General features: G+C 66.1%; 208 protein-coding genes, 2 tRNA genes and 2 riboswitches (1 of these 212 cut by a window edge). Of the genes, 122 read left to right on the plus strand and 88 right to left on the minus strand.

Going from position 1 to position 228208, the window contains the following annotated elements; all coding sequences use genetic code 11:
• Positions 1-139: 139 nt before the first annotated feature.
• Positions 140-1000: a 2,3,4,5-tetrahydropyridine-2,6-dicarboxylate N-succinyltransferase gene (dapD, locus tag LC062_RS04355; RefSeq protein WP_224909820.1), complete on the minus strand. Its 861-nt coding sequence runs from the start codon at positions 998-1000 to the stop codon at positions 140-142.
• Between the two features lie 334 nt (positions 1001-1334).
• Here dapD and LC062_RS04360 point away from each other — a divergent pair, with 334 nt between their 5' ends.
• Complete coding sequence (locus LC062_RS04360) at positions 1335-2240, plus strand: DMT family transporter (RefSeq protein ID WP_224909821.1); 906 nt, start codon at positions 1335-1337, stop codon at positions 2238-2240.
• Positions 2241-2297: 57 nt separating this feature from the next.
• Here the strand turns inward: LC062_RS04360 and LC062_RS04365 are convergent, their stop codons facing one another.
• From LC062_RS04365 to rpmH, 9 genes are all read right to left on the minus strand, one after another.
• On the minus strand, positions 2298-2822 hold the full coding sequence (locus LC062_RS04365; RefSeq protein ID WP_224909822.1) for a PhnA domain-containing protein: 525 nt from the start codon (positions 2820-2822) through the stop codon (positions 2298-2300).
• Between the two features lie 123 nt (positions 2823-2945).
• Positions 2946-3701 carry a pyrimidine 5'-nucleotidase gene (locus LC062_RS04370; protein WP_224909823.1) on the minus strand — a complete coding sequence of 252 codons (756 nt, stop codon included), beginning with the start codon at positions 3699-3701 and terminating at the stop codon, positions 2946-2948.
• Positions 3698-4585 (minus strand): acetylglutamate kinase, encoded by an 888-nt coding sequence (argB, locus tag LC062_RS04375; protein WP_224909824.1) that lies wholly within the window; start codon positions 4583-4585, stop codon positions 3698-3700. Before argB ends, LC062_RS04370 begins: the two co-directional genes overlap by 4 nt.
• 126 nt (positions 4586-4711) lie before the next feature.
• The gene (locus tag LC062_RS04380; protein WP_224909825.1) at positions 4712-6952 is read right to left on the minus strand and encodes a putative bifunctional diguanylate cyclase/phosphodiesterase; all 2241 of its coding nucleotides are present in this window, start codon (positions 6950-6952) and stop codon (positions 4712-4714) included.
• Positions 6953-7123: 171 nt separating this feature from the next.
• Positions 7124-7780, minus strand: a complete 657-nt coding sequence (yihA, locus tag LC062_RS04385) for a ribosome biogenesis GTP-binding protein YihA/YsxC (protein WP_224909826.1) — start codon at positions 7778-7780, stop codon at positions 7124-7126.
• A gap of 77 nt (positions 7781-7857) precedes the next feature.
• Positions 7858-8505 (minus strand): CatB-related O-acetyltransferase, encoded by a 648-nt coding sequence (locus tag LC062_RS04390; RefSeq protein WP_224909827.1) that lies wholly within the window; start codon positions 8503-8505, stop codon positions 7858-7860.
• A 362-nt stretch (positions 8506-8867) separates the two neighbouring features.
• Positions 8868-10682: a membrane protein insertase YidC gene (yidC, locus tag LC062_RS04395; protein ID WP_224909828.1), complete on the minus strand. Its 1815-nt coding sequence runs from the start codon at positions 10680-10682 to the stop codon at positions 8868-8870.
• A gap of 9 nt (positions 10683-10691) precedes the next feature.
• Entirely contained in the window at positions 10692-11084 is a 393-nt protein-coding gene (rnpA, locus tag LC062_RS04400) for a ribonuclease P protein component (protein ID WP_224909829.1), read from the minus strand.
• A gap of 74 nt (positions 11085-11158) precedes the next feature.
• The gene (gene rpmH, locus LC062_RS04405; protein WP_067220180.1) at positions 11159-11293 is read right to left on the minus strand and encodes a 50S ribosomal protein L34; all 135 of its coding nucleotides are present in this window, start codon (positions 11291-11293) and stop codon (positions 11159-11161) included.
• A gap of 351 nt (positions 11294-11644) precedes the next feature.
• Here rpmH and LC062_RS04410 point away from each other — a divergent pair, with 351 nt between their 5' ends.
• The 4 genes from LC062_RS04410 (at position 11645) to LC062_RS04425 (ending at position 15849) form a co-directional block, all read left to right on the plus strand.
• Entirely contained in the window at positions 11645-12514 is an 870-nt protein-coding gene (locus LC062_RS04410) for a TVP38/TMEM64 family protein (protein WP_224909830.1), read from the plus strand.
• A gap of 46 nt (positions 12515-12560) precedes the next feature.
• Positions 12561-13997: a dihydrolipoyl dehydrogenase family protein gene (locus LC062_RS04415; protein ID WP_224909831.1), complete on the plus strand. Its 1437-nt coding sequence runs from the start codon at positions 12561-12563 to the stop codon at positions 13995-13997.
• Between the two features lie 39 nt (positions 13998-14036).
• A complete protein-coding gene (locus LC062_RS04420; RefSeq protein ID WP_224909832.1) occupies positions 14037-15599 on the plus strand; it encodes an ATP-binding protein in 1563 nt (520 codons plus the stop codon).
• A 173-nt stretch (positions 15600-15772) separates the two neighbouring features.
• Positions 15773-15849, plus strand: a tRNA-Arg gene (locus LC062_RS04425).
• 85 nt (positions 15850-15934) lie between these two features.
• On the opposite strand, the gene LC062_RS04430 is transcribed toward LC062_RS04425, so the two are convergent.
• Positions 15935-16882, minus strand: a complete 948-nt coding sequence (locus LC062_RS04430) for a LysR family transcriptional regulator (RefSeq protein WP_224909833.1) — start codon at positions 16880-16882, stop codon at positions 15935-15937.
• A gap of 136 nt (positions 16883-17018) precedes the next feature.
• Here LC062_RS04430 and nhaC point away from each other — a divergent pair, with 136 nt between their 5' ends.
• The 4 genes from nhaC to LC062_RS04450 all read left to right on the plus strand — a co-directional run bounded on the left by nhaC (position 17019) and on the right by LC062_RS04450 (position 21896).
• Positions 17019-18419, plus strand: coding sequence for a Na+/H+ antiporter NhaC (gene nhaC, locus LC062_RS04435; protein ID WP_224909834.1), 1401 nt, complete (start codon positions 17019-17021; stop codon positions 18417-18419).
• 70 nt (positions 18420-18489) lie between these two features.
• Positions 18490-19314 (plus strand): hypothetical protein, encoded by an 825-nt coding sequence (locus LC062_RS04440; RefSeq protein ID WP_224909835.1) that lies wholly within the window; start codon positions 18490-18492, stop codon positions 19312-19314.
• Between the two features lie 146 nt (positions 19315-19460).
• Positions 19461-21320: an asparagine synthase (glutamine-hydrolyzing) gene (asnB, locus tag LC062_RS04445; protein ID WP_224909836.1), complete on the plus strand. Its 1860-nt coding sequence runs from the start codon at positions 19461-19463 to the stop codon at positions 21318-21320.
• Between the two features lie 27 nt (positions 21321-21347).
• Positions 21348-21896 (plus strand): GNAT family N-acetyltransferase, encoded by a 549-nt coding sequence (locus LC062_RS04450; protein WP_224909837.1) that lies wholly within the window; start codon positions 21348-21350, stop codon positions 21894-21896.
• A 13-nt stretch (positions 21897-21909) separates the two neighbouring features.
• Here LC062_RS04450 and LC062_RS04455 read toward each other — a convergent pair whose 3' ends face one another.
• The gene (locus LC062_RS04455; protein ID WP_224909838.1) at positions 21910-22215 is read right to left on the minus strand and encodes a hypothetical protein; all 306 of its coding nucleotides are present in this window, start codon (positions 22213-22215) and stop codon (positions 21910-21912) included.
• Between the two features lie 576 nt (positions 22216-22791).
• Between LC062_RS04455 and LC062_RS04460 the strand changes: the two genes are divergently transcribed.
• The 16 genes from LC062_RS04460 (at position 22792) to LC062_RS04535 (ending at position 37385) form a co-directional block, all read left to right on the plus strand.
• Positions 22792-23682, plus strand: a complete 891-nt coding sequence (locus tag LC062_RS04460; RefSeq protein ID WP_224909839.1) for a TauD/TfdA dioxygenase family protein — start codon at positions 22792-22794, stop codon at positions 23680-23682.
• An 88-nt stretch (positions 23683-23770) separates the two neighbouring features.
• On the plus strand, positions 23771-25420 hold the full coding sequence (locus LC062_RS04465) for a GMC family oxidoreductase (protein WP_224909840.1): 1650 nt from the start codon (positions 23771-23773) through the stop codon (positions 25418-25420).
• 3 nt (positions 25421-25423) lie between these two features.
• Positions 25424-25927 (plus strand): GNAT family N-acetyltransferase, encoded by a 504-nt coding sequence (locus tag LC062_RS04470; protein WP_224909841.1) that lies wholly within the window; start codon positions 25424-25426, stop codon positions 25925-25927.
• 55 nt (positions 25928-25982) lie between these two features.
• Positions 25983-27392, plus strand: coding sequence for a hypothetical protein (locus LC062_RS04475; RefSeq protein ID WP_224909842.1), 1410 nt, complete (start codon positions 25983-25985; stop codon positions 27390-27392).
• Between the two features lie 61 nt (positions 27393-27453).
• The gene (locus tag LC062_RS04480; RefSeq protein WP_224909843.1) at positions 27454-28191 is read left to right on the plus strand and encodes a class I SAM-dependent methyltransferase; all 738 of its coding nucleotides are present in this window, start codon (positions 27454-27456) and stop codon (positions 28189-28191) included.
• Positions 28192-28201: 10 nt separating this feature from the next.
• Entirely contained in the window at positions 28202-29488 is a 1287-nt protein-coding gene (locus LC062_RS04485; RefSeq protein WP_224909844.1) for a diaminopimelate decarboxylase, read from the plus strand.
• Between the two features lie 31 nt (positions 29489-29519).
• Positions 29520-29622, plus strand: a riboswitch (TPP riboswitch).
• A 102-nt stretch (positions 29623-29724) separates the two neighbouring features.
• Entirely contained in the window at positions 29725-30603 is an 879-nt protein-coding gene (thiD, locus tag LC062_RS04490) for a bifunctional hydroxymethylpyrimidine kinase/phosphomethylpyrimidine kinase (protein ID WP_224909845.1), read from the plus strand.
• Positions 30600-31592, plus strand: coding sequence for a glycine oxidase ThiO (thiO, locus tag LC062_RS04495; protein ID WP_224909846.1), 993 nt, complete (start codon positions 30600-30602; stop codon positions 31590-31592). Before thiD ends, thiO begins: the two co-directional genes overlap by 4 nt.
• A complete protein-coding gene (gene thiS / locus LC062_RS04500; protein ID WP_224909847.1) occupies positions 31586-31783 on the plus strand; it encodes a sulfur carrier protein ThiS in 198 nt (65 codons plus the stop codon). Before thiO ends, thiS begins: the two co-directional genes overlap by 7 nt.
• A gap of 1 nt (position 31784) precedes the next feature.
• Positions 31785-32561, plus strand: a complete 777-nt coding sequence (locus LC062_RS04505; protein WP_224909848.1) for a thiazole synthase — start codon at positions 31785-31787, stop codon at positions 32559-32561.
• Complete coding sequence (locus tag LC062_RS04510; RefSeq protein WP_224909849.1) at positions 32558-33196, plus strand: thiamine phosphate synthase; 639 nt, start codon at positions 32558-32560, stop codon at positions 33194-33196. The genes LC062_RS04505 and LC062_RS04510 overlap by 4 nt, the downstream gene beginning before the upstream one ends.
• A gap of 34 nt (positions 33197-33230) precedes the next feature.
• Positions 33231-34166: an ABC transporter substrate-binding protein gene (locus LC062_RS04515; protein WP_224909850.1), complete on the plus strand. Its 936-nt coding sequence runs from the start codon at positions 33231-33233 to the stop codon at positions 34164-34166.
• A gap of 10 nt (positions 34167-34176) precedes the next feature.
• Entirely contained in the window at positions 34177-34875 is a 699-nt protein-coding gene (tenA, locus tag LC062_RS04520) for a thiaminase II (RefSeq protein WP_224909851.1), read from the plus strand.
• 2 nt (positions 34876-34877) lie between these two features.
• Complete coding sequence (locus tag LC062_RS04525) at positions 34878-35633, plus strand: ABC transporter ATP-binding protein (RefSeq protein WP_224909852.1); 756 nt, start codon at positions 34878-34880, stop codon at positions 35631-35633.
• A complete protein-coding gene (locus tag LC062_RS04530) occupies positions 35630-36400 on the plus strand; it encodes an ABC transporter permease (RefSeq protein WP_224909853.1) in 771 nt (256 codons plus the stop codon). The genes LC062_RS04525 and LC062_RS04530 overlap by 4 nt, the downstream gene beginning before the upstream one ends.
• A 217-nt stretch (positions 36401-36617) precedes the next feature.
• Positions 36618-37385, plus strand: a complete 768-nt coding sequence (locus tag LC062_RS04535; protein ID WP_224909854.1) for a GntR family transcriptional regulator — start codon at positions 36618-36620, stop codon at positions 37383-37385.
• Between the two features lie 34 nt (positions 37386-37419).
• Here LC062_RS04535 and LC062_RS04540 read toward each other — a convergent pair whose 3' ends face one another.
• Positions 37420-38091: a thiamine diphosphokinase gene (locus tag LC062_RS04540; RefSeq protein WP_224910316.1), complete on the minus strand. Its 672-nt coding sequence runs from the start codon at positions 38089-38091 to the stop codon at positions 37420-37422.
• A 164-nt stretch (positions 38092-38255) separates the two neighbouring features.
• Between LC062_RS04540 and LC062_RS04545 the strand changes: the two genes are divergently transcribed.
• Positions 38256-39599, plus strand: coding sequence for an NAD(P)H-dependent oxidoreductase (locus LC062_RS04545; protein ID WP_224909855.1), 1344 nt, complete (start codon positions 38256-38258; stop codon positions 39597-39599).
• Positions 39600-39627: 28 nt separating this feature from the next.
• On the opposite strand, the gene LC062_RS04550 is transcribed toward LC062_RS04545, so the two are convergent.
• Positions 39628-41010: an L-serine ammonia-lyase gene (locus LC062_RS04550; protein ID WP_224909856.1), complete on the minus strand. Its 1383-nt coding sequence runs from the start codon at positions 41008-41010 to the stop codon at positions 39628-39630.
• Between the two features lie 149 nt (positions 41011-41159).
• Positions 41160-41915, minus strand: a complete 756-nt coding sequence (locus LC062_RS04555; protein WP_224909857.1) for a GntR family transcriptional regulator — start codon at positions 41913-41915, stop codon at positions 41160-41162.
• Positions 41916-42129: 214 nt separating this feature from the next.
• On the opposite strand from LC062_RS04555, the gene kynU reads away from it, so the two are divergent.
• The 8 genes from kynU (at position 42130) to LC062_RS04595 (ending at position 49597) form a co-directional block, all read left to right on the plus strand.
• Positions 42130-43365 carry a kynureninase gene (kynU, locus tag LC062_RS04560; protein ID WP_224909858.1) on the plus strand — a complete coding sequence of 412 codons (1236 nt, stop codon included), beginning with the start codon at positions 42130-42132 and terminating at the stop codon, positions 43363-43365.
• Entirely contained in the window at positions 43362-44216 is an 855-nt protein-coding gene (gene kynA, locus LC062_RS04565; RefSeq protein WP_224909859.1) for a tryptophan 2,3-dioxygenase, read from the plus strand. Before kynU ends, kynA begins: the two co-directional genes overlap by 4 nt.
• Positions 44217-44249: 33 nt before the next feature.
• The gene (gene kynB, locus LC062_RS04570) at positions 44250-44876 is read left to right on the plus strand and encodes an arylformamidase (protein ID WP_224909860.1); all 627 of its coding nucleotides are present in this window, start codon (positions 44250-44252) and stop codon (positions 44874-44876) included.
• A gap of 78 nt (positions 44877-44954) precedes the next feature.
• On the plus strand, positions 44955-45725 hold the full coding sequence (locus LC062_RS04575) for an ABC transporter ATP-binding protein (protein ID WP_224909861.1): 771 nt from the start codon (positions 44955-44957) through the stop codon (positions 45723-45725).
• Positions 45722-46429 carry an ABC transporter ATP-binding protein gene (locus LC062_RS04580; protein WP_224909862.1) on the plus strand — a complete coding sequence of 236 codons (708 nt, stop codon included), beginning with the start codon at positions 45722-45724 and terminating at the stop codon, positions 46427-46429. The genes LC062_RS04575 and LC062_RS04580 overlap by 4 nt, the downstream gene beginning before the upstream one ends.
• A 5-nt stretch (positions 46430-46434) precedes the next feature.
• On the plus strand, positions 46435-47307 hold the full coding sequence (locus LC062_RS04585; protein ID WP_224909863.1) for a branched-chain amino acid ABC transporter permease: 873 nt from the start codon (positions 46435-46437) through the stop codon (positions 47305-47307).
• A gap of 13 nt (positions 47308-47320) precedes the next feature.
• A complete protein-coding gene (locus LC062_RS04590; protein ID WP_224909864.1) occupies positions 47321-48277 on the plus strand; it encodes a branched-chain amino acid ABC transporter permease in 957 nt (318 codons plus the stop codon).
• 120 nt (positions 48278-48397) lie between these two features.
• On the plus strand, positions 48398-49597 hold the full coding sequence (locus LC062_RS04595; RefSeq protein WP_224909865.1) for an ABC transporter substrate-binding protein: 1200 nt from the start codon (positions 48398-48400) through the stop codon (positions 49595-49597).
• A 436-nt stretch (positions 49598-50033) separates the two neighbouring features.
• Here the strand turns inward: LC062_RS04595 and LC062_RS04600 are convergent, their stop codons facing one another.
• A complete protein-coding gene (locus LC062_RS04600; protein WP_224909866.1) occupies positions 50034-50489 on the minus strand; it encodes an Rrf2 family transcriptional regulator in 456 nt (151 codons plus the stop codon).
• Positions 50490-50674: 185 nt separating this feature from the next.
• Between LC062_RS04600 and LC062_RS04605 the strand changes: the two genes are divergently transcribed.
• From LC062_RS04605 to LC062_RS04625, 5 genes are read left to right on the plus strand one after another with little or no spacing between them, the layout of a single operon-like run.
• A complete protein-coding gene (locus LC062_RS04605; protein ID WP_224909867.1) occupies positions 50675-51310 on the plus strand; it encodes a TetR/AcrR family transcriptional regulator in 636 nt (211 codons plus the stop codon).
• Positions 51311-51315: 5 nt separating this feature from the next.
• Positions 51316-52134, plus strand: a complete 819-nt coding sequence (locus LC062_RS04610; RefSeq protein WP_224909868.1) for an enoyl-CoA hydratase/isomerase family protein — start codon at positions 51316-51318, stop codon at positions 52132-52134.
• Between the two features lie 21 nt (positions 52135-52155).
• Positions 52156-53724 (plus strand): AMP-binding protein, encoded by a 1569-nt coding sequence (locus tag LC062_RS04615; RefSeq protein WP_224909869.1) that lies wholly within the window; start codon positions 52156-52158, stop codon positions 53722-53724.
• Positions 53708-54109 (plus strand): MaoC family dehydratase, encoded by a 402-nt coding sequence (locus LC062_RS04620; protein WP_224909870.1) that lies wholly within the window; start codon positions 53708-53710, stop codon positions 54107-54109. The genes LC062_RS04615 and LC062_RS04620 overlap by 17 nt, the downstream gene beginning before the upstream one ends.
• Positions 54106-54468, plus strand: a complete 363-nt coding sequence (locus LC062_RS04625; RefSeq protein ID WP_181760903.1) for a hotdog family protein — start codon at positions 54106-54108, stop codon at positions 54466-54468. Before LC062_RS04620 ends, LC062_RS04625 begins: the two co-directional genes overlap by 4 nt.
• 417 nt (positions 54469-54885) lie before the next feature.
• Here the strand turns inward: LC062_RS04625 and LC062_RS04630 are convergent, their stop codons facing one another.
• From LC062_RS04630 to LC062_RS04660, 7 genes are all read right to left on the minus strand, one after another.
• Entirely contained in the window at positions 54886-55098 is a 213-nt protein-coding gene (locus LC062_RS04630) for a cold-shock protein (RefSeq protein ID WP_181761975.1), read from the minus strand.
• 273 nt (positions 55099-55371) lie between these two features.
• On the minus strand, positions 55372-56172 hold the full coding sequence (locus tag LC062_RS04635; protein WP_224909871.1) for an alpha/beta fold hydrolase: 801 nt from the start codon (positions 56170-56172) through the stop codon (positions 55372-55374).
• Positions 56169-57227 carry a branched-chain amino acid ABC transporter permease gene (locus LC062_RS04640; RefSeq protein ID WP_224910317.1) on the minus strand — a complete coding sequence of 353 codons (1059 nt, stop codon included), beginning with the start codon at positions 57225-57227 and terminating at the stop codon, positions 56169-56171. Before LC062_RS04640 ends, LC062_RS04635 begins: the two co-directional genes overlap by 4 nt.
• A 9-nt stretch (positions 57228-57236) precedes the next feature.
• A complete protein-coding gene (locus tag LC062_RS04645; protein ID WP_224909872.1) occupies positions 57237-58265 on the minus strand; it encodes a branched-chain amino acid ABC transporter permease in 1029 nt (342 codons plus the stop codon).
• Complete coding sequence (locus tag LC062_RS04650; RefSeq protein WP_224909873.1) at positions 58262-58987, minus strand: ABC transporter ATP-binding protein; 726 nt, start codon at positions 58985-58987, stop codon at positions 58262-58264. The genes LC062_RS04645 and LC062_RS04650 overlap by 4 nt, the downstream gene beginning before the upstream one ends.
• Entirely contained in the window at positions 58980-59795 is an 816-nt protein-coding gene (locus tag LC062_RS04655) for an ABC transporter ATP-binding protein (RefSeq protein ID WP_224909874.1), read from the minus strand. Before LC062_RS04655 ends, LC062_RS04650 begins: the two co-directional genes overlap by 8 nt.
• A 154-nt stretch (positions 59796-59949) precedes the next feature.
• Positions 59950-61131, minus strand: a complete 1182-nt coding sequence (locus tag LC062_RS04660) for a substrate-binding domain-containing protein (RefSeq protein ID WP_224909875.1) — start codon at positions 61129-61131, stop codon at positions 59950-59952.
• Positions 61132-61444: 313 nt separating this feature from the next.
• On the opposite strand from LC062_RS04660, the gene LC062_RS04665 reads away from it, so the two are divergent.
• Positions 61445-61786, plus strand: coding sequence for a BA14K family protein (locus LC062_RS04665; protein ID WP_224909876.1), 342 nt, complete (start codon positions 61445-61447; stop codon positions 61784-61786).
• Between the two features lie 268 nt (positions 61787-62054).
• Here the strand turns inward: LC062_RS04665 and LC062_RS04670 are convergent, their stop codons facing one another.
• Together LC062_RS04670 and LC062_RS04675 are read right to left on the minus strand one after the other, a co-directional pair.
• Positions 62055-63305 carry a TIGR03862 family flavoprotein gene (locus LC062_RS04670; protein WP_224909877.1) on the minus strand — a complete coding sequence of 417 codons (1251 nt, stop codon included), beginning with the start codon at positions 63303-63305 and terminating at the stop codon, positions 62055-62057.
• Complete coding sequence (locus LC062_RS04675; protein WP_224909878.1) at positions 63302-64084, minus strand: glycosyltransferase family 2 protein; 783 nt, start codon at positions 64082-64084, stop codon at positions 63302-63304. Before LC062_RS04675 ends, LC062_RS04670 begins: the two co-directional genes overlap by 4 nt.
• Positions 64085-64368: 284 nt before the next feature.
• Here LC062_RS04675 and LC062_RS04680 point away from each other — a divergent pair, with 284 nt between their 5' ends.
• Both LC062_RS04680 and LC062_RS04685 read left to right on the plus strand, forming a co-directional pair.
• Entirely contained in the window at positions 64369-65613 is a 1245-nt protein-coding gene (locus LC062_RS04680; protein ID WP_224909879.1) for a porin, read from the plus strand.
• A 444-nt stretch (positions 65614-66057) separates the two neighbouring features.
• Positions 66058-67224, plus strand: coding sequence for an acetyl-CoA acetyltransferase (locus LC062_RS04685; RefSeq protein ID WP_224909880.1), 1167 nt, complete (start codon positions 66058-66060; stop codon positions 67222-67224).
• Positions 67225-67250: 26 nt separating this feature from the next.
• Here LC062_RS04685 and LC062_RS04690 read toward each other — a convergent pair whose 3' ends face one another.
• Positions 67251-67967 carry an HAD-IA family hydrolase gene (locus LC062_RS04690; protein ID WP_224909881.1) on the minus strand — a complete coding sequence of 239 codons (717 nt, stop codon included), beginning with the start codon at positions 67965-67967 and terminating at the stop codon, positions 67251-67253.
• 460 nt (positions 67968-68427) lie between these two features.
• Here LC062_RS04690 and cysG point away from each other — a divergent pair, with 460 nt between their 5' ends.
• From cysG to LC062_RS04725, 7 genes are all read left to right on the plus strand, one after another.
• Positions 68428-69873, plus strand: a complete 1446-nt coding sequence (cysG, locus tag LC062_RS04695; protein ID WP_224909882.1) for a siroheme synthase CysG — start codon at positions 68428-68430, stop codon at positions 69871-69873.
• 14 nt (positions 69874-69887) lie between these two features.
• The gene (locus tag LC062_RS04700) at positions 69888-70193 is read left to right on the plus strand and encodes a DUF2849 domain-containing protein (protein ID WP_224909883.1); all 306 of its coding nucleotides are present in this window, start codon (positions 69888-69890) and stop codon (positions 70191-70193) included.
• Between the two features lie 84 nt (positions 70194-70277).
• Complete coding sequence (locus LC062_RS04705; RefSeq protein ID WP_224909884.1) at positions 70278-71939, plus strand: nitrite/sulfite reductase; 1662 nt, start codon at positions 70278-70280, stop codon at positions 71937-71939.
• A complete protein-coding gene (locus LC062_RS04710) occupies positions 71926-72681 on the plus strand; it encodes a phosphoadenylyl-sulfate reductase (RefSeq protein WP_224909885.1) in 756 nt (251 codons plus the stop codon). Before LC062_RS04705 ends, LC062_RS04710 begins: the two co-directional genes overlap by 14 nt.
• A gap of 3 nt (positions 72682-72684) precedes the next feature.
• Entirely contained in the window at positions 72685-73209 is a 525-nt protein-coding gene (locus LC062_RS04715; protein ID WP_224909886.1) for a DUF934 domain-containing protein, read from the plus strand.
• A 200-nt stretch (positions 73210-73409) separates the two neighbouring features.
• Entirely contained in the window at positions 73410-74222 is an 813-nt protein-coding gene (locus LC062_RS04720; protein WP_181761992.1) for a ferredoxin--NADP reductase, read from the plus strand.
• 175 nt (positions 74223-74397) lie between these two features.
• Entirely contained in the window at positions 74398-75603 is a 1206-nt protein-coding gene (locus tag LC062_RS04725) for a lytic murein transglycosylase (protein ID WP_224909887.1), read from the plus strand.
• A 21-nt stretch (positions 75604-75624) separates the two neighbouring features.
• Here the strand turns inward: LC062_RS04725 and msrA are convergent, their stop codons facing one another.
• A complete protein-coding gene (gene msrA / locus LC062_RS04730; protein WP_224909888.1) occupies positions 75625-76242 on the minus strand; it encodes a peptide-methionine (S)-S-oxide reductase MsrA in 618 nt (205 codons plus the stop codon).
• A 189-nt stretch (positions 76243-76431) separates the two neighbouring features.
• Here msrA and LC062_RS04735 point away from each other — a divergent pair, with 189 nt between their 5' ends.
• Positions 76432-77886 (plus strand): aldehyde dehydrogenase family protein, encoded by a 1455-nt coding sequence (locus LC062_RS04735; protein WP_224909889.1) that lies wholly within the window; start codon positions 76432-76434, stop codon positions 77884-77886.
• 51 nt (positions 77887-77937) lie between these two features.
• Positions 77938-78687, plus strand: a complete 750-nt coding sequence (locus tag LC062_RS04740; RefSeq protein ID WP_224909890.1) for a glucose 1-dehydrogenase — start codon at positions 77938-77940, stop codon at positions 78685-78687.
• Between the two features lie 8 nt (positions 78688-78695).
• On the opposite strand, the gene LC062_RS04745 is transcribed toward LC062_RS04740, so the two are convergent.
• The 3 genes from LC062_RS04745 to LC062_RS04755 form a co-directional block, all read right to left on the minus strand.
• Positions 78696-79949, minus strand: coding sequence for a diguanylate cyclase (locus tag LC062_RS04745; RefSeq protein ID WP_224909891.1), 1254 nt, complete (start codon positions 79947-79949; stop codon positions 78696-78698).
• A gap of 214 nt (positions 79950-80163) precedes the next feature.
• Entirely contained in the window at positions 80164-80799 is a 636-nt protein-coding gene (locus LC062_RS04750) for a CoA transferase subunit B (protein ID WP_224909892.1), read from the minus strand.
• A 16-nt stretch (positions 80800-80815) separates the two neighbouring features.
• A complete protein-coding gene (locus LC062_RS04755) occupies positions 80816-81511 on the minus strand; it encodes a CoA transferase subunit A (RefSeq protein WP_224909893.1) in 696 nt (231 codons plus the stop codon).
• Between the two features lie 229 nt (positions 81512-81740).
• Between LC062_RS04755 and LC062_RS04760 the strand changes: the two genes are divergently transcribed.
• Positions 81741-83537 (plus strand): AsmA family protein, encoded by a 1797-nt coding sequence (locus tag LC062_RS04760; RefSeq protein ID WP_224909894.1) that lies wholly within the window; start codon positions 81741-81743, stop codon positions 83535-83537.
• Positions 83538-83602: 65 nt separating this feature from the next.
• On the opposite strand, the gene LC062_RS04765 is transcribed toward LC062_RS04760, so the two are convergent.
• From LC062_RS04765 to LC062_RS04785, 5 genes are all read right to left on the minus strand, one after another.
• Entirely contained in the window at positions 83603-84427 is an 825-nt protein-coding gene (locus LC062_RS04765; RefSeq protein WP_224909895.1) for an ABC transporter permease, read from the minus strand.
• Between the two features lie 31 nt (positions 84428-84458).
• Entirely contained in the window at positions 84459-85460 is a 1002-nt protein-coding gene (locus tag LC062_RS04770) for an ABC transporter permease subunit (RefSeq protein ID WP_224909896.1), read from the minus strand.
• A 32-nt stretch (positions 85461-85492) separates the two neighbouring features.
• Complete coding sequence (locus LC062_RS04775) at positions 85493-86641, minus strand: ABC transporter ATP-binding protein (RefSeq protein ID WP_224909897.1); 1149 nt, start codon at positions 86639-86641, stop codon at positions 85493-85495.
• Between the two features lie 70 nt (positions 86642-86711).
• Positions 86712-87803 (minus strand): polyamine ABC transporter substrate-binding protein, encoded by a 1092-nt coding sequence (locus LC062_RS04780; RefSeq protein WP_224909898.1) that lies wholly within the window; start codon positions 87801-87803, stop codon positions 86712-86714.
• 173 nt (positions 87804-87976) lie between these two features.
• A complete protein-coding gene (locus LC062_RS04785) occupies positions 87977-89368 on the minus strand; it encodes a glutamine synthetase family protein (RefSeq protein WP_224909899.1) in 1392 nt (463 codons plus the stop codon).
• A 109-nt stretch (positions 89369-89477) separates the two neighbouring features.
• On the opposite strand from LC062_RS04785, the gene LC062_RS04790 reads away from it, so the two are divergent.
• From LC062_RS04790 to LC062_RS04805, 4 genes are all read left to right on the plus strand, one after another.
• Positions 89478-90149: a GntR family transcriptional regulator gene (locus LC062_RS04790; RefSeq protein WP_224909900.1), complete on the plus strand. Its 672-nt coding sequence runs from the start codon at positions 89478-89480 to the stop codon at positions 90147-90149.
• 162 nt (positions 90150-90311) lie between these two features.
• Positions 90312-91709, plus strand: a complete 1398-nt coding sequence (locus LC062_RS04795) for a glutamine synthetase family protein (protein WP_224909901.1) — start codon at positions 90312-90314, stop codon at positions 91707-91709.
• 73 nt (positions 91710-91782) lie between these two features.
• Positions 91783-93180: an aspartate aminotransferase family protein gene (locus LC062_RS04800; protein WP_224909902.1), complete on the plus strand. Its 1398-nt coding sequence runs from the start codon at positions 91783-91785 to the stop codon at positions 93178-93180.
• A gap of 28 nt (positions 93181-93208) precedes the next feature.
• Entirely contained in the window at positions 93209-94498 is a 1290-nt protein-coding gene (locus LC062_RS04805) for an NAD(P)/FAD-dependent oxidoreductase (RefSeq protein WP_224909903.1), read from the plus strand.
• A gap of 34 nt (positions 94499-94532) precedes the next feature.
• On the opposite strand, the gene LC062_RS04810 is transcribed toward LC062_RS04805, so the two are convergent.
• From LC062_RS04810 to LC062_RS04825, 4 genes are all read right to left on the minus strand, one after another.
• Positions 94533-96248, minus strand: a complete 1716-nt coding sequence (locus LC062_RS04810; protein WP_224909904.1) for an ABC transporter permease — start codon at positions 96246-96248, stop codon at positions 94533-94535.
• Positions 96249-96346: 98 nt separating this feature from the next.
• Positions 96347-97333: a Fe(3+) ABC transporter substrate-binding protein gene (locus LC062_RS04815; protein ID WP_224910318.1), complete on the minus strand. Its 987-nt coding sequence runs from the start codon at positions 97331-97333 to the stop codon at positions 96347-96349.
• A gap of 357 nt (positions 97334-97690) precedes the next feature.
• Positions 97691-98653 (minus strand): threonine dehydratase, encoded by a 963-nt coding sequence (locus tag LC062_RS04820; protein ID WP_224909905.1) that lies wholly within the window; start codon positions 98651-98653, stop codon positions 97691-97693.
• Positions 98654-98756: 103 nt separating this feature from the next.
• Entirely contained in the window at positions 98757-103019 is a 4263-nt protein-coding gene (locus LC062_RS04825; protein WP_224909906.1) for a sensor histidine kinase, read from the minus strand.
• A 368-nt stretch (positions 103020-103387) separates the two neighbouring features.
• Between LC062_RS04825 and LC062_RS04830 the strand changes: the two genes are divergently transcribed.
• From LC062_RS04830 to LC062_RS04845, 4 genes are all read left to right on the plus strand, one after another.
• Entirely contained in the window at positions 103388-103771 is a 384-nt protein-coding gene (locus LC062_RS04830; RefSeq protein ID WP_224909907.1) for a phasin, read from the plus strand.
• A gap of 363 nt (positions 103772-104134) precedes the next feature.
• A complete protein-coding gene (locus LC062_RS04835) occupies positions 104135-104650 on the plus strand; it encodes a phasin (protein ID WP_224909908.1) in 516 nt (171 codons plus the stop codon).
• A 178-nt stretch (positions 104651-104828) separates the two neighbouring features.
• A tRNA-His gene (locus tag LC062_RS04840) sits at positions 104829-104905 on the plus strand.
• A gap of 178 nt (positions 104906-105083) precedes the next feature.
• On the plus strand, positions 105084-106319 hold the full coding sequence (locus tag LC062_RS04845; protein WP_224909909.1) for an MFS transporter: 1236 nt from the start codon (positions 105084-105086) through the stop codon (positions 106317-106319).
• Between the two features lie 66 nt (positions 106320-106385).
• Here the strand turns inward: LC062_RS04845 and LC062_RS04850 are convergent, their stop codons facing one another.
• The gene (locus LC062_RS04850; protein ID WP_224909910.1) at positions 106386-107249 is read right to left on the minus strand and encodes a glycosyltransferase family 2 protein; all 864 of its coding nucleotides are present in this window, start codon (positions 107247-107249) and stop codon (positions 106386-106388) included.
• Positions 107250-107438: 189 nt separating this feature from the next.
• Between LC062_RS04850 and LC062_RS04855 the strand changes: the two genes are divergently transcribed.
• From LC062_RS04855 to LC062_RS04875, 5 genes are all read left to right on the plus strand, one after another.
• Positions 107439-107867, plus strand: a complete 429-nt coding sequence (locus tag LC062_RS04855) for a helix-turn-helix domain-containing protein (protein ID WP_224909911.1) — start codon at positions 107439-107441, stop codon at positions 107865-107867.
• Positions 107868-108017: 150 nt separating this feature from the next.
• Positions 108018-108464 (plus strand): helix-turn-helix domain-containing protein, encoded by a 447-nt coding sequence (locus LC062_RS04860; RefSeq protein WP_224909912.1) that lies wholly within the window; start codon positions 108018-108020, stop codon positions 108462-108464.
• A gap of 229 nt (positions 108465-108693) precedes the next feature.
• Positions 108694-109257 (plus strand): GcrA family cell cycle regulator, encoded by a 564-nt coding sequence (locus LC062_RS04865; RefSeq protein ID WP_224909913.1) that lies wholly within the window; start codon positions 108694-108696, stop codon positions 109255-109257.
• Between the two features lie 309 nt (positions 109258-109566).
• Positions 109567-109947, plus strand: coding sequence for a hypothetical protein (locus tag LC062_RS04870; RefSeq protein ID WP_224909914.1), 381 nt, complete (start codon positions 109567-109569; stop codon positions 109945-109947).
• Between the two features lie 158 nt (positions 109948-110105).
• A complete protein-coding gene (locus LC062_RS04875) occupies positions 110106-111779 on the plus strand; it encodes a thiamine pyrophosphate-binding protein (RefSeq protein WP_224909915.1) in 1674 nt (557 codons plus the stop codon).
• A gap of 88 nt (positions 111780-111867) precedes the next feature.
• Here the strand turns inward: LC062_RS04875 and LC062_RS04880 are convergent, their stop codons facing one another.
• The 3 genes from LC062_RS04880 to LC062_RS04890 all read right to left on the minus strand — a co-directional run bounded on the left by LC062_RS04880 (position 111868) and on the right by LC062_RS04890 (position 116978).
• The gene (locus tag LC062_RS04880) at positions 111868-114582 is read right to left on the minus strand and encodes a bifunctional acetate--CoA ligase family protein/GNAT family N-acetyltransferase (RefSeq protein ID WP_224909916.1); all 2715 of its coding nucleotides are present in this window, start codon (positions 114580-114582) and stop codon (positions 111868-111870) included.
• A gap of 234 nt (positions 114583-114816) precedes the next feature.
• Complete coding sequence (locus LC062_RS04885) at positions 114817-115644, minus strand: universal stress protein (protein WP_224909917.1); 828 nt, start codon at positions 115642-115644, stop codon at positions 114817-114819.
• A 179-nt stretch (positions 115645-115823) separates the two neighbouring features.
• Positions 115824-116978, minus strand: a complete 1155-nt coding sequence (locus tag LC062_RS04890) for an acyl-CoA dehydrogenase family protein (protein WP_224909918.1) — start codon at positions 116976-116978, stop codon at positions 115824-115826.
• 58 nt (positions 116979-117036) lie between these two features.
• Here LC062_RS04890 and LC062_RS04895 point away from each other — a divergent pair, with 58 nt between their 5' ends.
• The 5 genes from LC062_RS04895 to LC062_RS04915 all read left to right on the plus strand — a co-directional run bounded on the left by LC062_RS04895 (position 117037) and on the right by LC062_RS04915 (position 123861).
• Complete coding sequence (locus LC062_RS04895) at positions 117037-118893, plus strand: sensor histidine kinase (RefSeq protein ID WP_224909919.1); 1857 nt, start codon at positions 117037-117039, stop codon at positions 118891-118893.
• On the plus strand, positions 118890-120320 hold the full coding sequence (locus LC062_RS04900; protein ID WP_224909920.1) for a sigma-54-dependent transcriptional regulator: 1431 nt from the start codon (positions 118890-118892) through the stop codon (positions 120318-120320). The genes LC062_RS04895 and LC062_RS04900 overlap by 4 nt, the downstream gene beginning before the upstream one ends.
• Before the next feature lie 312 nt (positions 120321-120632).
• Entirely contained in the window at positions 120633-121643 is a 1011-nt protein-coding gene (locus LC062_RS04905; protein ID WP_224909921.1) for a C4-dicarboxylate TRAP transporter substrate-binding protein, read from the plus strand.
• Between the two features lie 209 nt (positions 121644-121852).
• Positions 121853-122497, plus strand: a complete 645-nt coding sequence (locus LC062_RS04910) for a TRAP transporter small permease subunit (protein ID WP_224909922.1) — start codon at positions 121853-121855, stop codon at positions 122495-122497.
• On the plus strand, positions 122494-123861 hold the full coding sequence (locus LC062_RS04915) for a TRAP transporter large permease (protein ID WP_224909923.1): 1368 nt from the start codon (positions 122494-122496) through the stop codon (positions 123859-123861). The genes LC062_RS04910 and LC062_RS04915 overlap by 4 nt, the downstream gene beginning before the upstream one ends.
• A 131-nt stretch (positions 123862-123992) precedes the next feature.
• Here the strand turns inward: LC062_RS04915 and xseA are convergent, their stop codons facing one another.
• Entirely contained in the window at positions 123993-125567 is a 1575-nt protein-coding gene (gene xseA / locus LC062_RS04920) for an exodeoxyribonuclease VII large subunit (RefSeq protein WP_224909924.1), read from the minus strand.
• A gap of 127 nt (positions 125568-125694) precedes the next feature.
• On the opposite strand from xseA, the gene LC062_RS04925 reads away from it, so the two are divergent.
• From LC062_RS04925 to LC062_RS04935, 3 genes are all read left to right on the plus strand, one after another.
• A complete protein-coding gene (locus LC062_RS04925; RefSeq protein WP_224909925.1) occupies positions 125695-126444 on the plus strand; it encodes a 16S rRNA (uracil(1498)-N(3))-methyltransferase in 750 nt (249 codons plus the stop codon).
• 118 nt (positions 126445-126562) lie between these two features.
• Positions 126563-127936 (plus strand): glutamate--cysteine ligase, encoded by a 1374-nt coding sequence (locus LC062_RS04930; RefSeq protein WP_224909926.1) that lies wholly within the window; start codon positions 126563-126565, stop codon positions 127934-127936.
• A 90-nt stretch (positions 127937-128026) separates the two neighbouring features.
• Positions 128027-128767, plus strand: a complete 741-nt coding sequence (locus tag LC062_RS04935; protein WP_224909927.1) for a DUF937 domain-containing protein — start codon at positions 128027-128029, stop codon at positions 128765-128767.
• A 162-nt stretch (positions 128768-128929) separates the two neighbouring features.
• Here LC062_RS04935 and LC062_RS04940 read toward each other — a convergent pair whose 3' ends face one another.
• The gene (locus tag LC062_RS04940; protein ID WP_224909928.1) at positions 128930-129238 is read right to left on the minus strand and encodes a DUF1127 domain-containing protein; all 309 of its coding nucleotides are present in this window, start codon (positions 129236-129238) and stop codon (positions 128930-128932) included.
• A gap of 211 nt (positions 129239-129449) precedes the next feature.
• On the opposite strand from LC062_RS04940, the gene LC062_RS04945 reads away from it, so the two are divergent.
• The gene (locus LC062_RS04945) at positions 129450-130331 is read left to right on the plus strand and encodes a LysR substrate-binding domain-containing protein (protein ID WP_224909929.1); all 882 of its coding nucleotides are present in this window, start codon (positions 129450-129452) and stop codon (positions 130329-130331) included.
• 19 nt (positions 130332-130350) lie between these two features.
• Here the strand turns inward: LC062_RS04945 and LC062_RS04950 are convergent, their stop codons facing one another.
• Both LC062_RS04950 and LC062_RS04955 read right to left on the minus strand, forming a co-directional pair.
• Positions 130351-131304, minus strand: coding sequence for a DMT family transporter (locus LC062_RS04950; RefSeq protein ID WP_224909930.1), 954 nt, complete (start codon positions 131302-131304; stop codon positions 130351-130353).
• 157 nt (positions 131305-131461) lie between these two features.
• Complete coding sequence (locus LC062_RS04955) at positions 131462-132103, minus strand: hypothetical protein (RefSeq protein ID WP_224909931.1); 642 nt, start codon at positions 132101-132103, stop codon at positions 131462-131464.
• 260 nt (positions 132104-132363) lie between these two features.
• On the opposite strand from LC062_RS04955, the gene LC062_RS04960 reads away from it, so the two are divergent.
• A complete protein-coding gene (locus LC062_RS04960) occupies positions 132364-133149 on the plus strand; it encodes a transporter substrate-binding domain-containing protein (RefSeq protein WP_224909932.1) in 786 nt (261 codons plus the stop codon).
• Positions 133133-133999: an amino acid ABC transporter permease gene (locus LC062_RS04965; protein WP_224909933.1), complete on the plus strand. Its 867-nt coding sequence runs from the start codon at positions 133133-133135 to the stop codon at positions 133997-133999. The genes LC062_RS04960 and LC062_RS04965 overlap by 17 nt, the downstream gene beginning before the upstream one ends.
• Before the next feature lie 86 nt (positions 134000-134085).
• Here LC062_RS04965 and LC062_RS04970 read toward each other — a convergent pair whose 3' ends face one another.
• The 4 genes from LC062_RS04970 to LC062_RS04985 all read right to left on the minus strand — a co-directional run bounded on the left by LC062_RS04970 (position 134086) and on the right by LC062_RS04985 (position 138997).
• Entirely contained in the window at positions 134086-135417 is a 1332-nt protein-coding gene (locus LC062_RS04970; protein WP_224909934.1) for a DUF3422 family protein, read from the minus strand.
• A 64-nt stretch (positions 135418-135481) separates the two neighbouring features.
• Positions 135482-136858: a TRAP transporter large permease gene (locus LC062_RS04975; RefSeq protein ID WP_224909935.1), complete on the minus strand. Its 1377-nt coding sequence runs from the start codon at positions 136856-136858 to the stop codon at positions 135482-135484.
• Positions 136859-136874: 16 nt separating this feature from the next.
• Positions 136875-137837 carry a TRAP transporter small permease subunit gene (locus LC062_RS04980; RefSeq protein WP_224909936.1) on the minus strand — a complete coding sequence of 321 codons (963 nt, stop codon included), beginning with the start codon at positions 137835-137837 and terminating at the stop codon, positions 136875-136877.
• A gap of 116 nt (positions 137838-137953) precedes the next feature.
• The gene (locus LC062_RS04985; protein WP_224909937.1) at positions 137954-138997 is read right to left on the minus strand and encodes a TRAP transporter substrate-binding protein; all 1044 of its coding nucleotides are present in this window, start codon (positions 138995-138997) and stop codon (positions 137954-137956) included.
• 305 nt (positions 138998-139302) lie between these two features.
• Between LC062_RS04985 and LC062_RS04990 the strand changes: the two genes are divergently transcribed.
• From LC062_RS04990 to LC062_RS05005, 4 genes are all read left to right on the plus strand, one after another.
• Complete coding sequence (locus tag LC062_RS04990) at positions 139303-140133, plus strand: FCD domain-containing protein (protein ID WP_224909938.1); 831 nt, start codon at positions 139303-139305, stop codon at positions 140131-140133.
• Complete coding sequence (locus LC062_RS04995; RefSeq protein WP_224909939.1) at positions 140130-140936, plus strand: (Fe-S)-binding protein; 807 nt, start codon at positions 140130-140132, stop codon at positions 140934-140936. The genes LC062_RS04990 and LC062_RS04995 overlap by 4 nt, the downstream gene beginning before the upstream one ends.
• A gap of 67 nt (positions 140937-141003) precedes the next feature.
• Positions 141004-142425, plus strand: coding sequence for a LutB/LldF family L-lactate oxidation iron-sulfur protein (locus LC062_RS05000; RefSeq protein ID WP_224909940.1), 1422 nt, complete (start codon positions 141004-141006; stop codon positions 142423-142425).
• A complete protein-coding gene (locus tag LC062_RS05005; RefSeq protein ID WP_224909941.1) occupies positions 142422-143099 on the plus strand; it encodes a LutC/YkgG family protein in 678 nt (225 codons plus the stop codon). The genes LC062_RS05000 and LC062_RS05005 overlap by 4 nt, the downstream gene beginning before the upstream one ends.
• A 167-nt stretch (positions 143100-143266) precedes the next feature.
• On the opposite strand, the gene LC062_RS05010 is transcribed toward LC062_RS05005, so the two are convergent.
• Both LC062_RS05010 and LC062_RS05015 read right to left on the minus strand, forming a co-directional pair.
• Positions 143267-143665: a c-type cytochrome gene (locus LC062_RS05010; protein ID WP_224909942.1), complete on the minus strand. Its 399-nt coding sequence runs from the start codon at positions 143663-143665 to the stop codon at positions 143267-143269.
• A gap of 176 nt (positions 143666-143841) precedes the next feature.
• Positions 143842-144744 carry a LysR family transcriptional regulator gene (locus LC062_RS05015; RefSeq protein ID WP_404829684.1) on the minus strand — a complete coding sequence of 301 codons (903 nt, stop codon included), beginning with the start codon at positions 144742-144744 and terminating at the stop codon, positions 143842-143844.
• Between the two features lie 169 nt (positions 144745-144913).
• Here LC062_RS05015 and LC062_RS05020 point away from each other — a divergent pair, with 169 nt between their 5' ends.
• From LC062_RS05020 to glcF, 3 genes are read left to right on the plus strand one after another with little or no spacing between them, the layout of a single operon-like run.
• On the plus strand, positions 144914-146410 hold the full coding sequence (locus LC062_RS05020; protein ID WP_224909944.1) for an FAD-linked oxidase C-terminal domain-containing protein: 1497 nt from the start codon (positions 144914-144916) through the stop codon (positions 146408-146410).
• A gap of 12 nt (positions 146411-146422) precedes the next feature.
• Positions 146423-147640, plus strand: a complete 1218-nt coding sequence (locus tag LC062_RS05025) for an FAD-binding protein (protein WP_224909945.1) — start codon at positions 146423-146425, stop codon at positions 147638-147640.
• A 2-nt stretch (positions 147641-147642) separates the two neighbouring features.
• A complete protein-coding gene (glcF, locus tag LC062_RS05030; RefSeq protein WP_224909946.1) occupies positions 147643-148974 on the plus strand; it encodes a glycolate oxidase subunit GlcF in 1332 nt (443 codons plus the stop codon).
• A 33-nt stretch (positions 148975-149007) separates the two neighbouring features.
• On the opposite strand, the gene LC062_RS05035 is transcribed toward glcF, so the two are convergent.
• The 3 genes from LC062_RS05035 to LC062_RS05045 form a co-directional block, all read right to left on the minus strand.
• Positions 149008-149733 (minus strand): hypothetical protein, encoded by a 726-nt coding sequence (locus tag LC062_RS05035; protein ID WP_224909947.1) that lies wholly within the window; start codon positions 149731-149733, stop codon positions 149008-149010.
• Positions 149734-150297: 564 nt separating this feature from the next.
• The gene (locus LC062_RS05040) at positions 150298-151011 is read right to left on the minus strand and encodes a L,D-transpeptidase (protein ID WP_224910319.1); all 714 of its coding nucleotides are present in this window, start codon (positions 151009-151011) and stop codon (positions 150298-150300) included.
• Positions 151012-151305: 294 nt separating this feature from the next.
• Positions 151306-152043, minus strand: a complete 738-nt coding sequence (locus LC062_RS05045; RefSeq protein WP_224909948.1) for a DUF2927 domain-containing protein — start codon at positions 152041-152043, stop codon at positions 151306-151308.
• A gap of 221 nt (positions 152044-152264) precedes the next feature.
• Between LC062_RS05045 and LC062_RS05050 the strand changes: the two genes are divergently transcribed.
• The 6 genes from LC062_RS05050 (at position 152265) to LC062_RS05075 (ending at position 157726) form a co-directional block, all read left to right on the plus strand.
• Positions 152265-152987, plus strand: a complete 723-nt coding sequence (locus LC062_RS05050; protein ID WP_224909949.1) for a protein phosphatase CheZ — start codon at positions 152265-152267, stop codon at positions 152985-152987.
• 159 nt (positions 152988-153146) lie between these two features.
• Complete coding sequence (locus LC062_RS05055) at positions 153147-153785, plus strand: DNA-3-methyladenine glycosylase I (RefSeq protein WP_224909950.1); 639 nt, start codon at positions 153147-153149, stop codon at positions 153783-153785.
• Positions 153786-153969: 184 nt separating this feature from the next.
• Complete coding sequence (locus LC062_RS05060) at positions 153970-154968, plus strand: TRAP transporter substrate-binding protein (RefSeq protein WP_224909951.1); 999 nt, start codon at positions 153970-153972, stop codon at positions 154966-154968.
• A gap of 69 nt (positions 154969-155037) precedes the next feature.
• Entirely contained in the window at positions 155038-155544 is a 507-nt protein-coding gene (locus LC062_RS05065; RefSeq protein WP_224909952.1) for a TRAP transporter small permease, read from the plus strand.
• 9 nt (positions 155545-155553) lie between these two features.
• Positions 155554-156828 (plus strand): TRAP transporter large permease, encoded by a 1275-nt coding sequence (locus LC062_RS05070; RefSeq protein ID WP_224909953.1) that lies wholly within the window; start codon positions 155554-155556, stop codon positions 156826-156828.
• Positions 156829-156856: 28 nt separating this feature from the next.
• Positions 156857-157726: an isocitrate lyase/PEP mutase family protein gene (locus LC062_RS05075; protein ID WP_181760262.1), complete on the plus strand. Its 870-nt coding sequence runs from the start codon at positions 156857-156859 to the stop codon at positions 157724-157726.
• Positions 157727-157954: 228 nt separating this feature from the next.
• On the opposite strand, the gene LC062_RS05080 is transcribed toward LC062_RS05075, so the two are convergent.
• Genes LC062_RS05080 through hisS form a run of 4 tightly spaced genes read right to left on the minus strand, consistent with a single transcriptional unit; the run spans position 157955 to position 162944 of the window.
• Positions 157955-159385, minus strand: a complete 1431-nt coding sequence (locus tag LC062_RS05080) for an amidase (protein WP_224909954.1) — start codon at positions 159383-159385, stop codon at positions 157955-157957.
• 4 nt (positions 159386-159389) lie between these two features.
• Positions 159390-160358, minus strand: a complete 969-nt coding sequence (gene hisG / locus LC062_RS05085) for an ATP phosphoribosyltransferase (RefSeq protein ID WP_224909955.1) — start codon at positions 160356-160358, stop codon at positions 159390-159392.
• 7 nt (positions 160359-160365) lie between these two features.
• Entirely contained in the window at positions 160366-161472 is a 1107-nt protein-coding gene (locus tag LC062_RS05090) for an ATP phosphoribosyltransferase regulatory subunit (RefSeq protein ID WP_224909956.1), read from the minus strand.
• Positions 161469-162944: a histidine--tRNA ligase gene (gene hisS / locus LC062_RS05095; protein WP_224909957.1), complete on the minus strand. Its 1476-nt coding sequence runs from the start codon at positions 162942-162944 to the stop codon at positions 161469-161471. Before hisS ends, LC062_RS05090 begins: the two co-directional genes overlap by 4 nt.
• Positions 162945-163206: 262 nt before the next feature.
• On the opposite strand from hisS, the gene LC062_RS05100 reads away from it, so the two are divergent.
• The 5 genes from LC062_RS05100 to LC062_RS05120 all read left to right on the plus strand — a co-directional run bounded on the left by LC062_RS05100 (position 163207) and on the right by LC062_RS05120 (position 170068).
• A complete protein-coding gene (locus LC062_RS05100) occupies positions 163207-164358 on the plus strand; it encodes a glycosyltransferase family 2 protein (RefSeq protein WP_224909958.1) in 1152 nt (383 codons plus the stop codon).
• 19 nt (positions 164359-164377) lie between these two features.
• Entirely contained in the window at positions 164378-165910 is a 1533-nt protein-coding gene (locus LC062_RS05105; protein WP_224909959.1) for a glycosyltransferase family 39 protein, read from the plus strand.
• A gap of 95 nt (positions 165911-166005) precedes the next feature.
• Complete coding sequence (locus tag LC062_RS05110; RefSeq protein WP_224909960.1) at positions 166006-166794, plus strand: ChbG/HpnK family deacetylase; 789 nt, start codon at positions 166006-166008, stop codon at positions 166792-166794.
• A 300-nt stretch (positions 166795-167094) separates the two neighbouring features.
• The gene (locus LC062_RS05115; RefSeq protein ID WP_224909961.1) at positions 167095-167784 is read left to right on the plus strand and encodes a Crp/Fnr family transcriptional regulator; all 690 of its coding nucleotides are present in this window, start codon (positions 167095-167097) and stop codon (positions 167782-167784) included.
• Positions 167785-168013: 229 nt separating this feature from the next.
• On the plus strand, positions 168014-170068 hold the full coding sequence (locus LC062_RS05120; RefSeq protein WP_224909962.1) for a methyl-accepting chemotaxis protein: 2055 nt from the start codon (positions 168014-168016) through the stop codon (positions 170066-170068).
• Positions 170069-170361: 293 nt separating this feature from the next.
• On the opposite strand, the gene LC062_RS05125 is transcribed toward LC062_RS05120, so the two are convergent.
• Positions 170362-170796: an RrF2 family transcriptional regulator gene (locus LC062_RS05125; protein WP_181760253.1), complete on the minus strand. Its 435-nt coding sequence runs from the start codon at positions 170794-170796 to the stop codon at positions 170362-170364.
• Between the two features lie 76 nt (positions 170797-170872).
• Between LC062_RS05125 and LC062_RS05130 the strand changes: the two genes are divergently transcribed.
• From LC062_RS05130 to LC062_RS05150, 5 genes are all read left to right on the plus strand, one after another.
• Complete coding sequence (locus LC062_RS05130; protein WP_224909963.1) at positions 170873-171391, plus strand: group III truncated hemoglobin; 519 nt, start codon at positions 170873-170875, stop codon at positions 171389-171391.
• Positions 171391-171609 (plus strand): hypothetical protein, encoded by a 219-nt coding sequence (locus LC062_RS05135; protein WP_224909964.1) that lies wholly within the window; start codon positions 171391-171393, stop codon positions 171607-171609. Before LC062_RS05130 ends, LC062_RS05135 begins: the two co-directional genes overlap by 1 nt.
• Before the next feature lie 372 nt (positions 171610-171981).
• Positions 171982-172335 carry an acyl-CoA thioesterase gene (locus tag LC062_RS05140; RefSeq protein WP_181760319.1) on the plus strand — a complete coding sequence of 118 codons (354 nt, stop codon included), beginning with the start codon at positions 171982-171984 and terminating at the stop codon, positions 172333-172335.
• A gap of 100 nt (positions 172336-172435) precedes the next feature.
• The gene (locus LC062_RS05145; protein WP_224909965.1) at positions 172436-173323 is read left to right on the plus strand and encodes a hypothetical protein; all 888 of its coding nucleotides are present in this window, start codon (positions 172436-172438) and stop codon (positions 173321-173323) included.
• Entirely contained in the window at positions 173320-175638 is a 2319-nt protein-coding gene (locus tag LC062_RS05150; RefSeq protein ID WP_224909966.1) for a UvrD-helicase domain-containing protein, read from the plus strand. Before LC062_RS05145 ends, LC062_RS05150 begins: the two co-directional genes overlap by 4 nt.
• A 28-nt stretch (positions 175639-175666) precedes the next feature.
• On the opposite strand, the gene LC062_RS05155 is transcribed toward LC062_RS05150, so the two are convergent.
• From LC062_RS05155 to LC062_RS05165, 3 genes are read right to left on the minus strand one after another with little or no spacing between them, the layout of a single operon-like run.
• Positions 175667-176419, minus strand: a complete 753-nt coding sequence (locus LC062_RS05155; protein WP_224909967.1) for an ABC transporter ATP-binding protein — start codon at positions 176417-176419, stop codon at positions 175667-175669.
• Positions 176416-177654, minus strand: coding sequence for an ABC transporter permease (locus tag LC062_RS05160; protein WP_224909968.1), 1239 nt, complete (start codon positions 177652-177654; stop codon positions 176416-176418). Before LC062_RS05160 ends, LC062_RS05155 begins: the two co-directional genes overlap by 4 nt.
• A 3-nt stretch (positions 177655-177657) precedes the next feature.
• On the minus strand, positions 177658-178698 hold the full coding sequence (locus LC062_RS05165; protein ID WP_224909969.1) for an efflux RND transporter periplasmic adaptor subunit: 1041 nt from the start codon (positions 178696-178698) through the stop codon (positions 177658-177660).
• Positions 178699-178970: 272 nt separating this feature from the next.
• Here LC062_RS05165 and LC062_RS05170 point away from each other — a divergent pair, with 272 nt between their 5' ends.
• Both LC062_RS05170 and LC062_RS05175 read left to right on the plus strand, forming a co-directional pair.
• The gene (locus LC062_RS05170) at positions 178971-180458 is read left to right on the plus strand and encodes a sigma-54 dependent transcriptional regulator (protein ID WP_224909970.1); all 1488 of its coding nucleotides are present in this window, start codon (positions 178971-178973) and stop codon (positions 180456-180458) included.
• A 178-nt stretch (positions 180459-180636) separates the two neighbouring features.
• Positions 180637-181239 (plus strand): hypothetical protein, encoded by a 603-nt coding sequence (locus LC062_RS05175; RefSeq protein ID WP_224909971.1) that lies wholly within the window; start codon positions 180637-180639, stop codon positions 181237-181239.
• Between the two features lie 7 nt (positions 181240-181246).
• On the opposite strand, the gene LC062_RS05180 is transcribed toward LC062_RS05175, so the two are convergent.
• Positions 181247-182884: a TadE/TadG family type IV pilus assembly protein gene (locus LC062_RS05180; RefSeq protein ID WP_224909972.1), complete on the minus strand. Its 1638-nt coding sequence runs from the start codon at positions 182882-182884 to the stop codon at positions 181247-181249.
• A 270-nt stretch (positions 182885-183154) separates the two neighbouring features.
• Here LC062_RS05180 and groES point away from each other — a divergent pair, with 270 nt between their 5' ends.
• The 4 genes from groES to LC062_RS05200 all read left to right on the plus strand — a co-directional run bounded on the left by groES (position 183155) and on the right by LC062_RS05200 (position 187049).
• On the plus strand, positions 183155-183442 hold the full coding sequence (gene groES, locus LC062_RS05185; RefSeq protein WP_181760244.1) for a co-chaperone GroES: 288 nt from the start codon (positions 183155-183157) through the stop codon (positions 183440-183442).
• A 155-nt stretch (positions 183443-183597) separates the two neighbouring features.
• Entirely contained in the window at positions 183598-185244 is a 1647-nt protein-coding gene (gene groL, locus LC062_RS05190) for a chaperonin GroEL (protein ID WP_224909973.1), read from the plus strand.
• A 176-nt stretch (positions 185245-185420) separates the two neighbouring features.
• Positions 185421-185633: a SlyX family protein gene (locus tag LC062_RS05195; protein WP_224909974.1), complete on the plus strand. Its 213-nt coding sequence runs from the start codon at positions 185421-185423 to the stop codon at positions 185631-185633.
• A 108-nt stretch (positions 185634-185741) separates the two neighbouring features.
• Positions 185742-187049, plus strand: coding sequence for an MFS transporter (locus LC062_RS05200; protein ID WP_224909975.1), 1308 nt, complete (start codon positions 185742-185744; stop codon positions 187047-187049).
• Positions 187050-187080: 31 nt separating this feature from the next.
• On the opposite strand, the gene LC062_RS05205 is transcribed toward LC062_RS05200, so the two are convergent.
• Positions 187081-188268: a PQQ-dependent sugar dehydrogenase gene (locus LC062_RS05205; protein WP_404829685.1), complete on the minus strand. Its 1188-nt coding sequence runs from the start codon at positions 188266-188268 to the stop codon at positions 187081-187083.
• Between the two features lie 258 nt (positions 188269-188526).
• Positions 188527-188635, plus strand: a riboswitch (SAM-I-IV-variant riboswitch).
• A 48-nt stretch (positions 188636-188683) separates the two neighbouring features.
• Between LC062_RS05205 and LC062_RS05210 the strand changes: the two genes are divergently transcribed.
• Complete coding sequence (locus LC062_RS05210) at positions 188684-189022, plus strand: hypothetical protein (protein ID WP_224909977.1); 339 nt, start codon at positions 188684-188686, stop codon at positions 189020-189022.
• Positions 189023-189093: 71 nt separating this feature from the next.
• Here LC062_RS05210 and LC062_RS05215 read toward each other — a convergent pair whose 3' ends face one another.
• Positions 189094-189291 (minus strand): heavy-metal-associated domain-containing protein, encoded by a 198-nt coding sequence (locus tag LC062_RS05215; protein ID WP_224909978.1) that lies wholly within the window; start codon positions 189289-189291, stop codon positions 189094-189096.
• A gap of 212 nt (positions 189292-189503) precedes the next feature.
• On the opposite strand from LC062_RS05215, the gene LC062_RS05220 reads away from it, so the two are divergent.
• Positions 189504-191045: an EAL domain-containing protein gene (locus tag LC062_RS05220; protein WP_224909979.1), complete on the plus strand. Its 1542-nt coding sequence runs from the start codon at positions 189504-189506 to the stop codon at positions 191043-191045.
• Positions 191046-191450: 405 nt separating this feature from the next.
• Here the strand turns inward: LC062_RS05220 and LC062_RS05225 are convergent, their stop codons facing one another.
• From LC062_RS05225 to LC062_RS05255, 7 genes are all read right to left on the minus strand, one after another.
• On the minus strand, positions 191451-192812 hold the full coding sequence (locus LC062_RS05225; protein WP_224909980.1) for a M16 family metallopeptidase: 1362 nt from the start codon (positions 192810-192812) through the stop codon (positions 191451-191453).
• 20 nt (positions 192813-192832) lie between these two features.
• Positions 192833-194317 (minus strand): M16 family metallopeptidase, encoded by a 1485-nt coding sequence (locus LC062_RS05230; protein ID WP_404829677.1) that lies wholly within the window; start codon positions 194315-194317, stop codon positions 192833-192835.
• Positions 194318-194472: 155 nt separating this feature from the next.
• Complete coding sequence (locus LC062_RS05235) at positions 194473-195207, minus strand: hypothetical protein (protein ID WP_224909981.1); 735 nt, start codon at positions 195205-195207, stop codon at positions 194473-194475.
• A 122-nt stretch (positions 195208-195329) separates the two neighbouring features.
• Positions 195330-195845: a signal peptidase II gene (gene lspA / locus LC062_RS05240; RefSeq protein ID WP_404829678.1), complete on the minus strand. Its 516-nt coding sequence runs from the start codon at positions 195843-195845 to the stop codon at positions 195330-195332.
• A gap of 47 nt (positions 195846-195892) precedes the next feature.
• Positions 195893-196849: a DMT family transporter gene (locus tag LC062_RS05245; protein ID WP_224909982.1), complete on the minus strand. Its 957-nt coding sequence runs from the start codon at positions 196847-196849 to the stop codon at positions 195893-195895.
• On the minus strand, positions 196846-197859 hold the full coding sequence (locus LC062_RS05250) for a bifunctional riboflavin kinase/FAD synthetase (RefSeq protein WP_224909983.1): 1014 nt from the start codon (positions 197857-197859) through the stop codon (positions 196846-196848). The genes LC062_RS05245 and LC062_RS05250 overlap by 4 nt, the downstream gene beginning before the upstream one ends.
• A 142-nt stretch (positions 197860-198001) precedes the next feature.
• Positions 198002-198457, minus strand: coding sequence for a MaoC family dehydratase (locus LC062_RS05255; RefSeq protein WP_224909984.1), 456 nt, complete (start codon positions 198455-198457; stop codon positions 198002-198004).
• A 343-nt stretch (positions 198458-198800) separates the two neighbouring features.
• On the opposite strand from LC062_RS05255, the gene LC062_RS05260 reads away from it, so the two are divergent.
• Together LC062_RS05260 and LC062_RS05265 are read left to right on the plus strand one after the other, a co-directional pair.
• A complete protein-coding gene (locus LC062_RS05260; RefSeq protein ID WP_181760233.1) occupies positions 198801-199184 on the plus strand; it encodes a response regulator in 384 nt (127 codons plus the stop codon).
• A 136-nt stretch (positions 199185-199320) separates the two neighbouring features.
• Positions 199321-199998, plus strand: coding sequence for a protein phosphatase CheZ (locus tag LC062_RS05265; RefSeq protein ID WP_224909985.1), 678 nt, complete (start codon positions 199321-199323; stop codon positions 199996-199998).
• 157 nt (positions 199999-200155) lie between these two features.
• On the opposite strand, the gene LC062_RS05270 is transcribed toward LC062_RS05265, so the two are convergent.
• Positions 200156-201028: a TIGR01459 family HAD-type hydrolase gene (locus tag LC062_RS05270; RefSeq protein WP_224909986.1), complete on the minus strand. Its 873-nt coding sequence runs from the start codon at positions 201026-201028 to the stop codon at positions 200156-200158.
• A gap of 183 nt (positions 201029-201211) precedes the next feature.
• Here LC062_RS05270 and mutL point away from each other — a divergent pair, with 183 nt between their 5' ends.
• Positions 201212-203113, plus strand: coding sequence for a DNA mismatch repair endonuclease MutL (mutL, locus tag LC062_RS05275; RefSeq protein WP_224909987.1), 1902 nt, complete (start codon positions 201212-201214; stop codon positions 203111-203113).
• 51 nt (positions 203114-203164) lie between these two features.
• On the opposite strand, the gene rsmD is transcribed toward mutL, so the two are convergent.
• Together rsmD and LC062_RS05285 are read right to left on the minus strand one after the other, a co-directional pair.
• The gene (gene rsmD / locus LC062_RS05280; protein ID WP_224909988.1) at positions 203165-203722 is read right to left on the minus strand and encodes a 16S rRNA (guanine(966)-N(2))-methyltransferase RsmD; all 558 of its coding nucleotides are present in this window, start codon (positions 203720-203722) and stop codon (positions 203165-203167) included.
• Entirely contained in the window at positions 203719-205533 is a 1815-nt protein-coding gene (locus LC062_RS05285; RefSeq protein ID WP_224909989.1) for a pseudouridine synthase, read from the minus strand. The genes rsmD and LC062_RS05285 overlap by 4 nt, the downstream gene beginning before the upstream one ends.
• A gap of 195 nt (positions 205534-205728) precedes the next feature.
• Between LC062_RS05285 and LC062_RS05290 the strand changes: the two genes are divergently transcribed.
• Positions 205729-206157 (plus strand): nucleoside deaminase, encoded by a 429-nt coding sequence (locus LC062_RS05290; RefSeq protein WP_224909990.1) that lies wholly within the window; start codon positions 205729-205731, stop codon positions 206155-206157.
• Between the two features lie 22 nt (positions 206158-206179).
• On the opposite strand, the gene LC062_RS05295 is transcribed toward LC062_RS05290, so the two are convergent.
• Entirely contained in the window at positions 206180-207037 is an 858-nt protein-coding gene (locus LC062_RS05295) for an MBL fold metallo-hydrolase (RefSeq protein ID WP_224909991.1), read from the minus strand.
• Between the two features lie 72 nt (positions 207038-207109).
• A complete protein-coding gene (locus LC062_RS05300; RefSeq protein WP_224909992.1) occupies positions 207110-207958 on the minus strand; it encodes a patatin-like phospholipase family protein in 849 nt (282 codons plus the stop codon).
• Between the two features lie 285 nt (positions 207959-208243).
• On the opposite strand from LC062_RS05300, the gene LC062_RS05305 reads away from it, so the two are divergent.
• The 3 genes from LC062_RS05305 (at position 208244) to LC062_RS05315 (ending at position 211189) form a co-directional block, all read left to right on the plus strand.
• Positions 208244-208672 (plus strand): VOC family protein, encoded by a 429-nt coding sequence (locus tag LC062_RS05305; RefSeq protein WP_224909993.1) that lies wholly within the window; start codon positions 208244-208246, stop codon positions 208670-208672.
• Positions 208673-208801: 129 nt separating this feature from the next.
• Positions 208802-210595: a monovalent cation:proton antiporter-2 (CPA2) family protein gene (locus LC062_RS05310; protein ID WP_224909994.1), complete on the plus strand. Its 1794-nt coding sequence runs from the start codon at positions 208802-208804 to the stop codon at positions 210593-210595.
• 372 nt (positions 210596-210967) lie between these two features.
• Positions 210968-211189 carry a DUF2093 domain-containing protein gene (locus tag LC062_RS05315; protein WP_181760222.1) on the plus strand — a complete coding sequence of 74 codons (222 nt, stop codon included), beginning with the start codon at positions 210968-210970 and terminating at the stop codon, positions 211187-211189.
• A 40-nt stretch (positions 211190-211229) separates the two neighbouring features.
• On the opposite strand, the gene lpxK is transcribed toward LC062_RS05315, so the two are convergent.
• The 6 genes from lpxK to LC062_RS05345 are packed head-to-tail and all read right to left on the minus strand — an operon-like array spanning position 211230 to position 216819.
• On the minus strand, positions 211230-212264 hold the full coding sequence (lpxK, locus tag LC062_RS05320) for a tetraacyldisaccharide 4'-kinase (RefSeq protein WP_224909995.1): 1035 nt from the start codon (positions 212262-212264) through the stop codon (positions 211230-211232).
• Positions 212261-213667 carry a 3-deoxy-D-manno-octulosonic acid transferase gene (locus LC062_RS05325; protein WP_224909996.1) on the minus strand — a complete coding sequence of 469 codons (1407 nt, stop codon included), beginning with the start codon at positions 213665-213667 and terminating at the stop codon, positions 212261-212263. The genes lpxK and LC062_RS05325 overlap by 4 nt, the downstream gene beginning before the upstream one ends.
• On the minus strand, positions 213664-214353 hold the full coding sequence (locus LC062_RS05330; RefSeq protein WP_224909997.1) for a lysophospholipid acyltransferase family protein: 690 nt from the start codon (positions 214351-214353) through the stop codon (positions 213664-213666). The genes LC062_RS05325 and LC062_RS05330 overlap by 4 nt, the downstream gene beginning before the upstream one ends.
• Before the next feature lie 54 nt (positions 214354-214407).
• Positions 214408-214650 carry a DUF4170 domain-containing protein gene (locus LC062_RS05335; RefSeq protein WP_224909998.1) on the minus strand — a complete coding sequence of 81 codons (243 nt, stop codon included), beginning with the start codon at positions 214648-214650 and terminating at the stop codon, positions 214408-214410.
• A 41-nt stretch (positions 214651-214691) separates the two neighbouring features.
• Positions 214692-215489 (minus strand): 3'(2'),5'-bisphosphate nucleotidase CysQ, encoded by a 798-nt coding sequence (locus tag LC062_RS05340; RefSeq protein ID WP_224909999.1) that lies wholly within the window; start codon positions 215487-215489, stop codon positions 214692-214694.
• The gene (locus LC062_RS05345; RefSeq protein ID WP_224910000.1) at positions 215476-216819 is read right to left on the minus strand and encodes a TldD/PmbA family protein; all 1344 of its coding nucleotides are present in this window, start codon (positions 216817-216819) and stop codon (positions 215476-215478) included. The genes LC062_RS05340 and LC062_RS05345 overlap by 14 nt, the downstream gene beginning before the upstream one ends.
• A 244-nt stretch (positions 216820-217063) precedes the next feature.
• Between LC062_RS05345 and LC062_RS05350 the strand changes: the two genes are divergently transcribed.
• Entirely contained in the window at positions 217064-217660 is a 597-nt protein-coding gene (locus LC062_RS05350; protein ID WP_224910001.1) for a DUF6101 family protein, read from the plus strand.
• Positions 217661-217693: 33 nt separating this feature from the next.
• Here the strand turns inward: LC062_RS05350 and ubiA are convergent, their stop codons facing one another.
• Entirely contained in the window at positions 217694-218638 is a 945-nt protein-coding gene (gene ubiA / locus LC062_RS05355; RefSeq protein ID WP_224910002.1) for a 4-hydroxybenzoate octaprenyltransferase, read from the minus strand.
• 373 nt (positions 218639-219011) lie between these two features.
• Between ubiA and purD the strand changes: the two genes are divergently transcribed.
• Entirely contained in the window at positions 219012-220307 is a 1296-nt protein-coding gene (purD, locus tag LC062_RS05360; RefSeq protein WP_224910003.1) for a phosphoribosylamine--glycine ligase, read from the plus strand.
• Positions 220308-220389: 82 nt separating this feature from the next.
• Here purD and tldD read toward each other — a convergent pair whose 3' ends face one another.
• Both tldD and LC062_RS05370 read right to left on the minus strand, forming a co-directional pair.
• On the minus strand, positions 220390-221814 hold the full coding sequence (gene tldD / locus LC062_RS05365) for a metalloprotease TldD (RefSeq protein ID WP_404829679.1): 1425 nt from the start codon (positions 221812-221814) through the stop codon (positions 220390-220392).
• 146 nt (positions 221815-221960) lie between these two features.
• Positions 221961-222461 carry an invasion associated locus B family protein gene (locus tag LC062_RS05370; protein WP_404829686.1) on the minus strand — a complete coding sequence of 167 codons (501 nt, stop codon included), beginning with the start codon at positions 222459-222461 and terminating at the stop codon, positions 221961-221963.
• A gap of 585 nt (positions 222462-223046) precedes the next feature.
• On the opposite strand from LC062_RS05370, the gene coxB reads away from it, so the two are divergent.
• From coxB to LC062_RS05400, 6 genes are all read left to right on the plus strand, one after another.
• Positions 223047-223925, plus strand: a complete 879-nt coding sequence (coxB, locus tag LC062_RS05375) for a cytochrome c oxidase subunit II (protein WP_224910004.1) — start codon at positions 223047-223049, stop codon at positions 223923-223925.
• Positions 223926-224010: 85 nt separating this feature from the next.
• Positions 224011-225618 carry a cytochrome c oxidase subunit I gene (gene ctaD / locus LC062_RS05380; protein WP_224910005.1) on the plus strand — a complete coding sequence of 536 codons (1608 nt, stop codon included), beginning with the start codon at positions 224011-224013 and terminating at the stop codon, positions 225616-225618.
• 147 nt (positions 225619-225765) lie between these two features.
• Positions 225766-226716: a heme o synthase gene (locus LC062_RS05385; RefSeq protein WP_224910006.1), complete on the plus strand. Its 951-nt coding sequence runs from the start codon at positions 225766-225768 to the stop codon at positions 226714-226716.
• Entirely contained in the window at positions 226713-226883 is a 171-nt protein-coding gene (locus tag LC062_RS05390) for a hypothetical protein (protein WP_181760210.1), read from the plus strand. Before LC062_RS05385 ends, LC062_RS05390 begins: the two co-directional genes overlap by 4 nt.
• A gap of 15 nt (positions 226884-226898) precedes the next feature.
• On the plus strand, positions 226899-227525 hold the full coding sequence (locus tag LC062_RS05395; RefSeq protein WP_224910007.1) for a cytochrome c oxidase assembly protein: 627 nt from the start codon (positions 226899-226901) through the stop codon (positions 227523-227525).
• Between the two features lie 48 nt (positions 227526-227573).
• Positions 227574-228208 carry the 5' portion of a cytochrome c oxidase subunit 3 gene (locus tag LC062_RS05400; RefSeq protein ID WP_404829680.1) on the plus strand. 229 nt of this gene lie beyond the right edge of the window, so the window shows 635 of its 864 coding nt (coding positions 1-635); its start codon is at positions 227574-227576; its stop codon lies off the right edge, out of view.

The raw sequence follows: 228208 nt of genomic DNA on the forward strand, positions 1-228208 counted from the left end.
GCCCCCCCCCCCCCCCCCCCCCCCCCCCCCCCCCCCCCCCCCCCCCCCCCCCCCCCCCCCCCCCCCCCCCCCCCCCCCCCCCCCCCCCCCGGCGCCGGCGCGCCGCTATCCCGTCTGCGCTATCGGACGTCCTGTCCGGTCAGTCCCGCAGGAGATCGTTGATCGAGGTCTTCGAGCGGGTCTTCTCATCGACGCGCTTGACGATCACCGCGCAGTAAAGGCCCGGTCCCATCTCCCCATTGGCCATCGGCTTGCCCGGCATGGTGCCGGCGACAACCACCGAATAGGCCGGGACTTCGCCGTAGAAGATCTCGCCGGTCGCCCGGTCGACGATCTTGGTCGACTGGCCGATGAAGACGCCCATGCCGAGAACCGCGCCCTCGCGCACGATGCAGCCTTCCACCACCTCGGAGCGGGCGCCGATGAAGCAGTTGTCCTCGATGATCACCGGGCCGGCCTGCAGGGGCTCCAGCACGCCGCCGATGCCGACACCGCCGGACAGGTGCACGTTCTTGCCGATCTGGGCGCAGGAGCCGACCGTCACCCAGGTATCGACCATGGTGCCCTCGTCGACGTAGGCGCCGAGGTTGACGAAGGACGGCATCAGGATGACGTTCTTGGCGATATGCGCCGAGCGGCGGACGATGGAGCCTGGCACGGCGCGAAAGCCCGCGTCCTCGAAGTCGATGCCGCGCCAGCCGTCGAACTTGGAGGGCACCTTGTCCCACCAGGAGGCATCGCCGGGCGCGCCGCTGATGGTTTCCATCGGATTGAGGCGGAAGGACAACAGAACGGCCTTCTTGAGCCACTGGTTGACCACCCAATTGCCGTCGGCGCCTTTTTCCGCCACCCGCGCATGACCGCGATCCAGCAGTTCGAGCGCGGCAGCCACCGCGTCGCGAATCTCGCCCGTGGTGTGCGTGTCGATCGAGGCACGGTCCTCAAAGGCGGCGTCGATGGTGGCGGCCAGCTTCGCCTGGTCCAGATTGGCGTGGTTCATGCGTGGGAAACTCCAGAAGGGATCGAAAGAAAGGGTCCGGGCGACCTAAGCCGGGCACCGGATTGAAGTCAAGGCCGCCACCTTGCGTTGACGGGGAGCAGATGTCGACACGAAAACAGGGAGGGCGAGCAGCGGCCGGCCGCAGAAAAGACCGGGAAGCGGGCGGAAAGGCACCGGGAGGCGACAGCAGGACGAATTGGCGCTATGACAGGCGCCCCACCTGAGACCGGCCATGTCGCGCCGGCTCGTTGCCCCAATCGTCCGCCTGCCTGTCGCCGACACAAGCTTGTGCCGGCGGTCTCGTCTTTCGTTCACCCCGCCTGCCGGAGCCTCCATGTCTCTCTGGATTCCGATTACCATTTTCGCCGCATTCTGCCAGAACCTGCGCTCGGCCCTGCAAAAGCACCTGAAGGGCAAGCTCGGCACCACCGGCGCCACCTTCGTGCGGTTCGGCTACGGCTTTCCCTTCGCGCTTATCTATCTGGCGGTGCTGCATTTCGGCCTGGGGTATGCGCTGCCGGAAGCGAATGGCACCTTCCTGATCGCCGGTGCGCTTGGCGGCGTGGCGCAGATCCTTGCCACCTTCCTGCTGGTGCACCTGTTCTCCTTCAGCAATTTTGTGGTCGGCACGGCCTATTCCAAGACCGAGCCGGTGCAGGCGGCGATCTTCGGTCTGGTTCTGCTGGGAGAGACGATCACCCCGGCCGCGGGTATCGCCATCGTCATTGGCGTTGGCGGGGTGGTGCTGATTTCCCTCTCCGGGGCCCGGGTGGGGCCGTCGGCGCTCCTGAGCGCGCTGACCGGCCGTCCGGCATTGATCGGACTTGCCTCGGCGGCCTTCTTCGGCATTTCCGCCGTGTGCTACCGCGCCGCGTCGCTGTCGCTCGGCGGGCCGAATTTCATGATGCAGGCGGCGGCGACCCTGGCCTTCGTCACCCTGTTCCAGACCGCGGCCATGGTCGGCTGGATGGCTTGGCGCGAGCCGGACCAGCTCAAGGCGAGCTTCGTCCACTGGCGGTCGGCGATCTGGGTCGGGCTGGTCGGTATTGCTGGGTCGGCCGGTTGGTTCACGGCGATGACGCTGGAAAAGGTCGCCTATGTGCGGGCGCTGGGGCAGATCGAACTGGTGTTCACCTTCCTGGCGTCCTGGCTGGTGTTCCGCGAGACGGTCCGCCCGCGCGAGGCGCTCGGCACGGTGCTGATCGCCTCGGGCATCGTTCTTCTGCTGCTGGGCCGCTAGGGGCAGGGCACGCCCCGCAAAAGGCGGGGCGCGCGTTGCGGCCTCATGTGGCCGCCGTCAGGCCTTTTTCACGAATTGCGTGAGAATGACGATGCGCTGCCCCTCGACGCGGCCCTCGATCTGGGTCGCATTGTCGGGCACCAGCGCGATCTTGCGCACGGCGGTGCCGCGCTTGGCGGTAAAGCCAGCGCCCTTCACGGCAAGGTCCTTGATCAGGGTCACCGTGTCGCCGGCGGCGAGCACCGCGCCGTTGCAATCCACATGCACGATGGCGTCTTCCGCGTCATCGCCCGTGAGACCGGCCTCGGCCCAGCTCAAGACGTCCGGCTCCAGATAGGCGATGTCCAGCACGTCCCGCGCCCAGGGCGCCCCGGGCAGCCCCTTGAGCAGGCGATAGGCCAGCACCTGAACCGCCGGCTCGGTGCTCCAGATCGCCTCGTTGAGGCACTGCCAATGCGGGTCGTCCTTCGGGCCTTCCTCCAGCCCGGTGCGACAGGTCTGACACAGCATCACCGTGTCCGGCCGGGGAGAGACCTCATAGGCGGTGGCATCTTCGGAATTGCAAAGGGCGCAGTGCGGCATCGGTCGTCCAATCGATAAGAAGGCGTATGTGAAGAAGGCTTGTGGCATACGCCCCGGCCGCCCTCCTGTCCATGGCGCATCTGGCCAAGGTGCGAAGGCCGAGACGCACGCGCCGCCGGCTCGTCAAGAGGAGGTCGTGCCAATCGCACCGAGGACGGCGGTCAGGAAGCCTTCAAGGTCGTCGGTGACGAAATCCACATGCGGGGCATTCGAGCCTTCCAGCTCCCAATCCTCGCGGAACACCTCGCGGGTGCCATCCGGAACCAGCAGCACCGAGCGCATTCCGAGGCGGTGCGGCACCACCAGATTGCGCGACAGATCCTCGAACATCGCCGCACGCGCCGGCGCCGCGCCGGTGCGCTCCAGGAACATGCGGTAGGTCTCAAGGTTCGGCTTGGGCATCAGGCCGGCGGCGACGATGTCGAAGATATCGTCGAAATGATCGGCGATGCCGAGCCGGGCGGCGGTGCGTTCCGCATGCGGCCGGTCGCCGTTGGTGAAAATGTACTTGCGGCCAGGCAGCCGGCCGATGGCTTCGCCGAGTGCCGGGTTGGGCTTCAGCGGCGTGTAGTCGATGTCGTGCACATAGGCCAGGAACGCATCCGGCTCCATCTTGTACTCGATCATCAGCCCGCGCAGGGTGGTGCCGTACTTCTTGTAGAAGGCCTTCTGCTTGATCCGCGCCTCATCGGGCGACAGATCCAGATGCCTGGCGACGAAACGGGAGATCCGCTCGTCGATCTGCGAGAACAGGGCCGAGGTCGCCGGGTAGAGCGTGTTGTCCAGGTCGAACACCCAGGCCTCGACCCCGCAAAAGGCCCGCAGGTCGTATTGATGGGCGTGTCGTCCCTCGTGCGGCAGGGTGGGCTCCTCGGTCATGGCCGCAGCAGCGTTCCGGCGCCCTGGTCGGTGAACAGCTCCAAGAGCACCGCATGGGGCACCTTGCCGTTGAGGATCACCACGCCTTCGACGCCGCGCTCCAGCGCCTCGATGCAGGTTTCCACCTTGGGGATCATGCCGCCGGAGATGGTGCCGTCGGCGATCAGGTCGCGGGCCTGGCCGACGGTCAGCTCCTTGATCAGCTTGCCGTCGGCATCGAGCACGCCGGGTACATCGGTGAGGAACAACAGCCGCTTGGCATCGAGCGAGCCGGCGATGGCCCCGGCAAAGGTGTCGGCGTTGATGTTGTAGGTTTCGCCATCGCCGCCGGGCGCCACCGGGGCGACCACCGGGATCAGCTCTTCCTTCATCACCAGTTGCAGCACGGTCGGGTTGACCGCGCTCGGCTCGCCGACGAAGCCGAGATCGAGCACCTCTTCGATCGCCGAGTTGGGATCGCGAATGGTCCGGTGCAGCTTTTCCGCGGTGACCAGGTTGCCATCCTTGCCGCACAGGCCGATGGCCTTGCCGCCAGCGGTGTTGATCAGATGCACCACTTCCTTGTTGATGGCGCCGGCCAGCACCATCTCCACCACCTCCACGGTGGCCTTGTCGGTCACGCGCAGGCCGTTCTTGAATTCGCTGCGGATGCCGAGCCGGTCCAGCATGGAGCCGATCTGCGGTCCGCCGCCATGGACCACCACCGGCAGGACGCCGGCAAGGCGCAGCAGGGTGATGTCACGGGCAAAGGCCTGTCCGAGATCCGCATCGCCCATGGCGTGACCGCCGTACTTCACCACCACGACTTTCTCGTTGTAGCGCAGCATGTAGGGCAACGCCTTGGCGATAACCTGGGCGGGGTTGATCGGGGCGGCTTCGGTCATGGCGAGGTCTTAGATCCCGGAAATGGAGAAACGGGCTGGTGGGCGCACGAACGGGCGCGGCCCTTCCAAATGAGCAAGACGGGCTCTATATCGCGTTTTCCCTTATGGCTCAATCATGCTCACCGGTCATCCGGTATTGGCGTGGGGCATCGGCGCGCCCGTGTGCCGCCGCGTGATCAGGGCGTCGGTCTTCTCCATCAGCCGGGGAAACTGCTCGGCCGAAACCGGCCGCGAGAAGTGGAACCCTTGCATGTCGTCGCAGCCGACCAGCGACAGGAAGTGCTGCTGCTCGTCCGTCTCGATGCCCTCGGCGGTGACCTTGAGGCCGAGATCCACCGCCAGCTTGACGATGGCATGGGTCACCGTGTTGTGATCGATGCTGTTGCCGAGGCCGCGCACGAACTGCCGGTCGACCTTGATCCGGTCGATGGCGAATTGCAGCAGGTGGTTCAGGGAGCCGAACCCGGTGCCGAAATCGTCGAGCGCCACGGAGATGCCCAGGCGCTTCAGCGCCTTCAGCACTTCGGGCAGATCACCGAGCGGCGTCAGCAGCACGTCCTCGGTGACTTCCAGCTCCAGATTCGCCCCCCGGAAACCGGTCTTGTCGAGAATCGCCTGAACCCGGTTGACCAGTCGGGGGTCGCGCACCTGTCCGGTGAACAGGTTGACCGAAAGGCGGAAGTCCCGTTTGCGGGCCTCCACCCAGGGCAAGGCCGCCCGGCAGGCGGTTTCCAGAACCCAGTACCCGACATCGACCGAATGCCGGCCCGAATCGAGCGCCGCCAGAAAGGCGCTGGGCAGCAGCCGGCCGCGTTCGGGATGGTTCCAGCGCAAGAGGGCCTCCGCTCCGACGATCCGCTGGTCGGCGAGGCGCACGATGGGCTGGTAGGTCAGGTCGAATTGTCCGGCGAGAAACGCCTCGCTCAGCTCCCGGGCCAGGGTGTTGCGCGAATCGGCCTGGCGGCGCATGCGCGGCTGAAACGCCATGGACCGCCCGCGCCCCCTGGCCTTGGCCTCGTAAAGGGCAAGATCCACGTTGCCCATGATCTGGCTGAACGAGCCGCCATCGTCCGGCAACACCGCGATGCCGAGACAACTGCCGCATTCGATCACATCGTGCTGCGCCTCGAACGGGCGGGCGATCGCCTGCAGCAGCATGGCCGCATATTCATCCACCGCGCCGCCGCGTGACAGGCTCGGGTCGAGCACGGCGAATTCATCGCCGCCGAGCCGGGCGACCACCGCCTCCGGCCCGGTGCATTCGGTCAGGCGCCGGGCCACTTCGACCAAAAGGTCATCGCCGGTGGAATGGCCATAGGTGTCGTTGACCCGCTTGAAATGGTCGATGTCGAGCAGGAAAACGGTGGCGGTGGCCCCGGTCTCCTCCCAGGCGCGGAAGGCATCGGCGATCCGTGCCTCGAAGGTGGTGCGATTGGCGACCCCGGTGAGCGCGTCGTGATGGGCCATGTGCTCCACCTCGCGCCGGGTCCGCTCCTCCTCGGTGACATCGCGGGCGGTGCCGCGATAGCCGAGAAAGGCGCCGTCCTGGGCGAACACCGGCTTGCCGCTGATCATGGTGACCCGTTCCGTGTCGCCATCGAGCCAGCGATAGCGCAGGTCGCGGAACGGTTCGTGCGCCTCCAGCAACGCCTTGTGGCGCGCCCAGAAGGCCGGACCTTCCGTTGCCGCGGACGGCGCGTCCCAGCGGGTGGTGCCGAGCATCTCGCCGGAAGGCATGCCGATGCTGCTGCGGGAGATATAGGAGAAGCGGAATTCCTCGTCCTGCTCCCAGATCCAGTCCGAGGCGATATCGAGATAGTCGCGCCAGCGCGCATCCCGCTGGCGGCCTTCCAGCACCCGCACGGTCAGCGCGGTCAGGGATTCCAGAAGCGCATGCTCGTCAGGCGTCAACCCCTCAGGCCGCACCGCCTGGTCGATCACGCACAGGGTGCCGATCGCATGACCGTCGTTGAGCCGGATCGGAAAGCCGGCATAAAACCGGTGGCCGTTGGCCACATCCACATGAGGCAGGGCGGAAAAGCGCGGATCGGTGCTGAGATCGGTGACGATCAGCGGTGCCCCGTTGCGGTAGGCCGTGCCGCAGACCGAAGTCGCGGCCGGGGTTTGCACCGTGTCGCTGCCCACGGCCGCCAGAACATGCAGCACCTCGCCCTGGGCGAAGGTGATGAAGGCTTTCTTGCAGGCGGTCAGATGGGCAGCGGTGCGAACGATGTGATCGAGATCGGCATCCGGCCCGTCGTCGACCAGTCCGAAGCCGGCAAGGTCGGTCCGCGCGACCGCCCGTCCGCGCTCCGGCAAGGTGCCGGTCGCTCCAGGCTCGCCCGATCCTCTCCCGGTCTGTCGCATACGCCTTTCCGCTCCTCGTTGCCCGTGAGCATGACCTGGATAGATTTATACCCTGTTAAATTTGACAAGATTCGGGGTCTTCGTCCAACCGGAATCCGGAGTTCCATTGCGGAATGCGTGTGAACTGATGTCCGTTTGAAGGAAAATTCATGTGAAACGCAGTATAGCGGCCTACAGCGTGCCGATTGTGTTGATTTCGGCGCGCATTTCCGCAATGCCGATCCCCTTGTCCGAAGAAGTTTCGATCACAAACGGGTGCGCCGCCGGGCGTTTGGCAATCTTCTCCAGGGTTGCCTCACGCATGCGGGCCGCCTGCGGAACCTTGATCTTGTCGATCTTGGTCAGGACGATCTGGTAGTTGACGGCGGCCCGGTCCAGCAGGCCCATCACCTCGGTATCGTTGTCCTTGATGCCATGCCGGCTGTCGATCAGCACGAACACCCTGCGCAGCCGGGCGCGGCCGCGCAGGTAGGAAAACACCAGGTCGGTCCAGGCGTCGACCAGGGATTTCGGCGCCTGGGCATAGCCGTAGCCGGGCATGTCGACCAGCGCCACCGGGCTTTCGGGCGCGCCGAAGTAGTTCAGCATCTGCGTCCGGCCCGGCGTGTTGGAGGTGCGGGCCAGGCCCTTCACCCCGGTGATGGCGTTGATGAGGCTCGATTTGCCTACATTCGACCGGCCCGCGAAGGCGACCTCGACCAGATCTTCCGGCGGCAGCTGCTCAAGCTGGGCGACGCTGGTGACAAAGCCCCAGGAGCGGCGGAACAACAGCCGTCCGGCCTCGATCTGTTCGGCTTTTTCGCGGTCGGTTTCACTGGTTTCGGTCATGCTGCATTCCGTTGCGCGCCCGGCAGGGCAAAGGCATGTGCGGGCCGTGCCGGAGCGTCTGAAGTAGGGGCTGGACGCTACGACAGGCCGGATGCCTGGCGCAGCCGGTCGAGATCCGCCCCGCGAATGGCATCGAGGTGGCGGCTGACCTTGTCAGTCGGCCAGTTCCACCAGGCGATGGCCAGCAGGGTGTCGACCGTGTCCGTGTCGAAGCGGTATCGCACAATGCGCGCGGGGTTTCCAGCAACGACCGCATAGGGCGGCACATCGGCGGCAACGGTGCTGCCCGCGCCGACAATCGCCCCGTCGCCGATGGTCACGCCCGGCATCACCAGCGCGTCGCGGCCCAGCCAGACGTCATTGCCGACGACGGTGTCGCCGCGCAGGCCTTCGCTAATGGAGGCGAAGTCGAACCCCTCCTCCCAGCCACCGCCGAAGATGTTGAACGGGTAGGTGGAAAACCCGCCCATCGCATGGTTTGCCCCGTTCATGATGAAACGCACGCCGGTGGCGAGTGCGCAGTAACGACCGATCACCAGCCGGTCGCCGATGAAGTCGAAATGATAGAGCACGTTGCGGTCCTCGAACCGGTCGGCGTGCTCGGGGTCGTGATAGTAGGTGTAGTCGCCGACCTCGATCGAGGGACGGGAGATGACGGTCTTGAGAAAGACCGTATGCGGCTCCCCGGCAAAGGGGTAGCGCGTGTTCGGATCGGGTCCATGCATGGGGTGGTCCTGACGGCTTGGACGGTCCGTCCCCGGCGCGCGCTGTGGGCCAGGGAAGGGCGGACGACATCCGACGCCGCGCGCCGGGCATCTTCAAAAGCCGGGCGGGCGTGGTGAAATGAGGAAGGTCGGCGTGCCGGGCCGGGCAAGCGCTCCGGCGACGCGGGAAGGGGCGGGAAAGCGCCCTCAGGCTGTCCTGATCATCCGCTTTCCTCCGGCAGGATCCATCATGGGGCCTTCAAGATGGCGCCGGCTTGCCCGTATCGCAAGTCCCTTGCGCGCCGCGCCTTGCGGCGGAGCCATGAAAAAAGCCCCGCGCCGGGGGCGCGAGGCTTTTGTGCAACAGGAAAGGAGCTGCTGGATCAGTCGGACTTTTCCGGCGTCGCCTTCTTCCGCGTGAAGGTGTTTCGCAGGTTGTCCCAGAGCTCCACCTTCACCCCCTGCCGGCGCATGATCACATACTGCTGGCTGATCGACAGGAAGTTGTTCCAGGCCCAGTAGATCACCAGTCCGGCGGGGAACGAGGCCAGCATGAAGGTGAACAGAACCGGCATCCAGGTGAAGATCATCTGCTGGGTCGGGTCCGGCGGGGCCGGGTTCATCTTCATCTGCACGAACATGGTGATGCCCATGATCAGCGGCCAGACGCCGAGCATCAGCATCTGCGGCGGATCCCAGGGGATCAGGCCGAACAGGTTGAACAGCGACGTGGGATCGGGTGCGGACAGGTCCTGGATCCAGCCGAAGAACGGCGCATGCCGCATCTCGATGGTGACGAACAGCACCTTGTAGAGCGCGAAGAAGACCGGGATCTGCACCAGCACCGGCAGACAGCCGGCCAGCGGGTTGATCTTCTCCTTCTTGTACAGCTCCATCAGCGCCTGCTGCTGCTTCTGCTTGTCGTCCTTGTAGCGATCACGGATTTCCGTCATCTGCGGCTGCACGAGCTTCATCTTGCTCATGGAGACGTAGGACTTGTTGGCCAGCGGGAAGAACACGGTCTTGATGGCGACCGTGACGATCAGGATGGCGACGCCGAAGTTGCCGACCAGACGGAACAGCCAGTCGATGGCGAAGAACAGCGGCTTGGTGAGGAAGTAGAACCAGCCCCAGTCGATCAGCAGCTCGAACTGCTCGATGCCGAGGTCTTCCTCATAGGCGTCGATCGTCGCCGTTTCCTTCGCACCGGCAAACAGGTGCGATGTGGTCGTCGCTTCCGCGCCCGGAGCGACCTTCAGGGCGCCGCCGAGGAAATCGGTCTGGAAATTGTCGGTCGCCTGGGAATAGGAGAACTGCGGCTGGAAGGCTTCGCCCTGGGTCGGGACCAGCGCGGCGGCCCAGTACTTGTCGGTGATGCCGAGCCAGCCGTTTTCCACCTGGTCGGGGCGGATCTTCTTGGCTTCCTGCAGATCGTCGTAGTCGATCTCGCTGAGGCCCTTTTCGCCGAAGACGCCGATCAGCCCCTCATGCAGGATGTAGAAGCCGGCGGTCTGCGGAATGCCGGTGCGGGCGATCAGGCCGTAGGGGTAAAGCTGCACGTCGGCGTCGGTGCCGTTCACGACACTTTGCTCGATCTTGAACATGTAGTTCTTGTCGATCGAGATGGTGCGCTTGAAGGTCAGGCCGGCGCCATTGTCCCAGCTCAGCACCAGCGGCGTCGTCGGGGTCAGCACCGCGCCTTCGGGAGCCTGCCAGACCGTCGCCGCATCGGGAAGCGCCACATCGGCGCCCGGATCGGCCGCAAAGCCGAAGTCGGCGTAATAGGGGGCGGGGCTGCCCTTCGGCGAGAAGAGGACGATGGTCGGGCTGTCCGGATCGACCGTCTCGCGGTAGTCCTTCAGCCGCAGATCGTCGATGCGCCCGCCGGTCAGGTTGATGGAGCCGGACACCCGCGGGGTTTCGATCCTGACGCGCGGCGCGGCGGTGAGCGCCGCCTCGCGGTTGACCGTCTGGCCTGCTGCGCCGCCGGCGCTGGGGGCGGCGGCGCCTCCGGCAGCGGGGGCGGTGCCGCCGGGCTGCGGCACGGCGCTCTCGGCGGTCGTGCCCTGCAGGGCGGCCTGCTGCTCGGCGGCTTCGCGCTGCCGCTCCATCTGCGGCTGGGCGATGAAGAATTGCCATCCCAACAGGACGATCAGGGACAGAACGATAGCCAGGATCGTATTACGGTTGTCAGCCATGATTGGCGGTCACCCTTGGTTTTTCGGGACGGTTGGGGATTTCGCCTTGTTCGGGCGCGGCCGCGGGCCGCGACGATGGCGATGGGAAGGATCGGGTGTCAGGCGCGGCTTGGCGAGGCAGTCGGCAAGGTCGTTCACCAGCGAGGTGAACTCCTGCGACAAGGCTCCGCGCCGGCCGATCAGCACATAATCCGTTCCGGCGCGAGCATTCTTGCCGGTCGCGCGGATGGCGGCGCGCAATCGCCGCTTGATTCGATTCCGCTCCACCGCGTTGCCCGTTTTCTTGGTCACGGTGTAGCCGACATGTGGCTCGCGGCCGCTTTCGGCGGCCTGAAGCACGAATCCACGCCGCGGGCTCCGGCCACCTTTCGCGGTGGCCAGGAACTCGGAGCGCTTCTTCATGGTCGGTAAGGTCTTGCTCGGCGGTTGATTGGGCACGGTCAGAAACCTCCGCCGTTCAACCGGCGCCAGACGCGTCAGGCGCTGAGGCGCTTGCGGCCCTTGGCGCGGCGACGGGCGAGAACCTGACGGCCGTTCTTGGTTGCCATGCGGCTGCGAAAGCCGTGACGGCGCTTGCGGACGAGGCGGCTCGGCTGGTAAGTGCGCTTCATTGTCTTCTTCTCCACGCGCTAAGGGCGCGTGGCCCTGATTGTCGAATTGTTTGCTGGACGATGACCGCATGTCTTTGGGACATACGGCTCCCGTGGGCGCCGCAATAATCAGCACGACCCGGTTTCGGGGGCTTATACGGGGCCGATGCAGCGAAGTCAACGAGAAGCGGCGGCTGCATATCGGTTGTTTTGCGCAAAAGACCTGCGCGAGTTCCGTCACGGGGCGGTGAGGGGCGGAACCCATGCCATCAATTCCCGGTGAAACTGCCCACAATTCCGTTTTGCTCACCTAGATTGCGGGAAAGGGGCCGGTAAACAGGTGCCGACGCAGGCAGTCAAAAGGCGATGGTCGTGGATGCGCAGGGAAACAGGGCGGAGGAGGATGCGGTGAAGGTCGATGGCACGCCAAGCGGTGCGAACGGGGTCGCGAACGGCGGTGAGGCCAATGGTCTTGATGCGCGGGAGACCACCCCGCCCGGGCGCCTGCGTCGCTGGGGGCCGCTGGCCGCCCTTCTGGCTCTGTTGGGCCTTGGTTACCTGTTCGGCTGGCATGAGCATCTCACCCTCTCCAACCTGATCCGCGAGCGCTTCGTTCTTTCGGAATTCGTATCGGCGAACATCGGGCTTGCCGCGTTGATCTACATGGCGGTCTATGTGGTGGCGGTCGCCGCGTCCTTCCCCGGTGCCTCGCTGCTCACCATTATCGGTGGCTTCCTGTTCGGCTGGCTGGTCGCCGGCAGTCTGACGGCGGTATCCGCGACCCTTGGCGCCATGCTGATCTTCCTGGCCGCGCGCAGCTCGCTCGGCTCCGCCCTGGCCGCTCGGGCCGGCCCGTCCATCAACCGACTGGCCAAGGGCTTTCGCGAGGATGCCTTCCACTATCTGCTGTTTCTGCGGCTGGCGCCGGTCTTCCCCTTCTGGCTGGTGAACATCGCTCCGGCGCTGTTCGACATGCGGCTGAAGCCCTATCTCATCGCCACCTTTCTCGGCATTCTGCCCGGCACCTTCGCCTATGCCTTCGTCGGCGCCGGTCTCGACAGTGTCATCATGGCGCAGGAACAGGCCAATCCAGGTTGCGCTGCCGCCGGCACCTGCGCCATCGACCTGTCGGCCTTCGTGACCAGGGACGTGATTCTCGCCTTTGCCGCGCTCGGGCTGGCCGCCCTCATTCCTGTCGCTGTCCGCAAATGGCGTGCGCGTGGCCGCGCCGGTGAAGAATGACGTGTTGCACCCCTGAGGCATCCTGTCCTCTGATGGAGCCTGTCCCATGTCCCGCAACCTGACCCCGGATATCTGTGTGATCGGTGCCGGTTCCGGCGGTCTTTCGGTCGCCGCCGCCGCTGCCGCCTTCGGCGTCGACGTGGTGCTGGTGGAAAAGGGGGTGATGGGCGGCGATTGTCTGAACTACGGCTGCGTGCCCTCCAAGGCGCTGATCGCCGCCGGCAAGGCGGCCCACCACGCCCGCACCAGTGCGCCCTTCGGTGTCCATGCCGAACCGGTCTCGGTCGATTTCCAGCGGGTGCACGATCATGTTCATGAGGTGATCGCCGCCATTGCCCCGCATGATTCGGTGGAGCGGTTCGAATCGCTCGGCGTGACGGTGATCAAGGCCACGGCGCAATTCGTCGACGGGCGCACCCTTGTCGCCGGCGATGCCCGCATCCGTGCCCGCCGCTTCGTCATCGCCACCGGCTCCTCGCCGGCGCTGCCGCCGATTCCCGGCCTCGACCAGGTGCCCTGTCTCACCAACGAGACAATCTTCTCCCTGACCGCCTGCCCGGAACACCTGATCGTCATCGGTGCCGGGCCGATCGGGCTGGAACTGGCCCAGGCCCATCGCCGGCTCGGTGCCCGGGTCACGGTGATCGAGGCGGAAACCGCGCTGGCAAAGGAGGATCCGGAACTGGCGGCTGAGGTGGCGGCGCAGATCCGCGCCGAGGGGGTAGAGCTTCTGGAGGGCGCGCGGGTCAACGAGGTCGCAGCGGCGGCGGACGGGAGCGGTATCCGGGTGCGTGTCAGCGACACGGCGGGAGAGCGCTGGGTGGCAGGCTCGCATCTGTTGGTGGCAACCGGGCGCCGGCCGAACACCGAGGGGCTGGGGCTCGATGCCGCCGGCGTTGCCCACGGGCCGGGCGGCATTACCGTCGGCGCCGACCTCAGGACCGGCAACCGCCGGATCTATGCCATTGGCGATGTCGCCGGCGGGCTGCAATTCACCCATGTCGCCGGCTATCATGCGGGCATCGTCATTCGCGCGTTGCTGTTTCGTCTGCCGGCCCGGCAAAACCCCGACATCCTGCCCCGGGTCACCTACACCGATCCGGAATTCGGCCATGTGGGGCTGTCGCGGGAAGAGGCGGAGGCGCGCTTTGGCGCGGGCCGGGTGCGGCAGGTCAGCGCGCCGTTTTCCGGCAACGACCGGGCGCAGGCGGAGCGCCGGACCCTTGGCGAGGTCCGGTTGATCGTCGGCCCGCGCGGGCGGCTGGTCGGCGCGGACGTGCTTGGCGCTTCCGCCGGCGAGATCGTCAACCTGTTGTCGCTGGCCATTTCCAGCGGGTTGAAGGTCCGGGATCTGGCCGGTTTTGTCTCTCCCTACCCCTCCTTGTCCGAAGCGGTTCGCCGCGCGGCGATTTCCCTTTATGCTGGTGTTCCTGAAAACCCGTGGATTCGCCGTCTCGTTCGTTTCCTTGCCCGGTTCGGGTGAGGGGAGCGGCGGCGGAGCCCAGCGGAAGGACGGCAGAGTTTGACCGCCGACGACACGACAGGCGCGCCGCAACCGGCCATCCCGTCGCCCGCGCCCGCGCCAGAGCCCGCCAAGGCCGAGGCCGCCAATCCGGAGCCCACAAGCCCGGAGCCCGCCAGTGCGGGCCCGCTCAGGCCGGATGCCGCTGGTGCCCGGCGGCGCTGGGGCGGCCTGTCGGGGCGGCTGCTCGCGCTCACCGTGCTGTTCGTGATGCTGAGCGAGGTGCTGATCTTCGTGCCTTCGGTCGCCAATTTCCGCAACACCTGGCTGAACGACAAGCTGACCATCGCCGGTGTCGCCGCGAGCGTGCTGGTCGAGGTCGACATGGTCGCGCCGGAGGTGCAGGCGGAGCTGTTGCGGGTGACCGGCGCCGTGGCCATCGCCCTTGACGGCGGCGGGCGCCGCCGGTTGATCGCCATGTCCGAGGCGCCCGGCGAGGTGCGGCGCCTGATCGACATGGGGCAGATGACTCCGGCCCGGGCGATTGCCGAGAGCTTCCGCACCCTTCTGGGCGGCGGCGGCGGGTTGGTGCGGGTGGTCGGTCCGGCGCAGATGGGGCTGGGCGGGCGCGTCGATATCGTCCTGCCGCTCGATCTTTTGCGCGATGCAATGCTGGCCTTTTCCGTGCGCATTCTGGCGCTGTCGCTGGTGATTTCGGTGATCACCGCAACGCTGGTGTACCTGTCGCTGCGCTGGCTGCTGGTGCGGCCGATGCAGCGCCTGACCCGCTCGATGGCCCGGTTCCAGGAACAGCCGGAGGATGTCGCCCGGGTGATCGCCCCCTCCGGCCGCGCCGATGAGATGGGCGATGCGGAGCGGCGTCTGGCGGAGATGCAGCGCACCCTCGCCGGCACCTTGCAGCATCAGAAGCGGCTGGCCGATCTCGGTCTGGCGGTCTCCAAGATCAACCACGATCTGCGCAATCTCCTGGCCGCCGCCCAGCTTTTTTCCGAGCGACTGGAGCAGGTGGCCGATCCGACGGTGCAGCGGCTGGCGCCCAAGATCATCGCCACTCTCGACCGGGCGGTGACCTACACCCGCTCGGTGCTGGCCTATGGCAGCGCGCGCGAGGCACCGTTGAAGCGCCGTCTGGTGCGGCTCGACATGGTGGTGGGGGATGTGGGCGAGGTGCTGCATCTGTCCACCGGCGATGCGGTGCGTTTCGAGAACCAGGTGCCGGAGGGCATGGAGATCGACGCTGACCCGGAGCAGGTGTTCCGCATTCTGATGAACCTGTGCCGCAACGCCGCCCAGGCCATGACGGCGAACGGCGGGCTGGAGGTGGTGCGCCGGATCACCGTGGAGGCGGCCCGCGCCGGCGATGCGGTGGAGATTCGCATCAAGGATACCGGCCCGGGCATTCCCCCGGTGCTGCGCGGCAAGCTGTTCCAGCCCTTCCAGTCCTCAGCCAAATCGGGCGGCACCGGTCTCGGACTGGCGATCACGGCGGAGCTGGTGCGGGCCCATGGCGGCAGCATCCGCCTCGTGGAGGGGGAGGGGCCGGGGGCGCAGTTCGAGATCCGCATTCCCGATCGCGAGCAGGGCGATACGCGCAAGCCGTAGCGGGAGTTTTGGTTATCAACAGGCAAGGGGCGATGGGCGGAAAAAAATTCGGTGGCCGCGCTTGCAATCCCCGGGGGACCGGAGTAGAGGTAGCGCCCTGTTGGGGACGCAAGTCACCCACCGCTTCCAACCCGGCCCGGCCGGAACAGATTGGAAGCACATGAAAATGGTACGCGCCCGTAGCTCAGCTGGATAGAGCACCAGACTACGAATCTGGGGGTCAGAGGTTCGAATCCTTTCGGGCGCGCCATTCTCTCCAAATCCCTGATATCTCCGATGAAAACATGTTTTGCCGCGTTGGCTCGGGGCATTTGCGCGTCCGCTCGCCGCCTTGCTCAATCGGTCAGGCGGAAATCCGCGAGCCGCGCCTCGAAATGGCCGATCTCCATGGCGGTTTCCGCCAGCCAGTGGCGGAAGGCGGGCAGGCTGTCGTTGGCGCGGGCCTGCGGATTGATCACCAGCGAGTAGCCACAGGGGCTGACGGTGCGCGGCGCCATCAACGGCACCAGCTTGCCCTCGGCAATCGCATCCATCACCAGCGAGCTGCGGCCCATGGCGATGCCCTGGCCAAGCTGTGCCAGCTCCAGCGAGATGTTCGACTGGGAATAGCGCTGGATGTCGCTCCATTCGAGTTGCACCCCGTTCGCCATGCTCCAGACCCGCCAGGTATCGACCGTATTGCGTGTTTCGTCGGTGGTCTCGCCAAGCAGCGGCAGCGTGGCGGTGCGCCGGCCCAGCTCCGCTTCGTCAGGGCTTGCGAGCAAGCCGTGCTGCCGGGCGAAGCGCGGTGCGGCCACCGGATAAAGATGCTCGGTGAAGAGGAATGCCTCGCCCGGCCGGACGGAATAGACGATGCCCACATGCGCGAAGCTGCGATCGAAATCGGTGGTGTCGATCACCGACTTGACGGTCAGCCGAACCTGAGGGTGTGCCTGCCGAAACCGGCTGAGGCGTGGCAGCAGCCAGCGCACGGAAAAGCCCGGCTGCACGGCGATCACCAGATCCGTCCCGGCGTCCCGGCTCTTTTCTTCCTCGATGGCCTGCTGGATATGGCCGAAGCCATGCCGCACCGCCTGCAACAGCCTGCGTCCGGCCTCGCTGAGGGCGACCCGCCGCCCGGTACGCTCGAACAATCGGAAGCCGACGGTCTGCTCCAGCAGCTTGATCTGCTGGCTGATCGCGCTCTGGGTCACCGACAGCTCATCGGCGGCGGCGGTGAAGCTCTCCAGCCTGGCGCAGGCCTCCAGCACCCGCAGGGCCCGCACCGAGGGAATGTTGATCATTCGGTTCTTCGCTCCGGCCGGCTGACATAATGCATTAGATATATATAATCATATTATTAGATATTGAATATTTTTTCTAACATTCTTGCGTGCTACCCCTCCCGCTCTTGTCTGTCGGAACTCAAGGGAGGGTGAGATGACCGAACCGAACAAGCTGCCCGGCTTCTTGCATGCACAGGTGACCTTTGGCGCGATCGTGGTCGTGATCGGCTATGGCCTGTTCGTGCTGGAGGCGAGCCTGCACAGTCTGATGCTGATCTGCCTGCTGATTGCCGGCGTCAGCGCCTGGATGCTCGAAAGGGGAGGGTTCGAGCCGATCCGCGATGCGATGAATGCGGGCATCAGCCGTGCCTTCGGCGCGATCTACATCTTCATCCTGATCGGCGTCCTGATTGCCGCGCTGATCCAGGCCGGGTCGGTCAGCGCGTTGATCTCCTATGGCCTGCAGGTGATTTCTCCGGCGGTCTTTCTGCCGGCCGGGCTGATCCTGTGTTCGGTCATGTCCATTGCCACCGGCACCAGCTGGGGCACCGTCGGCACCGCCGGCGTGGTGCTGATCGGCATCGGCGGCGCGATGGAAATTCCGCTGCCGCTGGTCGCCGGGATGATCGTCTCGGGCGCCTGTTTCGGTGACAAGATGTCCCCGGTTTCCGACACCACCAACCTGGCGGCGATGTCCTCCGGGACCAATCTTTATGCCCATATCCGCTCGATGACCTACACCACCGGCCCCACCTATCTGATCGTGCTGGCGATCTTCACCGTGCTGGGGCAGGGCTATGCGGCCAATCCGATGCCCGCCGAGCGGTTGCTGGAGCTGACCACGGCCCTGAACGACGCCTATGTCATCAACCTCCTGTGCCTGCTGCCGTTCGTGGTGATGATCGGCCTGAGCCTGGCGCGGGTGGCGGCGGAACCGGCAATGATGGCCGCAGCGGTGGTCGCCGTGCTGCTGGCGGTCGTCATGCAAGGGGCGGACTTCACCGCGGTGCTGAACGCGCTTTACGGCGGCGGCAAGGGCGCCACCGGGGTGGAGGCGCTGGACAGCCTTTTGTCGCGCGGCGGCATCGCCTCGATGATGTGGACCCTGTCGCTGGCGCTGATGGCATTGGCGCTCGGCGGCATCCTGCATGGCTTCGGCTTCCTGCGGGTGCTGATCACCACGGTGCTGCACCGGGTCAGATCCACCGTCGGCCTGGTCACCACCACCATCGTCTCCTGCCTCGTCGGCAACATGACCATGGGCGAGGCCTACATGACCATCATCCTGGGCGGTCAGCTGTTCGGCGAAGCCTATGACGCCCAGGAGATCGACCGCACGGTGTTGTCCCGCTCGCTGGAAGAGGGGGCGACCCTGACCACCACGCTGATCCCCTGGACCACCGGCGGCGCGTTCTTCGCCAGCACCCTCGGCGTCAGCGTCATCGACTACGCGCCCTGGGCCCTGCTGAACTGGATGAACCCGTTGCTGTCGATCCTGTTTGCCGCCTTCGGCATCGCGATCTTCCGCCGCAAGCCGGACCCGGCGCTGGCGTAACCCGCCGTTGCCGTGGCCGGCGGGAGCGCATCGCCCCTCCGGCCCGTTTGTTCCCTGAAGGAGTATCCCCATGACCGCTTCCGCCTATCCGCTGGAGCTCGACGCCCTGGTGATGACGCGCAACCTGCCGGACGATCTCATCCAGGCCATTCCGGTGCTGATGGTCAACCGGCAGGGCGACAGCGAAAACGCCTACATGCGCACGGAGAATTTCCTCGGCCATGTGGAGCCGGACCGATCCTACCGGCTGACCCTCGCCGGATTTGCGGAGGCGGAGGGCGAAGAGCCGGCGCCGCTGCCCGAGCCGGTGGAGCCGCCCCATTGCATCCTGCGCGGCACCTGGAACGAGGCTGTCGACCTGACCATCCGGGATGCCAATATCCTTGGCGGCAACGGCCGCTACACTCTGCCGGCGGGCGAGGAGGAGCTGGTGGTGCCGGTCGCCCCGGCGACCGCTGAAAACCTGGCCTATTACGGCAGCCAGTTGCTGAAGCTGGGCGAGGTGACCCGCTTCGTCTCCCGGGACAATCTGCCGGTGACCATCACCTCGGTCGGTCGGGACTATCCGGAGGGCTACCTGCTGCGGCCGGAAAAGGGCGGCGGTGCCTATCTGGAGGTGCATGACCGGCCGCATTTCCACATGCCGCTGGAAGAGGACGCCGGCGGCTACCTGATCATCGGCAAGCGGGACGCGGACGGCGTGCAGCGGGTCTCAGCCTTCCAGGTGCCGTTCGGCTATGGCATCCACATGGCGCCCTGGGCGATCCACAGCGATGCCTATCTCGTCGGCCGCTACATGGTGATCTATTCGGCAACGCCCGAATTCTCCACGGTGATCCTGCGCAAGGGCGATGGCAGCCTCGCCCCCGTTGCCTTTCGCGACGAGAACGCCTGACCATTCCCATACCCTCGCCCATGGATGGGGCCGGCTGGCTGCGCGAATTTGCCCTTGCGTCAGCGGTGATATGCAACCAATGATAGGCGCATCTCGTTGTTGCTCGCGATAGCTCCGGAGCGTCGCAGGCGAAAGCTGGAGCCGTCATGGGTGGTCTGGTGGGCTGGGTGGATTTTCGCGGCGGATTGGCCGGGCAGGAAGCGCTTCTGCGCCGCATGACCGCGACGCTGGCCCACCGGGGGCCGGATGGCCAGGACGTCTGGTTGTCCGATCACGCCGGGCTCGGCCACTGCCGCCTTGCGGTGGATGAGGGGCATGGCGCCGCGCAGCCCATGTGCCTTGGTGCCGGCGATGGAGAGGCGCTGGTGGTCGGCGTTCAGACCGGCGCGCTCTACAATCATGAAGAGCTGCGGCGGGATCTGGAGCAGCGCGGCATTCGCTTTTCCGGACTGTCCGAAACGGAAGTTCTGCTGCGGGCCTATCGCCAGTGGGGCGCCGATTTCATCGACCGGCTGGACGGCATGTTCGCCTTCGCGATCTGGGACGCGGGCCGGCGGCAGCTTCTGCTCGGGCGTGACCGGTTCGGCATGAAGCCGCTCTACTATCATGCCTTGCCGGACGGTCTGCTGTTCGCCAGTGAGCCCAAGGGCATCATGGCGCATCCGCGCTTCGTTCGCCGGCTCGATCTCGACCGGCTGCTGATGGTGTTGCAGCCGCGTCTGGCGCTTCCTGGTGAGACCCCGCTTGCCGGGCTGCAGGAGTTGCCCGCCGCTTATCTCCTGACCGTGACGGAAGGCGGAACCGCGACCCGGCGCTACTGGCGGCTGGTCAGCGCGCCCCATGGCGATGATTTCGCGGCAACGGCGGGCCGGGTGCGCGGCCTGCTGGAGGACAGCGTTGCCCGGCAGGCGGGAGCGGGCGCGGCGCTCGGCGCCATGCTCTCCGGCGGGATCGATTCCACCTCCGTTGCCGCGCTGGCCTCGGCCGCGCGCCGGCGGCAGCGGTCGGATGCTTCGCTTTCCACCTTTTGCCTGCGCTTTGGCGGCGATGCGGCGCATTTCCAGCCGACCGAGCTGCGCCCGGATGTGGATGCGCCCTTCGCGGCGGAGGCGGCCGCGTTCCTTGGCTGCCGCCATGAAAGCGTGACCGCCGCCGCCAGCGATCTGCTGGCGGTGATCCCGGCCACCCGCCGGGCGCGCGACCTGCCGGGCTGGGGCCAGTTCGATGCCTCCATGTATCTGCTGTTTCGTCAGATGCGCCGCGACTGCAAGGTGGCGCTGACCGGCGAGGCAGCGGATGAGATCTTCGGCGGCTACCCGCATTTCTTCAAGCCGGAGGTGCTGAAGGCGCCGGGCTTTCCCTGGATGGGGGATGGGCCGAAGCTCTCCGCCTGTCTGTCGCCGGAGCTGACCGCGCGGCTCGACCCGGTTGCGGATGAAGCCGCCCGTCTCGATGCGGTGCTGGCCGATGTGCCGCGCCTTGCCGGCGAGGATCCGGCCGAGGCGCGCGTGCGCGAGGTGCTCTATTGCGGCATGGCCGGGCCCTTGTCGGTGATCCTCGACCGCAAGGACCGGATGAGCATGGCGCATGGGCTGGAGGTGCGCGCGCCGTTTTGCGATCACCAACTGGTGCAATATGTGTGGAACGTGCCCTGGGCGATGAAGGCGCGCGGCGGCGTCAAGGGATTGCTCAAGGCCGCCGTTGGCGATCTGTTGCCGCAAAGCACGCTGACCCGGAAGAAGAGCGCCTACCCGCATGTGCAGGACCCGGAGTACGACCGGGCGCTGTTGCACGAGGCACACCGGCTCGCCAATGATCCGGGCTCGGTGATTGCCGGCCTGTTCGACACTGACCGGCTCAATGGGCTGATCGCCGCTGTCGGTCATGACCCCGCTGGCGCCATGCGCGCGCGCGCCTTTCCCGGAGGATCGAGCGCGCCGCATCTGTTGATTCAGCTTGTGGAGCTGGGGCGCTGGGTCGAGGATTACGGGGTTTCGCTGGGATAGGCGATCCGGGGCGCGGAAGGGGGAAACATGGAGCAGGACCTGTCGGAATTGGAGAGGATGACGCCCGAGGTGATCGCCCAATCAACGCCAGCGGGCGAGCTACGGATCCGCCTGGCCGTTTCCGGCGATGCGCCGGCCATTGCCGATCTGGTGCGCCGGGCCTTCGCGCAGCAGGCCGTTGCGGTGATGCCGCCGCCCTCGGCGCTGGGCGAGACCGGCGGGCGCATCGCCGCGCATCTGGCCCGGGATGGCGGGTTGGTCGTCACGGTTGGATGCGAGATCGTCGCCGCCTGCCTCTGGTCCGTGACGGGAGGCGACATGTATCTCTCCCGCGTGGCGGTCGACCCGCAGTGGCGCCGGCGTGGCATCGCCCGGGCGATGCTGGCCGAGGTGCGCGAACGGGCCCGTGCCGCTGGTCTGGCGCGCATGACCCTGAAGACCCGCATTCTGCTTGAGGGCAACCGGCGGCTCTTCGCAAGCTGCGGGTTTCGCGAGATCGCCCTTCACACTCATGAAGGCTACGAGCAGCCAACCTCGGTGGAAATGGCGCTGCTCCTGGACGACGGAGTGGCGTGACGCGCGTCTCAGGTCAGCGGTCCTTCGGGCGCGCGGCAATGATTTCGGCGATCCGCTCCGTGTCGCCGGCCTGAAGGTGTCGGCCGCGATCGAGGATCTCGATGGTGTATTCCTCGTAGGTCAGCCCCAGCCGCTCCGCCCGCTTGATACGAAACAGGGCGACGTCGCGCGACACGCTCGCCAGCGCCGCCTTGCGGGCCTTCTTCCAGGTGAAATAGCTGCCGACCGGACCGGTGCCCCATTCGGGCCGATGCTCATCGTCGAGCGGCGGCCCGCCGTTGTGGCCGATCGGCGCCGGAGCGATGGGGGGAAGGTCCATTGAAAGGGATGCGCCGCGAAACATTCCAGGGCTCTCCGCTGCCAGGGCTCTTTTCTGCCAGGGCTCTTTTCCGACTGTCGCCTACCGCCTGCGGCGACCGAATGATCCACTCGGCATAACCGGCTTGCGCGCGCTCGGCAATGCCGCCGGATCAGGCGGAAAATTCGACTGCCTATAGATTGGGCAGATTTTGCGCTTATCCTCGCTTGTCCGCGATGTCTGGCGCCGTACCGGACGGCAAGCCCTGTCAAAACTTCACAGGGTGCGAGAGCGTGGAGCGGGAGCGGCGAGCCGTTTGCCGTCGGTGGTTCGAGAAAGGTGCCGCAGATGGTGCGAAAGGCGTCGGAGTTGCACAAATTTTCGTCCCGATTGCGCAAATAATTCGCAAAATTGGCTGGGATATTGGCCGGATTGCAACAAAGTGAGCCGGTCGGGTCGGGCCCGGGCGGCGGCGGGGCTCCGTAAAACTGACGTAGCGGTAGCTTTCGGTTGACAGTATCGTCCTTGCATTGCAGCTTGTTTGATGTTGCAATCTATGGGGGTGTTGCGTCGAGCCCGTCGCATCGGAGGCCGGACATGCTTGAACTCATTCCGCTGGCAGATCGCATCGGCATTGAAGTCCGGGGAGTGGATGTGACGGGGCCCATCAGCTCCGGGGATTTCGAGCGGATCTACCAGGCCTGGATCGACAATACGATCCTGCTGTTTCGCGATCAGCACATGACCACGGCCGAGCAGATCGCCTTTACCCGACGGTTCGGCGAGGTGATCAGCTACACGCGCAGGGAGTTCGCTGAAGGCAGCGAGCCGGAAATCCTGATCCTGTCGAACATCAGCAAGGATGGCAAGCCGATCGGCTCGCCGGTCAGCGGCCGGGTCTGGCACACCGACGGGCATTACCTTCCCGAGCCGCCGGCCGGCTCGCTCCTCTATGCCCTGGAAACGCCGGCTGAGGGCGGGGATACGCTCTTCGCCAACATGTTCGCCGCCTATGACGCGCTGCCCGAACCGGTGCGGGCGCGGATCGAGGATCTGCAGGTGGTCATCAGCCGGGTGCAGTCGCGCCCCTACAACTATCCGGACCGCCCGCCGGTCACAGACGAGGAGCGGGCCGAATGGCCGGACGTTCCGCAACCGATGGTGCGGTTCCATGAGGAGGCCGGGCGCAAGGCGATCTACGCCGGCGGCAACGTGCCCTGGCGCATCGTCGGCATGGATGAGGGGGAAAGCGCGCCGCTGGTGACCTTCGTGCAGGAGTTCTCGGTGCAGCCCCGCTTCACCTACCGGCATAAGTGGCGGCCCGGCGACATCATCCTGTGGGACAACCGCAGCGCCCTTCATCGGGCCACCCCTTATGACCTCGCTGGCAGCCGCAGGCTGATGCATCGCACCACGCTGGCGCCACGCCGGGCGGCGCCCGAGGCGCGAACCGGAGGACGGGAGTACGGCGCGGCCATGGCCGGATGACGGAACGCCCGGGGGGAGAGCGCCCGGCGAGGCGCAGGGTGCGGTCTGGCGGCGTGCCGGGCGGGCTCAGGTGGGGAAGGGGGACAGCGTGATCACGGAATGTGACTATGCGATTGTCGGTGCTGGGGCGGCCGGCTGCATCCTTGCTGCCCGGCTCAGCGAAATCGCCGGCGCGCGGGTCCTGCTGCTGGAGGCCGGCGCCCGTCGCCGTTCGCCGCTTCTGTCGATCCCGGCCGGGGAGACCTGGTTGCTCGGCAACCCGCGCTATGACTGGCGCTTCGAGACCGAGCCGGACCCGAGCCTTTACGGCCGGCGCCTGAAGATCCCGCGCGGTCGCCTGCTCGGCGGGTCGAACGCCATCAACGGCATGATCTTCGTGCGCGGTCAGCGCGCCGATTTCGATGACTGGGCGGAAGGCGGCGCGCAGGGCTGGGGCTGGGACGATGTGTTGCCGTTCTTTCGCAAGCTGGAGGACTGGCAGGGCGGAGAAAGCGAGACGCGCGGGCGTGGCGGCCCGATCCGGGTCGAGCTGCCGCGTCAGCGCGAGCCCTTGTGCGATGTGTTTCTGGAGGCGGCCCGCCAGACCGGATTTGCCGTCAATCCGGACTACAACAGCGGGGATCTGGAAGGTTTCGGCTATTACCAATGCACCCAGCGCTGGGGGCGCCGGGCTTCGGTGGTGGAGGGATATCTTGCCGGCGCCCGCGTCCGTGCCAATCTCGCGGTGGAGACCGAGGCGACGGTGACGGGCCTGTGTTTCGAGGACCGCCGCTGCACCGGTCTGCGGTATCGGCGCGGCGGCGAGCGCCACACCGTCACCGTGATGCGCGAGGTGATCCTGGCCGCCGGAACCATCGGCTCGCCGCAGATCCTGGAGCTCTCCGGTATTGGCGAGCCAGGGCGCTTGATGCGTGCCGGCATCCATGTGCATCACGCCCTGTCGGCGGTTGGCGAGAATTTGCGCGATCATCTCGCCGCGCGCCTGCGCTGGCGGGTCGGCCAGCGCGTCACCTTCAACGAGCGCACCCGTGGGTTGGCCCTCGCCGGCCAGATCGCGCGGTATCTGACCACCCGGCGCGGGGTACTCAGCCTGCCCATCGCGCTTGGCTTCGGCTTTGTCCGCAGCACGCCGGGCGAGCCGGTGCCGGACCTGCAGTTTCATTTCGCTCCGGCCAGTTACGGTCCCGGCTCGACCCGGCGTCTCGACCGCCACCCGGGCATGACCCTCGGGGTCTACCCGATGCGGCCGCTATCACGCGGCAGCGTGCATATCGCCTCTGCCGATCCGCTTGGGCCGCCGGTGATCGAGCCGCGTTTTCTGTCCGAGGATGAGGATCGACGCCGGCTGATCGCCGGCATCCGCATCGCCCGTCGCATCGTCGCGGCGCCGGCATTCGATGGCTATCGCGGGGAAGAAACCGCGCCGGGGGCGCATCTTTGGGACGAACGGTCGCTGACCGACCATCTCAGGGCCAGCGCCGATACCTCCTATCACCCGGTCGGAACCTGCCGCATGGGGTCAGGCGCCGGCGCGGTGGTCGACCCTTGCCTGCGGCTGCGCGGCCTGTCGGGCCTGCGGGTGGTGGATGCCTCGGTGATGCCGAGCATGGTCTCGGGCAACACCCAGGCGGCGACCATGATGATTGCGGAAAAGGGGGCGGCAATGATCCGCGAGGAGGCCGGAGTGCGTTCGGCGGGTGCAGTTCGTGCGAGCGAGCTTGCAGGCGGGAGGGCTTAGCCGATGAACCGGATCGTGCTGCAGTACCGGATCGTCAGGGCCGGGCCGACCCTGCCGGGCATTGCCGCGCTGCTTGCCGCCTCGGAAGTGCACGCCCATGCGCTCTATCCGCCGGAAAGCGTTCACATGCTCGATGTGACCGAGCTGACCCGGCCGCATGTGCGCTTTCTCGCGGTGGTTTGTGGCGAGGGGATTGCCAAGGGCTGCGGGGCATTGGTGCTCGACCCGGTATCCCACACCGGCGAGCTGAAACGCATGTTCGTCGCGCCTTCGGCCCGGGGGCTGGGGCTCGGCGCGATGCTGCTCGGCGGCCTGGAGGCGGAGGCCCGGGCGGAAGACCTGCGGGCGATCCGGCTGGAAACCGGCATCGACCAACCCGAGGCGCTCGGCCTTTACGGTCGCTTCGGCTATCGCCGGCGTGACCCGTTCGGCGACTACCGCCCCGATCCGCTGAGCGTGTTCCTGGAGAAACGGCTGCTGCCGGATGCGGAGGGGAACGGCGGCTGATCCCGCACGCGGAAACGCAAAATCGGGCGGGGACATCCGGCAAGGAGAGAGGCAGATGACAGGCGGGCGGTTCGATCATCACGGCAATTGCCAACGGGCGGGGCGCTACAGGGGCTGGCGCGGTGTCTTCTGGCCGCCGGCCGATGGCTACCGGGTGCTCTGCCTGGATATTGGCGCCGAAACTCCATCGCTCGGCAGTGCCTTCGAGGAGGACATGGCGCATCTGGCGGCGCTGATCGAGGGCGAATGGGCGGCCTGCAAACGCCAGGGCGTGCCGGGACGGACGCGCCTGCGCGACCCCGAACCGATTGCCGCCTGCCTGCGCAAGCTCGCGGCGCGGCTGCCCGCGCAAAATGACCGGCAGGCGTTGAGCCTGCGCGCCAATGCGCTTGAAACCGGCTATGACGCCGCCGCCCTGGCGCAACTGGCGGAGATCGACGAGGAAATCGCCTTCGTCGCCGGGCAGATCGCCACCTGGTACGGCAAGCAGACCGGCGGCCTGCCGACTGCCTTCGGCTGTCGCCGCGATGAGGCCGCCCGCGCAGCCGTTGCCAGGGCACGGGAACTGCACGGCGAGGTTGGCGACTACCTGCGGGGCCTGCGCGCTGGCCTGACCCTTGGCGAGGTGCCCGCCTTTGCCCCGAGCCGGGTGTTCCTGATGGCCGGCGAGGGCAATCGGCACCCCAAGCACATCGCCTATTTCCTGCCGGAGGACGAGGGGGTGAAGCGCTCGCCCTTCAAGAAGAGCTATTACTTCACCAACACCCATCGGGCGCTGATCGACGCGGTGTCGCTGCCGCTGGCCCGCCGCCTGCTCGATCTCGGTCGGCCGCTTCCCGAGGAGGCAAGCGGCTTTGGTCAGATCCCGACCCTCGGCGTGCTGGCCCATGAATTCGGCCATTTCGTGCATCGTCCCGAGACGGAGTTTGCTGCGCTGAATGCCGCCGATCGCTGGAATTCGGTGGTGCTGCAGGAGGTGGCGGCGGATGTCTTTGGCATGTTGATCCTGGCCGAGGTGCTGGCGCCGGCCCTGGATCTGTCGCCCGAGCAGGTGCTGACCTATCACCTTGCCGAAGCGTTGCGCTATGTCGACCGGGGGCTTGGGCTCTTCCCCGACAGCGACGGCATGTATCTGCAACTGGGCTATCTGACGGCCTTCGGCGTGTTGTCCTTCGAGGAGGCCGGTCCGGACGGCCGCTCTGCTCCTTGTCTTGTCGGCGATCCGCAGGCGGTGCTGGCCGGTTTCCGCTCGCTGGCCCGGGTGCTGGCGGATACGCTTCTGGCCGGTGAAGTGGACCGCAGCCTGGCGCTGTGCCGCGACTTCGGTCCCGGGGCGGGGACGGAGACCGCCCGGCGGCTTGCCCCGCTCGTTGAGCATCTGGCGGCGGGGTTGCCGACGAGCATCGACTACCGGCAGGAACAGGCCGCGCCCGTGACGAGCGCCCGGGTGGCCATCGCAAGCTGACCGGCTTGATGCCGCAGGAGGGACCGCCTCGGCGGAATCCCTCGACAGGAGGAGGACGTCGATGACGCAGACAGCGGGAATGGTATCCCTTCGCCAGGAGCTGGGGCGGGTCCGGGACTACTACTGCACGCGGCGGGCGGTGGACGGTCAGCGGCAGCGGAGCATTTACGAGATCTGGGAGGCGGGGGAAGCGTTCAATGATTCCGTGACCCCCTCCACCTATTGCCCGGACTATCGCAGCCACATGATGCTGAAGATCCTGTCGCTGACCGGGGACGGCGACAGGGTGTTTTCCTTAGGCTGCGGCAATGCCTTCGTCGAGGGCGATCTGGTGCGCGCGGGCCGCCCGGTCCAGGCGATCGACTGCAATCCGGAGGCGGTGCACCTGGCTGCCGGCAAGGGGCTGGAGGCCTTCACGGCGGATTTCTTCGATCTGCCGAATGGGGCGCTGATGGCGTTCGACGTGGTCTATGCGGACGGGTTCCTCGGCCATGTGTTTCGGGCCGAAGACGAGTTGACCGGGTTCTTTCACAAGCTGGCGATGCTGGCCCCGCCGCCCGGATGCTGGCTGGTGCTGTCCAACGATGCGCCGCTGAGCCGGGAGGCGCTGGTGGAGCCGCACCCCCGCGTGGAGGATTTCTGGCTGTTGTCGCGCCGCTATCTCGATACGGTGCTGGGCCGGTTCGGCTTCGAAACCTCGGAGCAGTATTACTTTCCCTATCAGAGGCCGATCAGCGGCCTGCGCAACCGCACCATCTGCATTGCCCGGGTGCCGGGTGCCGACCGGATGACGGGATAGCCCTATGCCGGTGTCGGAGAGCTTTGCGGCGCGGCTGGCGCCGATCATCGGCGATCTTGCCGAGACCTGCGGCACGCCGTTCCACATCTACGATGCGGCGGGAATGCTTGCCACGCACCGGGCGATGGTGGCTGCCTTCGGCGACTGGCCGTTTCGCCAGTATTTCGCGGTCAAGGCCCTGCCCAATCCGGCGGTGCTGTCGCGGCTTCTGGCCGCCGGCAGCGGGCTCGACTGTTCCTCGCCGGTGGAATTGCAATTGGCGCGCGCGGTGGGCGCGCGCGGCGAGCAGGTGGTGTTCACCTCCAACAACACGGTGGCGGAGGAATACGCCGCCGCCCGGATCGCCGGCGCCCTGATCACCTTCGATGATCCGGCGCATCTGGCCCGCGCCGAACACTTGCCGGAGGTGGTGGCGTTTCGCGTCGCGCCGCATGGGGCGGCGGCCGGATCGACGCTGATGGGCGGGGCGGGACAGTCGAAATTCGGCGTGCCGCGCGGCCAGCTCGTTGTCGCCTACCGGCAGGCGCAGGCACGCGGTGCCACCCGCTTCGGCATCCATGGCATGACCTGCGCCAACGAGCGGGACGCAGGCGCGGCGATCCGCGCGGCCCGGGATCTGGTGGCCGCCGCCGCCGAGGTGGCCGAGGCGCTGGGCATTGCCTTCGACTATGTGAATTTCGGTGGCGGGCTCGGCATTCCCTATCGCCCGGGAGAGGCGGCCTTCGACTTTCCCGCCTATGCGGCGGCGACCCGAGAAATGCTGAGCGCGGCCTTCCCCGGAAGCCGCCCGCGCGTTTTGATGGAATGCGGGCGCTATGTCACCGGCCCGCATGGGGTGCTGGTCGCCCGGGTGGTCAACCGGATGGCGAAGGAACGGCAGATCGTCGGCCTCGATGCGTCCATGTCGGCGCTGATGCGGCCGGGCTTTTATCGCGGCGCCTATCACCACATCACCTTGCCCTTCGTCGCGCTGGGGGGGCGCGCGCCGGTCACCGTCGATGTGGTCGGCTCCTTGTGCGAGAATATCGACCGGTTCGCGGTCGACCGCTCCTTGCCGGACCCGCGCGTGGGCGATCTGGTCTATATCCACGACACCGGCGCCCATGGTCATGCCATGGGTTTTACCTACAATGGCCGCCTGCGCCCAGCGGAACTGCTGTTGACCGAGGCGGGCGAGGTGCTGGAGATCCGCCGCGCGGAAACCTTCGCCGATTACACCGGCACGCTGCGCTGGGACCCGGTTGCCGTCGGTCCGGCCCTCCACGAGACCTCTCCGATACCCGCTGCGGGTGCTTGACCGCAGGGTCGCCGTCTCCTATCGTCGCCGACATCATTCGTTGGGGTGCCGAAAGGCTGAGAGGCGCGTTGAAGCGTCAACCCACTGAACCTGATCCGGGTCATGCCGGCGGAGGGAACGGATATTTGCCAAAAAGGCGCGAGGCCCCGAGAACGGGCCGCGCCGCGTATTGGCGCAAGCCTTTCTCCATGCCAGCAGGATGCCGGATCGCCCAGTCAGAACGTGGGTGAAACGGAATGCGACGAGATCAAGCTTCAGGCGCCGTCGGAGAGAGCGGGCAGGCGAGCGGTTCGCCGGCTGGCTCCGTGCCGCCGGCCATCGCGCTGACCATTGCCGGCTCGGACAGCGGCGGCGGTGCCGGGATCCAGGCGGACCTGAAGGCGTTTTCCGCCCTTGGCGTTTATGGCGCCAGCGTGATCACTGCCGTCACGGCGCAGAACACCCGCGCCGTCACCCGGGTGCATGACATTCCGGTCGATGTGGTGAGCGCGCAGATTTCTGCCGTGCTCGATGATCTCGATGTGGCGGCGGTGAAGATCGGCATGCTGTCCTCGCCGGAAATCGTCGCTGCGGTCGCCGATGCGCTCGCCGGCTTTTCCGGGCCGGTGGTGCTCGATCCGGTGATCGTCTCCAAATCAGGCGCCAAGCTGCTGCGCGACGAGGCCATCGCCGCCCTGCGCGAACGGCTGATCCCGCGCGCCAGCCTGATCACCCCGAACCTGCCGGAAGCGGCGGCGCTGCTGGGCACCGATCCGGTGCTGGACGCCGACGGGGCTGAGCGACAGGGCGCGCAGTTGCTGGCGCTCGGTCCCGCCGTGCTGATGAAGGGCGGACACGGGGAAGGCGCCGAGTGCACCGATATCCTGCTTCGGGCCCATAAAGCGCCGCTGCGCTTCACCGCGCCGCGACTGGAAACCGCCAACACCCATGGTACCGGCTGCACCTTGTCGGCGGCGATCGCCGCCGAATGCGCCAAGGGCGCCGATCTGGCCGAGGCGGTGCGTGCCGCCCATGCCTATCTGCATGAGGCGATCCGCGCCGCTGACACGCTGAAGGTCGGTTCCGGCCATGGTCCGGTGCATCATTTCTACCGGCAATGGGAGCTGCACCAATGAAGGTCTCGGTCATCGGCGCCGGTGTCGTCGGGCTGGCCTGCGCCAGCGAATTGCAGGCGCGCGGCGCCAAGGTCACCATCTATGAACAGGGCGAGAGCGTCGGCGACAGCGCCTGCTCCTGGTGGGCCGGCGGTATGCTGGCCCCCTGGTGCGAGCGTGAGAGCGCCGAGGAGCCGGTGGAACGGCTCGGCGCCGAGGCGCTCGACTGGTGGGACGGGCGCGTTGGCGGCGTGGAGCGCAACGGCAGCCTGGTGCTGGCGCTGGGCCGCGATGCGGGCGAATTGCGCCGCTTTGCCCGGCGGACCTCGGAGTATGAGGAGATCGACGGGACGCGGGTCGGGGCCATCGAGCCGGATCTTGCCGGGCGTTTCGGCGCCGGGCTCTACTTCGCCGGCGAGGGGCATCTCAACCCGCGCCGGGCACTGGCCGATCTCGCCAAGGGGCTGGCCGCGCGCGGGGCCGAGCTGTGCTTCGGCTCCGCCATGGAGCCGGACAATGCGCCGGGCGATGCGGTGCTCGACTGCCGGGGGCTGGCTGCCCGCGATGTGCTGCCGGGCCTGCGCGGAGTCAAGGGCGAGATGCTGGTGATCCGCAGCGCCGATGTGACCCTCTCCCGTCCGGTGCGGCTCTTGCATCCGCGCATTCCGCTTTACATCGTGCCGCGCGGCGACGGGGTCTTCATGGTCGGTGCGACCATGATCGAAAGCGATGACCGCACGCGGATTTCCGCCCGCTCCATGCTGGAGTTGCTCGGCGCCGCCTATGCGCTGCATCCGGCTTTCGGCGAGGCGGAGATCCTGGAAACCGGCGTCGATGTGCGCCCGGCCTTCGCCGACAACCTGCCGCGCCTCGTTCGTCACGGCAATGGCCGCGTTCTGCATGTCAACGGCATGTACCGCCATGGCTTCCTGCTCGCCCCGGCCGTCGCCCGGATGGCCGCAGAGGCCGTGCTCGATGCCACCGCTACCCCGGAGTTTTTCCAATGCTGATCAAGGTCAATGGCGAAGCGCGGAGCGTGGAGCCGGATAGGCTGTCTGCCGTGCTGGATGTGCTCGGCTATGGCGAGGCGATTGTCGCCACCGCCCTCAACGGCGAATTCGTGCCGGCGGAAGCGCGGGCGGAAACCCGGTTGCGCGAGGGCGACCGGCTCGAAATCCTCGCCCCGATGCAGGGAGGCTGACATGCTGCGTGTCTATGGCGAGGAGATCGCCAGCCGGCTGTTGCTCGGCACCGCCCTTTACCCCTCACCGGCGATCATGGTGGAGGCGGTGCGTGCCTCCCGCGCACAGATCGTCACCGTGTCGCTGCGCCGGGAAGCGGGCGGTGGCGGCGGCGCCGGGCAGGATTTCTGGGCGCTGATCCGCGAGCTCGGCGTGCGCGTCCTGCCCAACACCGCCGGCTGCCACTCGGTCAAGGAGGCGGTGACCACCGCGCAGATGGCACGGGAGGTGTTCGGCACCCCCTGGATCAAGCTTGAGGTGATCAACGACGCGGAAACCCTGCAGCCGGATGTGTTCGGCCTGGTCGAGGCGGCGGGCATCCTGACGCGCGAGGGGTTCAAGGTGTTCCCCTATTGCACCGAGGATCTGGGCGTTGCCGACCGGCTGCTGACCGCCGGGTGCGAGGTGCTGATGCCCTGGGGCGCGCCGATCGGCTCGGCGCGCGGGCTCAACAACGTCTATGGCCTGCGCTCCTTGCGTGCCCATTTCCCGGATGTGCCGCTGGTGGTGGATGCCGGTCTTGGCGTGCCCTCCCATGCGGCGGCGGCGATGGAGCTTGGCTATGACGCGGTGCTCCTGAACACGGCGGTCGCCAAGGCCGGCGATCCGGCGGCAATGGCGGGCGCCTTCGCCCTTGCCGTGGAGGCGGGACGCACCGCCTTCGAGGCCGACCCCATCGAGGCCCGCGACATGGCCGCCCCCTCAACGCCGGTGCTTGGAAAGGCTTTCCTGGAATGACCTTCGATCCGTTCTATCCGATTGTCGACAGCGCCGACTGGGTGGCCCGGCTGGTGCCGCTCGGCGTCAAGCTGATCCAGTTGCGCATCAAGGACCAGGAGCCGGAGACGGTGCGGGCCGAGGTGCGCCGCGCCGAAGCCCTGTGCCGGAAAGAGGGCTGCCTGCTGGTGGTCAACGACCACTGGCAGATCGCCATCGAGGAAGCCTGCCGCTGCGTGCATCTGGGGCAGGAGGATCTGGACGAGGCGGACCTCGGTGCGATCCGCGCCGCCGGCCTCCGGCTTGGTCTCAGCAGCCACGATCATGCGGAGCTGGACCGGGCGCTGGCCGCCCGGCCCGACTACATCGCCCTCGGGCCGGTCTATCCGACCATCCTGAAGAAGATGAAATGGACGGAACAGGGGCTCGACCGGGTCAGCGAATGGAAGCGCCTGGTCGGCGCGATCCCGCTCGTTGCCATCGGCGGCATGAGCGTGGAGCGGGCCCCGGGCGCCTTCGCCGCCGGTGCCGATATCGTCTCCGCCGTCACCGACATCACCCTCAACGCCGATCCGGACGCGCGGGTGCGCGCCTGGCTCGACGTGACCCGCAACGCCGGTCCGGGGGCTCCTGTGCCCGCCGGGCAGCCGGCCTGATCAACCCGACACACCTGACAAGAGGCTCATTCTCATGCGTATTCTCGCTCTGATCGCTGCGCTTGCGGTCGCCATGCCCGCCCATGCGGCGGACAAGATGACCCTGCTGCTCGAATGGTACGTCAACCCGGACCACGGTCCGATCATCGTCGCGCAGGAACTCGGCTATTTCGCCGATGAGGGGCTGGAGGTGGAGATCGTCGCCCCGGCCGATCCCAGCGCGCCGCCCAAGCTCGTCGCCGCCGGCAAGGCGGATCTGGCGATCTCCTACCAGCCGCAGGTGCATCTGCAGGTGCATGAGGGCATGCCGCTGAAACGGGTCGGCACGCTGGTCGCCAGCCCGCTCAACTGCCTGATGGTGCGCGACGAAGGTCCGGTGAAGACCATCGCCGACCTGAAGGGCCGCAAGGTCGGCTATTCCGTCGCCGGCGTCGAGGAAGCGGTGCTGAAGGCGATGCTCGCCAAGAACGGCATGAGCATGGACGATGTGGAGATGGTCAACGTCAACTGGTCGCTGGCCCCGGCGGTCATGTCCGGCCAGGTCGATGCGGTGATCGGCGCCTATCGCAATGTGGAGCTGAACCAGATGGCGATCGAGGGCGTCAAGGGACGCTGCTTCTTCGTCGAGGAAGAGGGCGCGCCGAGCTACGACGAGCTGATCTACGTCGCCCATGCGGACACCATGGACAAGGACAAGATCACCCGCTTCCTGTCGGCGACCGAACGGGCGATGCAATACATCGTCAATCACCCGCAGAAGAGCTTCGAGATCTACTCCGGCACGGCCAAGGAGCTGCAGGACGAACTCAACAAGCGCGCCTGGTTCGACACCATTTCCCGCTTTGCCCTGCGCCCGGCGGCGCTGGATGCGGGCCGCTATGAGCGGTTCGAGGCGTTCCTGCTTGAATACGGCCTGATCAACGAAAAGCGGCCGGTCGCCGATTTCGCCATCGACGTGACCGCGAAGTAAGGGGGCGAGAATGACCTTCCACACCACAGCGCCGGATTTCGGCTCCACCGTTTTTGCCCGCTGGCGCGCCGAAGCCGGCGAGGACTGGCATGCCTACACCCGCCATGCCTTCGTGCGCGGTCTTGGCGATGGCACCCTGCCGCAGGCGAATTTCCTTCACTACCTGGTGCAGGACTACATCTTCCTGTTCCATTTCGCCCGCGCCTGGGCGCTGGCCGTGGTCAAGGCGGACAACATCGCCGAAGCGCGTCTTGCCGCCTCGATCGTCGATGGTCTCGTCAACCATGAAATGTCGCTGCATGTGGACATCTGCGGCAAGGCGGGCATTGCCGAAGAGGCGCTGCTGCAGGCCGAGGAGGAGCGGGAGAACCTTGCTTACACCCGCTATGTGATCGACGCTGGGCTGTCCGGCGACTTTCTCGATGTGGTCGCGGCGCTTGCCCCTTGCGTGTTCGGCTATGGCGAGATCGGTGCGGCGCTGGCGGCGGAGGCCGCGCCCGATGCCACCTACCGGCAATGGATCGATACCTATGCCGGCGAGGAGTATCATGACATGTGCCGCCAGGTCGGCGCGCTGGTCGATGCGGCGGTGGAGGCCCGTCTCGGGCCCGATCCGCAGTCCTCGCCGCGCTGGGCCATGATCAGCCGCCGGTTCCGGGCCGCCACCCGCCTTGAGGTCGGCTTCTGGGACATGGGGCTAAGGGGATAGACTTGAAGCACGTTCATCCATCTTCCGCGCGGGTGCCGGCTCCCGGCCTGCGCCTGCGCGGGGATTTCGATCACGCCGGCGTGCCGCTGTTTCGCGATCTCGATCTGACGGTCGCGGCCGGCGGCTGGACCTGCCTGCTCGGGCCTTCCGGGGTCGGCAAGTCGACCGTGCTGCGGCTGCTCGCTGGACTTGAGACCGGCGGCAGCTTCACAGGTGAGATCGGCGCCGACGATGGCGGGCCGATTGCCGGACGCATCGCCTTCATGGCCCAGACCGATCTGCTGGCGCCCTGGCTCGATGTGCGCGGCAATGTCACGCTCGGCGCCCGCTTGCGCGGCGAGACCCCGGACGCGGCGCGTGCCGAGGAGCTGATTGCCCGGGTCGGCCTTGCCGATCACGTGCACAAATGGCCGGCGAGCCTGTCCGGCGGCATGCGCCAGCGGGTCGCACTGGCGCGGGTGCTGATGGAGGATCGTCCCATCGTGCTGCTGGATGAGCCGTTCGGCGCGCTCGACGCCCGGACCCGGGCGGAAATGCAGGAACTGGCGTTCGAAACGCTCACCGGGCGCACGGTGCTGCTGGTGACCCATGATCCGGCGGAGGCGGTGCGCCTCGGACATCGCCTGTTCATCCTGTCGGAAAACGGTCTCAGCGAATGCGCCGGGCTGGAGAACGAGCCGGTGCGGGCGATTGATGCTCCGGAAACCATCGAGATGCAGGTGCGGCTGTTCCGCAGCCTGCGGGGAGGTGTGGCATGACCCGTCGTCGGTTGCTCGATGGACTGCTGGCCGCCACTGTCGCGATCCTCTCGTGGCAAGTGCTGGTCTGGATCACCGGGGTTCCGCCCTTCATCCTGCCGGGACCGCTGCGGGTCGCCGAAACCCTGGTCGACAATGCCGGCCTGATCCTCGATCATGCGACGATCACTGTCGCCGAGGTGCTGATCGGGTTGGTGCTCGGGGCGCTGTTCGGGGCGATGACGGCGCTGCATCTGATGATCTCGCCGCTCGCCCGCCGGCTGGTCCTGCCGGTGATGGTGTTCAGCCAGGCGATCCCGGTGTTCGCGCTGGCACCGATCCTGACCCTGTGGTTCGGCTATGGCATGGCCTCCAAGATCGTCATGGCGCTGCTGATCATCTACTTCCCGGTGGTTTCCACCTTCTATGACGGCTTGCGCCGCACCGATCCGGGGCTGCTGGATCTGGCCCAGACCATGGGCGCCCGGCCACGCCGGACCCTGTTCTTCCTGAGGCTTCCGGCCGCGCTGCCGGCCTTCGGCTCCGGCCTGCGGCTGGCCGCGGTCTACGCGCCGATTGGCGCGGTGATCGGCGAATGGGTCGGCGCCTCGCGCGGGCTCGGCTACCTGATGCTGCTGGCCAATGGCCGGGCGAAGACGGATCTGATGTTCGCGGCGATGTTCGTGCTGGCAGCCTTTGCCGTGGTGCTCTATGCCGCCGTGTCGGTGGTCACCCGGCGTATGGTTCGCTGGTCCGATGAAACTGTCGAGGCGACCCCGCGGCCCTGAAGGGGCGATGATCCAATCCCGCACCTTTGCCCCTGAGGCCCCGTGGGCTTGCCCGCGCCCGGATACTTGCCGGGAGCGCGGGCGGGGTGATTGTCCTTGCCTGCCGTTATATTGGCCGTTTATTGGTAGCATGACAGTTTGCGCCAGTGGCACCCGGCGATCTTGCCGGACGGCGATAGCGATTCTTGGGGACAGGACAGCCATGCGGAACGGGGGAATGGCCGGAGGCGCTGCGGCGTTTCTCTCGGCGGAGAACTGGCCGGCACCGGCCAGCGGGCCGTTGTATCTTCAGGTCAAGCGCCGCCTCGAAGAGGCGGTCAGCAGCGGCATTGTCGCCCCGGGCGACGCCTTGCCGTCGGAGCGGGAGATCGCCAGCCTTGCCGGCATCTCACGCGTCACCGTCCGCCGGGCGGTGCAGGAACTGGTCAAGGAAGGGGTGCTGCTGCAACGGCAGGGCTCGGGCACCTTTGTCGCGCCCAAGCTGGAGCGGGTCGAGCAATCCCTGTCCCATCTGACCAGCTTTTCCGAGGACATGGCCCGGCGCGGCAAGACGACCACCGCACGGTGGCTGGAACGGGGCGTCTTCGAACCCTCGCCGGAAGAAACGGTGGTGCTCGGGCTGTCACCCGGCGACCGGGTGGCGCGGCTGAGCCGGCTGCGGGTCGCCGATGGGGTGCCGCTGGCAATCGAGCGGGCGGTTCTGGCCACCGCCATGCTGCCCGATCCCGAAGGGGTGGAAAACTCCCTCTACGAGGCGCTGGACAAGGTTGGCAATCGGCCGGTGCGGGCGATCCAGCGGATCTCGGCGCAGACCCTTGGCGAGGAGGCGGCGCGTCTGCTCGACGCACCAGTTGGCGCGGCGGCCCTGCGCATCGAGCGGATTTCCTATCTCGCCAGCGGCCGGGTGGTGGAGCACACAACCTCGACCTACCGGGGCGATGCCTATGATTTCGTGGCGGAATTGCGGTTGCGGCCGCCAAGCTGACCGGCTCTTGGGGCGGCGGGGCGGTTGAGAGCCCTCAGACGGTGCCTGCCGTGTCTGTGTCGTAGGGTCGGGCGATCAGCAGCGCCTTGCCGGTCTCCAGCCTGACAGACAGGGGAGCGTCCGTCCCTGCCAGGATCTTGTTCGACAGGGTCAGGGTGTCGCCGAGGGGGACGTCACGCCGGGAGAGCGGCCAGTGCACCCCCTCCAGCGTCAGGCCGGTGAGATCCGACAGGGCGAGCACCGAGAACAGGCTGTTGGCCGGCAGGTCGAACGACTGGTGGCCGGGCGCAAGCGGCCAGGCTTCCTCCAGACCGCTGGTCATCAGCACGCCGATGCCGCGCTCCCGCACCGCCATGCCGAGCAGAAGGTTCTGCATCGCATGGTCCGAGCGCTCGCCGCCAAGGGCGCCGGCGATCACCAGCCGGGTCGCGCCCCGCTCCAGCGCCGCCTCCACCGCGAGCGCCCCATCGGTCATGTCCTTGGCCGGCGGATGGGCCTCGCGCGGGATGTGCTCCCAGGTCGATTGCAGGCCGACGGGGCTTGAATCGAAATCCCCGACCCATAGCTCCGGCAAGACCTCCAGCTCACCGGCATGGCGGATGCCGCCATCGGCGGCGATGGCCGGAAGCCCGGCGACCTGGCGCAGAAGCCGGTCGGTAATCGTCAGATGGCCGCCGAGGAGAATCAGGAAGGGGGCGTCGTTCATGCGTTCAGGGCTCATGCTTGCTCTGGGATGAGGGCCGGTGCGCGGCGACCTGGCGCCGGGGAAACGGTGCTTCGGGTCGGTGTCGCAACGTTCGTCTGGCGCTGACGCCAGCAGGCCGGCACACTATGGCTCATTATATCCCAGAACGATGGTGGGGAGGGAACATGAATCTGTCGCGGATGTTGCTGGCGCGGGAGGCGGAAGGTCGGCCGGTGCGGGTTGCCCTGATTGGTGCCGGGAAATTCGGCTCCATGTATCTGACCCAGGCGCGGCTGACGCGCGGGGTGCATATCGCGGCGGTGATCGACCTTGCCCCGGTGCGGGCGCGCGCGACCCTTGCCAGATGCGGCTGGCCGCAGGAGCAGGCCAAGGCGCGCGATCTCGACGCGGCAGTGGCAACCGGGGCAACCTGGGTTTCGGATAACGCCGAGGCCGTTCTGGCCGATCCGCGCATTGATGTGGTGATCGAGGCAACCGGCGATCCGGCGGTCGGTATCCGCCATGCGCTTGCTGTGATCGCCGCCGGCAAGCATGTCATCATGGTCAATGTGGAGGCGGATGTGCTGGCCGGGCCGTTGCTGGCGGCACGGGCGGAGGCGGCGGGCGTCGTCTATTCGCTGGCCTGGGGCGATCAGCCGGCGCTGATCTGCGAACAGGTCGACTGGGCGCGAACCTGTGGTTTCAAGGTGGTCTGCGCCGGCAAGGGCACCCGCTACCTGCCCGGTTATCACAGCCTGACGCCGGAGACGGTGTGGGAGGTGCTCGGCCAGTATCTCAACATCACCGACCGGGCGAGCATCAACCCGAAGATGTTCAACTCGTTCCTGGATGGCACCAAGTCGGGCATTGAAATGACCGCCGTGTGCAACGCCACCGGCCTGGTCAGCCAGCCGGACGGGCTCGCCTTCCCGCCGGCCAGCCGGTTCGACCTGGCCGATGTGTGCAAGCCGCGCGAGGCGGGCGGAACGCTGGCGCTCTCCGGCACGACCGAGGTGGTGTCCTCGCTGACCCGGGACGGCAAGGACATTCCCCATCATCTGGCGATGGGCACCTTCGTGGTGATCGAGGGCGAGACCGACTACGCCCGCCAGTGCTTCCGCGAGTATCACATGCTGGAGGACGCCAGCGGCCAGTTCGCCGCGCTCTACCGGCCAACGCATATGATCGGCATGGAGCTTGGGGTGTCCGTTGCCTCGGCGGCGCTGCGCGGCGAGCCGACCGGTGCCCCGCGCGGCTTCGTCAGCGATGTGGTGGCCACCGCGAAACGGGCACTGAGGGCGGGCGAAATGCTCGACGGCGAGGGCGGGGCAACCGTCTGGGGCAAGCAGCAGCCGGCCGCCACCTCCTTGCGCGAAGGCTATCTGCCGCTTGGGCTTGCCGCCCATGTGGCGCTGCGGCGGGATGTGGCGGAAGGGGCGGTGCTCACCTGGGAGGATGTGGTCATCGACCCGGAGGCGGAGGCGGTGCGCATCCGCCGGGAGATGGAAGCCCGCTTCGCCCCGAGCTGAGACACAGGCGCGCGCGGGCAGGGCGCGGTCAGCAGGCGACGACGTTGACCGCCAATCCGCCCTTCGAGGTTTCCTTGTACTTGTCGGTCATGTCGAGGCCGGTCTGGCGCATGGTCTCGATGCAACTGTCGAGCGGCACGAAATGGGTGCCGTCGCCGCGCAGTGCCAGCGAGGCGGCGGTCACCGCCTTGACCGCGCCAAGCGCGTTGCGCTCGATGCAAGGCACCTGCACCAGACCGCCGATCGGGTCGCAGGTCATGCCGAGATGATGCTCCAGCGCGATTTCGGCGGCGTTTTCCACCTGGGCGTTGCTGCCGCCAAGGGCCGCGCACAGCCCCGCCGCCGCCATGGCCGAGGCCGAACCGACCTCGCCCTGGCAGCCGACCTCCGCGCCGGAGATCGAGGCATTGGCCTTGATGATGCCGCCAATGGCCGCCGCCACCAGGAGGAAGGTGCGGATACCGGCGCCGCAGCCATCGGGACAATGGTCGAGGTAGTAGCGGATCACCGCCGGGATCACCCCGGCGGCGCCGTTGGTCGGCGCGGTCACCAGCGATCCGCCGGCGGCGTTTTCCTCGTTGACCGCCATGGCATAGACGCCGAGCCAGTCCATCACCGTGTGCTGGAACGGCCGGTTCTTGCCGGCATCACCGAGGAGCTTTTGATGAATGGCGCGGGCGCGGCGCTTGATCTTGAGCCCGCCGGGCAGCTCGCCGTCCAGCGACAGCCCGCGTTCCAGGCAGGCGTTCATGGCGCGCCAGATCCGGTCTAGCCCCTCATCGAGATCGCCGTCGGGATCACGGGCTTCTTCGTTGGCCCGTTTCATCGCCTCGATCGACAGGCCGCTGGCCTCGCCCATCTCCAGCATTTCCGCCGCGTTGCGGAAGGCGAAGGGCGCCCGCTCGTCATTGGTCTGCGGCATCAGGTCGTTCTGCCGGTCGAGCTCCTCGGCGGTGGCGACGAAACCGCCGCCGATGGAATAGACGGTCTCTTCAAGAAGGGTTTCCCCGTCCGGGCCGAGCGCGCGGAAGATCATGCCATTGGCGTGCGCCGGCAGCGGCGGGCCGTAGTCGAACACCAGATCGGTCTCAGGGTCGAAGGCAACGCCGCCGATGCCTTCCACCATCACCCGCTTGTCTCGCTGCAGCCGCTCCATCTCCCCGTCGATACAGGCGGGGTCGATCGTCGCCGGATCGTGGCCGGCAAGGCCGAGGCAGATCGCCCGGTCGCTGGCATGGCCCTTTCCGGTGAAGGCAAGCGAGCCGTGCAGCGAGGCGGTGAGCCGGGCCGGCTTCAGGCCCTTGCTGCGCAGGTCATCGAGAAAACGGCCGGCGGCGACCATCGGCCCCATGGTGTGCGAGGACGACGGGCCGATGCCGATCTTGAAGATATCGAAAACGCTGATGAACACATGTTCCTCCCAGAACGCGTCCGCGGCTTTTTCGCACATGGCGCCCCCACGCCATGCACCGCTGCTTGCGCGGGATCATGACGTGAGGCCAGGGAAACGTCACCCGCAAACTGCCGATTGTCGCAAACGGCCCTGCGGTGTGTCGTATCTCAGCGACCCGAAGCCCGATCCTGGCTGGTGGCCAGACTGCTGCGGTCCTGCACGTCCTCCGGCCAGAGGAAAGCGTAGACGGCGAGGGAAAAGCCGATGTGTTCGTTCAGAAGGGAAATGGCCCGGTCCGCATCGCGGGCAAGGGTCGCGTCCATCAGATCCGTATGATGGGCAAGGCCGAGGGTGCGCTCGATCAGCGCCTGGAAATGGCCGGCCGCCTCGCTGTCCATCTTGCGGCGCGGCGCCGGGCCGCTGATCATGTGCCGGTGATGGCGGGTGAGCTGCTCGCGGATCTGATGCTGAAAGCCGGCCAGCCAGACGGAGCTGTCGCCGGCGAGAAGCGCATCGTGAAAGGCGTCATGCCGGGCTTCCCACTGCGCGATCCTGTCGCCGGCCATCACCGGATCCGGTGGTGGGGTCTGCGCCAGAAGGTAATGGGCGGCGACGACCTGACTTTCCCACTCCGCATCCCCGGATTCGATCGACCGGCGCAACAGGGTGCTTTCCACCGCGCGGCGGGCTTCCTGCAGGTCCACCAGCGAGGCGGCAGAGACCGGCGCGACCCGATAACCGCGATTGCGCTCCGAAATCACCAGCCGTTCGGCTTCCAGCCGCGACAGCGCCTCGCGCAAGGGTGTCCAGCCAAGGCCGTAGCGTTCGGTCAGGGCCGCGATCACCAGCGGCGAATCCGGTGCGAGGCGGCAGGAGAGGATATCGCTTCGCAGGCGGGTCAGAGCTTCGTCGGTCTTGGTCATCGCATGCCGTTTCCATGTGGCGCTCGCTGCGCGTCCAGCGATGATAGGTCAGGAAAATACAATCGACAAAATTATATATGATCCTTGCCGCCTGTCTTCTGCGTTGTTAGTCTGCCTTCGACATCCGGGAGGAACCTGGCGCATAGGCGTGGGTCGGATGCGAACCGAGTTGCCCTGATTTGCGATGGGCCGGTGATTGGGAGAGGCGATATCCATGATGGACGCAGTGCGCGTGCATGCGCGGACACTGGACGAGGACAATCCGTTTGCGGCCCGGCGTGGCCGGTTCCGGTTGCCGGACGGGGTCATCTATCTCGATGGCAATTCGCTGGGCGTGCTGCCGGCGGCGGTGCCGGAGCGTATGCGCCAGGTGATCGAGACCCAATGGGGCGAGAGCCTCATCCGCGCCTGGAACGAGCATGACTGGATCGACCTGCCGCAACGTGTCGGCGACCGCATCGGCGCGCTGATTGGCGCGGCGCCGGGAACGGTCACCGCCGGCGACAGCACCTCGATCAATGTGTTCAAGATGCTGGCGGCGGCGCTGTCGCTGCGCCCGGAGCGCAAGGTCATCCTCTCCGACAACGGCAACTTCCCGACCGATCTTTATGTGGCGCAAGGACTGCGCGACCTTCTGGACAAAGGCCATGAACTGAAGGTGGTCGCCCCGCAGGAGGTCGAGGCCGCGCTCGACGACACCGTGGCGGTGATGATGCTGACCGAGGTCGATTATCGCACCGGCCGCCTGCATGACATGGCCGGGCTGACGCGCAAGGCCCATGCGGTCGGCGCGCTGACCCTTTGGGATCTGGCCCATTCCGCCGGCGCGCTGCCGGTCGATCTTGGCGGCGCCGGGGCCGATTTCGCGGTCGGCTGTGGTTACAAGTACCTCAACGGCGGTCCCGGTGCGCCGGCCTTCCTTTATGTCGCGCCCGAGCATCAGCCTAACATCGCCGCGCCGCTGACCGGCTGGATGGGCCATGAGGCGCCCTTTGCCTTCGATCTCGACTACCGGCCGGCCCCTGGGGTCGACCGGATGCGGGTCGGCACGCCGCCGATCCTGTCACTCTCGGCGCTCGATGCGGCGCTCGATGAATTCGACGGGGTCGATATGGCGGTCTTGCGGGCTCAGTCGATCAGCCTCAGTGAATTGTTCATTGCCGAGGTGGAGCGGCGCTGCGATGGGCTTGAACTGGTCAGCCCGCGCGATCATGCTCGGCGCGGCAGCCAGGTCTCGTTCCGCTTCGAGCATGGTTACGCCCTGATGCAGGCGCTGATCGACCGGGGGGTGATCGGCGACTTCCGGGCGCCGGATGTGGTCCGCTTCGGCTTTACGCCGCTCTATCTCAGCCATGAAGATGTGCTCCGGGCTTGCGAGATCCTGGAGGATATCGTGGCGACCCGGTTCTGGGACCAGCCAAGGTTCCACAAGCGGGCGAAGGTCACATGAGCGGCAAGGGGGAAGCTATGGAACCGTTCGATCCGGCGCGCGATGGCGCGCAGATGGCCTTCGATGGCCGCATGTCCTATGGCGACTACCTGTCGCTGGACAAGATCCTGGATGCGCAGAAGCCGCTGTCCGATGCCCATGACGAGATGCTGTTCATCATCCAGCATCAGACCTCGGAACTGTGGATGAAGCTGGCGATCCATGAGCTGGTCGCCGCCAAGGCGCGGATCGCCAATGACGATCTGCCGCCGGCCTTCAAGATGCTGACCCGCGTTGCCCGGATCTTCGAGCAGCTCACCGGTGCCTGGCAGGTGCTGCGGACCATGACCCCGTCCGAGTACACCGAATTCCGCGATGACCTTGGCCAGTCCTCCGGCTTCCAGTCCTACCAGTATCGGGCAATCGAGTTTCTGGCCGGCAACAAGAACGCGGCGATGCTGCGTCCGCATCAGCATGTTCCGGAAACCTATCAGTGGCTCGACGGTTTGCGTCACGAGACCAGCATCTATGATGAGGCGCTGCGGTTGCTGGGCCGTTCCGGCTTGCCCGTCGATCCGGCGGTGCTGGAGCGCGACCCGGCCGAGCCCTACCAGCGGGATGCCAGCGTCCATGCGGCCTGGCTGGCGGTCTACCGCGACCCGGGCAAATACTGGGCGCTGTACGATCTGGCGGAAAAGCTCGTCGATTTCGAGGATTACTTCCGCCGCTGGCGCTTCAACCATGTGACCACGGTGGAGCGGGTGATCGGCTTCAAGCGTGGTACCGGCGGCACCTCGGGCGTGTCCTACCTGCGGCGCATGCTGGATGTGGTGTTGTTCCCCGAGCTGTGGGACATTCGCGCCGATCTTTGAGGCCGGCACGTTTTTCGCCGACGAGGAGCCTGCATGTCGCAGTTGATTGACATCACACCGCCACTGGCGCCCGGCGCCGCCGTGTTTCCCGGCGACGCGCCCTATCGGGTGGACACGACCTTTGCAATTGGCCCGGGCTGTCCGGTCAACGTGACGTCCGTGTCGCTTTCCACCCACTGCGGTGCCCATGCGGATGCCCCCTTGCACTACAGCGCCGAGGGCGCTTCCATCGACCGGGTGCCGCTGGAGGATTTCATCGGTCCGGCCCGTCTGATCGACGCGCGCGGCGAGGGGCCGCTGTGCCGGCCGGAAGAGCTGTTGCCGCATCTGGACGATGTGCCGCCACGGGTGCTCTTGCGTCTGGCCGATACGCTCGACCCGATGCGCTGGCCTGAAGGGTTTCGCGCGCTGGCGCCGGAGACGGTCGATCTGCTGGCGGCGCGGGGTGTTCGGCTGGTGGGCGTTGACGTGCCCTCGGTCGATCCGGAGACCTCCAAGGAGCTGCCCGCGCATATGACATTCTTGCGCCACGACATGCGAATCCTGGAAAACCTCGCCCTCAGAGAGGCGGATTTCGGGGATTATGAGTTGATCGCGCTGCCGTTACGGCTAGAAGGGCTGGATGCCGCGCCGGTGCGCGCGATATTGCGGCGGGTATGAGCGGCGCAAAGCCGCCAGAAGAAGAGCCCAACAGGCATTGACGTTGCGCCAGGCGCAACCAGCGGGGGGAGAGGCAACATGCTGGAAGTAGACCAGCTTGTGATGAGCTACGGCGGGTTCCGCGCGGTGGACAACTGCTCGCTGTCCGTGGCGGAGGGCAGCATCACCGGCCTGATCGGCCCGAACGGCGCCGGCAAGACCACACTGTTCAATTTGGTGGCCGGGGCGTTTCCGCCGACCTCTGGCCGGATCCGGTATCTTGGCGAGGACATCACCGGGCTCAGCACCGACCGGCGGTTCCATCTCGGCCTGGTGCGCACCTTCCAGATCCCGCACGAGTTCCATCGGCTGACCGTCATGGAAAACCTGATGATGGTGCCGCCGCATCAGGCCGGCGAGGCGCTTCTCGCCAACTGGCTGACATGGGGCAAGGTGCGCCGGAACGAGGAGGAGGTGCACCAGCGCGCCAGGGAGACCCTTGCCTTCCTCGAACTGGAGCATGTGGCCGAGGAGCGGGCCGGCAACCTGTCCGGCGGCCAGAAGAAGCTGCTGGAGCTGGGCCGGACCATGATGACCGACGCCCGGCTGGTGCTGCTCGACGAACCGGCGGCCGGCGTCAACCGGACCCTTTTGCGCAAGCTGGAAGAGAAGATCGCGATCCTCAACAAGGAGCGCGGCTACACTTTCATCCTCATCGAGCATGACATGGAGATGATCGAGAAGCTGTGCCACCCGGTGATCTGCATGGCCGAGGGCCGGGTGCTGATCGAGGGAGATTTCGCCACCGTGCGTGCCGATGAACGGGTGCTGGAAGCCTATCTCGGCGAAACCGTGGGAGCGCCTGAATGAAACCGCTTTTGCAGATGACCGATCTTCACGGCGGTTATGGCGATGCCAATATCCTGCATGGGGTCAACCTTGAGGTGGCGCCGGCGGAAATCGTCGTCATCGTCGGGCCGAACGGCGCCGGCAAGTCGACGGCGATGAAGGCGATCTTCGGTCTTTTGAAGATCCGCGGCGGTTCGGTGATCGTCGGCGGGGTCGACATCACCGGCTGGGAGCCGAACCGGATTGTCGAGGCGGGCGTCTGCTATGTGCCTCAGGTCGACAACGTGTTCCGCGAAATGACCGTGCATGAAAACCTGGAAATGGGCGCCTTCCTGCGCTCCGGCGATCTGTCTGCCGCCTATGACCGGGTCTACGGCCTGTTCCCGGACCTGAAGGAACGGCGCAAGGCGCTGGCCGGCAACCTGTCCGGCGGCCAGCGGCAGATGGTGGCGATGGGCCGCGCCCTGATGCTGGAGCCGAAGATCCTGCTGCTCGACGAGCCGACCGCCGGCTTGTCGCCGAAATACATGGAGCAGATCTTCCAGATCAGCCGGGATGTGCGCGACACCGGTGTCGCCATCCTCTTGGTGGAACAGCACGCCAAGCAGGCGCTGGCTTTCGCCGATCGCGGCTACGTGCTCGCCTCGGGCTGCAACCGTCACGAGGGCACGGGCGCGGATCTTCTGGCCGACCGCGACGTCGCCGACATGTTCCTCGGAGGGTGATGGGGATGGGCGCTCTGGAAATCATCAACTTCTATCTCGTGCCCGGCCTCGTCGTCGGCTCGATCTACGCGCTGGGCGCGGTTGGCATCACGCTGGTCTTCGCCATCCTGCGCTACGCGCATCTGGCCCATGGCGATCTGGCAACGCTCGGCGCCTTCCTCGGGCTCGGTCTGGTGACCGCGCTCGGCATCTCGCCCTATCTCGCCCTGCCGGCGGTGATGGTGCTGACGGCGGTGGTCGCGGTCGGCATCGACCGGGTGTTCTACGATTATCTGCGCGAGAGGCCGAAGATCGTCACGGTGATGGCCTCGCTCGGCATCGCCCTGATGGTGCGGGCAATTGTTCAGGTGGTGTGGGGCGTGGATTCGCAGACCTATACCCGGGGCATCGTCCGGCCGGAAAACTGGTTCGGCATTCGCGTCCGCGACCGGGAACTGATCACGATTCTGGCGATGATCGCTCTGGTGGTGGCCCTGCAGCTCTTCCTGCAGCGCAGCAAGTGGGGCAAGGCGATGCGTGCCATGTCCGACAATCCGGATCTGGCGCTGCTGTCCGGTGTCGACAACGGCAAGGTCGTGACGATCACCTGGGTGATCGTCGGTGGGCTGTGCGCCGCCGCCGGCCTGTTCCTGGGGCTCAATTTCGAGCTCAAGGCGATGATGGGCTGGTCGATGCTGCTGCCGATGTTCGCCGCGGCGATCCTCGGTGGCGTCGGCCGGGTGGAGGGCGCCGTGATCGGCGGCCTGATCGTCGGCGTGGCGGAGGAGATGTCGACGCTGTTCCTGCCGACCGAATACAAGGCGGCGACCGCCTTTGCGATACTGCTGCTGATGCTGCTGGTGCGCCCGACCGGGCTGCTGCGCGGCAAGGTGCTTTAGGGAGGACGGCGCGATGGAATGGATCGGATTTGCCAATTACGCCGTCTACATGGCGATCTTCATCTGCATCTACGCCCTGTTGTCGCTGGGGTTGAACATCCAGTGGGGCTTTACCGGCCTCTTCAACGCAGGCATCGCCGGCTTCTTCGCCGTCGGCGCCTATACCTCGGCGGTGCTGACCTCGCCGGCGGCCGACGGGCGGCTTGGCGGCTTCGACCTGCCGTTCTGGGTCGGCTGGATCGGCGCGATGGTGGCGGCGGCGCTGATCGCCTGGCCGATCGGCAAGATCTGTCTGCGCTTTCGCTCCGACTATCTGGCGATCGCCACCATCGGCGTTGCCGAGATCATCCGTCTGGTGATCAAGTCGGAGGACTGGCTGACCAATTCCGCCCGGGGCATCACCGATATCCCGCGCCCGCTGGGCGACCTGCCCTACACCATGTCGCAGCTGGCCTATCTGGCGATCGTCATGGCCATTCTGCTCGTTGTCTATCTGATGGTCGAGCGGCAGATCGCCTCGCCCTGGGGGCGGATGATGCGGGCGATCCGCGACAATGAGGATGCGGCCCGGGCGATGGGCAAGGACGTGCCCTATCGCCGTCTGGAGGCGTTCATCTTCGGCTCGGCCCTGATGGGGCTGGGCGGGGCGCTGTTCGCCCATTTCAACCGCAGCATCACCCCGGAGGCGATCGACCCGATGGTCGCGACCTTCCTGGTGTGGATCATGCTGATCCTCGGCGGATCGGGCAACAATCGCGGTGCGATCCTTGGTGTTGCGGTGGTCTGGGTGATCTGGTCCGTGTCGGAAATCGTCACCGATCAGTTCCCGCATGAATACGCGGTCAAGGCGAAGTACCTGCGGATTTTCCTGATCGGCCTGATGCTGCAACTGGTGCTGCGCTTCCGCCCGGAGGGCCTGTTGCCCGAGGCGAGCGGGGAGCGCAAACCGGTGGGAAAAACAGGCAATTGAGGCTTGTGGGGAGGCCGCATTTGGGTTGAGACTGCGGGTTCAGAACAAGCCCGGCCAACGGGTTTTGCAGAAGGCGCGCGGCCGGGTGGCTGTGTGCCAGGATAAGGTGGAGGTAATCCAATGAAACTGTTTCAGACCGCCATTGCCGCGGCGCTTCTCGGCGCCACCGCGCTGGCCGCGCCGGCTCATGCGGATGTCAAGATCGGCCTGATCGGCGGCGTGACCGGCCCGATCGCCGCGATGGCCCCGCCGATGATCGCCAGCGCCCAGCTCGCCATCGACCAGGTCAACGCGAACGGCGGCATTCTCGACGGCCAGAAGCTGATCGGCGTCGTCGGCGACAGCGCCTGCAACCCGCAGAATGGCACCGATGCGGCCACCAAGGCGGTGAACATCGAGGGCGTCGTCGCCATCGTCGGCCCGCATTGCTCCGGTTCGGTGCTGGCGGTTGCCAACTCCGTGACCGTGCCGGCCGGCATTGCCATCATCACCCCGTCGGGCACCTCGCCGGAGATCACCAGCCTTGACGACAAGGACACGGTGTTCCGTACCGTGCCCTCCGATGACTATCAGGGCCGGGCACTGGCCCGCACGCTGCTGGACCGGGGCACCAAGAAGGTGGCCGTCGCCTATCTGAACAACGACTATGGCAAGGGTCTGGCCGAGGCGTTCAAGTCCGAGTTCGAGGCCAATGGCGGCGAGATCGCTGGCTATGCCGCGCATGAGGGCGAGAAGGCCTCCTACCGGTCGAACCTCGCCGAGCTTGCCTCGGGCGGTGCCGATACCCTGGTGATCCTCGACTATGGCGATGGCTCGGGCCTGACCCTGTTGCGTCAGGCGCTGGAAAACGGCTTCTTCGAGAACTTCGTCGGCGCCGACGGCATGAAGTCGGATGCGACCTTCAAGGAGCTGGGTGCGGAAAACCTGACCACCTTCGTCGCCTCCTCGCCGGTCGGCGAGAAATCCGACGCGCTGGAGATGTTCAGCAAGGCCTTCACCGAGGCGGGCGGCGATCCGAGCGCCATCTTCGTGACCACCTCCTATGACGCGGCCTTCCTGATGGCGCTGGCGGTCGAAAAGGCCGGCGGCGACAAGACCAAGGTGGCCGCGGCCATGCGCGAGATCTCCAACGGAACCGGTGAAACGATCCTGCCGGGCGAATGGGCCAAGGCGAAGGAGCTGATCGCCGCCGGCAAGGCCATCGACTACAAGGGCGCGGCTGGCGATCACAACTTCGATGAAAAGGGCGATGTGCCCGGTGCCTACGCGCTGTTCAAGGTTGGTGCGAACGGCTTCGAGATGATCGGCGAAATGAAGTAAGGGCCGGGGCGGCGCCATGCCGCCCTGTCTCCCGCCTGCCACTGGTCTCCCGGCAATTTAACGGCCGGGAGATCTCCCTCATTCTGACCTTTTTTAAACGAGCAATCCCAGGCAAGCTTTGGCGCAACCCGGGGCCGGGGAACCGAAAGGCGAGTGGTTCTGATCGGCTGGGCCTCGCAGGCCGTGGCTCGCCGAGCCCGGATCTCCGCTGCGCTTGCGTCCGGGAGGACGCAGAGCGTGGGGCCATGTGGGGAATAGAGGAGCCTTTGCCGTATCATGCGGCGTCATCCCGGCCCCCGAGCCGGGATCGGGGGGCCGAAAGGCAAGCGTTTCCAGCGTTATGAGATCGGGCAGACCGTGCCTGGCCGGTCCCGTTTTGCTGCCTGCGCGGCGCTTGGAGCGCGCCCTCTCGTGACAAGAAAACGGTTCTTTCCGCTCAGGCGGTGGCGGTGATTTCCGGCGGCATCTTCAGCAGGAAGCGGATTTCGCTACGGTCCTCGGCGAGCTCGGCGATGGTATGCGCATCGAGCACGTTCATGAAGGCTTCCAGCGCTTCGTGCAGCAACCCGTTGAAGCCGCAGGAGGTGATCAGCGGGCAGTCCTTGCGCCCGGATTCAAAGCACTCGGCGAGGAGGAAACTCTCCTCGGCGGCGCGGACCACCGCGCCAACGGTGATTTCCTCGGCCGGGCGGGCAAGCACAAGACCGCCATTGCGCCCGCGAATGGTGCGCACGAAGCCGTTGCTGACCAGCACCTTGAGGATCTTGAACAGATGCGCTTCGGACATCTCGAAGCTGGCCGCGACATCCGCGACCCGGCTCGGAGTGTCCGGATTGGCCGCACAATAGATCAGGGTGCGGACTGCATAGTTGGTCTGTTGTGTAAGGCGCATGCCCCTAGATAGGCGCGCCCGGCGTCCCGCGTCAACGGGCTTGCGCGGGAAAACAGGAGTTTTTTGTTCAACTATTCGGCGCAACGCCGCAAAATCCCGCGACTTTCCGCCATTCGCGCCCCGGACGCTTGCATCTGATCGGAAAAACATGAATAGTGATTCATAATTCATGTTGGGAGGATGAGATGTCAGAGACCGGGACACCGGCGAAGGACCAGCCTGATCGCGACGCGCAGACTGGCCGGGAGCCGAAGACCGCGCGCGGCGAAGCAACCCGCCGGGCGATTCTCGGTGCCGCCGAAAAGGTCATCGGCCGCCAGGGCTTCAACGAGGCCTCCATCGGTTCGATCACCCGCGAGGCGGGCGTCGCCCAGGGCACATTCTACATCTACTTTTCCAGCAAGGATGAGGTGTTCTCCGAACTGGTCGTCGAGATGGGGCGGATGCTGCGCCATGTCATCAGCGAGGCGACCGGTGGCATGGCGGATCGGCTGGAAGCGGAACGGGAGGGCTTGCGCGCGTTCCTGACCTTCGTCGCCTCTCGTCCCGAGCTCTACCGGATCGTGCAAGAGGCGCAATTCGTCGATCCCGATGCCTATCGGGCCTATTTCCGCACCTTTGCCGAAGGCTACCGGCAGGGGCTGGCCGAGGCTGCCGAAGCCGGAGCGATCCGGCCGGGCAATGCCGATGTCAGGGCCTGGGCGCTGATGGGCATCGCCCGTGCCCTTGGCGAATATTCGGTGGTTTTCGGCGACACCACACCGATCGATGAGGTGGTCGACATCGCCCATGATCTCATCGTCGATGGTTTGAGGAAGTGATCCTGATGGCCGATCTCGTTCATTTTCACCAGGAAGACGATGTCGTCACCCTGACCCTCGACCGCCCGGGGCGCGGCAATGCGCTGGTGCCCGAGCTGCTCGCCGAACTGCGCGGCGGGCTGGCGCGGGCCGCAGGGCAGACGCCCGCCGCGCTGGTGCTGGCCGGCAAGGGGCGGGCCTTCTCCGCTGGCGGCGATGTGGCCGCCTTCCACGGTCATGCCGGCAACCGGGATGAGCTGCTGCGCTACGCTGCCGAAGTGGTCGGCGAGCTGAATGGCGCGATCCTTGATCTGCTCGCCTTTCCCGCGCCGGTGCTTGCCGCCGTCAACGGGGCGGTGACCGGCGGGTCGACCGGGCTGGTGCTTGCCTCCGACATTGTCGTGATGAGCGAGCGGGCCTTTCTTCAGCCTTACTACGGCGAGATGGGCTTCGCGCCGGACGGCGGCTGGACCGCGCTGATGCCCGAGCGCATCGGCGCCGCCCGGGCGCTCGAAGTGCAGTATCTGAACGCGCGTCTGTCGGCGCCCGCCTGTCTCGATCTCGGGCTGGCCGGCGCGGTCTGCGCCCCCGAGGTGCTGGCGGCAGCGGTGGCCGAGCGGCTGGCGACGCTCCGCCGCATGGACCGCGAGACACTGCGCACCACGCGGGCCCATGTGTGGAACGGGGAGCGACGGACGCGGATCGCGGCGGCGCTGGAGGAGGAGCGGCAGGCGTTCCTGAGGCTGGTGGTCCGGCCGGAGACTCTAGCGCGGATGAAGACGTTTCTCGGGCGGGAGAGTGCCGCCGGTAGTGCTGACAAGGCGCAGACCCAACAGCAAGTGTGACGGTCTTTGGGGGGACGGGATATGGAGTGGCTCACCGATATGGCGGCGAAGCGGGCGGAACTGAGCCCCGACCGCGTTGCCTTTGTCGATCATGAAACCGGGGCGGAGCTGAGTTTCGCCGATGTGGAGGCGCGGGCGAACCGGATGGCCCGGGCCTTAGGGATGCTCGGCGCGGCCGCCGGCGACCGGGTGGCGGTTCTCTGCCACAACCATCCGGACTTCTTCGTCCTGCTGTTCGCCGCCCAGAAAAGCGGCGTCATCCTGCTGCCGCTCAACTGGCGCCAGCCGGCGGTGGAACTGGCCCCGACCGTGACCCGTTCGGGCGCGCGGCTGCTGATGCATGACAGCGCCTGCGGCGCGACGGCGCGGGCGCTCGCCGAACGCTGTGGTCTGACGCCGGTCGCCTTCGCCGATGCGGCGGGCGAGGGGGATACGGCGGCCTCCGCCGATTTCGAGGCGCTGCTTTGCGAAGCCGATCCGGCGCCTTTCGGCGATGGAAGGATCCCCGCGTCCGCGCCCTGGTATCTGCTGGCCACCTCCGGAACCACGGGCGAGCCGAAGCTGGTGATCCAGACCGCGCGCATGGCCTGGGCCAATGCGGTCAACTATACCCAGGCGACCGGCATCACCGCTGGTGACTGCACCGTCAATTACCTGCCGCTGTTTCACACCGCCGGCATCAATCTGATGTCGATGCCGCTGTTCCTGACCGGCGGCACGTCCATCGTGCTGCGCCGCTTCGATGTGGCGGCGGTGTTGCGGCTGATCGGCGAGACGCGGCTGACGGCGTTTTTCGGGGTGCCGGCGATCTATCAGGCCCTGTCGCTCGATCCGGCGTTCGAGACGGCGGATTTCTCCGCCGTCCGCAGTCTCGGCTGTGGCGGTGCGCCGATGCCGGCGCCGCTGCTGCGCACCTATCTGGCGCGCGGTGTCACCGTCTGCAACGGCATGGGCATGACCGAGACCGGGCCGACCGTGTTTCTCGCCGACCCGCAGCGGGCGCCGGAGAAGATCGGTTCCGTTGGCAAGGCGCAGATATTGGCCGAAGTGCGGCTCGTTGGGATCGACGGCGCGGTGGTGACCGGCGCCGGGGCCGGCGAATTGCAGATCCGTGGGCCGGGGGTGACGCCTGGATATTACGAAAATCCGGAGGCGACCCGCACCGCGTTCACCGAGGATGGCTGGCTGCGCTCCGGCGATGTCGCTGCGCGGGATGAGGATGGCTATTTCGCCATCGTCGACCGGATCAAGGACATGTACATCTCCGGCGGCGAGAACGTTTATCCGGCTGAAGTTGAGCGGGTGCTGGTCACCCATCCGGCGATCCTTGATGTGGTGGTGGTCGGCGTGGCCGATGCCCGTTGGGGCGAGGTGGGGGCGGCCTATCTGATTCCGCGTCCGGGCGAGCGGATCGAAGAGGCGGGCCTGGTCGCCTGGTGCCGCGAGCGGCTGGCCGCCTACAAGGTGCCGCGCCATATCGCGGTGGTTGAGGATCTGCCGCGCACCGCCGCCGGCAAGGTGCAGAAGCACGTATTGAAACACGCACATGAAGAGCAGAAGGAGGAGGTGCGCGGTGAAGGTGAACGCTGACGTGATGGCGGTTGGAGACGGGCTGGAAAGCCGCTGGCGTCCGACCCAGGCGGATTTCGATCGCTTCGCGGCGATCTCCGGCGATGACAATCCGATCCATGTGGATCCGGAGTTTTCCGCCCGGACCCGGTTCGGACGCACCGTTTCGCACGGGATGCTGCTCTACTCCCGGGTCTGGGCGCTGATCCGGGGGCGCTGGCCGGGCCGGCACCTGCTGCAGGAGCTGATGTTCCCCAATCCCGCCTATGCGGAGGAGGAACTGGTGATCGCGCTGACGCCCACCGCCGGGAACCCGCGCTTGCTGGAGGTCAGTGTCCGCCGGGCGGCGGATGGGGCCATCGTGCTGCAAGGCAAATGCGAACTGGATGAAGGGGCGGGTCGATGATCGAACTGGGACAGAGCGCGGAGCTGGAGCGTGTCTATCCGCGCGAGCAAGCGGCCGATTTCGCCGACCTCGCCGGGCTTGATGCGGTGCCGGACAGCGTGCCCGAGCCGTTGATTGGCGGGCTGTTTTCCTACCTGCTTGGCGTCAAGCTGCCGGGCTTCGGCACCAACTACCTGAAGCAGGAAATGCGCTTTCTCGGCGCGGCGGCCTTTGACACACCGCTGATCGCCCGGGTGACGGTGACCCGGCTGCGCCCGGAGAAGCATCTGGTCGATCTGGAAACGGTCTGCGAGACCCGGGATGGAACGCGGGTCTGTGAGGGCCGGGCGCTGGTCTATGTGGAGGATGTCGGCGCCTGACGGCGTCGTCATTCAGGATCGGCGAGGCATGGCTCTTCGGTTCCAGTCTATTGAAAACGCACGCCTTTCAGCTCCCCGATCCCGGGTCGCGCTGACGCTTGCCCGGGATGACGCCGGGAAATGACGCAAGGGCTGCTCTGCGCCGGCCATCGCCCCGCTCTCTGCGTCCTCCCGGACGAAGCGAAGATCCGGGACCGGCGAGGCACGGCCTTGCGGCTCCAGCCCGCGAGAAGCATGGGGGCTCCCTCCGTGATCCCGGCCTGTGGGGCGGGATGACGCGGAAGGCGCGGATGCTCTTCGTCAGCGCTATCGCCCGATGAGCGGCGATCCGGGCACGTTGGCTGGCACGACGCTGCCACAAACAAAAACGCCGCCGGCAAGCCGGCGGCGTTTCCAAAACCGGTGAACCGGTTAAGCTCAGTCGAGCGCGAGCTGCGCGGCCTGCAGGCCACGGCCGCGACGGTCTTCTTCCGTCACGAAGGTGAGGGTCGTGCCCTCGGCCGGAACGGCAATGCCCGAACGCTCGAAAGCGGTGATGTGCACGAACACATCCTTGCCACCTTCCGCCGGGGTCACAAAGCCGAAGCCGCGATCGTGGTTGAAGAACTTGAGGGTACCTGTCTGGCGCATGGGGAAACTCCTGTCCCGTAGTCAGTCTAAGTGTAAAGAGCGCAAGTAAGCGCGCTTGCTTGCGCGAGCGTGGCATTCAGAAACGGGAAAGGCAGTTCTGTTCGACAGAACCGGCCATTGTGACCGGGAAGGCGCCGCATACCGAAACTTTCTTAACCGGGTTCGAATTTTCAAGCCCGCTGATGTTGGACCCACATCCAACGTGGACACTATAGGTCAAACAGGTCAACTCGGCAAGCGTTCTGCTTGGTTGCCGCACGGGACTTCGCCCTTTTACCGGGTGGCGAGGCCGCTCAGAAGCGTGTTGAAAGCCTCTGCCTCTTCCAGATGCGGGGCATGGCCGGAGCGGGAAAAGGGGACAATCCGGGCGCGCGGCAGATGGCTCTGTTGCCAGCGCGCCGCCCGGCTGTCGTAGAGCTGGCTCTTGCCGCCCGGCGCCAGTACCACCGGAATGTCGATCGCGGGCATCAGCGCCCGGAAGTCCTGGGCCGTCAGCGAGGCCCACATGGCCGCCAGCGCTGCCGGGTCGGCCTTGCGCATCTCCTCCTCGGCATGGCGGATCAGCGGGCTGGCGGGATCGAGATCGGCGGCGAAGGTCTTCAGCGCGGTGGGCCTGACAAGCGCCGGCCACTGCTTTTCCAACGCCCGCAGGAAGACCGCGTTGCGCCGGGCATCGAGGTCGCTCAGGGTGCCCAGGTCCCAGTCGGGGCCGTTCAGTACCTTCGGCGACATGTCCTCCACCACCAGCGCGGCAAGGCGGTCCGTGCCATGGCGCTCGATCAGCGACCAGGCGACGAGCGCCCCCATCGACCAGCCGTGCAGCACGACCTCGTCGAGCCCCTCGGCTTCGATCCGCGCCATCACCGCATCCGCCGCCGCCTCGATGGTGAAGGGGCGGAGGCTGCGGCTTTCGCCATGGCCGGGCAGGTCCGGCGCCAGCACCAGGGTTTCCCGCCCCAGCGCGGCCAGTTGCGGCGCCATGAAGCCGCCGTGGCAGGACCAGCCATGCAGGAGGACGACCGGCCGCTTGCCCGCCGCCCGCTGGCCACGGCGCCTGATGTGAAGATCGCTCACCGGCGGCTCCGCAACCGGCCGACGACCCCGTCGGGAAAGAAGTAGACCGACAGGATGAACAGCATCCCGAGCCACAGGAGCCAGCGTTCCGGCGCCACCAGCAGCGGGATCAGCGGCAGCGCCTCGGTGGCGTGTTCGGCGCTGGCCATCAGGGTCTGCAGATAGGTCTGGGCGAGGATGAACAGCGTCGCGCCGATCACCGCCCCGTACATGGTGCCCATGCCGCCGATCACCACCATCAGGAGGATGTCGATCATGATTTCCATCGACAGGGTGGTCGCCGGGCCGGTGTAGCGGATCCAGATCGCCAGCAGCGCTCCGGCAAGGGCCGCTACCGCCGCCGATAGCACCGTGGCGGTGGTGCGGTACCACACCACCCGGTAGCCGATCGCCTCGGCGCGGAAGGCATTGTCGCGCACCGCCTTCAGGGTCCGGCCGAAGGGCGAGTTGACCACCCTGAGCAGCCCAAGGAACAAGACCAGCGCGGAGAAGAACACCAGATAGTAGCAAAGCAGCCGGCCATTGATGCGCACGCCGAAGATCTTGCCATCCATCAGCTTGAAGGCGGGACCGAGTGCCCGGGGGATCTTGTAGGTGAGCCCGTCCTCACCGCCCGTCAGCCCGGAGAGCTGCGAGACGAGAACGGCGAAGGCGCTGGCGACCGCCAGGGTCACCATGGCGAAGAAGATCGCCTTCACCCGCAGCGAGAACAGGCCGATGGCGAGCGCCAGGGCAGCGGCAATCGCCGTGCCGCCGGCCGTGCCGAGCACGATGGCCGTGAAGCTCGGGCCGAGCGAGGAGAGCGCTAGCGCGGTGCCATAGGCGCCGATGCCGAAGAACATCGTATGGGCGAACGAGACGACGCCGGTATAGCCGAGCAGGAGGTCGTAGCTCGCCGCCAGCACGATGAAGATGCAGATACGCGCCGCCGTATCGAGGGACTTGGTCCCGGGGAACAGGAACGGGGCGAAGGCAAGGCCGATCAGGATAAGCGCCAGCACCCCTGCCAGGAGGCGGCTCCGCGGTCGGTCGCCGGACAACAGCCGATTGATCATCATGGGCTCCTACTTCGCCTTGACCACGGGATAGAGCCCTTGCGGGCGCCACATCAGAACGCCGACCATCAGGGCGATGGTCGAGACCAGCGCCACCTTGGGGGCGAGAAAGGCCATGTAGTTGGACAGAAGGCCGACCAGCAGCGCGCCGATGAAGCAGCCTTCGATCGAGCCCAGCCCGCCGATGATGACGACGACGAACACCAGCACCATGATTTCCGAGCCCATATGCGCGGTGATGGTCTCCTGATAGAGCCCCCACATCACCCCGCCGAGGCCGGCCAGCGCGGAGCCTGCCATGAACACCAACAGGAACAGGCGGCGGATGCGGTAGCCGAGCGCCTCGACCATCTCGCCATTCTCCACGCCGGCCCGGACCAGAAGGCCAATGCGGGTGGAGCGCAGCACATGGCGCATACCGACGAACAGCACCAGCCCGACCGCGACGGCGAACAGCCGGTACTTCTCGATGGCGGCCTCGCCGAAGATCACCGCGCCCTGCAGCGACGGCGGACGGGACAGGTGGATCGCATCCGGGCCCCAGATCACGTGAATGAGCTGCTGGGCGACGATCAGGCCGCCCATGGTCACCAGGATCTGTTTCAGGTGATGGCCGTAGACCGGGGCGACGATCACCCGCTCGAACATCAGGCCGATCCCGCCGGTGACCGCCATGGAGGCGAGGATGGCAAGAAACACGGCGAGGAGGTTGAGCATCACCACCGGGCTCTGGGTCCAGCCGGCGAGCCAGGCCAGAACGGTGAAGCCGACGAAGGCGCCGACCGAGACGAAGGCGCCATGGCCGAAATTGATCACATCCATCAGGCCGAACACCACGGTCAGGCCGGACGCCATGATGAAGATCATCAACCCCATCGCCAGACCGGCGACGGTCAGCGTCAGCCAGGTGGCGCCATCGCCGATGGCGGCAAAGCCCAGCCCGGCGAGCACCGGCGCCAGCAGCAGCGGCGCGGCGGATTTCAGCCGTTCGGCGGGCGAGGCCGCGACGAGTTTCGGGCGGATCGCGGTCGAACTCATTGGTGCACCTCCAGGCTCAATCCCATCAGCCGCTCCTGCAGGTCGCTGTCGGCGGCAAGCTCGGCCATTGTGCCGGCGTGAACGATCCGGCCGTCATCCATCACGGCGACCGTGTCGCCGAGGCTTTTCGCCATTTGGAAATTCTGCTCCACCAGAAGGATGGTCGTTTCGGTTTCCTTGAGCTGGCGCAGCGCATCGGTCATCGCCCGGATGATCGCTGGCGCCAGCCCCTTGCTCGGCTCGTCGATCAGGATCAGCTTGCGCGGCTCGATGATCGCCCGCGAGACGGACAGCATCTGTTTCTGGCCGCCCGACAAGGTGCCGGCCGGCCGGTCCCAGAAGGTGGCGATCGGCGGAAACAGCTCCTTGATCCAAGACAGCCGCTGCGGATCCATTTTCCCGCTCGCCGCCGCAAGGGTCATATTCTCGCCAACGGTGAGGTCGGAAAAGATCCCCATGTTCTCCGGCACATAGGCGATGCCGGCGCGCGAAATCGCCGGGGTCGACTGGCCGTCGATGCGCGCGCCGTCGAAGTGGATCTCGCCCTCGCTCGGCGTCCACAGCCCCATGATGGAGCGCAAGGTCGTGGACTTGCCCGCGCCGTTGCGCCCCAGGAGCACGCTGACGCCGCCGCGCGGCACCTCCAGGTCGACCCCCTGGAGAATGTGATAGGGGCCGATGTGGGTGTGCACACCGGCAAGACGAAGCAGGATGTCAGCCACGGGCCACCTCCTCGGACGCGGATTTGGCGGGAGCCTCTTGGCCGTCCTCGGGCGCATTGCCGAGATAGGCTTCCTGGACAATGGGCGATTTCATCACCTCGGCCGGATCGCCATCGGCGACGAGCTGGCCGTTGTGCAGCACGATGATCCGGTCGGCGAGGCTGCGGATCACATCCATTTTGTGCTCCACCAACAGGATCGTGCGGTCCCGGTCGTTCTTCAGCTCGCGAATGAGATCGAGGATCACCGGGACCTCGTCGACGCTCATGCCGGCGGTCGGCTCGTCGAACATCAGCACCTGCGGCGCCAGGGCGATCATCATCGCCACTTCCAGCTTGCGCTGGTCGCCATGGGGCAGGGCGGAAACCGGCTGGTCGGCCTGATCGAGCAGATGAACCTCGGCCAGCACATGCTCGGCCCGCTCGATCAGCTCGATATGGCTATCGGCGCGCGAAAACAGGTCGAAACCGCGCCGTGCCTGAGCCTGTACCACCAGCCGCACATTCTCGCGCACGCTCAAGGTGGGAAACAGATTGGTGAGCTGGAAGGCGCGGCCGATGCCCCGGTCGCAGCGTTCGGGAACGCCAAGGCGGGTGATGTCCTCGCCATTCAGCGTGACCGTGCCGGAATAGGCCCGAAGCTGACCGGAGATCAGATTGAAATAGGTGGTCTTGCCGGCGCCGTTCGGGCCGACGATGGCCGTCAGGGTGCCGCGCTCGAAGGCGCAGCTCACCTGGTCGACGGCCACATGTCCGCCAAAGCGGATCGTCAGGTCCTGGGTCGTCAGGACGGGAGCTTCAATCGCCACGGGAGGTCTCCGCAAGCAGCCGGCGGGCAGCCGTCCGGGGACGCGCAAGAGGTCATGCCGCGCCGCGCCGGGCCGATGGCCGGGGTCGATATCGGATGGATGAAGGGGAGGACCGGACGGGGCAGGTGGGCGCCGTCCGGTCCGGTTGACGGCCTCAGCGCTTGTTGCGCACCGGGATGTCCATGTCCTCAATGGACAGTTCGCGGACCAGCTCCGGAATGCCCCATTCCACTTCCGGGTCGACCCGGATCTTGAAGTGGTACATGGACTGCAGCGCCTGATGGTCCTCGGCGCGGAACACCATCTTGCCCTTCGGCGTCTCGAAGGCCATGCCTTCCATGGTCTCGATCAGCGCTTCGGTGTCGGTGCTGCCGGCGGTCTTGATCGCCTCGACCACGGCAATGGCAGCCGACATGCCGCCGGCGGTGAAGAAGTCCGGCGGGGACTGGAAGCGGGCCTGGTGCTCCTTCACCAGCCAGTCATTGGCCGGGTTTTGCGGAATGTCATGGTAGTAGTAGGTGGCGCCTTCCATGCCGGGCAGGGCCTTGAAGGCCTTCATCGCGGCGAGGATGTTGCCGCCGGTGGCGATCTCAATGCCGAAACGCTCCGGCTCCATCGCCTTGATCTTGCCGATCGGGTTGTTGCCGCCGGCCCAGATGATGAAGAGGAACTTGCGGCCCTCCTCGTCCTTCAGCGCATCGAACACCCGCTGGGCGCTGGCGGTGAAGTCCTGGGTGTCGGTCGGGGCGTATTCCTCGAACACCAGCTTCGCGCCGGTCTTCTCCAGCGCCTCGCGGAAGGCGGCGACGCCGTCGCGGCCGAAGGCATAGTCCTGCGCCAGCGTGGCGATGGTCACCCCTTCCTTGCCGAGCGCGACCGCATTGGCGATGGCGTCCTGAGAGGAGTTGCGGCCGGTGCGGAACACGTAGCGGTTCCAGTTCTCGCCGGTGATGCTGTCGGCCACCGCCGGCTCGACGATCAGGATCTTCTCGTATTCCTCGGCGACCGGAAGCATGGCCAGGGCAACGCCGGAGGACACCGGCCCGACGGCAATGTCGACCTCATCGTCGCCATAGGCCTCGGCCAGGGCTGCGCGGGCGATGTCCGGCTTGAGCTGGGTGTCCTTCTCGATGACGCTGATCTTGCGCCCGTCGATTTCCATGGTGCCGCCGGTGGCGTATTCCAGGCCCATCATGAAGCCGGTGTGGGACTGCTTGCCATAGGCTTCCAGCGCACCGGTCTTGCCATAGACATGGGCAATCTTGATGTCGTCGGCGAGGCCGGGTGCCGTGCCAAGGCCAAGGGCCAAGGCTGTAGCGGCGATGATGCGTTTCATGTCGCGTCTCCTCCCTGTCGGCGGCTCGGGTGGCGCCATGGCGCGGGGCGCGCGGCCGGCGCGGAACTCTCCCCCATGTCCGCTCCCTCATATATGACGCATGATTCATGTTTCATGTCAAATCTCATGAAAGGACAGGCGTTGGTCCTGGCGGGCTGTTCCGCCGAGAGGGGAGGTTCCCTGCGAAACCGCACAGCCGTGATGGCGGTCACAGAAGAAGGGGGCGGGCCAGCCTAAGCTCGTCTCATCAGCGCTAAAAACAGCGCCGGACAAGAAGAAGACGCAAAACCGGACCAACAGAGGGAACAAGGCGATGTACAGGAAATTTGCAGCAACCGGACTGGCGATTGCTCTGACGGCGGGCGCCGTTCTTGCCACCGCGACCACCGATGCCGAGGCGCGGCGCTGGCACCGCAACAACGGCTGGGCCGCCGCCGGCGGCTTCGTGGCCGGTGCGCTGATCGGCTCCGCCCTGAGCCAGCCACGCTATTATGAGCCGGCCCCGATCTATGTGGAGCCGCGGCCGGTGCGCGGTGGCCGCTTCGAGCCCTGGACCCGGCCCTGGTATCGCTCTTGCGCCGCCAGGTACCGCTCGTTCGACCCGTCCACCGGCTATTATCTGACCTATTCGGGGCGGTATCGCTTCTGCCGCTGACGGGGCGAGCGTGCTTGAAGGATGGGAAAAGGCCCGGCGATCCGCCGGGCCTTGAACTGTCGGCAAGGGCAAGGCTCCCGCTCTTGCCCCTTCGCTCGGCGTCATCCCGGCCCCCGAGCCGGGATCAGGGAGCCGAAAGACGCGCGTTTTCAAGCGGCTGGAGCCGAGAGGCCGTGCCTTTCCGATCCCGGGTCGCGCTGACGCTTGCCCGGGAGGACGCCCCTCACAAGGGCTCTGTCCTTACGCCGGACCTTTGCGCCTGCGTCGCCTACCGCGTCTCTTCCGGCGCGATCGCCAGCCGCTTGGTGATTCCCGCCGCCGCCGTCCGTCCGGTGGCAAAGCACGCTTGCAGCAGGTAGCCGCCGGTCGGCGCTTCCCAGTCGATCATCTCCCCGGCGACGAACACGCCCGGCAGCCGTTTCAGCATGAAGTCGGCGTCCAGTTCTTCCCAGGCGATGCCGCCCGCGCTGGAAATCGCCCGTTCCAGACCAAAACTGCCGGTGAGGGTGAGCGGCAGCGCCTTGATTCGCGCGGCGAGCTCTTCGGGCGTCGCCGGACGCGGGCCGGCCTCGCTGAGAAGGGCGATCGCCACCGGCGGCAACCCGGCGGTCTTGCGCAGATGCGTGGAGAGGGAGCGTTTGCCGCGCGGGGCGGAAATGCGGGACGTTAGTGCTGCCAGTTCGAGATCCGGGCGCAGGTCGACCGTCAGGACCGCCTGGCCGGATCGCTGAAGTTCTGCGCGAATCTCCGCCGACAGCGCATAGACCGCACCGCCTTCGATGCCGCTTGCGGTGATCATTGCTTCGCCGCGCACCTGATGTTCGCCGGCGGTGAGGGCGACTCGTTTCAGCGGTGTGCCGGCATGGCGGGCGGCGAACGTCTCCGACCAATTGACCGTGAAACCGCCATTGGCGGGCATGAACGCCCGCCGGGCGATGCCGAGCCGGTCGATTTCACCGGTCCAGCCGCCATCGCTGCCAAGGCGCGGCCAGCTTGCCCCGCCAAGGGCGAGCAGCACGGCGCGGGGGCGGGGCAGGGTCTGAGGCCCGTCCGGTGTGTCGAATCGCAGCGCGCCATCCTCGTCGAAGCCGCGCCAGCTCCAGCGGGTGGTCAGGCTGACGCCGCGCGCGGTCAGACGGGCCAGCAGGGCGCGCAACAGTGGAGAGGCCTTCATCGCCGTGGGAAACACCCGGCCGCTCGATCCGGTGAAGGTTGAAATGCCAAGCCCTTCGCACCAGGCGCGCAGATCGCCGGGCGAAAACGCCTCGATCGCAGTCCGCAGGACCGGCGCCGCCTCCCGGTAGCGGGCGAGGAACGCTTCCGCCGCCTCGCTATGGGTGAGGTTGAGCCCGCCGCGCCCGGCCATCAGCAGCTTGCGCGCCGGCGACGGCATCCGCTCGATGAGGTGCACCGTCAGCCCCTGTTCCGAGAGTGCGTCGGCGGCAATCAGCCCGCTCGGGCCGGCGCCGATGATCAGAACGTCGGCGGGGCGAGAACCGTTCGTGGCCGCGGCACTCATCGGGAGCGATCCCCAAGCTCGGCCTCATAGGCCTTGGCGACGCGAAGAAAGCGCGTGTAGGCGAAGTTGGTCGAGATCACGAACCCCCACCAGCCGTAAAGCGCGTAGCGGCGCAGCAGATAGGCCTTGAGGAAGGCAAGCGGAAATTCGGCGACAAGCCGCCAGCGGCCGATTCGCCGCCCGCGCGCCGCCATATCCTCCGCCTGCATGGTGGAGTAGCGGTTCATCTTCTCCACATGGAAGGCGATGGAGCGAATCGAACGGTGCTCCATCGGCGCCTTGAGTTGGCCAAGTCGCGCATCCTTCGGCGGGCGGACCGTGTCATGTACGGTCGAATCGGAAAAGCGGCCGCGCCGACGGTCGTAAAGCCGGATCTGGTTGTAGCCATAGGCCCAGGGGGCGGTGCCGGCCTCATGCGCGAACACATCCTTGATGCGCACGCGCCAGAAATCCGCCTGGCCAAAGCGGCCCGAGGCAAAAAGATCGCTGATTTCCGCCGCCAGCGCCGGGGAGGCGGCCTCGTCGGCATCGAGATTGAAGATCCAGTCGTTGCGGCACTGGTCCTCGCCGAAGCGCTTCTGCGCGCCATAGCCGGCCCACGCATTATAGAGAACGCGCGCGCCGAGGGATTCGGCAATGCCGCAGGTGTCGTCGGTCGAGCCGCTGTCGATGACGATCACCTCATCGGCGAATCCGGCAACGCTCTCGATCGCCCGGCCGATCCGGTCGGCCTCATTGCGTGCAATAATAAAGACTGAGATCGGCTGCTGAGTGCTCATGATATTCCGGTTAACGGTGTCGTGACCCTGACTTACGCGGCCCGGATACAGGCGGCAAGGCGCTTTTCGGCGCCAAACCGGGGCCGTTTCCTAACGAGGCCTTAACAGGGTGTGCCCACAAAGACACACTGTGTCCCAACAGTGCCTCCACCGGCCATTTGCCGGTTGCTTGCCACGGCCCCGGTCGCTTAGAACAAACTTGAGCTCGCGGGGAAGCTTGCTCAACTCTTCATCTTCCCGCCCGGCAACGGCATGGGCGGAAAATAAAACGACGAGGTCAGGAAATGAACATCAAGAGCATTCTGCTCGGCGCTTCCGCCGCTGCTCTGGCAGCCACCGGCGCACAGGCTGCCGACCTTCCGGTCGCTCCGGAGCCGGTCGATTACGTTCGCGTTTGCGACGCTTTCGGCACGGGCTTCTTCTACATCCCGGGTACCGAGACCTGCCTGAAGATCGGTGGCGGTGTCCGCGCCGAGTTCCGTATGTTCGACGTGCTGGACAACGGTGGTTCCGCTTGGGACAACCGCACCGACACCTCGACCGGCATGCGTGCTCGTGGCTACCTGAACTTCGACAGCCGCACCAACACCGAGTACGGCCTGCTGCGCACCTACGTCGCTGCTTACATCACCGTTGACAACAACGGCGCTGCTGGCACCACGCTCGATGAAGCCTTCATCCAGCTCGGCGGCTTCGTCGCTGGTCGTACCGGTTCGTACTTCGACTTCTACACCGGCGACAACTGGGGTTCGGTCCTCGATCAGGGCTTCGCGGATAACGGCGACGTCAACCTGTTCGCTTACACCTTCCAGTTCGGCAACGGCTTCTCGGCATCGGCCTCGGTCGAAGCTGGCGACGACCGTCGTTCGCAGATCTTCTACAACGGTGCTCAGATCGTGACGCCGGCAATCCCGACGGCTCTGCAGGCCAACAGCGATGGTTACGGCGGCCACAAGGTTCCGGACTTCGTCGCCAACCTGCGCGTCGACCAGGGTTGGGGTTCGGCTCAGTTGATGGGTGCTCTGCACCACGTCTATGGCCGTGGCTACACCGCTGCTCAGAACACCGCTGGTGTCGCGATTGCTCCGAAGGGCAAGCTCGGCTGGGCGATCGGCGCTGGCGCCACGTTCAACCTGCCGATGCTGGCCGCTGGCGACAGCATCTCGATCCAGGCCGCCTACACCCAGGGCGCCATCCAGTACGTCAACTCCGGCTGGGGCTCGTTCTCTGACGCTTCCTACACCGTTGCTGGCGGCCTGAAGCTGTCCAACGCTTGGGGCATCGGTGCTGGCTTCACCCACTTCTGGACCCCGGCGATCTCCACCTCGCTCACCGCGAGCTACTCGGATCTGGACCAGGCTCTGGGTGCGGACTTCCGCGAGATCAACGTTCAGGGTAACGTTGGCTGGCGTCCGGTTTCCGGCCTCTATGTCGGTGCCGAGCTCGAGTACCGCAACCGGAACTTCACCGGTGTGACGCCGAACGACGACGCTCTGGTCGGTATCCTCCGCGTGCAGCGCACGTTCTAATCGGATCCTTTCGGATCACGATGAAAGCCCGGCGGGAAACCGCCGGGCTTTTTGCTTTTGGGCTCGGATCATCGGGCCGGGAGGCGGGACGCACGGCCGCTCTCTGGCCGGCGGCGGGCAAGGACTGGCGGGTGATGCGTCCAGCGCCTCGCCGATATATTTGTAAGTGATTGATAGTATTATTTGAAAACAAAGCGCTTGACGTTTTCGTCAATAAGGTGCTTGGCTTGACGTTAACGGGATTGGGTCCGGATCGCCGCGCGCAAGCTCTGGCAGATCTCACGCCAACGTGCAGCGCCCTCCGCCTCGTCCCTTGACCTGCGGCCCATCGGGGCCAGTGTTCCAATCAGGGGGCTGTGCCGCCGGGAACCGGGAGCGCAGGCGACGCGATTGCGAGTAGATGCGGGCATTTTGCGCCCGCTCGCGTGGAAAGGGAGAGATGTGATGACCGCCGCGATTGTGGGATGGGCGCATACGCCGTTTGGAAAGCAGGCCGAAGAGACGGTGGAAAGCCTGGTGGTGACCGCCGCGCGCGAGGCCATTGCCGATGCCGGGCTGGAGCCGGGCGATGTTGACGAGATCATCCTCGGTCATTTCAACGCCGGCTTCTCGGCACAGGACTTCACCGCGTCGCTGGTGCTTCAGGCCGATCCGGCGCTCCGCTTCAAGCGGGCGACGCGGGTGGAAAACGCCTGCGCCACCGGCTCGGCGGCGGTGCATCAGGGCGTGCGTGCCATTGCCGCCCGCGATGCGCGCGTCGTTCTCGTCGTCGGGGTGGAAAAGATGACCTCCACCCCGGGGCCGGAGATTGGCCGCAATCTGCTCAGGGCCTCCTATCTGGTCGAGGATGGCGATACGCCGGCCGGCTTTGCCGGTGTCTTCGGCAAGATCGCCGACAGCTATTTCCAGAAATACGGCGACAAGTCGGATGCGCTCGCGGCGATCGCCGCCAAGAACCACCGCAACGGTGTCGGCAATCCTTATGCGCAGATGCGCAAGGACCTGGGCTATGAGTTCTGTCGCACCGAGAGCGAGAAGAACCCTTACGTCGCCGGTCCGCTGAAGCGCACCGATTGTTCTCTGGTCTCCGACGGTGCGGCGGCGCTGGTGCTGACCGATGTGGAAACCGCGCTTGGCCGGGACAAGGCGGTTGCCTTCCGCTCCATGGCCCATGTGCAGGATTTCCTGCCCATGTCGAAGCGCGACATCCTGCAATTCGAGGGTTGCGGTCGGGCCTGGCAGGACGCGCTCGGCCGCGCCGGGCTGACCCTTGACGATCTGTCCTTCGTCGAGACCCACGATTGTTTCACCATTGCCGAGCTGATCGAATACGAGGCCATGGGCCTGACGCCGGCGGGCGAGGGGCACCGGGCGATTCTCGAAGGCTGGACCGAGATGGGCGGCAAGCTGCCGGTCAATCCCTCCGGCGGGCTCAAGTCCAAGGGGCATCCGATTGGCGCGACTGGCGTGTCGATGCATGTGCTGACCGCGATGCAGCTCACCGGCAAGGCCGGTGACATTCAGGTCAAGGATGCGGAACTGGGCGGCATCTTCAACATGGGCGGCGCGGCGGTTGCCAACTACGTGTCGGTGATGCAGGCGCTGAAGTAACGGCGCGTCCAAAGATGGCCACGCGGTCAGTACCGCGTGGCCGATTCCATCTGCCGCGCGAGATCGAGAAGATCGAAGGCCACCACGTCCCAGGGCTCGCTCGGTTCCAGGTCCGAGCTCTGTGCCGGGCCATGCTCCCCGGGGCGGGCGAAGAAGGCGGTCTTCAGCCCGGCCTCACGTGCCGGGTAGAGATCGGCGTTGTGGGCGGACACCATCATCACTTCATCGGGCGCCAGTCCGAGGGCTGCGGCGAAGCTCACATGTGCGCTTGCCGGGTCTTTCTGCGTTGCGGCTGAGTCCAAGGCCAGCACGACGTCCCAGGGCAAGCCGGCGTGCTTTGCCAGCCAGGTCATCAACGCGACCGACCCGTTGCTTCGGGGCGCGATCACGTATTCCCGTTTCAGCGCCTTGAGACCGGGGACGCTGTCAGGCCAGGGCGGAAGCTTGCGCCACAGCTGTGGCAGGGCGGTGGTGTCACCGTCGCTGAGCTGCCCGTCCAGGCCGATTTCGGCCAGGCTCGCGCTGAGGGCGCGGGCAAGGGAGGCGTCGCCTGCGTGCCCGTCGACAGGCGACGGCCCATCCGCACGCAAGCTGTCGCGGCACTGTTCATGCCAGGCGTCGGCGAGGGTGGGGGCGTCGGCGTCGAGCCCTGCGCGGGCAAAGGTGCGCTCCAGTCCGTGAACCAGACCGCTACGCCAGTCGACGACGGTTCCGAAAACATCGAAAAGAATTGCTTTGATCACTGCGATATCGCTCGATTGGAAAAGTCAATGGAGTATGAAACAACTTCAATTCTGATTGTCTTGTTGGAAAAATCAATCAGGAGTTACAGTTTCCGGCCCGTGGTGTGTGCCGAGCGTCTTCAAGTTTTGATCGACACGATGTTGATGCCGTCACCTGCATATCCATCATGCGTGTGGTTCGTCATGTCTTGCACCTTGCGCGATCGGCCCTGAAGAAGAGCATGATGATACGGGATTCTGTGTAGCAATATATAACGAACTGACCTTTCCCTGGCACCCAGAATCTTTTGTGCGGGGCGGTCGCCGGATTGCGGGCAATGCCCGGCCCCTGTGGGCCTTCTCTGGGCAATCTGGTTTTTTTTTCTCTCCTTGCTCGCGGCTTTGAAATGTCATGCCCGGCGGATCCGGCGCCGACCGACTATGTGTTGATCGTGTTCGATGAAGCCGAAGGCCGGACCCGATGAGCCGTAATCTGCCAGATGACAGAAAACTGGATGTCTTCCCGACCTTCCACAAGGTGGCGGGGCGGCGCGTCGTCGTTGTCGGCGGCGGCGAGGAAGCGCTCGCCAAGCTGCGGCTCTTGTTGCAAAGCAGTGCGCGGATCGAGGTGGTTTCGACCGAGGTCGCCGCATCCTTGCGAGAACTGGTGGAGGCGGCGACCGGCGCGATCTGGCGGCGCGAGCCGTTCCGCCCGGGCCTGCTCAGCGGCGCGGCCTTGGTGTTTGCCGCCAGCGGAGAGCCGGAAACCGATGCGGCGGTGGTCGCTGCGGCGCGGGAGTTGGGAATCCCAGTCAATGCGGTCGACCGACCTGATCTGTGCGACTTCTATGTTGGCGCCCTGGTCAATCGCGCACCGGTTGCTGTGGCGATTTCCTCCACTGGCGCCGGGCCGGTTCTGGCCCGTCATATTCGGGCGCGCATCGAGGCGATGCTGCCGCGCGAAACCGGGGATCTGGCGCGTCTGGCCGAGAGCCTTCGCGGCACCGTGTCGCGGGTGATTGCCGGGGCGGCGGAGCGTCGCCGCTTCTGGGCGCGGTTCTTCTCCGGCGCGGTGGCGGCCAATCTCTTCGCAGGACGGACAGATGCCGCGCGCGCCGAGGCGCAGCGCCTGCTCAATGGGGAGCAAGAGGCGGCGGGCTTTGTCTGGCTGGTCGGCGCCGGGCCGGGGGCGGAGGATCTTCTCACCCTGCGGGCGCAGCGCTTGCTGCAGGAAGCCGATGTGATCGTCCATGATGCCCTTGTGCCGGAGGCGGTGGTGGCGATGGGGCGCCGCGATGCGCTGCGCCACCCGGTGGGCAAGCGCAAGGGCGCGCATTCGGTCTCGCAAGAGGAAATCAATGCCCTGTTGGTGCGCGAGGCGCGTGCCGGCAAGCGGGTCGTGCGGCTGAAAGCGGGCGATCCGCTGGTGTTCGGCCGCGCCGGTGAGGAGCTTGCGGCCCTGCGCGCGGCCGAGATCGGCTGCGACATCGTTCCCGGTGTTACCGCCGCGTTTGCGGCGGCGGCAAGCGCGCAGATCCCGCTCACTTTGCGCGGCGTCGCCTCACAACTGGTGTTTGCCACCGGTCATGACAAGGACGGCGAGACCCTGCCGGCCTGGGCGGACTTGGCGCTGCGCGGCGCCACGGTCGCGGTCTACATGGGCCGTTCGGTAGCGGCCCGGGTGGCCGCCCGCCTCGGTGACGCAGGGCTGGCGGACGCAACGCCAGTGGCCGTGATCGAGAATGCCGCCCGCCGCGACGAGGCGTTTTACAGCGGCACCCTGGCCGATCTCGCGCTGGTGGAAAGCCGCAAGGAGATCGACGGCCCCGTGTTGATCGTCATCGGCGATGTAGTGGCCGAGGCCGATCTCGCCCGCGCGCGCCCCTTGCGCGCGCCACTGATCGAACACGCGACTGCCGCGGCCTGAAGGAGAGAACCGGAATGAAAGCGCTTACCGCCAATCGCCTGATCGACGGCGAAGTCGTCTGGCTCGGCCGCGCGGCGGCCTGGGTGGAAATCCTCGCCGAGGCGCGGGTTCTGGAAGGGGAGGCGGCCGAGGCCGAGGCTCTTGCGTTGGGCGCAGCGGCGGTCGCCGGCCGGCTGATCGTCGATCCCTACCTGATCGACCTGGAGCGGGCGGACGGGGGGCTTCAGCCGGTGCGCCTGCGCGAACGCATCCGCGCGCATGGCCCGACCATGCGGCCCGATCTGGGCAAGCAGGCGCGGCCGCACAGCTCCGCCGCCTGAGTTTTCCGGCCTTTCGCCCGCAACGGCACGAGACATCACAAGGCGCACGACTTGCCGAGGCCACGCGCCGCCGAGGATCTGACCATGTACCGATACGATGAGTTCGACGAGAGCTTCGTCTCCTCCCGGGTCGCCCAGTTTCGCGACCAGGTGCGCCGCCGTCTGTCCGGCGATCTGAGCGAGGATCAGTTCAAGCCCTTGCGGCTGATGAACGGTGTCTATCTGCAATTGCATGCCTATATGCTGCGGGTGGCGATCCCCTATGGCACGCTGAATGCCCGGCAGATGCGCAAGCTGGCGGAGGTCGCGCGGACCTATGACCGGGGCTATGGCCATTTCACCACCCGGCAGAACATCCAGTTCAACTGGCCGCGACTGCAGGACGTCCCCGATATCCTTGCCGAGCTGGCCGAGGTGGAGATGCATGCCATCCAGACCTCGGGCAACTGCATCCGCAACGTGACGGCGGATCATTTCGCCGGGGCGGCCGCCGACGAGGTTGCGGACCCGCGTCCCTATGCGGAGATCCTGCGGCAATGGTCCTCGCTCCATCCGGAGTTCTCGTTCCTGCCGCGCAAGTTCAAGATCGCCGTTACCGGCGCGGCCCATGATCGGGCGGCGGTTCAGGTGCATGATATTGGGCTGCAACTCGTGCGCGATGAGGCGGGGAGCATCGGTTTCACCGTGTTTGTCGGCGGTGGGCTCGGGCGCACGCCGATGGTGGCGCGCAAGGTGCGCGATTTCCTGCCGGAGACGGATCTGCTCGCCTATACGGAGGCAATCCTGCGCGTCTACAACCGCTACGGTCGCCGCGACAACAAATACAAGGCGCGGGTCAAGATCCTGATGCATGAGACCGGCCTCGACACCTTGCGCGCCGATATCGAGCGCGAGTTTGAGGAGGTTCGCAGCGGCGTTCTCGATCTGCCAAAGGCGGAGGTGGATCGGATCACCGCCTATTTCGCGCCGCCGCCGTTCGCGCAAGAAGAAGCGGGAGACGCGGACGCCTTCGCTCAGGCGCTCGACAGTGATCCGGCGCTTGCCGTCTTTGCAGAGCGCAATCTGGCGCCGCATAAGGCGCCGGGCTATGCCAGCCTGACCATATCCCTGAAGCCGATCGGCGAGGCGCCGGGCGATGCCTCGGCCGAGCAGATGGAGCTGGTGGCCGATCTGGCCGAAACCTTCGGCCATGACGAGATCCGGGTCAGTCATGAGCAGAACCTGGTGCTGCCGCATGTGCGCAGGGCCGACGTGCCGGAGATTTTCCGCCGCTTGCGAGGAGCCGGGCTGGCCGAGGCCAATGCGGGTCTGATCACCGATATCATCGCCTGCCCGGGCATGGATTATTGCGCCCTGGCAACCGCGCGGTCGATCCCGGTGGCCCAGCGCATTTCCGAGCGGTTCGCCGCATCGGGGCGGCAGCAGGAGATCGGCGACCTGAAGGTCAAGATTTCCGGCTGCATCAACGCCTGCGGCCATCACCATGTCGGCCACATCGGCATTCTCGGCGTGGAGAAGAAGGGCGAGGAATACTACCAGATCACCCTTGGCGGCTCGGGCGACGAGAACACCGCCATCGGCCAGATCGTCGGGCGGGGCTTTTCCTATGACGGCATCGTCGATGCGGTCGAGACCGTGGTCGATACCTACCTCGGCCTGCGCCAGTCGCCGCAGGAGGATTTCCTGGCCGCGTATCGCCGGGTTGGCGATGCGCCCTTCAAGGAGGCGCTTTATGGGACGGCCTGACCCAGTGCTGCGCCGGGATGCGCAGCTTGATGCCGCGCGCGAGGCGAGCCTGCTCGGCGAGCGTTTGCGCGAGGCCAGCGCCAGCGAGGTGATAGCGACAGCACGCGAGCGGTTCGGCGACCGGCTGGCGCTGGTCTCCTCGTTCGGCGCCGAGTCCGCCGTGCTCTTGCATCTGGTGGCCGGCGTCGATCGCTCGATCCCGGTGCTGTTCATCGATACCGGCAAGCTCTTCCCGGAGACCTTGCGCTACCGCGACCGCCTGATCGAGAGCTTCGGCCTCCAGGCGGTGCGGACCATCGCCCCGGACGCCGCTGATCTGGCGCAGGAGGATCCGGCCGGCGCCTTATGGCTGAGCGATACCGATGCCTGCTGCGATCTGCGCAAGACCCGGCCGCTGGCCCGCGCTCTTGCCGGGTTCGACGCCTGGATCTCCGGGCGCAAGCGCTTTCAGGCCAGCACCCGCTCGAACATTCCGGTGTTCGAGGCGGATGGGGCCCGGATCAAGGTCAATCCGCTGGCCGACTGGGATCCGGGGGATCTGCGTGCCTATGCGGCCGAGCACGGGCTTCCCGCGCATCCACTGGTGGCGCAGGGCTTTCCCTCCATTGGCTGCCTGCCTTGCACCAGCAAGGTCGCGCCGGGCGAAGATCCGCGCTCCGGTCGCTGGCGTGGTCAGGAGAAGACCGAATGCGGGATCCACTTCGCGGTGCCCCAGGAAAACGAACAGGGAGCGGGGATCTGAATCATGCAGGCTGACATCTACAAGGAAAACGGGTTTTCCATCGACGACTGGCAACTTCTGGAAGAAGATCAGGCGGTTCCGACCGAGCCAGGGCGATTTCTCGTGTCGCTGGAACGATTTGTCGCAGCGCCAGAGGCGTTTGCCGACTTGCGGGAGATCGCGATTCTGGTGCGCGCTGGCGATGATGTGACCGTTCTGGCGCCCCATCTCGACCGATTTACCATGGTGGCGATTGAATTTGCTGCGTTCTCGGACGGAAGAGGTTATTCTTCCGCAAGGTTGTTGCGACAGAGGCTATGCTACCGTGGCGAGTTACGGGCGGTTGGTGATGTCCTTCTGGACCAGATCCCGCTGATGCGGCGTTGCGGTTTCGATGCCTTCAAGGTGGTGCATGAGCCCACCCGGCGGGCGCTTGAAACTGGTCATCTGGCGGAGGTGCCGCTATACCTGCAACCGGCGGCGCGGCCCGATGAGCAACCTGCGGGCGCGCGTGCCTGGGCGCGTAGCCCGGTCGGCTTGGCGAGATGAATGGCGGGTGCACCGCGGCCCCCCTCTCCCCAGCCCGTGCCGGGTGACGTGGCTACGGTTTCACGAGGGCGGACCTTCGCCGGTCCGGGACGGTCATGGAAATGGCGCACGTGGATCGCTCTGCGCCGGTCGATTGGACAGGAAACGGGGTGGAACCGTTCGGGTTCCGTCCGACATCTTGCGAAGCTGGGGAATAAATCATGAATGTGGTCGATCTTGCCGCCGGACTTTCGGATGCGGTGCCTGCGGGCACCTTTGTCGAGACTGTCACCGACGTTCAGCACTACACGGCGGATCTCTTCCGGTTCCGCCTGACCCGCCCGGCAAGCTTCCGGTTTCGCTCCGGTGAATTCGTGATGATCGGCCTGATGGTCGGCGAAAAGCCCATCTTCCGCGCCTATTCGATTGCCAGCCCGTCCTGGGACGAGGAACTGGAGTTCTTCTCGATCAAGGTGCCGAACGGCCCGCTCACCCAGCATCTGCAGAAGATCAAGCCGGGCGATGTGGTGCTGATGAAGAAGAAGCCGACCGGTACGCTCGTCAATGATGCGCTGGTGCCCGGCAAGCGGCTCTACATGTTCTCCACCGGCACCGGCGTTGCGCCCTTCGCCAGTCTGATCCGTGATCCGGAGACCTACGAGAAGTTCGAGGATGTGATCCTGACCCAGACCTGCCGCCAGGCCGCCGATCTGGCCTATGCGCAGGATGTGGTCGCCGCTGCCAAGGCCGATCCGTTGATCGGCGAGCTGGCGTCCGAACGGCTGCGCCTGTTCACCTCCACCACCCGTGAGCCACACCCCTATCAGGGCCGGATCACGACGCTGATCGAGGATGGCACCCTGTTCAAGGCGCTGGACGTGCCGCCGCTCGATCCGGCCACCGACCGGGCGATGATCTGCGGCTCGATGGCGATGATCCAGGACACCAAGACGCTGCTTGAGAAGAACGGCCTGACCGAGGGCGCCAACAACCGCCCGGCCGAATTCGTGATCGAGCGCGCCTTCGTCGGTTAGCGCTGTCGCGCGGGCAGTCGGCTAACACCCGGCAAGGGCGATGGGTTCGCGCTGCTGCGCAGGTTATCAAGCAACGTACAAAGGCAACTCCCGGTGGCTTGCCGCCGGGCCTGCCATCATCATGCCAAGATGACGTTGTCCTCTGCGCGCGGAATATGGCGCGGGGAGGCGGATGATGACGGGTTGGCGTGCGCGTTGCGGTAGAATTGGGCTGGCACTGGCCGGCGTGATGGCGTTTGGCGGCATGGTCCCGGACGCCCGGGCCGCCAGTCTCGATGCCTGCGTGGCGTCGATCCGCACGGAAGCCCTGAAGAAGGGGGTGAGCCGCACCACCGTCGACAAGGCGCTCTCCGGGGTGGCCTATGACGAAAAGGCGGTCCGGTTCTCCACCGCCCAGCCCGAATACAAGACCCCGATCTGGGATTATCTCGCCTTTCTCGTCGATGAGCAGCGCATTGCCGATGGCAAGGCCATGGCGAAGAAGCACGCGCGCACCCTTGCCGCCGTGGAAAAGGCCTATGGCGTCGACCGCTACATCGTTCTCGCGGTCTGGGGCGTGGAAAGCGACTATGGCCAGTTTCGCGGCGATTTCCACGTGCCGCACGCGCTGGTCAATGTCGCCTGTTCCGGCCGCCGGGCGAAATACTTCCGCTCCGAGCTGATCCACCTTTTGAAGATTGTCGACCGGGGCGATGTGCGTCTTTCCGATCTCAACGGCTCCTGGGCCGGTGCCTTCGGCCAGACCCAGTTCATGCCCTCCACCTACCGCCGGCTGGCGGTGGATCAGGATGGCGATGGCCGCCGCGATCTCGTCAATTCGGTTCCCGATGCGCTGGCTTCGACCGCCAACTACCTGCGCAAGTCCGGCTGGGTTACCGGGATGCCCTGGGGGTATGAGGTCAAGCTGCCGAAGGGCTATCGCGGTCCCTCAGGTCGCAAGAAGCGGGCGAGCGTCAGCGCCTGGGGCAAGCGCGGGCTGCGTTATCTGGATGGCGAGGTGCTGAAGGGAAGTGCCAAGGCGGGCCTGCTGCTGCCGGCCGGGGCCAATGGGCCTGCATTTCTCGTCTTCAAGAATTTCAATGCAATCTATTCCTACAATGTCGCCGAGAGCTACGCCCTGGCGATTTCCCATCTGGCCGACCGGATCCGGGGCGGCGGTCCGTTCAAGACCTCCTGGCCTACATCCGATCCGGGCCTGTCGCGGGCCGAGCGTCTGGAGCTGCAAAAGCTGCTGCTGAAAGCGGGCTATGACATCGGCGAGGCCGATGGCCGGGTCGGTGCGGCGACCCGTGCCGGCATTCGTCAGGCGGAAGCACGCCATGGCCTGCCGCAGACCGGCCGGCCGGGGCGCAAGATCTACAGGGCGCTCGGTGGCCGCTGACCGGCGCTTTTTCGCGCCCGGTCAGTGCTGCTTGCCGGGAATGCCGGCGAAGGCGTCTTCGCCCCAGACTGCGTTGATCCGGGCATCGCGGCCGCAAGACCAGCGGTAGTAGGCGTAGCGGGTGGGGTTCTTGTCGTAGTAGTTCTGGTGATAGTCCTCCGCCGGGTAAAACGGCGCGGCGGGCAGGACGGGCGTGGCCAGACGGGCGCCGAGCGCGGTGGCCGCCGCGGCTTTTGCGGCTTCCGCCCTGGCCTTCTGCTCCGGCCCGGCGACGAAGATGGCGGTGCGGTAGGAGGCGCCGCGATCGCAGAACTGGCCGCCGGCATCGAGCGGGTCGACACTGCGGAAGAAGGCGGAAAGCAACGTCTCATAGCTCACCCTGGCGGGATCGAAGCGGATCCGCACCGCCTCGTAATGGCCGGTGCCGCCGGCCGACACTTGCTCATAGGTCGGGTTGGCGAGCGACCCGCCGGTGTAGCCCGAAACGGTTTCCAGCACTCCGGGAATGCGGTCGAAATCCGATTCCACGCACCAGAAACAGCCGCCGGCGAAAATCGCGGTTTCGGCGGTTTGCGCCCGGGCATGGGCGCCGAAGAGCAGCAGCAAGGGCAGAAGCAGAAGGGCGGCAGGACGAGACATCGGGGAACCTCCATTTGCCGGCATTTGCGGCCCGGAAAGACGTGCGATCAAGCAACATTGTGATCGCGCGGGCTCACAAGATCGGCATCGGTTCGGCGCGTGCGAAGTGATTGCGGGGACACCGGGGTTCCTTTACCGTCCGTTGAAACGGCTGGGAGACCGTTCGCGACAGACAGGGAGGCACGCGACGTGGACAGCGATATCGTCCAGTTCCAGGCGCTGATCGACGGGGCGCGATGCGAGGCCGCCGGTGGTGGCCGGATCGCCATGCACTGCCCCTCCGACGGTGCGATCTTCGCCAGCATTCCGCGCTGCGACGGCGGCGATGTCGGCCGTGCCGTGGTCGCTGCCCGCCGAGCGTTCGAGCGAGAGGACTGGGCCCGAATGCCAGCGGCCGAGCGCGGCGCGATTCTCTCCCGGCTGGCAGCCCTGATCCGGGACAATCTGGAGGCCTTGAGCGCGCTTGAAAGCCGCGATACCGGAAAGCCGCTGCGGCAGGGACGGGCGGATATCGTCAATGCGGCGCGTTATTTCGAGTTCTATGGCGGGGCCGCCGACAAGGTGGCGGGGGAGACCCTGCCGCTGCCGCCGGAGGTTCTGGCGCTGACATTGCGCGAACCGCATGGGGTGGTCGGCTCGGTGGTGCCGTGGAACTATCCGGCGCAGATCATGGCGCGCGTGGCCGGCGCCGCGCTGGCCATGGGCAATACCCTGGTGATGAAACCGGCCGAGGATGCCTGTTTGTCGGTGCTGGCCATCGCCGGCCTGGCGCTGGACGCCGGACTGCCGGCCGGTGTGTGGAACGTGGTGACCGGCTATGGCGAGGAGGCCGGGGCGGCGCTCGCCGATCATCCCGGGATTGATTTCCTCACCTTCACCGGTTCGCCGGAGGTGGGCACGGCGATCCAGAGCGCGGCGGCGCGCAATCATATCGGCTGTACGCTGGAGCTCGGCGGCAAGTCGCCGCAGCTTGTGTTCGCCGATGCCGATCTGGATGAGGCACTGCCGGTCATCGTCAATGCCATCGTACAAAATTGCGGCCAGACCTGCTCCGCCGGCAGCCGGCTTCTGGTGGAGGCGTCGATCCTGCCCGAGGTCGCAGGCCTGTTGCGTCAGCGCTTCCGCGCGCTGGTGGCCGGCCCGCATGACCGCGATCTCGATCTCGGGCCGCTGATCAGCGCGGCGCAGGTGCGGCGGGTCGGCGCCTTTGTCCGCGAGGCGGAGACGGCGGCGATCCCGCTGATCGCCGAGGGAAGCATCGCCCCCGATAGCCCGCCGGGCGGCCACTATGTGCCGGCGCGGCTCTATGGTCCGGTCCCGGCAAGCGCCCGGCTGGCACAGGAGGAGGTGTTCGGTCCGATTCTCGCTGTCATCCCCTTTGCGGATGAGGCGGAGGCGGTCGCCATCGCCAATGGTACCGAGTATGGCCTGGTGGCCGGGGTCTGGACCCGCGATAGCGCTCGCGCCCTGCGGGTGGCCCGCAAGGTGCGGGCCGGTCAGGTGTTCGTCAACGGCTACGGCGCGGGGGGCGGCGTCGAGCTGCCGTTCGGCGGTTTCAAGAAGTCCGGCCATGGCCGGGAAAAAGGATTTGAGGCGCTGCGGGAGTTTTCGGCGCTGAAAACGATTGTCATCCGGCACGGCTGAGACAGGGGAGGCGCCTGTCGCACCGTGGCCGGTTCTTTTGGGGGGATGTGAATGAGCCAGAGGCTTGCAGGGAAAGTTGCCATTGTTACCGGCGCCGGATCGGGGTTCGGCGCTGGCATTGCGCGGCGTTTCGCCGAGGAAGGGGCTGAGGTGATCGTCGCCGACCTTAATGGCGAGGCGGCCGCCTCGGTGGCCGGGGAGATCGGCGCGGCGGCGGAGGCGGTGACCGCCGATGTCACCCGCATGGCGGATGTTGAGGCCATGTGCGCGGCGGCCGAGGCCCGTGGTGGTCTCGACATTCTCGTCAACAATGCCGGCTACACCCATCGCAACAGCGCCATGCTCGATGTGGATGAGGACATCTTCGACCGGGTGTTCGAGGTCAACGCCAAGGCCATCTATCTGGCGGCGAAGGTGGCGGTGCCGATGATGCGCGCGCGCGGCGGCGGGGTGATCCTGAACACGGCCTCGACGGCGGGCCTGCGCCCGCGTCCCGGCCTGACCTGGTACAATGCCTCCAAGGGCTGGGTGATCACCGCGACGAAGTCGATGGCCGTTGAACTGGCGCCGGACAACATCCGCGTCAACGCCTTGTGTCCCGTGGCCGGCGAAACCGGCATGCTGCATCTGTTCATGGGTGAGGACACGCCGGCGAAGCGCGAACAGTTCCTGGCTTCGATCCCGCTTGGCCGGTTCTCGACCCCGGCGGATATGGGGAACGCTGCCTTGTGGCTGGCCTCGGAGGAAGCCTCCTTCATCACCGGTGCTGCGCTTGAGGTCGATGGCGGCCGCTGTATCTGACGCACCGCTTAGGAGGCAACCGTGCGATTGCGGCCGCCGTGTTTGGCGGCGTAAAGGCGCATGTCCGCTGTCCTCAGCGCCGCGTGCAGGGTTGTCTCCGTGCCCGCCGACAGGCCGGCGCTGATGGTCACGGGGCCGAGCATGCCAAGGGGGCCGGAGGTGCCGGTGCGCTCCAGCAATTGCTCCCGCAGCCGGGTGACGAATTCCAGGGAGGCCTGGGCATCCAGGCCCGGCAGCAGCACACAGAACTCATCGCCGCCGAGTCGCGCGGGAAAGGCGCGGGGCGGGCTGAGGGTGCGCAGCAGCTCGCCGAACTGCCGGATCAACTCGTCTCCCTGCTCATGACCGTGACGATCGTTGACCGATTTGAACCGGTCGATGTCGATCGCCGCGACGGTGATCGCCTCGCCGGCCTTTCGCGTGCGGTCGAACAGGGTGTTGCCATCGGAAAACAGGTGTCGCCGGTTTGAAATCCCGGTCAGCACATCGCCATGGGCCATGGCGGACAGCGTCTGGATCCGGTCCAGCATGTCCAGGTTCTGGGAAATGCGCAGCATGAACTCTTCCGGCGTACAGGACTTCGGCAGGAAGTCATTGGCGCCGGATTTCAGGAAACGGGCGATAACGTCGGGACCTGCGCGGCTGGACAGGCCGATGACCGCAAGCTCGTTCATGCCGTAGCGGCTGCGCAGGGCGCGCAGCAGTTCAAAGCCGTCCGCCTCGGGCATGATATAGTCGAGGACCACCAGCCGCAGGTTATCCAGGGTATCGAGCATGGCAATCGCTTCGCCATAGCTCGCCGCCGTGTGAACGCGCAGACGATAGAGCTCCAACCGCCGGGCAATCACTTCCGTGTCGGTACGGCTGTCATCGATGACCAATGCGTCGATGCCGCGGTTGGCGTGCACCCGCCGCACCAGCGTGGTGAGGTAGGTCAGGCTGGCGGGGCTGTCCTTGAGAATGTAATCGACGATGCCCTTGCTCAGCAGCGTTTCCCGAAGGCTCTCATCGAACCGGCCGGAAAACACGATGGTCGGAAGGCTTGCGGCGAGCGTTACGTCAACGATCTCGCCATCCGGGGCATCGGGCAAGGTCAGGTCGACAAGGGCGATCACCGGCTTGAACGCCGGATCGGCAAGCAGAGCCTCGGCGTCGGCGCGGCTGGTCGCGGATATGACCTCCAGCCCATCGATCTCATCGAGATGGCGACGGATGACCCGCTCGAAAAACGAGGCGTCTTCTACTAGCAATATCTGGCTCATGGGCAGTCAACTCGCATGAGGGCTGCTGAAGAAACGCAGAATGGCCGGGGTGGGTAAAGGAAGGGTTCAGAAAAGGCAGTTCTGCGGGCTGGAGATTCTCCCGAGGAAGCTTCTGGAGAAGGTTCGGGCAACTATCGAATTATATGAATGTGTATTTTGGGATAAGCAGATGAGGCGGGCCGGGTGAGTACTCCGGCCCGCCAGAAGGGTGTCGTCAGGCCGGAACCTTGAGCTTGGCCTTGGTGTTGGCCAGCACGTCCTCGACGGTGACGCCGCTTGCCAGCTCCACCAGCTCAAGCCCGTCCTCGGTGACATCGAAGACGCCGAGGTTGGTAATGATGCGATCGACGCACGCTACGCCGGTCAGCGGCAGCGTGCAGCTGTCCAGAAGCTTCGGATCGCCCGCCTTGGAGGTGTGGTCCATGATCACGACGACGCGCTTGACGCCGGCGACGAGATCCATCGCCCCGCCCATGCCCTTGACCATCTTGCCCGGGATCATCCAGTTGGCGAGATCGCCGGTCTCCGACACTTCCATGGCGCCGAGGATCGACAGGTCGATGTGACCGCCGCGAATCATCGCGAAGCTGTCGGCGGAGGAGAAGTAGCTGGTCTGCGGCAGTTCGGTGATGGTCTGCTTGCCGGCGTTGATGAGATCGGCATCGACCTCGTCATCGGTCGGGAAGGGGCCCATGCCGAGCATGCCGTTCTCCGACTGCAGCGTCACGTGAACGCCCTCGGGAATGTAGTTGGACACCAGCGTCGGGATGCCGATGCCGAGGTTGACGTAGAAGCCGTCTTCCAGCTCCTGCGCCGCGCGCTGTGCCATTTCGTCACGAGTCCAAGCCATGATGCTCTCCTTGTCCTCAGGCCGCGCGGGTGGTGCGCTTTTCGATCCGCTTCTCATGCGAACCGACGATGATCCGGTCGACGAAGATGCCGGGGGTGTGGATGTTGTCCGCATCCAGCTCGCCGATCTCCACCAGCTCTTCGACCTCGACCACGGTCGCCTTGCCGGCGGTGGCCATCATCGGGTTGAAGTTGCGGGCGGTCTTGCGGAACATCAGGTTGCCTTCCCGGTCCGCCTTCCAGGCCTTGACCAGGGACACATCGGCCACGAGGCCGGTTTCCATGATGTAGGTCTGGCCGTCGAAGTCCTTGTGTTCCTTGCCCTCGGCGATCAGCGTGCCGACACCGGTCTTGGTGTAGAAGCCGGGAATGCCGGCGCCGCCGGCGCGAATGCGCTCGGCCAGGGTCCCTTGCGGGTTGAACTCAAGTTCGAGCTCGCCATTGAGATACTGGCGCTCGAAGGTGGCGTTCTCTCCAACGTACGAGGAGATCATTTTCTTGATCTGCCGTGTCTGCAGCAGAAGGCCGAGGCCGAAATCATCGACACCCGCATTGTTGGAGATGGCGGTGATGGCCTTCGCGCCACTGTCGCGCAGGGCGACGATCAGGTTTTCCGGAATACCGCACAGGCCGAACCCACCGGCCATGACCGTCATTCCGTCGAAGGTCAGTCCCTCCAGCGCGCTTGCCGCGTCGGGGTAAACTTTATTCATCGGGATCTCCTCGCATCGGATAAACGCCGGGTACATGGCCCAGCATGAACCCTTCGTTTGGCGTCTTGTGATAGCGCCGAAGTGTGCCCACCTCAAGCGCCAACCGGATCTTGTGCCCGAGCCAGTCCGGCTTTGTCCTTGAACCGGTCCCGGTTTCCCCCTATCCCGCTTGACAGGGGCGGGGAGGGCAACCGCGACACTTCCGCACTGGCATCAATCGGACTTTTGCATGACACGCCTTCTGGCCATCGCAGCAACGATCCTGATCCTCGGACTGGCACTCTTTTTCGGTCCCCGCTGGCTCGTCACCGGAGAGACAGCCCGGCTGCGGGCCGAGGCCGAATTGTCGGACTGGCTGGGCGCTGTGGTTCGTCTGCCGACCGCCCCGTCCGTGGAGCTTCTTCCCGAGCCGCGCCTCACCTTGGCCGATGTCCGGCTGGAGAGCTTGGGCGGCCTGTGGTCGGTGACGGCGGGCCGCGTTCACGCGCGTCTCGACGCCTTTGCCCTGGTGTTCGGCGAGATGCGTTTCACCGCGTTTCAGGTCGAGAATCCGCGTATTCGTTTGGGGGATGGCGTGCTGCCCACCGGCGCCGGCTGGCGTGAGCACTTGCGCGCCGCTGCGCGGGAGCTGCACCGGCTGACCGCCTATCCGCTCACGGTGACCGACGGGGTTCTGCTTGGAGACGCCGGAGAGATGGCGCCGCTCATCGACCGCATTTCCCTGCGCTTTGTTCGGGATGGGCAGAAGAGCGGCATTCGCGGCGGTTTCCAGCTTGCCGATCAACCGGTGGATATGGCGGTGAGCCTTGCCGATCGGGACAGTCTGACCGGCGCGGCGGGCGGTGCCGTGGCGCTGACGCTGGAGGCGCCGCTGGCGTCGCTGCGTCTCGATGGGGAATTGACCGGCGCCGGTGGCGGTCCGCTGGCGGGCCAGTTCGCATTCGCCGCCAGTGATCTGCGTGGTCTCGGGCAGCGTCTGGGATACCAATTGGCAGCGGAGGCCGCCTTCGGCGCCGGTCGGCTGGCGGGAACCGGGCAGTTGTCGCTCGATGCGTTGACGTTGGACAGCGCGCGGATCGAACTCGATGGCAACATCGGCGAGGGACGGCTGGCTGTCGGCATGGCGGACGCGCGTCCGCGCCTGGAAGGGACCCTGGCCTTCGAGCGCCTCGATCTGTCCGCTTATCTGCACGAGGCGCCGGCGCTGGGACGCGGCGCGTGGCGGCGGGCGCCGCTGGCAGAGACGCTCAGGCAGATGGATCTCGATCTTCGGGTTTCTGCCGGCGACCTGATCGCCGGCGATCTCGCCCTTCGCCGCACCGGCCTGTCCTTGTTGCTGCGCGATGGCGACTTTTCCTTTGATCTGAGTGAAGCGACGCTGGCCGGCGGCCGCGCGTCGGCATCACTGCGGGCGAAGCCGGATCCGGTGTCACGCGGGTATGCGGCGACCATGACCGTGCTCGCTGAGGACCTCGACCTTGTCGCCTTGCCCTGGCCACAGCAGATGGAGGCGCGGCCGCAAGGGGGGCGCATGGCCGGGCGCGGCAGCGGTGTGGCGGCGGGCGAAAGCCTTGACGACTTGCTCACGGGCTACAAGGTGACGGCAGCGATCGACATGCGCCAGGCCCGGCTCGCGTCCGATGGATTGGCTGCGGCAATTGGCAGACTTGGGGCGCCGGGCACACCGGCGTCCTCCGGACGCTCCACGTTCGGCAAGCTGGATCTTGCGCTGGAGATCGCCCCGGACATGATCACCGTACACCGGCTGCTGGCGGAAACCGGCAAGCATCGGCTCACGGCCTCCGGACGGGTGTCGCGGTCGGAGGGAAGCCTGGCCCTGCGCGGGGTCGTCCTTGCTGCAGCGGAGGACCAGAGCTCCAGGGGCGAGCTGGAAGGCGGGACCTCCGCCGTCGGCGTGCCCGTGCTCATGCGCGGAACCTGGAGCGAGCCGCTGCTGCTCCCGGACCTGACCAAGTTTGTCGGTCCGCCGCGCCGGACGAGGAAAACGCAAGCTGGCGGACAGTAGGGCGCCCGCAAGGAATTGCCCTCCGTACCGCCAAGGTGCCGGGTTCCGGAGCCTTGAGAAAAAGGTCAGGCCTGCTGGGCTTCCGCCAGCCGGATGTCCTGTTGCCGACGCACCTCCTGGCGCTTGGTCATGAGCGAGACGGCAATCACCACCACCGCCACCAGACCGACGAGAATGGTCGAGATCGCGTTGATCTCCGGCGTCACCCCAAGGCGCACCTGCGAATAGATCTTCATCGGCAAGGTGGTCGCGCCGGGGCCGGTGGTGAAACTGGCAACAACAAGATCGTCGAGCGACAGGGTGAAGGCCAGCATCCAGCCGGCGACGACGCCCGGCAGGATGATCGGCAGCGTCACGGAAAAGAAGGTGCGCAGCGGCGGGCAGCCCAGATCCTGCGCCGCTTCCTCCAGCGAGACGTCGAAGCCGGTCAGGCGCGATTGCACCACCACGGCGACATAGCACATGGCGAAGGTGGTATGGGCGATGATCACCGTCCAGAAGCCGCGCGCCTGATCGACCGCGACGAACAGCAGGAGCAGCGACAGGCCAAGGATCACCTCCGGCATCACCAACGGGGCATAGACCATGCCGGAGAACAGCGTCCGGCCGAGAAACCGCCCGGAGCGGACCAGAACGAGCGCCGCCAGCGTCCCCAGCAGCGTGGCGATGGAAGCGGAAAGGAAGGCAACCCGCAACGTCACCCAGGCCGCGTCGAGAAGCTGCTGGTTGTTGAGCAATTCGCCGTACCAGCGGGTCGAGAACCCGCCCCAGACCGTCACCAGTCGGGAATCATTGAAGGAATAGATCACCAGCAGGATGATCGGCAGATAGAGAAAGGCAAGGCCGAGTGCCACCGAGGTCACGTTGAACCAGCTTGGGCCGTTGCGCATCACATCCCCTCCGTGCGGGTCGCCGCCGCGCTCATCGGCCCTTCTCCGTCGCCCGCTGCTGCTGGTTCTGGAACAGGACGATGGGCACCACCAGGATCAGGAGCAATAGCACCGCCACGGCGGAGGACACCGGCCAGTCCCGGTTGTTGAAGAATTCGGTCCACAGGGTCTTGCCGATCATCAGCGTGTCCGAGCCGCCGAGCAGGTCCGGGATCACGAATTCGCCGACCGCCGGAATGAAGACAAGGAAACAGCCGGCGATCACCCCGGGCAGCGATAGCGGAACGGTGATGGTCCAGAAGCTGCGCCAGGGCGGGCTGCCGAGGTCGCTGGCCGCCTCCAGCAAGCTTTCGTCGAGCTTTTCCAGCGTGGCGTAAAGCGGCAGCACCAGGAACGGCAGGTAGGAATAGACGATGCCGATATACACCGCCACATTGGTGTTGAGGATCGTCAGCGGCGTGTCGATCAGCCCGAGCCACAAGAGGAACTGGTTGAGCAGCCCTTCGGTCTTGAGAATGCCGATCCAGGCGTAGACGCGGATCAGGAAACTGGTCCAGAACGGCAGGATCACCAGCATCAGCAGTGTCGGACGCCACGCCTTCGGCGCGCGCGCCATGCCATAGGCCATGGGGTAGCCGACGATCAGGGCGATCAGCGTCGACGTCGCGGCGATGACAATACTGGAGACGTAGGATTTCCAGTAAAGACTGTCCTCCGTCAGCCAGAGATAATTGTCGATCGACAGCGCCGTGATCCCGGAGACGAATGCATCCCAGCCGGCGGCAAGGTCGAAGGTCGGCAGATAGGGCGGAATGGCGACCGCCACCTCCGACAGCGAAATCTTGAAGACGATGAAGAACGGCGCCAGGAAGAAGGTGAGCAGCCAGAGATAGGGTACGGCGATCAGCAGCCAGCCGCCGAGCCCGCGCCGCACGCGCGGGCGGACGGTCCGTTCGATGTCCGGCCCGTCTGTCGCCGCTTCGCGTGCGGTCGACCCGAACGGTGCACCGGATGCGCTGTCGCCTGCCGTCATCCTTTCCCCTCGCTGTCCGTTTGGCGTCCCCGCTACCGGGTCAGCACGATGCCCGCGTCCCGGTCCCAGGACAGCCACACCTTGTCTTCCCAGCTCATCGGCCGTTCCACCACCCGGCTGTGATTGGCCACGGTGGCGCGGATGGTCTCCTCATCGCGAATATGGGTGTGGTAGATCGAGACGTCGCCGAGATAGCCGATGTCCCACACCTCACCGGAGAGCCGGTTGACGGTGGTGGCGGGCTTGTCGAAGCCGATGCGCACCTTCTCCGGACGAATGGCGAACCAGACCGTGTCGCCGACGCTGGCCTCGACCGGCTGGGCCACCTCGATGTCGCAGTCGAAGATCTCGGACCGCAGGGCCGAACTGTCGCCGTTGCGCCCGGTCAGCTTGCATTCCAGAAGGTTGATGTCGCCAATGAAATCGGCGACGAAGCGGGAGTTGGGCAATTCGTAGATTTCCGAGGGCGTCGCGATCTGGACGATCCGGCCCTTGTCCATCACCGCGATCCGGTCGGCCATGGTCATCGCTTCTTCCTGATCGTGGGTGACGATCACGAAGGTCATGCCAAGGTCCTGCTGCAGATCGGTCAGCTCGAACTGGGTTTCCTCGCGCAGCTTGCGGTCGAGCGCGCCCAGCGGTTCATCGAGCAGCAGCACCTTCGGCTTCTTGGCGAGAGAGCGGGCCAGCGCCACCCGCTGCCGCTGGCCGCCGGACAGCTGATGCGGCTTGCGCCGGGCGAAATCCTCAAGCTTCACCAGCTTCAGCATCTGCGCGACCCGCTCGGTGATGGCGGCTTTGGCCATGCCTTCCTGCTTCAGGCCGAAGGCGATGTTCGCTTCCACCGTCATATGCGGGAACAGCGCATAGGACTGGAACATCATGTTGACCGGCCGGCGGTGCGGCGGAACCCCGTGCAAGGGTTGGCCATCGAGGAAGATCTCGCCGGAATTCGGCGTTTCGAAGCCGGCCAGCATGCGCATCATTGTTGTCTTGCCGCAGCCGGAGCCGCCGAGCAGGGCGAAGAACTCCCGTTCGTAGATTTTCAGGGACAGGTCATCGACGGCGGTGAAGTCGCCGAACCGCTTGGTGACATTGCGAAACTCAATGAACGGGGTTGCATTCCCGTCTTCCCAGGGTGCGAATGCACGGCGCACCGGACCGATCGGTTTCTTTGCCAAGGGAGCCCCTTCCCTGTGCCTGCGAGGGACGACAAGGCCCGGCGCTGAAGCGCCGGACCTTGCGAACGTGTCACTGACCGGTCTTGACCTTGGTCCATTCGCGGGTGCGCACCCGCATCGCCTTCGGCGACTTGGTGGTGACGGAGAACAGGTTCTCGATCGTCGCCTCGCTCGGGTAGATCGCCGGATCCTCCAGCACTTCCTTGCTGACGAAGGCCTGGCTCGCCTTGTTGCCATTGGCATAGAAGACGTAGTCGGTGGCCTTGGCGACCACCTCGGGCTTCATGATGTAGTTGAGGAAGGCGTGGGCCTCCTCCACATGCGGGGCGTCCGCCGGGATCGCCATGTTGTCGAACCACATCATCGCCCCTTCCTTGGGGATGCTGTAGGCGATCGTCACGCCGTTGTCGGCTTCCGCCGCCCGGTCGCGGGCCTGCAGCACGTCGCCCGACCAGCCGATCGCCATGCAGATGTCGCCATTGGCCAGCCCGTTGATGTATTCGGAGGAGTGGAACTTCTGGATATAGGGCCGGATCTTCAGGAGGACCTCGGTCGCCTTGGCGAAGTCTTCCGGCTTGTCGCTGTCCGGATCGAGACCAAGGTAGGTGAGGGCCGCGGGGAACATCTCGTCCGCCGTGTCGAGCACGTGGATGCCGCAATCGGCGAATTTGGAGACCACCTCCGGCTTGAAGAGCATGTCCCAGCTGTCGACCGGCGCATCCGGCATCCGCTCCTTGATCTTCTCCACGTTGTAGCCGATGCCGGTGGTGCCCCACATGTAGTTGATGGCATGTTCGTTGCCCGGGTCGAAGCGTTCGATCCGCGACATGATCTGCGGCCACATGTTCTCCAGATTGGGCAGTTTCGACTTGTCCAGCTTCTGGAACACGCCGGCCTGCACCTGGCGGCCGAGGAAGGTGCCGGTCGGCACCACAACGTCATAGCCCGTGCCGCCAGCCAAGAGCTTGGTTTCCAGGATCTCGTTGCTGTCGAAGACGTCATAGACGACCTTGATGCCGGTTTCCTTGGTGAAGTCTTCCAGGATGCTCGCATCGATATAGTCGGACCAGTTGAACACCCGCACGACCCGATCCTCGGCGGCAAGGGCGGAGCTGCCCAGAAGGCCGAGAAGCGCGGCACCCGCAAACAACAGTTTCTTCATGACAACTTCCTCCACTTCCCCGTCCGGTGGTGTCGCGGCCTGCCTTCGCCTGGCGGCCTGGCCGCCTGTTCGCTGTACCCTAGATCAAGAGGCGATCCGGTGAAAACACTTGATTTTCCCTGTCGTTCGCGTGTCCCGGTGATTGAAGCGTCCGTCAGCTCGCGGTGTGGGCGTCAAAGGTAGGTTTGCCGCTCCAGCGTCGATATTTCCCGCCCGAATGCGAAGAGTTCGTGACGCTTGATATCCACAAGAACCTTGTGCATGTCCGCGCCAACCGCGTCGATCATGCGCTGCGAGGCGGCGAAGGCGTCGATCGCTTCGTCCATCCACGGGGTCAGACGCGGTGCGGTCTTCTCATAGGCGTTGCCCTCCACCGGGGGCGGCGGCGCCTCCGCTCCGGTAATGCCCTGCAACATGCCGGCGAGCACGCCGGTGAGCACCAGATAGGGGTTGGCGTCGGCGCCGGCGATCCGGTGCTCGATCCGCGCCGATTCCGGTGTTCCGGCCGGCACCCTGAGGGCAACCGAGCGGTTGTCGTAGCCCCAGCAGATCGACGTCGGGGCGTAGGAGCCCGGCTGCATCCGGCGGAAGCCGTTGAAGGTGGAGACGAACAGAAGATGCGCCTCCGGCATGGTGTCGATCAGCCCCTTGATCGCATGGCCGAGCCGGGTTCGGCCGCTGTCCGGATCGGCGAAGATGTTGCCCGCGCCGTTCTCCAGGCTGACATGCACATGCATGCCGCTGCCGGGCCACTCGACGAAGGGCTTGGCCATGAACGAGGCCTTGAGATTGTGCTTGCGGGCGACACCGGCCACCAGCCGGCGCAGCAGCACCGCGTCATCGGCCGCGCGCAGCGGGTCGCGGCGGTAGTGAAGGTTCAGCTCGAACTGCCCGGGCGCGGCCTCCGACACGGCGGCGTCGGCGGGAATGTCCTGGGCGTCCGCCGAGCGGCGGATCTCGTCCACCAGCGGCATGAAGGCTTCCAGGTCCGACAGCGCATACATGTTCTGCCGCGCCGGGCCGAGATGGGTGGAGAACACCGGCTGCGGCGCGCCGCTCCAGTCGCCGTCCTCCCGGTCCTCGAACAGGTAGAATTCCAGCTCGAAGGCTGCGGTGGCCGTCAGGTCCTGCCCCGCCAGCCGGTCGGTCATCCGCGCCAGCACATGGCGCGGGTCGCACAGGAAGGCGCCGCCATCCCGGTCATGCATGGACAGAAGCACCTGCGCGGTCGGCCGGTCGGCCCAGGGTACGGCGCGCAAGGATCCGGGCACCGGCCAGCACACGCCGTCCTTGTCGCCGGTCTCGATATGCATGCCGGTCTCCTCGACCTCCCGGCCCCAGACGTCGAGACCGAACAGGGAGAAGGGCAAGGCAACGCCGTTCTCGAACACCTTGCGCAGGGCGCTGCCGGGCAGCCATTTGCCGCGCAGCACGCCATTGCTGTCGGGCAGGATCACCTCAAGCGTGTCGAGATCCGGGTGCTCCGCCTCGAAGCGGGCGACCTCGTCCTGCCAGGTGTCGTCGCCGGCGGGCCGTTGCCAGGCCGAGCGCGAGGTTTGCAACATGAAATCCTCCGGATGGGCGAACCGCGAGAGGCGCGATTGCCGGGACAGCGAAATTGTGATCACATAGCCTGTGCGGTGTCAAGAAAGCCAGCTTGGGAGATGGGCGGCGATGTTGGAGCAAGGGGCCGGATCGGGGCCGGGAGCGCCGGTTGCGGCGGTGCGCGGATCGATCCGGGACCGGGTGGAGAGTGCGGTGCGCGAGGCGCTGTTGACTGGTCGGTTCGTGCCCGGGCGGGCGGTGACCTTGCGCGGGCTTGCCAGCGAGCTCGGGGTCAGCCCGATGCCCGTGCGCGAGGCGGTGCGCTCCCTGTCGGCCGGGCATGCGCTGGAGGTGCGGCCGAACGGTCGCATCCAGGTGCCGACCATGACCGAGGCGCGGCTGGCGGAGATCCTCAAGGCGCGCCTGTTGCTGGAGCCGGAGTTGGCGGAAATGGCTGCGTCCTACCCCGCCGATCTTGATGCCGATGCCTTGGCCGCGCTGGATGATCGGGTCGATGAAAGCCTGATCGGCGGCGATGCCGAAACCTACATGCGCTTCAATCATGCCTTCCATTTTCATATTTACCGGGCGTCGCGCTCCGAGGTGCTGCTGCCGCTGGTGGAGAATTTGTGGCTCCAGTTCGCCCCGTTCATGCGCACGGTCTATGGTCGGGTCGGCACGGCGGCGCTCGACGATCATCACAAGGAGGCGGTTCAGGCGGTCCGCGATGGCGACGCGGAAGCCTTGCGCTCAGCGGTTGCAGCCGACATCCGCTGCGGCATGGAGCTGCTCGATCGGTAGGAGTGGGCTGTTGGATCCGGGCGCCGCTGAGATTGACAAGTTGAAAATTGTGATCACAAGATGCGCGGGTTTCGTGCAAGCCCTGCCATGAGGCTGGGTCACCGTGAGCGGTGACCGACTTCGGCGGGGGAATTTCGAGGGGAATGCCCGGAAAGGTTCGTTGTGAGCAAGAAGAAGAAATCCTCGCCGAAGATCGACAGTCTGCGCGGCGTTGCCTCGCTGGAGGAGGCCACCATCTGGCTGGCCGAGCGGGGCATTGAGGATATCGAATGCATCGTTCCGGATCTGGCGGGCGTGGCCCGAGGCAAGATGATGCCGACGGAGAAGTTCTTCTCCGGCCCGGTGATGACCATGCCGGCGTCGATCTTCGCCCAGACGATTTCCGGGGACTATCCGCCCGACGACGATCGCTTTCAGCACAACGCCACTGACGGCGATCTGTTCTTCCAAGCCGATTATTCGACCCTGACACGGGTACCCTGGGAGACCGATCCGACGGCGCAGCTCATTCACGATGCCTATACCCGCGAGGGCATTCCGGTGGAGACCGCCCCGCGCAATGTGCTCAAACGGGTGCTGCAGCTTTACGAGGATGAGGGCTGGGAGCCGTTGGTCGCGCCGGAGATGGAATTTTATCTGGTCCGTCCCAACACCGATCCGGATTATCCGCTGGAGCCGCCGACCGGCCGGTCCGGCCGGCCCGAGGTGGGACGCCAGTCCTATTCGATTTCCGCGCTCAACGAGTTCGATGACCTGATCGACGACATCTACGACCTGTCCGGTGCGCAAGGGCTGGAGATCGACACCCTGATCCATGAGGAGGGGGCCGCGCAGATGGAGATCAACCTGCGCCACGGCAATCCCCTGGTGCTGGCCGATCAGGTGTTCCTGTTCAAGCGGACCATCCGCGAGGCGGCGTTGCGGCACGACATGTATGCCACCTTCATGGCCAAGCCGATGTCGAACCAGCCGGGTTCGTCCATGCACATTCATCAGTCGGTGATCGACCGGGAGACTGGCGCCAACCTGTTCTCGCGCGCAGATGGCGAGCCAAGCGCGGAGTTCCTGTCCTTCATCGCCGGTCATCAGACCTATCTGCCGGCGGTGACCTGCATTCTCGCCCCTTACGTCAACTCCTACCGCCGGTTCAGCCGCGACACCACGGCGCCGGTCAATGTCTACTGGGGCTATGACAACCGCACCGTCGGCCTGCGGGTGCCCAATTCCAAGCCTTCGGCGCGGCGGCTGGAGAACCGGGTGCCGTCCTCGGACGCGAACCCCTATCTCGCCATCGCCGCCTCGCTCGCCTGCGGCTATCTCGGCATCAAGCAAAACCTGACGCCGGACGAGCCGCGCAATGGCTATTCCAGCGACAAGATGCATGCGCTGCCGCGCGCGCTGCTCGATGCGGTGGCGCTCTTTGGCGAATGCGACGAGCTGATCGATGTGTTCGGCGAGAAATTCGTCGCCACCTATCGGGCGATCAAGCAGGAGGAATTCGAAACCTTCATGGCGGTGATCAGCCCCTGGGAACGGGAATACCTGCTTCTCAACGTTTGAACGCGGGCGGCGCTGCCGCCTCACTTCCCCCTGTCCTGCCCAAGGACGAGATCTGATTCTGGAGATACGCGCCATGACCGGTGCATCGAACCGCTACCCGACCCGGGACCTGCAGGCCCGTGACGCGGCCCATCACATCCACCCTTTCACCGACACCGGTGCGCTCAATCGGGAGGGGCCGCGCATCATCACCAGCGCCGATGGGGCGTGGCTGACCGACAGCGACGGCAAGCGGTATCTCGATGGCATGGCCGGGCTGTGGTGTTGCCAGGTCGGGCATGGCCGGCAGGAAATCGCCGACGCGGTGCACCGGCAGATGTGCGAGCTGGAATATTACAACACCTTCTTCAAGACCAGCCATCCGCCGGCGGTCGCTCTGGCGGAAAAGCTCGCCGAGCTGACCCCGCCGCAGTTCAACCGGGTGTTCTTCACCTCCTCCGGCTCGGAAGCCAATGACACCGTGTTCCGGATGGTGCGCACCTACTGGGACAAGATGGGCCAGCCGGAGAAGAAGACCATCATCGGCCGCTGGAACGGCTATCATGGCTCGACCCTGGCTGGCACCAGCCTTGGTGGAATGAAGGGGATGCATGAGCAGGGCGACCTGCCGATCCCCGGCGTTCACCATATCGCCCAGCCCTATTGGTTCGGCGAGGGCGGTGACATGTCGGAAGAGGAATTCGGCCTGTGGGCGGCGCGGGAGTTGGAGCGGGCCATCGACGAGATCGGCGAGGACAAGGTGGCCGCCTTCATCGCCGAGCCGATCCAGGGTGCGGGCGGGGTGATCATTCCGCCGAAGAGCTACTGGCCGGAGGTCTCGCGCATCTGCAAGGAGCGCGGCATTCTGTTGGTCGTCGATGAGGTGATCTGCGGCTTCGGCCGGCTCGGCACCTGGTTCGGCTCCGACTATTACGGCCTGGAACCGGATCTGATGCCCATCGCCAAGGGGCTCTCCTCCGGCTATCTGCCAATCGGCGGCGTGATGGTCTCCGACCGGGTGGCCAGCGTCTTCATCGACCAGGCCGGTGATTTCCATCATGGCTTCACCTATTCCGGTCACCCGGCCTGCTGCGCGGCGGCGCTTGCCAATCTGGAGATCATGCAGCGGGAAAAGCTGGTGGAGCGGGTCGCTGACGACATCGGCCCCTATCTTCAGGCGAAGTGGACAGGGCTGGCCGATCATCCGCTGGTTGGTGAGGCGCGCATGGTCGGGCTGGTCGGCGCGCTGGAACTGGTGCCGGCCAAGGGCGACCGGTCCCGCGCCTTCGCACCGGTCGGTGATGTCGGCACCCTGTGCCGCGACCTGTCGTTCGACAACGGGCTGGTGATGCGCGCGGTGCGCGACAGCATGATCATCTCGCCGCCGCTGGTGTTGACCCATGAGGAGGCCGATCTCCTGGTCGAGCGCACCGCCAAGACCCTTGACGACACCTATGCGGTGCTCAAGCGCGACGGCCGGCTCGCGGCCTGAGGGCGCGGATCGCTTGAGGAGAGGCCCCGTGACGGACATCGCCGCCCCCCATGCCCCGTCCTTCTATGCGGCCACCGTGCCGGAGGCGCCGGTTCGTCCGGCGCTCGCCGGTCGGACCCGGGCGGATGTGGCGGTGGTCGGCGGTGGCTTCACCGGGCTCAACGCCGCGCTCACCCTGACGCAAGCCGGGCGCCAGGTGGTGCTGGTGGAGCAGAACCGCATCGGCTGGGGCGCGAGCGGGCGCAATGGCGGCCAGTTGCACAGCGGCCAGCGGCGCGATCAGGACCATCTGGAGGCGGCCTTCGGGCTGGAGCGTGCCCGCCGGCTGTGGGAGCTGGCGGAGGAGGCCAAGGCGCTGCTGCTTGGCCGGGTCGAGCGTCACGGCATCGACTGCGACTGGATGCCCGGCCTGATCGAGGCGGCGCACAAGCCCGCCCATGTGGCGGAAGGCTGGCACTACGCGGAAAAGCTGGCCCGCGACTACGGCTATGACAAGGTGACACCGCTCACGCGCGAGGAGCTGGCGGCGGCCATCGGCACGCCGGTCTATTTCGGAGGAACGCGGGATGCCGGCGCCGGCCATCTGCATCCCCTGAAGCTGGCGCTGGGCCTGGCTGCGGCCATCGAGGCGGCGGGCGGAACCATCCACGAAACGACGGCGGCAACGTCGATCACGCCGCAGGGCGGACGGGTCCAAGTAGCCACCACCCATGGCGAGATCGACGCGGGCGAGGTGCTTCTGGCCGGCAATGGCTATCTCGACGGGCTCGATGCCGACAGCGAGGCGCGGGTTCTGCCGATCAACAATTTCATCCTGACCACCGAGCCGCTCAGCGAGGCCGAGGCCGATGCCCTGATCCCGGGTCGGGAGGCGGTGTCGGACACCCGTTTCGTGGTGCATTACTGGCGCCTGACCAGGGATCGCCGCATGCTGTTCGGCGGCGGCGAAACCTATCGGCGCGGCTTCCCGGCCGATATCGAGGGCTTCGTGCGCACGCATATGCGCAAGGTCTATCCGCAGCTCGCCGAGGTGCCGGTCGCCCATGCCTGGGGCGGGACGCTGGGGGTGACGCAGACGCGCATGCCCTGCCTACGGCGCAGCCGTCCGGGCGTCTATGTCGCCGCCGGCTTTTCCGGCCACGGCATTGCCATGGCCGGTTTCTGCGGTCATGTGACGGCGCAGGCGATGCTCGGCGACAGCGAGCGCTTCGATGTGTTCTCGGCCCTGCCGACGCCGAAGTTCCCCGGCGGGCGGCTGCTGCGCTGGCCGATCCTGGTGCTGGCGATGAGCTGGTTCGCCCTGCGCGACCGGCTGTAACCGGTCTGGCGGGAAACCAGGTTTTGCTAGCCGATCAGCCGCGGGCGCTCTTGCGGCCGCGGAAGCTCTGCGCCGAGGACCAGGCCAGGAGCACCGCCGGTGCCAGTCCCACCAGCACGATGACGAGCGCCGGGACGGCGCCTTCGGCGAAGGCCTCGCGCGAGGCGGCATTGTAGACCGTGGTCGCCAGCGTTTCGAAATTGAACGGCCGCAGCAGGATCGTCGCCGGCAGTTCCTTCATGCAATCGACAAAGGCCAGAAGCACGGCTGTCAGCAGGATCGGCCGGATCAAGGGCAGATGCACCTCGAACAGGGTGCGTACGGAGTTGCGGCCAAGGGTGCGGGCCGCCATGTCGAGATGCGGCGTGACCTTGCCGAAGCCGCCCTCGATCTGCCCATGCGCCACCGCCAGGAAGCGGACCATATAGGCGTAGATGAGAGCGGCGCCCGAGCCGAGCATGATGAGGCCGGTGCCGACCCCGAAGACGGAGCGGGAAAAGCCGTCGATGAAATTGTCGAAGGCGGCGAGCGGGATCAGGATGCCGACCGCGAGGACGGTGCCGGGAATGGCATAGCCGATGGAAGCGACGCGGCCGAACAGCTGGGTCGCCGGATTGTGCTGGATCCGCTGAGCGTAGGTCAGAAGAATGCCGATGGCCACCGTCAGCAGCGCGGCGGTGATCGACAGCACCAGACTGTTGCCGACCGCCGCCATCAGCGCCGGATCGAACAGCTCATCGAGGCGCCGGCTGGCATAGTCGACCAGCAGTGCGGCCGGCAGGACGAAGCCGAGCAGCACCGGCAGGGCGCAGGCGAGGATGGCCAGGCCTGCGCGCGGGCCGGTGAGCTGGTAGCTCGGCAGCGCCAGATAGCGCGAGGTGGTGATGTGGAAGCGCTGCTTGCGCCGGGCATAGCGCTCCGCCCACAGCAGAAGAAAGACGATCGCCAGCATGCCGCAGGCAAGCTGGGCCGCACCGGCGAGGCTGGAACGGTGGATCCAGGTGTCATAGACGGAAAACGTCATGGTGTTGACGCCGAAGAAGGTCACCGCGCCGATATCGTTGAGGCATTCCATCAGGGCCAGCGACAGCCCGACGACGATGGCCGGCCGGGCAAGCGGCAGGGCGACGACGAAGAACAGCCGCATCGGTCCGGCGCCGAGGGTGCGCGAGACGTCGAGGGCGCAGGCCGATTGCAAGAGGAACGAGGCCCGGGTGGTCAGATAGACATAAGGGTAGAGCACGAAGCCCATGACGAAGATCGCCCCGCCGAGGGAGCGGATCTCGGGAAACCAGTAGTCGCGTGAGGTCTTGAAACCGAACAACGCCCGGAGGGCGCCCTGCACTGGGCCGGTGTAGTCGAGGATCTCCACATAGGTGTAGGCGATGATGTAGGTCGGCACCGCCAGCGGGATCAACAGCGCCCAGTCGAACAGCGCCCGTCCGGGAAAGCGGCACATGGTCACCAGCCAGGCGGTGCCGACGCCGACGACCAGGGTGATCGCCCCGACCCCGAGCATCAACAGGCCGGTGGTGATGAGCGAGGACGGCAGCACGGTGCCAAGCAGATGGGTCCAGACCTCACCGGTCGGCTGCACCGCGATCACCACCAGCGCCAGGATCGGCAGCAGGGTGAGCGCGGCCATCAGAAAACCGATGGCGAGCAGAACCCGGTCCGAGCGGGTCATGGCGGAGACCGGCCGGACCGCCGCTGCGGCATCGAACGTCGGGGTGGAAACGGTGCTGCTCATGGGGCGCTCATGCGTCCGGATCTGTCGGGGGCGAAACGGCGAACGGCGCCCGGCCTGATCTGGCCGGGCGCCGCCCTATGCGGAAAGGGAGACGTCGGTCAGCTCGACGGGCCGTCGTTGAAGCCGACCTTGTCGACCAGCTCGCTGGCGGTCTTGCGGTTGTTGGCGATATCGGCCAGCGGCAGGCTGTCCGGCTTGATGTCGCCCCAGGACTTCACGCGCTCGGACACGGCCACGCCCGGCTTGACCGGGTATTCGTAGTTCACCTCGGCATAGACCTGCTGCGCCGCGTCGGAGGAGAGGAACTCGATCAGCTTCAGCGCTTCGGCCGGATGCGGCGCGTTCTTGGCCATCACCACGCCGGAGATGTTCACATGGGTGCCGCGATCCTGGGTGTTCGGGAACAGGATCTTGACCGAGTTGGCCCAGTCCTTCTGCTCCGGTTCCTTCTCGTTGGTCTGCATCTTGCCCATGTAGTAGGTGTTGCCGAGCGAGATGTCGCATTCGCCGGCGAAGATCGCCTTCACCTGGGCCCGGTCATTGCCGGAGGGCTTGCTGGCGAGGTTGTCGCGCACACCAGCGAGCCATTCCTCGGTCTTCTCCGCGCCGTGATGGGCGACCATCGAGGCGAACAGGCCGATGGAATAGACATGCTGGCCGGAGCGGGTGCAGATGCGGCCGCGCCACTTCTCGTCGGCGAGCTCCTCATAGGTGATGCTGTCCTGCTTGACCCGGTCCCTGGAGGCATAGACGACGCGGGCGCGGGTGGTCAGGCCGATCCAGTGGCCTTCCGGATCGCGGAATTCGGCCGGGATGTTGGCATTGACCACCTCGGACGACACCGGCTGGGTGATGCCGAGCTGCTTGGCCCCGTCAAGACGTCCGATATCGACGGTCATCATCACATCCGCCGGGGAGTTCGCGCCTTCCGCCTGAATCCGCTCCGCGAGCCCGTCGGAGGCGAAGATGACGTTGGTCTTGATGCCGGTCTCTTTCGTGAAGGCATCGAGCAGCGGCTGGATCAGCACCGGCTGGCGATAGGAATAGATGTTGACCTCACCATCGGCCAGCGCCGGGGTCGCCATCGCGGCGGTGGTGAAAAGCGCCGCGGCCAGGAGGCCGGAGCGTGTCGGACGGATCGTCTTGGTCATGTCAGTCTCCACAGGCACAGGGGGCAAGGCCCTGCCGCGTTCTTGCAATTGGGTCGCGCTGGCAACTGGCGCCAACACCGCGCATCCTAAAAAGAAGAGTGTAAGTGTCAAGATAATTTCCAAGTTATTTCAATACCTTGGAATTATTCCAAACTGCCTCGGTCGAAAATCTGTGCGCTGCTGCATAAGGGTTTTTGCGAATGGTTCGCGAAAGCTGTGTGGAGTCAAGCCGTTACCTTCGGTGGGGGAGGTGGTGGCTCGGGCTGTACGGCTGCCGGGCCGCAACCGGTCTCAGACCGTGGGGGTTTTGCCGCCGAGCACCTGATGCATCCATTCGGTATCGATGTTCTGTCCGGTGAACACCACGCCCGGATGGCTGCCGCGCGGCTTGTCGGCAAGCAGCGCCGCCAGCGCCGCCGCGCCGGCCCCTTCTGTCACCGTATGGGTTGTGCGGAAGGCAAGGCGGATGGCGTCGGCGATCTGGTCGTCGCTGACCCGGACGATGTCTTCGGCCCCGGCGCGAATGACCGCCAGCGCCGCCTCGCTGGGGCAGCGCACGGCCATGCCATCGGCGAAGGTGTTGGCGCTGTCCGTGTCTTCCAGCTGGCCGCTTTCCAGGGATCGGGCATAGGCATCGGCTCGTTCCGAGACGACGCCGACGATCCGGGTCTTCAGGCCGAGCGCGTCGCGGGCGGAGATCATCCCGCAAATGCCCGATCCCAGGCCGATCGGCACGTAGACCACGTCAAGCTCGGGCACGGCGCGCAGGAACTCCATGCCGTAGGTGGCGACACCGCGCACCAGATCGACATGAAAGCTGGGCACCAGCGTCAGCCCGCGTTCATCGGCAAGCTCCGCAGCATGGGCGCGGGCCGCGTCGAAATCCTCGCCATGCTCGATCAGTTCCGCGCCGAAGGCGCGCATGGCCGCGTTCTTCTCGCGCGAATTGCCATGGGGCACGACGATGGTGCAGCCAAGGCCGAAGCGGCGGGCGGCGAAGGCAAGGCTCTGTCCATGGTTGCCCCGGGTCGCCGAGACGACGCCCGCGCCGCGCGGGGCATGGGCGGCGAAATCCTGCAGCATCACCAAGCCGCCGCGCACCTTGAAGGCGCCGGTCGGCGTGTGATTCTCATGCTTGACATGGACCGGGCGACCGACGGCCTCGGCCAGAAGCGGCCAGGCATATTGCGGGGTCGGACGCATCGACCGGTAAACGATTTCGGCGGCGTCCTCGATGGCGGCGAGCGTGAGCATGAAACCTCTTGGGATCTGGAAGGGGGATGAGACTGCCGCGCCTTGTCGGCGCGGTCAATCCGGCAGAGGGCAACCGGGCGGTCGCCCATCTGCGAGAGGGGGGCTACTCGGCCAGCACCCGCTGCGGCGGGAAGGTGATCTCCACCAGCGTGCCCTGATGCAGCTCCGAATCGATGCGGAAGCTCGCCCGGTTGGCCTCCACCAGCGCCTTGGTCAGCGGCAGGCCGAGTCCGGTGCCGCCGCCGTGCCGGGCGGTGTGGAGCTGGCGGAACGGTTCCATCGCCGCGCCGAGGTCCTTGGCACTCATGCCCATGCCGGTGTCGCGCACCCTCAGGATCACCTCGCCGCTGTCCTCCAGCGCCGTGGAGACGATCACCTGGCCGCCGGGCTGGTTGAACTTGATGGCATTGGACAGGAGGTTGAGGATGATCTGCCGCACAGAGCGCCCATCGGCGACGATGCTGGGCACGGAGCCGGGCAGGCTGGCCCGGATGATCACCCGCTCCCGATTGGCCTGCGGCTGCATCAACGCCACGCATTCGCGGATGATGTCATTCGCCGAGACCGCCTCGAAGGTGAGATCGAGCTTGCCCGCCTCGATCTTCGACAGGTCGAGCAGGTCGTTGATCAGGCTCATGATATGCGAGCCGGAATTGTGGATGTCGCGCAGGTAGCCCTTGTAGCGGTCGTTGCCGACCGGGCCGAAGCGCTCTTCCATCATCACCTCGGAAAAGCCGATGATGGCATTGAGCGGGGTGCGGATCTCGTGGCTGATCTTGGCAAGGAAGTCGGACTTCTGCGAGCTGGCGTTTTCCGCCTGCCGCTTGGCGTCGGTCAGCTCTTCCTCGGCGGTCTTCCACTGGGTGATGTCGCGCAGCACCGTGCAGAAACGCGGACCTTCCGCATTGCTGCCAACCCGGCCGATGGTCATGAACAGCGGGATCAGCCCGCCGGAGCGGACCTGGCCGATCACCTCGCGCCCGTCGTTGAGCACGCTGGCGACGCCGTTGCGCGCCAGCCCTTCCAGATAGTCATTGGCGTCCCGATGGCTTTCCGGCGCCAGATAGCCGGTCAGCGCGGCGCCGATCATCTCGTCGCGCGAGGCGCCAAACAGGGCCTCCGCCGACCGGTTGACCTTGAGGATGCGCCCCTCTTCGTTCAAGAGCAAAACCCCGTCGGTGGCGGTCTCCAGCACCGCATCCATCTCCGACAGATGCTCTTCGGCGATGTTGAGCGCGGTCTGCACCTCATGCAGTCGGTCGAGGGCTGCCTCTTGCGCCGGATCGTGCCGGTCGAGCAGCGAGACCATCAGCGCCTTGCCATCCTGCCAGGGAACGCTGTGCAGCCGCGCCTTCACCGGCTTGGTGCCGCCATCGGCAAGGCAAATGCGCATGGTCCGCTCAGTCATCGAGCCGGGGGGCGCGCCCGGCCAGTCCTCCGGTTCGGCGAAGAGCGCGCTCAGGCCGCCGGCTGCGCGCAGCGCGGCAAGGGTCGGATAGCCGAGAAGATCGAGCAGGGTGGTATTGGCATAGCAGACGTCATCGCCATCGATGATGCCGACGCCGACCGGCAGCCGGTCGAGAAGCCCGGTGCTGGCAGTCTGCACAGGCGTCCCGCCGCCATCCGTATCGCGGGCCGGTTTCGCGGGCTGGGGCGTGTCGACCGGTTTCAACGTCTCGGGCACATCGCCGCGCGAGGGTACATGCGCCTCGCGGATCCGCCGGCCAAGGTCGATGATCGAGCCGGCGGGAACTGCCGGAGCCGCCGGAGCCGCCGGAGCCACCGGCTCCGCGTGCCGGCTCGGGGACGGGGCCTCGTCCTCCGCTTCCGGGGTGGCGCCGAGCGCCTCGGCGATCTTGCGAAACGCTTCCCGTTCGGGCTTCGACAGGCGCGAGGCATCAAGTGCCGGGTCCGCTGACCTCGGTGCGCTCGGCGTCTGGCTTTCCGGTGCTGTCGTCGGCGGCGGGGGAGCCGCGCTCTCCGGCGGCACTCCGTCCTCGATGGCGGCGGGCTCCATCGCGGCGGGCGCCGTGATCTCCTCGCGGGAAAACAGATCGGCTGCGCGCCCATCGTCCTGCGGCACGATGACGGTCTCTTCCGGTTGGGCGGCCTCCGCGTCCGGTGCGACGGGCTCTGCGGCGGACGCTTGCCCTGTGTCAGGCGCATCCTGCGCGAGCGAACCATCGGCGTCACGCTCCTGGGCGAGACGGTCGGCCCTTGCCGCTTTCGCCCGGCCGGCGATCAGCGCCGCCATGGCCGACAGCCCCGAGACCACCGCGCCACTGCTCCGTCGCGGCGCCGGCTCTGCCGTATCTTCGGGGGCATTGCTTGCAATCGGTTCCGGTGCGGCCTGCGGTTCGGCCGCTTCCGGCAGCGCGGCCGGTGCCGGTGCCGGTGCCTCGGGCGCGGTGCTGGCAAGAGGCGTCTCGGTGACTGGGGCCTCGGCAGGAGGGGCTTGAACGTCGTCAGTCAGCGCCTCGTTGATCTGAACCTCCTCGCCCAAAACCGCGCTGGCGGGCGTCTCGGCAGGGGAGGCGATAGCCGCCGCCTCATCTGGCGCTGCCTGCTGCGGCGTGGCGCTGTCCGGTTGCTCGACGGTCGCGGTGGTGTCTCGCAGGCGGAGGCCGGGGCCGATCTCCAGCGGATCCCGGGTCGCCTCGCCGGTACGACAGACGCCGAATCCCCGGAAGCCTTCGAACACGCGATGCCGGTCGAAGGCAGGCAGCGCCGCCATGTCCACCGGCACCTTGAGGGCGGCGCCGCTGACCGGCCAGCGCACGGTGCGCCCGCTCCAGGTGTCCCGGCGGGTCAGCGAGGCGGCAATGCCGCCTTCCGGATCGAGCTGGAAACGCTCGGCCACCTCGGTCCAGGTCAGGCCGAGCACATCGGCCGCCTCCGGGCCGAGCGCCTCGGTGAATTCCGGAGAGAGGAAGGTGAAGCGCTGGTCGATGTCCATCTTCCAGGCAAAACGCACCGGCCGCGGATGCGGCGTGAACACAAAACCGCTGGCCGAGGTAGGGGCCTCCGGGGCCGGCGTCGCGGCGTCCTGCACGGCGCTGTCGCGGTCAAGGTCCATTGCGGCGGTGGGTCCGAGGGCGCCGTCTGTCGTCGCCGTTGCGATCTCCTTCGGAGTGCTGGCCGTCTCGGCGACGGGCCGCTCTTCGCTGGCCCGGCCTTCGCTGGCCCGGTCTCCGCTGGTCTGATCTCCGCTGCCGGTAGCCGTCTCGCTGCAGGGAAGCACGTCCTCAAGTGCCTCTTGCGCCATGCTCGCAGCCGCTGCTTCGGGCGCCTTTTCGGCGGAGATCCCGGCAAGCACGCTGGCCATGTCCGGCAGGTCCTCGTCTTTCGCAAGCGGCGGCGTGTCGGAAGCCGGAGAGGCAGTCTCCGCCGTGCCGGACAGGAAGCGGGTGGCGCTGGCCAGGGCAAACAGGCCGGTGCTCGGCACCGCCGGCCGGGCGTCCAAGGGCCGCTCTTCCCTCTGCTCGGTTGGCCTCTGCTTGGTTGGCAGGCGCTCCGCGTCAAGGAGGAAGTCCTTGGCCTCGGCATGATCGCCAAGCGCGGCTGGCGCGGGGAACGTGTCGGGTCTGCCGTCATGCCCTATGCGGGGCGTGATGCTTGCGGCCGTTGTTTCCTCTGGCAGGCTTGCCTCTTGCTGCGCGGCGGAAGGCGTGGGCATGCCTGCGCCGGTGACTGCCGGGGCCGGAGCGGATCGGGCACCCTTCGTGCCGGTCTCCACCACCAGCAACTCGCCGCCATCATCCAGGGCGAGCAGGGCCGCGTCCCGCAAGGTTCCGTCGATCGCCAGCGGTGCAACCACCGGCGAGTGCTTGCCGGCGCGGCGCAGGTTGGTGCGCTCCGCGCCCTCCGGGGGCGGAAGGCTGCCGTCCGAGTGCCGCAGCGTGCCATCGGAGCCGAACAGGAAGGCGGCGCGATCGTCGTCGGCGAGCAGGCGGCACAGGGAAATCGCTGGCTCCTCGGTCTGGCCAGCGTTGATGGACGGCGCGTCATTGGCGACGATCAGGGCGCCGCTGTCGCCATCGGGCAGGGAAATCCGCCGGCAGGTGCAGGTCAGCAGCATCACCCGCAGACCGCGATAGAAGCGCAGGCGGTCGATGCTGTCCCGGTCGGCCGGTCCGGTGGCGGCAATCCGGGCGATATGGGGGCGGGCGGGCGCGCGGGCCAGACCATAGACATCGGCAAGGCCAGCCAGGGAGTGTGCGCCGAAAAAGGCCGCGCCGGCGGCGTTTGCCCACAGGATCGTCTTGCCGTCGGCGGCCCAGATCCAGGCGGGGCGGCGGTCGGTCAGGTAGATATTGGCGGCGGCCAATCCGCTCAAGGCCATGAAGTTGCGCAAATGGCTGTTCATGGGCGCGCTGTCTCCACCGTTGCTGTTTGTCCCGGGACGGTTCGACCGCTCACCCGCATCAAGGGAACGGACCGTGCCTGCTGGGCCAAAGTCGGTAAACAAAATGTAAATATCGTGTCCGTCACGAGTCGTCCACGCCGGCTACGGGTATTGGCGCCATTGTCTCGCACGGTGGTTAACAGGCAATGCAACGATTGCACCGGGCTATACGGCGAAAGGCGGTGGCGAATACCTGAAGCGGGACTATCCCTCAATGTGATCTTTCCTTTAAGATCAACAGGCAGGATAGGGCGGTGCGACCATCCGGCAATGGGATGTTCCGGCAGGCTGGCCGGGGGCCGGCCGGCAAGTGAAGGAGAAGCGGACTGATGGCAAGCAACAAGAGCAGCTTTGAAATCCCCGAGCAGATGCGGCAGATGGCGGATCAGAGCGTCGATCAGGCGCGCAAGGCATTCGATGAGTACATGGCGGCAACCCGCAAGACCGTGAGCACCGTCGAGGACAAGGCCAGTTCGATGAAGGCCGGAGCCGATGATCTGGGGCGCAAGGCGCTGGAATACACCGAGGAACACGTGTCTGCGGCGTTCGAACTTGCCCAGAAGATGGTGCGTGCCAGCGATGTGCAGGAAATGATGGCGTTGCAGAGCGACTACATGCGCAAGCAGATGGAAGCGCTGGGCGAGCAGGTTCGCGAGCTTGGTGACAAGGCGGCGAAAACTGCTCAGGACGCGGTCAAGCCGGGCAAGGACTGACCGCGCAAGGGCCAATAGCCGAAACGTAAGGACCGGGGACGGGAGCCTTGGCCCCCGTCCCGACGCTGTATTATCATATGCTGGCGACACCTCCCGCAGGTGCGGCGATCCGGGGTGACGGAAAGCTTCGTGCCGCATCCGGCAGAGGGCTCGGCACGGGCTCCCGGATTTCCGGGGCTGCGCACCTGCGGATGCCGGCTTGCATGTTGTGCGCCGCAATAAAATGTTGCAATGCACAATAGGCGGGTTTATATAGGTGGTGTAGCTGGCGACGACGCGTACCCAAGGCGCATCGGTCGCAGAACATCTTCCCCGGGATGAGACAGGCGCTGGGCCGCTATCCCGGCCACAGGAGTTTGACACATGACCGAGACCAAGACCGCAGCGCAGGCCAAGACGGCGCGTGCCAAGACCGCAGAAACCGCCGCCGACGCGACCGTGGCGGCTTTCCCGAATTTCGAGGCCTTCGCTCTGCCGAAGATGGAAGTCCCGACGCTGACCCGCGAGATGGCCGAGAAGGGCATCGAGCAGGCCCGTGATGCCTATGCCAAGATCAAGTCGGCAGCCGAAGAGGCGACCGATCTGATGGAAGACGGCTTCGAGACCACCCGTCGCGGCGTTCTGGACTTCAACCGCAAGGCTGTCGATGCGGCCAAGACCAACAGCGACGCGACCTTCCAGTTCGTGAAGGACCTGTTCGAGGTCAAGTCGGTTGCCGAGATGATCGAGCTTCAGGCCTCCTTCGCCCGCAGCCAGTTCGACGCGCTGAGCGGCCAGGCCAAGGACATGCAGGAGCTGTCCACCAAGCTGGCCACCGAAGTGTCCGGCAGCGTCAAGGACGCGATCGAGAAGACCACGAAGGACTTCAAGGCGGCTTGACGTTCTGACGATGGCTGAGTAATAGCGGTGAAACCCGGCTCGTGAGAGCCGGGTTTTGCTTGTCCGCCGGGCATCTCGGCGGCAGTATGAAATTGGCTGTGGACACGGGTGGCGCAAGCGGGATGCAGGCTCTTGCATTCAGGCGAAATTGCCACTAGGTTCCGCCACCAATCGATGTGCAGACGTAGCTCAGTTGGTTAGAGCGTCGGATTGTGGCTCCGAAGGTCGTTGGTTCAACTCCAACCGTCTGTACCATTTCTTCCTGACTTGACTGTTCGTTCCGGTCCCGGCGCTGAAAGGCGGCGGGTTTTTTGTGCGTGGACGGCGGCGGCCAGGGGGCGCCCGTGCTGGGGGGCGTGCGTGCCCTTGACAGGGCGCTTGAACCGCCTTCCAGATTGGGCCCTTGGCGGCAGGCGGAAAGCGAGCCCTGGTCATGTCCTTTCTGGCAAAGAGCGAACAGCCGTCCTCCTATCCGAACTACCGTATCTGGCTGGACACCATCTACCTGCGCTCCTGGCTCGCCGTCTTCCTGTCCATGTCCGGAACGTTCCTGCTGCTGCTGACCCTGTCCACGGTGGTCTACGCGCAAACCGGTTCGGCCTTCTGGTCGGCGGCGGTTTTTGCCAGCCAGTGGATCCTCGCGATTCTCAGCCCGCCTGCGGTCGCCTGGCTGGCGCAGCGGTTCCAGCCGGTCATGTTGCTGGCGTGGGCGGATTTTCTGGCGGCAGTGATGGTCATCGCAGCGGGGCTTGTCTTTCCGGTGTCGCTGGTGGCATGTCTGGTGCTGTTGGCGATCCATGGCGTCCTCGATGCCATCAACAGATCGCTGCGGGTGCTGCCGTTGAAGGTGCATGTGCCGCCGGAGCATCTCAAGGCGGCGGTTGCCTATTTCTCCACGGCGCAATATCTCGCCTTCGGCGTCGGACCGCTCGTCGGCATCCTGCTGGTCGACCGGTTGACGGTGGTGGAGATCGCGGCGCTCGACGCCCTGTCCTTCGTCGCCTCCGGCTGCCTCTACCTGAGCTTCCGCAAGCTGACGATCGGGATGGGGGGAGCGTTTTCCGGCGTCGCCGCGCTCTGGCGTGAAACCCGAGCGGTGGTGGCGAAAAATGCGCTGCTGCGCCGAGCCTTGCTCTATCTCATCGTGATCGTGTCGCTGTATCAGGGCTTTCACAACGTGGCGCGGTCGGAATTTGCCTTCGGCTATCTCGGCATGTCGCTGGACGGCACAATGTATGTGCAACTGGTTGCCAGCGTCGGCATCGTTGCCGGAGCGCTCTTCGCCGGGCGCCTCAGCCGGCATGTGCCGGCCTATTCCAGCGCCTTACCCTTGTTGGTCGCCACGGCCCTGGGGTGCCTCGCGATCTTCCTGCCGCTGGGCACGGAGGCGATGCTGGTTCTCTACGGGGTCTTCATGGCACTTTTCGAGGTGGCGTTCATGGTCTGTCAGGCAGAGGTCGTCGCCGAGTGTCCGCTGCCCTCGCTGCCGGCTGTCAACGCCGGCAGTTTCGCGGCGATGACCACCGGCATGATGCTGATGGTGTTCGCCGGAGCGGCGGCCACGGATTTGACATCGCTGTTCGCTGTTGCCCTGGGCATCGGTGCGTTGGCGCTGGTCTTGGGCTTGCTGATCAACCGGCGAACCGGCATGGGGGCCGAGGCGCGCTAACCGGGTGCAAGCCCCGGAAGGCTAGGGGCGGCGTCAGGCCGCCTGTCACCGTCGGACTCGTCCGGACTATGCTGCCCATCGTTCGCGAAGACGCCGTTTCAAATGGGGTTTCAGGCGAACGACGCGCCGGTCGAGATATCTGAGGGCGAGCGCATAGATGATCAGCCGGCGGAGCGGGCCGAAGGTCCACTCCGCGCGTGCCATGCGCAGGATCTCCCAGTAGGTGGAAATGGCGAGCGCATGGTCGTCGCTGGAGACCTTGTCGTATCCGACATTCTTCGCCACCAGTCTTCGGCCCGTGAACGTTGCGCCTGGGGTCGTGACGATCCGGCCCTTGAGGAGCATTATGCAGAGGTACAAGATATCGCAGTGGTAGATCGACTGAGCGTCGAGGGCTTTCAACTCGGCGAAGGCAGGGATCAGTGGCTCGCGTCTGTAAAGGCCGTAGAACCACAAAGGCGCGCATTCGATAAGTTGGGTCTTTAGCCGTGCGAATTGCGATAGGCCGACCGTATTCGTCGTGTTGAAGGTCTTGTTGTAGTCGGCTGGCAGGTCGTTCCAGGTGCAGGTGGTGCAGGCAAGCCAAGCGTCTTGATCCGCATCGAGCGCCGCACTCAGAACCTCTAGGTAATGGCTGTCGCTTAGGTCGTCATGAGCACGCCACATGAAGTAGTCACCGTGTGCATGGGTCAGGCAGAGTTCGAAATTTTCGGTGGCAGGGACCGTTTCCGCATTCCTGAAATACTGAAAATTGTCGTTCTTTTCGCAGAATTCATGACAAATCGCCTCCGTTTCATCGGTTGAGGCATTGTCGAAGATCAGAACCTCGTAGCTTTCGTAAGTTTGGTTTTCGAGCGCGGCGAGGCAGTCGCGAATAGCGGGCGCGCCATTGTATACGGGAACGCCAATGGTGATTTTGGGTCTGTTCATGATTTCCGAATTTATGGTTTTCTGAAAATGACCTCAAAATATTGCCGATTATTGATGCGTTTGCAATCAGAGATGGAATTTGAGGGCGATCCGGTTGCAGGGACGGATCGGGGCTTCACGGCGCTGGCGGTTCCTGACAGTGTTGCTTTCTGGTTCCGCCGCCGGTGGCGGTCTGTTGGGGAGGCTTGAGTGACGCAAGGGGCGCGGCGGCAGGAACAATCCGGAACCGCCTATCGAACGCGGCGGTTGCTTGAGACCTATTATGAAATGACCTTGCAGATTCAGGACCGTTTCGGTGCGCGCGACGGCGACGACGTGCTGATGCTGGTGCTGATCGGCATTGCCGATCTGCGGGGCGCGCCGATGGATGCCGACCTGCTGGCGGAAAAGCTGAACATGTCACGCTCCAGTGTAGAGCGCCGCCTGCGCGCCCACCTGCGCAAGGGAACGGTGGAGAAGGAGCGGTGCGGCAAATCGGTTGTTTACCTTTGGTCGTCCGCCCCGCCCGCCGATCCCTGGGCAGCGCCGCCGGAGCGCTCTACTGGCTCGGACAGCGAGATGAGCAGGGAGATGATCCGTTCGATCATGAAGCTGGTGGTCGACGTGGCGAGCGACTGACGCCCTTGGCGGGGGCGCGCAGAGAGGGCGCGCGTCCGGGTCGTTCGGGGCGATATTGGCGGGGACTGGCGGCTCTTTTGTCGGTTCGTCGCGGTCGAAAGCGCCGCTACCTTTGTCAAACTGACGAAGCAGGACTGGCGGAACAGGGGGGTGTTCATGGAAGACGGAAGGAATTCTGGTCATTCACGTAGAATCTTACGCCTCTATGAAATGTTCTTCAGCCTCATGTTCAGGTTCATGGATGAATATAACGTTCGTGACCTAGGAAGTCTGATGATCATAACGACGATTTCAATCGCGGAGACGAATGGGGTAGATCCGGATATCGACCTTATTTCAGAAGAGACAGACATTCCATACTCAACAGTCCGGAGAAAAATAGAAAAAATGTGTGCGGATGGATGGATAGAGGCAAGGAAAGAGAACCAGAAACTTGTTTTCTCCATCTCGGGACGTATGAATTTCGCACATCCTGGTCAGTCTGACAATGAAGTGAACAGGAAATTCAATTCTGATGTCGTTTCAATAGTTATTTCTGCAATAAGGAAGGTGATTTCGGAAGGGGATTTCGAATTCCAAAGTGAAAATAAAGAGTGATTGACGGATTAATATAACATTTACCATAATTTATCGGAGATTGACGAGAGGCTTCCCGGGGAGGGGTGCATTCTCGCTGCTCGAGGACGTTCGCGGAAACCTCCTGCATTACGACACAGCGTCAATTGAATAATGCCGACCGGCCCGCTCCAGACCAAGGCGCCGGCGGAACAGGGGCCCTTTGTGCCTGTGCATGGGGCCTCCAATGACAAAAGGATTGGGGCTAGACATGACCTGGACAAGCGAACGTGAAGACCTCTTGCGGAAACTCTGGCGGCAGGGCCTCAGCGCTCGGCAGATCGCCTATGTCATCGCCGGGGTGACCCGCAATGCGGTGATCGGCAAGGCCCATCGGATGGGCTTGCCCAAGCGATCCGCCACCATGACCCATCGACCGAAACAGCGTCCGTTGCGTGGGCGGCCGTCGCTCGCCTGCATTGGCGGTGCCCCGGCTGCGGCGCTGGCGGAAGATGCGGGGCTCTCACGGGAGGCCGGGGTTGAGGGGGTGAGCGCCCGGATCGACCGGGAATTGGCCCGGGCAAGTTTCGAGGCCGGCCGTTCCGGCGCGTCGCAACAGGACTGGGGCAAGCTGATGACCCTGACCGGCGGCGTCTGCAAATGGCCGATCGGCGATCCGGTGGACCCGGACTTTCGGTTTTGCAACTGCCCGGCCGAGGGCAGCCGCTCCTATTGCGACTTTCATCTTCGGCTGGCCTATCGGGGCCGACGACGCCGGGCCGGCGCCGGCGTGGCGGCCCAGGCGCATGCGGAAATTTCTGCCATCGCCGGCTAGCGGCTTGGGGGGCGTGACGGCTGGCAGTTTGATTGGGGATCATGAAAGGGCAATGCGCGTCGGTGTTTCTTGAAGTCTTCCCTCCCGGGCTGTGACGGGCGCATCCTGGCGGAGCTGGCAACAGCTCCGCCCTTTTTTTGGGCGCTGTCTGGCGCGCGCCTGTCCGATCTTTCACAGATGGGGAAAAGAGGGGCGGCTATTGAGGGGAGACCCTTGGGTTTGATTTCCATCATTTGACGCCTGTGAGGCTTGCGGGAAAATGGGTAAACTGCTGTCAAAGATACCTGAATCGAGGAAGGATGCGCCCACATGACCGCTGACCTGGGCTTGAAGAAGATCAGATTGAACCTGGCCCGGACCAAGGAGTTCCCCAACGGCTCGCCGCGCCACGGCTATGAGTTCATCGCGCCGCTCGACGCCGATGGCCATATCGACGCGGGCGCGTGGAAGAAGCACCGCGACCAGTGCCGGGTTCGCCGCTTCTGGGCCGATGAGGAGGAGGATATCGGTCACCTGCGCCATCGGCCGGGCGGATCCTGGGCCTTTCACTACGATATCGAGGGCGATGAGGATGACGAGGCCGGCTACCGCTTTGGCAGCCATGCGTTCCATCCTGGCGAATACGTCTCCATCAAGGATGAGGACGGCGACCTGCACACCTTCCAGGTGGTGACGGTCCAGGACCTTTAGTCGGCGCCCCGTCGATCCAGACAATCGAAACATCATTCCGGTTTGGAATAGGTTGCGGACGGTCGCGCTTTTGCGCGGCCGTTTTGCGTCGGTGTATATGCAAGGACAGTGCTTGCATGTGAGGACGGGACCCTTGTCGGTCCGGGAGAGGCGAAGAGATGGACATGGCCAAGGTCAGCCGGATATCCGGCACAGGGGGACAGTTGCTGGTCGCGGCGCTGGAGCAGATGGGGGTCGAGCGCGTGTTCTGCGTGCCGGGCGAAAGCTATCTGCCGGTGCTCGATGCGCTGCATGATGCGGCAATTCCGGTCACCGTCTGCCGGCAGGAAGGCGGGGCGGCGATGATGGCCGAGGCCTTCGGCAAGATGACCGGCCGCCCCGGCATCTGCATGGTGACCCGTGGGCCGGGCGCGACCAATGCGGCCGCCGGCCTGCATGTGGCGCAGCAGGATTCCACGCCGATGATCCTGTTCGTCGGCCAGATCGAACAGGGAATGCGCGGTCGCGACGCCTTTCAGGAGGTCGACTACGTCCAGATGTTCGGCGGCATTGCCAAGTGGGTGGCCGAGATCGAGGATCCGGCCCGCATGCCGGAGATGATCTCACGCGCCTTCCATACGGCCACCTCCGGGCGTCCCGGGCCGGTGGTGCTGGCGTTGCCGGAGGACATGCTCGCCGCTGCGGCGGAAGTGGCGGTGCTGCGGGCCTTCACGCCGCTCGAAACCCACCCCGGGCTGTCGCAGATGGCGGAGCTGCAAAAGCGCCTCTGGGCGGCGAAGCGTCCGCTGGCGATTCTCGGCGGCAGCCGCTGGACGGAGGCGGCGCGCGATGCCTTCACCCGCTTCGCCGAGCGTTTCGAACTGCCGGTCGCCTGTTCGTTCCGCCGGCAGATGCTGTTTGACCATCTGCATGATTGCTATGCCGGCGATGTCGGCATCGGCATCAACCCGGCCCTGGCCGAACGGGTGCGGGATGCGGACCTTTTGCTTCTCGTCGGCGGCCGCCTGTCGGAAATGCCGAGCCAGTCCTATACGCTGCTCGACAGCCCGGAGCCGCGCCAGGATCTGGTGCATGTCCATGCCGACGCGGAGGAGCTTGGCCGGGTCTATCGGCCGTCGCTGGCCATTCATGCAACGCCTGTCGGTTTCTGCGCGGCTCTGGAAGGCATCGAGCCGCCGGCGGCGATCGGCTGGAGCGGTGCGGCCGGTGAGGCGCATCAGGCCTATCTCGACTGGTCCGGTGCCCGCCCGCGCGTGGCCGGATCCTTGCAGATGGCCGATGTGATGGACTGGCTGGAACAGAACCTGCCGGACGACGCGGTGCTGACCAATGGCGCGGGCAACTATGCCACCTGGGTGCACCGGTTCCATCGCTTCCGCCGGATGAACACCCAGCTTGCGCCGACCAGCGGCTCGATGGGCTACGGCCTGCCGGCTGCCGTTGCGGCCAAGCTGAAGTTCCCCGAGCGGACGGTCGTCTGCTTCGCCGGCGATGGCTGCCTGCAAATGACCATGCAGGAGTTCGGCACGGCGGCGCAGGAAGGGGCGGCAATCATCCTGGTCGTCGTCGACAATGGCATGTACGGCACTATCCGGATGCATCAGGAGCGGGACTTCCCCGGGCGGGTTTCGGCCACCACCCTGGTCAATCCGGACTTTGCTGTGTTCGCCAGCGCCTATGGTGCCCACGCGGAGACGGTGGAGACGGCCGAGGCCTTCGGTCCGGCCTTCGAGCGCGCGGTGGCCTCGGGTCGGCCGGCCCTGTTGCATCTGAAACTCGACAAGGAAGCGATCACTCCGACCCGCTCCCTGTCCGAGATCCGCGCCGGCTAGGCAACTCTTGACCGGACGGACCACCCGGGCCGCACGTCGGTGCCGGGTGGTTTTGGCAGCTTCGGGGCGCGGCGGCCCTTGCGGGAGGTCAGCCGCGCCGCTGGCGGATCTCGGCCACCGGCAGGGTGACCACGGCGATGGCGTCATCGTCCAGGGAGGATTTGACGGAGAACCCCAGCCCCTTGCACATGGCCAGCATGGTGGTGTTCTCCTTCAGCACCTCGCCCTTGATGGTCTCGATGCCATCGGCCACCGCATAGTCGATGATCAGCTGCATCAGCACCCAGCCGAGCCCGCGCCCCTTCAGCGTCGATTGCACCAGGATCGCGTATTCGCCGGTGCGGTGATCGGGATCCGCGTGCAGCCGGACCACGCCGAGGATTTCCTCGCTCTGCGGGTCGCTGGCGACGAAGGCGATGGCGCGCGAATAGTCGAGCTGGACCAGCCGGGCCATGAAGGCGTGGTTGAACTCCTTGACGGGCGCGAAGAACCGCAGCCGGAGATCCTCCGGCGAAACCTTCTGGAAGAACTGCCGGTAGGGCTCCTCATCCTCGGGCCTGACCGGACGCACGAACACTTCCGACCCATCCTTCAGCGTCAGATGGCGCTCCCATTCCTTTGGGTAAGGGGCAATGGCAAGGCGCGAGGTGGCCCGCCGTCCCGGGTGGACGGTGGCCGGCGCAATGGTGATGCGTGCGTCGAGCGCCAGAACCCCGGTGTGGTCGGTCAACAGCGGGTTGATGTCCATCTCGCGGATTTCGGGCACGTCCACCGCGATCTGTGCCACCTTGACGAGGGTGAGGGCAATGGCGTGCAGGTCGGACTTGGGCCGGTTGCGGAACCCGTCCAGCAGCCGGCTGATCCGGGTCCGGCCGATCAGTTCCTCGGCGAGATTGAGATCGAGCGGCGGCAGGGCCATGGCCACGTCGCCGGTGACTTCCACGGCGGTACCGCCGCTGCCGAACAGGATCACCGGGCCGAAAGTGGCATCGTCGGCCAGGCCGATGAACACTTCGCTTGCGTGCTGGTGCCGCATCATCGGTTGCAGCACGATGCCGGTGATATCCGCATCCGGATGGGCGGCGGTGATCCGGTCGATCAGATCGCCGGCAGCTCGCTCCACCTCCTCCGGGCTTTTGAGGTCGAGGATCACCCCGCCCACATCGGATTTGAACGGAAGCTGCGGCGAGGTCAGCTTCAGCGCCAGCCGCTCATGTTGCTGCAGCAATTCGCGTGCCGCATCCGCCGCGTCGGCGGGGGTGGAGGCAATCGTGCTCGGCACCTGCGGGATGTCATAGGCCTGCAGGATGGTCCGGACTTCCGCCGGGGTGAGGGCGCTGCGACCTTGCGCCAGCGCCGAATGCACCAGCGCTCGGGCGGTCTCCGCCAGCGGTGAGAAGGAGGAGGGCAGGCTCGGCGGCGCGGCCATCAGCAATTCGCGCGCTTCGGCATAGCGCACCAGGTGCATGAAGGCGCGCACCGCTTCCGAGGCGCTGCCGTGACAGGGAATGCGGGCGTTGTCCAGCGCCTGCCGTGGCAGCGGCGCCCCGGCGGCCAGCGCCACCAGGAGCGGCTTGCGCCGGCCATAGGCGGGGCGGTAGGCGCGATAGGCGGCGGCCAGCGCATCGGCGGTCGGCTGGAGGTGTGAAAAGGCGGAAGGGCCGATCACCGCGAGCACCGCATCCACGCCCCGGTCGCCCAGCAAGGTGGTGACCGCCTCCACATAGGCCTCCGGTGGTGAGGTTTCGTGCAGGGTGACCGGATTGCAGGTGCTCTGGCCGGCCCGTTGCAGCGGCGCGACCTTGGCAGTGGTTTCCTCGGAAAGCTGGGCGAGCGTGCCGCCCTGCTGCTCCAGTTGGTCGGCGGCGAGCGTGGCGAGGCTGCCGCCGGTGGCGACAATGCCAAGGCGATGGCCGGCGACCGGCTTCAGCCGGCTGACGGTTTCCACCGCCTCGAACATCTCGTCGATATCCTGCACCCGCAGCACGCCGGCCCGGGCCAGCGCCGCGTCGAACACCCGGTCGGACACCGCGATCCGCCCGGCATGGGTGGTGCCGACGCCCGCCGGCTCGCGGCTGGCGCCGGAGCGCAGGATCACCACCGGCTTGGTGCGCGCCGCCGCCCGCGCGGCGGAGAGGAACTTGCGCGGATTGGCGACGGTCTCCAGATGCACCAGGATGGCGCGGGTCTTGTAGTCGAGAGCGAACCAGTCGAGCAGGTCGGAGGCATCGACATCGGTTCGCTGGCCGAGCGAGGCAATGCCGGAAAAGCCGATGCCATTCGACTGGGCCCAGGACAGGGTGGCGTTGATCACCGTGCCGGAGCGGGCAATGAAGGCAAGATCGCCCGCCGCCGCCGGGGAAATCCCGAGATGGCCGGCAAGCTTGCCCGCCGGCGCGGCAACGCCGAGGCTGCCGGGCCCGAGCAGGCGCAAGGTGTTGGGGCGGGCGGCCTGAAGGGTACGGGTGACGAGGTCGTCATCCCAGCGGTCGTAGCCTGGCGACAGGGCGATGGCCGCGCGGGTGCCGGCATCGCCGGCGGCGCGGATCAGCTCCGGCGCGTCTTCCGGCGGGCCGACCAGCAGCATCAGGTCGGGCGGTGTGTCGAGATCGGCCAGCCTGCGCTTGGGGCGGAACCCCTCCGGCAGGTCCTTGCCGCAACCGATGACGGTTTTCGGTCCGGCGAACCCGGCCTCCTGCAGACGGGAGAGCAAGAGGTCGAAGGCCGGTTGGCCAAGTCGGCAGGGGCCGACGACGGCAAGGGACGTCGGGCGAAACAGGCCCTCCAGATTGCGTATCGTCACGGCTCGTGTCCTTTACGCTGGCTGGGAAGCGCGGGCGCGGCCATGCCGGCACGCCGCTCCCGGGAGAGCGCCCGCGCGGACGCTGAACGCGCCCCGCGCGGGGAAGGTCGGGCGCAGGCCCCGGCTGCCGGCGCCGGTCCGGATGGAGCCGGAACCGACCATGCGACAGAACGGGGCCACGTGGTCCAGTCAAGTCCTTCGGGATGGCCGGAGCCCGGCCGTCCCGAGAGAAGCCTAGTGGGCCATCAGCACCGGAACGGTCATGGAGGCGAGAATGTCGCGGGTCGCCCCGCCGAACAGGAATTCACGCATCCGCGAATGGCCGTAGCCACCCATGGCGATCATGTCGATGCCCTTGTCGGAGACATAGTTGAGGATCGCATCGGCAACGCCGGTCTGCGGCCGGGGCACCACGTCGATGGTGACGTCGAGACCGTGACGGGCCAGGTAGGTGGCGATGTCGGTGCCGGGTTCGCCAGCGGAGCGGCGGCCGGTTTCGACGATCATCACGGTGACCTTTTCCGCCATCTGCAAGAGCGGCAGCGCTGCATGCACCGCGCGGCTGGCGGTCGGGCTGCCGTCCCAGGCGACGAGCACGTTCTTCATCGGCAGGCCGCCGCCGATATACGGCACCACCATGACCGGCACGCCGGCCTCGAACAGGATCGATTCGATCAGCATCTCCCGCATCGGCTCCGGCTCATCCGGATTTTCCTGGCCGATGACGACAAGATCGGTCAGCCGGCAGTGGGAGACCACCGGGTCGGAGGCACCTCCGGTGATCATCTCCGCCGTGCGCACCTCGGCGCTGACGCCGGCCTTGCGGGCCATTTCGTTGAAGGCGGCTCCGGCATCGTTGGCGGCCTTGAGCGCCTGGGTGCGGGCGACCTCGATGTAGTCGGGCGGCATCGGCGCGGCGATGAAGCCCGGCACGACCGGCTCGAACGCAACCGCAAGCCCGGTGGCATGGGCACCGGTGCGCTGTGCCAGCTCGAGCGCGGCCTGGGCCGTGCGCTGCTTGCCGGCCAGGTCGATCACCGTGAGAATGTCCTTGATCGCCATAAATAGTCCCTCCGTTGTGCAGCCGTTGGCGCGTCCCTTGTCCTGACGCCATCGGCTGGTCTGTGCGGAACGTTACGCGCAATGCGCGTCGCCGGTCCTTGATCGGAATCAATCAATCAACACATGCCCTGATATTTCAAGGGACTGAATGCGCTTTTCACCAAAAGGGCGGAAAGCTGCTAAACCGCCTTCATCGCCTCGCGGGCGATGATCAGCCGCTGGATTTCGGACGTGCCCTCATAGATCGTTGTGATCCGGGCATCGCGGGCAAAGCGTTCCAGCGGGTAATCCTGGATATAGCCGGCGCCGCCGTGCAGTTGCAGGGCGGTGTAGGTCGCCCGCTGTGCCGCCTCGGAGGCGAACAGCTTGGCCATCGACGCCTCGCGGGCGAAGGGCTTGCCGGCATCCTTCAGGGCGGCGGCCTGGAGAATCAGCAGCCGCGCCGCTTCCAGTTCGGTTTCCCGGTCGGCGATCATCCACTGCACCCCTTGCATGTCGGCGATGGCCCGGCCGAACTGCTGGCGCTCCTTGATATAGGCCTTGGCCCGGTGCATCGCCGCCTGGGCAATTCCCAGCGCCAGCGAGGCCACACCGATGCGTCCGCCGGCAAGCTCGCCCACGGCGATGCGGAAGCCGTCGTTCTCCACCCCCATCATGGCGCTGGCGGGAACCCGGCAGTCCTGAAAGATCACCTCATTGGTGGCCGAGCCGGTCTGGCCCATCTTCTTTTCCGCCTTGCCGACGATCAGCCCCGGGGTGCCGGCCTCCACCAGGAAGCAGCTGATGCCCTTGCCCTTGCCCGCATCCCGGTCGGTGACCGCCCAGACCACGAAGACGCCGGCATATTCGGCGGAGGTGATGTAGAGCTTGGTGCCGTTCAGCACGAAATGATTGCCGTCGCGCACGGCCCGCGTCTTCATCGCCGAGGGGTCGGATCCGGCACCCGCTTCGGTCAGGCAGAAGGCGCCGGCGGCATAGGTGCCGTCGGTCAGCCGTGGCAGATAGGCGGCCTTCTGCTCCGGCGAGCCGACCGCCTCGATTACCTCCGCCACCATGTTGGTCACCGATACGGTGACGCCGGTGGCGGCGCAGGCCCGGCCGACCTCCTCAACCGACAGTGCGAAGGCCACGGCGCCCGCGCCGGTGCCGCCAAACTCCGGCGAGACGTTGAGACCCATGAAGCCGTTTTCCGCCAGCAGCTTCAGGTTGGCGAGAAACGCCGCGCGGCCGCCGCCCTGGTCCAACTCCTCGGCGAGCGGCGCGATGCGCTCCTCGGCCAGCCGGCGCGCGCTGTCGCGGATCAGGATTTCTTCCTCGTTGAGGGAAAACTGCATCGATGTCCTTTCCGGGCAGCGATGGTCAGGCAAGGGCGCTGCCGCTACGATTGTCGCCATGTCAGACCAACAGGAATACGGGCAGGCCGCGCCCCTGTCCATGACCGTCGAGACAGGCGCGCCGCCATCCGCAGCGCTGCCCGCCGCCTCCCGCCTGCCACCATGGCTCGGGCGCGCCTTGCTGCTGCTGCCGGCGCTGGCGATCCTCCTGGGCGCGTATCTCGGGGCGGAGTGGGTTGAAGGCCGGTCGGCCCTGCGCGGCGACTTGAAGGCCCGCGAGCGCCTGACCCTTTACCGCGAGACGATCTTGCGCGAGCTGGAGAAGTTCCGCTACCTGCCGCATGTGCTGGCCCGCGATCCGCGCGCCGTCGGCGTTCTGTCGGCGCCGGACAGGGCCGCAAGCACCAACCGGTTTCTGAAGGATCTGGCGGCGATCACCGGCGCCGAAGCGCTCTACATCATGGATGACAGCGGGCGCACGGTGGCGGCCAGTAACTTCGACACGGCCACGTCCTTTGTCGGCAGCTCCTACGGGTTTCGTCCGTATTTTCGCGCCGCGATCAAGGGCGAGGAAGGGCAGTTCTTCGCTGTCGGCGCCACCACCGGCATTCCCGGCATGTTCTTCGCCCGGGCAACGCCGCAAGGCGCCCCCGCCGCCGGGGTGGTCGTGGTCAAGGTCAACATGGACCGGCTGGAGCGGAGCTGGCGCGATGGCGGCGAGACCGTCTTCGTCAGCGATGTGCACGGGGTCGTCTTCCTCGGCTCGCGCGACGACTGGCGTTATGCCTCGATCGCGCCGCTGTCGGACATGGTGGTGGCGGCGATCCGGGCCAATCAGCAATATGGCGGCGTGCCCCTGAATGCCTTGCAACAGGGTGCGCCCGCCGCCGAGGTTCTGAGGATCGGCGGCGCCGGGTATCGTCAGGCACGGCTGAAGGTCGGTCTGCTCGACTGGACCATTCACTATCTGACGCCGATGGCACAGGTGCGCGCGCCGCGCGCCCTGGTCTGGACTGCGGCAGTGGCCTTGCTGCTGGTCTATCTGATTGCGGCGCTGGTGGTGCGCAGCCAGCGGCTCAGGCGCCAGTCGGCGGGGCTGCGCCGGTTCAACCGGCGGCTCGTTGAGGAAATCGAGGAGCGCCGCCGGGTGGAGACGGAACTGCGCGAGGCCCAGACCGGGCTGGCACGGGCCAGCCGGCTGGCCGCCGTCGGCGAGATGTCGGCGGCGGTGTCGCACGAACTGAACCAGCCGCTGGCGGCGCTGCGCATGTTCGTCTCCGGCAGTCGGGTCTTCCTGGAACGGGGCGACCTTGCGTCGGTTCGGGAAAACCTTGGCGAGATCGATGCGCTTCAGGCGCGCATGGCGGCGCTGACCCAGGAGCTGAAGCGTTTCGCGCGGCCGGGGGAATCGCGCGTCGAGAGGGTGGACCTGCGCGACTGCCTGCGCACCAGCGCCAAGCTGATCCGTCCGCGCATCGAGGAAACCGGGGTTCCTCTCGATCTGTCCCTGCCGGAAACGCCGCTGATTGCGGCGACCGCGCCGCTGCGGGTGGAGCAGGTTCTGGTCAATCTGCTGCGCAATGCCATCGACGCTTGCCAGGCTGCACCCGGCCCACGGGTTTCCGCGCGGGGCTGGATCGAGGGTGGCATGATTCGGATCGAAATCGCCGACAATGGCGAGGGGGTGCCGGCGGAATTGCGGGAACGGATCTTCGAACCGTATTTCTCCACCAAGCCGGCCGCCTCCGGGCTTGGTCTCGGCCTTGCCATCTCCGCGCGGATCGTGGAAGACCTTGGCGGTACGCTGACGGTGCGCGAGAGCGCGGCGGGCGGTGCCGCCTTCGTGCTGGCGCTGCCGCAGGCGCCAGCCTCGGTGGAGGCCGCAGGTGAGGCTGCTGAAACGGAACACGCATGACGGGGGGTAAGGCGGTGGAGGGGCTGGCGACGACGGATCCGGCGACAACAGAGGCGGACAAGCCGGATCGGCTGCCCGTACTGATCGTCGATGACGACCCGGCCATGCGCGCAGGGCTGCGGCAATGGATGCGCCTTGCCGGCTACGAGCCGGTGGAAACGGTGGATGCGGAAACCGCCTTGCAGCGCCTGTCGCCGGCGTTTCCCGGCTGCGTCGTTTCCGATGTGCTGCTGCCCGGCGCGAGCGGCATGGATCTCCTGCGCAAAGTCAAGGCCATCGATCCGGAACTTCCCGTGGTGCTGCTCACCGGCCATGGCGATGTGCCCATGGCTGTTGAGGCGATGCGCGGCGGGGCCGCCGATTTCATCGAAAAGCCGTTCGATCCGGATGTGCTGGCGGCGGTGGTTGCGCGGGCGCTCGATCATCGCCGGCTGATCTTGGAAAACCGGGCGCTGATCCGCCGGCTCGAAAGCCGCGACGGGCTGGAGGCGCGGCTCATCGGCGACAGCGCGGCCATGCGCCGTGTGCGCGAGGAAATCGCTCATTTCGCCGCCACCGATGCTTCCGTCCTGGTGATCGGCGAAACGGGAACCGGCAAGGAGGTGGTGGCCCGGGCGCTGCATGAGCTGTCCGGCCGGGCGACCGGCCCCTTCGTTGCCGTCAATTGCGCGGCCCTGCCGGACAGCATGGTCGAGGCGGAGCTGTTCGGCCATGAGGCCGGCGCCTTCACCAGTGCGGAGAAGGCCCGCGCCGGGCGGATCGAACAGGCCGATGGTGGCGTCCTGTTTCTCGACGAACTGACGTCGATGCCATTGGCGCTGCAGCCGAAGCTCTTGCGCGCCCTGCAGGAGCGGGAGGTGGACCGGCTGGGCGGCAAGGCGCCGGTGCCGGTGGATTTGCGCATGGTCAGCGCGGCGAACATGGAGCCCCGTCAGGCGGTCGAGGACAATCTGCTGCGGCAGGACCTTTTGTTTCGCCTCAACGCCATCGAGATCCGCATTCCGCCGCTCAGGGAACGCGGCGGCGATGTGCGGCAATTGTTCGACAGCTTCGCCAACCGGTTTTCCGCCGAGTACCGGATGGAGGTGCCGGCGCTGTCCGCCGATGATGCGGCGTTCCTCGCCGGCTATGATTGGCCCGGCAACGTGCGCGAGCTGCGTAACGCGGCGGAACGCTATGTGCTCAGCGGGGCGATGGGAAGCCCATGCGTGCGCACGCTTGTCACCGGCGGCCGTGTGGAGGGGGCGGCGAATGCGGCTCCGGGCGGGCGGCTGAAGGATCTTCTGGAAAGCTACGAGCGGCAGGTGATCGCGGACGCCCTGCGCCGCCATGAGGGACGCGTCGCCGATGCGATCGAGGAGCTGGACCTGCCCCGGCGCACCTTCAACGAAAAGATGGCCCGGCTCGGTCTGACCCGCTCCGGATAGGCGCGGCCGGTTCCTGACGCTGCGTGAGCGGATTTCCGCCGATGACCGGCGAAGTATCGGCGAAACCTTGCCGAATGCCCTGCGGTGCGTCACTCTTGCTGGTGGCCGCGCGTGACAACAACAACCGAAATCACGCGGGCTGGCGCCGATGATCGGTTGCGCCCGGGAGGTGCGCCCTCATCTGGCATGACGTTTGCCTGTGTCCGGTCGGTGCCGTGGAGGACGGAGCCACCGGCGTTTCGATTGTCGGAACGTCAGCGCAGGAGCACGTCGGGAAAATCGGTGCCGAACGCGCTTTATGGGAGGAATAATATGACTTTGAGCCGCAAACTGGCCGTTCTGGGAACGGCGACCCTGCTTTCCGCCGGTTTCGTCGGGGAGACCTTCGCGCTGGAATGGAATGTCTCGCTCTGGGGCAAGCGCCGGGCCTTCACCGAGCATGTCGAAAAGCTCGCCGAACTGGTCAGCGCCAAGACCAACGGCGAATTCACCCTCAATCTGGCCTATGGCGAGGCGCTGTCCAAATCGCGTGAGAACCTCGATGGCATTTCCATCGGCGCGTTCGAGATGGCGCAGTTCTGCGCCTCCTATCACGCCGACAAGAACCCGAGCCTGACCGTTCTGGAGCTGCCGTTTCTTGGCGTGCCGGATCTCAAGACCCAGGTGATGCTCGACAAGGCGGTCTACGCCCATCCGGCGGTGGAAAAGGATCTCGCCCGCTGGAATGCCAAGCTGATCATGTCCTCGCCGATGCCGCAGTACAATTTCGTCGGCAAGGGGGATGCGCCGACCAAGGTGTCGGATTTCGAGGGCATGCGCGTGCGCGCGCTCGGCGGCATCGGCAAGGCGATGGAGACCATCGGCGCGGTTCCGACCACGGTGACCGCCTCGGAGACCTTCCAGGCGATCGACAGCGGCACGGTCCGTGCGGCCTCCTTCGCTCCGCATGCGCATCTGTCGTTCAAGACGGTTGAGGCCGGCAACTGGTGGACCACCAATCTCAATCCGGGCACGGTGAACTGCCCGGTGGTGGTCAACAAGGACGCCTATGACGCGCTGCCGGAAAACTACCGCGAGGCGCTGGATTCCTCCGTCGACGAGGCGATCGATCACTATCTGGCGACCTACGACAAGGTCTACGAGAAGTGGTACCCGACCCTTGAGGAACTGAAGATCGAGCAGATCACCTTCCCCAAGGACGAGCTTGTCGCCTTCAAGGAAAAGGCCGGCAAGCCGCTGTGGGATGCCTGGGTGGTCGAGATGGACGGCAAGGGCATTCCGGGGCAGGAGCTGCTCGATCTCGTTCAGTCGAAGTTGAACTGATCCCGCCCGCAGCCCGCCTGCTGCCTGACTGAAAAAGTCGGTTCGCCGCAAGGCCCGGCCCGCCGTCCCCGGGTGATCCTGCTCCCGGGGGCGTCTGGCCGGTCGCCCTCCGCCCTGAAGGTCCTGTTCGGTGCCGTGTCGCGACGACGCGCGGCGGGTGAGGGTCTTTCGCGGAGCGGCGGGCGGCTGGCTTTCGCCCGGAGTTCCCCATGATATCGCCCTCCGCCTCTCCCGGCCGGCCCGGCACCTATATCCGTTTCGACGGGTGGCTGCTTGCCGTGGAAAATGCCTTCAACCTGATCGCCGCCGCCAGCATCCTCATCTTGATGCTGCTGGCCGTGGTCCAGATCCTCGGCCGCAATTTCTTCAACCTGCCGGTGCCCGGCTTCATCGACATCACCGAACAGGCGATGGCGGTCTTCGCCTTCATGGGCGTTGCCTATTGCCAGCGGGTCGGCGGGCATATCCGCATGGAACTGGTGCTCGGCCAGTTGCGCGGCCGCACCCTTTGGGTCGCCGAACTGGTCGGCGTCCTCCTGATCTGGCTGGTGATCGCCGCGCTGATCTACGGTTCCTGGTTCCACTTCGAGCGGGCCTGGACCAATGGTGACAGTTCCATCGACATCGGCCTGCCGATCTGGCCGTCCAAACTGCTGATCCCGGTGGCGCTGTCGCTCCTGTGGTTGCGGCTCACCATGCAGATCTACGGCTATTGGCGGCTGATCCGCCATCCTGCCGCCGAACCGATTGCCGTGCCGGTGATCACCGGCATCGAGGAGGCCGCCCGGCATGAGATCGAGGACGCCTTCGGCGATGAAAACGAAACCGACGGCAAGGAGGGAACCGGCCGATGACCCCGTTTGAAATCGGCCTGGTGATGACCGGTGTGCTGCTGCTGCTCGTCGTCTTCGGCGTGCGCGTCGCCTTTGCCGCCGCCTTTGTCGGTACGGTCGGCCTGATCGCGATCTTCACCCAGAAACTCGGCTTCGAGAAGGGGCTGGTGGTGGCGCTGAAGATGGCCGGCACCATTCCCCATTCCAAATCCGTCACCTATTCGCTGTCGGTGCTGCCGACCTTCATCCTGATCGGCTTTCTGGCGTTCTACGCCGGGTTCACCCGCCAGTTGTTCGAGGCGGCCAAGCGCTGGCTCGGCTGGCTGCCGGGTGGCATGGCTGTCGGCACGGTGTTCGCCACCGCCGGCTTTGCCGCCGTGTCAGGGGCCTCGGTCGCCACCGCCGCGGTGTTCGCCCGGGTCGCCATCCCGGAGATGCTCGCCGTCGGTTATTCCAAGCGGCTGTCCGCCGCGGTGGTGGCCGCCGGCGGTACGCTCGCCTCGCTGATCCCGCCCTCGGCAATCCTGGTGATCTACGCCATTCTGGTGGAACAGTCGGTGGCCAAGCTCCTGCTTGCCGGCTTCCTGCCGGGCATCTTCTCGGCGCTGATCTATGTGCTGATCATCGTCGGCATGTCCATGTGGAAGGGCGACGCCCCTGCGGTCGGCGGCTTCACCTGGGGCGAACGCCTGTCGTCGCTGCCCGGAACACTGCCGATCGTTGCCGTGGTGCTGATCATCTTCGTCTCGCTCTACGGCGGCTATGCAACACCGACGGAAGCGGGCGCGCTGGGCGCCTTCGTCGTGCTGGTCAGCGCCTTCGTCAACGGGATGAGGAGCAAGCAGCTCTGGCAGGCGCTGCATGAGACGGCCAAGCTGACAGTGATGATCTTCACCCTGATCTGGGGTGTCCTGGTCTATGTGCGCTTTCTCGGCTTTGCCGGTCTGCCGGAGGCGTTCAAGCTGTTCATCGTCTCGCTGGAGTTCTCGCCCTGGGTCGTGCTGATCCTGATCCTGTGCGCCTATGCGGTGCTGGGCATGTTCATTGACGCCATTGGCATGCTGATCCTGACCCTGCCGGTGGTCTATCCGGCGGTGATGGCGCTGAATGGCGGGGAGGGGGTGTCGGCCGCCGACAGCGCCTTCGGCATGTCCGGTGAACTCTGCGCGATCTGGTTCGGCATTCTGGTGGTGAAGATGGCGGAGCTGTGCCTGATCACCCCACCGATCGGGCTGAACTGCTTCGTCGTCGCCGGGGTGCGGGACGATATTCCGGTGCAGGAGGTGTTCCGGGGCTGCGTGCCGTTCTTCGTCGCCGACATCCTGACCATCGCCGGGCTGGTCGCCTTCCCGTCGATCATCACCCTGCTGCCGTCGATCATGTGAGGCGGGCCGGTCATCTCATTGGCCGGCCTTATCCTCTCGGACATGAAACGGGCGCCCCTCGCATTGCGCGGCGGGCGCCCGTTTTGCATGAGAGGACGGTGGGCGGTACTCCGGCCGTCTTCCCTTCCCCTCTAAAACAACGAGCCTTGTCCCTTGGGAGCGGATTTCGCCGATGCCTTTGCCCGGGCGGGCTTGGCCTTGCGCGGCGGCGGGGATTTGCCATCCCCGGACATGGCCATGACGTCCAGGCGGCTGGCATCGCCGAATTCCACCGAAAGGGCGCTGCCGGCGGCAACGGTCTTGGCGGAGCGCACCGGCTGGCCGTCCGCATCGCGCACCAGCGCGTAGCCGCGCGCCAGAACGTTCTTGTAGGACAGGCTGTCGAGCAGCTTGGCGGTGCCGTTGAGCCGGGCCCGGTCCGTGGCCAGCCGTTGCCCGTGGGCGCGTTCGGCCCGGGCGGCAAGGCCGCCGAGCCGCTCCCGCGACAGGGCGAGCGTGCGGGCGAGCCGGTCCGGGGTCAGCCCCCGGGAAGCGGCGGTGAGTGCGTGACGGCGGTGGTCGGTGCCGGTCGCGAGCGCCCGGCGGGCCTGCCGGTCGAGCTGGGCAAGCCGGTCGCCGAGCACGGTCAGGGTACGCCGCAGCACATGCGGCGACAGGCGCCCGGCGGCGGCGAAATAGCGGCCGCGATGATCGCGCAAGGCGGCCCGCAGCGCCGGCGCCAGCCGTTCCCCGCCATTGTCGAGCCGTTGCCGTGGCAGCGCCAGAAGGTCGCGCGGGGCGGGCAGGGCGGCAGCTGCGGCGCGCAGCTCCGTGCGCCGGTTGGCGATCAGCCGCAACAGGCCGGAGATCTGTCGCCGCGACAGATCGTCGAGACTGGCCAAGAGTTCCGAGCGGACCGGAACGGCGAATTCCGCCGCGCCCGTGGGCGTGGGCGCGCGCATATCCGCCGCATGGTCGATCAGCGTCCAGTCGGTTTCGTGCCCGACCGCCGAAATCAGCGGAATGTCGGACGCCGCCGCCGCCCGCACGACGATCTCATCGTTGAAGCTCCAAAGGTCTTCCAGCGAGCCGCCGCCCCGGGCGACGATGATCAGGTCCGGGCGCGGGATCGGCCCGCCGGGGGTGAGCCGGTTGAAGCCGGCGATGCCATTGGCGACCTCCTGGCCGGAGGTTTCGCCCTGCACCCGCACCGGCCAGACCAGCACATGCAAGGGAAAGCGGTCGGAGATCCGGTGCAGGATGTCGCGGATGACGGCGCCACTTGGCGAGGTGACCACGCCGATCACCCGGGGCAGGGCCGGCAGCGGCCGCTTGCGTGCGGTGTCGAACAGGCCTTCGGCGGCAAGCTTCTTGCGCCGTTCCTCCAGGAGCGCCATCAGCGCGCCGACCCCGGCCGGCTCCAGCGTGTCGATCACAAGCTGGTATTTGGACTGGCCCGGAAAGGTGGTGATCTTGCCGGTGGCGATCACCTCAAGCCCCTGTTCGGGCTGGATCTTCAGCCGCTTGGCCTGACCGCGCCAGACCACGCCGGCGATCACCGCATTGGCGTCCTTCAGGTCGAGATAGATATGACCGGAGGCGGGGCGGGAAATCCGTCCCAGCTCGCCGCGCACCCGCACATGGCCGAAGGTGTCCTCCATCGTGCGCTTGATCGCGCCGGAGATTTCCGACACCGAGTATTCGGCGATGTTGCTGTTCCCGGCCACAAATGCATCCCTTTGAGGTGGCGCGTCTTGCGCGCGCGCGGACAAAGTGCGAGGGGAGCGCAGCGGGGCGGCGCCGTCAAGGTGTCCGCCGCCGGTATCGACAGAGGATTTTCGCCAAGGGACCCCCATGCCCCGTTACGAGTTTCGAATGCAGCGCCTGTTCCTGCCCGCCGATCTACGCGCCGGAGAGCCGGTCTCCACGGATCGGGCGCAGGCCAATTACCTGCTCAACGTGCTGCGCCTCAAGGACGGCGATCAGGTGCTGGTGTTCAATGGCCGCGATGGTGAGTGGCGTGCCGCGCTGTCGGTGGAAGGGCGCAAGCAGCTCTCGCTGGTGCCGGTGGATCAGACCCGGCCGCAAACCCCGGTGCCGGATCTGCATTACCTGTTCGCGCCGATCAAGCACGCCCGGCTCGACTACATGGTGCAAAAGGCGGTGGAGATGGGCGCGGGAACCCTGCGACCGGTTGTCACGCGCCACACCCAGTCGTCCCGGGTCAATCTGGAGCGGATGCGCTCCAATGTGATCGAGGCCTGCGAGCAATGCGGCGTGATCGCCGTGCCGGAGGTGTGCGAGCCGGAGCCGCTCGCCCGGGTGCTGGAGCGCTGGGCGGAGGCTGGTGACGGGCGCCGTCTGGTGTTTTGCGACGAGGGCGAGGAAAGCCAGAACCCGCTTCCCGCTTTGAAGAACTTGGCTCCGGGGCCGCTGGCGGTGCTGATCGGGCCGGAAGGCGGCTTCTCGGAAGAGGAGCGGGCGATGCTGCGCGCCAGCGATTTCGTCACGCCCGTGCCGCTCGGTCCGCGCGTGCTCAGGGCGGATACGGCGGCGGTCGCCGCGCTGGCGGTGATCCAGGCGCTGATCGGCGATTGGCACTAGCCTTGTGGCAGGAAGGGGCCGGGCGCTGAAACCCCGGCCGCGATCACGAAAATTCTCATTTGTTTTGCATCGGACGCCTGAGTATGGTGCGCGCCGATCATGTGAAGGATGACGGTTCATGGCCCGCGATACCATTGATTCGACCCCGATCGCGGGAGCGTCGGAGCTCGCCGCAACGCTTGAGGCGGGATGCAAACCGCCGGAAGAGTTCCGGATCGGCACCGAGCATGAGAAGTTCGGCTTCAACATCGCCGATCTGTCGCCCATTCCCTATGAGGGCGAGCGCGGCATCAAGGCGGTGCTGGAAGGCATGGAAGGCCTTCTGGGCTGGGAGCGGATCGAGGACAACGGCCTGATCATCGGCCTTGCCGATCCGGTTGGCGGCGGTGCCATCTCGATCGAGCCGGGCGGCCAGTTCGAGTTGTCCGGCGCGCCGCTGGAAAATCTGCATCAGACCTGCCGCGAGACCAACTGCCATTTGGCGCAGGTGCGGGAAGTGGCCGAGCCGCTCGGCATCGGCTTCCTGGGGCTTGGCATGACGCCGACCTGGCGCCGCGACGAGATCCCGGTGATGCCGAAGTCGCGCTACCAGATCATGACGCGCTACATGCCCAAGGTCGGCACGCTCGGCCTCGACATGATGTACCGCACCTCGACCATTCAGGTGAATCTGGACTTCTCCAGCGAAGCGGACATGCGGCGCAAGATGCGGGTCGGTCTGGCGCTGCAGCCGGTGGCAACCGCGATTTTCGCCAATTCGCCGTTCACCGATGGCCAGCCGAACGGCTTCCGCTCCTTCCGCGGCGAGATCTGGAAGGACACGGACAATGACCGCTCCGGCGGGCTGCCTTGCGCCTTCGACGCGGGCTTCGGCTTCGAATCCTACGTGGACTGGGCGCTCGACGTACCGATGTATTTCGTCAAGCGCGGCGATGCCTATCACGATGTGACCGGCACCACCTTCCGCGCCTTCATGAACGGCGCGCTGCGCGGCGTCGTGCCGGATCCGGAGCCGAACATCGGCGACTGGAACAATCACCTGTCGACGCTGTTCCCGGATGTGCGGCTGAAGAAATATCTGGAGATGCGCGGCGCCGACGGTGGGCCGTGGCGGCGGATCTGCGCGCTGCCGGCGCTCTGGGTCGGGCTGCTCTATGATACGGGCGTGCTCGATCAGGCCGAACAGCTCGTCCGCGACTGGACGGCGGCGGAGCGGGAGACCTTACGCAACGAGGTGCCGCGCGGCGGATTGCAGACGCCGTTCCGGGGCGGTCAGGTGCTGGATGTGGCCCGCGAGATGCTGGCGCTCTCCCGCGAGGGGCTGAAGCGCCGCGCCCGGCTCAACGACGGCGGTCAGGACGAGCGGGTGCATCTGGCGGCGGTGGAAGAAAGCCTTGCCAGCGGCGAAACCCCCGCCGATGTGATGCTGCGCCGCTATCACGGCGAGTGGAACGGCGACATCAGCCGGGTCTTTGCCGAGTACGCTTATTAGGAAAAGCAATTGCGGCTGCGGCGGTTGCCATTTGACCGCCGGCGCGGCTGCGGCGATGATCGTGCCACAACCAGCAGCGGGCGAGGCACCATGCCAGACAGCTTACCATCCTTCGAGGCCTTCGATCCGGCGGCCCTGCGCGAGAGCTTCGCGCGCCAGTTCGGCTGGGGCGAGAAGGAGATGTTGCGCGCCGCCGAAGCCCTGATGCCGGCGGCGATCGCCGGGATGCGCCGGTTCGGCTCTTCCCCCGATGGCTTTGAAGGGTTGATGGCGCTGTTTCCCGGCCCCGCGCGCTTTGCCGCCGGCGCCGATCCCAAGGGCTTTCTCGGCGAGCCGCTGGCGCTGTTCTTCGGTCCGGCGGATACGCAAAAGGCCATCGCCCAGTATGTGGCGGGGCAGACCGGGCTGGAACTGCCCGGCGTGGAAACGATGATGCCGGTGGTGGCGACATTGGCGCTGGGGCAGATGGTGCGGCGCTTCACGGTCGGTCCGGCGCGCGACCTGCTCGACGCCTTCCTTGCCGGCTATGCGCGCGGACGGCCGAAGCCGATTCCAAATCCCTTGCAGGCCATGGCGCCTTATGCGGAGGCCATGCGCGCCTTCTGGGATGGCTACACCGGTCTGTTCCCGGCGACCGGCGCCGCTGCCGCCAGCCAGCCGGAGCCGGAAACGCCGACCGCTGCGGCGGAGAGCGAGACGGAGGAGGCGCAGGAGCCCGGCCTGCTCGATGCCTGGATCGGCCTTGGCCGCGACATTCAGGACAGCCAGGTGCGCAGTTTCGAAGCCCTGTTCGACAAACTGGCCGAGAAGCAGGCCGAGAAGCAGGGGTGACCGCAGCGGCGGTTGCGCAAAAAAATGCCCGCCTCCGGAGAGGCGGGCAGGTGCGTCGGCGAGGGGCCGACAGGGCAACAGGTCAGGGCCGGTCTGGGAGCCGCCGGCGCTGAGCGGTTGTTCGTGGAGGCGGTGTCCGGGTCTCCCAGGCGCGCTGGCCGGTCATGCGCCGCGCACGCCCTTGCGGGCGCGCTCTGCCCGCTGGCGCTCGCTGCGGACCAGCGACAGCCGGGTGCCCGGATCGACCTCATCGTGAATCAGCACTGCCGCGAGCACATCCGTGCGGGAGAGGCCGATGTCCTTCAGCATGTAGTCGTCGTGCGACAGCAGGGCGGCGATTTCGCGCCGGTGTTTGCGTCGCCGCCAGGCGGCCGCAACAAGGGAAAATGCGCGGTCGAGGCCAGCCGTCAGCCACCCGCGTGTGGGGGCCGGGGCTACGGATATCGGTTCGCAATTGCAGGCATGGGTCATGACGGCAGTCTCCTTTCCGGCCCCCGGTCTGGCGGAAGCCTGGTGTGCCTGGCGGACCGGATATGAGGGCCGCGCGGATCTGTTTTCTGTGTGAGGAAAAGGTAGCGAGATCCAATCAATCAAACAAACGAATGTTATCTATGGATTGTGATCGCTTTTCGTGATGTATTGATGCGAGCCGATGATCATTGCACCCCGAGAGGAGATCGTCATGCCCCATGGACTGGATATCGATCAGCTTCGCACCTTTCTGGCGATTGCCGAACTGGGCAGTTTCACCAAGGCGGCGGAGGCGGTGCACAAGACCCAGTCGGCGGTCTCCATGCAGATGCGCCGGCTTGAGGAGCGACTGGAGCGGCCGATCTTCGTCAAGGATGGCCGCAATTCCCGCCTGACCGAAGATGGCCATCGGCTGATCGAATACGCCCAGCGGATGATCCGGCTCAATGACGAGACCCTGCTGGCATTTTCCGAGCCGACCATGGTCGGCATGGTCCGGCTTGGCCTGCCGGACGATTATGCCGAACGACTGTTGCCGCAGGTGCTGGCCGCCTTCGCCCGGCTCAATCCGGCGATCGAGATTGCGGTGCAATGCCAGGGATCCATCTTCACCGGCCAGATGATCGCGCGCGGCGATCTCGATATCGCCATCGTCACCTCCGGCGATTGCGTCGGGTTCCAGGGCGACGTCATCCGCCGCGAGCAGTTGCATTGGGTCGCGCCGGCGAACCGCTGTATCCACACCGAGGAGCCGGTGCGGCTGGCATTGGGGCCGGCCACCTGTTCCTGGCGGGCGCAGGCGGTGTCGCTGCTCGACCGGCTGAACAGGCGCTACTGTGTTGCCTATTCCTCCTCCAGCGCGGCGGCGCTGATTAGCGCGGTGCAGGCCGGGCTGGCGATTGCCGTGCTGCCGGAAAGTGCGGTGCGGGCGGGGATGCGCATCCTTGGTGAGAACGATGGCTTCCCGGCGCTGCCCCATTGCGACATCACCATGCTGCGCGCCGCCACCGCGACCGATCCGGTGCATGATGCGCTCTGCGCGCATATTCAGGCGGCCATCGGCAATGTGTCCATGAACATGGCCGCCGCCTGAGGGCATTCCGTCGTTCCTGTCACGCCGGGTCGCCCACCTGTGCCTGCCGCCGGGCGCTGCCGCTGCGCAGCACCAGAAGGTTGCCCATTAGCACGCAGCCAAGGCCGGCCAGCGTGTCCGCGGTCCAGTGAAAATCCTCCATCACGGTGGAGACCAGCAGGGCAATCACCGGGAACATCACCGTTGCGTAGCCGGCGCGGGCCGCGCCGATGCGTCCCAGCAAGGTGAGATAGCAGGCGAAGGCGACCACCGAGGCGAACACCGCGAGGTAAATCATGCTGCCGAGATAGGCCGGGCTCCAGTCGATGGCGAAGGGGGCGCCGCGCAGTGCCGCGAAGGCACCCAGCAGGATGGTGCCATAGACCATGCCCCAGGCATTGGCTGAAAGCACCGGAATGCCCTCCCGCTGGTTGGCGGTGGAGATCATGTTGCCGAAGCAGAAGGACAGGGTCCCGGCGAGGCAGAAGCCGAGGCCGATCAGCGCGCCGGTGTCGAAATCACCAGCCCCGCCCATCATCTGCGGTCGGAACAGCAGCGCCACGCCGGCAAAGCCGAGCAGGCCGCCGAGCAGCACCCGCCGGCTGATCCGCTGGCCGAAAATGAGGAAGCCGAGCGCGATGTTGAACACCGAGGTGAGCGAGAACACCACCGACAACAGCCCGGAGGGCACATACTGCCCGCCATAGTAGAACAGGGTGAAGTTGGTGGAGAAGATGAAAAGCCCAAGCGCGGCGAAGCGCAGGTGGGTGCGGAAAGGGAAGCGCAGCGGCGCCCGGGCGACAAGCGCCCAGCCCATCATGATCGAGGCGGCGATGAGGAAACGCCAGAAGACCGAAACCTCCGGCGGAACGGCGCCGAGCTGCATCCGCTGCGCATACCAGGAGAAGCCCCAGATGAGGACGGTGCCTCCGTAGAGGCCGAGGTCGCCGGCCCCCAGGCTCGCATCCTCGCGCACGCCCTCTTTGTTGCCCATGGAAGGGGCTGCCCTTGTAAGACTGGTCATGTCGCGGGTGCCTGAGTGTCGGGAGACAAGGTCTGAGAGCCAAATTGCCCGAGCCGGCCTTGTCGAACCAATTCTTAATTCTGCGATGATCGATCGATTTGGTTGATTGATTGGCCGTTCAGGGGGCTCAATCCGCGGAGGAGTGCCAGCCGGGCCGGTAGGATGCGGTCAGCACAGCAACAATGCTCGGCGGTGTCAGCACCTCGACCGTTCCGATATCCGCTGCGGAGGAATGAGGGGCAAGGAGGCGGTACCCGTCAAAGCTCCAGACAAGCAGTCGGCCCGTCCGCCAGGTGAGGATCTGGCCGCCGTGCAGGAAGACGGTGCCATCGGGGAGGCTGTCCGCCGGCGCGAGATGCGTGCCTTTGTCGCGGCCGGACAGGCGCTGGTCATGGAGCGCGCGGTCCATCTCGTCGGCGCTTGGCGGGCGTTCCAGCCCCCGGGCCGCGCCCCAGGCGGCGGCGAAGGCGTGGGCGTCGTCCCGCCGGCACTCGAAACAGGGGCGATGACCGGCGGCAAGGGCGGTGACTTCATCGAGGAAGAACAGCTCGGTGTAGCCAGCGCCCATCACCTCGCGCCGCCGCCCGGCGAAATCGAGCCGGCAGCAGATCCAGCGGCGCGAGCGCCAGCGGGCGGGGCCAAGGCGCCGGGTCGCCGGGTCGTGCAGCCGCCCGCCGCGATTGCCCATCATGGTGCCGCGCGCGCGGACCGCGTGCAGGCTGCCATCCGCCGCGACCCGGTTGCAGAGCGGCCGATCACATAAAGGCATGACCGCTCCTCCCTGTTGCCGGGTCGCCAGACGAAATGCCGCGCCGCGTGATCATGTGCTGCCTCCCGGACATCGTTCTCATATGCGGAGAGTAGCAACCTCCTGTCGTCTTGGCATCGGCCTCACTGTGCGTGCCACGCGGCCAGGGGGGAGGGGGTGAGGAAATCACGCGGCTCCACTGGTCAGCCGGGAGCGGGGTTGATATGAGCGAGAGAGCCGCGCCGCACCGGGAGCGGCGGGAATCTGCAAGAGGGAATGCCATGAGATTTGTCGCCGCGCTTTTCGCGATCTTCGGTTTTGGCGCGCTCGCGCCGGCACAGGCTGCCGATCTGCCCGATCTCGGCGGACGAACGATCGTCGCGGTGACCGAGAACGCCTACACGCCGCTCAACTTCGTCGATCCGGCAACCGGCGAGGGCATCGGCTGGGAATACGATGCCATCAACGAGATCGCCCGGCGGCTCAACGCCAAGGTCGACTGGCAACTGTCGTCCTGGGATACGATGATCGAGGCGGTGCGCAACGGCCAGTTCGATGTCGGCATGGATGGCATCACCATCACCGATGAGCGCAAGCAGCAGGTCGCTTTCTCCGACCCCTACATGGTCTCCGAACAGTTCATGCTGCTCCGGGCCGACGAGGATCGCTTTGCCAATGCCAAGGAGTTCGCCGCCGATCCGGAGCTTCTGATCGGTGCCCAGCCCGGCACGACGAATTTCTATGTGGCGGTCTACAACGTGCTCGACGGCGATGAGAAGAACCCGCGCATCAAGCTGTTCGAGACCTTCGGCGCCAGCGTCCAGGCGCTGCGGGCCGGTGATGTCGACACGGTGCTGATGGATGCGACCTCGGTGCGTGGCTACATCGGTGCCTCGCCCGGATCGTTCAAGGCGCTCGACGAGCCGCTGGGCACAGAGGAATTCGGCTTCATCTTCACCCCGGGCTCGGATCTCGTCGAGCCGGTCAATGCCGCCCTGGCCGCCATGCGGGCCGATGGCACCCTGGAAAAGCTGAACAAGAAGTGGTTCTTTGACTACAACCGCTGATACCGGGGCGGCCCCCGCCCGCCGTCGCCGCAAGCCGGGCCGGGAGTTTCCCTACTGGCTGCTGGTGGCGGTGCTGCTCGCGGTCGGGTTTGCCTGGGTGATCGCCGTCGACGGCGATTACCGGTCGATCTTCTCCGCCCTGTCCCGTGGCATCGCCACCACGCTTTGGGTCACCTTCGTCGGCTTCGCGCTGGCGAGTGCGCTCGGCCTGCTGGTGGCGCTCGGGCGTAACTCCCGGCGCCGGCTGGTGCGTGAGGTCTCCACCTTCTACGTGGAGATCGTGCGCGGCATCCCGGTGCTGGTGCTGCTGTTCTACATCGCCTTCGTCGGCGCGCCGCAGCTGGTGGGCTTATGGAACTGGGCGCTGTCGCCGCTGATCGATGCCGGCATCGCCGGCAAGATGAACGTACGCGATTTCGACTTCACCTGGCGGGCGATCGTCGCGCTGATGATTTCCTATTCGGCCTTTATCGCCGAGGTGTTCCGCGCCGGAATCCAGTCGATTTCCTCCGGCCAGAGCGAGGCGGCGCGGGCGCTCGGCCTGTCGCGCTTCCAGACCTTCCGCCTTGTGGTGCTGCCGCAGGCGCTGCGCAACATCCTGCCGCCGCTCGGCAATGATTTCGTGGCGATGGTGAAGGATTCGGCGCTGGTCTCCGTACTCGGCGTGCAGGACATCACCCAACTCGGCAAAGTCTATTCCGCCTCCACCTTCCAGTTCTTCGAGACCTACAATGTTGTGGCCTATCTCTATCTGGTCATGACCGTGTCCCTGTCCCTGCTGGTGCGGGCGCTGGAAGCGCGGCTGCGGCGCAGCGATGCGGCGCGCAGCAGCGGGGGCGGAAACACGTGAAGAGCGGCGGCGTGATCGGAAATGTCGCCGGCACTGCCACCGGCGGCATCGGCAGGCCCCAGCCCGACCGTCTTGAGGCTTGCCGCTCAGGGGTGACCCTCGGTGTCGCCGTGGCTCTTGCGGATCCGGCGCACCATCAGAAAGATCACCAGGAGCACCACCGGCACGGCCAGCCCGGTCATGACCTCCGGGGCGGGCAATAGCGCGCCGAACCGGCTCTTCGTCAGCGCCTTGGTCAGATAGGCCATCAGCCCGACCACATAGTAGCTGACCGCCGCGACCGACAGCCCTTCCACCGTCTGCTGCAGCCGCAGTTGCAGCCGCGCCCGGCGGTTCATTGCCTCAAGCTGTCCGCGATTCTGTTCCTGCAACTGCACATCGACACGGGTGCGCAGCAAGGTCGCCGCGCGGGCCAGCTTGCGCGACAGGTTGGCCTGGCGCTCCTCCAGCGTTTCGCAGGTGCGCATGGCCGGCGCCATCCGCCGGGTCAGGAACTCGCTGAAGGTGAAGGAGCCGCCGCGCTGCCGTTCATCAATCGATTCCAGCCGCTGGCGCACGATCATGTAATAGGCCCGACTGGCACCGAACCGGTAGGCGCTGGCGGCCGCTCCCGCCTCCAGATCGGCGGCCAGCCGGGTCAGCTCATCGAGCAGCGTCCGGTTGGCATCGAGCCCGTCGATGGCGCGCATCCGGTCGGCAATGCCAAGCAGCCCCTGTTCGATCGCCAGCACCAGAGGGGCCTGCCGATTGGCCTCCGTCAGCCCCAGCATGGCGAAGGTGCGGTAGGTCTCAAGCTCAAGAAGGCGCTGGGTCAGGACGCCGGCCTGCACGTCACTGAGCGACCGGTCGCCGATGATCATGCGGGTCAGTCCATCGCCGTCCTGACGGAAATCGCTGGCGATGATCGCCGCGCCCTCCTCCACCTCCGAGACCGCCAGGCTGGCATGGTCGAACCGTTCCAGCCGCCGGGAAAAGGCTTCCGCATCCGCCTTGACCAGATCGAGGCGCATGGCGACGAGCAGCGGTCCGGGCGGGCGGAAGCCGGCGCCGAATGGATGGCTCGCAGGCGCCCCTTCGATATCCGCCGAGGCCGGCAACGGTCCGTCCCAGGTGTAGGTGACGAACTCGCCATGCAGCTCCCGCCGCAGGCCAGTGTCGCCGACCCTGACCAGATGATGGCGCACCGCCTCATCCGGCCCTTGCGCTCCGATCGACTGGCAATAGTCGCGGAACCAGGCATTGTCGGCCACGACCGCCTCTTCGTCGACGACGAAGCCGTAGCGCAGGAACACACGCGGGCTGGACACTGCGCGAAAGGGACGGGCATGCACCTCGCCGAGCGCGAAGCTGCGCGCCGGGTGTGGGGTGTAACTGGGCAGGCCGACATGCGGCGCGGCGTGAAATTGCGTCTCTGGCATCGTGCCCGCAAGGCTCCTCATTGACCGCAACACTGGCTCCGCATTCGCGGAGCCGCCTATCTGATCACAGGAGGAGGTCCGGAAGCCACAAAACGATGCCCGGAAACAGCATGCAAAGGGCAAGACCGATGAGCTGCAGCAGCACGAAGGGGATGATGCCCTTGTAGATGTGCTGGATCGTGACCTCCGGCGGCGCCACACCCTTCATGTAGAACAGGGCGAAGCCGAAGGGCGGCGTCAGGAAGGAGGTTTGCAGGTTGGTCGACACCAGGATCGTGAACCAGATCAGCGAGACTTCGCCAACGCCCTCGAAACCGGCGAGATGCGTCCCGAAATCCAACCGCCCGACAATCGGCCCGAACACCGGCAGGACGATCAGGGTGATCTCGACCCAGTCGAAGAAGAAGCCGAGGAAGAACACCATTCCCATCAGCACGAACAGGATGCCCCAGGGACCGACGCCGGCCCAGGCGATGAACTCATCGATCAGAGTTTCGCCGCCAAGCCAGCGGAACACCAGCGAGAAGCAGGTGGCGCCGAGAAAAATGCCGAACAGCATGGCCGTGGTCAGCGCCGAGCGGTGACACACGTCCTGCAGCACGGAAAAGCCGAGTTTGCGGTTGAGGATCGCCAGCAAGGTCGCGCCGACAGCGCCCACACCCGCCGCCTCGGTCGGCGTGGCGATGCCGGCGAAGATCGAGCCGAGCACGAGCGAGATCAGGAACACCGGCGGCACGAAGCTCTTCAGGATCATCAGCCAGAATTCGGACCGGCTGGTCGGCCCGATCTCAGCGGGCAGCGGCGGCGCGAGCCCGGGCTTCAGTCGGCACAGGATCAGGATATAGACCGCGTAAAGCGCCGCCAGCAGCAGCCCCGGCATGATCGCGGCGACAAACACCGTGCCGACCGGGATCGACAGAAGGTCCGACATGATCACCAGCATGATCGATGGCGGGATCAGGATGCCGAGGGTTCCGGAGGAGGCGATGGTGCCGGTGGCCAGCGGCAGATTGTAGTTGCGCTCCAGCATCACCGGCAGGGCCAAGAGGGTCATCATCACCACCGAGGCGCCGATGATCCCGGTGGTCGCCGCCATGATGGTGCCCATCAGCGTCACCGACAGGGCCAGCCCGCCGGGAACGCGCCGGGTCAGCACCTGGAGGCAATGCAGCAGATCTTTCGCCACACCGGATTTTTCCAGCATGGTGCCCATGAAGATGAACATCGGGATCGCCACCAGCACCGGGTTTTCCATGGTGCCGCCGAAGATGCGGTTGGGAATGATGACGAGGCGCGAAACGTTGAAGGTACCCAGTTCCTGCGCCAGAAACGCAAAGCCGAGCCCGACGCCGCCGAGGATGAAGGCCACCGGAAAGCCGGAGAACAGCAGCAGCCCCAGCGCCACGAACATGAAGATCGGCAGAAGTTCGACAAATGTCATTGGCTGAATTCCCCGATCAATCCGCTATCGGACCATTGACGGCCACATCCTCGGGCAGATCCGCGTGATGGGTGCCGGCATATTGGTTCACCTGATCGCGCAGATACGTCGGCCCGAACAGGTAGACGATGCATTTGAAGGCTGCGGACACGCCGGCAGCGAAGAGAAACGCGAAGCCGACAGGCATGGCCGCCTTGATGATCCAGCGGTGGCTGAGGCCGGTCTGGGCGGCGGAGACCTCGCCGATCCGGTAGGAGCGTTCCGCGAAGGTCCAGCCGAAGGCGATGATCAGGTAGCAGTAGGTCAGCAGGAACAGGACGATGCCCAGAAGTTCCAGCCACACCCGCGAGCGCGCCCGCAGCCTGTCGCGCACCAACTCGATCCGCACATGGGCGTCGTAGCGATAGGCGAACCCCAGACACATCAGGAACAGCAGCGAATGCAGATGCCATTCCAGTTCCTGCAGCTTGGTGGAATCGAAATAGAAGGCGGAGTCGATGATCGTGTTGTCGAAATCGAGCAGCTTGCGCTGGCTGACATCGTAGAAGATCACGATCATGGTCGGGATGAACAGCCAGGAGGCCAGCTTGCCGACGCCAACCACGATCCGGTCGATGTCGGTCGAGGCGCCAATCATTTCCTCAAACCCGCGCGGTGCGTGCCGGCGCAGCATGGCCACCATCAGCAGCACGATCAGGAGCGCCGCCGTCAGCCCCGAGATGCCGTCATAGAGCTTGAAGAAGCGCTTCGGATTGGCGCCCGCCGCCTTGATCAGCGCGGCGAAACCGTCGGGAATGACCGCGAAGAGAAAGGCGATGAACACGAGACCGGCCAGCGCCAGCGACAGCCTGGCGCGCGCCAGCCCGCCGATGGTACAGAGCACGAAGCCGGCAAGGCACAAGACATAGCCGGGAATGCCGGGTTCGAAGACAGCCAGGATCGCCAGGGCGATACCGGCAAGACAAAGCAGCGTTGCCACCAACGGAAGGGTCCCCCGCGTGCCGATCTCCGTGCACCGACCGGCGCAGGCGATCCAGGTGTCGCATTATCCGCGCGGCCGCCGGGGCCGCGCGGAGCCTTTCGGAAAACTGCAGATTACTTGAGGTAGCCGAGGTTCGACCAGGTCTTGTATTGCTCGCGGAAGGCGCTTAGCGACTCCCAGACCTTGACGAAGTTGGGGTTGGCCGCCTTCTCTTCTTCCACCACCTCAAGCCAGGCCGCCTGCAGCGCTTCGAGGATCTCCGGGCTCCATTGGTGGATGGTCACGCCCTGGGCTTGCAGCTCGGCCAGCGCCGCCGGCTGGATCGCCTCGCCCTCGGCAATGCCATAGGTGATGTTGGCATCGCAGACGGTCTCGAACACCGCCTTGGTCTGGTCGTCGAGCGCGTCCCACTCGTCCTTGTTCAGCATCAACTCGAAGATGGTCGACTGCTGGTGCCAGCCGGGGAAGTAATAGTGCTTGGCCACCTGGTAGAAGCCGAGCTTCTGATCGATCGCCGGCATGGAAAACTCGGTGGCGTCGATGGTGCCCAGCTCAAGCGCGGGGAAGATGTCGCCGCCGGCAAGAAGCTGCGTGGACACCCCGAGCTTCTGCATCACCTTGGCGCCGAGGCCGAAGAAGCGCATCTTCAGGCCCTTGAGATCGTCCACTGAATTGATTTCCTTGCGGAACCAGCCGGACGCCTCCGGGGCGATGACCGCGCAGGCAAGCGACTTGATGCCATAGGCCCCATAGACCTCGTCCATCAGCTCCTGTCCGCCGCCGAATTTCATCCAGGCGAGATACTCGGAGGCGCGCGGACCGAACGGTACCGCCGCGAACAGGGACAGCGAGGAATCCTTGCCGGTCCAGTAGCCGGGCGTCGACCAGGCCGCCTGCACCGCGCCTGAAGACACCGCGTCGAACACCTCCAGCGCCGGCACGATGGCGCCCGGTTCCTGGAATTTCAGATTGATGGTGCCGCCGGACACCGCGTTGAGTCGCTCGGACAGAACCTTGCCGAGGGTTCCCAACTGCGTCAGCGAGCCGGGATAGGTCGAGGCCATGTCCCAATCGACCTGATCGAGGGCCGAGGCCGGGCCGCCCGCGCCAATCGCAAGCGACGCCGTGACGGCAACTGCCGAAATGATTTTCTTCACTGCACCTGTCCTCCCAAAGGTTGCGCCGCCTCTTCATCACCCCAGGCGCCGCTTCGGCTTGCGGGTGTCGTGGCCCCCGCATTCGCGCAAGCAGGGTTGTGGTGCGTGCCGCCAGCATCCGCGGAAAAAAACGAACCCCGTGGCTCCGGCCTCCCAACCGGCGCAACAACCTGCCCTAACTGGATAACAATATTGACCACTGAACGCAACAGGTATTAGTTTGATCATACGCAGGGGAATGGTTGAGTTTCTCTTGGGGTTTAAGTGAATAATCAAGCATATTCGAAAGTTGGCCGGGTATACTGATGGTATTCAAGAAAATCGACCACAACCGCACGGCGAATTATGTTGTCGATCAGATCGAGAAGTTGATCCTGCAGGGTGTCTTGCGCTCGGGAGACCGGCTACCTGCCGAACGGGAGCTGGCCAAGAAGGTCGATGTCTCCCGGCCGATCCTGCGCGAGGCGATCAAGATCCTGGAGGAGCGCGAGCTGATCGTGACCCGGCACGGCGGGGGCACCTTCGTCGCGGACCTGATCGGCACGGTCTTTTCCGAGCCCGTGGTCAATCTGATCCGTCGGCATCCGCCGGCGATCGTCGACTATCTGGAATACCGCCGGGAAATCGAGTGCATGGCCGCACGCCTCGCCGCCCTCAGGGCGACCCCGGCCGACCGTGAGATCATCACCCGGCTGTTCCGGGCGATGGAAGCCGCCCATGAGCGGGAGGATTTCGAGCAGGAGGCCGCTCTCGATGTGGAGTTTCATCTGGCCATCGGCGAGAGCGCGCACAACATCGTCTTGCTGCACACGCTGCGATCCTGCTACCGACTTCTGGCGGATGGGGTTTTCTACCATCGGGGACAGCTCTACCGTTACCCCGAGTCGCGCGATAAACTGTTGCTTCAGCACCAGGCGATCCACGACGCTGTGATGAATGCGGATGCCCAGGCCGCCGTAATGGCTGCTGCAGCGCATATCGACTATGTCGCGCAAGTGATGCATGAAACGGAAAAGACCAGCTCCTGGAACGCGGTCTCGACCCTGCGCCTGCAACAGCGGCTCGACAGCGAGATGGTTGACGGCAAGAAGCGGCGCGCGCCGCGCAAGACGACAGAGGGAAACACCAGTTCATGAGTGCAGACGCCGCCCCGGCCCAGACACCGCCCCCGGCCGCCCCATCGCCGCGTGTCGGATTGTTCGTCACCTGTCTCGTCGACCTGTTCCGGCCGAGCGTCGGTTTCGCCGCGGTCAAGCTGATGGAGGATGCCGGCTGCACCGTCGAGGTGCCGGCGGCGCAGACCTGCTGCGGACAGCCCGCCTTCAACTCCGGCGACCGGGCCGATGCCCGCGATATCGCCGGGGCGGTGATCCGTGCCTTCGAGGGGTATGACTATGTGGTCGCCCCCTCCGGCTCCTGTGCGAGCATGCTCAAAAAGCACTATGTGGAGCTGTTCGACGGCGATCCCGCGGCGATGGAGCGCGCCAATCTCTTCTCCGCCAAGGTGTTCGAACTGGTCAGTTTCCTGACCGATGTGCTTGGCCTCGACCGGGTGGAGGCGGCGTTTTCGGGCACCGCCACCTATCACGACAGCTGTTCGGGCCTGCGCGAGCTGGGCATCGAGCGTCAGCCGCGCAAGCTGCTGCAATCGGTCGAGGGGCTGGAACTTAAGGAAATGCAGGACAGCGACGTCTGCTGCGGCTTTGGCGGCACGTTCTGCGTCAAGTATCCGGACATCTCCAACAAGATCGTCAGCGAGAAGACCCGCTGCATCGAGGAGAGCGGCGCGGAGCTGTTGCTCGCCGGCGATCTCGGTTGCTTGATGAACATGGCCGGCAAGCTGAAGCGGGAGGGCTCGCGCATTGAGGTGCGGCACGTGGCGGAAGTGCTGGCCGGCATGACCGAGCAGCCGGCCATCGGCGAAAAGAAGCGCGGGTAAGGAGGGCGTGCGGCCGGGACACCGGCGGCGCCAGCGGCTTCGACCTGCCGCAGGGAGACTGACACAGATGCACATCACCTCGCCGGCCTTCAAGGACAATGCCCGGGCCGCTCTTGACGACGACGCGCTGCAACGCGCGCTTGGCAACGTGCGCTCCGGCTTCATCGGCAAGCGGGCCAAGGCAGCGGCGGCGCTGCCGGAATTCGAACAGCTGCGCGACGCAGCGCGTGACATCAAGGACCATGTCCTGGCCCATCTCGACCTCTACCTTGAGGCCTATGCGGACAAGGTCGAGGCATCGGGCGGCCATGTCCATTGGGCCCAGAGCGCCGAGGACGCGCGGCGGATCATCCTCGGCATCTGCGAGGCGAAAAAGGCCCGCACGGTGACCAAGGGCAAATCCATGATCACCGAGGAAATCGGCCTCAACGCCTTTCTGGAGGAGCATGCGGTCACGCCGGTGGAAACGGATCTGGGTGAGTACATCATCCAGCTGCGCGGCGAACACCCCAGCCACATCATCGCCCCGGCGGTTCATGTGAACAAGGATCAGGTGGAGGAGGACTTCCGCCGGGTGCACACCCATCTCGATCCGGCGCGGAACCTCGAAGAGCCGACCACCCTGCTCAGCGAAGCCCGCGCGGTGCTGCGCGACAAGTATTTCCAGGCCGATATCGGTATCACCGGCGCCAATTTCCTCGTTGCCGAAACCGGCAGCTCGATCATCGTCACCAATGAGGGCAATGGCGATCTGACGCAGATCCTGCCGAAGACGCATATCGTCGTTGCCTCGGTGGAAAAGGTCGTGCCGACGCTGGAGGACATGTCGCAGATCATGCGGGTGCTCGCCCGCTCCGCCACCGGTCAGGATATGTCAGTCTACACCACCTTATCGACCGGCCCCAAGCGCCCGGAGGACCCGGACGGGCCGGAGGATTATCATGTGGTGCTGCTCGACAACGGCCGCTCGGCCATGCTCGGCAGCGAGTTCCAGGAGATGTTGCGCTGCATCCGCTGCGGCGCCTGTATGAACCATTGCCCGGTCTATCACGCGGTCGGCGGCCATGCCTATGGCTGGGTCTATCCCGGCCCGATGGGCGCGGTTCTCACCCCTTCGCTGATCGGCGTCGATCAGGCCGGGCACCTGCCCAACGCCTCCACCTTCTGCGGCCGCTGCGAAAGCGTCTGCCCGATGCGCATTCCGCTGCCGAAGATGATGCGCCATTGGCGCGAGCGGGAGTTCTCGCGCAATCTCAACCCGGCCGCCGCCCGCTACGGGCTTGGCCTGTGGGCCTTCTTCGCCAAGCGGCCGGCGGTCTATCATGCGGCCATGCGCCTTGCCATCGGCACCCTGTCGCGGCTCGGGCGGCGCTCGGGGCGCTTCGCCTCGCTGCCCTTCGCCGGCGGCTGGACCCGTTTCCGTGACCTGCCCGCGCCGCAAGGACCGACGTTTCAGGCCCAATGGGCCAAGCAAAGGAAATCCGCATGAGCGATGCCCGCACCGCAATTCTGGCAAGGATGCGCGCCTCTCTGGGGCAAAGGGCCGAGGATACGGCGCGGCGCGCGGCGGTTGCCGACCGGCTGCAGCGCGCCCCGCGCGGGGTCATTCCCGCACGCGGCCAGCTCGACCCAGCCGCCCGCACGGAGCTGTTCTGCAAGATGGCGGAGGCGGTTCAGGCCAGCGTTGCTCGCGTTGCCTCGGCCGCAGCCGTGCCGGGAGAAGTCTGCGCCTATCTGAAGACGCACAACCTGCCGGCCCGGGTGCGCATGGGCGCCGATGCCCGGCTTGCCGCCATGCCCTGGGCGGGCCAGCCGCATCTGGAAGTCGCCAGCGGCCGCGCCGAGGGCAGCGATCTGGCGACCGTCTCCCATGCGCTGGGCGGGGTTGCGGAAACGGGAACCCTGGTGCTGACCGCCGGTACCGACAATCCGACGACGCTGAACTTCCTGCCAGAACACCATATTGCCGTCGTGCGGGAAAGCGATCTGGTTGGCGATTACGAGAGTATCTGGGACCGGCTGCGCCAGATTCACGGCAAGGGCGTGATGCCGCGCACCGTCAACATGATCACCGGCCCGTCGCGTTCGGCCGATATCGAGCAGACCTTGCTGCTCGGCGCGCATGGTCCGCGCGCGCTGCACATCATCGTCGTCGCCGACTGATCGCGGCGGGATCGGAAAACGGTCGCGACCGACCGGGTGGCCACCTGCTGCCGGTGGCGTTCCTTCGCCAGGGAAGCGAGGGCCGTCAAAAACACGCGGGGCCGCAGTCACAAAAAAGGGCCGGACTGGTGTCCGGCCCCGCACTCCGCCGTCGCCGGCGGGAAGCGTCACTTGGCGGAGCCGTCCGCATTGAACTGCGCCAGATAGGCGATCACGTTGGCGCGGTCGTCTTCCTTCTTCAGGCCGGCGAAGGCCATCTTGCCCTTGGGGATCACGTCCTTCGGCTTGGTCAGGTAGGCGTCGAGCGTGGCCGCGTCCCAGACCTTGCCCTCTTCCTTGCCGGCCAGCAGCGGCTTGGAATACTTGTAGTCGGCGACTTCGCCCCAGGCGCGGTCGACAACGCCGTTCAGCGCCGGGCCGACCTTGTTCTTCGCATTTTCGCCAACCGCGTGGCAGGCGGCGCACTTGCGGAAGACCTTCTTGCCCTTTTCCAGGTCGCCGTCGGCGAGCGCGCTCGCGGTCATGGCAAGGACGGCGGCGCCGGCGAGCAACATCAGACGTTTCATTTGTATCTCTCCCGAGACTTTCGATTGTAAAAACGCGGCAGTCTGGCTGCGACAGGCCGCGAGCAAGACTTCTGGACACTAGCACGTTGACGGTTCACGTCACCCCGTCCGGGCATTTTGTCGCATTCTGCTCCACGTTTTCTTCCCCTCGGTCACTCGGCAGGCGGAAAACGGCCCTATCGGGACCAATTCGCAAGCCCCTGGTCCCAATAGGGTTCCGGACCATAGAGCCCCGCGAGGAAGTCGATGAAGAGCCGTACCTTGGCCGGCAGGAAGCGGCGCGTGGGATAGACCGCGTAAAGACCGACGTTCTTGGAGGCGCGGAACTGCGGCAGAACCACCCGCAGCCGTCCTTCGCGCAGTTCCGGGCCCACATCCCAGGTGGAGCGCAGGGCGATGCCGAGCCCCGCCAGCAGCGCCTCGCGCACCACCTCGCTGGAGTTGGTGCGGATCGGCCCGCCCGTGCGGACCAGCTCAAGGCCCCGCGGCCCGTCGAGGCGCCAGATCTCCTGCTGCCGGGTGGAGATGCAGACATGGCGCTCCTGCAGCTCTGCGATCGAGGCCGGCGTGCCGGCGCGCTCCAGATAGGCCGGCGCCGCGCACAGCACCCGGTGCACCGGGGCAAGGCGCCGGGCGACCAGGCTGCTGTCCTCCAGCTCGGCGATGCGGATTGCCAGGTCGTAGCCCTCGCCGACAATGTCGATCAGCTCGTCGCTCAGGTCGAGGCTGAACGACAGGTCCGGATTGTCCTTGAGGAAACGGGCGAGATGCGGGGCGATGTGCATCCGTCCGAAGGAGGTCGGCGCGCTGACCTTCAGCGTGCCCCGGGCCCTGTCCGAGCGTCGGGTGACGAAATCCTCCGCCTCCTCGATCGAGGCGAGGATCGCTACCACCCGGGCGTGGTATCCTTGCCCGGCTTCCGTCAGCGCCAACTGGCGGGTGGTGCGTTGCAGGAGCCGGGTGCCGAGCCGGTCCTCCAGCCGCCGGAGCCTTTTGGAGACGACCGCCGGCGACAGGCCGAGCTCCCGGGCGGCGGCGGACATGCTGCCGGCGGCGACGACCCTTGCGAAGATTTCCATGTCGGGGAAGCTGTTCAATTTCAACGCACCGGAATTTGTTTTTATCATTTCTGGCCAATAGGCGAGGTGCCCAAGGTCTGTCACAGTTGCGGCAGGGACGCAACGAACCGGCCCGGCGTTCACCCGGAAAGGGCGGGATGCGGGGCGATGAAGCGCCAAGGAGGATACGATGACCGGAATTGCCATGCCCCGCCCGGATGCGGATGTGATCGCCCGCCGGGCGGAGATCGTCCGGGCGATGCGGGCGATCGTTCCGGGGGAAGGGGTGGTCGACGCGGATGTGGAAATGCGCGCCTATGAGACCGACGCGCTGACCGCCTATCGCCAGTTGCCGCTTGTGGTCGTTCTGCCGGAAACGGTGGAGCAGGTGGCGGCGGTGATGCGCTATTGCCATGACCATGGCGTCAAGCTGGTGCCGCGCGGCGCCGGCACCTCGCTCTCCGGCGGGGCGCTGCCGGTCGGCGATGGTGTCTTGTTGTCGATGATGAAGTTCAACCGGGTGCTCGACATCGACTGGGCCAACCGGGCGGCGGTGGTCCAGCCCGGCGTCACCAACCTCGGTATCACCCGGGCGGTCGAGGGGCGCGGCTTCTACTACGCGCCGGACCCGTCCTCGCAGATCGCCTGTTCCATTGGCGGCAATATCGCGGAAAACTCCGGCGGCGTGCACAGCCTCAAATACGGGTTGACCACCAACAACGTGCTTGGCCTGGAAATGGTGCTGGTCACCGGCGAGGTGATCCGTCTGGGCGGCAAGCATCTGGACAGCGAGGGCTATGACCTTCTCGCGCTGGCGACCGGGTCGGAGGGGCTGCTCGGTGTCGTCACCGAGGTCACCGTGCGCATCCTGCAGAAGCCGGAGACCGCCCGCGCGGCGCTGATCGGCTTTCCCTCCAGCGAGGAAGGCGGGCAATGCGTCGCCGACATCATCGCCGCCGGCATCATTCCCGGCGGCATGGAGATGATGGACGAACTGGCGATCAATGCCGCCGAGGATTTCGTCCATGCCGGCTATCCGCGCGAGGCCGGAGCCCTGCTGATCGTCGAGCTCGACGGGCCGGAGGCGGAGGTGGATCACCTGCTGGCGGCGGTGGAGGCGATCGCCCGGCGCAACAACGCCGGCTCGGTGCGGGTCTCCACCAGCGAGGAGGAGCGCTTGCGTTTCTGGGCGGGGCGCAAGGCGGCCTTTCCGGCGGTGGGGCGGATCTCGCCCGATTATCTGTGCATGGACGGCACCATTCCGCGCAAGGCCCTGCCTCAGGTGCTGACGCGCATGCGCGAGCTGGGCGAGAAGCACGGGCTGCGCTGCGCCAATGTGTTCCATGCCGGCGATGGCAACCTGCATCCGCTCATTCTCTATGACGCGAACAAGCCGGGCGAACTGGCGGCGGCCGAAGCCTTTGGCGCGGACATCCTGCGCCTGTGCGTGGAGGTCGGCGGTGTGCTCACCGGCGAACATGGCGTCGGCATCGAAAAGCGCGATCTGATGCCGGAGATGTTCACCGACGAGGATCTGAAGCAGCAGCAGCGGGTGAAATGCGCCTTCGATCCGAAGCAGCTTCTCAACCCGGGCAAGGTGTTCCCGGTGCTGCATCGCTGCGCCGAACTGGGCCTGATGCATGTGCACAAGGGGCAGTTGCCCTTTCCCGATATCCCGCGTTTCTAGGAGACCTGAGGAATGTCTGACAGGTTCATGCCGGAAACGGCGGAAGACGCGCGCGATATCGTGCGCTGGGCGGCGGCCGAACACGAACCGCTGGAGATCGTCGGCCGGGGTTCGAAACGGGCGCTGGGCCGGCCGGTCCAGGCGGGCCACAGGCTCGACCTGTCGCGCCTTTCCGGGGTGGAAATGTACGAACCGGACGAACTGGTGCTGACCGTTCTGGCCGGCACGCCAATCGCCGAGGTGGAGCGGCTGGTCGCCGACAACGGTCAGGAACTGGCGTTCGATCCGATGGACTATGGCCCCTTGCTGGGCGGGCCGGCGGGCGATGGCACCATCGGCGGGGTGATTGCCGCGAACCTTTCCGGTTCGAAGCGGCTGAAGCATGGGGCCGCCCGCGATCACATCCTGGGCCTTGAGGCGATTTCCGGACGCGGCGAGAAGTTCAAGTCCGGCGGGCGGGTGGTCAAGAACGTCACCGGTTATGACCTGCCGCGCGCGCTCTGCGGCTCCTGGGGGTCGCTGGCAGTGGCCACGCGGATCACCCTCAAGGTGCTGCCCCGGGCCGAGACCGAGGCGAGCGTCCTGTTGCGCGGGCTGGATGGTGCGGCGGCAACCGCGGCGATGACGGCGGCGCTGGGCTCCTCGGCGGAGGTTTCCGCCGCCGCCCATCTTCCGGCCGGAGTGGTCGAGAGCTGCGGCGAAGACGCTGCCGGCCTCACCGGGGCGGCGACGCTGTTGCGGCTGGAGGGCTTCGGCCCCTCGGTGGATTACCGGTTCGAGACCCTGCGCCGGCTGCTCGCCGAGCATGGTGCGGTCGAGCGGATCGAGGCGGACGCTTCGTGCCGCCTCTGGTTGGCGATCCGCGACGTGAAGCCCTTCGCCGAGAGCGATGACATGGTCTGGCGCGTGTCGCTGGCGCCCACCGCCGGCGCGGGCTTTGCCGGGGATCTGGCGGGCCGGTTGGGCGGGGCGAGCTATCTCGACTGGTCCGGCGGTCTCGTCTGGCTGGCGCTGCCGGGGGATGACCCACGGGCGCAGGAGGTGCGTGCCGCCGTCGTCCGCGCCGGCGGCGGACATGCCACCTTGATGCGCGCGCCCGAGCCGGTGCGCGCGGTAAGCGATGTGTTCCAGCCGCAGCCCGGTCCGCTGGCCGCGCTGGCCGCACGGCTGAAAGAGCAATTCGATCCGCATGGGGTGTTGAACCCTGGCCGCATGGTTGCTGGGGGCTGAGGATGCAGACCAATTTTTCCATTCACCAACTGGCCGATCCGCATGTGGCGGAAGCGGAAGCGATCCTGCGCAAATGCGTGCATTGCGGCTTCTGCACCGCCACCTGCCCGACCTTCGCTCTCCTGGGCGATGAACTCGACAGCCCGCGCGGGCGCATCTACCTGATAAAGGACATGCTGGAGAATGACAGGCCGGCGGATGCGCGCACGGTCAAGCATATCGACCGCTGCCTGTCCTGCCTCTCCTGCATGACCACCTGTCCCTCGGGCGTGCACTACATGCATCTGGTCGACCACGCGCGGGTGCATATCGAAAAGACCTACCGGCGCCCACTCACGGACCGGTTGATCCGGGGCATGCTCGCCGCCGTGCTGCCCGATCCCGGCCGCTTCCGGCTGGCGCTGCGAGCTGCCCGTCTGGCACGGCCGTTGGCGGGGCTTGTCGGCGCTTTTGGCGGGCCATTCCGGCGGATGGGGGCGATGCTGGAGCTGGCGCCTGCGCGCATTCCCGCCCGCTCAAGGATGACGGCGCCGGGGCAGTTTCCGGCGGAGGCCGGGACGGGGCGCAAGGGGCGGGTTGCCATGCTCACCGGCTGTGCCCAGCCGGTGCTTGCTCCCGGAATCAACGCGGCGGCGATCCGCCTTCTCACCCGCGCTGGCATCGAGGTGGTGTTGCCGGCGGGCGAGGGCTGCTGCGGCGCGCTGGTGCATCATCTGGGCAAGGAGGAGCCGGCGCTGGACGCGGCGCGGCGCAATGTCGATGCCTGGATGCGCGAGATTGAGGGTGAAGGGCTCGATGCGATCCTTGTCACCGCCTCCGGCTGCGGCACCACCATCAAGGATTACGGCTTCATGCTGCGGCTTGACCCGGCCTATGCGGAGAAGGCGGCGCGGGTCTCGGCGCTGGCCCGCGACGTGACGGAGTATCTGACAACGCTGGAGCTTCCCGCCCCGGCCGCGCCCGTCGGCCTGACGGTGGCCTATCACTCCGCCTGCTCCATGCAGCATGGACAGAAGATCACCCGCGAGCCGAAGGAGCTGCTGGCGGCGGCAGGCTTTGCCTTGCGCGATATTCCCGAAGGGCATCTGTGCTGCGGCTCGGCCGGCACCTACAACATCCTGCAGCCGGAACTTGCCCGGCGCCTGCGTGATCGGAAGGTCGCCAATATCGAGACCACCCAGCCGGATCTGATCGCCACCGGCAACATCGGCTGCATGACGCAGATCGGCGGCGGTACGGATCTGCCGGTCGTGCATACGGTGGAGCTGCTCGACTGGGCCCATGGCGGGCCCGTGCCAGAAGCGCTGGCGCGCCAACGTCCGGCGGCGGAATAGCGGGAAGAAGGAATGTGCCGGCGGCTCTCCGTCTCAGTCCGGGGCGGCGGTGGCGGTGGTGACGGTCAGCGCCGGGCGCTCCTGCGCGAACTGGAGGGCCACATGGATATAGACGATGGAGGTCAGCACGGCGGCAAGAGCCGTCCCCAGCACCAGCGCGGTGGAGGCCGGCGCCCGCAACCGCTGGCGCAGGCCTGACGGCGCCTCGGGCGCTGCTTCAGGCGGCGCCTCGTGTGTTTCTGTGATCGCGGAAGGGGCCGGCTCTCCGTTTGGAGCGGTGGCGGTCGCCGGTGCCGGGTCTGCGGGGGGCGTTGTCGACTGCGGCAGCGCCGTATCGGTCGGTGTCGTTTGCGGCGCGACGCTCTGTTCCGCATCCGCATCCGCGTTCGTATCCGCAGCGGGTGCGGCGCCGCTGAACACCGGTTCATAGCCGATATCGGCAAGTCGGATCTGGATCGCGTCACCGGCGCCGGCGCCCGCATAGTACGCCTTCAATAGATTGCGCAGCCGTGAGGCGTTGACCCGGACAATCGGATTGCTGCGCGGATTGAAGCTCTCGTGTTGATCGAACACCGCGCCGGCGATGGCTGTTTCCGTCAGGTCCTCCGCTGTCCCCTCAAGCTTGGCGGAGACCAGGTAGGTCAAGAGGCTGCTGACCTTGGGCGAGCGGGCCAGAGGCGGAGTTTCCAGCAAGGCGGCCAGGGTGGCCCGGACCTCTCGTGCCGAAGGCCGGGTGTCGCGGTTCGTCTTGTTCGCCATCCCTCTCCCCCAAGATATGGCTTGGCCGATCAAGGGGATCCGCCAAGGGCCCCTAGCGAATATAGTTAATTTTGACAATGTCAACAGCGCGGCGGAGGCAAGAGGAGATCAAAACGAAGAAAACCCGGCGCGAGGCCGGGATGAGTTTGATGGCAAAGCCCGCAAGAGGTGTCCCCCCGGATGTTGCCGTGCGGTGATCGGGGATCAGCGAGACAAAACTTTCCGGCACCGGTTTATTCCAAACGCGGTTCTTCCGGCTCGCCGATCCCGGGTCGCGCTGACGCTTGCCCGGGAAGACGCAGAGAGCTGGGCAACGGCCGCATGGTAGAAGCTGCCGCCTCAAAGATCGGCGTCATCCCGGCCCCCGAGCCGGGATCGGAGAGCCGAACCGCCATCGTGGGCAAGATCACCGTCATTCTGAATGCAGGAGTGAGAGGTGAATTGACCTCAATGCGTTGATAACGCGGGAGGTGCTGTTGCTCTTTGGCGGGGGATGAACCCGGCGCGAGGCCGGGTTTGGAAGTTCCGCGGGGAAGCGGCTATGGGGGCGGCAGGGAGCGGATGTCAGATGACGTGCACGCTCGCCCCCACCGGGACCCGGCCATAAAGGTCGATCACGTCTTCGTTGCGCATGCGAATACATCCGGAGGAGACCGCCCTGCCGATGGTCCAGGGTTCGTTCGAGCCGTGGATCCGGTAGAGCGTCGAGCCGAGGTAAAGAGCGCGGGCGCCGAGCGGGTTCTTCGGACCGCCGGCGACGAAGCTCGGCAGATTGGGTTGCCGCTTGCGCATCTCCGCAGGGGGGCGCCAGTCCGGCCATTCCGCCTTGCGGGTGACCTTGTGCTTGCCGGCCCATTCGAAGCCCGGACGTCCGACGCCGACCCCGTAGCGTTTGGCGAAGCCGCCCGGCTCGACCAGATAGAGGTAGCGCTCGCGCGTGTCGATGACGATCGAGCCCGGTTTGTGCTTGCCGTCATAGGCAACGGTGGTGGGCAGGAAACGCGGGTCGATGCTGCGTTTCACGCGACGTTTGGCGGTCGCTTGCGGGCGCACCGCGCTGTAGCGACTGGCACGCGGGGGCGCCGTGATTGGCCGGGTGGTGACGCGCGGGCGTACCGCGCGGCGGTCGGGCCGCAGTTGCAGCACCCAGGGTTCGGTCAGGTCCGGGCTCAGCAGCAATGGCGGAGCGGACACGCGGCTCTGGTAGTCGGCCGCCGCCGGCAGCAGGGCCGGGCCAATCAACAGCGCCAGGGCGAGGGCAATTGCACGGTTTCGCATCATCGACGTACTCGCAACCTCTTCGTCGGACTGAACAGCGGACCGGAACTGCGTGAGGGGCCCTGCCGGCCGGACTGCCGGTGGGCCTGCTCTCTTGCGCGCATCGGCGAAAGCCGGTGCATTCTCAATCCGCGATAGGCAACGATAGGGCGAAAGAAACTGTCAATCATGAATCGGCGAGGGCACCTTTTCGGGAATCTGGCCGCGTGGTTAGCGTTCGGTTGCCGAAAAGGGTTAACGCTTTGCCGCGCCTTGCAAACCGGCGTGTCCTGAGCGGTCCGGCCCGGACCGGGGTCAGCGCACCAGCGGCCGGATCTCGCGCACGATCGAGGGCAGCATCGGCTCCACCTCCTTCGGCCGCATCCCGGGCTTGATCCGGCGGTGATACAGCATGTTGAGGATATACTTGTCGAAGGCGGTGAACCGGCTGTGGCGCGAGCGGTCGTTGAACACCGAGTGGGCCAGGTCCGGGTCGTCGTTCATGGGGCCGAGCCCCTGCAGGAGCTCTTCCACCAGGCAACGGCGGAACAGGAAGTTGCCCTCGTCGGAGACGATCACCGCCGTGGAGCGGGAAATGCCCCGGCTGTCGGAGGCGACCCGCACGAGGCAGCGGCCAGGCACATCGGCCTTCGGATCCTTGTAGATATAGCGGCGGACCACATCGTCATACTGGTCGCGGTCGACCACATAGACGATGAAATTGGCTTCCTCTGGGGAGGCGACCACCATGGTCGACAGGCCGTGGATGTCGCGCCCAATGGTCTTGATGAAGCCGTAGACCATCGGCCGGCGGTTCTTGCGCGCCAGATTGTGAACGTAAAAGCGCACCGGGCCGACGTATTTCTTGACCAGATAGGGCTGCCAGCTCCACGAGCGGTACTCAAGCCCGAACACCGTCTTCATGAAGCCGTTGACCAGTTCCTCGGTCGAAAAGGTATAGGGCGCGGCCCTGGCCTGCCCGGTGAGCAGCACGCTCATCAGAAGAAAAGCGCAGGCAATCAGAGAGGCGAAGGGCGATTTGAAACGGCGCACAGGGAGCTTCCAGCTGCCGGATCGGGTGGATCCGCGATGTTCGATGATGTGACAATACTCAATCCCCCGCGAATGCGGAACGATGAACTGTCTCGATCGCGAAACAGCCCGTCGTCCGCATCTATTTCAGATGCGGGAACAATTCCTTAAATCTCGGCCCTTATACCCTTGCTGGAGATGTCGCACAGCCCACAGACCGACATGTGGAGACGATTACCGAGATGATGGCCACGAAACGAGCTTTCCGGGCGGAGCGCCTGCTGCAGCAAACCCGCAACGACGGGGCGCCGGCAGCCGCCGCGGACGATCGCCATCATCAGGAGCTGATGTCGGAAATCGCCGCGATCAAGGAGATGATTCGCCCGAGCGAAGAGATCGGCGAGCATGTTCTGGCCCAGTTCAAGGCGGAGCTGGGCGAGGCGGTCAAACTCAAGGCGGAGCTCGATTCGATCTACGAGGCGATCGCCAAGACCAAGCGGGAAATCGCCACCCTGCACAACACCACCGGGGCGGAAAGCCAGGACATGGTGCGGGTCACCAATGAGCTGGATGCGGTGGTGATGGGCACGGAAGGGGCCACCGAGGGCATTCTGTCGGCCGCCGAATTCATCGACGAGACCGCCAATACCCTGGGCGCCCGCCTGTCGGGGCAGGATGCGGAGCTGGCCGGCGATATCCAGGACCGGGTGGTCAAGATCTTCGAGGCGTGCAACTTCCAGGATCTGACCGGCCAGCGCATCACCAAGGTGATCGGCACGCTCCGCTTCGTCGAGGACCGGATCATCCGCATGATGGAAATCTGGGGCGGGATCGAGAGCTTCAAGAGCATCGAGCCGGATCGCCAGCCGCCGAAGGCCGGCGATGCGGCATTGCTGCACGGGCCGGCGCTGGAAGCCGACGAGGGCGTTGCCAGCCAGGACGATATCGACGCGCTGTTCGCCTGATCGCGGCGCGGGCCGCTCATTTTCCCCAGATCCGCGAGGGTGCCGGTTCCGCTTTCCCGCGGATCGGGTATTATGAACAAACAAGGAACATTTGTGTGTGCCGCCCCGGATCCTTCTCGGCTCCGGGACGGTGGTACGCGGATTTGGAAGGATTGGCGAATGTCGGAATTGCCTGAGGGGATCATCGCTGGAGAGGATGGCCGGTCGCGCTGCTGGTGGCATGGCAACCTGCCGGACTATCTCGCCTATCACGACACGGAGTGGGGCCGCCCGGTCGCGGACGACCGCCGTCTGTTCGAGAAGATCTGTCTCGAAGGGTTTCAGTCGGGGCTTTCCTGGCTGACGATCCTGCGCAAGCGGGAGAATTTCCGCGCCGCTTTCAGCGGTTTCGATTTCAACCAGGTGGCGGAGTTCACCGACGCCGATATCGAGCGCTGCGTTGCCGATGCCGGCATCGTCCGTCATCGCGGCAAGATCGTGTCGGTGATCAACAACGCCCGCCGGGCCCGGGAACTGGTCGCGGAGAAGGGCTCGCTGGCCGCCTATTTCTGGAGCTGGGAGCCGGGCAGGGAAGACCGGCCGGAGCGGTGCGACCATGCGACCTTGTCGAAGCTCGGCAAGACGGCGGTGTCCACCGCCCTGTCGAAGGACCTGAAACGGCGCGGCTGGAGCTTCGTCGGACCGACCACCGTCTATGCCTTCATGCAGGCCATGGGCATGGTCAACGACCATCTGGAGGGCTGCTGCGTCCGGGACGAGGTGGAGGCGGCGCGCGGCGCCTTCGTGCGGCCCACCTGAGCGGCTTCTCCGGGCAATTGCCTTTTTTGGTGGGGCGTGACGTTGCGCGAGCCCGGTTCAACCGGTTAAATCACCGCGCGATAGGCGATGGGGCGGGCGACCGGCGACAGCGCGGTGGCCATGCGTCTTTTCGCTGAAAAAACAACAGGGACGCGGTTCGACGCGGACCCTTGGGGAGACAACGATGAAACTCGCTCGATTCGCCGCCGGCCTGGCTGCCGGCCTGGCCATGACCGTTTCCGCCGCGTTGGCCGAACAGACCACCTTGCGGATCACCCTGCAGCTGCCGATGAAGAGCCATCTCGGCCAGAACCTTCTGGTGTTCAAGGAGAAGGTCGAGGCGGTGTCCAACGGTGAGGTCGCCGTCGAGATCTATGATTCCGCCCAGCTCTACAAGGACAAGGAAGTCCCGCAGGCGGTCGGCTCCGGCGCCATCGAGATGGGCGTTGTCTCGCTCACCCGCTATGTCGGCGACGTGCCGGCGGTGGATCTGTTCTACATGCCGTTCCTGCTCAACAGCGAGGAGCTGGTGCGCAAGGCCGTGGCGCCGGGCAGCCCTGTGCGCGGGCCGCTGGACGAGGCGATTCTGGACACCGGCAGCCGCGTGTTGTGGTGGCAGGCCTATGGCGGCTCCGTGCTTCTGTCCAATGGCGGCCCGATCAAGACCCCGGCCGATCTTGCCGGCAAGAAGGTGCGCGTCTTCGGCAAGACCCTGGGCGAATGGGTCAAGGCCGCGGGCGGCGCGCCGACGCTGATTTCCGGCTCCGAGCAGTATATCGCCTATCAGCGCGGCACCGTCGACATCGGCATGACCGGCGTCTCCGGCGTCAAGAGCCGCCGTCTGTGGGAGGTGATGGACACCATCACCCTGACCAACAACGCCGATGTGGAATTCGTCGTCGTCGTCAACGAGGACTTCTGGAAGGGCCTGTCCGATCAGCATCGCGCCTGGATCGGCGAAGCCGCGCTGGCCGCGGAAAAGGACGTGCGTGACAAGATGTCGGCGATTGAGGCGGAAGCCATCAAGATGTCGGCCGACAACGGCATGACCATCTACACCCCGACCGCCGAGGAAATCGAGGTGTGGAAGGCCTCCGCCCAGCCGGTCTACGACCAGTTCGCCGCCGATGCGGGCGAGCTTGGCCAGAAGGTTCTCGACGCGGCCCGCGCGCTCCAGAACTGAGCCATCTCGAAAAGCACGTGCAACCGCCGGAACGGGTCGCCCGTTCCGGCATTCTTCATGGAATGCCCGATGACCCGACTGGTCGACCGCCTGTCGGCCCTTGCCGGTACCTTTGCCGGCTGGGCCTATTTCGTCACCGCGCTGATGCTCGGCTACGAGGTTTTCATGCGCTATCTGTTCGTCGCACCGACGATCTGGGCGGAGGAGCTGTCGCGCCTGCTCCTGGTCTGGGCCACCTTCGCCGGCGCCGCGCTGCTGCTGCACCGGCGCCAGCACATCACCATCACGCTCCTGACCGACCGTCTGTCGCCCCGCGCCCGGCAGATGCAGGAAATCCTCGCCCTGCTGTTCATCGCCGCGCTCGGCATCATCGTCGTCTACCTTGGCGGCGGCATCGCCCTGGATTCCTTCGAGAGGGCGCGGACCACCGGCTCGATGCTCGACCTGCCGGCCTGGTGGGCGGAGGCTGCCCTGCCGATCTGCTTTTCCCTGCTGGCGGTGCAGGCCCTGATCGAGGCGGCGCGTGTCGCGATCAACGGCGTGAACGACCGTCCGGCCCCGCGCGTGGAGCATTGACGGACCGCCATGACCACTCTCTTCATTCTCGCCGGCCTGTTCTCGCTGCTGCTGGCCGGTATTCCGGTGGCCTTCGCGCTCGCCGGGCTCGGCTTTCTCCTCCTGGCGCTGGGCGGGTTCTCGCCGTTGATGGTGCCGCAGGGGCTCCTGTCCTCCGCCGACAGTTTCGTGCTGATTGCCGTGCCGCTGTTCCTGCTGATGTCCAATGTCCTCTTGAAGGGCGGGGTGGGGCGGGATCTGTTCGCCGCCGTTCAGGCCTGGGTCGGCCATTGGCCCGGCGGTCTCGCGGTGGCGACGATCCTGTCCTGCGGCATCTTCGCGGCGATTTCCGGCTCGTCCGTCGCCACCGCCGCGACCATCGGCACGGTCGCCATTCCGGAGATGACCGAGCGCGGTTATCCGCGCCGCTTCGTGCTTGGCCTGCTCGCCGCTGGCGGTACGCTCGGCATTCTCATTCCGCCGTCGATCCCGATGATCGTCTACGGGGTGATCACCGAGGAATCGATCATCGCGCTGTTCCTCGCCGGTGTCGGTCCGGGCCTTCTGCTGATGGGCCTGTTCGTTGTCTGGTCGATGCTCTACGCCCGCTTTGCCAGCGACTATCGCCCGAGCCCGCGCGCCGGATGGGATGAGCGCTTCAGCACGCTCCTGCGCGCGCTGCCGACCATCCTGCTCGCCGCGCTGGTGATCCTGGGCATCTACGGCGGCGCCTTCACCCCCACCGAGGCCGCCGCCGTCGGCTTTCTCGGGGCGCTGGTGGTCGTTGGCCTGGTGCTGCGCACGCTCGACTGGCCGAAGTTCAAGGAAGCGGTGATGGAGGCGATGACCACCACCGTTGCCATCCTCCTGATCGTGGCCGGCGCCAAGGTGTTCGGCAAGGCGATCACCCTCTACCGAATCCCGCAGGACATCTCCATGGCCCTGTCGGAGCATATTGCCACCGCCGGCGTGTTCGTTGCCGTGGTGGCCCTGGTGCTCCTGGTGATGGGGCTCTTCCTGGAATCCCTGTCGATGATGCTGATCATGGTGCCGGTCCTGGCCGGTGCGCTGACGGCGCTCGGCCTCGATCCGGTCTGGTTCGGCGTGTTCTTCGTCATCATGGTCGAATGCGCGCTGATCACCCCGCCAGTGGGGCTCAACCTTTATGTGATCCAGGCGGTCGGCAAGGCCAGCATGGGCGAAGTCTCCGCCGGTGTCTGGCCGTTCCTGGCGATCATGCTGTCGAGCGTTCTCATCATCTTCTGGTGGCCGGATCTGGTGCTCTATCTGCCATTCAAGTTCTAGCGAAATCTCGTCCGAAAGGTTCTCCGCGATGACCTCTCCCGCCGCGCGTCTGCGCGCGCATCTCACCGACACGCCGCTGACGGTGATGCCCTGCTGCTTCGACGGGCTGTCGGCAAAGCTGATCGGCGATGCCGGCTTTCCGGTCACCTTCATGTCCGGCTTCGCCGTCTCCGCCGCCCGTCTCGGTGCGCCGGATACCGGTCTGATCTCCTATGGCGAGATGGTCGATCAGGGGCGCAATGTCTGCGCCGCCACCCCCTCGCTGGTGATCGGCGATGGCGACACCGGCTATGGCAATGCGCTTAACGTCAAGCGCACGGTGAAGGGCTATGCCCAGGCCGGCTTTGCCGCGATCATGATCGAGGATCAGCTCGCGCCCAAGCGCTGCGGCCACACGCGGGGCAAGCTGGTGGTGGACCGGGTGCAGGCGGTCGACCGGATCAAGGCGGCGGTCGATGCGCGCGAGGACGGCGCCGATATCCTGATCCTCGCCCGCACCGATGCTCGCCACGGCCATGGGCTCGACGAAGCGCTGGAGCGGGCGCGGCTGTTCCGCGAGGCCGGTGCCGATCTGCTCTTCGTCGAGGCGCCCCAGTCGGTGGAGGAGATGGAGACGGTGTGCCGCGAGGTGCCTGGCATCCATATGGCCAATCTGGTGGAGGGCGGGGCAACGCCGATGCTCTCCCATGCGGAGCTGGAGCAGATCGGCTATCGGCTGGCCGCCTATCCGCTGACGCTGCTGTCGGCGGCCACCAAGGCGATGGTCTCGGCGCTGCAGGTGATGGCGGCGGGCGAGCATCCCGGTTCCGCGTTGCTCGATTTCGCCGAGCTGCGCCGGCATGTCGGCTTCGACGCCTATTACGCGGAAGAGGAAGCCTACGCCGACAAGCGGTCCTGAGCGACGCTTCGGGACCGGCGGGAGACGGGCGGCAAGGCCGGATGATCCAGATGGGCCGCCCTTGCGTAGCCTCATGCAAGGTTCGGAAAAACGCGCGGGCGCACGGCCTCCCGGTTCAGCCGCCCCGCGCCTCCATCCCGCGTTTCGCGGAAGGTCCCATGCCGGACCGCCGGACCCGAGGCCGCTCTCGTCCCCCCGGAGCGGCCTCTTTTTCGTTCAGGTGACTTTTCAGGCGTTGCCGGGTGTCCGCTCGGTCCAGTCGGTGGCCGCCTCATAGGCCTTGGCGCAGGTAAGCAGCCCAAGATCGTCGCGCGGTCGGCCGATCAGCTGGAAGCCGGTCGGCAGGCCGCCCGGACCGAAGCCGGCGGGCAGGGCAATCGCCGGCAGGCCGAGAATGCTGACGCCGATAACCACCTCCATCCAGCGATGATAGGTGTCCATCTTTCGGCCGGCGATTGCTTTCGGCCAGTCGAGATCGACGTCGAAGGGAAAGACCTGCGCGCTCGGTGCGACGAGATAGTCGTATTTGCCAAACAGCGACAGCACCGCCCGGTGCCAGGCGCTGCGGGTGAGCGAAGCTGCCTCGATTGCCTGCATGTCCAGCGCCCGGCCGCCCTCGATCTCCCAGATCGCTTCCGGCTTCAGCCGCGCGCGGGTTTTCGGGTCGTCATGGAGCTGGGCCAGCTTGGCCGCCACCCGCCACTGGCGCAAGGCCACCCAGGCTTGCCACAGTCGCTCCATGTCAAAGCCGGTGCTGGCTTCCTCCACATGGGCGCCAAGTCCCGACAGAACCTCGAGCGCCTTGCGGTTGAGATCGAGGATGCCGTCCTCGAACGGCAGGTGCCCGCCGAAATCGCCGAGCCAGCCGATCCGCATGCCCTTGACGCTGCCGCGAAGGTCTCCGGCGAATTCCTGCCCGTCGCCGTCGAGCGATTGCGGCGCGCGTGGATCGTAGCCCGCCTGCACGGCCAGCAGCATCGCCAGATCATCCACCGAGCGGGCCATCGGCCCGTCGGTCGCCATGGTGTCCATGAACAGCTCGGGGCCGGGGCCGCCGGGCACCCGCCCGTAGCTGGGGCGAAAGCCGATCACGTTGTTGAAGGCGGCGGGATTGCGCAAAGAGCCCATCATGTCGCTGCCATCGGCCACCGGCACCAGCCGGGCGGCAAGGGCCGCCGCAGCGCCGCCGCTCGACCCGCCGGCACTGCGGGCAAGATCGTAGGGATTGCGGGTCGGGCCGAACAGCGGGTTGTAGGTGTGCGAGCCGAGGCCGAATTCCGGCGTGTTGGTCTTGCCGATGAAGATGGCCCCGGCGGCGCGGATCCGCGCGGCGTGGATGCTGTCCTCATCGGGGATGAAGCGGGCGAACAGCGGCGAGCCCATGCTGGTCACCAGCCCGGCGGTCATCGACAGGTCCTTCACCGCATGGGGAAGCCCGTGCATCCAGCCGCGCGACAGGCCGCGCGCCAGCTCCTGGTCCCGGGCTTCCGCCTCAGCGAGAAGCTCTTCGGCCGGGCGCAGCGAGACGATGGCGTTGATCGCCGGGTTCTGCGCGTCGATGCGGGACAGAAACGCCGCCATCACCTCCCGGCAGGAAAGCTGGCGGGCGTGGATGGCCGTAGACAGCTCCCGGGCGGAAAGGGCGGTCGGATCGCTCATCGCTCTAGCCGCCGACCTTGGCGCTCAGCGGGTCGTAGAGCGGATTGGCCGTGCCGAACACATAGTCGAGCGTGGTGACGCTGACATGCGGCGCCCCATGCTCGCGCAACAGGCTGGCGCAGTCGGCGGCGTGCTGCGCCGGGCAGTGCAGCAGGAGCGGCTGGCCGACCTGGGTGCCGAAGGGGGCGACGCAGCCATATTGCTCGGCGGCGCTGCGGGCGGTGAACTCCGGTGCGGCGACCAGCGCGCGGATCTCGCGCACGCCGCGTGCGCGCTCCTCCGCCGCGATCCGGTCGAGGATCGCCCGGGCCGAGGCCAGCGCCTCCGGCGACCAGGTGGCGGCGAGGGAGGCGACGAGATGCGCTTCGCTTTTCAGGATCACGCCGTCGTCCAGCACCTTCAGGTCATTGGCGGTCAGGGTCGAGCCGGTGCTGGTGATGTCGACGATCAGTTCGGCGGTTCCGGCTGCCGGGGCGCCCTCGGTGGCGCCGGCGCTTTCAACGATGCGGTAGTCGGCGATGCCATGCGCGGCAAAGAAATCGCGGGTCAGCGCAACGTATTTGGTCGCGACCCGCATCCGCCGGCCATGCCTGGCGCGGAACGCGGAGGCGACATCGGCGAGATCGGCCATGGTGTTGACGTCGATCCACGAGGCGGGCGCGGCGACCACCACATTGGCGTGGCCGAAGCCGAGCGGGGTGACGATATGCACCGCCGTCTCCGGCTTGGCGATGGTCTCATGCACCAGATCCAGCCCGGTGACGCCGAGATGGGCGGTGCCGGCGGCCAGTTCCCGGGCGATTTCCGAGGCGGAGAGGAAGGCGATTTCCACGCCGTCGAAGCCGGCCAGCCGGCCCCGGTAGTTGCGCGCCCCGCCGGGCTGGCGCACGGACAGCCCCGCCCGGGCGAAGAAGGCGTGGGTGTTGTCCTGCAGGCGGCCCTTGGACGGAATGGCGATGATCAAACCGGTCATAACATCCTCAAAGACGGTCGAGCCAGATGGAAAAGCCGGTGGCGGGAACATGCGCGCCGGCGCCGAGAAGGGCGAGGAGCTTGTCGTAGCGCCCGCCGCCGATCAACTGGCCCGCCTCGGGGTTGGACCGTGAGTGTATTTCAAAGACAAAGCCGGTGTAATAGTCGAGACGCCGGCCGAAATCGGCGGAAAACCGCAGGCCGTCCAGCGCGATCCCGCGGGCGTCGAGCGCCGCCAGCCGGTCGCGGAAGCGGGCGAGCGGGGCGGCAAGGTCGAGGCCGGTGTCGGCGGCGAACCGCTCCAGAGCCGCAAGCGCCTCTTCCGGCGTGCCGGAGATGTCGAGGAAGCGCGACAGGACATCCGCCGCCCGGTCGGTGGTGACGTCGTGGCTGGCGAGCGCCGCCTGTTCCAGCATCCGCTCGGCGATGTCCTCGGTGCTCCGCCCGCCGATGGGGCGCAGGCCGGTCAGCGCCAGAAGCTCGGCCACGGCGCCGCGCGCCGCCTCCGGATCGAGCCCTTCCAGCGCCCGGGCCAGCGCCGGGGCGGCGGGGGCGGTGTCCTGTGCACCGCCGCGCATCCGTGCGATCGCCTGATCGAGTTCGGCCCGTTCGCCGAACAAATCGCCAAGCCGGCGATGCCAGGCGGCCGGCAGGCCGAGCCCGTCGAGCACCGCCCGGAACAGCGCCTCGTCGCCGATCTGGATCATCGGCTCGGCAACACCGAGCCGGTCCAGCGCGGTCAGGGCGAGGGCGAAGATATCCGCGTCCGCGGTTTCCAGATCGGTGCGCCCGAGGCATTCCACCCCGGCCTGCAGGAATTCGCCGGTGCCCTCGGGCCGCTGGCGGAACACCTTGCCGCAATAGCTGTAGCGGCCGGCGCGGGCCGGGTCGCCATCGGCGATGTGCTGGCGGCAGACCGGAATGGTGTAGTCCGGGCGCAGGCACAGCTCCTCGCCGGCCTGATCGGCGGACAGATACATGCGCCCGCGAATGTCCTCGCCGATCAGGTCGAGGAACACCCGCGAGGGCTGCAGGATCGCCGGCTCGACCGGGGTGTAGTCGGTCTCCGCGAACAGCTCGCGCAGCCCGTCGGTGCGGGTCCGGGTCTCGTTCATTCGCCGCTCTCCGATGCCTTGTCGCGGTCCTCCGCCTGGGCGGTCAGCATCCGCGTCACCGCCGCGACGATGTCGCCTTCGGCCACGGTTTCCTGCGCCGGACGGCTTTCGCGCCAGGTGACATTGTCGGTGATCTCGCCGGACAGCCGCTTGCCCTCGATCAGGTCCTTGATCTGCACCACGCCCTGTTCGCGCTCATCCGAGCCCTGTATGATCGCCAGCGGGCAGCCGCGCCGGTCGGCGTATTTGAGCTGGTTGCCGAACTTCTTCCAGTTGCCCTGGTACATTTCGGCGCGAATGCCGGCGGCGCGCAGGGTCTGGGTCATCTTCTGGTAGCGGCCGAGGGCCTCGGTCCCGCCGTCCATGACGGTGACGAGCACCGGCGCCAGCACTTCTTCGCGGCCCAGCTTGCCGAGGTTCTTCAGCGCGGTCATCAGCCGCGACACGCCGATGGAAAAGCCGGTGGCCGGCACGTCGCGGCCGGTGAAGCGCTTGACCAGCCCGTCATAGCGGCCACCGCCGCCGACCGAGCCGAACTGCACCACTTCGCCCTTTTCGTTGGTGACGGGGAACAGCAGCTCGGCCTCATAGACCGGGCCGGTGTAGTATTCGAGCCCGCGCACCACGGAAGGGTCGATCTTGATCCGGTCCGCGTCGTAGTCGCAGGCGGAGAAGATCTCCGCCATCTGGTCAAGTTCGGCCTGGCCCTCGGTGTCGAGCCGGGTCGTGCCCGCCATATAGCCGAGGATCAGGTCGATCGCTTCCCCATCCAGCTCCGCGCCCTTGGTGAAGTCGCCGCTTTCGTCCTTGCGGCCTTCGCCGAGCAGCAGGCGCACCCCATCGGGGCCGAACTTGTCGAGCTTGTCGATGGCCCTGAGCACGGTCAGCCGCCGTTCGGCATTCTCCTCGCCGCCCAGACCGATGGCCTCCATCACCCCGTCGAGCACCTTGCGGTTGTTGACGCGGATGACATAGGAGCCGCGGGGGATGCCGAGCGCTTCCATGGTGTCGGCCATCATCATGCACATTTCCGCATCCGCCTGGACGCCGGGGGCGCCGATGGTGTCGGCGTCGAACTGCATGAACTGACGGAACCGGCCGGGGCCGGGCTTTTCGTTGCGGAACACCCAGCCGGCCCGGTAGGTGCGGTAGGGCAACTGGATTTCGTTGATGTTCTCCGCCACGTGCCGAGCCAGCGGTGCGGTCAGATCGTAGCGCAGGGACATCCACTGCTCGTCGTCGTCCTGCACGGAGAACACGCCGGCATTGGGCCGGTCGGTGTCGGGCAGGAACTTGCCGAGGCAGTCGGTGTATTCGAAGGCTGGGGTTTCGACCGGATCGAAGCCATAATGCTCATAGACCGCCCGGATCTTCGCCAGCATCGCGTCGCTGGCGCGAATATCGGCGGCGGAGCGGTCGACAAAGCCGCGCGGCAGGCGGGCCTTGAGCTTGAACGTCTTGGGTTTGGCCATCGGATTTCCGGAAGATGCACGTTGCGCGAAAGAATTGCGGGACAGGCCGGTTTCCTAGACGAAACAGCCGTTAAGGGCAAGGCGGGGGCGGAACCTTGGGGCAGGGGCCTTCCCCCGCGACGCCTCGGCACTTGCAATGCGGGGCGTTCCGACTATGGTCCGCCGCGTCTTCGCGGCCGCAGGATCCGCCGCCGCGATCTTAAGTTTTGCTGGAGACACCATGCCGGGCGACGGCGCTTCACCCTCTGAACTGGCCGCATCCGTGGCTTCGCGAACCGCGCCGCTTGCCGCCGCGACACCGACCCCTGCGACCCTGGCCCCCGCGACCCTGTCCATTGTGCTGCCCACCTTCAACGAGCGCGACAACGTGCCGGTGCTGGTGGAGCGGCTCGACAAGGTGCTGGCCGGCGTGGCCTGGGAAGTGATCGTCGTCGACGACAATTCCCCCGACGGCACGGCGGATGCGGCGCGGGCGCTGGCGGCGCGCGATCCGCGCGTGCGGGTCATCCGCCGGGTGGGGCGGCGCGGGCTCTCCGGTGCCTGCATCGAGGGCATGCTGGCGTCCTCCGCCGATTTCGTCGCGGTGATGGACGCCGATCTTCAGCATGATGAGACCCTGTTGCCGAAGATGCTGGCGACGCTCTCCGCCGACGAGGCGGATCTGGTGGTGGCCAGCCGCCATGTGGAAGGCGGTGCGGTGGGCAACGGGCTCTCCTCGGTGCGCGCCTCCGGGTCGGGTCTTGCCAATACGCTGGCGCGCCGGCTGTTGCGGGTGGAGCTGAGCGATCCGATGAGCGGGTTCTTCATGATCCGCCGGCGGGAAGTGGAGCGTCTGGCGCCGAGGTTGTCGGCGCAAGGGTTCAAGATCCTGCTCGATATCGCCGCCAGCGCCCGCGGCGAATTGCGCATCGCCGAACTTCCCTATGTGTTCCGCGAAAGGCTGCACGGGCAAAGCAAGCTCGACACCCTTGTCGCCCTCGATTTCCTGGGTCTGCTCTTGTCCAAGCTTGTCGGCGATTTCGTTTCCGTCCGCTTCCTGATGTTCATGATGGTCGGCGCCTCCGGTGTGGTGGTGCACATGCTGGCGCTGTTCGGCGGGCTGGAACTGCTCGGTCTTGAGTTCCAGAGCGCGCAGACGGCGGCGACCTTCGTGGCGATGACCACGAATTTCTATCTCAACAACCGGCTGACCTACCGCGACCGGCGGCTGAAGGGCTGGCGCGCCCTGCGCGGGCTGCTCAGCTTCTATCTGGTGTGCAGCTTCGGCGTCATCGCCAATGTGGGCGTGGCGACGCTGGTCTATGAGGAAAACGCCGGACGGCTGATGACCGGCATTGCCGGCGCCGCCGGCGCGGTGATGGGCGCGGTCTGGAACTATGCCGCCAGCTCCGTGCTGACCTGGCGCAAGGCCTGAGCCGATGACGGGCGCGCGCATGCCGGGCCGGAACGGTGAAGCACGAGGCGGCGCGGCGGAAGGCGTGGACGTGCCGCGCTGGCTGAGGCCGGGGCTGCTCGTCGCGCTGGTTGTCGTCCTGACGCTGTTGCGGCTTGTCGTCGCCGCCTCCTCCGGTCTCGCCGAGGACGAGGCCTATTACCGGCTCTGGGGCCTTCATCCGGCCGCAGGCTACTATGATCACCCGCCGATGATCGGCTGGTGGATCTGGCTCGGCCAATGGCTTGCCGGCGACACCGCCCTTGGCATCCGCATCATCGGCGTCTTGTCCGGTGCGCTCGGCTCGCTGGCCCTGTGGCGCACGGCGGCGCTTTTGTTCGGCCGCACCACCGCCGGCTGGACCGTGGTCCTGTTCAACACAACGCTTCTGATCGGCATCGGCAGCCTGATTGCCACGCCCGATGCGCCCTCGGTGCTGTTCTGGGGCCTGACCATCTGGGCGCTGGCGGAACTGACCAAGGGCGGCAACGCCAATTGGTGGCTGGCGGTCGGCCTTTTCGCCGGCCTCGGCCTTGCCTCCAAATATTCAGTGCTGTTTCTCGGCGCGGGCATCGTTCTCTGGCTGCTCTTGGTGCCCGATGCGCGTCGCTGGTGGCGGTCCTGGCAGCTCTGGGCCGGCGGGGCGCTGGCGCTGTTGATCGTGCTGCCGGTGGTGCTGTGGAACGCCGATCACCAATGGGCCTCCTTCATCAAGCAGTTCGGCCGGGCCGTGCCCCATGGCTGGACGCTGAAATACCTGCTGGAGTTCATCGGCGCGCTGGCCGGGCTGCTCAACCCGCTGATCGCGGTGCTGGCGGTGATTGGCGCGGGGCGGATGATCCTTGGCACCATCAAGGGGGAGGCGGCGGCCGGGTTGCTGATCTGGACCAGCCTGCCGTTCCTTGCCTATCTCGTCTTCCATAGCTTCCATGCCCGCGTGCAGGGCAACTGGCCGGCGCCGCTGTTCCCGGCGCTGGTGATGATGGCGGCACTGGTCGCGAGCGCACCGCCGCAGCGCCTTGCCCGGCTGTGGCGCGGCTGTGCCCTCGTTGCCGTGCCGCTTGGCCTTGCGGTGTCGCTGCTGGTCTATGTGCATGCGGTGAGTCCGCTGACCGGCGCGCTGGCGCGCAAGGACCCAACCTTCCAGACCCGTGGCTGGCCGGAAATCGGCGCGGCGCTGACCGATCTGGCGAGGCACCACGACGCGCGCTGGATCGCCACGCAGGCCTATGGCCTCAACGGGCAACTTGCCTTCACCCTGCGCGGTGTCTTGCCGGTGGAGCAGGTCACCGAGCGGATCCGTTACGTGATGCAGCCGGACCTGGCCTCCGAAACGGCCCGGCAGCCGGCGCTGTTCGTCGCCGAGGCACGGCGCGATCCGGGGGCGGAGGCGCTCGCAGCGCGCTTTGGTAAGGTCGAGCGTGTGGCCGAGCTGGTCCGCTCCGTTGCCGGCGTGCCGCTGGAAACGCTGGTGGTCTACCGTGTGGCCGAGCCGTCGGGCGATCCGCGCGACCCGGTTTACCCTTTACCCTGATTGAGGCCTGACAGGGCGTGACCGTCTGGTTGAACCGGGTATAAAGAGGAGCCGATTGTTTCCGTTCCGCCCGCTTCGCCCTGAAAGACCTTTCGATGCGACGTATCCTGCTGACTGCGCCGGACTATGGGCTTGCCTTCGGCGTTGACCGCGCGCAGCGCGAGCTGGTTGCCGCCGGGCTTTTGTCCGCCGTCGGCTGCATGGTGGTGTCCGATCTGTGGACCCGCGAATACCTGCCCTTGCGCGACACGGTCGATGCCGCGCGCCATGAAACGCTTGTCGGCCTGACGGTGACCCTGTGCGGGCCACATATGCCCCTGTCGGAAGCGGCACAAGAGCAGTTCGGCGACACCTTTCCCGGTCCGTTCTGGTGGCGCTGGCGCAGCGCGCTGCGGCTCTTGCCCGAGGAGGTTCTGGCGGCGGAGGTCGATGCCCAGTTTCACCGTTTCGAGGACTACTATCAGCGCCCGGCGGATTTCGTGCATGTGGCCGATGACCTGATGGCGGTGCCGCGCCTGGCCCGGGTGGTGCTGCGCCAGGCCAGCCAGCGCGCCGTGCCGCCGCAGGTGATCGCCCCGGACAAGGGACGCAGGGGCTTGCGGGCCGTGCGCCGCGCGGCCAAAGCGCTTGGTCTGGAGATGCGTTCGCGCGGACCGGGCTTTCCCTTTCCCGCCCATGTAGCCGATTTGCGGGCGCATGTCTGGCGCGGGCTGAACGGCGTGCCGGACGGGGCGGCGGTGATGTGCCAGCCGGGGGAGGCCGATGATCGCTTGCGCCGCAGCGAGCCGCCGGTGGCCCAGGAAGCGCGGGCGGAGCTGTTCGGTTTCCTGAAGAGCGAGGAGTTCTTGCTGCTTCTGGTGGAAAAGGACATCTTTCTGTACTGACGGCATGACCATAAGGGGCGCGCCCATACGAAAACGGCTCCCCGCGGGGATGGGGAGCCGTTTTCGTATGGGCCGGTCGCGAGGTCAGGAAAGCGACCGGCTGTTGTCCTAAGATATAGGGAGCTTCCGGCCGGACAACAGTGATGGGCATCACACAATCCGTTTTGTCGGAACGGAAACGACACTAAGCTGTTCCGGCTCCCGCCCAGGTGGCAGGGCAGGGGCACGCGCGGCAGGCATGCTGGAGGGGCAGGGCCGGGGCGCCGCGTGAGGGCGGGCAAATAAGTGGGGCAGAGTACAATGGTTGAGCTGCAAAGGTTTCTGGAGAACAGCTTCTCGCTGGAGGGGCTGTCTGGCGATCTGGCGTCCGGGCTGGCGGCGCTGGCGCGGCCCATGTCGGTCAAGCCCGGGGCGATCCTGTTTGAATCCGGCGATCCGGGCAACGGCTGCTACGCCATTCTGGAAGGCTCGCTCAAGGTCTCGATCGTCAGCGTCGAGGGCGACGAGCAGTTTCTCGCGGTGATGGGGCCGGGCAGCATCGTCGGCGAATTGGCTCTTCTGGATGGGCGGGCGCGCTCGGCCAATGTCACGGCGCTGAAGGCCTCGCGCCTCGCCTTCATCGACAAACACGCTTTCGAGCGCTTCGCCGATGCCAACCCGGCAGTCTACCGCCATATGCTGTCGATTGTCGGCAAGCGGTTGCGCCAGGCCAATGACGTGCTTGCCGCGCGCTCCTTTCTGCCGCTTCCCGGACGGGTGGCCCAGACCTTGTTGCAACTGGCCGAGACCTTCGGCAAGCCGGTGGAGAAAGACCGGATCCTCATTCACTACAAGCTTTCGCAATCGGACATCGCAAATATGGCCGGCGCGGCGCGGGAAAACGTCAGCCGGGTGCTGAATGACTGGAAACGGGCGGGAACCATCAGCCGGATTTCTGGATATTACTGCCTGGAGAAGCCGGATCTTCTGAAACAGGCCTCGGTGCTCTAGCGGTCTGCCTCGTTGGCGAGGTATCCCCCTAAACCGCCGTTTCCGCGACGTCGATGGGCGGGAAAAGGCGCTCTGCGTCAGCGGGCTCCTGTGGCGTGTAGTGATTTTATTGTGCATCCGGAAATAGAAAATAGTCAGAAATCGCAGTGAGTTAAGCCGCCGGTAACGCGGTTGATCGTAGCAAGGATCAACCAGAGGGTGCCGATGGGCCAAACGCGGAGTTCGCGAGATGCGGTTTTCTGATCTTTCCATTCGCAACAAGCTTCTTCTCAGTGCCGGCGCACTGTTTTTTGTGTCGCTGCTTGGCGTGAGCCTGACCGGATCGGTGGTGATGACCTCCGCGACCCGGGATCTGGCGCATGAGGAAGCCCGCGCCCTGCTTGAGGCCTATGCGGAAGACGTATCCGGCTCGGTCATTGAGCCGGTGACCGTTGCCAAGACCGCCGCCGCGACCGTGGAAGGGCTCCTCCAGGGCGGCATGCGCGACCGCGACCGGCTCGGGGATCTGATGATCCGCACCGTGGAAGCCAATCCGGAGCTGGTCGGCATGACGCTGGCCTTCGAGCCGAATGCGCTCGATGGCAAGGACGCCGAGTTCACTTCGCACAAGTATTCCGACGCAAACGGTCGCTTCGTCCCCTATTTCTTCTACGGCCCTGACCGCAAGGTGAAGGTCGAGCAGCTGGTGATGACCAAGGAAGCGGGCACCGAGGGCTGGTATGATGCGCCGGTGCGCAACAACCGCCCGTCGATCACCCCTCCCTACACCTACCCGCTGAACGGCAAGGACATCCTGATGACCACGGTCAGCTGGGTGCTGCGTGATGGCGGCAAGCCGATCGGTATCGTCACCTCGGACATGGCGCTGACCGACATCGTCGAGCGGATGTCCGCGCATACCCCGTTTGGCGCCGGCCGGGTTCGGCTCGTGGGCGGCGACAACCTGTGGGTCTCGACCGACGATGCGGACCAGCTGGGCAAGCCGGTCGCCGACGCTGGCGTGCTGGAGCTGATCCGCCAGGCGGAAAGCGCTGGCTATGGCGAGACCATCGATGACCGGTTCCAGGCGGCCGTGCCGGTTGCCTTCCCCGGGGTGGAGAACAAGTGGTACGTCACCGTCGACATTCCCTATGACGTGATGATGGCCGGTGCCATCAGCGCGCGCAACACCATGCTGGCGATCTCCGGCGGCTTGCTGGTGCTGGTGCTGGTCTTTGTCTGGTTCGGCGCCGGTGCCGTTGCCCGTCCGGTGGTGCGGCTCACCGAGGTGATGCGGCGTCTGGCCGATGGCGATACCTCGGTCGACACCTCGATCGGGGCGCGCAAGGACGAGATCGGCGACATGGCCGTCGCGGTCGAGACCTTCCGCGAGAATGCCATCGAGCGCCAGCGTCTCGAAGCGGCGCAAGGCGAGGAGACCAGCGCGCGGATTGCCCGCCAGGCCCGCACCGAGGCGCTGATCACCGACTTCCGCAGCCGGGTGCAGGAGCTGATCGGCACCGTCAGCCAGACCGCCAGCGGCCTTGGCGAAACGGCGCGCGAGCTGACCGAGACCGCCCGCGACAATGCCGACCGCTCGGCCGCGACCTCGCAGGCCAGCTCCGAGGCGACCGACAACGTGCAGACCGTCGCCAGCGCGGCGGAGGAACTGACCGCCTCCATCGCCGAGATTTCCCGTCAGGTGGGTCAGACCACCCAGGTGGTCGATCAGGCGACGCAAGGCACCCACGCGACCAACGAGAAGGTCGCCAGCCTTGCCCAGGCGGCCAACAAGATCGGCGAGGTGGTCAGCCTCATTCAGGCGATTGCCGAACAGACCAACTTGCTTGCCCTCAATGCCACCATCGAGGCGGCGCGGGCCGGTGAAGCCGGGCGCGGGTTCGCCGTCGTCGCGGCGGAGGTGAAGGAACTGGCGACCCAGACCTCCAAGGCGACGGAAGAGATCGGCGCGCAAATCTCCTCGATCCAGGGGTCGACCGGCGAAGCCGTGGCGGCGATTGGCGAGATCGCGCAGATCATGCAGGAGGTCAACGGCTACACTGCCTCGATCGCCAGCGCGGTGGAGCAGCAGGGCGCAGCGACGAGCGACATCTCCCGCAGCGTGCAGCAGGCGGCGCAGGGGACCGGCGCGGTGACCCGCAACATGGACGAACTCGCCCGGGCGGTGGAAAGCACCAGCATGGCGGCGGAAAACGTCCTGTCGGCCTCCGGCGCGATGAGCGACAACACCGATGCCCTGCGCGGCGAGATCGACCGCTTCCTGCAGGATGTGGCCGCCGCCTGACCGGCGCGGATCACAGGACAGAAACGAAAAGACGGCGGGGCAACACCCCGCCGTTTTTGCATCTCGCGGGCCTCATCCCGGCCCCCGCGCCGGGATCGGCGAGGCACGGGCTTTCGGTTCCGGGTTCAATCCACGCGCTGGCTTTTCGGCTCTCCGATCCCGGATCTTCGCTGACGCTCCGTCCGGGAGGACGCGGAGCGTGGGGAGGTGTCGGAGGTAGAGCAACGGTTGCCCAATCTCTTGGCGTCCTCCCGGCCCCCGCGCCGGGATCGGCGGGCCACCGGAGGAGCGGGCTACGGCGCCAGCCGTTCGAGCGAGCGGGCCGGCTGGGTGCCTTTCAGAAGATCCTCCAGCGTCCAGCGATCGAGGCTGTCCAGAAACGCCTCCGCCGCCTCGGCCATCGCCCCTTTGAGGGCGCAGAGCGGCAGGAAGGAGCAGGCGCAGGGCCCCTCGCGCAGGCACGCGACCACCGCCAGATCCTGCTCCATCAGCCGCACCACCGCGCCGGCACGGATCTCCGACGGCGGGCGCAACAGGCGCACGCCGCCGCCGCGCCCGCGGGTGGTCTCCACCAGACCGGCCTGCGCCAGCCGGGCGACGAGCTTCATCACATGGGACTTCGCCAGCCCGAGGGTGCGGCTGAGCGTGTCGATGGTCTGCGGCTCATCGACCTGCCCCAGCCGCATCAGGATACGCAAGGCGAAATCGCTTGCCTGGTTCAGTCGCATGGGACCCTCAAAACATTCATTTAATATGTTGCTTTTACCGCGCGAGCATGGCAAATAAAAGATGCGCATGAAATGAATGATAGAGAAAGCCGAGACAGGCGGGGTGGCGATGACCGGGACGGGCGACAGGGACGGGGCGCAGCTTCGGGTGGTCTCGGCGCAGATGCGCCGGGCACCCGCCCATGCGGATATCGACGCGGAAAAGATCGACCGGTTGGTCGAGGAGTTCTACGGGCGCATTCGCCGCCATGCCCGTCTGGGGCCGATTTTCGAGACGCGCCTTGCCGGGCGCTGGCCGGAGCATCTGGCGATCATGAAGCGGTTCTGGTCGTCGGTGCTGCTGAAGACCGGCAGCTACAAGGGCCAGCCGGTGCCGGTGCACCAGAAGCTGTCCGAGGTTGTTTCCGAGGATTTCGAGCTGTGGCTTGGCGAATTCCGTGAGGTCTGCCGGGAGATCTTCTCGCCGGGGGCGGCCCGGGCGGTGATCGAGGCGGGCGAGCGGATCGCCCAGAGCCTGTGGTTCGCCCGCTTCGGCTTTGCCGGGTCGGAGCCGCCACCGGGGCTGACGCAAACGCGAGAAAAGGAGCCTGTGTGATGCTGGAAGCTGTCGTGCTTGTTGCGGAAGTCGGCGCGTTTGCGTGGCTGGTGCTGTTTTCCGTGCTGCTTGTCTCCATGGCGGGCGACAGCGAACGCGGGCCCGCGCCCCGGCTTGACCGGATCGGCCGGTCGCTGGTCAGCAATGCCCGGGCGGCCCTGACCGTCGGCGTGATCGCGCTGGCCGCGCTCGCCGCCCATGACTTCACCCTGTTCTGAGGGAGGTAGCGCCATGAAACGGGTCTTCCCCACCAGTCTAGCCCATTGGCTCCCGGCATTGCTGATCTGGGTGGCGGCGCCGATGCCGCTGTGGATCATGCTGGCGATGGTCTGGTTTTACGAATAGCGCCTTTTCGGGTGGCGTCTGGCCGCATGGGGCGCCGGGGTGGTGAGGCAAAGCTGGCGCCGACACCCCATGCGGCCGCGTCTTTTCTGTGGGCAAGCGATTTCCGCTGACAGCGGAATGGATTAAGCTCCGGCGGTGAGCCTGCCCATCGCCGCATCCGGAGCCTTCCCAACGTGACCGACCAGACCGACCAGACCGCGCCGACCGAGACCGAAGCGCCTTCGGGTGAGCTGACCCTGCGCACCATGGCCATGCCGGCCGACACCAATGCGGCCGGCGATATTTTCGGCGGCTGGGTGCTGTCGCAGATGGATCTGGCGGGCGGCATCGCCGCCGGACAGCGCGCGCTCGGCCGGGTGGTGACCATCTCCGTCGACCGGATGACCTTCATCCGCCCGGTGCAGGTCGGCGATGTGCTTTGCGTCTATTGCTCGATCCCGACCGTCGGCCGCACCTCGATGAAGGTGGCGATAGAGGCCTGGGCCCTGCGCCACCGCCACGGCGGACGGGAAAAGGTCACCGACGCCACCTTCACCTTCGTCGCCGTCGATGACACCGGCCGCCCCCGCCCGGTCCCCCCGCTCGACGCGGAAGGGTGAGGGGGGAAGGGGGTATGCCCGTGAGGTTGTTTCGCGGTTGTATATGTCTTTAGATGCGACCTAAAATTCGAAGGGCGCGATAGATTAATTTTGAGGAATCATGTCAATCGGCAAAAATAGAATATTGAGGCCGCAGATAGAAGATGCCCACCTCGGAAATCTCACACAAGGAACCATCTTCAGCTGTGCAAAAGCATTCCGGTATCCGGGGAAGGAAGTGCATGGGCTAGCCATAACGGCGAGATGTGATGTTGCTCAAGAGAAATATCGATTGTTAAACTATCTGCCTATTGTTCGATTGTCGGACTGGTTTCTATTGGATGGGTTGGAAATACTGATTGATCGAGAGCTTAAGGATAAAAAAGGTAAAATAATAAATTGTTTGAAAGAAAATAATTTGTCGCCAAATCTAATTCTCTCTGTATCTATTTCCGAGATCGTTAAAGTTCATTTCTCGAGTTCGAAGCAGGCGGGCGGAAACTCAAAGGCAAGAGATAGGTTAATTTCTATAGATTCGGATATAAAATTGATAAATAGATTATTAGATTCGAAGGAAGAATTGTTTTCTTGGTTTGTTAATAATAGGTGTAAGCTTATTAAGTCTTTATTGAGGGAGCTTTTTGATCACAAGGTTGTTGGATATTATTTCATGGAGAGGATATTGCCAACATCCATTGCAGATGGGTTTGTTTGTCTTCTTCGTGAGGTCGCATCGCTGCCACGTGAAGTTGCGGTGGAGTTGGCCTCTGGACTCTCTAGAGAAAGGTGGCGTGAGTTTGGCCCCGAATCTGGAGGGGGAGGCCTTGACCTGTCGTTGGATGATCTTGCGATGCCTGTTTCGCAACTCGGGTCTCCCTCTATTGAGCACCTAATGCAGTCGTATGCGAACTTATTTGGGCGGATTGGGATTGCCGATCCTCAGGCGGCCGAGATGGATGAGATCCTGAGTCGAACTCTTTCTTTTAGAATAAGTGAGGATGAGGCGTGAAGTACATTTGCATTGATAATGGCGCGATCAACGAACTGATTTCTGGCCGACAGATGCAGAGTGTCGATTTTCGCGAGGGAGCTGCATTTGTCGAACTTCTTTCGGGGGGGCAGGAGGGGTTCAGGGCTGTCGGCGATATTGTCATGACCACAAGGTCAGATGGATTATTTCTATCAACATCAGGCGGATGGACGAGAAAGAAGTTTCTTATTATCGATTGTGAGTCTTCGGAAATATTTGAGAAGCTTGACCCGTCAAGTGTTCTTACTGTTCTTCAGAAGTCATTTAGATTCTGTGCGAAGTATTGGTCTGGGAATGGGGTTTATAATGCATCTGAGAAGATAATATCGGGTACGACAAAAGCAGTTTTGTTCCCGTTGGGGTTTTCAAAGGCCTCAGGCTTTCGCGTGGCGCTTGAGCGTGATCCAGACGCCAAGAGATTGAGAGCTAGAGATATTTCTGGAAATTTCATCCTTCTCTATAAGTCAGGCTTTGAAGGTGCTGACTCGGGGACCGAGATTGCACCTCTAACAAATTTTAGGCGGGTAGTGGATTGTCTTCGCGAAGTTTATTCATCTGTTCCAGAAAACCTAGTGGCTGCCGCAGGAAAGGAAGAAAAGAGAATTTCCGATACAATTCTCTCAAGTGCCTCACTGGGTACGGGTAAGGGGGCGTTTCTACCTTTGGAGCAATGGAAGGAGCGTCTAACGGAACAGCAATGGGATTTCGTAAATGCGCCGTTTTCCAAAGCACAAAGGCTTATTGGAGCTGCGGGTACTGGTAAAACGGCTACGCTTCTAATTCGGTCTTTGCTGAAGTGCGCCGAAGCGGAAGAAGGAAATTCTAATTTTAGGGCGATATTTATCACTCATAGTGAAGCAACGAGAAGAAGCGCATTGGAAGTTCTCGAGATTATGGCGCCTGGTGGGTATCATACGCGCGATCCCGAGGAAGAGGCAGTGTCGCTCTCAGTCAAAACGTTGGCGACGGTATGCTCGGATGTCTTGAATCAGAGTATCTCGGATACGGAATTTGTTGATCGAGATGCGCAAGACTCAAAGATGTTGCAGGGAATGTATATTGAGCAAAGCTTACGGCAGGCACGAGAGGCTGAATTTGGCTCTCATTCGCCACATATGAGTGAGGTGTTCCGCGACTTTCTGACCAACAATATTGACACCGACTTGGCCCCGCTTTTTCAGCATGAAATTAGTGTGCAGATTAAGGGGCGGGCCGGAGGTAAATTTGATGCCTACAAGGAATGTCCCGCGCTGAAGTATGGACTTCCCGTATCCAACGATGCGGATAAGGGTTTCGTCTATGTCGTTTTTCGGCTTTATGAGGAGGAGTTGCGAAGTACTGGTCAATTCGACACCGACGACGTTGTTCTTTCTGCGCTGGGGCAACTCGATACGCCAATTTGGAGGCGTCGGCGTAGTAGGGAGGGATTTGATTATATTGGTGTAGATGAGGCGCATCTTTTCAATATCAATGAACTTCAGGTGTTTCATTACCTTACTAAAGGTTCAGGAACAGCGCCCATTAGCTTGGCAATTGATAAAGCGCAAGCGGTCGGTGATAGAGGTTGGGATGCTGGGTATTTAGAAGAGGGAGGAGCCTTTGGTGTGAACGGCGTTGAAGTCGATGTTGAAGAAGTAAGGTATAAGGCGGTATTCAGGAGTTCATCCGAGATCGTGGATTTTTCTGCATCCATTCTTTCGTCAGGTGCAACGCTTTTCACTGACTTTTCCAACAGCCTTGCCTCGGCGCAAAGTGGCCTGACGGCGGAGGAGGAAAAGCTAAGTCAACCAATCCGGTATCGCGAAGAGAGTAACGACCTTGCGATGATCGAGGCCGCCTTCAGACGGGCGTCGGAGCTTCAAAGGCTAACTCAATCGCGCCCATGGGAAGTGTTGGTGACGGCAGTTTCAGAGGGAATAGCGGCAGAACTTGCGAGGTACGCGAGAGAAAATAATAAAGCGGTAACGGTTCTTGATCGCAGGGGGGATTACTTTCGCGTAAAGGAGGCAGAGAAGTCTGGGCATTTGATCGTTGGTCATGCGGACTTTGTTGGTGGTCTAGAGTTTAATGCAGTTATCATTGTTGGTGTCGATAAGGGGCGTGTTCCTCTGGATTCAGGGGCAGGTACTTTGGAAACGCGAAGTTTTCAGAAATATGTGGCTCATAACAGACTGTATGTAGCGGCGTCGCGTGCACGCCTAGCATTGGAAATCTTTGGTTTGGCAGGTCGAGGGCCAAGTGAATTATTGAAGCAAGCTCTGGGTACCGGTCTCATAAACCCCAGCGCAGGATAGGGGTGACGGTCTTGGTTGATCTTGGCCCCTACACCCCTTCGGCGGGTGGGGCGGCGAGGCGGCCGTCGATCAGGTGCAGGCGGCGGTCCATTCGCGCGGCCATGTCGAGATCATGGGTGACGGCGATCACTGACTTGCCGCGTCGGTCCACCAGATCCCTGAGGATTTCGAACACCTGCTCGGAGGATTTGCTGTCGAGGCTGCCGGTGGGCTCGTCGGCAAGGATCACCGGCGGCTGGTTGGCGAGCGCGCGAGCGACCGCCACCCGCTGGCGCTGCCCGCCCGATAGTTGATCCGGCCGCTTGTCCACATGGTCGGCAAGGCCGAGATCGGAGAGCAGCCCGACCGCCTCGTCCCGCATGGCGTCATGGGAAAGCCTGCCCAGTTTGCGCATGGGGATCATGACATTTTCCGCCACGGTGAATTCCGGCAAGAGGAAGTGGAACTGGAAAACGAAACCCAGCGTGCTCAGCCGCAGCCGCGCCCGCTTGGCCTCGCTGTGCAGGTGGGTCGGCTTGCCATTGACAAGCACCTCGCCGCTTGTCGGCGTGTCGAGCAGGCCCAGCAGGTAAAGCAGCGAGGATTTGCCCGAGCCGGACGGTCCGGTGATGGCGACGAACTCGCCGCGCTTGATCTCAAGGTCGATGTCGCGCACCAGCGTCACCGGCACCAGGCCGGGCAGGATGCGCGTCAGTCCGCGCGCTTCGATCAGCGGTCCGGCCTCGGTCGTCGCGCCGGGGCCGCCGTGGTTGCTGGTCGCAGCGGTTTCGGACGCGCTCATGCCGCCCCCCGGATGATATCGACCGGGTTGAGCCGGGCGGCGCGGCGGGCCGGCAGGTAGCCGGCGACCCCGGCGGAAAACAGGGCGAAGGCGCAGGCGATCAGGTAATGCACCGGGCTGTAGTAGAGCGGCAGCGAGGTCAGTTCGATCTCGGTCTTCACCTCGAAGGTCAGCGAGCCGAGCGTCAGGCTGAGCGCATAGCCAAGGCCGGAGCCGAGCACCGAGCCGACCAGACCGATCAGCAGCCCCTCGGCGAGGAAGATCCGCCGGATGTCCGATTGCTCGAAGCCGAGCGACTTGAGAATGGCGATATCCCGCGACTTCTCATGCACGATGGTCGAGACGATGGTGAAGATGCCGAAACCCGCCACCAGCAGGATCGCGCCGACCACCGTGTACATGATGATGTTGCGCACCACGAGAACCTCCATCAGCCCCTCGTTCGCCTCCTGCCAGGAGGTGGCGCGGTAGCCGGTCATGCGCTCCACCCGGGCGGCGATCGCGCGCGCGGCGTTGACATCGTCGAGCCGGATCGACAGGCGGTTGATGGCATTGGGCCGGGAGAACAGCACCTGCGCGGTCTTCAGCACCGTGTAGCCGGTGGCGTCGTCCGCCTGGGTGACTCCGGTGTGGTAAAGGCCGATCACCTTCAGCCGGCGCACCGCCCCGGAGGAGGCGGAGACCGCCACCGTGTCGCCAAGGCCGGCGCCGAGCTTGTCGGCGACCCCGTCGCCGATGATCAGCCCGTTGAGATTGGCCGCAAGGTCGAGGAACGAGCCGGCGCGCATGTCCTCGGCAATGGTGGAAATCTTCAGATGGGCCGCCGGATCCACCCCGGTGAGCGAGATCGCCACATCCTTGCCGCCGTAGCGCAGCACCGCCTGGCCGTTCAGCGAGGCGGCCATGCGTCCGGGCAGCCAGCTTGCCAGCATCGCCCGCAGCCGCACCGGGTTGCGCAGGCCCCTCGTGTCGTCATCGGGCCGCGCACCGATCACATTGACCGCGTCGAACCGGGTGGCGGCGGGGGGCGGGGGCGGATCGCGCTGGTCGTCGGTCACCTCCACATGGGGGATGGCATCGACCAGCGTGGCGATGAAGTCATGCTGGGAGCCCTCCATCAGCGCCGCCATGGCAATGGAAAAGCCGACGCCAAGGGTCACCCCCAGCACCGAGACAACGCTCTGGCGCAGCCGTCCGGCCACATGGGTCAGCGCGATCGACAGGATCAGCGGCATGGCTCAGCCCTCCGGCGCGCCGGGGGCGGAGGCTGCATCGGCGCGCGCCTGCGCCTTCGCCTTCTGGCCATCGCGCAAGGCATCGCTCCAGGTGGCGACGATCCGTTCCTCTTCGCTGAGCCCGTCCAGCACCTCGACCGTGGTGGTGCCGCGAATGCCGACCATCAGCTGCCGGGTTTCCAGCCGGCCGTCGCCCGCCAGCACATGCACCCGGTTGCCGTCGAGCGCCGCCAGCGGGATCAGCAGCGTGTCGGCGACCTCGCGCACGATCACGTTGACATCGCTGGTCATGCCGATCATCAGCGGCGTCTCGGCCGGGAAGGTGAGGTAGACCCGGTAGGTTTTCAGGATCGGGTCGCCCTTCGGCGTGATCCGGTCGACGCGGGCGTCGAAAGTGCTGCCGGGAAAGGCATCGGCCCGCACCAAGGCCGTCTGGCCGGCGCGAATGAGCGGAATGTCTTCTTCGTTGATGTCGGCGACGATCTGCAGCGGTTCGGCCTGGCCGACCCAGAACAGCACCTCGCCCGGCTCGGCCACCTCGCCGACCTCGCCATCGCGGCGCAGCACCTTGCCGTCCATCGGCGCGCGCAGCTCGTAGTCGGCAAGCCGCGCCGACTGCGCCGCCACCAGCGCCACGTTGCGCGAATGGTCGTTCTCCACCCGGTCGAAGGCCTGGCGGGAGATCACCCGCCGCTCGACAAGGCCCGCCGCCCGCTCCAACTCCTGTGCCGACAGCTTCTCGCGGGCCTGGAGTTCGGCGAGGGTCGCCCGGGCGTCCGAGGCATCGAGCTGGCCGAGGACGGTGCCACGGGTGACCGTCTCCCCCTCGCAATTGCACAACTCAATGATGCGCTCGCGCAGCACGCTGGTCACCTTGGCCCAGCGGACCGGCTCGACCACGCCGGTGGCATAGACCACATCGGCGGCGCTGCCGCGATGGGGCTGTACGGTGGCCACCACCACCGGCCGGTCCCGCCACCACCAGGCGCCGCCAAGGCCGGCGGCCACCAGCAGCAGGACCAGAAAGGTGCGCCAGCCGGTCATCGCGTTGCATCCGGGTCAAGAGTGCTGAAGGGTACGGGGAATGATACGGTTCTCAATCGCTTGCCTCTTGCCCTTGGTGTTTCGGGCGAGCCTAGCACCAGTCCCGCCGAGGCATCCATCCGCAGAAGCGCGGAATCAGCCCGCCTGAGGCAAGCTGCGACAGGCAAACCGACGGGCCGGAAACACTTTGTTTACCATGTCTGGCCGAAAATCCGATGGCAAATCAATTTGATGCCGACTGCTCGGCTGAGAAACAAGGGGGTCGCCAAAGCATGGAGTCCATGCATGGCGCTGAGGGGCACATCCGGTTGGCCGTCCTCGACGGAGAAGGCACGACGCGCAGTCTTGCCGGCTCGGTCGCGACCGCAATGGATCATCCATGCGCGGCGCCGGTGGCATTTCACAGCTTCGAGCCGTTCTATGCGGCGAACACGCAAACCCGCCCGGACGTGATGATCGTCGATCTGGAGACGCTCGGTCAGGACGGGCACCTGTCCCGGCTCGCCGCCGCCCAGCCCCAGGCCCTGCTGATGGCGGTCAGCGCCAAAGGCTCGCTCAGCCGCAGCCTGTCGGCGATGGAAGCCGGTGCCCATGACGTGATCTCCATTCCGGCCGATCCGGTGGTTGTCGCGGAGAAGATCGACCGGTTCCTGCTGCAAAACGCCCGTGCCTCGCGCGGTCACGGGGGCGCGGCGCGCGCCACCGCCGCAGAGCGGGCGAAGCAAGAGGCCGCCACGCCCTACACCTTCGAGGGGTTCGTTGGCGGGTCGGCTCGCATGCGCGACATCTACGACCAGATCCGCCGCATTGCTCCGTCTTCCGCGCCGGTGTTCGTCACCGGCGAATCGGGCAGCGGCAAGGAATTGTGCGCAGCGGCGATCCACGCCCGCTCGCCGCGCAAGGACAGTGCCTTTGTTGCCATCAACTGCGCGGCGATCCCGGCCGAGTTGATGGAGAGCGAGATCTTCGGCCATGTCCGCGGCGCGTTCACCGGCGCCGGTGAGGACCGGCCCGGCGCGGCCGAACTGGCCGACAAGGGCACGCTGTTCCTCGATGAGATCGGCGAGATGGACATCGCCCTGCAGTCGAAGCTCCTGCGCTTCGTCCAGACCGGCATGATCCAGCGGGTCGGCGACACGCGGCAACGGCCGGTCGATGTGCGGATCCTGTGCGCGACCAACCGGGACCCGCATGAGGAAATCGCCCGGGGGCGGTTTCGCGAGGACCTTTATTACCGGCTGCATGTGCTGCCGATCCGGCTTCCGGCGCTGCGCGATCGGCGCGAGGACATCCTGCCGCTGGCCCAGACCTTCCTCACCCGCTACGCGGAACAGGAGGGGCGGAAGTTCGCTCGCCTCGATCCGGCGGCGGAGGAAAGCCTCTTGACCTATGACTGGCCGGGCAATGTGCGGCAGCTGGAAAACGCCATGCGCCAGGCTGTGGTTCTGCATGATGGCGAGGTGCTGCGGGCGCAGATGCTGCCCGGCTTCCTGCGCGGCGAGGGGAGCGCGATCGGCGCGCCGATCACCTCGCGCGATCTCGCGCCTCCACCGGTGCGTGGACGGGCACGTGAGATCGAACCGCTCTGGGCGCAGGAAAAGCGGATCATCGAACATGCGCTTGCCACCTTCGATGGCAATATCGCCAAGGCGGCCGCCGCGCTGGAGATCAGCCCCTCGACGATCTACCGCAAGCGCCAGTCCTGGACCGGGCGCCCGGAAGAGGTGAGCGGGGCGACGTTTACGTCTTTCGCTGGATAATCTTGTTGTTTTTCCAGGGTCGGTCTATACGGTGCGCCGCGAATGCTTGGGTGCCGCGGGCGCATCCGCGTCCGGTCGGCGTGGATCCCGCAGGGGGCCGGGCGATGATCACATGGCGGGTCCTGCAGCCGGAAGAGGCGGTTGCCGATGCGCCGAGCCAGCGGCTGTGGGGCGAATGATGACCAAGGCTCTTTTTTCCGGATGCGGCCCGGTTGCGGCTGCCGCCCTGCTTCTGTCGGTGAGCCATATCCTGCCCGTTTCCGCAGAGACTCCGGCGAAAGTATCGGAAGGCGCTCCGGCAAGTGCTGCGGCCAATACGCCGGCGGCTGCCCTGTCGAAGGCCCAGGCCGAGCTGGACACCGCCTGGCGGGCGCTGGAGCCGCTCGGCTTCACCGCTGGTCTGTTCGCCGAAGCGGGCAGCGTCGTCGGCTATGGCACCTATGTGCCGCGCACAAAGGCCAGCTTCGCCCCCACCGACACCCTGGTCGTCTATGCCCAGCCGGTCGGCTATGGCTATCGGGAAACGGAGACGGGCTATGGTATCCGCCTGACCGCCGATTATACCCTGCTCACCCCATCCGGGCAGGTGCTGGCGGAGGAAAAGGGCTTTGCGCGCCTTGTTGCCGACAGCCGGGAGAAGCGCCGCGAGCTCTACATCACGCTGCGGCTCGGCTTCGACGGCCTGCGTCCCGGAGACTACACGCTGCTCGCCCGGATCAACGACGCGGTCAGCGGCAAGTCCGGCGAGTTGTCGCTGCCCTTCACCGTCACGGCCGAGTAACCAGACCCTAGCGCGCCAGCCGCAGCTTGCTGATCTCGTCGGCAATCCGCTCGAATGCCTCGACCAGATCGTTGTTGGACTTGGCCTCGAACGCCATGTTCGGCGAGGTCGCGCAGTTGCGCATCATCTTCACCGTGTCCCGGTCACTGATCTGGAAGGCGACGGTGTAGATCGAAACCCCGTCCGCCTTGGCGTTCTCGCAGGTCAGCGCGGTGCGTTCGTCCATTTTTTGCTGAATTTCCCAGGAGCGATCGACACCGCGGCCAAGACGTTGCTCCGCGCCATAGCCATAGGCTTCCGGGCGCGTCTGGTTGAAGGTGTACTGGTTGGTATAGGTGTTCTGCCCGTCGGTCATGACGATCAGGATGCGCACATGCTCGTTGTCGCTGGTCTCGTCCTTTTCACGTCCGGAGGTGAAGGGGGCGCCCGGCGTCAGCATCCGCCAGCCCCAGACCGTGCCCTGTTGGATGTTGGTGTTGCCGGTGGCCTTCATGTTCCTGAGGCCAGTGTAAATGGTGGTTTCGTTGTCGGTCAGATCGGTAACAGGGACGGTCCGGCAATTGTAGTTGGGGCCCTTGGTGTAGCTGTTGCCGTAGCTCCGGGGCTGGTTCCGGTATTTGCAGAGCCGCTTCTGGGCATATTCCGGGCGGGTCATGCCGCTGTTCTTGTAAGCTCTTTTGACGGAGGTCGTGCAGGCACCCTTGTCTTCATCGAGATAGAAGTTGGTGAATTTGCCCTTATAGTCGCCCTGGTTTTTTTCCCTTAGTGGCTCGGCGGGGGCGAACTGCGGCACGAACAAGGTGGCGGGGTCGGACTTGGTCGGCGCCGCGTCGGTGACGTCATACGGCATCGGCCGGGCCTCGACACAGCCGAGCCAGTCCGTGTGCTTGAGCTGCTTGAACAGGGTGAAGCGGCTGGGTCGGCCATTGACGAAATACCGCTGGTCGAATTCGTTCGGATCCGGCGTGCCATCGGCGCGGGTCTCGAAATTGGTCCAGTGGATCGGCGAGCGTCCCTCCCGGTCCATCCAGTCTTCCGACGTGCTCTCCTTGCCGATGTTGACGAAGGAGGTGAAGGGCACCAGCCCGATCTTGACCCGGTCGTGCTTGTCGCCGGTCTTGTTGATCTCGAACAGGGTTTCGGCGAGGTCCTTGCCGGCCTTTTTCAGGGTCGTCAGCTTGCTGCCGCCCATGGAGCCGGAGTTGTCGAGCACCATCACCACGTCGAAGGTGGCCTTGCCGACCACCGTTTGCGAGTGCGCCGAGACATCCAGGGTATCGTTTCCGAAGAAGCTGCCGAACAGGGCGGGCACCTTCTCCCGGGCGACCACCGTCACGACGCCCTTGACCACGGTGACCTCGACCTCCGCCTTGGTCCCCTGTCGGGACACATAGGTGGAGTTGAAGTAGCGCGTGGCATTCTCCTTGATTGCGTCTTCGGACAGGCCATCCGAATCGTAGTTGGCGGCAAGGGCTGCCGCATCCACCGCGGCCTGCAGGCGGCTCTTGGTGTTGTGGCCGCGTGCAAAGTCCAGCCCGGCGCCGACGATCATGATCAGAAAGGCCGCCGCCAGCGCCAGCATGATGACCAGCGCACCGGAGCGATCGTCCGCGAATTTGGAGAGGAGGTGCCTGAATTTTCTCATGCTCAGGTTGCTAGAGGAAACTGTTTTAAAAAGAGTTTCCGCCGCTTGTGAGTCAATGGAAGATCGTGCTGTGCCGCTCCGCCGCCTGGTGTTCCGCCACAAAAAAACCGGACGAGAAGGTCATTGACAGGGCCTGGGCACCATCCTACATGTGCAGCGCTGTTAGCACTCTCATTGAAGGAGTGCCAACGTGGTCTGCGGTCGCTTCGTTGTGCTTTTCGCGCAACGGGGGATGAGTACCACGCTGGCCAGGAAAGGAAAGAGCACGTCATGAAGTTCCGCCCTTTGCATGATCGCGTCGTTGTCCGCCGCGTCGATTCCGAGGAAAAGACCGCTGGTGGGATCATCATTCCGGACACCGCCAAGGAAAAGCCGCAGGAAGGCGAGATCGTCGCTGTTGGCGCCGGCGCCCGGAAGGACAGCGGCGAGCTGATCGCGCTGGACGTCAAGGCCGGCGACCGCGTGCTGTTTGGCAAGTGGTCCGGCACCGAAGTCAAGATTGACGGCGAAGACCTTCTGATCATGAAGGAATCCGACATCATGGGCGTGATCGGCTAAGCACCGAAACGCTCCTGCCGCTGGGCCCGGGGCTCCGTTGATGTGCGCTCGATCTTTCGCCCCGCCAATTTGTGCGGAGCTGGAAAGCGCCCCTCGGAGGCACCGTGAGCCAATGGCGGTTTCACCGGAAAAAGATCAATCAGGAGACTGAGATTATGGCTGCCAAGGAAGTCAAGTTTTCCACCGAAGCTCGCGACCGGATGTTGCGCGGCGTCGACATTCTCGCCAATGCGGTCAAGGTGACCCTCGGCCCGAAGGGCCGGAACGTCGTCATCGACAAGGCCTTCGGCGCTCCGCGTATCACCAAGGACGGTGTGTCGGTCGCCAAGGAAATCGAGCTTGAGGACAAGTTCGAGAACATGGGCGCCCAGATGGTGCGCGAAGTGGCGTCGAAGACCAACGACATCGCCGGTGACGGCACCACCACCGCCACCGTGCTGGCCCAGGCCATCGTTCGCGAGGGCGCCAAGGCCGTTGCCGCCGGCATGAACCCGATGGACCTGAAGCGCGGTGTCGATCTCGCCGCTGCCGCTGCCGTCAAGGATCTGGTCGGCCGCTCCAAGACCATCTCCACCTCCGCTGAGGTTGCACAGGTCGGCACCATCTCGGCCAATGGCGACACCCAGATCGGCAACGACATCGCCGAGGCGATGCAGCGCGTCGGCAACGAAGGCGTGATCACCGTCGAGGAAGCAAAGTCCCTTGAGACCGAGCTCGAAGTCGTCGAAGGCATGCAGTTCGACCGCGGCTACCTGTCGCCGTACTTCGTGACCAACGCTGAGAAGATGGTTGCGGATCTCGAGAAGCCGTACATCCTCCTGCACGAGAAGAAGCTCTCCAACCTTCAGGCCATGCTGCCGATCCTGGAAAGCGTCGTGCAGTCCTCGCGTCCGCTGCTGATCATCGCCGAGGACGTCGAAGGCGAGGCTCTGGCCACCCTCGTGGTCAACAAGCTGCGTGGCGGCCTGAAGATCGCTGCCGTCAAGGCTCCGGGCTTCGGCGATCGCCGCAAGGCCATGCTTGAGGACATCGCCATCCTGACGGGCGGCACGGTGATCTCCGAGGATCTCGGCATCAAGCTCGAGAACGTCACCCTCGACATGCTCGGCACCGCCGAGAAGGTCTCCATCACCAAGGAGACGACCACCATCGTCGACGGTGCGGGCGACAAGGCCGACATCGAAGGCCGCGTTGGCCAGATCAAGGCGCAGATCGAGGAAACCACCTCCGACTATGACCGTGAGAAGCTCCAGGAGCGTCTCGCCAAGCTCGCAGGCGGTGTGGCCGTGATCCGCGTCGGTGGCGCCACCGAGGTTGAGGTCAAGGAAAAGAAGGACCGCGTCGACGACGCGCTCAACGCGACCCGCGCTGCCGTGGAAGAAGGCATCGTACCGGGTGGTGGCACCGCCCTGCTGCGCGCCAAGAAGGCTGTCGAGGCCCTGACCTCCGACAACGCCGACATCCAGGCCGGTATCAAGATCGTGCTGCGTGCGCTTGAGGCTCCGATCCGTCAGATCGCCGAGAACGCGGGCGTCGAAGGCTCGATCGTCGTCGGCAAGATCCAGGAAAACAGCGACGAGACCTTCGGCTTCAACGCGCAGAGCGAAGAATTCGTCAACATGGTGGAAGCCGGCATCATCGACCCGACCAAGGTCGTGCGCACGGCTCTGCAGGACGCGGCTTCGATCGCCGGCTTGCTGATCACCACCGAGGCGATGGTCGCCGAGCTGCCGAAGAAGGATGGTGGCGCTCCGGCAATGCCGGGCGGCGGCATGGGCGGCATGGGCGGCATGGACTTCTAAGAAGTCCATAAAGCCGACCATCAAACCTTCTTGCTGAAGTCGGCAACAGCCGACTTCAGTGGCGGCATGGACTTCTTAGAAGTCCATAAAGCAATTATGCTTCGTGGAAGGGGTGGCCTTTGGCCGCCCCTTTTGCATGAAAGTCCCGGAACCAGCAACGTTCAAGGAACCCGGCAATGACCCGCGATACGGTGGAACGGATCGAGCGGCTTGAGGAGCAGGCCGCGCATCAGGAGCGCACGATCGAGGAGCTCAACGAGGTCATCACCGCCCAGGCCCGTCAGCTCGACGCGCTCGCCCGCAAGGTGGCGGCGCTGGCCGAGCATGTGGACGAGCTTGAGGACCTCTCCGTGTCCCAGGCGCCGGTGACCCGCCCGCCGCACTACTGAGCGGGCCGGCGCTTCGGCCCCTGTTCCACGGCGGCTCTTGCGGGGGAAAATCGCGGGCGATGCAGCATCGTCTTGCATCCCCCTCGGCGATCCCGCTAACTGGCTCGCATGGTCCAGATTCTTCCCGTCGCCGCTCTTCTCGCCGGCTCCGCCCTTTTGCTCCTGGCGGGGGGGCTGCATGGTCTGCTGTTGCCCTTGCGCGGCTCCGCGGAGGGCTTTTCCGACACCTCCCTCGGCCTTCTCGGCACCGGCTGGGCGATTGGCTATGTCGCCGGCTGCCTGATGACGCCGATCATCGTCAGCCGGGTCGGGCATATCCGCTCCTTTGGCGTGTTCTGCTCGCTCGCGGCCATCGTCGTCCTGCTCAACCTGCTGATCCTGCATCCGGCGGGCTGGATTCCCTTGCGGGCGATCTCCGGTTTCTGCTTCGCCGGCGCGGCGATGGTGGTGGAAAGCTGGCTGAACGAACGGGCCACCCCGGAAACCCGGGGGCGGATCTTCGGCCTCTACACCATGATTAATCTGGGCGCGACAACTGCCGGCCAGATGCTGCTGACCATGGGCGATCCGGCCGGCTATTTCTTCTTCGTGCTGGGCTCGATCGTCTATTCCATGGCGCTGCTGCCCACGGCGCTGTCGACGGCGGCCGCGCCGACGCCGCTGGCGCAGGCCCGGCTCGACCTCAGGGCCCTGTGGCGCAACTCGCCGGTGGCGGTGACCGGCGTGTTCCTCGTGGGCATCTCCAACAGCGCCTTCGGCACCCTTGGCGCGGTCTACGGGCGCCAGATCGGGCTGTCGGTAACCAGCATCGCCAGCATGATGTCGATCGCGCTGCTCGCCGGCGCGCTGATCCAGCTTCCCATCGGCATGCTGTCCGACCGCATGGACCGCCGTTTCGTGCTGATCGGCCTGGCCGCCTGCGGCTGCCTGATCGGCGCCCTTCTCAGTCTGGGGTCGGGCTTTCCCGTTCTCCTGACCATTGCCCTGGTCGGCGCCTTCGGCGGCATGGTCTATTCGATGTACCCGGTGATCGTTGCCCATGCCAATGACCACTCCCCGCCGGGCGAGTTCCTGAAAACGAGTGGCGGGCTGCTGCTGTTGTTCGGGGCGGGCTCGGTGGTTGGCCCGCTGCTGGCGGCGATCCTGATGACCATGACCACGCCGAGCGGCCTGTTCGGCGTTACCTCCGCCGCCCATGGCACGATCATCGCCTTCACGCTCTGGCGCATCACCCAGCGCAAGCCGGTGGCACCGGCGGAGCGGGAGGACTTCGTCGCCATGGCCTCGGCGACCCGGTTCTCGACGCCTGAGGCCCTGTCGCTCGATCCGCGCGCGGAGGAGGAGCAGGAGGACGAAAGCGCGGCCTTGCCCGACCTGCCGGAGGAGAAACTGTCGCAGCGCCCGGCAAGCACCTGAGCCAGATGGCGAGCCGCGCCGGTCCCGCCGGTCAGTCGCCCTGGTACCAGATGCGGTAAAGCGCGCCGGCCCGGTCGTCGGACACCAGCAGCGAGCCATCCGGCAACTGCGCCACATCCACCGGTCGGCCGAGATAGGCACCGCTTTCATCGAGCCAGCCTTCGGCGAAGGGCATTGTTTTGGCGCTGCCGTCCTCGGCGATGGCAGTGAACATCACCCGCGCCCCGACCGGCGTCGACCGGTTCCAGGACCCGTGCTGGGCGGAAAAGATACCGCCGCGATAGCGCTCGGGAAACATCTCCCCGGTGTAGAAACTCATGCCGAGATCCGCCGCATGGGCGATGGTCTCCACCACCGGCATCACCACGTCCTCAGGCACTGTGTCGGCGGCATATTCGCCGGTGCGCACGGCGCCGCCGCCATACCAGGGAAAGCCGAAATGCTGGCCCGGCGCCGTCTGGCGGTTGATTTCCCCGGGCGGAATGTTGTCGCCCATACGGTCCACCTGATTGTCGGTGAACCACAGCTCGCCGGTCTCGGGGTGAAAATCATGGCCGACCGAGTTGCGAATGCCCCGGGTGAAGACCTCGCGGCCGCTGCCATCCCGGTTAAGGCGGATGATGCCGCCGATGCCGGTCTTGTCGTAAAGCGCGAGTTTTCGGCGCGGGGGCACATTGTAGGGCTGGCCCAGGGAGATGTAGAGCCGGTCGTCGGGGCCGATGCGGCAGACCCGGGCGGAGTGGTTGCGGCTTTCCTCCGATGGCGGGATCAGCTCCCCTCTGGGGACGATGACGGTTGCCGGCGGATCGCGCTCGTCGCCGCCCGTTCCGGCACCGGCAAAGCCGAGAACCCGGTTCCGCTCGACCACGTAGAGAACACCGTCCGGGGCGAAGCAAACCCCGTTGGGGAGGACGAAATCGACCGCCGGGGCGAATTGCCGGACCGTGTCGGCGATCCGGTCCTTGTCCCGGTCGGTGACCGCCCAGACCCGGTCGCCGCGGGTGCCGACGAAGACGCGGAGCCCTTCCGGCGACACCGCAAGATGCCGGGCTCCGGGCACCAGCGCATAGACATCGATCCGGAATCCGTCGGGCAGGGTGATGCGGTCGAGGATCTTGCGCAGGCGCGAAAGGTCCCCTGCATCCTGAACGACGGTTTCGCTCTTTGGCGCGGGCGCCGCATCCACCGGCGCTCCCGCGCCAACGGCCAGCGTCAACATCAGGGCGGCCAGGCAGCGTCTGGGTCCGGAAGGGGAGGTGCAGACGGGACGCGAGGATACGGGCATGGCGGGATCTCCCTCTTCGGTCGGGCAGGCGACGCGGATCGCTCCGCCCGGATGCGACGGCGGGGGCTGGCGGGAAGTGTAGCCCATGGCGGTGCGGCGCGCACGTCAGGGGACGCGACGCCGTCGCGGCCCGGCCGGTTCGCAAAGGGGAAAATGTCCGCTTGCCCCGCTTCCGCCACCGTGGCATAAGAAAGCCATCATCAAGAGAAGGGCTGGCGCCCTCGCCAACCTGCCCGACCGGGCAAGGTGGTCTCCCTCAACCGGGGATGTGGCCGGGAAACCGGCAACGAAACGGTCGACTTCGTCTCTCGCGCCAGTCCTCCTCGGGAAACCGATGGAGGATTTTTTAATGCTCGGTCTTCGCCAACGTCTCCAGCCGGAGGCAGATGCCCGCACGCCGCTTGCGCGGCAACAGGCAGAGCCGGTCTCTCCCTTGTCCGAGCCGTTGTCGTTTCTGGAGCTGCGGGTGCTTGCAGTTGGGGCGCTGGTGCGGCTGCGGATGCCCCGGACCGGGCGGATCACGTCGCCACTGGCGACTGCGGAACGGCTGGCGCGGCTGGAGCGGCTGCAGGCACTGTGGATGTCCGGCTGCCGGCAGGTGGTCGACGAGGGGCTTTTCCACGACATCGCCCATCGCCATCCCGGTGTTGCCCAGAGCGTCCGCGCCCGGGTCAACAGCCGCCCCTGAGCCCGATTGGGCGGTTGGGGGCGGTGCGCAGGCGGGCACCAGGCGTGCTGGCGCCCGCGCCGTGACGGCGATCAGGCGGGGGTAACGTCGTAACCCGCCGCCTCGATGGCCTGCATCAGCTCCTCTTGCGGGCGCACGCTCTCGATTTCGGCAATGCCCCGCTCAAGATCGATTTCGGCGGTGGAGGTGGGATCGGCGGCGGTGAGGGCCTTGGCGACGGCGGATACACAGCCGGAACAGGCCATGCCTTCGATTTTCAGGGTGATCATGTAACTTCCACGCTGGTTGCTGTAGGGTGGGACGCATCCTGAACCTTTCCGCAACTGGAAGGTCAAGCACGCACAAATGCGGACCGTATCTGTGCACAAGACCGGCGCGGGCGGTGGCGGGGAGCGGCTTGAACCGCTGGAGATTCGGCAGAATCAGCGTATTCAGGCACTATTGTATCTGGGCATGATTCGGCTGGAGCCGACGGAAAAGCATGGCGCGCGCGACAGGCATCTTCATTTTTCTCTGCATGGTGATCATCGCCGGGTCGGTGGCGGCGATGCTGGTGTTTCAGTTCGCCCGGCCCGCCGGCGAGGCGTTGTCCCTAAGCCTGGCTCTTCTGTGCGCGATGGTCGTGATCCATCTGGTGTTCGCCCGTCAGCGCGAGCGCAGCGAAGTCAGCGAAAAAGTCGCTCAGCTGGAAGAGCGGGTTATGGAGGTCGATGAGGACATCGGCAACCTGGAAGGCCGGCTGAGCGGCCTGGAAACCAGTCTGCCGCGCCGGGCCCGGGACGAAATCGACCCGCTGTTTGCCGAGGTCGAGGTGCTTGGCAGTCTGATCAAGCAGATGGCCGAGGCCATGGCCGGCATGGAAGACCGGATCGACGAGCAGGACCGCAAGGCGCTGGAGGCGCCGCCGCCCCGTTACGTCGGTTACGAGGAGGCGCCGCGTGCCCTCGGCTATACCCAGCCGAGCGAGCCGGCGCATGCGCCACATCGGGAGGAGCCTTCGGCTCCGGCGCCCCGTATGTCCGCTCCCCCGCTGGACCATGGCTATGTGGATCGGCCCCATGGGGACCATGGTTATCCGGAGCGCGGCCTTCCCGAACGCGATCCTGGCGAACACCATCGTGCCGACCGCGCGCCCGGTCCACAGGACCACGCCAGCCGGGCACCGAGGGAAGCCGTCCCGCCGGTCGAACGCACCCGCGTTCGACATGGCACGCCGCCGGCGCGGCACGGTCGGCCCGATCTTGCCATGCGCCAGACCATTCAGGAGGCGCTCGATACCAGCCGGGTCGATCTCTACCTGCAGCCGATGGTCACCCTGCCACAGCGGCAGGTGCGGGACTATGAGGCGCTGACCCGCATCCGCGATGCCAATGATACCATGCTGGAGCCGGTCGACTTCATCGAGGAAGCAGTGCGCGCCCGGCTGATGCCGGCGATCGACAACCTGATGCTGTTTCGCGCCATTCAGGTGCTCAGGCGCCTGTCGAGCCGCAACCGGAGCTCCGGCCTGTTCGTCAATGTGTCTTCGCAGACACTGGTGGATGAGCGCTTCTTCCCCGGCTTCCTCGACTTCCTGCGCGGGCAGGAGGGGTATGGCGAGCACCTGACCTTCGAGTTCACCCAGCGCGACGTGGCCGATATGGGCGCGCTCGAACATGAAAGCCTTGCCGCTCTCGCCGATCTGGGCTTCCGCTTCTCCGTCGACCGGGTGACGGATCTGCGGATGGATTTCAAGGCGCTGGCCGACGTCGGCTTTCGCTATGTCAAGGTGCATGCCAACCGCCTGATTGGCGGCGAGGCGCTACAGACAAGCCACATTCATCCGGCGGATTTCTCCGATCTGTTGCGCCGGTTCGGCATGGAACTCATCGTCGATCACATCGAGACCGAGGCGCAGGCGCTGGAGGTGCTGGATCTCGAAGTGCGGATCGGCCAGGGCTACCTGTTCTCGCCGCCGCGCCCGGTCCGCCCGGAGGTGCTGCAGGGCCGCCCGCCGCGTCCGGCCCGCCGGGCGGCGGAGTAGCCTTTCCTCCCGGGAACCGGCCGGCTCTCTCGGCGCCCTCCTGGCCCCCGAGTCGGGATCGGGACGCCGAAGGACGTGCGTTTTCATAGGGCTGGAGGCGAGAGGCCGTGCCTCCCCGATCCCGGATCTCCGCGTGCGCGTCGTCCGGGAGGACGCGGCGTGTGGGGCGATGGCCGGAGCAGAGAAGCCTCTGTCCATGAGGTGGCTCGTCCGGGGCGAAATCCTCTCGGCATCATCCCGGGCAAGCCTAGGCGCGACCCGGGATCGGAGGGCCGAAGAGTGTGCGTTTCCAACCTCTTGAGAACCGGCAAGCCGCGCCGTCACGCAAAAGGGCCGCGAGCGTTTTCCCGCTCGCGGCCCTTTTTCGTGCTCAGCAGGTGGGGGGCTTCCCCCACCAAGGTTGGGTCAGGACGGCTGTTTCGGGCCGACGGTGACGATGGTCGGGCTGGCGCTGCCCAGCAGCCGGTTCGCCACCCGCTTGATGTCTTCCAGCGTAACCGCCTCGATCAGCCCGTTGCGCTTGTCGATGTAGTCGAGGCCGAGCTTTTCCATGCGGATGCCGAGAAGCTGGTTGGCGATCTTGCCCGAGGTGTCGAACCGCAAGGCATAGGAGCCGGTCAGGAAGCTCTTGGCCTTGGCAAGCTCCTCTTCCGTCGGCCCTTGCGTGGCCATGCGGCCCATCTGCTCGCCGATGATCTGCAAGGTCTCGCCGGCCCGGTCCGCGCGGGTGCCGGTGGCGGCGATCAGCATGCCGGCATGATCGTAAGGCACCAGATAGGAGCCGACCGAATAAGCAAGGCCGCGCTTTTCCCGCACCTCGTCATAAAGCCAGGAGGAGAAGGAGCCGCCGCCGAGAATGTGGTTCATCACATAGGCGGGGATGAAATCGGGGTCGTCACGCTTCAGGCCGGGCAGGCCGATGCGGATCGCGGTCTGCGGCACGTCGAGGGTGATGCTTTCCTCGATATCCATGCGCGGGGTGATCTCCGCCACCGGCGTCAGATCCGGTTCGGCAGGCAAAGCGGCGAAGACCCGGTCGAGCAGCGGGCCGAGCGTGGCCGCATCGATCGCGCCGACAACGGCGATCTGCAGGGAGCTTTGGGCGAACAGGCGTTGATGCTGCGCCTTCAGGTCCGCCGGTGTCAGCGCCGAAACGCTCTCTTCCGTGCCACTGGCCGGCCGGCCGTACGGATGGCCCGGAAAGACGGTGCGGGCAAAGGTGCGGGCGGCGATGGCATCGGGGTCCTTCGCCTCCCGGCGCAGGCCGGCGATGATCTGGCTGCGCATCCGCTCCACCGCATCGGCGTCGAAGCGCGGTTCGGTGACCGCCAGCCGCAGCATCTCGAATGCATCCTCCGCATTGGGCGTCAGCGTGCGCAGCGAGCCGTAGAAGGCATCGCGCCCGGCATCGAAGCCGATCTTGACGGCCAGGTCCTGCATCCGTTCCTGAAAGGCGCGGGAGGTCAGGTCGCCCGCGCCCTCATCAAGGGTGGCGGAGAGGAGGTTGGTCAGCCCCTCCTTGCCGTCCGGATCCTGGGCCGAGCCGCCAGAGAAGGCGAAGTCGACGGCGATGATCGGCACCGTGTGGTCCTCCACCAGCCAGACCGACAGGCCGGCGGGGGTCTCGAACGGCTGGATGTCGACCGCCCGCGCATGCACGATCATCGAGATCAGCGCGATCATGCTGGCGACGAACAGCAGCGACAGGCGGTTCAGCAGCAGCGCCGGGAGAGGGCGCGCCACGGCGGCGGAACGGGGTCGGGTCATAGTCTGTCGTACTCCGGCAATCAGGGCTGGGCGGTCGTTGCACCGGCCTCAGAGGGGGCCGCAGCATCAGCGGTCGGCGCCGGTCCTTCGGCCACGACCTGGGGGCGCAGGTAGGCCGTCACCGGCGGCCGGACGAGATACTTCGCTGCAGCCGCCTGCACCTCCTCGGCGGTGATGGCGCTCACCTTGGCCGGCCAGTCGCGCACATCCTGAATGCTGGTCCCGGTGGTCATCGCCGCGCCGAACATGCGCGCCAGCGTGGACTGGCTGTCCTGGGCATACAGCGCACTGGACAGGAGGCTTTTCTTTGCCCGCTCCAGCTCTTCCGCGCTGACCCCGTCGGCGACCAGCGCGTCGATCACCTTGCGGGTCGCGGTGCCAAGCTCTTCCAGTGTGTGCCCGTCGCGCGGCACCGCGTAGATCATGAAGCTGGTGTCATCCAGCGAGGTCGACTGGTACCAGCCGCCGGCCGAGGCGGCGATGGCCTCATCGGCCACCAGTTGCCGGTAGAGCCGGCTGGTGCTGCCGCCGCCGAGGATTTCCGACAGAAGGTCGAGCGCCAGCGCATCACGCCCCTCGGCGGTGGTGTAGCTCGGCGCCAGCCAGACCTGCCGCACGTTGGGCTGGTTGACCCGGGCATCGTTGAGGGTGACCTGCCGGGTGCCCGGCACCAGTTGCGGCGCCGGGCGGTTGCGGGCCCCGGGCTCCGCGCGCCGGCGCACCGCGCCATAGGTCTTTTCGGCAAGGGCGCGCACTTCTTGTGCGTTCACATCGCCGGCGACCACCAGAATGGCGTTGTTGGGCGTGTAGAACCGGTCATAGAAGGCAATGGCGTTATCGCGGGACAGTGCCTCGATCTCCGCCGGCCAGCCGATCACCGGCGTGCCGTAGGGATGGTTTACGTAAAGCATCGCGTCGAGGGTTTCGCTGAGTCGGGCGCCCGGATCGCTGTCGACCCGCATCCGCCGTTCTTCCAGCACCACATCGCGTTCCGGCGCCACCACCTCGTCGGTCAGCACCAGGTTCTCCATCCGGTCTGCCTCCAGCGCCATCATCTCGCCGAGATGCTCCTTGGCGACGCGCTGGAAATAGGCGGTGTAGTCATTCGAGGTGAAGGCGTTCTCCACCCCGCCGATGGCCGCGACCCGCTGGGAGAAGGCGCCATCGGGATTGGCTTTCGTGCCCTTGAACATCAGGTGTTCGAGGAAATGGGCAACACCCGACATGCCCGCCGGCTCGTCCGCCGCTCCGACCTTGTACCAGATCATATGGGTGACCACCGGCGCGCGGTGATCGGGAATGACCACGACCTGCAGGCCATTGTCGAGGGTGAAGCTGGTCATGTCGCCGCCCACGCGAATCGTCGCGAAATCGGCAGCGCTGGCCGCGCGCGTCAGCTCCGCCTGCGCCGGAAGCACAGGGGCAAGGGCCAGCACCGCTGCGCAGAGGACGGCGCCGACGCGGCGGCGCGCGGAGCGGGCTGGGAGCGTGTCGGACAGTTGCACGGGGGAGGCCTCCTGAGCATCGGACAGATGGATTTCGATAGATATAGGTGGGCTGTGCGAGAAAGCCCGTGAACTTTTGGTAAGGTGGACAAAATTGCGAAAAAAAAGCCCGCCGATTGGCGAGCTTTTTCGGAAATTGTGCAAATTGACGCCGGTTATTTCAGGGTGCGGGCGGACTGGCCGTTCATAACCTTTTCCACGTCGCTGACCTCGGGCTGGCGGTCGACCCGCTTCGGTGCGGCCATCGGCGCATCGGCCGCCGGGGTGGAATACTCCGTCGGCGGCTCGATCAGATAGCGCCGCACCGGCTGGCCGTCGGCGCTCATCAGCTTGGAGGTATCCACGGTACCGACCTTCTGGGTGCGCAGCTCCGCCGGTGTCATCCGGCCGTTCTCAAGCCGGTCTTCCAGCTTGATTTCCTGCTGCACATTGCGGGTGGAACCGTCCTTGGCAAGGGACGGCAGACCGCGCGCCTGCTGCGGCGAACTGCGCCCGGCGCCATCAAGATGCCCGCTGCCGCGGCCATCGTTGGCATAGGCCTGCTGCACCCGCTTCAGCTCCGCATCGTTGGTCTCGGGCCAGTTGGCGATCACGTCCGGGTTCTCCGGCGGCGGCAGCGTGTCCATCTTGGTGGGCATGGCCAGCGGCGCGCGCGGCTTGTATTCGATCTTCTTTTCGGTCTTGCCGTCGACGGCGCCAAGCCCTTCCATGAACGAGCGGACCATCGCCACGTCCGGCGCCTCGTCGTTGCTGGTCCCGTCGTTGAACCCGTCGGAGCCGGTCTGGCAGCCGGCCAGAAGCAGCGCGGAGGCGGAAACGCAGGCGAGCGCCCGCAGGCGGGTCAGACCACGGAAGCGGTTCGCAAGGGGGCGGGTGATGCGGCGCGGCACGTCGGCGGTCCTCGTTCGGTGGTGCGGGTAGCCGGTCCCAGATGGAGCGGCGCCCGTGTGTCAATTCCGGGTCGTGTCAATTCCGGGTCTCGGGCCCCGGCAGGCCAAGGCTTGCAGCAGGGCTACATAGACGGCGTCTTTGCGGCATCATTGGGGCCGGACCGGAAACTGTCATACAGCAACCCGGCGACCCCGGCAACGATCCACACATCCGCAAGGTTGAACACGTACCACGAGAACTCGCCAACATGGACATGGAAGAAATCGGCCACCGCGCCATAGGCGATGCGGTCGATGCCATTGCCCAGCGCGCCGCCGATGACAAGGGCAAGCGACAGCGCCTGCAGCGGCCGGTCGCTGCGCGCGCCCCAGATCCAGAAGACGATGGTGATCACAAGAGTGGCGGCGATCAGCAGCCAGCGCCCGAGCGAGCCATCCTGCTGCAGCAGGCCATAGGAAATGCCGTAGTTCCAGATCATTACCAGATCGAGAAACGGCGTGAGCTCGACCCGCCCGCGCGCGGCAATGTCATAGCCGAACAGCATCCACAGCTTGAACGCCTGGTCGATGGCCATGCCGATCAGCGCCACCCACAGGATGCGGGCGCTCATCGGCCCCCAGAATGTCGGTTTGGTCATGAAGCTTGGATCCTGGTTCTCGTCCGCGGTTTCCGGTCCACTGGGGCTCAGTCCGGCGGGCCTGCCCGGGTCGCGCGGGCGGCCAGATCCGTGCGGCTGCGCCGGTGCTCCCGGTGGGCGATATAGATGCCGCTGCCAACGATCAGGGCAATGCCGATCCAGGTCACGCCATCGGGAAAATCGCCGAACACCAGATAGCCGAACAGGGTCGCGCTGACGATTTCCAGGTAGTTGAACGGTGCGAGCACGGAGGCCGGCGCGGCGGCGAAGGCCTTGACGATCAGCCCGTGGGCGAAGAAGGAGATCGCGCCGATGATCGCGAGCAGCGCAAGGCCCGGCACCTTCGGGGCAACCGGAACGAAGTCGTCGAACCCGGCAAGCCCGCCGAAGACGAGCAAGGGACCGAGCAGCAGGCAGCCGCCCAGGCCGGCGGTGAACTGGACGCAGAGCATCGATCCCTCACCGGACAGGCGCCGGGTGACGACCAGATAGAGCGCGAACAGGAAGGCGGTGCCGAGCGGCAAGAGGGCGGTGACGCCGAAGGTGGCAAAGCCCGGACGGATGATGATCATCGCCCCCACCAGCCCGACCAGCACGGCGGCCCAGCGGCGAATGCCCACCGTCTCGCGCAGGAACAGCGCCGACAGGATGGTCAGGATCATCGGTTCGACGAAGAAGATGGCGATGGCATCGGCCACCGGCATGGTCTTCAGCGCGGTGAAGAACAGCGCGGAGGCGCCGGCCAGAAAGAAGCCGCGCAGCAGATGCGGCCACAGCCTCGGCGCGCGCAGACTGGCAAGCCCGGGACCGACAGCCGCCGTCAGCAAGGCAAACAGCATCTGGAAGGCGAAGCGACCGAAGGCGATCTGCAGCGGCGGCAGGGACGAGGAGAGATACTTGGCGCAGATGTCCATCATCGGCACCAGGAGCATTGCGCCCGACATCAGCATGATGCCGCGCATCACCGAGGCGTCGGGGGCTCCCGCGTTTGCCGTCGAGGTCATGCCGGTCCGGCCCCATTGAGTGCAAGATCGAGCGGCCCGAGCGGCTGCAACGAGGCCAGCACGGCACGTGCCTCGGCGCTGTCCCGGTTCATCTGCTCCACCAGAAGCTCGGCACTGTCGAAGGCAAGTTCCGGCCGCAGGTAGGCGGCGAAGCTCACCCGCAGGGTCTGGCCGTAGAGATCACCGCTGAAGTCGAACAGATGCACTTCCAGCAGCGGCGCGCCATTGTCGAAGGTGGGGCGTCGGCCGAAACTGGCAACGCCGTCGATCCAGCGCTCGCCGACCAGTGTCCGCACTGCATAGATGCCATGGGCCAGGCGGGTTTCTGGGGGCAGGGCGATGTTTGCGGTCGGATAGCCGAGGTCGCGGCCGCGCTGGTCGCCCCGGCGCACCTCGCTATCCACCTGCCAGCGATAGCCGAGCAGGGCATTGGCATGGACCACATCGCCCTCTTCGAGCGCCGCGCGGATGCGGCTGGAGGACACCGCCTCGCGCCCCTCGTCGGTTTCCGCCTCGACGATGGTCACGCCAAACCCGTCGGCGGCCCCCGCCTGGCGGAGGAATTCCGGCGTGCCCCGGCGGGCACGGCCGAAGTGAAAGTCATAGCCGGTCACCGCGTGGACGATCCGCAAGCGCGCCTGCAGGACATCGGCGACGAAGGTCTCCGGCTCGATGCCGGCGAACTCCCGGGTGAAGGGAATGGTCACGGCGCCGGCAAGCCCGGCGGCGGCCAGAATGCGCATCTTCATGGCCGGCGGTGTCAGGCGGAACACGGGCTTGTTCGGGTTGAACACGCTGCGCGGATGCGGTTCGAACGTCATCGCATAGGCGGGAACCCCGGCCTTTTCGGCGATGCTCATCGCCGTTTTCAGCACAACCCGATGACCGCGATGGACGCCGTCGAAATTGCCGATGGCAACGACGCCGCCGCGCAGCCGCGCGGGCAGGGCGTCCAGATCCTCGACAATGTCGAACGGGGCGGCAACAGGCAAAGACGATTGATCGGGCATCGGCAAGGACCACTGGCCGGTCGAAGGCGACCGGGGGAGGGAAAGAAGCGCGGGCGGACCCTGCCCATTCACCGGGAAAAGGTCAAGCATTGCCGTGCGGCCCCGCCGGGCCGGACGGGAGAATGCAAGGCCGACAAGGGCCTCAGTTTCGCGGGTCGACGGGATCGGCCTCGGCGCGGGTGGGCACCTTGACCACGGCCTCGCCCTCCAGCACCACCGTATCGCCGACAGAGCAGACGCAGGACAGGCGGGCCCGATTGCCCTTTTCCATCAGCTCCGCGACGGTGACGGTGACGGTGACCTCGTCGCCGATCCGCACCGGCGCTCGGAAATTCAGGGTTTGGGACAGATAGATCGCGCCCGGCCCGGGCAGCCGCGTCCCCAGGACGGCGGAAATCAGGCTGGCGGTGTAGAGTCCATGGGCGATCCGGGTGCGAAACGGGGTGCGGGCGGCGAAATGCTCGGACAGGTGAATCGGATTGCGGTCGCCGGACACTTCGGCGAAGCCGATGACGTCGGAGGAATCCACGGTCTTGGTCAGCGTCTCGCTCAAACCCGGCTTGAGGTCTTCGAAATAGAGTGTCTGCAAGACGAGCATCGACGGTCCTTTCAGGTGTCGGGAGGAATCTGGAGCCGGCGGAGGCTAGTGCTTTTTCATGGAAAGGGGAAACCGGTTTCTGCCGGACTTCGACGGATTGCCAATGCATCGGCCGGCTTTCGGGCCGCCGACAGGTTGCGCAGGCGGTGGGGGCGGGCACCAGGCGTGCAAACGGCGCGGCAAAGAAACCCGGCTGTGCATTAACGGAGTTTTCAGGGGCTCGCCGCTAGTGTCTGCCGAAGTGGGGAGGCGGGGACACGGGGCTCGTGTCTTCCTCCTGCGATCACACCGCATCAAACGACCGGTCAGACGGGTCGGGCAAATTGACAGTATGGAGTAGACAATGGCCCTTGATGTTCAGATGCCGATCCTCGTGGTGGATGACTACAAGACGATGATCCGCATCATTCGGAACCTGCTCAAGCAGCTCGGTTTCGAGGATATCGACGATGCCGCCGATGGCACCGAAGCGCTGGAAAAGATGAAGCAGCGCCGCTATGGGCTGGTCATTTCCGACTGGAACATGGAGCCGATGACCGGCTACGAACTGTTGAAGCAGGTGCGTGCCGATGCGGGCCTCTGCAAGACGCCGTTCATCATGGTCACCGCCGAATCCAAGACGGAAAACGTGATTGCCGCCAAGAAGGCGGGCGTCAACAACTACATCGTCAAGCCGTTCAATGCGCAGACGCTGAAGGGCAAGATCGAGGCCGTGTTCGCCGACTAGGCGCGGGAACAGGTCCTTGTCGATGCGACCGCAGAAAAGACGACCGGCGGCGATCCCGCCGGCGAACGGGTCCGGTCTGTCCGAAGGGGCAGGCCCTGGCGAGGACCTTGATGCGCGGGCTGAAAAGGAGAGTGACATGGGCGCTCTGAGAAAAGAAGACGTTGCCGGCCTGATTACCTTCCTTGAGAGCAACCGCGAGCGCGACGGCAGTGTGACGCTGAACGACGTGATCCAGCTTGCCGAGGAGATGACCGGCTCGATGCGCGCGTTCCTGACTGCGGTCCAGCCGACGGTGACCAAGGAGCTGACCGCGATCGCCGACGAGATCACCCGGCTGAAGGGGGAAATCCTGCAGCTTCGGCCGAACGACATGAAGGACAACCAGATCCCCGAAGCCGGGCGCGAACTGGATGCCATCGTCGACTCGACCGAGCGTGCGACCGAGACGATCATGGAAGCGGCGGAAACGATCATGGAGACCGGCGAGCAGGACCCCGATGCCTATCGGAACCTGGTCAACGACAAGATGATCGAGATCTTCGAGGCCTGTGCGTTCCAGGACATCACCGGCCAGCGGATTTCCAAGGTGGTGGCGACGCTGAATGCCATCGACGCGCGGGTTTCCGCCTTCGTCGAGCGGCTGCGGATCGCCGAGGGCGACGACGCACCGGCGGAGGAAACCGATGCCGAACGGCGCAAACGCGAGTTGATCCTGCATGGTCCGCAGCACGCGGGCGAGGGCGTGTCCCAGGACGATGTCGACAGCATGATGTCGTCCGGCGCCCAGGACGAAATCGACAAGCTGTTCGGCTGAAAGCGGCCGAACCGGGATTTCGGCGCCCGTCACCGGGCGCCTGACGAGCTGGCCAGCGTCCCCGCGAGAGTTGGCTGGTAACTGAAGGGCCGGGCACGTGATGTGCCCGGCCTTTTCTCATCTCATGGCCCTTGATCGGGGCCTTTGTCCGCTTTTCCTACCACTTCAGATAGGGTGTCGCCGCACGCGCGGTCAGGCCTTCCTCGGCAAGACGACGGCGGACAAGCGCTTCCTCCGGCGCACCGACCGGACCGAAGTCGGAGCCGTGAATGCCGCCGGTGATGAACAGCACGTCGAGCTCCTGCGCCACGGCGCCGCGAATGTCGGTCGGCAGGCCGTCGCCGATCGCCAGCACCTTGCCGCGCGGCACCGGTGCGCCGGCCATCTCGTCGAGCAGGGAAAGGGCGGCCTCATAGATCGGTGCGTGCGGCTTGCCGACGATGGTCAGTTCGCCGCCGAGATCCTCGTAAAGCCGGGCCAGCGCGCCGGCGCACCAGATCAGCCGGTTGCCGCGTTCCACCACAATGTCGGGATTGGCGCAGAGGAACGGCAGCTTGCGCGCCACCAGTCGCTCCAGCATCGGCCGGTAATCGTCCGGCGTCTCGGCTTCATCCTCGACCAGTCCGGTGCAGACGATCAGCTCCGCATCTTCCTCAGTGGCAAGGTGGATGTCGAGCCCGTCGAACAGCGGGCGGTCGCGCTCCGGGCCAATATGCAGGATCGCCTTGCCGCTGTTGGCCTCAAGCCGGGCGCGGGTGACGTCGCCGGAGGTGACCAGCCCGTCATAGGCGGCGCGCGGGACGCCGAGCCGTTCAAGCTGGGCATGGATCGGCGCGGAGGGGCGCGGCGCATTGGTGATCAGCACGACGGTGCCGCCCGCCTCTTCGCGAAAGCGCTGCAAGGCGGCGCCGGCATCGGCGAAAGCATCGACACCATTGTGCAGCACCCCCCAGACATCGCACAGCACCCCCTTGTAGGAGGGTGCGAGGTCGGCAAGGCCGGGGACGAGAAGCGGAGCGGAGGCGTTCATGCGGGAACTCTTGCTGGATGGGGGCGGTCGACGATGGGGCCGGATGTCCGGCGCGGGCGGACCATAGACGATCCGCCGGGAAAAGGAAAAGCCGGGGGAGCAGACCTGACGCGAGCTTCCTGCATGGGGTATGGAAGGGCAGGGTGGCACGCAGGCAGGCACGATTCGGGATAGCAGCACATCATGACGATCCGGCAACTCAGCGACAGGGCGATCAACCAGATCGCCGCGGGCGAGGTGATCGAGCGGCCGGCCAGCGTCGTCAAGGAGCTGGTCGAGAACGCGCTCGATGCGGGCGCAACGCGGATCGAGGTGGCCACCGCCGCCGGCGGCAAGACCCTGCTGCGCGTCAGCGACGACGGCTCCGGCATGACCCGCGCGGATCTGGCTCTGGCAGTCGAGCGCCATTGCACCTCCAAGCTCCGCGAGGACGATCTGTTCGACATCCGCAGCCTCGGCTTTCGCGGCGAAGCCCTGCCGTCGATCGGCGCGGTCTCGCGGCTGACGCTGACCTCGCGCCATGCCGATGAGCCGCATGCCTGGCAGATCGCGGTCGAGGGCGGGGCGAAAGAGGAGCCGCGCCCGGCCAGCCGCACCGCCGGCACCCAGGTCGAGGTGCGCGATCTCTTCTTCGCAACGCCGGCCCGGCTGAAGTTCCTGAAATCCGACCGGGCCGAGGCCGGCGCCATCGCCGATGTGGTCAAGCGGCTGGCGCTCGCCCATCCGCATGTGCGGTTCGAGCTTGGCGGCACCGATCGCCAGACCGTGACCTATGCGGCGGCCTCCGGCGAGACGGCGCACAAGGCGCGGGTCGCTCAGGTCATCGGTGCGGAGTTCGTCGAAAACGCGCTGACCATCGACGCGCTGCGCGAAGGTGTGCGGATGACCGGCCTTGCCGGCCTGCCGACCTTTCACCGGGCCAACACCCTGTCCCAGTATTTCTTCGTCAATGGCCGGCCGGTGCGCGACAAGCTGCTGATGTCGGCGCTGCGCGGTGCCTATGCGGATGTGCTCGCCCGCGACCGTCATCCGGTGGTGGTGCTGTTCATCGACCTTGATCCGCGCCTGGTCGATGTCAATGTCCATCCGGCCAAGGCCGATGTGCGCTTCCGCGATGCGCAGCTCGTGCGCGGTCTGGTCGTCGGCGGGTTGAAGCAGGCCTTCACCGCCGCCGGCTACCGGGCCTCCTCGCACAATGCCTCCGCCGCATTGTCGGTCTTGGGGCGGAGTGTCGCCGGTGGGCCGCAGCAACAGGCGGGCACGGTCGCCCGGCCCTATCCGCCGGCAAGTGCGCCCATGCAACATGATTGGCAGGCCTCCGCTTTCCGTCCGCTGGACGCGGGGGCGATGGCGTCCGGTGCGCCGAGCGGGCCGGAGGCCGGGACGGCCATGCCTGTGCCCGCTGCCGTGGGGCTTGCCGAGGAACAGGCGGTGATGGACCGGCTCGACGCCCCGTCCGCCGATGCCCGCGCCCATGAGGAGACGGTTCCCGATGACCGGGAGCGCCGCCCGCTCGGCGCCGCCCGGGCGCAGATCCACGAGACCTACATCATCGCCCAGACCGAGACCGGTCTGGTGATCGTCGACCAGCATGCCGCCCATGAACGGCTCGTCTATGAGCGGCTCAAGGAGGCGCTGGGCCGCCGCGAGGTGCCCCGGCAGGGACTGTTGATCCCCGAAGTGGTGGAACTGCCGGAAGAGGATGTGGCGCGGCTGACCGAGCGGGCGGAGGAGCTGGAGGCGGTCGGTCTGGTGCTGGAAGCCTTCGGTCCCGGCGCGGTGGCGGTGCGCGAGACGCCGGCCCTGCTCGGCCAGATCGACATCAAGGGGCTGGTGCGCGATCTCGCCGACGATCTGGCCGAATGGGACAAGGCGACCCGGGTGCGCGAGCGGCTCGACCATGTCGCCGCGACCATGGCTTGCCATGGCTCGGTGCGCGCCGGCCGGCGAATGCGCCCGGCGGAGATGGACGCGCTGCTCCGCGACATGGAGGCAACGCCCCTGTCCGGACAGTGCAACCATGGCCGGCCGACCTGGATCGAGCTGAAACTGTCCGATATCGAGCGGCTTTTCGGGCGGAAGTAGGCGGGTTCTTCGCCGCCCGTCCGGCATTGGTGCCGAGCTTCGGCGGCGCCGTCAGTCTGTGGTTGTCAGGAACAGGATCTGGCTGTCGCCCACGGTGCGCTGGTCGAGGACGGTCACGCCTTCGGGCAGCTCCACCTCCGCCCTGGCATCTTCCTCCAGCACGGCGATGGCGCCGGGCGCCAGCCAGCCGCCGGTGATCGCCGAGGCCAGTGCGCGCTCGCCCAGACCCTTGCGATAGGGCGGGTCGAGAAACACCAGATCGAACGGCGTCATCGTGCCGCAAGGACCGAGCCGGGTGGCATCCCGGCGGAAGATCTTGGTCGCGCCGGTGAGGCCGAGCGTTTCCACATTGCGCCGGATGACGGCCCGGGCCCCGCTGGCCTCTTCGATGAAGACGGCAGCGCGGGCGCCTCGGCTCAGTGCTTCGAGACCGAGCGCGCCGGTGCCGGCGAAAAGATCCAGCACCCGGGTATCGGTGAGCACCCGGTCATGGCCATGGGCCAGCACGTTGAAGATCGTCTCGCGCAACCGGTCGCTGGTGGGCCGGGTGGAGGCCCCCGCCGGTGCGGCGAGGGCTTTTCCCTTGAAACGGCCGGCAACGATTCTCACCGCTTGCCACCCCGTGCGGGACCGCCGGGCTTACCGCCACCGGGGCGCCCACCACCGGGACGCCCACCACCGGGACGCCCACCACCAGGACGACCGCCACCGGGCTTGCCCCCGGAAGGCTGGCCACCGCCGCGCGGACCTCCGCGAGCGGGGCCTCCCGGCCTGCCGCCACCGGGCTTGCCGTCACGTGGCCCGCTGGGCTTGTCCCCGCGCGGTGACCATGCGGGGCGATCCCCACGCGGTGCGCGGTCGGGTCTGTCGCCACGCGGAGCGCGCTCGGGTCTGTCGCCACGGGGTGCGCGGTCGGGCCTGTCGCCACGCGGCGACCAAGCGGGCTTGTCGCCACGCGGTGCGCGCTCGGGTCTGTCACCACGGGGAGCACGGTCGGGCCTGTCACCACGCGGTGCGCGGTCGGGCCTGTCCCCACGGGGCGCGCGGTCGGGCCTGTCGCCACGCGGTGCGCGGTCGGGTCTGTCGCCACGGGGAGCGCGGTCAGGTCTGTCGCCACGCGGCGACCAGGCGGGCTTGTCGCCGCGCCCGCCACCCTTGCGGTCGTCCCGGTCGGTGTTTTCGTTTTGCCGCTTGTCGACGACCAGGCTGCCTTCCTCGTCCCAGATGCGGCGCGTGCGGCCTCCGCTTGCGGCTCCGCGCACCGGTTGCGGCTTAGGCTTCAGGTCATCGGTAAAGCGGAACCGGGAGCGCGGCGAAATCTTGACCGGCTTCTCGGTGAGCGCCGCGTCGTCGTGCCGCTTCGCGCTGCGGGAGCGACCCTTGTCGGCCTTGTTGTCCCGAGCCGACACCCGCGCCCGGCCTTCGCTGGCGCTTAGATAACGGCCTTCCGTGCGTTTGCCGCCAGCCGGAGCGCTGGCGCGCTTGGCTGCCGGAGCGGACGCCTTGTCCGTTTCCGGCGTCAGCAACGGAGAGTCGAAGTCGACACCCGCCTCGTCCGCCAGCCGCGATCCGAGCTGGTCGCGCAGCACCCGGCCCCGGATCTCGCGCACCTCGCCCTCGGCGAGATCGGCAAGCTGGAACGGCCCGAAGGAGACGCGGATCAGCCGGTTGACCGAGAGCCCGAGATGCTCCAGCACCTTCTTGATCTCACGGTTCTTGCCTTCGCGCAGGGCGAAGGTCATCCAGACATTGTCGCCCTGTTCCTTGTCGATCTGCGCTTCGATGGCGCCATAGAGCACGCCGTCGATGGCGATGCCCTCGGCCAGGGTGTCGAGCTGCGCCTGGGTGATGCGGCCATAGGCGCGCACCCGGTAGCGGCGCAGCCAGCCGGTGGCCGGAAGTTCGAGAACCCGCGCGAGACCGCCGTCGTTGGTCAGGAGCAGCAGGCCCTCGGTGTTGATGTCGAGGCGGCCGATCGTCAGGACGCGCGGCAGATCCTTCGGCAGGCGCTCGAACACCGTCGGCCGGCCTTCCGGGTCGGAGTTGGTGGTCACGAGGCCGCGCGACTTGTGGTGGAGCCAAAGCCGGGTGCGTTCGCGCTCGGGCAGCGGCGCATCATCGACCAGAATGGTGTCGGCAGGCGTCACGGTGACCGCCGGCGTCTTCAGGACGGTGCCGTTGACGGAAACCCGCCCGGCGATGATCCAGCTTTCCGCCATGCGGCGCGAGCACAGGCCCGCCCGGGCGATGACCTTGGCCACACGTTCGCCGGCATCCGCCTCCGGGGCGATGCGCGCCGGCGGCGGGGTCTTGTCGCGTTTGCCGCCGGCGGGGCCGGGACGGCGCTTGAGCCCGTCGCGCGGTCCGGGCTTGGCGCGGTCGCGGGAGAACGGTCGGGAGGGGCGTTTGTCTTTTGTCATGACGCGCGTCATACCAGAGCGCCGCGCGGCGCGGAAGGCAGGTTTTCGCCGATCCTGCCCGTTGTTTGCAGGATAAACACGGGTGGAACCTGCATTTCGTCTTTCCGGTATGGATTTCCTTTTCTTCCGTGCCGGTCTAGCTTGCCGGCGATGATGCAAATTGGCTCTTTTCCCCGCGCCGAAAACGGCGGTTTCATGGACGCGGCCCTCGCTGAGGCCCGCGCCGCGGCCGCGCGCGGCGAGGTGCCCATCGGCGCGGTGGTGGTGTGCGATGGCGCGATCGTCGCCGCCGATGGCAACCGCACGCTGGAACTGTCCGACCCGACCGCCCATGCGGAAATGCTGGTGCTGCGCCAGGCCTGCGCCCGTCTCGCCAGCCAGCGCCTGCCGGAGTGCGATCTTTACGTGACGCTCGAACCCTGCCCGATGTGCGCCGCCGCGATTTCCTTCGCCCGGGTGCGGCGGCTTTATTTCGGCGCCGCCGATCCCAAGGGCGGGGCGGTGGAAAGCGGCGTGCGCCTGTTCAGCCAGCCGACCTGTCACCACGCGCCGGAGGTCTATTCCGGCCTTGCCGAACAGGACGCGGCGGAACTCTTGCGCGGCTTTTTCCTGGAGCGGCGCTAAGGTCCGGTCTCAAGGTCTGACCTCACCCGCCCGGCGGCAGCACCCGGACGGTTGCCCGGGCCGGCAGTGTGCCGCGGCTGACGATCATCCCCGGCGTTTGTGACAGCTCCACCGGATAGCCCTCTTGTGCGGCACGCGCGGTGAAGCCGTCGAGCGAGCCGAAGGTATAGGCATGCATCGGGATGACAAGGCGGGGGGAGACCGCCTTCAGCACCGCCATCAGGCTGTCGAGCCGAAGGGTCGAGGCGTTGTCGACCGGGGCGAAGACAATGTCGATCTGCCCGAGCCGGGCAAGGTCTTCGTCGGTCAGGCGATGGTGCAGGTGCCCCAGATGGGCAATACACAGATCCGCCACCTCGAACACGAAGATCGAATTGCCGAGCTGGCGCGTCTCACCGTCCCAGCCGCGCGTGTTGGTCTGGAGATTGCGGATGCGCACGTCTTCCACCATCAGGTCGTGGTTCATGGGGCCGCCCTTCGGGTTCCAGCCCAGCAAGACGTGCTCGATCTCCGGATCGGGGGAAAAGGTGAAATGGGTGGAATGGGCACCGTTCATGGTGACGACGCGCGGCAGCCGCGCCGGCCGGTGGATGTTGTTGTAATCGGTGGCGATCCGGACCCCGCGCGGTGTCTCGATCTCGAAGGTGGAATGGCCGATGTAGCGGATGGCGACCTCGTCGCGGGCCAGCGCGGCGCGCAGCAAGGGCAGGCGGTCGGGGGCGCCGTTTCCGGCCAGAAGCTGGCAGGCGGCAAGCGCGGGACCGGGCAGGAGCAACAGGGTCAGGAGCAGGGCCGCGAGGCGGGAGACCAGCCGGTGCGCCGGCATGAGGTCGTGCGGACCGGCGGCGGCCGGCGGCGATAGGCGGCAAGATGGCGGCATGGCGCTCCCTCCCGGACAAAGACCCTGCGTGACCTTGTCTCAAGGATAGCGCCGCCCGGCGCCGCTTCAAGGTCACCCGGCCCGGCGGGCCTCGAAGGTCTCGATGGCGGCGGAAATCTCCCGCTTGACCATGTCGCGCATCGGCTCGGCGGCGGCGAGGATCTTGTCGGTCTTGAGGAAGTCGAGCACCCGGTAGCCGGCGATATCCGGCTTGACCAGAATGTCGGGTCGCCGGTTCTTGAGCTTCTCCAGATTGATCGACTGCATCAGGATCTGGGTGGCGCCGAAGGCCGCGTCGCTGGCACCGGGCACACTGCGGCCCTTTCGCGGGATCGGTGCGCCGATCACGTCCGAGGCGACGACAATGTCGAGATCGTCCGGCAGGGCGTCGAACGGCAGCGGGTTGACCAGACCACCATCGACCATCACCCGCCCGTCCAGCATCACCGGCTTGAACAGCGCCGGAATGGCCATTGAGGCCGCGATTGCCGGATGCAGCGGGCCGCTGGTGAGCTTGGCCTCGCAGCAGTTGAAGTAATCGGTGGCGATGATTGTCAGCGGGATTTTGAGCTCGGCGAAATCGGCCGGGAAATGCGGCCCGACGAAATGCTCCAGCACCTTCGCCGCGTCGAACTGCAAGGGGCCGGGGCTGCCGAACAGATCGCCGATCCGCCGGGGGCGCAGCTTCCACAGGCGGGCAAGCACCGCGTTGCGGTCGCGGAAGGTCTCCTCCGACACCGCGCGCAGGTCCTCGCCCGACAGCCCGCCGGCATAGCCGGCACCGAAGATCGCGCCGATGGAGGTGCCGGCAATCGCATGCGGGACCAGGCCGAGGTCATCGAAGGCCTCGATGACCGGCACATGCGCCAGGCCGCGCGCGCCGCCCCCGCCAAGCGCCAGTCCGATGCGTGGTGTCGACATATGTCCTCGCTGTTGATCCGGGATCCGAAAGGCCTTGCCTTGCCTGCCGGCGATGCGAGGGAACGTAGGCGCCTTGCCGTCCCCCTTCAAGCGTCGCCGATAGCGTGTGCCGCGATTGGCTTGTCTTGCCTTTCCCCGCCGGATGGGTCAGGAAGCAGGCGGTGCGTCTTGGCGCGGAGCGGATTTTCGGTAAGGTGCTGAAAAACGGGCTGCATCCCAGATGCCCGTGCAGTTGCCGCGCGGTCCCTCAAACCGCCCTGCCGCCGTGTCAGATGGAGAGATCGCATGAGTTCACTGACGCCATTTCACCTCGCCTTTCCCGTCGACGATCTGGAAGCGGCCCGCGCCTTCTACAAGGATGTGCTGGGCTGCCGGCAGGGGCGGGAAGCCGCCTCCTGGATCGATTTCGACCTTTACGGCCACCAGATCGTCGCCCATTGCGATGGCGAGAGGAAGGCGAAGGGGCCGATCACCAATCCGGTCGACGGCGATGCGGTGCCGGTTCCCCATTTCGGCGTGGTGCTGACCATGGACGCCTGGACCGCCCTGGCCGAGCGCCTTTCCGCGCGCGAGGACATCCGCTGGGTGATCAAGCCCAAGGTTCGCTTCAAGGGCGAGCCGGGCGAGCAGGCGACGCTGTTCATTCTCGACCCGGCCGGCAATGCGCTGGAATTCAAGGCGTTTGCCGACATGGAACAGCTGTTCGCGACCTGAAACCGGATCGTTCGACCGCTCTGTCGACCTTGATGGCGTGGGTGCATGGTGCCCCCTCGCCATTCACGATAAGGTCACCTGGTCAAGGACCTGCCGGGTGAAGAGATGCCCGACCACGTGTGAGATGCAATGGCCAGCGAACTTGCCCCGCCGTTTTTTGTCGAATCGATCCTGTTCCTGTCCGCCACGGTGGTGGCCGTGCCACTGGCCAAGCGCATCGGCCTTGGGTCGGTGGTCGGCTATCTGGCCGCCGGCATGGCCATTGGTCCGTTCGGACTGGACTTCATCCAGTCCGGGGTGGAAATCCGCGGTGTCGCCGAACTGGGGGTGGTGCTGCTTCTGTTCGTGATCGGGCTGGAGCTGGAGCCGGCCCGGCTCTGGCGCATGAAGGGGGATATCTTCGGTCTCGGCACCAGCCAGGTGCTGGCCTGCGGCGCCGCGCTCGTCGGTCTGCTCCTGCTGGCCGGGCAGCCGGTGGAAATCGCGGTGATCGCCGGTCTTGGCCTCGCCTTGTCCTCAACCGCCTTCGCCTTGCAGATCCTGCAGGAACGCGGCCATTTGTCCACCGCCTACGGTCAGCGCGCCTTTGGCATCCTGCTCCTGCAGGATATGGCGATCGTGCCGCTGCTTGCCCTGATCCCGATCCTGTCGCCCACCTCCGGACCGTCGAGCGGCTCCGATATCCTGATCGAGGTGGCGACGACGGTGGCCGCCGTGGGCGGGGTGATCGTCACCGGCCGCTATCTGCTGACGCCGTTCTTCGGCCTCTTGGCGGCAGTGCGCGCCCGCGAGGTGATGCTGGCGGCGGCGCTGCTCGTTGCGCTGGGCAGTGGCGGCATCATGCACGCCGCCGGCCTGTCCATGGCGCTGGGCGCGTTTCTTGCCGGGGTGATGCTGGCCGAATCCAGTTTCCGGCACACGCTGGAGGCGGATATCGACCCCTTCCGCTCGCTGCTGATGGGGCTGTTCTTCATCTCCGTCGGCATGGCGCTGGATCTGGGGCTGGTGGCGGCCAACTGGCAGCTCATCGCCATTGGCGTCGCGGCGGTGATGTCGATCAAGGGCGGGCTCATCTGGGGCTTGTCGCGGCTGTTCGGCTCGACCAACTCCGACGCGCTGAAGATCGCGGTGACCCTGCCGCAGGGCGGGGAGTTCGCCTTCGTGCTGTTCACCGCAGCGGCCTCGGCGAGCATTCTGCCCTATGACCAGCTCAACCTTTTGATCGCCATCGTCGTCCTGACCATGCTGATGACCCCGCTGGCTTGTCTCGCCCATGATTTTCTCGCCGGACGCTTGCGCAACCGGGGCGTGGAAAGCCATGCCATCGAGGGCTTTGCCGCGGCGAAACCGACGGTGCTGGTCATCGGCTTCGGGCGGTTCGGCATGATGGTGGCGCAGATGCTCACCTCCGAGGAAATCGAGATCACCGCGCTCGACATCCAGCCGGAGCGCATGGCCTATGCCCGCAAGCTCGGCTACAAGGTCTATTATGGCGATGCCACCCGCCCGGATGTGCTGAAGGCGGCGGGCGCCGATGAGGCGGTGCTGATCGCCCTCTGCATCGAAAACGATCAGGTGATGGCCCGGGCGATCGACCTGATCCGCTCCCACTTTCCCCAGGCCAAGCTCTACTGCCGGGCGACGGACCGGGCCCATGCGCTCGACCTGACCCGGCGCGGCGTCGAGTTCCAGATCCGCGAGACCTTCGAATCCAGCATCACCTTCGGGCGCGCGGCGCTGGAAGCGCTCGGCATCGCCGGCGAGCGGGTCAGCCAGATCGAGGACGACGTGCGGCGGCGGGATCGCGAGCGGCTGGAAATGCAATTGACCGATGGCCCGTTCGCCGGGGCGGACCGGCTGCACCAGGTGACCCCGCGCGGCGCGCGTGAAAAGCCGACCAACGCGGGACCGGCGGAGGACTAAGGGATGGGCGGGGATCTTCTTTCCGGCGCAGGGTGGGGCTGGTCAAGCCGCCCTGCGGTGGCTATCTAGGGTCCAGACTCATAAATGAGGCTGACATGGCATGGGACATGGCAAGAGGCTGCGAGGAAGGGCGTGCGGAGCGGGCTTGTTGCCCGGGCAAACGCGCTGACGACGCAGGATGAAGCCATGTCCATGTCCTTCAGGATTTGACCGGATTCCGCCTGCTCATGCGTCGCGAAAGGCTTGAAAATGAAACGCATTTCCTGCGCTTCCGCTTCTTGATCAGGCGCAATCCGCTTCAAGCTCATTTATGAGACTGGACCCTGGATGGACAATTCCCGGCGCCGCAGAACGAGACGAGGCAAGGCCATCATGAACCGATACGAATCCCCGCGTACGCCGGGTGAAGCCCGCATCCGCTATCTCGATGCGGATTTCCAGATCCTCGCGCCCGGCACCTTCGTGCGCTGCGCGGTGACCGGCGAGGCGATCCCGCTCGACGAGCTGAAATACTGGAGCGTGTCGCGGCAGGAAGCCTATGTGGATGCCGAAGCGTCGATGAAGCGCTACCGGGAATCGGGCAATCAGCCGTAAAGCACTGGGCCGGTCATTCGGCGCCCCTCGGTGGGCGCCGTCAGCCAGCGACGTTCGCGCCCGCGTCGCGAAGGCTGGGCCGAAGGAAGCGCATCAGTGCCTGCGGCTCCTCCAGCCGCATCTCCACCTCGAACACCCGCGCTTGGGTCGCCAACTCCCGAAGCGCCGGACTGGCGGCGCCCGACAGGCGCGCCATGTCCTTGGCTGTCGTCATCAGCATCAGCCCCTGGCGCTCCGCCGCCTCCAGCAGTTCGCGGGCGTCCGCCTCCGTATAGGCATGATGATCGCCGAAGGCGCGCTGCTCGACGATATCCGCCCCAAGCGCGCGCAAGGTCTCGAAAGCCTTTTCCGGTCGGCCGATCCCGGCGAAGGCCAGGACGCGTCGGCCGGCGAGCTCCGGCTGCGGGGAGGGCGTGAGCCGGGCCCGGAACACTGGACGGGCGAGACAGCGAGCCGCTGCCTGAACCGGATCACTGGCGGCGCCCGCACCGATCACCACCAGCGCATCGGCCTGCTGCAACTGCAGGCCAAGCGGCGCGCGCAAGGGCCCTGCCGGCAGGCACAATCCGTTGCCGATCCCCGTTGTCCCATCCACCAGCACCAGGCTGACGCTCTTGTGGAGTGCCGGATTCTGGAAGCCGTCATCCATGACAATGACGTCGCCGAGGGTTTGCGCGAGCTGTGCGCCGGCGACCCGGTCGGCGGCAATCACGGTGGGGCCATGGGCCGCCAGCAACAGCGCCTCGTCGCCCACCGCGAGGCTGTCATGCTGCGACGGGTCGACGCGAACCGGGCCGGAAAGCCGCCCGCCATAGCCGCGCAGCAGGAACGCCGGTTGGCGTCCTTCCTGCGCAAGCTGTTCGGCCAGCGCCAGGCAGAACGGTGTCTTGCCGGTGCCGCCGGTCACGAAATTGCCGATACAGATCACCGGCACCTTGGCCCGGCCGCGCGGCCGCGTCTGCATCCGGTACCCGGCGATCTGTCCGTAGAGCCAGCCGGCCGGCGCCAGCAGCCATGCGGCGGCCGAGCGGCTTTGACGCCACCAGAAGCCGGGGGCGGTCAGCCCGCCGCTCATCGTTCCGGTCCTTCGGGATGGGGGGCAAGATCGGAGTCGAGATAGGGGGCAAGGGCGGAAAGGGTCGCCGCCAGCGCGCCGCTCTGGGCCTCGACGAAGCGCGCCGCCCGCCGGGCCCGATCCTGCCGCGCCTCCGGGCTGTTCAAGAGCGTTTCGACCGCATCCGCCAGCGCCATGTCATCGGCGACGATTTCGATGCCGCCGGCCTCGATCAGCGGGTGGTAGATGTCTTCGAGGACCCCGAAATTGGGTCCCGCCAGCAGGGCGGTTTCCAAACGGGCCGCTTCCAACGGATTCTGGCCGCCGCCGCCAGGGATGAGGGTCTTGCCGATGAAGGCGACCGGCGCGAGCCGGTAGTAGAGGCCCATCTCGCCGATGGTATCGCCGATATAGATGTCATGCGCCTCGGTGAGGGCTTCGCCGGCCGAACGCAGCGCCACGCGCAGCCCCTTGGCGCACAGCATCTCGGCAATCTCCGGGCCGCGCTCCGGGTGGCGCGGCACGAGGATCGACAGCAATCCCGGCAACCGGTGACGGAGGTCAATATGGACCGCGCCAATGATCGCCTCTTCGCCGTCATGGGTGCTCGCCGCCAGCCACGTGGGCCTGGTGCCGATGGCCTGCTGCATCAAGGCCAGTGCCTGCGGATCGGCGGCAAGGGTGGCGCTGTCGATCTTCAGATTTCCGGCAACCTCGACCTGAGCGACACCCAGCGCGCGCAGCCGGTCGGCGTCTTCCTGCGTTTGCGCCAGGGACAAGGCGATGCGGGGGAACAGCTGGGCCGCCAGCGGGCGGAGCTTCCGCCAGCCGCGCGCCGAGCGCGGCGACATGGTGGCACTGGCGGAGATCAGCGGAATGCCGCGCGCGGCGAGCGCGGTGATGGTGGCGGGCCAGATCTCCGATTCCATGACGATGGCAAGGTCCGGTCGCCAGTGGTTCAGAAACCGGTCAAGATTGGGCGGGGTGTCATAGGGCACGTACTGATGGAACGCACCGGCGGGAAGGCTGGCGGCGGCGATCCGCGCCGAGGTGACCGTGCCGGTGGTCACCAGCACCGGGCCATGGGTCTTGGCAAGTGTGCCGATCAGCGCGCGCGCGGCATTGAGTTCGCCCACGCTGGCGGCATGAAGCCAGACAAGGCGTCCTTCCGGCCGGGGCAGGGACGGATGGCCGAAGCGCTCGCCGCGCCGCGCCGGATCCTCCTTGCCGCGCTCCGCGCGCCGGGCATGCACCCGCCGCAGCCCCGGGCCGGCGAGGGTGCCGAACAGCCGGTAGGCGGCCAGGAGGGCCTTGCCGATGAGTTGCGACAGCCAGCCGGCCTTGGCCGGCGGCAACGCCGGCGCGCCCGGCGGGCCGGAGGCTGCCGGCTCGGTCGCTGGACGATCTGGTGTCGGTGTGGTCATTTTTGCCGGGCCAACTGCCACGCCCGCTCTGTCGCGGCGTTCATATTGTCTTCGAGCTGTCGCCGCAGATCCTCGCACAGCGCCTCGTCCGCGTCTTTCGGAACCGTCACCGGTTCGCCGGCGGCAATGATCATGCGGCTGAACGGCAGGTTGATCGTCGCCCGGTCCCAGGTGCCAAGGGTGATGTGCCGGCTGGTGGCGATGGCGATCGGAAAGATCGGCCGGCCCGAATGCCGCGCCAGGGTGATGATGCCGGCCCCGGCGATCCGCGAGACCTTCGGCACATCGGCGGACATGGCGACGAAGCCGCCGGCCTTCAGCACATTGAGCGCTTCGATGAAACCGCGCAACCCGCCACGCTTGGAGATTTGATGCGCCTTGTGCGCGCCGGAGGCGCGAATCGTGCCAAGGCCGAGCTTGCGCGCGGCGATGGCGTTGATCTCGCCATCGGCGGAGCGCGAGATCATCACCCTGACATCCCAACCCTCGGGCCGGGCAAAGGGCATCAGGAAATGCTGACCGTGCCAGCTGGTGACGATCGCCGGGCGATTGTCGCCCATGATCTCGTTAAAGTTCGGCGGATCGAAGCGCAGCTTGCTGGTCCGGCGCACCAGGCGCAGGTAGCCGGCCAGGAGAGCGCCACCGGCATTGACGACGAGCGGATGCCGGCCGATGCGTTTCAGCATGGCCGGCCTCGCTGCCGTACTGCGGTCTGTGCCGGGGAAAGCATGCCGTTCGGCTTATTCGCCGACCGTCTCGGGGTCGAGCAGCCGATGCATGTGAACGATGAAATACCGCATATGCGCATTGTCGACGGAGAGCTGCGCCTTCTCTTTCCAGGCTTTGTGGGCGCTGGCGTAGTTGGGGTAGATGCCGACGATGTCGAGGTCTTGCAGATCGCGGAACGTCAGGCCTTCGACGGATTCCAGCTCGCCGCCGAATACGAGGTGCAGAAGCTGCTTCGGTGTTTCTTCGCGGGTCATTCTTCAGTCTCCGAGGGACATATGCGGTGCGGCGCCGCCCATTATATCAGGTCGGCCAGGATCGGGCGCAGCGGGGCTACGAGCGCCTCCGGACCGGCCAGTAGGGCTGGATGACGGACATTGGCGCGGTTGTACAGAACCGGACCGCCGTGCATGGCCTCCAGGCGCCCGCCCGCTTCCTGCACCAAAAGATCGGCTGCCGCAAGGTCCCAGTCGCAGGCGCGCTCCCGCGCCGCAGCAAGGTCGATCCGTCCGGCGGCGACAAGGGCGATGCGCAGCGCCAGCGAGGGGACATAGCCGCCGTAGACGACACCGGCCCGGCGCACCGCCTCCTGCGTGACCATCGGCTTGGGGCCGGCAAGGCGCGCGCCTTCCAGTGTCGGCATTGTGGAGACCCGCAAGGGTTGTCCATTCAGAGCCGCACCGCCGCCGACGGTGGCGGTGTACATCTCGTCGCTGGCCGGCCGGTAGACGGCGGCGGCGACCGGGCGTCCGGCCTCCACCACGGCAACGGCAACCGTCCAGTCCGGCGAGCCGGCGAGGAAGGCGCGGGTGCCGTCGATCGGATCGACAATGAAGGTGCGGGCCATGCCTAGGCGGGCAGGGTCGTCCGCCGTCTCCTCCGACAGCCAGCCGTAGCCGGTGCGCGCGCCGCGCAGCAGTTCGGCCAGATGTCGGTCGACGGCGATATCGGCCTCGGAGACCGGGGAATCATTGTCCTTGGTCCAGCGCTTCGGGTCGTTCCGGAAAAAACTGAGCGCCATCTGCCCGCCCCGGCGGGCCGCATCCACCAGAAGGGTCAGGTCATCGAGATTGGCGGTGTCGTCACTGGCCGGCAATGGTCATGTCCTTCACCAGAATGCTGGGCGTGGCAAAGGCCGAGCGGGTATCGAGGTCGCTGGCCGGGACGAGGCCGGCGAACATCTCCTTGAGATTGCCGGCCAGGGTGATCTCGCTCACCGGATAGGCGATGGCCCCATCCTCGATCCAGAAGCCGGACGCGCCGCGCGAGTAATCGCCGGTGATGCCGTTGACACCATGTCCGATCAGGTCGGTGACCAAGAGACCGGTGCCGATCTCAGCCAGCATCTCTTCCTGAGACAGGGGCCCGGGGGCGAGGGTAAGATTGGTGGCGCCAGGCGCGGGGCCGGCGCCGCCGCGCGTCGCCCGTCCGTTCGGCGCAAGGCCCAGTTCGCGGGCGCTGGCGGTGTCCAGCAGCCAGTCGGTGAGCCGTCCGTCCTCCACCAGCGTCATGGGCAGGGCGGGGCAGCCCTCGCCGTCGAATGGCCGGCTGGCGGCGCCCCGGGGCAGGGTCGGGTCGTCGGTGATGCGGATGCCTTCGCCAAACACCTGCTCGCCGCGACAGGCTTTCAGGAAGCTGGTGCCCCGGGCAATGGCCGCGCCGTTGATCGCCGAGGTGAAGTGACCGAGCAGGGAGCGCGCGGCGCGCGGCTCATACACCACTGGCGCGGTGCGGGTGGAGAGCTGCCGCGGGTTGAGCCGGGCGACGGCACGTTCCCCGGCGCGCCGGCCGATCTCCTCGCTGGCATCCAGCTCGTCAAGATAGGTGCGGCTGTCGAAGTCGTAGTCCCGCTCCATCTTGGTGCCTTCGCCGGCGATGGCGGTCACCGAGACGCCGTGCCGGGAGACCAGATAGCCGCCGCGAAAGCCGTGGCTGGTAGCGAGAACGAGACCGCCGAGCCGCCAGGAGGCGCTGGCGCCGCCGGATTTGGTAACGCCCGAGACCGCAAGAGCGGCAGCCTCGGCGGCGCGGGCGCGCTCGCTCAGCGCCGCCGCGTCGACGGTGGTCTCGTCAAGAAGGTCAAGCGCGGGGATCTCGGACGCCAGCGCGTCGGCATCAGCAAGACCGGCATAGGGGTCTTCCGGCGCGACCCGGGCCATCGCCACGGCCCGCTCGGCGAGCGCATCCGGATCGTTGAAGGAATTGGCGGAGACGCTGGCCACCCGGCGGCCGCTGAACACCCGCAAGGTGACATCGTCGCCTTCCGAGCGGTCGCTTTCCTCGGTCCGGCCATCGCGCACGTCGAGCGACAGGGACACACCGGTCACGGCGACGACATCGGCGGCATCGGCCCCGGCGCGTTTGGCGGCGGCAACGAGGCGTTCCGCATCGGCCATCAGTTTCGACTGGTCAATCTGCTGGAGCATGGTTCGGTCCTTGCGGGGAGAAAGAGACTGTCCGGCGCGCCGGCGACCCTATTGCCCGGCGGCGGCGGCTGCAAGGCGGTGCGAGCGGTTCGGTGAGGATTTGTTGATCCTGTTCGGTGACCTTTCCCTAACCCTCTTCGACGAGGGAAAAAGTTAACCGTGCTTGTTAAGCCGATCGCGAGCCCTGGTTGCTAGGCTACGTCCATCAGAGACCTGCAAAATAATAGGTCCGATGGAGAGCGAATTGAGCCGTCAAACAGCCACTCAGGAAGCCACTGCCACAGGATCGGGCCGCGCTACGCGGCTCGATCCGGCGCAGATGCCGCACCGCTTCGCCGCACGCGGCGAACCGCTTCGCACCGGCGCCGAGGCGCCCCCGGTCGACGTTTATATCGATCGGGACATGGTCATCGTCAAACGCCGGCTTGCCGGCCTGCCGCTGACCCTCGTTCAGCCGGTGTCGATGTTCCTCGGGGTCTTCGCCGAGGTTCTGCCCGGCGCGCTGCCGGGCGGGCTGAAGGTCCGCATCGGTCTGAAGCACCGCGATCCGGCCCTGTCGATCGAACTGGCCACCAGCGACAGCATCGAAGGTGTCGCCGACGACTGGTGTGCCTGGGGGCGGGCGCTGTCGCTGCCGCTCCTGATGATCGAGCCGGACGGAAGCTGTCAGGATCTTGGCGCCGCCACCGGCGATCTGGCCGGCCGCGCGCCCTTGCCCCGCCGCCGGGTGACGGCCCTCACCGGGCATCGTCCGCGCTTCCTGATGCGGCGCAAGCCCGGCACTGGCGCCAACCTTCTGCGGGTTCATCGGGGCGAGCGTGAGATCATCGCCCGCACCTGAGGGCACGCGAAGAGCGCCGATGCGGGCAGGGGCTCAGAGCAGCCCCTGCACCAGGGCATCGGCGACAAGGCCGAGAAACAGGACCCAGCCATAGCGGCCATTGGAGCGGAACAGCTTCAGGCACTGGTCCGGATCGTCGATATCCAGCGTCACGATCTGCCACAGAAGGTGCAGGAGCCCAAGGGCCAGCCCGGCGAAGGCGGCCGGGCCTGCATCGGCGAGCGAAAACGCCAGAGCGAACAGCACGGTGGCGCCGCCATAGAGCAGTGCCAGCACTGGTTTGGTCCAGTCGCCGAACAGCCGGGCGGTCGAATGCACCCCGACCAGCGCATCGTCTTCCTTGTCCTGATGGGCGTAGATGGTGTCGTAGCCGATGGTCCACAGGATGCCGCCGGCATAAAGCAGGATCGGCGACCACGCGAGCGAGCCGAAATATGCCGCCCAGCCCATCAACGCCCCCCAGGAAAAGGCGAAGCCGAGGAACAACTGCGGCCAGCTGGTCACCCGCTTCATGAACGGATAGACCGCGACCACGGCGAGCGAGGCGAAGCCCAGCACGATGGTGAAGCTGTTGAACTGCACCAGCACCACAAGCCCGGTCAGCGCCTGGGCGATCATGAACAGCTTGGCTTGCAGCGGCGAGACCTGGCCGGAGGGCAGCGGCCGGGAGCGGGTGCGCGCGACCTTGGCGTCGATGTCCTGGTCGACGAGGTCGTTGTAGGTGCAGCCGGCACCGCGCATCGCCACCGCGCCGATCAGAAACAAGAGCAGATGCCAGGGATTGGGCCAGGGGGCGCCGGCGGCAATCGCCGCAAGGGCCGAGGACCACAGGCACGGCCACAGCAGCAGCCACCAGCCGATCGGCCGTTCCCATCTGGCAAGGCGGGCATAGGGGCGCAGCCATGCCGGGGCGCGCCTGTCGACCCAGTGTCCCTTGACCGCATCGGCGACCTGTCCGCCGTTCATGTCCTGCTGCATTCTCGGTTCCCGTCAGCCTGTCGCATGTATCCGCGCAACCGCCAGAACGTTCGGCGTTCAGGGGGCATGGAAGGGGCGAACCTGCCCTTAGCATTGGCCTTGCGCAAGATCGATCCCGTTGCCCGGGTGATACGGCTTTTGCGCGGCAAGGGGAAGGGGCCGATGCTCTCGCGCCGCCCTTGCTGCTGCCGCCGCCGCCGGAGTGCCCTGAAGGCGAAAACTCGGCGCGAAACAGGCCTGAGGGCTTGTGAACCGGCGGGAGTGCGATTAGGCAGACCGGGAACGGCGGGCCGGCAGGACTACGGCCCGATGCCTTGCGATGATGACAGCCACACGATCAAACGCCATTTGATCGGCAACTGCCGGGGACAGGATGAACATACTCTTGATCGGTTCGGGCGGCCGCGAACACGCCCTTGCCTGGGCCATTGCTCGCTCGCCCCTGACCTCCATCCTCTACGCCGCGCCGGGCAATGCGGGGATCGCCGAACACGCAACCTGCGTGGCACTCGATCCGGCCGATCATGGCGCCGTGCTCGCCTTCTGCCGCGACATGCAGGTCTCGCTGGTGGTGGTCGGGCCGGAAGCGCCGCTCGTCGCCGGGCTGGTGGACGATCTGGCCGCCGCCGGCATTGCCGCCTTCGGTCCGAGCCGGGCCGCCGCCGCGCTGGAAGGGTCGAAGGGCTTCACCAAGGATCTGTGCGCCCGCGCCGGAATCCCCACCGCCGCCTATGGCCGCTTCTCCGAGGCTCAGGCCGCCCGCGACTACGTGACCCGGCAAGGCGCGCCCATCGTCGTCAAGGCCGATGGCCTGGCCGCCGGCAAGGGTGTCGTCGTCGCCGAGACCGTTGAGGCCGCACTGGCGGCGGTCGATGCCTGTTTCGACGGCGCCTTCGGCGAGGCCGGCGTCGAGGTGGTCGTGGAGGAATGCCTGGTCGGCGAGGAGGCGAGCTTCTTCGTTCTGTCCGACGGCACCAACGCGCTGCCGCTGGCCACCGCCCAGGATCACAAGCGGGTGGCCGATGGCGACACCGGCCCCAACACCGGCGGCATGGGCGCCTATTCCCCGGCGCCGGTGATGACGCCGGAGGTGGTCGACCGCACCATGCGCGAGATCATCGAGCCGACCATCCGCACCATGGCGGCGGAAGGCACCCCGTTCCGGGGCGTCTTGTTCGCAGGGCTGATGATCACCGCCGAGGGACCGAAGCTGATCGAGTACAACACCCGGTTCGGCGATCCGGAATGTCAGGTGCTGATGATGCGGCTCGTCGACGACATCGTGCCGCTCTTGATGGCCTCCATCGAGGGCGGGCTCGACAAGCTCACGCCGCGCTGGCGCGAGGAAGCCGCACTCTGCGTGGTGATGGCGGCCAACGGCTATCCGGGCAGCTATGAAAAGGGCACGCCGATCAACGGGCTCGATGCGCTGGGCGACATGACGGACGTGAAGGTGTTCCACGCCGGCACCCGCCGCGACGGCGAGCAGCTTCTGGCCAATGGCGGCCGGGTGCTCAATGTCACCGCTCTGGGGGCGAGCGTCGGCGCCGCCCACGACCGCGCCTACGAGGCGGTCGGCCGGATCGACTGGCCCGGCGGCTTCTGCCGCTCCGACATCGGCTGGCGTGCGGTCGCCCGGGAGACGGACACCCGCGCGGCGGAAAGCTGACGCGAGAAAAAAAGAGGCGGGCTCCCGGCCCGCCTCGAACAAAATAATCTCGCCCCAAAAGACGTTGATCAGGCGATGTCGCTCAGGTGGCGGTGCCGCCAATCGTCATCTTGTTGATGCGCAAGGTCGGCTGGCCGACACCGACCGGCACGCCCTGGCCCTGCTTGCCGCAGGTGCCGATGCCCGGATCGAGCGCCATGTCGTTGCCGATCGCCTCGATGCGGGTCAGCGCGTCCGGCCCGTTGCCGATCAGCATGGCGCCCTTGATCGGCGCGCCGATCTTGCCGTTTTCCACCCGGTACGCTTCGGTGCAGGAAAAGACGAACTTGCCGGAGGTGATGTCCACCTGACCGCCGCCGAAGGAAACGGCATAGATGCCGTCCTTGACCCCTTCGAGGATCTCCGCCGGGTCGCGGTCGCCGGCCAGCATCACCGTGTTGGTCATGCGCGGCATGGGAATATGGGCGAAGGACTGGCGCCGGCCGTTGCCGGTGGAGCCGGTGCCCATCAACCGGCCGTTCTGCCGGTCCTGCATGTAGCCGGTGAGAATGCCATCCTCGATCAGCACGGTGCGGCTCGTCGGCGTTCCCTCATCATCGACCGTCAGCGAGCCGCGCCGCGCATGCAAGGTGCCGTCATCGACGATGGTCACGCCTTTGGACGCGACGCGCTGCCCCATCAGCCCGGCGAAGGCGGAGGTTTTCTTGCGGTTGAAGTCGCCTTCAAGTCCGTGGCCGACGGCCTCGTGCAGAAGGATGCCGGGCCAGCCATTGCCCAGAACCACGTCGAAGCTGCCGGCCGGGGCGGGGACCGCCTCCAGATTGACCAGCGCCTGCCTCAGCGCTTCATCGACGCCTGCCTTCCAGCCTTCCGGTGTGAGGAACCCTTCCAGCGCCGACCGGCCGCCGAAACCATGGGAACCCGCTTCCTGGCGGTCGCCCGAGCCCGCGACCACGGACACACCGAAGCGCACCAGTGGGCGAATGTCGCGCACCCGATAACCGTCGGCGCGCAGGATATCGACCACCTGCCAGGAGGCGGCGAGCGAGACCGTGACCTGCCGCACCTTCGGGTCCCGGGCGCGGGCATAGGCGTCGATTTCCTGCAACAGGGCGACCTTCTCGCCAAACCCCATGGCGCCGAGCGGATTGTCGTCGGTGTAAAGATGACGGTTGGTGCGCTGCGGCGGTTCGGCATAGACGCCCGAATGGCCGCGGGCGATGGCCCCGGCCGCCTCCGCCGCACGGGTCAGGGCAGCGGCGGAAATCTCGCCGGAATGGGCGTAGCCGGCGGCCTCGCCGGCGACGGCCCGGAGGCCGAAGCCCTGGGTCGTGTCGTAATTGGCGGCGCGCAGGCGCCCGTTGTCGAAGACGAGGCTTTCCGACTGGCGGTATTCCAGGAACAGCTCGCCATCGTCGGCGTGCCCGAGGGCGGTGTCCATGATGGCGCGGGCGTTCGCTTCGCCAAGCCCGCCCAGTTCCAGAAGATCGGTGACGGGTTCACGCATGCGCGGACCTCCCTGTTTGGACCTCGGGCAAGGGAACCCAGGGTCGGTTGTCGGCGCGGCAGACGGCAGGCACCATGCACCCTGTGCCAGCGCGGGGCCGCCGATGATATCCGACCGCCCCGGCGAATGGCGAGTATCGGAAGGGCTCAGGGCAGGGCGGCGAAGCCGTCGGAAAAGCCCTTCAGGGAGATCGGGATGCCGATGCCCTCTTCCGGCGTCTGGAAGATGACGAAGGTGGCGGCCTGTCCCTTGCGCATCTTGTCGATGAGATCGTCTTCCATGACCACCTCGACGATGCAGCCATTCGGCAGGCAGCGGACGAAGCCGACCCGGCCGACATCGGCATCGTCGACGCGCATGCCGAGGCCCATCGGCAAAAGCACCCCGAGCGGCGCCAGGACGCGCAGCAGGCGGGACTTCTTGTCGGCGGTCTTCAGCACGATGACGGACAGGCCGACATTTTCCCGATCATCGGCGGTGACGTTCTGAATCAGCGCGCATTGCTCGCTCTGGGCACCGGCCGGCGTGTCGCATCGCATCTGCCAGTCGCCATGCACGGAGCGGACCGCGCCTTGCGCGAAGGCGGCGCTGGTGCCGGACACCGCATGGGCGAGAACAAGGACAGCGACCAGGGCGGGGCGCATCATCGACAAAAGGCGGCTGGGCACTGGCAGGGCTCCGTTCTTTCCCGGGACGAGACGTTCAAGGGCGCGGCGACCGCAGTTTGATTCGCGGGCGCTCGCTTCCTGTCTGGTTTTCAACCCTTGAAAGGTCGATTTCAAGGCGAAAGGCCGCTCCAAGGGTTTTCTGTGGGGTGTGATTGGCGATCCGGCGGGATCCTGCGCGCATTTGACACCTTCACAGGGCGATTTGGCCCGGATTCCGGACATTCCGGACGGGAGCCCTTGCGCGGGCGGGCCGCTTGTGGTTTTTCATCCCGGCTTTGATTTCGGTCAATCGGGGCTGCGGCGTTTTGACGCCCCTCCGGTGGGCCGCTCGCACGGTGCGTGGGAATATGCGTAAATTGCCGGATCAGGGTGCGACATCGTGACCGGGGGCTGAACGGCCCGCCGTCAGGAGGCCCCGGCCATCGGCCGGGTGACACGGTGACACCGGCAGGATTTTTTATTTGGACCCGGGGAGCAGGATTGCGCGGGTCAGACAGGGGGAGCACGGACGTGACACAGTTGGTCAGGCGTCTGAGGACGTTTGCGGCATCGGGCGCCGCGGCGATGACGGGTCTTGCGGCGGTCGCCGGACAGGCATGGGCAGCCCAGCCGACGCCGTGGCAGATGGGGCTGCAGCCAGCCGCCTCCGGTGTCATGAGCGATATTCGCTGGTTCAACGATTTCACGCTCATCATCATCACGGTGATCACGCTGTTCGTGCTGGCGCTGCTGCTCTGGTGCGTGTTCCGGTTCAACGCCAAGGCCAATCCCACCCCGTCGCGGACCTCGCATAACACCATGATCGAGGTGGTCTGGACGCTGGTGCCGATCCTGGTGCTGGTGATGATCTCGATCCCCTCCTTCCGGCTGCTGTACAAGCAGGTCGACGTTCCCGCGTACGACATGACCATCAAGGCCACCGGCTACCAGTGGTACTGGGGCTATGAGTATTCCGACGAGGGCATGGAGGAACTGGCCTTCGATTCCTACATGCTGCGCGGTGAGGACCGTCTGGCGCGGGCGGAGGCGTTCAAGCGCCCGGTCGAGGAATATCCGCGCCTTCTGGCCGTCGACAACGAGTTGATCGTGCCGGTCGGCAAGGTGGTGCGCATGCAGATCACCGCCGCCGATGTGTTGCACTCCTTCGCCATGCCGGCGTTTGGCGTGAAGATCGACGCGGTGCCGGGGCGTCTCAACGAGACCTGGTTCAAGGCGGAGCAGACAGGCATCTACTACGGCCAGTGCTCTGAGCTGTGCGGCAAAGATCATGCCTTCATGCCGATCGCGATCCGTGTGGTTGAGGAGGAGCAATTCGCGGCCTGGGCGGAGGCAGCCAAATCGGACGTGGAAGAGGCGACCAAGGCGCTGATGGCGTCCCTGGCAAGTGCCAAGACCACTGCGGATGCAGGCGCGTCCGCAGCAGTTGAAGTGGCGGCCCGCTAAGGTCCGGATTGAGGAATAGCCAGGGCGCGGGGCCTCGCGGTCTCCGCCGCCGATGGAAAGCAGACGTATCAAAGGGAGCTGGATGATGGCCTATGCAGCGCAGGCGCAGGGCGACCACGACCATCCGACAGGGTGGACGCGCTGGGTCTATTCGACCAACCACAAGGACATTGGCGTCCTTTATCTGATCTTCGCGATCATTGCCGGCATCATCGGCGGCGCGCTCAGCGTCGGCATCCGCATGGAGCTGCACGAGCCGGGCATGCAGATCTTCTCCGATCCGCATATGTTCAATGTGTTCACCACCTCCCACGGCCTGATCATGATCTTCTTCATGGTCATGCCGGCGCTGATCGGCGGCTTTGCGAACTTCTTCGTGCCGATCATGATCGGGGCGCCGGATATGGCGTTCCCGCGCATGAACAACATCTCCTTCTGGCTGTTGCCGCCAGCCTTCCTGTTGCTCCTGCTGTCGCTCTTCGTCGAAGGCCCGGCGGGCGGCACCGGCGTTGGCGGTGGCTGGACGCTCTACCCGCCGCTGTCCTCAGGTGGTCCTGAAGGTCACCCGGGACCGGCAGTGGACATGGCGATCCTGGCGCTGCATGTCGCCGGCGCCTCGTCAATCCTCGGCGCCATCAACTTCATCACCACCATTTTCAACATGCGCGCCCCGGGCATGACGCTGCACAAGATGCCGCTGTTCGCCTGGTCCGTGCTGGTCACCGCCTTCCTGCTGGTCCTGTCCCTGCCGGTGCTGGCCGGCGGCATCACCATGCTGCTGACCGATCGCAACTTCGGCACGACCTTTTTCGCTCCGTCGGGCGGCGGTGATCCGATCCTGTTCCAGCATCTGTTCTGGTTCTTCGGGCACCCGGAAGTGTACATTCTGATCCTGCCGGCCTTCGGCATCGTCAGCCACATCATCTCCACCTTCGCCCGCAAGCCTATCTTCGGCTATCTCGGCATGGCCTACGCCATGGTGGCGATCGGCGTGGTCGGCTTCATCGTCTGGGCCCACCACATGTACACCGTCGGTCTCGACGTCGACACCCAGGCCTATTTCGTCGCGGCGACCATGGTGATCGCGGTGCCGACCGGCGTGAAGATCTTCTCCTGGATCGCCACCATGTGGCAGGGGTCGATCACCTTCAAGACGCCGATGCTGTGGGCGGTCGGGTTCATCTTCCTGTTCACCGTCGGCGGCGTTACCGGCGTGCAGCTCGCCAATGCCGGCCTCGACCGGGTGATGCATGATACCTACTACGTGGTGGCACACTTCCACTACGTGCTGTCGCTGGGTGCGGTGTTCGGCATCTTCGGTGCCTGGTACTACTGGTTCCCGAAGATGTTCGGCTACATGTACAACGAGACCATCGGCAAGCTGCACTTCTGGATCACCTTCATCGGTGTGAACCTGGTGTTCTTCCCGCAGCACTTCCTCGGTCTTGCCGGCATGCCGCGTCGCTATGTCGACTATCCGGATGCGCTGGCCGGCTGGAATGCGGTCTCCTCCTGGGGCTCCTACATTTCCGCCTTCGCCGTTCTGGTGTTCCTGGCGGGCGTTGCCGAGGCCTTCTCCAGGAAGCGGGTCGCCGGGGACAATCCCTGGGGCGAGGGGGCAACGACGCTGGAGTGGACCCTGTCCTCGCCGCCGCCGTACCACCAGTTCGAGACGCTGCCGCGCATTCGCTGAACGGCACAAGGGGCGGCCTGCCGATGAGGCGAGGCCGCCCGCTTCCGAACCAGGCAGCGCCGGATATCTGGCGCGGCCGCAGGCAGGCGAGCATCCTGCCGCCAGGATCGAAACACCGGCACCGCCGGGAAACCGAGAGCAGCCCTCATGTCGCTGGCCGAAATTCGCGAGACATCATTTGAGGAAACCGCCGGTTTCGGCGGCCAGGGCGCCGTCGGCGACTATATCGCGCTGCTGAAGCCGCGGGTGATGTCGCTGGTGATCTTCACTGCGCTCGTTGGCGTGCTGATCGCCCCGGGCAGCCTGCATCCGGTGCTGGCCGCCGTTGCGGTCCTGTGCATCGCGGTGGGCGCCGGCGCCTCCGGCGCGCTCAACATGTGGTACGACGCGGATATCGACCGGGTGATGTCGCGCACCCGCTCACGCCCCATTCCCGCTGGCCGGATCGAGCCGGGCGAAGCCCTTGCCTTCGGCCTGACGCTCTCTGCCTTCTCCGTCGCCGTGCTGGGCCTTGCGGTCAACTGGCTCGCGGCGGGCCTTCTTGCCTTCACCATCTTCTTCTATGCCGTGGTCTACACCATGTGGCTGAAGCGGGCGACGCCGCACAACATCGTCATTGGCGGTGCGGCCGGCGCCTTTCCGCCGATGATCGGCTGGGCGGCGGTGACCGGTACGGTCACCCTTGAGAGTGTCGTTCTGTTCCTGATCATCTTCATGTGGACGCCGCCGCATTTCTGGGCGCTGTCGCTGTTCAAGCGCGGCGACTACGAGGCGGCGCGCATTCCGATGCTGCCGGTGGTCGCCGGCGAGGACGTGACCCGGACCCAGATCCTGGCCTACTCGGTGGCGCTCGCTCCCATCGGCGTGTTGCCGGCGGTGCTTGGTTTTGCCTCGTTGGTCTACGGCATCGCCGCCACGGTGCTGGGCATCGCGTTTGTCTTCTATGCGCTGCAGGTCTATCGCCGCCGCGAGGGCGAGGCCGCCCGCAAGGCGGCGGTCGGCCTCTTTTCCTTTTCGCTCCTCTACCTGTTCCTGATCTTCTCCCTGCTGCTTGGCGACACGCTGGTGCCCGCCGTCATCGGAGCGATCTGGGCATGACCGGGCAGAACCTTCACGAGGACGGCATTCGCCTGACCGAGGAACAGAAGCGGCGCCAGCGCAGTCGCTCCGTTGCCATCGGTCTGGCGCTCGCCGGGCTCGTCGTGCTGTTTTTCGTCATCACGCTGGTGAAGATGGGGCCCGGTGTTTTCAACCGGCCCTTGTAAGAGGCAGTGGCGGTCATGGGTGACAGAAAGCCTTCCGAACAGCCGGTGGACACCTCCACCGGCATGGCGCGCTCCAACCGGCGGGTCGCCATTGCGGTCTGCGGCGGCGTGCTGCTGATGGTCGGCGCGGCCTATGCGGCCGTGCCGCTCTACGAGGTCTTTTGCAAGGTGACCGGCTATGGCGGGACCACCCAGCGCGCCGCGGAGGCGACGGGGGAGATCATCGACCGCAAGATCACCGTGCGCTTCGACGGCAACGTCAACGCGGCGCTGCCCTGGGGCTTCAAGCCGAAGGTCCATGCGGTGACGCTCAGGATGGGCGAGACCGCGCAGATGGCCTATCTGGCCACCAACAAGGGGCCTGATTCCACCGTGGGCACCTCGGTGTTCAACGTGACGCCCTTCGCCGCCGGGGCCTATTTCAACAAGATCGAATGCTTCTGTTTCACCGAACAACCGCTGAAGGCGGGCGAAACGGTGGAGATGCCGGTGCTCTTCTTCATCGATCCGGACATGGACAAGGACGAGCACCTGAAGCACATCAAGGAGATCACCCTCTCCTACACCTTCTTCCCGGCGGAAACGCCGGAAACGCCGGTCGCCGCGCGCGGCACGGCGGAGGGAACGAAAAACCAATTGTAGTTGCGCAGCCCGTTTGAACCGGGCTCAACTGATCGGGGGAGACTGCCCATGGCACATGCCAAGAACCACGACTACCATCTCGTCGAGCCGAGCCCCTGGCCGTTTCTGGGCGGCATCGGTGCCTTCATCATGGCCATCGGCGCGGTCGGGCTGTTCCGTTTCACCCAGGAAAAGGACTTCACCCTCTTCGGCATCGACCTTGCCGGTTGGGGCATCTTCGCCGTCGGCACGCTGGTCGTGCTTTATGTGATGTTCGGCTGGTGGCGCGACACGGTGCGCGAATCCCTTGCCGGCGATCATACGCCGGTGGTCCAGTTGCACCTGCGCTATGGCATGCTGCTGTTCATCGCCTCGGAAGTGATGTTCTTCGTCGCCTGGTTCTGGGCGTTCTTCGATGCCTCGCTGTTCACCAATGAGGCGCAGCAGTTCGCCCGGCTCGAGGTGACCGGCGGTGTGTGGCCGCCCGAGGGCATCCAGACCTTCGACCCCTGGCACCTGCCGCTGCTGAACACGCTGATCCTCCTGACTTCGGGCACCACGGTGACCTGGGCGCATCATTCGCTGCTGCACAACGACCGCGACGGTCTGAAATGGGGTCTGGCGCTGACGGTGCTGCTCGGCGTGCTGTTCTCGCTGCTGCAGGCCTACGAATACAGTCACGCGGCCTTCAGCTTCTCCGGCAG

It is taken from the genome of Stappia indica, from assembly GCF_020177335.1.
Taxonomy (GTDB): Bacteria; Pseudomonadota; Alphaproteobacteria; order Rhizobiales; family Stappiaceae; genus Stappia; species Stappia indica_B.

Coding starts and splice junctions, on each gene's coding strand:
- LC062_RS05200 (WP_224909975.1), top strand. CDS start 185,742: ATGGTCCAGATTCTTCCCGTCGCCGCTCTTCTCGCCGGCTCCGCCCTT.
- LC062_RS05385 (WP_224910006.1), top strand. CDS start 225,766: ATGTCGCTGGCCGAAATTCGCGAGACATCATTTGAGGAAACCGCCGGT.
- LC062_RS04450 (WP_224909837.1), top strand. CDS start 21,348: ATGGAGCAGGACCTGTCGGAATTGGAGAGGATGACGCCCGAGGTGATC.
- kynA (WP_224909859.1), top strand. CDS start 43,362: ATGAGCGGCAAGGGGGAAGCTATGGAACCGTTCGATCCGGCGCGCGAT.
- LC062_RS05005 (WP_224909941.1), top strand. CDS start 142,422: ATGAGCGATGCCCGCACCGCAATTCTGGCAAGGATGCGCGCCTCTCTG.
- LC062_RS04815 (WP_224910318.1), bottom strand. CDS start 97,333: ATGGCGACCCCGGCGCTGGCCGATGGTGAGGTCAACATCTATTCCTAT.
- LC062_RS05160 (WP_224909968.1), bottom strand. CDS start 177,654: ATGCCGCTGATCCTGTCGATCGCGCTGACCCATGTGGCCGGACGGCTG.
- LC062_RS05010 (WP_224909942.1), bottom strand. CDS start 143,665: ATGAAACGTCTGATGTTGCTCGCCGGCGCCGCCGTCCTTGCCATGACC.
- kynU (WP_224909858.1), top strand. CDS start 42,130: ATGATGGACGCAGTGCGCGTGCATGCGCGGACACTGGACGAGGACAAT.
- asnB (WP_224909836.1), top strand. CDS start 19,461: ATGGGTGGTCTGGTGGGCTGGGTGGATTTTCGCGGCGGATTGGCCGGG.
- thiO (WP_224909846.1), top strand. CDS start 30,600: ATGAAGGTCTCGGTCATCGGCGCCGGTGTCGTCGGGCTGGCCTGCGCC.
- LC062_RS04710 (WP_224909885.1), top strand. CDS start 71,926: ATGGGACGGCCTGACCCAGTGCTGCGCCGGGATGCGCAGCTTGATGCC.
- LC062_RS05000 (WP_224909940.1), top strand. CDS start 141,004: ATGCACATCACCTCGCCGGCCTTCAAGGACAATGCCCGGGCCGCTCTT.
- LC062_RS04610 (WP_224909868.1), top strand. CDS start 51,316: ATGGCCGATCTCGTTCATTTTCACCAGGAAGACGATGTCGTCACCCTG.
- purD (WP_224910003.1), top strand. CDS start 219,012: ATGAACATACTCTTGATCGGTTCGGGCGGCCGCGAACACGCCCTTGCC.
- LC062_RS05305 (WP_224909993.1), top strand. CDS start 208,244: ATGAGTTCACTGACGCCATTTCACCTCGCCTTTCCCGTCGACGATCTG.
- LC062_RS04460 (WP_224909839.1), top strand. CDS start 22,792: ATGCTTGAACTCATTCCGCTGGCAGATCGCATCGGCATTGAAGTCCGG.
- LC062_RS04685 (WP_224909880.1), top strand. CDS start 66,058: ATGACCGCCGCGATTGTGGGATGGGCGCATACGCCGTTTGGAAAGCAG.
- LC062_RS05110 (WP_224909960.1), top strand. CDS start 166,006: ATGCGACGTATCCTGCTGACTGCGCCGGACTATGGGCTTGCCTTCGGC.
- LC062_RS05255 (WP_224909984.1), bottom strand. CDS start 198,457: ATGCTCGTCTTGCAGACACTCTATTTCGAAGACCTCAAGCCGGGTTTG.
- LC062_RS04770 (WP_224909896.1), bottom strand. CDS start 85,460: ATGACGGCAGGCGACAGCGCATCCGGTGCACCGTTCGGGTCGACCGCA.
- LC062_RS04725 (WP_224909887.1), top strand. CDS start 74,398: ATGACGGGTTGGCGTGCGCGTTGCGGTAGAATTGGGCTGGCACTGGCC.
- yihA (WP_224909826.1), bottom strand. CDS start 7,780: ATGACCGAAACCAGTGAAACCGACCGCGAAAAAGCCGAACAGATCGAG.
- LC062_RS04905 (WP_224909921.1), top strand. CDS start 120,633: ATGACTTTGAGCCGCAAACTGGCCGTTCTGGGAACGGCGACCCTGCTT.
- LC062_RS05265 (WP_224909985.1), top strand. CDS start 199,321: ATGGGCGCTCTGAGAAAAGAAGACGTTGCCGGCCTGATTACCTTCCTT.
- LC062_RS05345 (WP_224910000.1), bottom strand. CDS start 216,819: ATGCTCCAGCAGATTGACCAGTCGAAACTGATGGCCGATGCGGAACGC.
- LC062_RS04455 (WP_224909838.1), bottom strand. CDS start 22,215: ATGGACCTTCCCCCCATCGCTCCGGCGCCGATCGGCCACAACGGCGGG.
- LC062_RS04605 (WP_224909867.1), top strand. CDS start 50,675: ATGTCAGAGACCGGGACACCGGCGAAGGACCAGCCTGATCGCGACGCG.
- LC062_RS04705 (WP_224909884.1), top strand. CDS start 70,278: ATGTACCGATACGATGAGTTCGACGAGAGCTTCGTCTCCTCCCGGGTC.
- LC062_RS05210 (WP_224909977.1), top strand. CDS start 188,684: ATGCTCGGTCTTCGCCAACGTCTCCAGCCGGAGGCAGATGCCCGCACG.
- LC062_RS04505 (WP_224909848.1), top strand. CDS start 31,785: ATGCTGCGTGTCTATGGCGAGGAGATCGCCAGCCGGCTGTTGCTCGGC.
- yidC (WP_224909828.1), bottom strand. CDS start 10,682: ATGGCTGACAACCGTAATACGATCCTGGCTATCGTTCTGTCCCTGATC.
- LC062_RS05330 (WP_224909997.1), bottom strand. CDS start 214,353: ATGCTGAAACGCATCGGCCGGCATCCGCTCGTCGTCAATGCCGGTGGC.
- LC062_RS05245 (WP_224909982.1), bottom strand. CDS start 196,849: ATGACCTCGACGGCAAACGCGGGAGCCCCCGACGCCTCGGTGATGCGC.
- LC062_RS05080 (WP_224909954.1), bottom strand. CDS start 159,385: ATGAGCGATCCGACCGCCCTTTCCGCCCGGGAGCTGTCTACGGCCATC.
- LC062_RS04645 (WP_224909872.1), bottom strand. CDS start 58,265: ATGAGTTCGACCGCGATCCGCCCGAAACTCGTCGCGGCCTCGCCCGCC.
- LC062_RS04430 (WP_224909833.1), bottom strand. CDS start 16,882: ATGATCAACATTCCCTCGGTGCGGGCCCTGCGGGTGCTGGAGGCCTGC.
- LC062_RS04825 (WP_224909906.1), bottom strand. CDS start 103,019: ATGAACAGCCATTTGCGCAACTTCATGGCCTTGAGCGGATTGGCCGCC.
- groES (WP_181760244.1), top strand. CDS start 183,155: ATGAAGTTCCGCCCTTTGCATGATCGCGTCGTTGTCCGCCGCGTCGAT.
- LC062_RS05220 (WP_224909979.1), top strand. CDS start 189,504: ATGGCGCGCGCGACAGGCATCTTCATTTTTCTCTGCATGGTGATCATC.
- LC062_RS04630 (WP_181761975.1), bottom strand. CDS start 55,098: ATGCGCCAGACAGGTACCCTCAAGTTCTTCAACCACGATCGCGGCTTC.
- LC062_RS04830 (WP_224909907.1), top strand. CDS start 103,388: ATGGCAAGCAACAAGAGCAGCTTTGAAATCCCCGAGCAGATGCGGCAG.
- LC062_RS05370 (WP_404829686.1), bottom strand. CDS start 222,461: ATGATGCGCCCCGCCCTGGTCGCTGTCCTTGTTCTCGCCCATGCGGTG.
- LC062_RS04870 (WP_224909914.1), top strand. CDS start 109,567: ATGACCGCTGACCTGGGCTTGAAGAAGATCAGATTGAACCTGGCCCGG.
- LC062_RS04595 (WP_224909865.1), top strand. CDS start 48,398: ATGAAACTGTTTCAGACCGCCATTGCCGCGGCGCTTCTCGGCGCCACC.
- LC062_RS04810 (WP_224909904.1), bottom strand. CDS start 96,248: ATGAGCAGCACCGTTTCCACCCCGACGTTCGATGCCGCAGCGGCGGTC.
- LC062_RS05205 (WP_404829685.1), bottom strand. CDS start 188,268: ATGTTGACGCTGGCCGTTGGCGCGGGAGCGCCGGTGGATGCGGCGCCC.
- LC062_RS04720 (WP_181761992.1), top strand. CDS start 73,410: ATGAATGTGGTCGATCTTGCCGCCGGACTTTCGGATGCGGTGCCTGCG.
- LC062_RS04990 (WP_224909938.1), top strand. CDS start 139,303: ATGGTATTCAAGAAAATCGACCACAACCGCACGGCGAATTATGTTGTC.
- LC062_RS04975 (WP_224909935.1), bottom strand. CDS start 136,858: ATGACATTTGTCGAACTTCTGCCGATCTTCATGTTCGTGGCGCTGGGG.
- LC062_RS04745 (WP_224909891.1), bottom strand. CDS start 79,949: ATGAGCCAGATATTGCTAGTAGAAGACGCCTCGTTTTTCGAGCGGGTC.
- LC062_RS04785 (WP_224909899.1), bottom strand. CDS start 89,368: ATGTTGCAAACCTCGCGCTCGGCCTGGCAACGGCCCGCCGGCGACGAC.
- LC062_RS05090 (WP_224909956.1), bottom strand. CDS start 161,472: ATGAACGAGACCCGGACCCGCACCGACGGGCTGCGCGAGCTGTTCGCG.
- cysG (WP_224909882.1), top strand. CDS start 68,428: ATGAGCCGTAATCTGCCAGATGACAGAAAACTGGATGTCTTCCCGACC.
- tldD (WP_404829679.1), bottom strand. CDS start 221,814: ATGCGTGAACCCGTCACCGATCTTCTGGAACTGGGCGGGCTTGGCGAA.
- LC062_RS04940 (WP_224909928.1), bottom strand. CDS start 129,238: ATGACCCATGCCTGCAATTGCGAACCGATATCCGTAGCCCCGGCCCCC.
- LC062_RS04370 (WP_224909823.1), bottom strand. CDS start 3,701: ATGACCGAGGAGCCCACCCTGCCGCACGAGGGACGACACGCCCATCAA.
- LC062_RS05180 (WP_224909972.1), bottom strand. CDS start 182,884: ATGAGAAAATTCAGGCACCTCCTCTCCAAATTCGCGGACGATCGCTCC.
- LC062_RS04800 (WP_224909902.1), top strand. CDS start 91,783: ATGACCGGTGCATCGAACCGCTACCCGACCCGGGACCTGCAGGCCCGT.
- LC062_RS05390 (WP_181760210.1), top strand. CDS start 226,713: ATGACCGGGCAGAACCTTCACGAGGACGGCATTCGCCTGACCGAGGAA.
- LC062_RS04390 (WP_224909827.1), bottom strand. CDS start 8,505: ATGCATGGACCCGATCCGAACACGCGCTACCCCTTTGCCGGGGAGCCG.
- LC062_RS05115 (WP_224909961.1), top strand. CDS start 167,095: ATGGTTGAGCTGCAAAGGTTTCTGGAGAACAGCTTCTCGCTGGAGGGG.
- LC062_RS05225 (WP_224909980.1), bottom strand. CDS start 192,812: ATGACCCGACCCCGTTCCGCCGCCGTGGCGCGCCCTCTCCCGGCGCTG.
- lspA (WP_404829678.1), bottom strand. CDS start 195,845: ATGACCAAACCGACATTCTGGGGGCCGATGAGCGCCCGCATCCTGTGG.
- LC062_RS05040 (WP_224910319.1), bottom strand. CDS start 151,011: ATGCGAAACCGTGCAATTGCCCTCGCCCTGGCGCTGTTGATTGGCCCG.
- LC062_RS04900 (WP_224909920.1), top strand. CDS start 118,890: ATGACGGGGGGTAAGGCGGTGGAGGGGCTGGCGACGACGGATCCGGCG.
- LC062_RS05125 (WP_181760253.1), bottom strand. CDS start 170,796: ATGCGACTGAACCAGGCAAGCGATTTCGCCTTGCGTATCCTGATGCGG.
- LC062_RS05290 (WP_224909990.1), top strand. CDS start 205,729: ATGGACGCGGCCCTCGCTGAGGCCCGCGCCGCGGCCGCGCGCGGCGAG.
- LC062_RS05170 (WP_224909970.1), top strand. CDS start 178,971: ATGGAGTCCATGCATGGCGCTGAGGGGCACATCCGGTTGGCCGTCCTC.
- LC062_RS04640 (WP_224910317.1), bottom strand. CDS start 57,227: ATGATCAATCGGCTGTTGTCCGGCGACCGACCGCGGAGCCGCCTCCTG.
- LC062_RS04835 (WP_224909908.1), top strand. CDS start 104,135: ATGACCGAGACCAAGACCGCAGCGCAGGCCAAGACGGCGCGTGCCAAG.
- lpxK (WP_224909995.1), bottom strand. CDS start 212,264: ATGAGCGGCGGGCTGACCGCCCCCGGCTTCTGGTGGCGTCAAAGCCGC.
- groL (WP_224909973.1), top strand. CDS start 183,598: ATGGCTGCCAAGGAAGTCAAGTTTTCCACCGAAGCTCGCGACCGGATG.
- LC062_RS04700 (WP_224909883.1), top strand. CDS start 69,888: ATGAAAGCGCTTACCGCCAATCGCCTGATCGACGGCGAAGTCGTCTGG.
- argB (WP_224909824.1), bottom strand. CDS start 4,585: ATGACCGAAGCCGCCCCGATCAACCCCGCCCAGGTTATCGCCAAGGCG.
- LC062_RS05195 (WP_224909974.1), top strand. CDS start 185,421: ATGACCCGCGATACGGTGGAACGGATCGAGCGGCTTGAGGAGCAGGCC.
- LC062_RS04750 (WP_224909892.1), bottom strand. CDS start 80,799: ATGGCTTGGACTCGTGACGAAATGGCACAGCGCGCGGCGCAGGAGCTG.
- LC062_RS04530 (WP_224909853.1), top strand. CDS start 35,630: ATGACCCGTCGTCGGTTGCTCGATGGACTGCTGGCCGCCACTGTCGCG.
- LC062_RS04510 (WP_224909849.1), top strand. CDS start 32,558: ATGACCTTCGATCCGTTCTATCCGATTGTCGACAGCGCCGACTGGGTG.
- LC062_RS04360 (WP_224909821.1), top strand. CDS start 1,335: ATGTCTCTCTGGATTCCGATTACCATTTTCGCCGCATTCTGCCAGAAC.
- LC062_RS04615 (WP_224909869.1), top strand. CDS start 52,156: ATGGAGTGGCTCACCGATATGGCGGCGAAGCGGGCGGAACTGAGCCCC.
- LC062_RS04365 (WP_224909822.1), bottom strand. CDS start 2,822: ATGCCGCACTGCGCCCTTTGCAATTCCGAAGATGCCACCGCCTATGAG.
- LC062_RS04665 (WP_224909876.1), top strand. CDS start 61,445: ATGTACAGGAAATTTGCAGCAACCGGACTGGCGATTGCTCTGACGGCG.
- LC062_RS05300 (WP_224909992.1), bottom strand. CDS start 207,958: ATGTCGACACCACGCATCGGACTGGCGCTTGGCGGGGGCGGCGCGCGC.
- LC062_RS04915 (WP_224909923.1), top strand. CDS start 122,494: ATGACCCCGTTTGAAATCGGCCTGGTGATGACCGGTGTGCTGCTGCTG.
- LC062_RS05020 (WP_224909944.1), top strand. CDS start 144,914: ATGACCGGAATTGCCATGCCCCGCCCGGATGCGGATGTGATCGCCCGC.
- LC062_RS05070 (WP_224909953.1), top strand. CDS start 155,554: ATGACCACTCTCTTCATTCTCGCCGGCCTGTTCTCGCTGCTGCTGGCC.
- LC062_RS05165 (WP_224909969.1), bottom strand. CDS start 178,698: ATGACCGGCTGGCGCACCTTTCTGGTCCTGCTGCTGGTGGCCGCCGGC.
- LC062_RS04820 (WP_224909905.1), bottom strand. CDS start 98,653: ATGCTCACGCTCGCCGCCATCGAGGACGCCGCCGAAATCGTTTACCGG.
- LC062_RS04950 (WP_224909930.1), bottom strand. CDS start 131,304: ATGGGCAACAAAGAGGGCGTGCGCGAGGATGCGAGCCTGGGGGCCGGC.
- LC062_RS04890 (WP_224909918.1), bottom strand. CDS start 116,978: ATGCAGTTTTCCCTCAACGAGGAAGAAATCCTGATCCGCGACAGCGCG.
- LC062_RS05335 (WP_224909998.1), bottom strand. CDS start 214,650: ATGACCCGCGAAGAAACACCGAAGCAGCTTCTGCACCTCGTATTCGGC.
- LC062_RS05295 (WP_224909991.1), bottom strand. CDS start 207,037: ATGCCGCCATCTTGCCGCCTATCGCCGCCGGCCGCCGCCGGTCCGCAC.
- rpmH (WP_067220180.1), bottom strand. CDS start 11,293: ATGAAGCGCACTTACCAGCCGAGCCGCCTCGTCCGCAAGCGCCGTCAC.
- LC062_RS04680 (WP_224909879.1), top strand. CDS start 64,369: ATGAACATCAAGAGCATTCTGCTCGGCGCTTCCGCCGCTGCTCTGGCA.
- LC062_RS05060 (WP_224909951.1), top strand. CDS start 153,970: ATGAAACTCGCTCGATTCGCCGCCGGCCTGGCTGCCGGCCTGGCCATG.
- LC062_RS04930 (WP_224909926.1), top strand. CDS start 126,563: ATGGCCCGCGATACCATTGATTCGACCCCGATCGCGGGAGCGTCGGAG.
- LC062_RS04590 (WP_224909864.1), top strand. CDS start 47,321: ATGGAATGGATCGGATTTGCCAATTACGCCGTCTACATGGCGATCTTC.
- LC062_RS04600 (WP_224909866.1), bottom strand. CDS start 50,489: ATGCGCCTTACACAACAGACCAACTATGCAGTCCGCACCCTGATCTAT.
- LC062_RS05315 (WP_181760222.1), top strand. CDS start 210,968: ATGAACCGATACGAATCCCCGCGTACGCCGGGTGAAGCCCGCATCCGC.
- LC062_RS04415 (WP_224909831.1), top strand. CDS start 12,561: ATGTCCCGCAACCTGACCCCGGATATCTGTGTGATCGGTGCCGGTTCC.
- LC062_RS05325 (WP_224909996.1), bottom strand. CDS start 213,667: ATGACCACACCGACACCAGATCGTCCAGCGACCGAGCCGGCAGCCTCC.
- LC062_RS05250 (WP_224909983.1), bottom strand. CDS start 197,859: ATGCCCGATCAATCGTCTTTGCCTGTTGCCGCCCCGTTCGACATTGTC.
- LC062_RS05055 (WP_224909950.1), top strand. CDS start 153,147: ATGTCGGAATTGCCTGAGGGGATCATCGCTGGAGAGGATGGCCGGTCG.
- LC062_RS04760 (WP_224909894.1), top strand. CDS start 81,741: ATGACACGCCTTCTGGCCATCGCAGCAACGATCCTGATCCTCGGACTG.
- LC062_RS04545 (WP_224909855.1), top strand. CDS start 38,256: ATGAATCTGTCGCGGATGTTGCTGGCGCGGGAGGCGGAAGGTCGGCCG.
- LC062_RS04380 (WP_224909825.1), bottom strand. CDS start 6,952: ATGCGACAGACCGGGAGAGGATCGGGCGAGCCTGGAGCGACCGGCACC.
- LC062_RS04780 (WP_224909898.1), bottom strand. CDS start 87,803: ATGAAGAAACTGTTGTTTGCGGGTGCCGCGCTTCTCGGCCTTCTGGGC.
- LC062_RS05270 (WP_224909986.1), bottom strand. CDS start 201,028: ATGAACGCCTCCGCTCCGCTTCTCGTCCCCGGCCTTGCCGACCTCGCA.
- nhaC (WP_224909834.1), top strand. CDS start 17,019: ATGACCGAACCGAACAAGCTGCCCGGCTTCTTGCATGCACAGGTGACC.
- LC062_RS04955 (WP_224909931.1), bottom strand. CDS start 132,103: ATGCCTTTATGTGATCGGCCGCTCTGCAACCGGGTCGCGGCGGATGGC.
- LC062_RS05105 (WP_224909959.1), top strand. CDS start 164,378: ATGCCGGGCCGGAACGGTGAAGCACGAGGCGGCGCGGCGGAAGGCGTG.
- LC062_RS04875 (WP_224909915.1), top strand. CDS start 110,106: ATGGACATGGCCAAGGTCAGCCGGATATCCGGCACAGGGGGACAGTTG.
- LC062_RS04540 (WP_224910316.1), bottom strand. CDS start 38,091: ATGAACGACGCCCCCTTCCTGATTCTCCTCGGCGGCCATCTGACGATT.
- LC062_RS05260 (WP_181760233.1), top strand. CDS start 198,801: ATGGCCCTTGATGTTCAGATGCCGATCCTCGTGGTGGATGACTACAAG.
- LC062_RS04660 (WP_224909875.1), bottom strand. CDS start 61,131: ATGAAACGCATCATCGCCGCTACAGCCTTGGCCCTTGGCCTTGGCACG.
- LC062_RS04555 (WP_224909857.1), bottom strand. CDS start 41,915: ATGACCAAGACCGACGAAGCTCTGACCCGCCTGCGAAGCGATATCCTC.
- LC062_RS05215 (WP_224909978.1), bottom strand. CDS start 189,291: ATGATCACCCTGAAAATCGAAGGCATGGCCTGTTCCGGCTGTGTATCC.
- ctaD (WP_224910005.1), top strand. CDS start 224,011: ATGGCCTATGCAGCGCAGGCGCAGGGCGACCACGACCATCCGACAGGG.
- LC062_RS04585 (WP_224909863.1), top strand. CDS start 46,435: ATGGGCGCTCTGGAAATCATCAACTTCTATCTCGTGCCCGGCCTCGTC.
- LC062_RS05025 (WP_224909945.1), top strand. CDS start 146,423: ATGTCTGACAGGTTCATGCCGGAAACGGCGGAAGACGCGCGCGATATC.
- LC062_RS05285 (WP_224909989.1), bottom strand. CDS start 205,533: ATGACAAAAGACAAACGCCCCTCCCGACCGTTCTCCCGCGACCGCGCC.
- LC062_RS05135 (WP_224909964.1), top strand. CDS start 171,391: ATGCTGGAAGCTGTCGTGCTTGTTGCGGAAGTCGGCGCGTTTGCGTGG.
- LC062_RS04670 (WP_224909877.1), bottom strand. CDS start 63,305: ATGAGTGCCGCGGCCACGAACGGTTCTCGCCCCGCCGACGTTCTGATC.
- LC062_RS05035 (WP_224909947.1), bottom strand. CDS start 149,733: ATGGCGAACAAGACGAACCGCGACACCCGGCCTTCGGCACGAGAGGTC.
- LC062_RS04895 (WP_224909919.1), top strand. CDS start 117,037: ATGTCAGACCAACAGGAATACGGGCAGGCCGCGCCCCTGTCCATGACC.
- glcF (WP_224909946.1), top strand. CDS start 147,643: ATGCAGACCAATTTTTCCATTCACCAACTGGCCGATCCGCATGTGGCG.
- LC062_RS04995 (WP_224909939.1), top strand. CDS start 140,130: ATGAGTGCAGACGCCGCCCCGGCCCAGACACCGCCCCCGGCCGCCCCA.
- LC062_RS04625 (WP_181760903.1), top strand. CDS start 54,106: ATGATCGAACTGGGACAGAGCGCGGAGCTGGAGCGTGTCTATCCGCGC.
- LC062_RS05120 (WP_224909962.1), top strand. CDS start 168,014: ATGCGGTTTTCTGATCTTTCCATTCGCAACAAGCTTCTTCTCAGTGCC.
- LC062_RS04935 (WP_224909927.1), top strand. CDS start 128,027: ATGCCAGACAGCTTACCATCCTTCGAGGCCTTCGATCCGGCGGCCCTG.
- mutL (WP_224909987.1), top strand. CDS start 201,212: ATGACGATCCGGCAACTCAGCGACAGGGCGATCAACCAGATCGCCGCG.
- rnpA (WP_224909829.1), bottom strand. CDS start 11,084: ATGAAGAAGCGCTCCGAGTTCCTGGCCACCGCGAAAGGTGGCCGGAGC.
- LC062_RS05310 (WP_224909994.1), top strand. CDS start 208,802: ATGGCCAGCGAACTTGCCCCGCCGTTTTTTGTCGAATCGATCCTGTTC.
- LC062_RS04850 (WP_224909910.1), bottom strand. CDS start 107,249: ATGAACAGACCCAAAATCACCATTGGCGTTCCCGTATACAATGGCGCG.
- LC062_RS04845 (WP_224909909.1), top strand. CDS start 105,084: ATGTCCTTTCTGGCAAAGAGCGAACAGCCGTCCTCCTATCCGAACTAC.
- LC062_RS04960 (WP_224909932.1), top strand. CDS start 132,364: ATGAGATTTGTCGCCGCGCTTTTCGCGATCTTCGGTTTTGGCGCGCTC.
- LC062_RS04885 (WP_224909917.1), bottom strand. CDS start 115,644: ATGGCGATCAAGGACATTCTCACGGTGATCGACCTGGCCGGCAAGCAG.
- LC062_RS04970 (WP_224909934.1), bottom strand. CDS start 135,417: ATGCCAGAGACGCAATTTCACGCCGCGCCGCATGTCGGCCTGCCCAGT.
- msrA (WP_224909888.1), bottom strand. CDS start 76,242: ATGTCTCGTCCTGCCGCCCTTCTGCTTCTGCCCTTGCTGCTGCTCTTC.
- LC062_RS04910 (WP_224909922.1), top strand. CDS start 121,853: ATGATATCGCCCTCCGCCTCTCCCGGCCGGCCCGGCACCTATATCCGT.
- LC062_RS04515 (WP_224909850.1), top strand. CDS start 33,231: ATGCGTATTCTCGCTCTGATCGCTGCGCTTGCGGTCGCCATGCCCGCC.
- LC062_RS04440 (WP_224909835.1), top strand. CDS start 18,490: ATGACCGCTTCCGCCTATCCGCTGGAGCTCGACGCCCTGGTGATGACG.
- LC062_RS04925 (WP_224909925.1), top strand. CDS start 125,695: ATGCCCCGTTACGAGTTTCGAATGCAGCGCCTGTTCCTGCCCGCCGAT.
- LC062_RS04475 (WP_224909842.1), top strand. CDS start 25,983: ATGACAGGCGGGCGGTTCGATCATCACGGCAATTGCCAACGGGCGGGG.
- LC062_RS04945 (WP_224909929.1), top strand. CDS start 129,450: ATGCCCCATGGACTGGATATCGATCAGCTTCGCACCTTTCTGGCGATT.
- LC062_RS05065 (WP_224909952.1), top strand. CDS start 155,038: ATGACCCGACTGGTCGACCGCCTGTCGGCCCTTGCCGGTACCTTTGCC.
- kynB (WP_224909860.1), top strand. CDS start 44,250: ATGTCGCAGTTGATTGACATCACACCGCCACTGGCGCCCGGCGCCGCC.
- dapD (WP_224909820.1), bottom strand. CDS start 1,000: ATGAACCACGCCAATCTGGACCAGGCGAAGCTGGCCGCCACCATCGAC.
- LC062_RS05395 (WP_224910007.1), top strand. CDS start 226,899: ATGGGTGACAGAAAGCCTTCCGAACAGCCGGTGGACACCTCCACCGGC.
- thiD (WP_224909845.1), top strand. CDS start 29,725: ATGCGACGAGATCAAGCTTCAGGCGCCGTCGGAGAGAGCGGGCAGGCG.
- LC062_RS05175 (WP_224909971.1), top strand. CDS start 180,637: ATGACCAAGGCTCTTTTTTCCGGATGCGGCCCGGTTGCGGCTGCCGCC.
- ubiA (WP_224910002.1), bottom strand. CDS start 218,638: ATGCAGCAGGACATGAACGGCGGACAGGTCGCCGATGCGGTCAAGGGA.
- thiS (WP_224909847.1), top strand. CDS start 31,586: ATGCTGATCAAGGTCAATGGCGAAGCGCGGAGCGTGGAGCCGGATAGG.
- LC062_RS05140 (WP_181760319.1), top strand. CDS start 171,982: ATGGCCATGCCGGCCGACACCAATGCGGCCGGCGATATTTTCGGCGGC.
- coxB (WP_224910004.1), top strand. CDS start 223,047: ATGACGGGTCTTGCGGCGGTCGCCGGACAGGCATGGGCAGCCCAGCCG.
- LC062_RS04480 (WP_224909843.1), top strand. CDS start 27,454: ATGACGCAGACAGCGGGAATGGTATCCCTTCGCCAGGAGCTGGGGCGG.
- LC062_RS04575 (WP_224909861.1), top strand. CDS start 44,955: ATGCTGGAAGTAGACCAGCTTGTGATGAGCTACGGCGGGTTCCGCGCG.
- LC062_RS05145 (WP_224909965.1), top strand. CDS start 172,436: ATGTCAATCGGCAAAAATAGAATATTGAGGCCGCAGATAGAAGATGCC.
- LC062_RS04715 (WP_224909886.1), top strand. CDS start 72,685: ATGCAGGCTGACATCTACAAGGAAAACGGGTTTTCCATCGACGACTGG.
- LC062_RS05015 (WP_404829684.1), bottom strand. CDS start 144,744: ATGGAAATCTTCGCAAGGGTCGTCGCCGCCGGCAGCATGTCCGCCGCC.
- LC062_RS04470 (WP_224909841.1), top strand. CDS start 25,424: ATGAACCGGATCGTGCTGCAGTACCGGATCGTCAGGGCCGGGCCGACC.
- LC062_RS04865 (WP_224909913.1), top strand. CDS start 108,694: ATGACCTGGACAAGCGAACGTGAAGACCTCTTGCGGAAACTCTGGCGG.
- LC062_RS05075 (WP_181760262.1), top strand. CDS start 156,857: ATGACCTCTCCCGCCGCGCGTCTGCGCGCGCATCTCACCGACACGCCG.
- hisG (WP_224909955.1), bottom strand. CDS start 160,358: ATGACCGGTTTGATCATCGCCATTCCGTCCAAGGGCCGCCTGCAGGAC.
- tenA (WP_224909851.1), top strand. CDS start 34,177: ATGACCTTCCACACCACAGCGCCGGATTTCGGCTCCACCGTTTTTGCC.
- LC062_RS04675 (WP_224909878.1), bottom strand. CDS start 64,084: ATGAGCACTCAGCAGCCGATCTCAGTCTTTATTATTGCACGCAATGAG.
- LC062_RS04755 (WP_224909893.1), bottom strand. CDS start 81,511: ATGAATAAAGTTTACCCCGACGCGGCAAGCGCGCTGGAGGGACTGACC.
- LC062_RS04740 (WP_224909890.1), top strand. CDS start 77,938: ATGAGCCAGAGGCTTGCAGGGAAAGTTGCCATTGTTACCGGCGCCGGA.
- LC062_RS04790 (WP_224909900.1), top strand. CDS start 89,478: ATGTTGGAGCAAGGGGCCGGATCGGGGCCGGGAGCGCCGGTTGCGGCG.
- LC062_RS04535 (WP_224909854.1), top strand. CDS start 36,618: ATGGCCGGAGGCGCTGCGGCGTTTCTCTCGGCGGAGAACTGGCCGGCA.
- LC062_RS05155 (WP_224909967.1), bottom strand. CDS start 176,419: ATGAGCGCGTCCGAAACCGCTGCGACCAGCAACCACGGCGGCCCCGGC.
- LC062_RS04765 (WP_224909895.1), bottom strand. CDS start 84,427: ATGCGCAACGGCCCAAGCTGGTTCAACGTGACCTCGGTGGCACTCGGC.
- LC062_RS05050 (WP_224909949.1), top strand. CDS start 152,265: ATGATGGCCACGAAACGAGCTTTCCGGGCGGAGCGCCTGCTGCAGCAA.
- LC062_RS05130 (WP_224909963.1), top strand. CDS start 170,873: ATGATAGAGAAAGCCGAGACAGGCGGGGTGGCGATGACCGGGACGGGC.
- hisS (WP_224909957.1), bottom strand. CDS start 162,944: ATGGCCAAACCCAAGACGTTCAAGCTCAAGGCCCGCCTGCCGCGCGGC.
- LC062_RS04580 (WP_224909862.1), top strand. CDS start 45,722: ATGAAACCGCTTTTGCAGATGACCGATCTTCACGGCGGTTATGGCGAT.